Consider the following 229364-nt stretch of genomic DNA (forward strand, 5'->3'; position numbering starts at 1 on the left):
CAGCCTTTTGGCTGTGTGAGGATCCCTATAGATGATGGGGTTGATAGGCCAGGTATGGACGCGGGGAATGCCCGTGGAGTTGACTGGTACTAATAGTCCGAAGGCTTACACTTTTCTAGGTATGTTTGTTTTGTTTGCGTCCACTGTATGGTTTTGAGATAACAACCCAAGGGTTGAATCAGCGAGGGGTTCTAGAGCTAACGCTCTAGAACCCCTCGCTTTTTTGTACCCAAAAACTGCTTTTTATAAAAATAGAACAAATATTTTATATACTGTGCGGTTAAAAATACCCCTCAGCTCAGCCCGTAGAATCAGAGTATGACACTCACCGAGCAAGAAGTACACACCTGGTTCAGAGCCGCCGGGGCTCCGCTAGTTATCCCTGCGCGAGAGCGTGCGCGATGGACTCTCGCCCGTTCCGCCCCGCTTTCTGCCTGGCTTATAGTTTCCTTCTTCACCTATCTTGCTCTGCTGTGGGGCCTAGCCCAGCTTGATGTTGAGGCGCAGGACGGAGGTGTGCCGGTAGACGTGCCAGACAGCGTCCTGACGCCCATCTTCATTGCCCTAGCCCTCGTGCCGCCCCTTCTGCTTCTGGTTGTACCCTGGGCGGTATCGCGTGTACTAGCGCCCCTGCCCTTCTGGCGCCAAACCTTGATTGGTGCGTTGCTTCTGCCTCTAGCGGCTTTCTCCATGCTGCCGCAGACTGCCCGCTGGATAGGGCTGGCAGATGTTGCTGACGCCTTTGCTGCCGGTGATGTGCTCTGGATTCTGGGAGCTACGCTCCTAGCTGTTTACCTGGGTCTGGATTCCCTGTGCTACTGGGCGCTTCGGCAGATTGTGAAGGAGCTGGCTGCCCTTTCAAGCATGGTGGTCAAGGTGCTGCCGGTGCTCATGATTGCCGTGCTCTTCTTTTTTGTAAACGGCGATATCTGGCGTGTGGCTGCGGCTTTGAGTATGCAGCGTACTCTGCAGGTTGTGGCTATCCTGACGGTGCTGAGCTTTCTGGTTGTTTCGTCGACAGTAACCGAGAAGACCCGCCGGCTGCTGGGTGCCCGTAAAGGGGATAAGGTGGAGGAGTTTACGGACGCCGAGTACGCGGGTGCTGCTCTGCAGGCTGGGGACAGGTGGCGTCATGAGCTTGAAAATTTGCCCGCTGCGGGCTTGGGCCGTCCGGCTGATTTTAGGTGGGGCGAGTGGAATAACCTGGTGCTTCTTCCGATTGTGGTGCAGATGATTCAGGCTGTACTTTTTGCCGGGGTCGTTTTTCTGTTTTTTGTTTGGTTTGGCACGATCGCTATCCCTGATGCCACCATTACGAGCTGGCTGGGTTTTGAGGCCTCTAAGGTGACCCTCTTGGGTGTGCAGTTTCCGTTTACGGACGTTCTGGTGAAGGTGTCGATGGTGTTGGGGGCTTTTGCTGCTCTTAACTTTGCTGCGCAGACTAGCACGGATTCCCGGTATGCAGAGGAGTTCTTGGAGCCTGCCATTGGCCGGGTGCGGCGCACGGTGATGGTGCGAAATATCTACCGGGCTCGCACGAAGTAGAAGTGCCGCAGTGAGACAAGCGAACACAGCTCTATATTCAGAACAATTCTTCTGTTTTTTGCTAAATCAGCTTAGAATGAAGGCAAGAAAGTACATTTCAGAATAATTCTTCCGAAAGGTGAAGTGGTGGAGACGGCAGTAGTTGTAGGTGCAGCTATTCGAGATGCCCGTAGACACTTTCGTCTTACTCAGCTTGAGTTGGCCGAACTGGTTGGGGTCAGTGACCGCACGGTTCGGGATATTGAGAAAGGGCGCTCGGGGCCCTCGTTCTCGACGGTACTTGCGGTTGCGGCTGCCGTTGGGGTTCATCTTGAGGTTGCTAGGTCCGTATGATTCCTGAAGATTATAAAGGTGTGAGGGCTGCGGACGTATACGTGGCAGGTACTCTTGCCGCACACCTCACGAAAGACCAACAAGGGACAGTAACTTTTTCTTACAAACCCGGTTATCGAGGGCGTCCGGTAGCAACTACTCTTCCACTAGATGCGCCCCCGTTGGTTTCGCCTGCGGGTGCCCTCCCCGCTTTTTTTGCCGGACTTCTTCCAGAAGGATATCGTCTTACCCTACTGAGAGCAGCTACTAAAACCAGTCTGGACGATGAGTTTACGCTTCTTCTAGCTGTTGGGCAAGACACCCCGGGTAATATCCAGGTTGTCCCCGCAGGTCAGCTGCCATCTGAAACTCCAGCTCTGCTTGTTGGTAATCCTGAAACCCTTGATTTCTCTCAACTCTTTGTTGCAGTTGATTCTCATGCCTTGCCCGGAGTTCAGGCTAAGGCTAGCGCTCAAATGATGACAGCGACGGCTACTGGGGGCGATGGCACCAGTGCCCTGGTGAAAGTAAATCCTGGTAGCTACCCCCAACTCGTTCAGAATGAATACGCCCATCTGCGAGCAGCTCAAGTATTGAAGCTGCCTGTTGCATCGGCTCAGTTGGTCTGTGATTCTTTGGGTGTGGAGGGCCTTTGGATATCTCGTTTTGATCGTGGTGAAGGGGGTGCGCGCTATGCTTTTGAGGACTCTACTCAGGTTCTAGGCGTGCACCCGGCGCAAAAGTACTCTCTTGAGACAGAGCGCGTTATATCGGCTTTAGCTGACCTTGCTGTGTCACCACTTATTGCGAGGCGGAATCTCTACCTGCAGTTTGTTTATGCGTGGCTAACGGGCAACGGTGACCTTCACGGTAAAAATATTGGCGTGCTTGAGACTGCTCGCGGCGGTTGGGAGGTGGCCCCAATCTATGACGTGCCGTGCACCCTGGTTTATGGTGATAACTCTTTGGCTTTACCTGTAGCAGGGCAGACGCGCAACCTGCGTCGCCGACATTGGTTGGAGTTAGCTGACTCCATTGGTCTGCCCCTAAAAGCTGCGGTGTCTGCTCATCGTCTTGCCCTCACGGCTGCTGTTTCTGTGGATTGGGGTGCGATTGGGTTAGAGGGCTCGTCCGTGCGGGGTGCCCAGCGCGAGTTGCGTTTTCGGCGTTACGAGCTGGAGCAAGACGCGTAGAGATAAAAACTTCAGATACCTACCTACAGGTCGGGCAGGTGCCTTAGTGTCCGAACATGACCTTGTAGGCCAGGAAGAACATGAGGGCGGCGATGCCGGCGTCCAGCACGCGCCAGGCGCGGGGGCTAGCAAAAATAGGACGCAGGAAGCGGCTACATGAGGCCAGGAGGGTAAACCAGATGGCGCTGCCTGCTACCGTGCCCGCGTAAAAAAGCCAGCGGTAGTCGCCCTGCTGCGCCGCAATGCCACCAATGAGAACAAAGGTATCGAGGTAGGTGTGGGGGTTGAGGTAGGTCATGGCAGCAGCAATGAGCAGGGCCTTCCCCAGGGTCTGCGGCCCGGAGTCTTCGCTGGTGACCTTCATAGCGGACGGCCGCAGAGCACGTTTCGCAGCCATGGCACCGTAGATGACGAGGAAGGCTCCGCCACCCCAGCGCAGAATCTCCAGTACCCAGGCGGCTGAGTCCACCAGGGAGCCGATTCCCAGCACTCCCAAGCCGATGAGCAGGGCATCAGAAAGAATGCAGAAGATGGCAATGGGCCAGATGAACTTGCCGATGATGCCCTGCTTGAGTACGTAGGCGTTCTGGGCACCGATAGCCACAATGAGTGAGAGCGAGGTGCCGATGCCAAAGAGGACGTGGGGGAGGATTTCTGCGATAGTCACGAGAATCTATCGTAGGTGACCAGCATTCATAAAGCTATCTAATGAAACTTCAATAGCATAAGATGTTCTTATGATGCGCTTTACGACCGACCAGCTCCAAACCTTCGTCACCGTCATTGAATACGGCACCTTCGACGCAGCCGCCGATATTTTGGGCGTCAGCGCCTCTGCCATCTCACAACGCATCAAGGCAATGGAACAGCTGGCCGGGCGGGTACTCCTCAAGCGCACTAACCCGGTGGCTCCCACCGAGTCGGGGCAAAGCGTCCTGCGTATTGCCCGGCAAAGCGAATTCCTGCACGCAGAAATGGAGCGTGAACTGGGCGGTAGTGAAGAGGGGCAGAGCGTAGCTGTGGCCGTCAACGCCGACTCCCTAGCCACCTGGTTCCTCTCGGCCGTTGCAGAACTGGCCGCCCGCGACCGCATCTTCTGCGACGTGCGCCGAGAAGCCGAGTACCACTCGTCCGCCCTGCTGCGGTCGGGTGAGGTGATGGCTGCCCTGACATCGCGCCCCGAACCTATCGCCGGTTGCTCCGTTGAGAAGCTGGGTGATATCCGCTACCGCGTGGTTGCCTCCCGCGACTACCTGGCGCGCTACTTTCCCGCCTACCCGCAGGTCACCGCTGAGCAGCTGGCACTTGCGCCGGTGGTGGAGTTTGACCGCAAGGACTTCGGGCTAGCGTCCGCCCGGGGCCTGCTGCTCGACCGCTTCTCGGTGGAACCTGACTCCTGGCAGAGCTCACCCACCATCTACCTGCCCAGCTCACCCGACTACGCGCGGGCCGTCCTGGGTGGTATCGCCTGGGGTATTCTGCCGGAGGTACAGGCCCTTGACGCCCTTGCCTCCGGTGACCTGGTGGAGCTCGCCCCCCAGCCGGTTGATGTGCCACTTTACTGGCAGCACTGGAACATCAGCTCCCCCGTGCTCGCCCGGCTGAGCGAACGGGTGTACGCGGCAGCTGCGGGTGAAGGGGTTCTGCGATAGCCCCGCCGGCTAAAATTTTCTTTGTAAAATTTTTTACCGCACAGCTTGCACGAGTAAAACTTTACTTGTAAAGTAATAACTGTTGAAAACAAACCGTACCGCTTGAAAGGCATAATCATGGCAGAACTCACCGCAGGCACCTGGAACTACGACTCAGCACACTCAGAGGTAGGCTTCACCGTCCGCCACGCAGGCATCACCAAGGTGCGCGGCACCTTCGAACAGGTCGACGCCCAGCTCGTCATCGCTGACAACATCGCAGACTCCACCATCAAGGCAACCGCACAGATCGCATCTGTTAACACCAATAACGCTGATCGCGACGGCCACCTGCGCAGCGCAGACTTCTTCGATGCAGACGCCCACGCCACCATGACCTTCGAGTCAACCTCCTTCGACCTCGACGGCGAAGACCTGACCATCGCAGGTAACCTCACCATCAAGGGCGAAACCCGCCCCGTCACCTTCACCGGCGAATTCACCGGTGCAGTCGTTGACGCCTTCGGTGTTACCCGCGCCGGCGCATCTGTCTCAGCAACCATCTCCCGCAAGGACTTCGGCATCACCTGGAACGCCGCAGTTGAAGCCGGTGGCGTGCTGGTCTCAGATAAGGTCGTCATCAACCTCGATGTAGCCTTCACCGCTCCCGAAGCGTAATCAGACTCCCAGCGTGAGAACGCTGACGAGATAAAGCACACTGCTTGAGGCATATACCCAAGCCAAGGTGCAAAATCAGCTGAACTCGAGCTGATAGGTGTTGTGTAGCCCTGCCCTTCCCTGCCTTACAGTAGGGGAGGGTAGGTTGCTTTAAGGGAAAGGATGCTCGTGGTCAGCTTCATGGAGAGACACCAGGTGGTGCTCTACCTGCTTGCCCTGGCAGTGGGGCTTGCGGCGTCCTTTGTGCCGGGGGTTGCGGGTCTTGCTCAGCCGCTGGTTACCCCGGCCCTTGGTGTGCTGCTCCTGGCCACCTTCCTAACGATTCCGCTCCGCGGCCTTTTGGAACCCGGGGCGCTCACCGGTTTTACTAAAACCCTGCTGGCTCTCAACTTTCTTCTAGCACCCCTGGTGGTGGCGCTACTTCTGCTGGGGCTTCACCGGTTTGTGCCTCAGGTGCCTGATCTTCTGGTGTTTACCGCAGCACTTGTGCTCCTGGCACCCTGTGTAGATTATGTAGTGACCTTTACCGGTCTTGCGGGAGGCGCCCATGTGCGCCTCCTGTCGTGCACCCCGCTCCTGCTCCTGGCGCAGATGTGCCTTATTCCCCTGTGGCTTCTGCTCTTCCGTTCCGCCGGTATCTGGCGGGATGATTTTCTGGCTGACGGCACACTCTGGCAGGCCCTGCCGCAGCTGGTAGCCGCCCTGGTGGTGGTGGTAGTCCCCCTGCTGGGCGCGGCCCTTATCCAGGGAGTAGGTGGGCACCTGCAGAGATATTCTGAAGATGCAGCAAGTGTTTTAATGGTGCCGCTGATGGTGCTGGTGCTTGCTCTCACCCCGGCCGCTCATGCTGTTCACGTCACCCAGCTCGCCTCGTATCTTATGCCCCTGGCATGCTTATATGCCCTATACGCTATATGTATGGGGTTGCTTTCTAGCTCCCTCCTGCGACGCTGGGGCAGGGTCCTGCCCGCACCCGAGCGGGTCGCCCTCACCTTTTCAGCCGTCACACGGAATGCCCTCGTGATACTGCCCCTGGTCCTCGGCCTATCAACCGCCCTAGCCGACGAACCGGCGTCCGCCCTCATGCCCCTGGCGGTACTCACCCAAACCCTGGTAGAGCTCCTAGCCCTTACCGTGCTGGTTGCCCTCTACCGCACACAAAAATCCCCGCTACCGTAGGCCGGTAACGGGGATAGAGGAAGGGGAGCGGACGCCTAGCCCGCCACCGCCTGCCACACAAAATAAATAGCCACAGCGGCAACCACACCAAACAGCGCCCACCGGCGCAGCTTGGTCTCAAACCGGGCGGCACGAATATCGGCGCGCTGCTCCAGCGTCTCGTTCGGATCAACCGGCGCTAGGTTCGAGGGGTTGGTTGTCTCAGGTTTCTTCTCAGCCACAACGGCACCCTAGCGCCAGCGGGTGGTCATAACCAGACCCACCATCATGAAGCCAATGCCGATACCGATATTCCAGTTACCGATACCCGGAATCGGGTACACCGACTGGGAAATGTAGAAGGTAATAATCCACAGCACGCCAATCACAATCATGGCGAACATAATCACGCGATACCAGAGGGGGGTCGGCGACGGGAAGTCATCGTCGCTGTACATCGACTCAGCAACGCGGCGTAGCTCCGCCTCTTCAAAATCCTCGTCACGAATAGACTTCGACTCAGCCACTTTTCCTCCAGTAGGGGAGCACGCTCCCGGCAGTTTACAAAATATACGGTCAGAGACGATTTTAACCGTACTACCTGAAAAAGTTCTAACATTAAACAGTCCCCCGCAACCGTCCCACGCCGAGGTGAGATGTGACCACAGCAGCCCCCACCGCTAGCCGCACCCCCCTGCAATGGGTTATCCAAATCGTCGGTGAACTTCTGATTACGGCGGGCCTTATCTTGCTCCTGTTCGTCGCCTGGCAGCTCTGGTGGACCAACATCGACGCCAACCGCACCCAGCAGCAGGCCGTCGACAGTCTCATCCAAGAATTCAACAGCGGCAGCGGACGCCCCGGCCCTGCTACCACCGGCCAGGGGGAGAAGACCGAGGGGGCGGCGTCCGAAAACGTCGTACCCGACTATGACCCCGCCAACCCACCGGTTGCCACCCCGCCTGCCTACGGGCAGGCCTACGGCGTGGTCTACATTCCCCGCCTGGGCCAAAACTACGCCCGGCCCCTCGCCGAAGGTGTAGGTACCGACGTGCTCGACACTCTGGGCCTGGGGCGCTACCCCAGCAGCCAGATGCCCGGTGAATACGGCAACTTCGCCCTAGCAGGTCACCGCCAAACCAACGGTGCAGTGCTCGATAATATCGACCTGCTCCAAAACGGCGACAACATCTACGTGCGCACCGCCGAGGGCTACTACACCTACCGGGTCTACGAACACAAGATTGTGCTCCCCACCCAGATAGAGGTCATCGCCCCTAACCCCGACCAGCCCGAAGCGCCCCTCGCCGAGGCAGAACGCCGCCTACTCACCCTCACCAGCTGCCACCCCCGCTACGGCGATACCGAACGCTACATCGTTCATGCCGAATTCGTCAGCTGGCAGCCAGCTGAAGCCGGTGCCCCCGAAGAAATCGCCGCCATCGCCGGCTAAAGCCAACCACCGCCGTCCACCCCAAGGAGCCCCATGTACGCCTGGATTTTCCGTCACCTACCCGGCCCCCTGTGGCTTCGCATCATCATCGCTATTGCCCTCATAGCTGCCGCCGTCTACCTGCTCATGGAATACGTCTTCCCCCACTTCGCCGAATACAGCCCCTTCAACACCGACGTGACCATAGAGCAATAAGCACCGGACGCCCGCCCCGCTCCGTGCGATAGAATCAAGACACCATCACGAAAGGGCAGGTGCCATGACCAAAATCCTCGTCATCGATAACTACGACAGCTTCGTCTTCACCCTGGTCGGTTACATCCAGCAGCTAGGTGCTGAAACCACCGTTATCCGTAACGACGAACTGACTCTTGACGAGACCATCGCCCTCGCCCAAGATCACGACGGCGTGCTCGTCTCGCCCGGCCCCGGCAACCCTGCCGAGGCGGGCGTCATTATCGACGTCATCAAATGGGCCAAGACTGCTAACAAGCCCCTGCTCGGCGTCTGCCTGGGCCACCAGGCCCTCGCCGAAGCCTTCGGCGGGGTAGTGGGTCACGCCCCCGAGCTCATGCACGGTAAGACATCCCAGCTGGTCCACACCGGCCAGTCAGTCTTCAAGGGCCTGCCCAGCCCCTTCACCGCCACCCGCTACCACTCCCTCGCCGTTGAACCTGCCACCCTGCCCGCTGAGCTAGAGGTTACTTCCAGCACCGATAACGGCATCATCATGGGCCTGCGCCACGTTACCGCCCCCCTGCACGGTGTACAGTTCCACCCCGAATCGGTACTTACAGAAGGTGGCTACCTCATGCTTGGTAACTGGCTCGAAGAAGTAGGCCTAGAAGGGGCCGCAGCCCTGGGTGCGACCCTCTCTCCCCTCATCGAACCGGCAGCCTAACACCAGCTTGATAGCCCAAAAACCCCTATAAGAAAGCCGCCCTCCCCACGTGGGGAGGGCGGCTTTCTTATAGGTTGAGCACGACCTAGTCGTTGTTGTTACCGCTTGCGCTCGCTGCTGCTCTCGGGGTTGCCTGGGCAGTGGCCGTAGCGGCAGGCTGGGTGGCCTGGGCCGTAGCCGCTGCACTCGGTGCGGTAGTAGCTGCCGCACTGGGGGCGCTGGTTGCCACAGGGGCAACCGCCACGCGAATAGTCACGGTTGAACCCTGCTCAATCAGGGTTCCGGCAGCGGCACTCTGTGAGATAACGGTGCCAGCGGGCTGGGCGGTGGTGGTGACGGTTTCGATATTGGTGCTCAGCAGGGTATCTGATGCGGTCAGTGCTGCAATAGCGGCATCGCGGCTCAGGCCGACCAGGCTGGGGACCTCAACCTTACCGTTGGAGAGAATGATATCGATGGTCGCGCCGGCATCGGCCTGTTCACCGGAGCCGGGGGTTACACCAACAACCATGCCCGCGGGGATGGTGGGGCTGTTGACGGTGGTGGTGCGGCCGGGCACGAAGCCAGCGTTCGTGAGAGTCTCACGCACGTACTGTTCACTCTGGCCCTCAAGGTTGGCGGGCACGGTTAGTACAGCCGGGCCGGACGATACCGTCACAACAATCTCACTGCCCTCTTCAGCTTCGAGGCCGGTCACGGGGGAGGTCTTGATAACTGAACCCTTGGGGATGGTGTCGGAGTGCTCTTCTTCGAACTTGAGCGCGAAGTTCAGGTTACGCAGCTGGGTTTCAGCCTCTTCCTTGGTGAGCCCCTGAACCGCAGGAACCACGTGCACGGGAACCTCGTTGAGCTTGGCCTGGTAGTAGAGCACAGAGCCTACACCGAAAGCTGCCAGCAGGAGGATGAGCATAGTGGTGAGAGCCTTGCTCCAGGCGCTGCGGCGGCGCTTTTTGCGGGCCTTAGCCGGGTCCTGACCGTAGCCGTAACCGTAGAGTTCTTCGTCGGTGTATTCAGACTGGGCGTTGTCGAAGAAGCTGCCAATGCCGGCTTCTTCGGTTTCGCGAGGAGTGGCGGCGACAGCGCCTGCTGCGGCGCCTGCGCCCAGGGCAGCTGCACCGAAAGCGGTGGTTGCTTCGGTGGGGTCCTGGTCGCTACCGGTAAGTATGCCGCTTTGGGCATCTTTGAGGGCGGACGCGAATTCGCCGGCGCTCTGGTAACGGCTGGCAGGGTTCTTGGCCAGGCCCTTGAGCACAGCGGCATCGAGAGCAGGGGAGACTTCTTCTGAGGCGAAGGCGCTGGGAGGCTGAGGGGTCTCGCTCAGGTGCTTACCGGCCAGTTCTACGTTGGTGGGGGCGTCAAACGGTGAACGCCCAGCCAGCATCTCGTACACCACGCAGGCAGCCGAGTAGACATCGCTGCGGGCATCGACGGTCTCGCCGCGGGCCTGCTCGGGGGAGATGTAGCGGGCGGTGCCCATGACCGTGTTGGCCTTGGTGAGGGCATCACCGGCTTCTTCGGCGGCGCGGGCAATGCCGAAGTCCATGACCTTAATCTGACCGGGCTCGCCCAGCTCACGGTCCTCTGCCGTCTGGGGCAGAATCATGACGTTGGCGGGCTTGATATCGCGGTGCACGATACCTGCGCTGTGGCTGTAGTCGAGAGCCTCAAGAATCTGCACACCGTAGGCTAGGGCCTGGGCCTGGTCGACCTCGCCGCGAGACATGGCGTCGCGTAGGGTGGTGCCCTGAACCAGCTCCATGACCATGAAGGGCACAGATACCTCGGAGCTACCTACCTGAATATCGAAGGAGCCGGTGTCGTAGACACCCACGATAGAGCGGTGGTTGAGGGCCGCAACGGCCTCTGCCTCGCGCTGAAAACGGGCGCGGAAGATGACGTCCTGAGCATGCTCAGTCCGTAGAACCTTGAGCGCAACCTTGCGCCCCAGGCGTGTATCAACCGCCTCGTAGACGGTCGCCATGGCGCCGGAGCCGATAACGGCCCCGACCTCGTAGCGCTGATCGATAGTTTCAGGAACCTGCTGGTCCATGTATTCACCCATCATTTCCGGTGGAGTTTAGTTGCCGGTTGAATCAGCACTCGGTGAGGCTGAATCGGAGCCGGTGGTTGACTGTGATGCTGAGGCGCTCGACGATGCGGATGCCGATGCACTGGCTGCGGGGGCCTTGGCCACGTAGACGTCTACGCTGCTCCCTACCTCAACGCGGGACCCCGAGGTGGGGCTGGTGCGGAGCACGGTGCCTTCGCGGGCACTGCTGCTTTCTTCAAAGTGAATCTGCACGTTCACGCCGAGGGCGGTAATCGCGTTGATGGCCTCTTCAGAGTCTGTACCCTCCAGATTACTGGGTAGGGTCACTGATTTGGGGCCGGTGGAGTACTGCACGGTAATGGTTTCGCCCACTTCTACGCTACCGGTAGGTGAAACGGAGAGCACAGTGTCTACCGCGGAGTCGGAGGTGACGCCGGTGGTGCGGGTTGAGAAGCCCATGGCGGTGAGTTCGTTGACGACTTCATCGAGGGGTCGGCCCTCGAAGGAGGCTGAGTCAATCTCTACCCGGGTTTTCTCGGTGCTGGTTTCGCTGGCACTGGGGGTGGGTGAGACACTGACGGTTGAGACGGTACCCGAGGCAGTGGGGGTGCTGTCGCCGGTAGTGCTGGAGCGGTTGCTACCAGCTAGTACAAACCAGACGACCGCGGCAATGAGGAGCAGGGCAAGCACCAGGGACACCCAGCCCCAGGGGCTCTTCTTCTTTGCCGGGGGCTCGGCTGCCGGGTAGGCGGCAGCGGCCGGGGCGCTGGGTACACGGGCGGTGGTGGGCTCGGGTTCGTAGTGGGCTCCTGAGCCAAACCGGGCCGCTGCGGGAGCCACGGCGGTGGGAGCCGTCATGACCTGGGTGGCCTGGGTATCTGCCCCCTGGGGCAGGAACTTGCCCAGGGGTGGTACAGCCTTGATGGCAGCCGGGATGTTGCGGCGGCGGATAGCGTCGATAGCGGACGCCAGCGCAGTGGCGGTCTCGGGGCGGTCCGCTGGGTCCTTGGAGAGCAGGCACATGATGAGCGCTGCTGCGGGGGCGGGGACGTCCTTGGGCAGGGGCGGCGGCGGATCGTTGACCTGTGCCAGGGCGATGGCGATCTGCGATTCGCCGGTGAAGGGGCGCTTGCCTGCCAGGCACTCGTAGCCGATGATGCCCAGGGAGTACATGTCTGAGGAGGGGGTGGCCTGCTGGCCGGTTGCCTGCTCGGGCGCCAGGTACTGGGCGGTGCCCATGACCTGGCCGGTGGCGGTCAGGGGTACCTGGTCAGCCAGGCGGGCGATACCGAAGTCGGTGACCTTCACTCGCTCGTCCGGAGTGATAATCAGGTTGCCGGGCTTCACGTCGCGGTGCACGAGACCCTGGGCGTGGGCGGCTGCCAGGGCGCGGGCGGTCTGCGCCATGATGTTGAGGATGCGGTCAGCAGGTAGCTGCTTGTCGCGCTCAATGATGTTAGACAGCGGCTCACCGGGTACGAGTTCCATGACCAGGTAGGCAGAGCCGTCCTCTTCGCCGTAGTCAAAGACATTAGCGACGCCGGGGTGGTTGAGCAGGGCGGTGTGGCGGGCTTCGGCGCGGAAGCGCTCCAGGAAGCCGGGGTCGCCCGTGTATTCCTCTTTCAGAATTTTTACGGCGACGGTACGGCCCAAGACCTTATCGCGCGCCTTCCAGACCTCGCCCATACCGCCAATCGCGATACGCTCGGTCAGGGTGTAGCGACCACCAAGAGTCACATCTACCGAAGGCCTCACTTGTTCAACACCGCCTCAAAAAGTTGTTTACCTGCGGGAGCAGCAAGCTGCGCCCCTGTTGTGACGTCTACACCTTCATAGACTACCGCGATAGCTACCTGCGGGTCGTCCGCTGGAGCGAAACCGGTGAACCAGGAGTTGTTCAACCCTGTGTCTCCAATTTCAGCGGTACCGGTTTTACCGGCTACCTGGACCCAGCTCACCGCGGCGCCCGAGGCGATACCGTTGCTCACGCCGTTTACCATCCACTCTGTTACCTGGTTAGCGATATCGGCTGAGGTGGAGCGTCGTAGCTCCTCAGCTGAGAACTCGTACAGCGAGCTGAGATTGTGAGACTTAACCGACCTAATCAGGTTGGGTTTCATCTGCACACCGTCGTTCGCGATAGCTGCGCTCATCATGGCAACCTGCAAAGGGGTGGTCTTCACATCGTACTGACCAATAGACGCCTGTGCTAGCTGGCTGTCTTCCATGTTGGTCGGGAAGACCGACTGTGACACGGTCAGGGGAATCTGGAGGCCTTGCCCGTAGCCAAAGTTGCTTGCGGTCTGGGCGATGGTTTCTTCGCCCAGGTCCATAGCAATTTGGGCAAAGGGGGTGTTGCAGGACTGCGCCAGGGCCCACTCGATGGTGGCGGACGTGCGGGTTGAGCACTGGCTGCCGGTGTAGTTGGGCAGGGTGACGGTGGTGTTCGGCAGGGTCAGGTTCTGCGGGTTGGGGATCACCGAGTCTGCATTGTATTTACCCGATTCGAGGGCGGCTACGGCGTCAATAATTTTGAAGGGTGAGCCGGGGGCGTAGGTGTCGCCCGCGATAGCGCGGTTGTAGAGCGGGTGGTTGGCGTCCTCATTGAGGGCCGCGTACTGGGCCAGCACCGATTCGGCGTTGTGGGACGAGAGGGTGTTGGGGTCGTAGGAGGGGGTGGACACCATAGCCAGGATTTCGCCAGTCTTGGGGTTGAGGGCCACGATAGAGCCCTTGTGGCCGTCCAGCAGGTCGTAGGCCAGCTGCTGGAGCTCGCTGTCGATGGTCAGCTCTACGCTGGCCCCCTGGGCGGTGTTGCCGGTGAACATCTGGGCCAGGCGGTCGTAGAACTGGGCGTCGGAGTTGCCCGAGAGCTGGTCGTTCATGGCAGCTTCCAGGCCGGTTGCCCCGTAGATGGACGAGAAGTAGCCGGTGAGCCCCGCGTAGAGCTCGGGCTGGGAGTAGGTGCGCTGGAAGGCGTAGCCGTCGTTCGACTCTACGGACGAGGCGATTTCTACGCCGTCAACCACAATGGACCCGCGCTGGGAGCCGTAGCTTTCGTAGAGGGTGCGGGAGTTCCAGGCGTTGGCCTGCAGGTTTTTAGCGTCAAAGAATTGGATATAGGTCAGGGTGCCCAGCAGCATCACGAAGACGCAGGCCGCAGCGATCCATGCCCGGCGGATAGCTTTATTCACCGCGAGCACCTCCTGAACGGTTGGTTTCGGTAATTCTAGAAATGACGGACGTGGCGCCCTCGGGCTCGTAGCCCTCGTAGTCGATGCTGTCTGCCTCGTCGAACTCTTCTACCACGTGCGGGGCACGGGCGGTGTGGGAGATGGCAAGCAGGATGGCTACGATGACCCAGTTCGAGAGTAGGGAGGAGCCACCGGCGGACATGAAGGGGGTGGTGAGGCCGGTCAGCGGAATCAGGCGGGTGACGCCGCCAATGACCACGAAGAGCTGAATCACGATGAGGGCTGAGAAACCGGCGGCTAGGAGCTTACCGAAGGCATCACGGGTGCCCAGGGCCGCGCGGAAACCGCGGGAGACCAGCAGTAGGAAGAGCATAAGAATCGCTCCCAGACCTAGCAGGCCCAGCTCTTCACCGAGGGCGGTGATAATCATGTCTGAGTTGGAATACGAGACGAGGTCGGGTCGTCCGTTGCCCCAGCCGCGTCCGAACAGGCCGCCAGAGGCCAAGCCAAAGAGGCCCTGCACAATCTGACCCGAGCCACCCAGGGGCTGGTTGTAGATTTCGGGGTCAAAAGCGTGCACCCAGGAGTTGATGCGGTAGTAGACGTGAGAGATGTAGTTGTAGGCCAGCACGCCGCCGGCAGCTACAAAGAGCAGGCCCAGGGCAACCCAGGTGAGGCTTCCGGTTGCCAGGAAGAGCATGGCCAGGAAGATGCCGAAGAAGAGGATAGCCGAGCCCAAATCGCGCTGGAAAACCAGCACCGCTAGCGAGACAAACCAGGCGATAAACATGGGAGCCAGGTCTTTGAATCGGGGCAGGCGTACCGGGCCGATGCGCTTACCGGCCAGCATGATCAGGTCGCGGTGGGTTGAGAGGTAACCGGCGAAGAAGATAGCCAGGGTAATCTTGGCGACTTCACCGGGCTGGAAGGTGCGGCCGCCGAGTGAAATCCAGATGCGGGCACCGTTAATTTCGGTACCGATGACCGGTAACAGCGGCAGCAGGAGCAGCACAATCGAGGCAGCCAGAGAGATATAGGTGACCTTCCGCAGTACCCGGTGGTCGCGCAGGAAGAAGAGCACCACGGCTGAAGCAATCATGGCTACGCCGGTCCACATGAGCTGGGCCGCCCCCGCGTTAGCGGTGGTGGTCAGGTCGATACGGTAGATCATGGCTAGACCCAGCCCATTGAGAGCCACCGCAATCGGCAGAATAAAGGGGTCGGCGTAGCGGGCCCGCATATACATAACGGCATGCAGCACCAGGGCACCCACACCCTGAACGGTAAGAGCCTGTACCCACATGCGGTTCTCCAGGGCCGCTTCGGGGTCTACCAGGTACATGGAAGCAGGGCAGAGCAACACCGCGAGCACGGTGAGAACCAGTTCGGTCAGTCGGCGGGAGCGGGGCAGCTCAACCGCAGATGCGGCAGATGAAGCGCTCACTAGTTACCTCCCTGGGTAGTTGTGCTGGTATCGGGTGTTGGGCTGGTTTCGGACAGCGGGGTCGGCTCACCCGAGGCACTGGCAGAGGCGCTCGGGGTAGGAGCCACCGTGGTCACGGTTCCCGGGGCAACTGTAGGCGGCAGCTGGTCGCGCAGGTTCTGCACAATCTGCTCAGCCTCGTCCTGGCTGGTGGCGGTGATGGTGCTGTGCAGGAGCGACTGGGAGAACTCCGGCAGGGAGCTGACCTCAATATCGGTCTCATCAACCACGGTGTGCAGGCTGACCGGCCCCAGGGACTGGTTAATGCCGTTGAACACCGTCACGTGGTCGTCCTTAACGCCCACGTAGTACTGGGTCTTAGTCCAGGCGAAGAAGCTCCAGGCGCTGGCCACCAGTACAGCTAGGGTTAGGGCAGCCACGAAGATGCGCATGGGCCAGCGGTGCGGTGACGGAGCTACCTCGTTGCTCAGGGCAACCCGGTACTCTTCGGGCAGCTTGGCAGGCTCCAGGGTCTGGGTGGTCTGCTGCTGCGAGAGGGTGCTGATGTTCTGGGCGGTGCGGGCCGTGACTGCCGGAATCATGCCGGTCTGGGTGGCATTGGCGGCAGCTCCCACCAGGTCGTGGGGGCGCTCTGAAAGCTCATGGCGCAGGACGGACGCCGGGGTCGGCTCGTCCTCCCCCTCACCGCTGGCGGGGGGTGCGGCGTCCACCCCGGCCTTGACGGTCATCGTGTTGAGCACGCCGTCGGTGAAGGATTCACCGCGCCACTTGCCGTGGCGCAGGGCGTTGCGCATCTTGGCGTGCTGGGGCATGCGGCGGCGCCAGGGGGCGCGGTGCTCGCCGTCCTCGTCGAATATTTCCCCGGCGTCCGCCCCTTCGGCCTCGCTGTCGCTAGAGGCGGGCTCAGCGGCCTCCTGCTCCACGGTGGGGTAAACCCCCACCAGCTCGCCGTCCTTACCGTACTTGCGCACCGGGATAATCGGCTGCGGGGCGGTAATCGCCGCAGATAGGGAATCCTCGCTAATGACCTGCAGGGCCACCACGGTCACGTTGTCGGGGGCGCCGCGTTCCAGGGTCATGTCGGTCAGAATATCGACCACCTGCTGCAGGTCGCCGGTGGAGCGCATGACCGCCTCAATCTCAGCTACCTGCACCACGGCGTCCAGGCCGTCAGAGCTCAGCACCCACTTTTCGCCCACCACGGCGTCCAGGGTGCGAAGTTCAAGCTCGGGGGAGGCATCAACATCGCCCAAGACGCGCATAATCACGTTCTTGTGCGGGTGGGCCTCAGCTTCCTCGGGGCTAATACGCCCCTCTTGCAGCAGGCGCTGCACAAAGGTGTGGTCGGTGGTGACCTGCTCAAACACGCCGTCACGCAGGCGGTAGGCGCGCGAGTCACCAATATGGGCCATCTCAATACGGTCGCCATCAATCAGCAGAGCCGTGCAGGTGGTACCCATACCCGCCAAACGCGGGTTCAGCGCCACCAGCTCATTCATGATGATATTGGCATTCACGATCTCATCAGCCAGGTACACCCCGGCATTACCCTCAAAACCTGCCCGGTCAAGAGGGGTCAAATCAAGCACCGTGGTCGCCGACGCGACGTCGCCGCCCACATGCCCGCCCATACCGTCGGCAACAACCGCCAGGTAATGGCCCGCATACCCCGAGTCATCGTTTTTAGAGCGCACTCGCCCCACATCGGAGCGGGCCGCAAAACGGAAAGCGATACTCATGCACTAGGCTTTCAGCTGCATAGTGGTACGTCCTACCCGGAAGGGCTGACCAGCCTCAATCGGAGTAGCTCGGGTCAGACGGGTATCGCCCACAAAGGTTCCGTTGGTTGAGCCCATGTCTTCAAGGAACCAGCGCGACCCCTGCGGGAAGAGGCGGGCGTGGCGACCCGAAGCGTAGTCGTCCTGCAAAGACACCTCAATATCGGTGGCGCGGCCAATCGTCACCGGGCTATCGCCCAGGCGCATGGTAGCCCCGGCCTGGGTACCGTCCACAATCGTCAGCAGAGACGGACGCGCCGGAGGGGCAGCCGCCGGCGCCGGGTGGGCGGGAGTCGCAGGAGCAACCGGCGCATCAACAGCGGCGTCCTCAAACTGAGCCCGCGCAGTGCGGATATTACGCCCCACACCCAGGTCGCGGCGCGACGCGGCAAGAACCATAAAAATAAACAGCCACAGCAGGCCCAAAAAGGCAAAACGCAAAACCGTCACGGTAATTTCAGATGCCACAAGCTACCCCTTACGAACCATCAGACGGAAAACAATACGGGCCCGGCCCATCTCAATCACAGAACCGTTACGCAGCTCAGCCCGGCCGTGCAGGCGCTTACCGTCGAGGTAAGAACCGTTCGTGGACCCCAAATCAACCGCCAGGTAGGTGCCATCTTGCTCCACAATATCGAGGTGGCGGCGTGAGACACCCGTATCTTCAACGGTGATATCTGCGCTGGAGCCACGCCCCAGGGTGACCGGCAAATCGCGCACCACAACGCGCTCGCCGTTGATGTCGAGCACCACCTGGGGGGTGGGGGCAGGGCGGCGAGACTGCGGTAGCTGGTGGGCGGGCACCGGCTCGGTGCGCGGTGGCGCTGCCGGGCGGGTGATGCGCGTGGGAACTGATTGGGGCGCGGACGCCGGGCGGGCAGGTGCTGCCTGAGGGGCAGGGGCCGGGGCGGCCTCGTCCTGCGGGGCCTGCATCTTCTTCACCGCGCTGGTGATGTCGAAGCTGCCCGGTTCAAGCTCGTTGTTGAGCGAGAAGGTCACGCGCACAGCCCCGCGCAGGGAGTAGCCCTGGTCGCGGGCGTGGCGGATGACCACGTCGCAGAGCTCTTCAGCCAGGGGCACACCCCACTGCTGGGCTCGTGAGAAGTCGCTGGCTGAGAACTCAGCGGTGAAGTTATTGGGGGCAATAGTGCGCCCGGAGGAGACGGAGAAAGCCTTATTGTCCATCTCGGTGCGGAGCCTGTTTGCAATATCTACCGGCTCAAAAGTGCCGCCCTTGCTGAAGGTGCCACGCACGGCCTTTTCTAGGCCCTGTTCAAGTCTGTCGATGAACCCCATGCTTGCCTCCTTCAACACAAAACTACGGGCGCACCGCGCCGTGTTCTGCGGGTGCTCGAGCTGATTCGCTGCGCAGGGTGTGCGCACAGCCTAAGCTTCTAGTCTAGTGGATAACCGTAAAAACTCCCCGGGAAAACCTGGTAAAGCCCTGCTATCTCACGGGTTCTAGGGTGGGGAGCGGACGCCCGCGCGCCGGTTTTAGGTGCCTTATAGGCTTGTGTGTGGTTGAGGACACTTAAGAGCGGTTGGACATCTTCTTGGAGGTGTGTGTATAGTTATCTTCGTTGCTCATTTAGCAACGATAAAAAATGAATAATGCGCAAGTGGCGGAATTGGCAGACGCGCTGGCTTCAGGTGCCAGTGATCGCAAGATCGTGGGGGTTCAAGTCCCCCCTTGCGCACGGTGAAGAAAAACCCGTTTCCTCTAGTGAGAGCTAGGGGGAGCGGGTTTTTCGTGCCTGAAAATGGGGCTGTGGCGCTTCTGTGATGCGCGTTTGCCCGGCAGCTGGGCGCCACGGTGGGTGTAGGCACTCTTGATCGCCTCCCCGGCACTGGCCAGAAGGTATATGTGCCGACAGCCGCCAAATGTGGCGGTGCCAGCGCCACATTTGGCGGTCAGTGCCACAGTTGCTTTTGAAATGTACCGTGCCCTGCCCACTTTTAGCGTCAAAAGCGGGCAGGGCACGGTACAAACTAGGGGGAGGGGTTCATAGGGGCGAGCGTGAGCCCGTAGAACCCCTACACGAGAAGCTACAAAGCCTAGTGGTGCTTCTTGCCGGGCAAGAAGTGGACCACAGCGGCAATAATGCTGCCCCAGATCAGGCCAATCACCATAGAGCAGAAGGTGTTGATCAGCCAGGCTGCTACTCCGCCCAGGGCGGGCAGGTGGTGGCCATACTCCTCAAGGTGGTGCACGAACTGGTAGGGAGCCTCCCACCAGTGCATATCGTAAAGACCCAGCAGAATAATGTGGCCACCGACCCAGAGCATGGCGAACGTACCCACGACAGAAATAACGTTCATGACCACGGGCATAGCCTTCACCAGGCCCATGCCAAACTTCTGCGCCCCGGCAGATTCACGCTGAGCCATCGCCAGGCCGATGTCGTCCATCTTGACCAGCAGACCCACAGCACCGTACACCAGCAGGGTAATGCCGATACCGACCACAGCCAGAATAGCGGCGCGGGCCCAGAAGCCCTCAGAAGCAACCTCGTTCAGGGCAATCACCATGATTTCGGCGCTCAAAATGAAGTCGGTGCGCACAGCCCCCGAGATAATTTTCTTCTCGGCGTCCTCACCCTGCACCACCGCGGGGGTTTCTTCCTCGGCGTGCTCCTTCTTCGAGAACATCTCGATGACCTTTTCGGCGCCCTCGAAGCAGAGGTAGGTGCCGCCCAGCATGAGCAGGGGGGTGAGCATCCAGGGCAGGTACTGGCTCAGCAGCAGGGCTGCAGGAAGAATGAAGACCAGCTTGTTGCGCAGGGACCCTACCGCAATTTTCTTGATGATGGGCAGCTCGCGCTTGGGTTCGATATTGCGTACGTACTGCGGGGTGACGGCGGCGTCGTCCACCACCACACCGGCTGCCTTCACGCTGGCGCGGCCAGCTGCCGCTGCTACGTCGTCCGCGCTGGCGGCTGCCAGCTTGGCGAGGGCCGCTACGTCATCTAAGAGAGCCGCTAAACCACCGGCCATAGAAATCTCCTCGGGGAACAAATAGGTTTGTGTTGTTCCTAAGAATACTGCCCGGCGGCCCCGGGCGCGCTAAGACCCCGCGCACACTTTGGTGGGCGGGGCCCTAGTTACCTCAAGATGAGGACGCCGGCGGTCGGCTAGGTGTGATGTCCAGGGACGTTGTTGAGTCGGTCGAAGGGTACGCCGCCAATCGCAGAGTGGTGTCGGTGGTGGTTGTAGAAGTGGAGCCAGCCGGGCAGCGCCAGGCGTCGTTCGGCCTCTGAACCGTAAAACCTGGCATAGGCCCAGCCGTCCCCGAGCGTGCGGTGGAATCGCTCGATCTTCCCGTTCGTCTGCGGCCGGTAGGGGCGTGTCCGCTTGTGTCGGATGCCGAGCCGAGCGCAGAAGTCCCTCCATGCGTGGGATCTGTATGCCGACCCGTTGTCGGATAGGACTCGCTCGACGGTCACGCCTCGTTCGGCGAACCAGGCCACGGCGCGTTCGAGAACTCCCACCGCTGTGCTCGCCTGCTCATCCGACCAGATTTCTGCGTATGCGACGCGGGAGTGGTCATCGATGACTGTGTGAACGAACGCCGTCCCGGTGCGCGGCTTGTGATCTTTTCCTCGTGGTAATCCCGGAGTCGCGAGCTTGTTCCGTGCGCCTTGCTGCCGACCTACGTAACGATGTCCACCGCCGTCGGGGATGTTGCCGAACTTCGTGACATCGACATGAATCAACGATCCCGGATGAGGATGCTCATATCGCCGCAATGGCTCGCCAGTGACACGATCGATATGCGAGAGGCGGTTCACGCGGCAACGGACGAGGACCGCGTGAACAGTCGACGTCGAGAGACCAAGTCGCGCAGCGATCTGGGCTGGCCCCAGTCGAAGCCGCCAGCGCAGGTTGATGATCTTCTTCTTGACATGCTCGGGCGTCCTGCCTGGGATCCGGTGCGGCTTGCTGGAGCGATCCTGCATCCCAAACTCACCCTCTTCCCGGTAGCGGCCTGCCCATTTCCGGGCAGTGATCGGGGAGACCATGAACATCTTTGCGGCGATCGTGGCCGGATAGCCGTCTTCGACAATCAGCCGAGCTAACCGGAGACGGGCACGAGGAGTGAGAAGAGCGTTCGGATGGGTCATCAATTGGCCTCCGCCGCGGTCTTCGTAAGCGCGCGTCTGGTGAGAAGCATGATGACGAGAGCGATCGCTGTCAGCACCGAAGCGACCCAAACCGGCGCGAGCAGCCCCAGCCCGGTCGCGAGCCCGAGCGCACCAAGCACGGGCCCCGCTGCAGCTCCGATATTCAATGCTGCGGTTGCGTACGAACCGCCCATCGTTGGCGCACCCGATGCTGCATACAGCACACGCGTGATCAGAGTACTGCCGACGCCGAACGACAGGAATCCCTGAACGAGGACGAGGACGATAAGCGCAACGGGATGAGATGCGACCACTGCCAACACGATCCAGCCTGTCAGCAATAGCGGTCCGCCGACTGCGAGCACGAGGCCAGGTCGTTGATCTGATAGTCGTCCTGCGATCGTGACGCCAAGGAACGATCCGATGCCGAACATCACCAGCGCGACGGACACCCACGCTTCGGCCAAGCCCGCGGTCTCGGTCACGATGGGTGCCAGGAAGGTGAATGCCGCAAAGGTCCCTCCGTTGTTCAGCGCTCCGAGTGCCATGGCCAGGATGAGCCGCGGCGTCGCCAACTGGCTGAGCTCGACACGGAGCCTTGGTGAGGTCGCGCTAGTCTCGCTCCGACCAACATTGTTCGTGACGCCACGAATGACTCCAACGGCCGCGGGAATACAGAGGATGGCGATCGCCCAGAACGTCGTTCGCCAGCCCAGCGCTGTGCCGAGCAGTGCCCCGGCGGGGACGCCCACGACGGTTGCGATCGTCGTGCCGGAGAGCAGGATCGACAGTGCACGCCCCTTCTGGTTCGCTGGCACGAGGGTAGTGGCCGTGCTCAGTGCTACGGCGAGGAATCCTGCGTTTGCGAGAGCGCTGAGCACCCGGGTGATGAGCAGGAGAGAGAACACTGGTGTCATCGCTCCGATGACGTGGCTTCCCGCGAACACGAGAAGGCAAACGATCAATGTGAGCCGCGGTGGCCAACGGCGAGCGAATGCCGCCATCACTGGCGCGCCGACGACCATACCGACTGCGAATGCGGAGGTCAGCAGGCCCGCAGTGCCGACCGAGACGTCAAGTTCGGTCGCGATCGCGGGGAGCAATCCCGCGAGCATGAATTCTGAAGTGCCCATGACGAAGACCGCCAGGGCAAGCATGTAAAGGGCAAAAGGCATCGAGTACTCCGAGGTGTGAGATCAAGAAATGGTTCTTCTTGTCACCACGGCCAGCGCCCCGGGTACGCCAGACATACGCCCACACAGATCGTGGGCGTCGTAACTAGTGGTTCAAGGGGCTGGCGGTGTGACCGACAACCCCTGACCTGTCTGATTCGGGACTCGACATGCCCCAAATTCTAACATGCCTTCAATGGCAAGCGGTCTGGACAGATACTTCTTGAATCGGCACGGTGTCATTACGGGCGGGGGCCAGAACAACGTCCCTGGACATCACAGCTAGGCGCTGACCTCAGCGCTGTCGAAAGTTGCGGTATCGATCACCACGCGGAACTGGACGTCGCCGGCGACAACGCGCTCGTAGGCGGCATCGACCTCGTCCACGCCGATCTTCTCAATCACTGCGCCGATACCGTGCTCGGCGCAGAAGTCCAGCATCTCCTGGGTTTCGGGAATACCGCCGATGTTGTTACCGGTCAGCACCTTGCCGCCGCCGACCAGGCTGAACATGCGAACGTCCAGAGATTCCGGGGGTAGGCCAACAACCGAGAGAATGCCGCGGGGCTTGAGCAGACCCAGGTAGGCGTCCAGGTTGATGGGGGCTGAGATGGTGTTGAGAATCAGGTCGAACTCACCGCGGTGGTCGGTGAAGAAGTTTTCGTCGGTGGTTGCCAGGGTGCGGGCGGCACCCAGCTTGGCTGCGGCGTCCGCCTTCTTCAGGCTGCGGGAGAGCACGGTGACCTCAGCGCCCATAGCGGCAGCAATCTGCACGCCCATGTGCCCCAGCCCGCCCAGGCCCAAGATGGCAACCTTCATGCCGGGCTTAACGCCCCAGCGGGCCAGGGGTGAGTAGGTGGTGATGCCGGCGCAGAGCAGGGGTGCTGCCACGTCGAAGTCCAGGGCGTCGGGAATACGCAGAACGAAGCGCTCATTGACGGTGACCTTCTGGGCGTAGCCACCCTGGGTGATGGTGCCGTCTACGTCCTTGGAATTGTAGGTGCCCACCGCCCCGTTCAGGCAGTTGTTCTCAAAGCCGGCGACGCACTGCTCGCATTCGCCGCAGGAGTTGACCAGGCAGCCAACGCCCACGCGGTCGCCCACCTTGAACTTGGTGACGGCAGAGCCAACAGCCTCAACAGTACCCGCGATCTCGTGGCCTACAGCCAGGGGGAAGTGGGCCTCGCCCCACTCGTTGTGGATGGTGTGAATGTCGGAGTGGCAGATGCCGGCTGCCTCGATTTTAATGACCACATCGTCTTCGCGGGGATCGCGGCGCTCGATTTCGGTGATCTTGAAGGGCTGGTCGGGGCCAAATTTTTGCAGGGCCTTGACGGTGATAGGCACGGGGGTCTCCTTGGGTGAAGTGTTCTTGTCACCTTTCACTCTACGCCTGCCTGCAGGCTGCGCTACCTACAGCCCGCCCGGTTCGCTCTCAGAGTGAGCGGTTGTGCCGTCGGTGCGCTCACGCCGGTCAGCGCGCATGCGCAGCCAGTAGGCGAGGGGGCCCACGATGGGGATAAAGAGGGTGAAGAGCAGCCACTTGAGCTTCTGCGTCTCACTCAGGTGGGGCTGGCGGTGCACGGTGAGCACGCAGAAGATGGCCAGACCCATCGCGAGAAAGAGCAGGGGGTAGAAGAACCAGCCGAAGAGGCTGAGCTGGGTTCCTGTCTGCTCGGCGGTGAGGACGCCCGCGGCAAGTGTGCGTGTAGGCGATAGAGCGAGGGTGGAAAAGTAATCGAGGGGCATAGTGTCCATGGTAGTGGGCAGAAGAAAGAGAAGGGACCAGATTCCTCCGATAGTCCTTGTACACAACACATACAATGCGGAGTAATCTGGTCCCTTTGCGGGGGCAGACTAGATTTTTAGCGCAAACGCGGTATCTAGCCTATGAAAGCCAACTCTTAGGCCTTGCGGCGGCGGTTAGCTACCAGGGCAGCGCCACCGGCAAACAGGGCCAGGGCACCAGCACCAGCAACCATGGCTGCGGTGAAACCGGTGTGGGCCAGTCGTCCGGAAGAGCTGCTACCTGAAGAGGTAGAGGTCTTGATGGCGCTGCCGTCCTCAGCCTTGTTGGTGTAGTTGGGGTCCTGCTCGCAGCCTACGCCGTCCTTATCGGCATCCAGGCCCTTGTGGAAGCCAGCCTCGTCGGACTTGATGGGGCGGCCCAAAGCGTCCCACACAGCGGCGCAGTTCTCGTACTCAAAAGCGGTAGCTGAAGGCTCGGGCGCTACGACGGTGCTGTCGGAGCTGGGAGCCACGGTGGACTCAGCGGTCGGCTCAGCAGAGGGAGCAACGGTGGGCTCTTCGCTAGGAGCTACGGTCGGCTCTTCAGAAGGAGCGGGAGTAGGTTCCTCAGAGGGGGCAGGGGTGGGTTCGGCAACCGCACCGGTGAAGTTGGCTGAGAGGCGGACGGTGGTGCCAGCAACGCCGGTCGCATCAGTCAGAACAACCTCGTGGGTGCCGTTGGTGATGCCCTTACCTGCCAGGTCAAGGGAAACTGCCGCGGTGCCGTCCTCAGCAACAGCAACGGTGCCAACCTCAATGCCACCCACGGTCACCTTCAGCTCGGTCAGGGCGGGTACGCCGTAGCTACGGACGTTCAGGTCAGACAGGGAGAAGGCCAGGGTGCCGTTGACATCGTAGCTCTCAGCCAGATCAGCAACGCGCACAGCCTGCTTGGCGAAGTTGGGGTCAACGGTGCCAGCATTCTTGAAGTATTCAACGAAGGCGTCCGAATCTACCAGGGCGGTGTCCTTGGCGTTAACGCCCTGGGAGAGGGTGCTGAAGTTGTCGCCGCCGCCCAGCAGGAAGCTGGGGATAGCGACGGTGTAGGTGTCTGCGTCCTCAACCTTCTTGCCGTTGACGTACACATCGAGCACATTGGAGCCGCGGCTTGCGTAGCCCTCAGCGTCGGGGGAGCCGGTGTAGGTGTAGGTGACGTTGGATGAGAAGCCCAGCTGCAGGTAGGGGCGGGTTGCCATCTCGCCTGCCGAGTTCTGCTGCCACTGCTCTTCAAGCACGGTCTTGAGCTGGGCGCCGGTGAGCTCGGTGGTCCAGAGGTTGTTGGCGAAGGGGGTCACGTTGACGATGTCCATGACGCGCACATTCTTGTTCACGGCCAGGCCCAGTGAGGTGCGCAGGCCGCCGGGCAGCTCATCGCGCAGACCGCCGGGGTTGACGATGCCGATATCGGCGGGGGTGCGGCCGGTGGAGTTAGCGGCAGCCAGGTACATATCCGCTACCAGGTGACCCATGGTGGACTCGTAGTTGCGCATGTCAAAGCCACCCTGGGTGTCCTTGGCGGAGTCAAAACCGGTGGTGATAGGGGCACTGACCTGGCCAGCTACCACAGAGCCCTGCTCGGTGGCGTAGGCGTTAGCCTCTGTGACGATAGTGTTTACGTTAGCCAGCACGGGGTCAGCAGCAATCTGCTCAGAGGTGGGTGCATCCAGACGCTTGACCAGCTCAGAGGAGTAGGCGGTGACGTTCTTCTCGGCATCCAGAGTCAGCACAACCTTGCCCAGGTTATCGCCGTAGTTGCCGGTCTGAATAACGGGGCGGGTCTTGCCTGCCTGGCCGGGAACTGCGCCATCAATGACGTATTCGGCGTGGGTGTGGCCGGTGAAAATAGCGTCCACGGCGGCGCTGGTCTGGTTGATAATCGCGTCAGCTTCGGGAGCTGAGGTATCTACACCCTCGTGGTACTCAGCGATAATCACGTCGGCTTCGCCGTTGCTTGCATCGCCGTCAGAGAGCTGGGCGGCGTACTTGTTCACAGCCTCGATGGGGTCTGTGAACTGTACGGACGCCAGCGCTGAGGGGTCAGTCAGCTGCGGGGTCTCGGTGGTGACAGCACCAATGACGGCCACGGTGGTGCCGTTAACCTCGGTGGTGTAGTAGGGCTCCAGGGCGGGGGTGCCATCAGCCTTGAGGACGTTGGCGCCCAGGTAGGTGAAAGAGGACGCGGGGATGATGCGGTTAACCAGGTCGTCCATACCGGCATCGAACTCGTGGTTGCCCACGGCGCTGGCAGAAAGACCCAGGGCGTTCAGGTAGTCCAGGGTGGGCTGGTCCTTCTGAACGCTGGAAACGTAGAGTGAGGCGCCCACGTTATCGCCAGCAGACAGCAGCAGGGAGCCATCGGTGGCAGCCGCGCGCTCGGTCTGGATGGTGTTGGCCAGGCCCATAGCGATGCTGGTGGAAATACGACCGTGGAAGTCGTTAATGTTCAGCAGGGTCAGGGTGGTGGTATCGGCTGCACCTGCACCCGGAACGGGGGCAACAACCAGGGCAACAACGGTTGCGCCACTTGCGGCCAGGCCAGCAAGACGGCGGGAGAGAGAAGAAGACATGCTAATCTTTCGCTCGGTGAATGATGTGTGTCATTCAACAGAATAGCCCGCTTCGTACCGCCCCGCCGCTGTTTTAGATGACGTTTCGGTGAATTAGAAAACTAGCGGGCGAGCTCATGGGCCAGGGCCTGCTCAAGTTCTGGCTCAAAGAAAACGTAACCGCTGGCCAGTAGCTTATCTGCGCTGGCGCGCTGGCTTGCTAGCGCCAGCTCCTGAACTCCTTCTTTCCCCAGAAGCAGAGCGGGTGCAGCAGCTGGGATGGGCAGGAGGACGGGGCGGCGCAGCACCCTACCCACCGTCTTTGCCAGGGCCTTCGCCGTTACCGGCGTGGGAGCCACCGCGTTCACCGGCCCCTCCAGCTTCTCGGTCAGCACCGCATGCACATAGATACCGGCAATGTCGTCCAGGCTGATCCAGCTCTGCACCTGCTCACCCGAACCAATCCAACCCCCGGTCCCGCTCAAAAAAGCCGGCAGCTGCAGGCGCAACATGCCACCCAGGGCAGACTGCACCAGGCCGGTGCGCACGTTAACTACTCGAAGTCCAGCCTCACGGGCAGGCTCACAGGCAGCCTCCCATGCCTGGCACACCTCCGCCAAGAAGCCACGCCCGGCACTATCTTCTTCAGTGAGCGCCTCATCACCCCGGTCAGTACCGTAAATCCCCACCGCCGAAGCGCAGACGAAAACCTGCGGGGCAGCGTCCGCACCCTTCTGCTGCACAAGCTCAGCCAGAGTTGTTGCCAGCAGGGTTGTGGACTCAACACGGGAATCAAGAATCTTCTGCTTATTCTCCTCGGTAAACCGCTGGTTGATGCTGGCCCCGCCCAGGTGAATCACGGCGTCCGCACCCTCAAAAGCGGCGGTATCAACCTCGCCAGCAGACGGATCCCAACGGAACTCGTGCTCAGCCTCGGGTGCGCGGCGCACCAGCGTGCGCACCCTATGCCCGCCCCCGGTCAGCAGGGCAACCACCTGGCGCCCCACCATGCCGGACGCCCCAGCCACCACGACCGTCTGGGGCTCACTTTCATAGCGCTGCTGAAAATCAAGATCGGCACCGATTCGGCGCTCGCGGGCGGCAAAGACTTTCTCTAGCTGCTTTTGAGCCGCTGCCCGGGCAAGCTGTTCAGCCGCAGCTCCTACTTTTTCCGCGGGTGCGGGCGGCGTGGGAAGCGCTGTGAAGGTAATGCTATCGCGCACCACCGTATCGCCCGGCGTCGACAGGAAATCGTGGGTGTGCTCCCAGGAAGAAAAGGGGCCGCGGACCATTTCGTCAGTGAAGGAATCGGCGGACGTCCGGGTATGGCGGGCCGCCCAGGGGAGGGTCAGCAGACCCGAGGTCAGCGGCAGTGCCACCCTGGTGCGAGCGGTACTTCCAGGCTCGTTCGGTTTGCCCTCTTCGATGACGGAGCCAGCCCAGTGAGGGGTTGCCCGAGTCAGGGCGCCGGGGCGCACAAACCAGGTGCGCACGGTGTCTTCGTCGTAGGGGTAAGCGGCGGTGTAGGTAAAGTCAGCCATGGCAACCTTCCTGAGATTAAAGGAATTTTAAGTAACCTTACCTTTTGGGTGTTGGGGCACAGCAGAAGGCACGCGCAAGGCGTAAAAACCTTTTTTAGAGAGCCAGAGTGGTCAGCTTCTCCTCCACCGCCTCAATCAGCTCAGCCAAAGTGGTGATGTAATACTTCTCAGCCAACGTCACCGCATTCTCACCCGGTAGACCCTCTGTAGCAAAAGACCCCAGGCCAAAACCCGCCCCCGCACCAAAGCTGCTGGGTGCAGGTGCCTGGCCGCCCGCGTCCTGACCAAAAGCGCCCACCCCAAAGGCGGACGCCGGGGCGCTCGCCGCCTCGCGTGTGAGGGTGTACCCGTAGGCGGTCGAATCGGCATAGCTGATATTGAGCACATACTCCACCTGCACGCCGTCCTCGGAGCGCTCCACCGACAGATCGGCATCATCAAGGAACTCACCGTCGAGCTCCAACCCACCGTTGTACTCCAGTGCCCACCCAAACTTACGGGCCAACGCAAAAGCGGTCTCTTTGATCTGGGTGTGCTGCGGATCGACGGCCATTGATACTCCTTGCTGGGGCGGATGTTTCGTATCTACTGTACTCGGAGTCAAAGAATGGGGTTAAAGAGAAGTGGAGACGAGCCCTTCCCAGGGGCTCGCCTCCACTTCGATGCACTGCCCACACCCCTGCGGGCAGCTATCAGAGACGATAAATTTGAAACACACTCATACTCTGAATCGCAGGTCTGTCAGCCCAAACTCTTCCAGACCTACTACACCAAGTATGACACCTCAACCTCTGCAAAACCTGAGATTCTGTAGGCATAAAAGGGGATAAAAACCAGGCAGGTGAGGGGCCTTGCCCCCTGTTTTGGGTCTGGCAAGGTGAAACAAAACCACCCCTCAATAGTGCAAATTTTATCTATCTGTAAAAAATTTCTAGACCTTCATGGCGTGTTGCCCTCCCTGTCACACGCTTGACCGGTGATAAAGAGGGCATGGTGGCACAAGCGCCCTATTTCACCTCGTCAAGGTCAGCAGACTCAGGCACTTTCACCCGGGTATCCATGTTCAGGGTATCGCCGCGGAAGAAGGGCTTGAACTCGTCGCGGCCCATCAACAGGGCCATCAGCCCAAAGCCGATCACAAAGGAGGCTACCGCCGTCACAAAGACGCCACTGGTGCCCAGCATCTGGGTGTAGCCGTACTCAGGGTCAGCCATGTTGTAGAGCGAAATGACGAGAATAGCGGTCATCATCAGACCACCGGTTGCCGGAATAACCAGGCGGAACACCACGTTGCGGGCACTAGTGAAAATATCGCCCCGGTAGTACTTGATGCAGGCGAAGGACGTCACCGCGTAGTACAGGGCCACAGCTACGCTGGCAGCCTCGATGGTATCGGCCAGCATGTTCTCGCTGATGTAGGTCATGCCCGCGTAGAAAAGAGCCGAGCACACACCCATATAAACGGTAGAGGTCTTAGGGGTCTTGAACTTGGGGTGCACATCGCCGAACTTAGCCGGGATCGACTTATAAATCGCCATAGCGAAAATGCCGCGGGACGAAGGCAGAATCGTGGTCTGGCAGGTTGCCAGGGCAGATACAGCTACCGCCAAAATGATGATCCAACCCCAGGAGCCCAGGGCGGCGTCCTTAAAGGGGGTGAAGACGTCGTCCGAATTATCGGGGTTAGCCAGGCCAATGCCGCCCGACCCAGCGCCCGCGTACATCAGGGCTACCACGGTCACGAAAACGTAGGTGACCACCAGAATAGAGCTGGACAGGACGGCCGCGCGGCCGGGAGTGCGGTGGGGGTCTTTGGTCTCTTCGGCGATAGCCAGGCAGGTATCCCAGCCCCAGTAGATGAAGATAGCAATCAGCACGGCCTGAATCATGCCGTCAAAGCTAGCCTCAAAGGGGTTAAACCAGCTGGACTCAAACTCAAAGCCCGTCACTGCACCCGATGCCAGGGAATTAAAGACGCCCAGGGCCAGCAAAACAATCGCCACGTATTGAATGCCCACCAGCAGCCACTGGGTCAGTGAACCGGCCTCAATATTGCGGTAGGAAATCCAGGTGGTCAGGGCAATCACCAGAACACCGGTTGCCACAATGACGTGCTTGTTGTGGGCCAGGTCGTCCTGCCCCAGCAGCAGCCAAAAATAGATCGCCGCAATCTGGGTCTGATTAGCCATAGCAATCACGCCCGCCTCGATAACGCCCCAGCCAGAAATCCAGCCGGTCTTCGGGCCAAAAGCCTTAGCGCCCCAGGTGAAGACCGTGCCCGAATCCGGCACCGCCTCGTTCAGCTCCTTATAAGAGAGCGCCGTCAGGAGCATAGGGATAAAGCCCAAAATCAGGGCTATCGGGGCTTGATAGCCCACGGCTATCACGATGAAGCCGATAGAGGCAGCCAGTGAGTACATGGGGGCGGTTGACGCTACCCCGATGACGGTTGAAGAAGCTAGCCCCAGGCGCCCTGCGGCGAGGCCTTTGTGGCGGAAGTCGTTGGTCATTGTCGCTAAAGATCATCCTCTGCGGTGGGCGTAAGAAGCCCGCCCCGGTGGCGGTTGAACAGCTTTCAGTATAGGGGTTTAAAACCAGGACGCCGCCGCGCACCATCCCTGCTGCGGGGCAGGGTGGCGGGCGGCGGCGTCCTAACGAAGTAGGTACCCGAAGGGTGAACTACTTGCCGCGGGCTATGCGCTTTTCAGCCTGCTCGCGGTCGTAGGCCTGCCAGTACTCGCGCTGGGTGAGCTCGTCGCTGCCGTCCCAGGCGTCCAGGTTCTTGATCTCGGGCAGGTCTGAGGCCTGGAAGACCGGTTCCAGGCCGGCCTTGCGCTGAGCCTCGTAGTTGCGCAGTACCTTCATGACCTGGGGCATGAGCAGGCATACCGCGGTCAGGTTGACGATGACCATGCCGCCGTTGAGTACATCGGCTAAAGTCCACAGCAAATCCAGTGAAGCGATAGCGCCGAAGAACACGAACAGAATCACAATGACGCGGAAGATGTTCATGGGCAGGTGCTTCTCTGTGACGAAGCGGATGTTGGACTCGCCGTAGTAGTAGTTACCGATGATGGATGAGAAGGCAAAGAGGGTAATCGCTACGGTCAGGAAGTGAACCGCCCAGGGGCCCAGGTGGGTTGAGAGAGCGGTCTGGGTGAGGGTGCTCGACATGTCTTTGTTGCCGTAGGGGATGTTGCCGGCTACCAGCACGATGAAGGCGGTGACGGAGCAGACCAGCATGGTGTCGAAGTAGACGCCCAGAGCCTGCACGAAGCCCTGCTTGGCGGGGTGGGAGACAGACGCGGTGGCACCGGCGTTGGGGGCGGTACCCATACCGGCCTCGTTGGAGAGCAGGCCGCGGCGCATGCCGTGAATGATAATCATGCCGACGCCGGTGCCGGTGACGAATTCCTTCAGGCCGAAAGCACCTGCGAAGATATCTGCCAGGATGCCGGGGACGGCACCCAGGTTCATGACGACGATAATCAGACCCAGAATCAGGTAGAGCACGGCCATGAAGGGAACCAGCACCTCGGTGACCGAGGAGATGGTACGGATGCCGCCGAAGATAATGAAGCCCGCAATGACAGCGATGACAATACCGAGGGTGACGCGGAATCCCATACCGTTGGTACCGCTGACATCAACACCAAAGGAGCCAGCTGCTGCGCCCACGATGGAGTTGGTCTGCACGGCTACAAAGACGAAGGCGTAGGTGATGACGATGAAGGCGACAAAGATGAGGCCCAACCAGCGGGCGCCCAGGCCGCGTTCCATGTAGTAGGCCGGGCCGCCGATGTAAGAGTCCTTACCAGGGCGCTTGTAGAGCTGGCCCAGCAGGGATTCTGCGAAGGCGGAGGCTGCACCAATGGAGGCAATAACCCACATCCAGAAAACGGCACCGGGGCCACCCAGGATGATAGCCATAGCAACGCCGACGATGTTGCCCACACCCACGCGGGAGGCTGCCGAAACTGTAAAGGCACGGAAGGCTGAGATGCTCTTCTTGCCGTTGTACTCGGTGCCTGCCGGGTCCTTGAGGGTGCGGAACATTTCACCGATCAGGCGGAACTGCACACCTCGCGTTGCAATGGTGATGCCCAGGCCTGTTGCTACCAGGACAAAAAGAAGAAAGTAGGCCCAGAGTGCATCTGAGATGCCAGTGATTATCTCGGTTGCTCCAGCGGTGGATTCGTTGATCCAGTTCACTGCCTTGAGCAGAGTATCCATGCGTGCTCCAAATCGTTATAAGGGCGGACCGGTCCGGGGTATGGGTGGGCGCGGTTGCACCTTGGTGGGGCGCCTTAGCTGCGGCACGGTGGGCAGCAAGGGCGGAGAATCACCGGCGCTAAGTTCGGTGAACACTAGGGGTAATTCTCACAGCTCGCTTGCGTTTGTGCAAAACAGGTACGGTGTGATGTTGCCGTTTCGTGCACCGCTTTAAACGGATAGGTACCATCTGACTCGGAAAAACCCAGCTGGTTGGTGGGTTTTTCTGAGTTAGATGGTACCTACCCTGTGAGATGGGGCGGACGCTAGGCGCCGGGGCGGGGTGCGTCCGTATTGTCGGTGAAGACGTCGGGGATGCCGTCCTCGTTCTCGTCGATGCTTTCCTTGAGTGCAATCTGCTTGTAGTGCTTGTTGCGAATCGACAGAATCGTTGCGCCTAAGACCGCTGCGATAACCGAGCCGATCATAATGCCGATCTTGGCGTCCTCGGTGTGCAGGGAGCCTGACTCGAAGGAGAGCTCGGCGACCAGCATAGAAACGGTGAAGCCGATACCGCCGGTGACGGCTAGGCCGATCACATCAATCCACTTGATATCGGAGTCTAGGTTCACGCCGCGGAATCGGGTGATGAGCCAGGTGGTGCCGGTAATGCCGACGGTCTTGCCCAGTACCAGGCCAACCATGATGCCGATAGCAACGGAGTCGGTAAGGGCGGTGCGCAGGCCGTCCCAGCCACCGACTGCTACACCGGCGGAGAAGAAGGCGAAGAGGGGTACGCAGATGCCGGTGGAGAGCGGACGCAGGCGGTGCTCCAGGGTCTCGGCCAGGGAGGCGTGAGCATCGGCTTGCTTGGCCTGGGCGGTCATGCGGACGGGGACGCAGAAGCCCAGAATGACGCCTGCAATGGTGGCGTGAATGCCTGACTCTAGGAAGAGAGCCCAGGTGATGAGCCCCAGGGGTAGCAAGATGACCCAGGCCGCCCACTTTTTCTCGTGGAAGAACTTCTCATGCTTGTGAGTCAGCCAGAAATATAGCCCGATGGGAATGATGGAGATAATCAGGTACCAGGCGTGGAAGTTGCTGGTGTAGAAGAGGGCGATAATGACGATGGCAATCAGGTCATCGACCACAGCCAGGGTCAGTAGGAAGGTGCGCAGGGCTGCGGGCAGGAAGGTACCCACACCGGCCAGGACGGCCACCGCGAAAGCGATATCGGTGGCAGCGGGAATAGCCCAGCCGTGCACAGCGGTCTCATTGCCGTGGTTGATGGCGAAATAGATGATAGCCGGCGTCATGGCGCCGCCGAAGGCCGCCGCGATGGGGACGACGGCTTTACCCGGGTCGCGCAGGTCGCCCACCACGAACTCTTTTTTGAGTTCTAGGCCGGTGAGGAAGAAGAAGACCGTGAGCAGGCCGTCAGCGGCCCACAGGTGCACGTTCATCATCAGGTGGCTGAAGCCTGGAATGCTCAAGCCCAGCTCGGTATCGCGCACACTCTCGTAGAAATGTGCTGCCTGGGAGTTAGCCAGAATAACGGCGAGCACGGTGGCGGCGAGCAGAATAAAACCACCCACCGATTCCTTGCGCATAATCTCTGAGACGCGGCTGGTCTCGGCGTACGATCCGCGGGAAAAGAGCGGGTCCTTGTGAGGCGCTTCAGTCATGCCTCTCCTTAGGTCAGGTGTATCTTCGCTTGCTTCAGGTTCCATTATGCTCCTTTAGCCCAGCTAATGCCGGAATCTGAGATGCAGAACTGCACCCCGGCGTCCGCCCCGTTTGAAAAGCCTCCGCGCACCTGCCCCGCACACAAGGGGACCGCACAACCCAAAAGGGACCGCATACTATGCGGTCCCTTTGAGGAAATAAGGTCCCCTTGAGGTAGTGGGGAACGGACGCTAGGCGCCGGGGCGGGGTGCGTCCGTATTGTCGGTGAAGACGTCGGGGATGCCGTCCTGGTTTTCGTCCACAGTCTCCTTGAGCGCAACCTGCTTGTAGTGCTTGTTGCGGATCGACAGGATGATGGCACCGAGCAGGGCGGCGGTGACCGAGGCGGTCAGAATCGCGACCTTAGCGGCGTCGTTGTAGTCGGAGCCCAGGCCGAAGGAGAGCTCGGCAATTAGCAGGGAGACGGTGAAGCCGATACCGGCCAGGGTTGCCACACCAATAACGTCAATCCACTTGATATCGGGGTCCAGGTTGGCATGGCGCAGGCGGGTGACCAGCCAGGTGGAAGCAGTAATACCAATCATCTTGCCGAAAATCAGGGCCAGAATGATGCCGTAAGCAATAGGCTCGGTGACCGCGTCAATGAAGCCCTGGAAGCCGCCGATAGCGACGCCCGCTGAGAAGAAGGCGAAGACGGGGACGCAGAAACCTGCGGAGAAGGGGCGCACGCGGTGCTCCATGACCTCGGCCAGGCCGTGGTGGGCGTCCGCTGCTTCGGTGCGCTTGTTCTTGCGCACGGGAATCATGAAGGCCAGAATGACGCCCGCGATGGTGGCGTGAATACCCGAGTTCAGGAAGAGTACCCAGACCACAAAACCGATGGGCAGCAGGATAAACCAGGACGCGGCCGGGGATAGGTGGAAGAGCTTCTCACCCTTGCGCGCTACCAGGGCGTAGAGGGCAATGGGAATGATCGAGAGGGCAAGGAAACCGATCTTCAGGTCTGAGGTGTAGAAGAGGGCGATGATGGTGATGGCGATCAGGTCATCGACCACGGCCAGGGTGAGCAGGAAGGTACGCAGGGCAGAGGGCAGGTGGGATCCAATGACGGCGAGGACGGCCACCGCGAAGGCGATGTCGGTTGCTGCGGGAATAGCCCAGCCCCCGAGGGCCTCAGAGCTGCTGTTGAGGTTGACCAGTGCGTAGATGATGGCGGGCAGGGCAACGCCACCTGCTGCTGCCACGATGGGCACCAGAGCCTTACCGGGGTTGCGCAGGTCGCCCTCGACGAATTCTTTTTTGAGTTCCAGGCCGACGAGGAAGAAGAAGACCGCTAGCAGGCCGTCGGCTGCCCAGTGACCGATGGAGAGTTTAAGGTGCAGGCCCCAGAAGTCTGCGCCCAGGTAGGTGTCGCGCAGGCCGAAGTAGTGCTCGGCGGCCGCTGAGTTAGCAAAGATGAGGGCGAGGACGGTGGCAACCAGCAGGATGATGCCGCCGGTGGATTCCTTGGAGAGGATCTCTGAAATGCGCTGGGATTCCTTGTAGGAGCCGCGCGATAGGACGGTGTTTTCTGATGACATAAACGCTCTTTGAGGTCGATGAGTAACGATAAACCGCCTACTCACCGGCCGCTTCTGAAGGGTTACCGGGGCGGACGCCTGTAGCGCCGCGGGTGCCTGCCTTCAGGTGGGGCGGTGGTGAGTTGGGCGGGCCGACCAGTCTTCCCGGCACACCTTAGTAATCTAGCTTATCAAATGCGAGGTGAGGAGGGGAATTAGATAACGGGAACAAGTTTTGGGAGCGAGCCATGCTAGCAAGAGGACGGCTTGAGGGGTACCTACCGAGACCTGGAGGCAAAAACTAGCCCTAAATAATCGATATTTTTCGCAAAACGCGCCAACACGGGTGCACCAGAAGCAGAAACCCTTTCGAAAGAAACTTAGACTAGGTATAGACAACCCCCAGTCCTCCCCATTGCACCGACCAGAGGAACCATGAGCGAAGAAACCCCCGCAGCCGCTACCGATGCCACCCGCTGGCTGACTGAAGAAGAGCGCGAAGGCTGGCTCTTTATCTCCTCCATCATGTTTAACCTGCCCGGCCAACTTGAAAGCCAGTTGCAGAAGGATTCGGGCCTCAGCTTCGTTGAGTACATGGTGCTCGCTATGCTCTCAGAATCTCCCCAGCACAAACTCACCATGACCGACCTGGCTCGGCAGACCAACACCCTGCTGCCTCGACTGTCACGGGTGGTAACCCGCCTGGAGAAAGATAACTTTGTTGAGCGCAGCACCTGGGAAAAAGACCGCCGTGTCTCCATCTGCCACCTGCTGCCCGGTGGTCTGGCTAAGGTGCAGGAGGCTGCCCCCGGCCACGTCGAGGCTGTTCGCCGCATTATCTTTGATCAGCTTAATGCCCGCCAGGTGAAGTCCCTCGCCAAAATCGGTGAATCAGTCCTGGGGGACAAGCCCAGCACGGTCATTAACGTCTCGAATGTAGCCTCTCTCGACTAGGCGATTTAAACCTCTGGTGGTGGTTCCCGCTATGTCTATGCACAGTTCTTATCCACAGCTTTAAATCTGGATTATCTATAAAAAGGTGCCCCGGTCAGCCTGTTTAGGCGGCCGGGGCACCTTTTATCCCCACCTGTGGATAAGTCTGTGAACAATATCCACTTAAAAGGTGGAAAAACCGCCAGCCCTGTGGGTAAAAACGCTCAAAAGTGCGCTCATCACCGAGTTGAAGTGCCTAAAAAGTATGTTTTCCACAGTGCTTATCCACACCCGTGGATAAGTGACACCGGTGTGATTTTCGAACAACACCGGTGTATTTTCGAAAGGCTACGCCCCTGCTTGCCCTATCCTCTGCACTATTTTCTCGAACATCTTCGAAACTCCCAGCCGTGTAATTCGAATATCCCCAGTTTTATCCCCACCTGTGGATAACTTTCCCCGCTCTTAAGTGGAAAACTGTGGAGAACCTACCCCGGGCGTCCGCCTGCCCCCTTTCAGCCGTTTTGCCCAGGGCTAAACAAGGGGACTTATCAAGTAACCTCCCGTGACCCCGCGCGCTCCAGTGTGTAGAGTTAAACCCAGAAAGACCCAAAGAAGGGCCTTCAACGAAAGGAATGACCATGTCAGAAAAGTACGTTCTGCCTGAACTCGACTACGACTACGCAGCCCTCGAGCCCCACATCTCAGCCCGCATCATGGAGCTGCACCACTCCAAGCACCACGCCACCTACGTCGGCGGCGCTAACACCGCTCTTGAGAAGATGGAAGAAGCCCGCGAAAAGGGCGACTTCGCCAACATCGGCAAGCTCTCCAAGGACCTCGCCTTCAACCTGGGCGGCCACACCAACCACTCCATCTTCTGGAAGAACCTCTCACCCGAGGGCGGCGACAAGCCCGTCGGTGAACTGGCAGCAGCAATCGACAACGACTTCGGCTCCTTCGACGGCTTCCGCGCCCACTTCGAGAACGTAGCCCTCACCATCCAGGGCTCAGGCTGGGCTATTCTGGCCTGGGACACTGTCGGCAAGCGCCTCGTCATCGAGCAGCTCTACGATCAGCAGGGCAACATCTCCGTCGCCCTGATTCCCGTCCTGCAGCTCGACATGTGGGAGCACGCCTTCTACCTCGACTACCAGAACGTCAAGGGCGACTACGTCAAGGCCTTCTGGAACATCGTCAACTGGGAAGACGTCGCAGCCCGCTTCGACCGCGCCGTCTCCCAGACCAAGGGCCTCATCATTCCCGAGGCCTAAACCCCTCGCACCCCGTGTGCAGGTAAAAAGCCGGTGCCGGCGTCCGCTCCAATGAGAGAAGGACGCCGGCACCCGGCTTTTAAGGGCCGCACCGGCCCCGTAATACTGGCAGCTCAAGCGCTGGGGCACCTAGTATGGTGAGCAACACAAAGGAGTAGACCCATGCGCCCTGCCCGCATTTTCACACCTGCCGCCCTGGCCGCTGGCATGCTCACCCTTACCGGCTGCGGCCTCTTCGGCAGTGACGCCGAACCGGTCAGCACCGCCACCCCCAGCGCGACAGATGAAACTTCGGTAGCCCGCGTCCTGCGCGTGATCGACGCCGACACCCTCAGCATAGAGCGCGACGGCACCACCATCACCGTGGACCTACTTGGCCTCGTCACCCCGCAGGCTAAACACGAAAACGAAGACATGCGCTGCCTGGCCCCCGAAGCCGCTGACTACCTGGCCAAGCTCGTTCCCATCGGCTCACCCGTCACCCTCACCTACGACGAGGCCCTCGGGATGGGCGAAACCAGCCAGCCCGACCCGTCCGTAAGCCCCACCATCACCGTCAAAGCCGCAGTCACCCTCCCCGACGGGCGCATGCTCAATACCGAAATGGCCCGGGCAGGGTTCGGCGTGGCTATTCCCGAAGGTGGCTCTACCCTTTACGACACCATCAGTGCAGCCCAAGACCAGGCCGACCAGCAGCAGGCAGGTATCTACAGCCGAACCATTGACTGCACCCTCCCTGCCCGTCTCAATTCAACCCTCACCAGTATAAATAACGCTCAGGGAATGGATCTCAAGGAGCCCCTAGAAGCCGCCGACTCTCTCACCCGCCGCCTAGAAGAATACGAAACTGCTAGCGACCTACCCCTGCTCTCAACCGTCGCCCAAACCCAGTCCGTCAAAACCCTGCGCGACGCCCTCGTCCGCGCCCGCGACAGCAAACGCATCGTCTACAACCTGGCAGAAGAAGCCGAACGAGAAAGACTAGAACGCGAAAAAGCAGAAAAGGACGCTAAGGGCGAACCCCCGGCCGAAGCTAGCCAGCCGCCAGCTCCCGAACCCACCTCAGCCAACCCGGACAACACCCACCCGGGCGATACACCCCACCCCGAAGACCCGGAAAGCTCCACTTCAGCCCCCTAAATTCACCCACCAAACCAAACACAAGGACGCCGCCCCTCACCCTCCTGCCTACAGGCACAGAGGGTGAGGGGCGGCGTCCGCTACGTTCAAGCGTTGTCTAGGAACCCGGGCGTACCGGAGTAGCCTCGGCCTCAGCCTTCTTCTGCTGATTCACGCTAGTACCGTTTTCAGGGTAGAAATCATCGCCCAGGAGCGAGCGAAGTTCATTCAGCTGTGTGTTTACAGCATCTAGGGTCACAATTGACCCCACCCACTGAGCAGGGGCTTTAGTCTGGTCTTCTAAATCCCTGTAGAGGGCAGAGGCATTTTGGTAGATGGTCTGGCGTTCAGCTTCACGTTGCCTCTGTTCTACCGGTGCTTCGGCTGACGTGTCTACTTCCCAGCTTTTAGCATCTTCTACAGCTGTTTTTTGTGCTTGAATTTGTGCGGGAATCGTGCACTCAATGTCTTTGGAGTATAGGCCGATACCTTCGTTGGCGGCGTCCTGCTGGGCCTGAGAGATCTCGCCGTAGAATTCATCTGTGGCGGCAGTAAAAGTAGTCGCTACCATGCCGGCACGCGCCATATCACGGTTGATAAAAGCATCACCCGCATACACCGCAGCCTCAACATAGCCGGTTGCACCGCGCTGGGACTCATCAAAATTCAGAGTCACCTGGCTACCCTCGGGCAGCTTCTCCGAAAGAAGAGCCTTGGACTCATCGATGAGACAAGTGCTTGATAAAGCAACGCCATTGCTCGAAGGAGCCGCGGTGTTGATTAACCGAACTTCTTTCTCAACTCCATCGATATTGGCGGTAAATGTGTTAGCGGACTCCACGGAAACTACAGTGGCGGTCATGCCATCGGTGTATGTAATGGTGGGGTTCGCTTCAGGGGTTGCTTCTGTGGATGAGCCGCATGCAGATAAAGCGAGCACAGTGACTGCTACTAAGGGCGCTAGGCGCTTCATAAATTTTATTTCCCCTGTTCGGCATGATAGGCGGCCTCGCGGTACATGCCCAGAGGGCCCTGGTCCGCAAAGGCGCGCGAGTGGTTGTAGCGGTAAAGGCGCGGCGGGCGGTGGCGGGTGCCCTCAACACGCTTACCTGTATCAATAATAGACTTGGACGCCGCAATCTGGCGGCGGAAGTTTGCCGGGTCAAGTGCCCGACCCAAAATCGCCTCGTAGACCTCACGCAGCTGGGCGAGCGTGAACTCCTCACCCAAGAAGGAGTGGGCGATACGGGAGTACTCCACCTTATTCTGCAGGCGGTAGAGGGCGTACTCAACGATTTCGTTGTGGTCAAAGGCCAGGATAGGGAGCTCGTCGATGGGGAACCAGCGGATATTCTCGTGCACGCGGGTACGGTTCACCTCGGTTTGGGGGATCGACGCCCAGTAAATCACCGACACCACCCGCTCATGCTTATCTTCCTCAGCAGGAACAGGCAGAGAGCCACCCTCACGCATAATCTTGTAATCCGGGGTGCGGTGCACATCGCCAAAAGCATAGAGCTGCTCAAGATACCCCGGCACCAGGCCGGTCGCCCGCTGAAGGGTATAACCAGCTGCCTCTTCAAGCGACATATCGGGCTGGAGAGGGCCACCCGGCAGAGCCCACTGGCCCTTATAGGGCTCACGCAAGCGACGCACCAGCGGCAGCCACAGCGAATGGTGAGACTCGCCCTCCTTGCGGCGCAGAGCCAAAATCACGGTAGAAACAGCAAGCGAAACCGACGTATGGTCAGCATCAAGATGCTCATCGTGGTGGGCCTGGGCGGCATTCGGCAAAGTCATATGGCTCCCCGGTCGTAGGCAGTAAAAATCAGGACGCCCCACGGCGACCTCTACACCCATTCTAGTCAATCGGTCAAGAGATAACCCCAGCCCAACACCCCGGGTGCAAGCCCGGGGACAAAAACAAGGACGCCAGCAGGCAGCTACCTGCCCACCGGCGTCCGGGTGCGGAGCAAGCTACGAAATTTTCCAGCCTCGCAAGCTCGGCTGATTCGGCTAATGCCTGCGGCTCCGCAGGCTCCGCCGATTCGCCAGAATTGCTATTTCGCTTCGCGGAAATTCTGGCTCATCCCTTCGGTCGAGCTGAAAATTTCTTCGCAAGCTACGAAATTTTCAGCTCTCCCATCTCATCCCAGTCGTTGCCGTCGATCGTGCGAGAAATAATCTTGGGAGTTTCGGTCAGCCAAGGCTTCATGGCCTCCAGCCCCTTAGCAAAGTGGTCTGACTCCACGTGAGCTGCCGCGGCGTCGTCCTCAAAAGCCTCAACCAGAACAACCTCGTTAGGGTCCTCAACGCTCAGTGACCACTCGAACCACTTATTGCCCGGCTCAGCGCGGGTAGCCTCGGTGAACTCGCGGGTAGCAGCCAAAAAGCCCTCGCGGTCGCCGTCCTTAACCTGGTATTTCACAACAATGAAAATCACGGGTGTTCCTTCACTCGATTGATAACAGTTCACTTACTATCTTTCCGAGGTAAAGAAGCAAAAGCAAGGCAGAGACCAACTTCCTGTAACGAAGATGCCCTTCGAAAAGTGCACATGCCTGTCACTTTTTAACGGGAAGTTGCACTTTTCAGGGGGAAGCGGCCGTGAAGTACCCGACTGACCGCCCAGCAGAGCAGGAACCCGGCAATCATGGTCAGCACGATGACGCCGCCGGTGGGCAGGTTAAAGGCCCAGGACAGGTAGAGGCCCACGGTGGACGTCACCGCCCCGAAGGCCGGTGCAAAGACCATCATGCGCCCCAGGGTAGAGCAGAGTAGACGGGCGCTCGCTGCCGGAACCACCAGCAGGGCCAGCACCAGCACATTGCCCAGGGTTTGAAGGGAGATCACAACAGACACGGTAACCACCACGTAGAGCAAAATATCCAGGGCTAGCACCGGCAGACCCGCAGCTTTGGCGCTCTCCTTATCGAGTGATACCGCCACAATCTCTTTATGGAAGAGCCCCAACACAAGCGCCAGCACAGCAGCAATGGCCGCTGCCTGGGCGACGTCCGCCCCCGAAATACCCACGATGGAACCGAACAAAAAGTCCTGCACCGACCCCGAGTACCCTGGGGCCAGGGAAATGATGGTGATACCCAGGGCGAAAGACCCGGCAAAGAAAATACCGATGACCGAGTCCTCTTTGAGCTTCTGGTTCTGGCTAAAAATCGCCACCAGAATAGCGGTGATGACGCCTGCCACCAGGCCACCCACTACCAGCGACCCGCCCACCACAAAGGCTACCGCTAGGCCTGGGAAGACCGAGTGGGCAACAGCATCGCCGATGAAGACCATGCCACGCATGACCACATGGCAGCCCACGAGCCCGGTAATCAGGGAGGCAAGGACGACCGCCGCCAGCGCTCGCGCCAGGAAAGCCAGGTTGGGGTTGAAAAGGTCTTGGATAAATTCGTAGGGAGTAATCATAGGGCTCTCTCACACCCTTCGTGCTGGCCGTGCAGGAAGGCGTAGAGTTCTTCGATGCTGTGCTGCTGGGCGGGGGCGTCCACGGCGAGGTGGCCGCGCACCCCGACGATGCGGGTGCACCAGGTGCGGGCGGCGATCATGTCGTGGGTGGACATCAGAATGGTCATCCCCTCGGCGGTTAGTGCCCGGTAGAGGCGGTTGAGGGAGTCCTGGGTGGGGGCGTCCACGCCGGTGAAGGGTTCGTCGAGAAGCAGGAGCTTGGGTGCGGACGCCAGGGCGCGGGCTAGCAGGACCCGCTGCTTTTGCCCGCCGGAGAGTTCGCCCACGGGGCGGTCTTTGAGGTCGGTCAGCTCTGCCTTGTCGAGGGCGGAGTAGACCGCCTGCCAGTCGGCGCGGCGGGGTCGGCGGAACCAGCCGATGGTGCGGGTGCGCCCGCTCATGACGGCGTTTTCAACGGTGATAGGGAAGTCCCACTGGAAGAGGTGCTTTTGAGGTACGTAGCCAATGTGGGCGCGGGCTTTGAGGGGCGGCTCGCCGAGAATATTGATACGCCCTTTACTGGTAGGTACAAGCCCGAGCAGGGAGCGCAACAGGGTGGTTTTGCCTGCGCCGTTTGCCCCGATCAGCCCGACGAATTCGCCGGGGTGCAGGGTTAGGTTGAGGCCGGTGAGGACGGGCCGCCCCGGGTAGCCTGCGTGCAGGTCGGTGATGGTGACGGTGGGGGCGGACGCCGCTGCGCCGGTTTCTCGCACGGGGGCAGGAGAGGCGGTGGTCATGCGCGGCCCCCGGTGGACTGCTCGAAGGCTTCAGCCTTAGCGGCTGCGGAGCGACGGGCTAGGAGAACACCACCGACGGTGAGGGCCAGAAGTAGCGCGCCACCACCGGCCATGAGGCCAATCGGTAGGGTTGAGTCGCTGTTCTCTGCTTCACTGCTGGTGCTTGAATCGCCAGCTGCCGCAGCGGTGGAGGTTGCCTCGGTCGCCTGGGCGCTCGCGTCCTGGTCTTCCCCCTGGCTCTCGCCCCCTGCGCTGCCCTCGTTAACTGCACCGAGGGCGTCCGCCTCGGCAAAGACCTGCTCGTTACTCACGGTCGAGCCGACGGCGAAGAGCAGGCGGGCGGTGTCGCTGACGACGGTGCCGTCGGCCAGTTCAGCGTGGGCGCGCACGGTCAGGTAGTAGGCGCCGGGGGCGGTGAAGACCCAGTTGGCGTGGGTGTGTACGTTGGGCTCAACGAAGATGTCCTGGGGGTCGGTGCTGTCGGAGGTCCACAGCACTTCCGGCGCCCCAAAGGTGCCGTTTTCCAGGTACATGGAGAAGCCGCCGGGGCCCTCTACCCCTTCAAGGGTGAAGGTGACACCGCGGCCCAGCCGCTCCACCACCTGGGGGTTCTGGGTGTTCCAGCCGGGCCAGACCACACCGGCCAGCTCGGTCTGAGGGATCACATAGACCTGTTCACCGGCGGCTGCCTGCACAAAGGAGTAGCGAGGGTCATCGGGCACGGGCATCATAGCGGTGTCGTTACCGCGCAGCACCACATCGGCGGGGTCGCGCCAGACCGGCTCGGCAGTCGAATCGTCGCGGAACATAAGCTCCCAGGAACCCTCAACGAAGGCCGGGCCCATATCCACGTGCCCGGCGGCAATCTCATGCTGGCCGGTTACTACCGGCTCGTCAGGGGAGAGGGTCTGTTCCAGGGCGCGCTCCTCGGCGCTCTTGTTCTCTTCGGCCGCGTAGGCTGCGGGGGCCAGCGCGGACGCCGGCGCCAGCAGGGCTGCCAGGGCCAGGGCGGTAGTGAATCGGGGAGAGATTTTCATGGAAATCCTTGGGTTAGGTGGAACAGTCGGTAATCGTCTGCGCGTTAGCCAGCATCATCTGGGAGTAGGTGGGGGCGGCTGAGTCGAGGGAGTCGGAGTAGAGCTCGCAGACCCGCACCCCGGCCTCCTGGCCTACCTGCTGGAGCACCGGCGTCCTGTTCATCGACCCGCGCTCGGTGTAGAGGGCGGGCACGGCCAGGTCGTCGATGGTGCGGCGCAGGCGCTCGCGCTGCTGGATGCTGGGTTCTACGCCCGCGCCGGGGGAGACGTAGCTGGCGACGGTGAGCCCGTAGGCTGAGGCCAGGTAGCGGTAACCGTCGTGGGTGGTGACCAGGTTCTTAGCAGCGTCGGGGAGATGGCCGTAGATGCGGTGGAGTTCCCGGTCGGTGTCTGCCAGTTCGGTGAGCAGGGCTTCGGTGTTGGCCCGGTAGGTGGCGGCCCCGGCGGGGTCGGCGGCGGTGAGGGTGTCGCGTATGAGCTGGGCTGCGGCCATGGCGTTGGGTACCGAGTGCCAGATGTGGGGGTCGATTTCGCCGTGGACGTGCTTGCCCAGCACCGCCTGGGCCAGCAGGTAGACCTGGTCACCGGGTTTACCGAGGAAGCGGTACTGGGGCCCGGCGGGGAGTTCCTGCAGGGTGCGGGAGGGTACCGCAATGACGGTGGTGGCGGGGTCGTGTTCGGTGACCTGCCCGTCGGAGTCGGTGCGAATCACCAGGCGGCCGGTGTCGAGCTGGGCGGTGAGGTCGGCATGCCCGGCATCGAGGACGGTGACGGGCTGGCCGGTGGCCTCCTGTAGGGCGCGTGCCTGGGCGTCGGGGGAGACGCCGACGGCAAAGTGCACGGTGGTTGGGCGGACGTCGGTGAGGCCGTCCAGGGCCGCGCCGTCAGCGTCGCGGCCCTGGGCTTCAAGCTCCAGGGAGTATATACCCGGTTGAGTATATGCCCATGAAAGATGGGTATGGGCCTGAAGGGGGAGGGCGGTTTCCCCCAGGTTTCCCGCCTGTGTGCCGCCGTCCGCACCGGAGTCCGCTACCTTCTCAACTGACCCGAAGGTGCCGGTAATAAAGGCGGCGAGCTGGCCCGGCCCGCTGGCAGCAGTGGCCCTGAATGTGACCGAGGCGTCGCGGGCCAGGTCGGCATCGCGCGGGGCGCCAGAGGTGCGCAGGCCCAGCCAGATGGAGTCGAGGGAGGCGTCCTCAACAATCGGAATCAGGCTGCCCCCGTAGCTCTCAATTTCTTCGGCAACCGCCACCGAGAGCGCCCCCTCGGGCAGGTTGGCGTCGACCGTGCGCACCAGCTTCTGCTGCTCCAACAGCAGGCCGTTGGTGAAGGCTACATCGGCGTAGGCTACGTCGCGAATATCGCGCAGGGAGGGCTCGTAGGTGTGGGGGTCAGCCCCGGCGGGAACCAGCGAGGTCACCTGGGCCCTGTCCCCGGCAACAGCCGAGGCCAGGTCGGCCAAAATGGGGGTAGAAGCTACCACCTGCAAGCCCTCTTGGTCCCGGGCCCCTGCGCCGCTACAGCCGGTGAGAGCCAGCAGAGCGGTGAGCAGGAGCGGGAGGCAGCTGCCGAGGCGGTTAAGCTGCACGGCGGGCAGAACGGTGGCGGGTAAAGAGCAGGACGCCCGCCCCGGCCAGCAGGGCCAGGGTACCGGCTGCAACGAGGGCGCCAGTAGAAGAGGTGCCGGTGTAGGCCAGCTCGCCCCGGGCGGAGGCCTGCTGGGCCTTGGCGAGCTCATCCTCGCTCAGGGTGCAGTCACGCCCGTCGGCGGTCTTGCCCACGATGCGTACCTGGGAACCATCAGGGCGGGTGACCAGGCCAGTGGCGCTATCAACCGAGCCTTGCCCATCGCCTGCGGGGGCCTGGGTGCTAGAGCTGCTACCGGCGTCCTGCTTCTGGGTCTGCTGTTGGGCCTGGGCCATATCGCCCACCTCAAAATTCAAAGTGCCGCTAGCTGTTGCCTGCCCGCCGCTCTTGAGCGGCACCGTCCAGGTGAGGGTTGCGGAGTAAGCACCGGGGGCCGTGAAGACCCAGTTGGCGTGCTGGTGAGTATTGAGCGGTACCGAGAAGGAGTCGCCCACCCCGTTAAAGACGGTGGTTCCGGCGGATCCAAAGTTGCCAGAGAGGAAGACCGACAGCTTGCCTGGCCCCTGTAGGTCGGTCAGGGTGAGGGTTGCTGGACCGGAAGCCTGGGCAACGAGCTCGGGGTTCTGGGTGTTCCAGCCGACCCAGGGAACGGTGGCCTGCTGGGTTGCCCCAATCAGGTAGACCTCGGCACCTGCCGGGGCGATATGGCCCATGCCGCCGGGCATGGTGGTCTTGGCGCCGTCACCCAGCACAAAGGTCAGGGCGCCGGGCTGCTTCCAGGTGGCGGGGGAGGTGCGGTCGTCCTTGACCTGGGCCGAGAGATTGCCGCCGCTCAGCACCGCCCCGAAGTCGAAGTGGCCGCTGGTGGCTTTGCTGGTGCTTGTATTGACGGCCTTTTGGATGGTGAAGGCGGGCTTGTCCAGGGTGCGCGCGGACGCCCGGTTAGCCGTACCTGCCTCACCCTGCTGAGCCTGCTCGGCAGGTTTGACCAGTTCCTCGGTGACCAGGCACTGCTGGGGCGCGGCGCCCCCGCTACCGCCTGCCGCTGAGTGCTGCTGGGCGGGGTGCTGCTGAGCTGGATTCTGGGCGGTCGGTGCTCGGTGAACCTGGTTGCTGCTTCCCGCCGCCGGGGCTGCATGCTGCTGGCTGGTCTGGGTGCTGGCGCTTTCCTGGCTACCGCCGGGGGCCGGTGCCGGGTTGAAGGGAGCGTAGCTTGGTGCTGCCGGTGCGGACGCCGGTGCTTCGGTTGTCTCTACCGGTGCGGGTGCGCTGGGTTTGGGGCTAGTAGATGAAGGTGTCTCGGGTGCCGTGCTGGGGGAGGGGGTGGCGGTCGGCTGGGTTGCCTCGGTTGGGCCGCCCAGTTCGGCGGGGAGCTGCCCCACCACAAAGGTGTAGGTCTGCTCGGTGCTGACGGGGGTGCCGTCCGCCCGGGTGGCGCTGGCGCGGAAGGTGAGCTCGTAGGTGCCGGTGGCGGTGAAGGCCCAGTTGGCGTGCACGTGGGAACCAACCGGCTGCTGCAGGGCGGGCAGCTTCTCGCGGGAGCTAAAGACCCGCTCGGTGCCAAAGGGGGAGGACTGGAAGACCTCGACCGCACCACCCTCGGGGGCCTTGGTTTTTACGAGTTCTAGAGTCAGTTTGTCGCCGGCTAGCTCACCGGGGCGGATCCCCTCGGTGTTCCAGCCGGGCCAGAGCACTCCGGCTACCTGGGTCTGGGGTGCCAGCCAGATGGTTGACCCCTCGGCACCCAAAAAATCGAACCCTGCGGGTACGCTGACCCTGGTGTCAGCGCGGTCTTGCAGGTTGAAGATTGTTTGGGTGGGGTCAAGGCGGGTGCGGGGGGCGCCTGGTAAGTCGGCATAGGTGAAGAGGTCTAGCTGTCCGTCGGCTAGAGTCATGGCCAGGGCGTCGGTGTGCTCGACGGTGAGGACGGTGCGCGCCGCGGCTTCTTCGCTTGCGGTGGAGGTTGCCTGGCTGGCGGTAGGGGTAGGACGCTCCTGCTCGGCTACTGCGGGTGAGGCTGCTAGGGGGCCTGCAAGCAGGGCCACGGAAAGGGCTGCGACCGAGAGGGCGCGGGGGAACTGGTGCATGGTGTGCTTTCTAGCTGTGTGTTGTTTGGCTTTTCTCGACACATAGAATATCGTTAATGATAATCATTCTCAACTTATGGGTGAGCTTCTCGCCACCCACCCCGCACACACTAGAAAGACCGCAATGCAGACCCAAGCACCCGCGTCCTCCCCCTCACTGCGCCCAGTTGCCCGCCGGCGTCCTTACCGTGCCCTAACCCTCTCAGCCCTGGCCATCGCCACCCTAGTGGGCTCGTCCCTACCCGCCGCCGCAGGCCCCGACGACGGCAAAATCGTAGGCACCCAGGCCCATATCGACGCCCCGCAAACCGTCTGGGAAAACAACGGCTTTAGCCTCTACGGCAAGATGCCCCACGGCGACAAAAATGACGCCCTCGTGCCCTTTGACCAGTCGGTTCTCTGGCTAGGCAAGGGTTACTCCGCCCGCGCTGAAGCCAAAAACCAGTACATCTTCACCGTGCCCGATTCGCCCAATGCTAGCTTCCTGGGCAGGCCCGGCGACAAGCTCTACATGGCCCCCTCCCTGCCCTACGGCAACCACAACCCGGCCTGGATTGGCTTCGGGGCAGACACCAACATCCCCGTTGAAAACTTCCGCGACGGCACCTTTACCCTCGACCTGCTGAACGTCAACGGCCCCGGCGTCATGGAAATGTTCACCTACCGCTCCAACTACTTCCCCAACGACGTGCGCCGCATGCTCAGCTCCACCGACCCCGACTTCCAGTCGGCCGTGCTCACCCCCGGCGCCCACACCCACAACTTCACCACCTTCTCCCGCCCCGGCCGCTACGAGGTCACCTACCGCACCGTCGCCCGCGGTCTTGACGGCCAAACCATCGAATCTAAGCCCACCACCGCCGTCTGGCAGGTGGGCGGCAACCGCCCCGTGGACGGCGCTGGTGTTGCAACTGAGGCACCCCTGATTGATACCTACAACAAGGCTCTGACCACCTCTCTTGCCGCAGAAAACTACAGCCTCACCCTGGCTCCCAAAGCAAACCCTGAAAAGGACGGCGACGACTCCCTCACCGACATCACCTTCGATGCCGGGCGCACCGACGTCTCGGGTACACTGACCCTCTACAACCAGAGCTACTTCCTCACCGACGTGCGCGTTGAGGGCGGAAAGGCCACCTGGTCAGAGATGCTGGGTTCCCTAGATTCCCAGATTCAGGGCGTCTTTATTCCGGACGGCGCCGCGGCGGCTTCCGGTGCCAAAGCCGCCAAGTGGGTCACCCCCGCCCTGACCTACGCACCCGGGGGGAGCGCGTCCGTACGCTCAGATGCGGGTGAAGGACGCTGGCCCGCCCCCACCGCTGACCCCGGCAACACCGTGCTCCCCACCGGTCACCACGCCCTGACCAGCGGCGACTACACCGTCACCATCAAACCCTCAGACCATGAGGGCTACAACCTGGTGCAGATTAAATTTGCCGACCCCACCGTGCGCGGCTACGTTTCAGGCGGTATGTTCCGCCGGGCCGAGGACGCCTCGGGCGCCGCCAACTGCTACGCCCACATCGACAACGGAGTCGCCAGCTGCTACCTGAGCGCAGCCAGCTGGCTCAAGGGCTACCATGCCATCTTCAACATCACCCCCCACCCCGACATGGACGCCCACACCGACCGGCACACCGTCACCAGCGACTATGTGCCCGGCCAGGAATATAGCTCCAAGGGTTCGCTTGCGCTGACTGAGCCGGTGCTTGCTCCCAGCCAGCCTGCCCCGAGTCCCGAGCCCAGCTCACCCGCACCGTCACCGAGCAACCCGGCTCCGAGCCCGTCCGCCCCGGTGCAGCCGGAACCGACCGTTAGCCCCACGGCCCCCGCCCAGCCCCTGCCCGATGCCCGCCAGTGCAAGGCTCCTGAGCTTGAAGGTCGCTACCTGCTCACCGACGGGCACGTCGATATCAAGGCCTCCCTGGCAGGCGGGGCGCTGAAGCTGGCGCTGAAGGATGAGACTGGGGCTGTCACCCGTGAAGCTGCTGAGCGATCTCTCAATGACGTGGTGCTGGGTCTGGGCGATAACACCCGCTTTGCCCGCCAGGAGCAGATGATGGCCCCCGAGCTGGACTTCCTGGGCGATGCCGGTAGCGAGTTCTACGGCCTGCCGCAGACCCAGCAGGCCGGTATTCTCTGGCCGGGCTGGAACACCCAGGACGTTGACTACGCCCAGCTTGCCGGGCCGGTCACCCTGCACCTGGTGCCGGTTGAGGTTCCGGACGGCGCTGCCTACGGTGTCTACGAGCAGGACTTCGCTGGGGCCGTCACCCTGCACGCCGGGGGTGCCACCAAGGACACCACCATCGACATTGATTTCGCTACCCACGCCCACGCCAACTGGGTCTTTACCGCCCCCGGGGTCTACGGCTTCGACGTCTACTACAGCGCCCCGCTGCCCAATGGAACCACGGCCCGCAGTGAGACCCAGCGCGCGGTCTTTGCTGTAGGTGGCGCGGCGATTGACGACTGCCTGGCTGTAGCTGAGAACGCCCCCAGCCCTGAGCCCAGCCAGCAGCCGACTGCCCAGCCCGCGGCGCAGCCCTCAGGGGAGTCTTCCGCACAGCCCAGTGATCAGCCTTCCGTACAGCCCGGTAATCAGCCGACCGTCGGGGTAGGTGGGCCTGGCTCCGCCTCGCCGGGGGCAGGGGAGTCGGCGGACGGCGTCCGCGCAGCTGGCAATGACGGCACAAGTGGCGGCGCCGGGGCAGCCACCGGCCAGTCTGGCACCGGTCAGAGCCAGCAGGCCTCGGGTAATGGTGGAAGCCTGGCCTCAACCGGCGCGTCGGTGCTGGGTGTAGCTGCCGCAGGTGCCCTGGCACTGGGGGTGGGCGTCCTGACGCTGCGCCGCCGTCAGCGCTAACCCCCTGCTGAACCCGCCCCCTTAAAAGTGCAACTGCCCTTCACTAAGTGACGGGCAGTTGCACTTTTACGATGGCGCGTGCGCGAGCTCTCCTCTTGCGATTGTTCAACAATTGTGTAATCTATGTCTATGACCTAGCACGCATTATGACGCCCCCCGTCGCGTGCCCGCACCCCCAAGGAGAGACATGGCAGACGCAAACGCCCTGATCACCCCCAAAGACCAGGCCGCCAAGGGGCGCCGTACAGCTCTGCTCGGCTCCCTCTTCCTCATGGCCACCAGCGCCATCGGCCCCGGCTTCATCACCCAGACCGGCCAGTTCACCTACCAGATGGGCGCAGCCTTCGCCTTCGCGATTCTGGTATCGATCATCATCGACATCGCCGTACAGCTCAACGTCTGGCGCGTCATTGGCGTCTCCGGCATGAAAGCCCAGGAACTTGCCAACTCCGTCCTTCCCGGCCTCGGCATCTTCCTCGCTATCCTGGTCGCCCTCGGTGGCTTCGTCTTCAACGTCGGTAACGTCGCAGGCGGCGGCCTGGGTCTCAACTCCATGCTCGGCATGGACGCCACCACCGGCGGCATCATCACTGCTGCCCTCGCCATCGGCGTCTTCCTTTCCAAGCGAGCCGGCGTTGCCCTGGACCGTATCGTCGTGGTGCTCGGCGCGGTCATGATTCTGGCAACCCTCTACGTCGCGATTGTCTCCAACCCGCCCGTCGGTGAGGCCCTCAAGAACACCGTTATTCCCAGTGAAGTGAACTTCACCGTCATCACAACCCTGGTTGGCGGCACCGTGGGCGGTTACATCACCTACGCCGGTGCCCACCGCATGCTGGACGCCGGTATCCACGGCCCCGAGTACGTCAAGGACATCTCCCGCTCATCCGTCACCGGCATCGTCATCACCGGTATCATGCGCTTCCTGCTCTTCCTCGCCATTCTGGGTGTGGTCGCTACCGGCGTAGCCCTCGATACCGATAAGTCCATCGCCGGTCAGGCCTTCGGCATCGCTGCCGGTGAGATCGGAACCCGCCTCTTCGGTCTGATTCTCTGGGGCGCAGCAATCTCATCCGTAATCGGTGCAGCCTTCACCTCGGTGTCCTTCCTAACCACCGCTAAGACTTCCGTAACCGTCAAGAACGCCCTGACCATCGGCTTCATCGTCGTCTCAACCGTCGTCTTCATCGTTGCGGGCAAGGCCCCCGCCACCCTGCTGATTGTGGCAGGTGCCGTCAACGGCCTCATCCTGCCGGTAGGTTTTGCGGTGCTTCTCTTCGTGGCGACCTTCCGCGCCAAAACTCTGCTGGGTGGCTACCGCTACCCCGTCTGGCTTATCGTAATCGGCTGGATTTCCTGGCTGCTGACCATCTACCTGGGCTACAAGTCCCTCAGCGGTATCGCCGCCCTCTGGGCAGGCTAAGTTTCGGCCCCGGTAAATAAGGACGCTCCCGCCCCGCCTTCCCGTACGAAAGGCGGGGCGGGAGCATCCTTGCGTCTACTACAACTCCTGTGTGAAGTAGTTGCGGGTCTCTGCCAGGTAGTTCCGCAGGTAGGTTCGGGCTGCCTCCCGCTGGCCGGTTTCCATCAAATTCAAGAGGTGGGCATTGCGCTCAACGTAGGGGGCGTGGAAGCCCGGAACCGTGACCTGAGAAAAGAAGAGCAGGCGCATTTCAGCCAGAATGCGCGACATAGCCTGAGTCAGACGGGCGGAGCCCGCGTGGTCGACCAGGGCCCGGTGGAAGTCCTGGTTAGCGCCAGCCATGCCCGTCACTGACCCGCGCTCTCGTGCCTCTTCAGCCCGAGCCAGGGCACGGTGAGCCTGGGGGATAGACCCTGCCGGTGCTATATCAAGGGCAGCAGCCTGGATTGCCCAGCGTTCAATAAATAGATCGGCAACCTGTTCCGGGCCGGGGTTAGCCACAAAAACACCCCGGTTGGGAATGCGCTCAACCAGATTCTGGGCTTCAAGTAGGGTAAAAGCAGCCCGCAATGTATTGCGGGAGACCCCTAGGGCGGTAGCCAGCTGCTCTTCGGTGAGCTTGGATCCGGGGGTTAGGGTACCGGCATCCATGGCGGTGCGGAGGCTATCAGCAGCCCAGTCGGTGGCCTGGGCGTGGCTCGGCCGGGTACGGGCGATATCAGCTAACGACGGGGTGATGTCGATGTTAGTAGTCTCGGGGTTCACCGTTTCAAGTGTAGTTGGGAGACTCCCGAAACTAGGCGTGAACCCATACAAATTGTTATTTTGCTCCCTAGGGTTTGTCACGGCGACAGCTGCATGCTGTAGAAGTTAGGTGTTAGAACCTGATACCGCTGTAACGAAACTCTTCCCTATTAGAATGTTTCTATATCACGGTCTCTTCACCCATCCCTTATTCGTCTTTATAACTGTGCTCTGGACAGTGAATTCCTTTATTTTGATGAGACCTACACCTCTCCTGGCGACCCGCTTCATGAGAATAGTTTTTATGCGCTGACAGCGGTGCAATTTAGAGCCTCAGAATTGGACCTAATCCGCACTGACCTAATGGATATTGTGGATGGAGATTACTTCCATAGCACTGAGGCGTTGCGAACGTATGAGGGGCAGAGAGTTTTTGAAGAGATGCTGAAGTATTTCTCTGATAACCGAGAACCTTCTTTTATTACCTGCAATGTTAATCTTGGCCCGGACGATGATCTTGAGCAGGCACGCCGTCGTTGCATGAAAAACCTAGTAGAAAAATACACTCCTGAAGTGCCTTCATTGCGAGGACTTATTTTTGAAGCCCGACATGAGCGAAAAGATAATAACCGTGGTAGAAGCTTCTTGAAATACCTTCGAAAGGAAGGGCTTCTAAGCGATGAAGTCGGAGCAGCATGGGTGTCTCCACAGGATGAGAGACTGTTGTGGGCTCCCGATGCTATGTGCATGGCTTATCGGCGTACTCGAACCCACAGCGATATGACAGCTCACTACTTTGAGAAGTATCTTAGCGACATAGCTCGAGTGTATGAATTTTAAAAAGATGACCCCCACCTGCCGTAGCCACAGTGGGGGTCGAGTTGCTGTGATGCTCTAGGCACCAGGGCTAACTCTACTGCCTCTAGTATCTCGAAAAGTAGTACTAAATTCAAGGTTTGGGGTAGCAATAAGCTGATCCCCCTTGTCATTAGTTTTAATCAAAATTTTTACTCAAAGACCACCAGCACCTGGCCCGCAGTCAGGCGCTCGCCTGCTTGGGCGGGGAGCTCAGCCACGGTCCCGGCGGCTTCAGCCAGCACGGGCACCTCGGTCTTCATGGCCTCCAGCAGGGCCACCTGATCCCCTGCGGCAACCTCATCGCCCACAGCCACGGTGTACTTGAGCAGGGCCCCACCCATAGGGGCTAGTACCTGCCCGGCACCTGCCTGCTCCTGCTCGCTCGCGGGGGTGGCGGCGTCCGCGCCCGAACCCAAAGAAGCAAACACCGAATCGGGCAGGCCCACCCGGTGCGGGGTGCCGTCAATTTCCAGGGTAAAGCGGGTGATGCCGGTGCCCGGGAAGACGCTGGCACCCACCGGCAGCAGGGGCTGACGGTAGCCCTGGGCAGGTTCGGACGCCAGGAAAGAATCCTCAATCCAGGTCGTGTAGACCCCAAAGTCGCCGTGCTCGGCGGTAAAGGCCGGGGCCTCAAGCACCTGCCGGTCAAAGGGCAGCACGGTCGCTACCCCGGCGATATCCATCTGGGCCAGGGCGAAGCGGGCCCGGCGCAGGGCCACCTCGCGGGTGGGGCCGGTGACAATCAGCTTAGCCAGCATGGAATCAAACTCGCCGCTGACCACAGAGCCCGGGCGCACCCCGGCGTCCCAGCGGATCCCAGGGCCAGAGGGCACGGTGATGGACTCAAGGCGGCCGGCTGCGGGCAGGAAGCCCCGGGCGGGGTCCTCAGCATTGATGCGGAACTCAAAGGCATGGCCAACCGGCTCAGGAGTCTCGGTAAAGGGCAGGGGCTTGCCCGCCGCGATATCAAGCTGCAGGGCTACCAGGTCAACGCCGGTGACCTCCTCGGTGACGGGGTGCTCCACCTGAATGCGGGTGTTGACCTCAAGGAAGGAAATCGTGCCGTCGAGGGCCACCATAAACTCGGCGGTGCCTACACCCACATACCCGGCGGCCCGGAAAATCTCAGCGGACGCCCGCTCAATCTGGGCCCGCTGCTCATTTGTGAGGAAGGGGGCAGGAGCTTCCTCAATCAGCTTCTGATTACGGCGCTGGAGGGAGCAGTCGCGGGTACCCACCACCACCACGTTGCCGTGGGAATCAGCTGCCACCTGGGCCTCCACGTGGCGGGGCTTCTCTAGGAAGCGCTCAATGAAGCACTCCCCGTTGCCGAAGGCAGCCACAGCCTCGCGTGAAGCCGAGATGAAGGCGTCCTCAACCTCGCCCAGCTCCCGCACGATACGCATACCGCGCCCGCCGCCGCCGTGGGCGGCCTTAACAATAGAGGGTAGGCCGTGTTCCTGGGCAAAGGCGCGGGCCTCTTCCGGGGAGGCCACGGGGCCGTCCGACCCCGGCGCCAGCGGGGCACCCACCGACTGGGCTAGCTCGCGGGCCTTGACCTTATCGCCCAGGGCCTCGATGGTCTCGGGGGCGGGGCCAATCCAGGTCAGACCGGCTGCCATGACCGCCCGGGCAAAGTCAGCGTTCTCCGCCAAAAAACCGTAGCCGGGGTGAACGTCGGTAGCCCCCGAGGTCACCGCAATGGCCAGTACTTTCTCCATATCCAGGTAGGTTTCGGCCGGGCCGGTGCCCTCCAGGGCGTAGGCCTCATCGGCCAGGGCGGTGTGTAGGGCTTCGGCGTCCGAATCGGCGTAAACCGCCACCGAGGCGATACCCTGGGCGGCGCAGGCGCCAATAATACGGACGGCAATCTCGCCACGGTTAGCAACTAAAACTTTACGCATGGGGCTCACTTTTTGGTCTCGGAGGGGCGGGGGCGGTCAGGGGTGGAATCGGGGAAGGTCAGGAGGTCAAACCGCAGGCGGGTGCCGGGCGGGGCCTGAGCCAGTAAGCGCAGGTCAGCCGGGTGCACCGTGGCAATGACGGGGTAGCCGCCTGTGACCGGGTGGTCAGCCAGGAAGACCACCGGCTCCCCGCTCGGCGGCACCTGGATCGCCCCGGCCACCATGCCCTCGCTGGGCAGCTCCCGGGTTATAGCCCGGGTGAGGACGTCGGTGGGCTGGATGTTAGTGGGCGGGGTGCCTGCGCCCCCGTCGGCTGGGGTATCTGCCAGCAGGAGCCTGACCCCAATGCGGTCACTGGACTGGGAAACCTCCCAGGTCACCTCGGCAAAACGGCCCAGAGACTCGGGCGTAAACCAGTCGTCGCGGGGGCCGGGCAGGGCGCGGACCTCCAGTACTGTGCCCGGCTCAGGTAGCGGCAGGACGGGCACCGGGTGGGCGACGACAGCCGAGCTGGCCCGGGCCCGCACCAGGCGGTCGCCGGCCGCCAGTGGCTTCGGACCCAGCCCCGCCAGGGTATCGCGGGAGGCGCTGGTGGCCTCATGCGGGGCGGCAAATCCGCCGCGCAGGGCCAGGTAGGACCGCAAGCCCCGGGCCGGTGCCCCCAGGGTCAGGGTCTGCCCGGGCATCAGGGCAAAGGGGGTTGAGGGGCGAACGGCCAGGTTGAGTGGGGGCTCCTGGGCGGGGTCAGTGAGAGTAGCCGGGGTATCTGCCCCGGTCAGGGCCAGCTCAACATCGGTCAGGGCGGTTAGTTTCAGCCCGCCAGCCAGGTTCTCAAGTACGGTGTCCTCCGCCGAATTACCGACCAAACGGTTAGCTTCTGCCGCCGCCTCCCGGTCAGCCGGGCCCGACGGGGACACGCCCCAGTGAGTCAGACCAGCCCGACCAGAATCCTGGAAGAGGGTCAGCAGGCCGGGGCTTTTAACTTCCAGAACCTCGCCGGGAACTGCCGCGGGGGCGTCCGCCTGCCCGGAGCTAGCCGGGCGCGAACCTGCCCGGGGCTGCTGGGCCGGGGTGGGAGCGTCCGGAACCCCTGCTTGACCTGCAGAAATCAGCTCACGCACCGCCTTGAACTGCACCTGCATACCGGGCTCGAGCAGGGCGGGCGGGTTCTGGGTGAGGTCCCAGAGGGGCGCATTTGTGCGGCCAATGAGCTGCCAGCCGCCGGGGGAGGTGCGCGGGTAGATGCCCGAAAAATCACCGGCCAGACCCACCGCCCCGGCAGGAACCGAGGTGCGCGGAGTGGGGCGGCGGGGAACGTCCAGCACATTATCGTGCCGGTGTAGGTAGAAGAAGCCCGGGGCGAAGCCTGCGAAGGCAACTGACCAGTGGCCGGTCGTGTGGGCGTAGATTACTGCCTGCTCGCTCATGCCCAGGTGAGCGGCGACGTCGGTGAGGTCCTGGCCGTCGTAGATGACCGGGATGGTGACCGTGCGGCCGTGGGTGCGTACATCTCCGGATGCCTGCGGCAGGTCGGGTGCGGCAAGAAAGTCAGCGGCCTGCCGGGCGGTTTCAAAGCGGACGAGCACTGTTTGGGCCGCCGGGACCAGCTCGGTCTGCCCTGCGGCAGGGTGTTGCTGCAGGTGGCCGTGCAGGTGCAGGGCATTTTCGAGGGTTCGGCAGTCAACCATAACGGCTAGTAGGCCGAAGGGCTTGACCGTATAGATGGTGGCGTCGCGCTTGCTGGCTGTGCGCCCGCTGGGTGTATGTGCGGTGGTCATGGCGCCCCTCTCTGCCCGGTTGTGCTGAACGGCCTGTCGGTGGTTGGAGTAAACGGAGAGCTCTCAACCACCGCTCAGGATTGTTCAACAATTCTGGCAGATGTGGCGCCGCCCACGCAAGCTGCGCTTTCGTTGTGACTGTTCTCTCTGGCGAATGTGACTTGTTTTCCCGAGCGGGTGTTGTTTTAACGTCCTTTCGGGAAGACGAGTCGCATTCGGTGGTGAAGCCATTTTTTGGAATGCTCTGTGCCGGGGTAAGCGCCGCTCAACGGCTCTATCTCTGTGGAAAACCTTGACGCACTGACGTCATACTTCTCGCCCTGAGCAAACCTCCGCAGCTAGGCCTCAAAGTTATCCACAGATGGTAGAAAACGGCTAGTAGAGACGCACTATATAGGGCATTTTTAACCCATGGAACACTTGTTTGAGACTGTTAAAACTTCGGTTGAGCTTAGACACCTGGGTAAGAGCACTTCCGGTGTAAGCCGCGAATACACCAGGGGAGAGCTCTTCAAAATCGGTCACAACGCCTATATAAAGACAGCTTTATGGGACTCACTAAGCAATACCGATAGGTGTCTAGCCGGGCATGTGGCTTTCATGAAAACAAATCGGGGGTATGTGTTAAGCCATGTGTCTGCCGCTCTCTGGTGGGGTGCCCCTGTGCTGCGGTTACCGCACAAAATATGGGTGAGCCATCCGCACGATTCAGTCAAATCTCGGGGGCGGGTGCAGGTCAGTCGCAACCGGCAGAAGGAATGCGACAGTGCAGTGTTCCATCGGGGAGCCCGGGTGACATCGCCGCTACAGACGGCTATCGATTGCGCGCGGACGCTTCCGGTGATTGATGCCCTCTGCATTGCCGATTACTTTTTGCATTGCCGACTGGTTGATTATGAGGTTTTAGCCCAGCACTTGAGGGAGTTAAGCGGTCGTGGTGTTTGTACGGCGCGTGAGGTGGCTCGTTTGATGAGCACAAAAGCGGAGTCACCACTGGAGACCGTTGCTCGGTATTGGATTCTGATGTGGGGTCTTGCGCCGCCTGCGGAACAGGTGCCTTTATGGGTTGGTGGAAGAACTCTGCGACCTGACTTTTTGTGGGAGAAAGAGCGGGTCATTTTGGAAGTTGATGGCAAGGTCAAGTATGCGGGTACTTTTGGTGAGGCTGCAGAGGACGTGGTTCAGAACGAGCGCCGCCGTCAGCACGAATTAGAGAGCATGGGGTATACCGTGGTGCGCGCTTTATGGGAAGACATTGTGGTGCACCCTGAGCGTCTGCGCGCAAAGTTGGCGAGGGCTGGAATTTGTGAAGGCTCGCGTCGTCGAATGTGACTTAAATTCCCAAGCGGGCGTTAAAGCAACACCCGCTCGGGAAAACACGTCGCATTCGGCAGAACAATAGGGGTAGGACGCCGCCCCCCGCCTACCTAGGCAAAGGCGCGGACGTCCGCACCGGCGTCCTCAAGCGCCGCCCGCACCTGCCGGGCAAGAGCAACTGCACCGGGGGTGTCGCCGTGCACGCAGATGCTATCGGCCTGCAGAGGCACAACTGAGCCGTCCACGGCTACAACTTCGCGGTCCACCGCCATGCGCACCACGCGCTCGGCCACAGCCTGCGGGTCGTGGATGACCGCCCCGGCCTCACGGCGAGACACCAGGGTACCTTCGGGGGTGTAGCCACGGTCGGCAAAGGCCTCGTAGAAAACCGGAACACCCAGCGCCTGCGCCTCACGGGCAACAGCTGAGTTTGGCAGACAGAGAATCGGCAGGTCACCGAGTTCGTGCAGGGCCTGTGCCACTGCCGCAGCCTGCACATCGTGGTGAACAATAGCGTTGTAGAGTCCGCCGTGGGGCTTGCAGTAGCGCACTTCGGCGTCCTCAACCCGCGCTACCGCCTCAAGCGCGCCCACCTGGTAAATCACCGCGTCGGTGAGTTCGGTGGCGGTTATATCCATGAAACGGCGGCCAAAACCAGCCAGGTCGGGGTAAGAAACGTGGGCCCCGATCGTCACGCCGTTCTCCCGCGCCGCCCGCACGGTAGCACGCGCAACCGACGGGTCACCGGCATGAAAACCGCAGGCGATATTGGCTGAAGAGACGGTCTGCATCATCGCAGCATCATCTCCCATGGCCCAGGAGCCAAAAGACTCCCCAGAATCAGAATTCACATCAATAAATAGGGTGCTCATGGCACTAGCCTACCGCCGCAGCTGCCTGCCGGGTGCACCTGCTGGGGCGCGGACGTCCGCCCCGGCTTAGCCTGCGCATGTTCCCTGGGCGGGGCAAGAGGGCTAGAATTGCTGAGGTCTACAAAGGAGTGCGCATGACACACGCTACCGACCCCCGCCGGGTCACCCTCTACACCTGGATTATCTCGGTGGGCGGCTTTCTCTTCGGCTACGACACCGGAATTATTAACGGCGCCCTTCCCTTCCTGCAGCAGGACTTTAGGCTGTCCCCAGCGGCAGAGGGTGTTGCGACGTCCGCACTGACCCTGGGCGCTGCTTTCGGCGCACTCCTTGCCGGGCAGCTGATTGACCGGTTCGGACGCCGCCGCGTACTCTTCGTGCTGGCTCTAGTTTTTGCCGCCAGCTCCCTGGGCCTTACCGCTGCACCCAGCTTGGGTATCTTCATCGTCTTTCGCGTGCTGGTAGGTCTTGCGGTCGGTGCCGCCTCAGCGGTCGTGCCGATTTACCTGGCTGAGATTTCCCCCGCCAACCGCCGCGGTGCGATCGTTACCCGCAACCAGTTCATGATCGTCTTCGGCCAGCTCACCGCCTACGTGGTCAACGCGATGATTGGCAATGTTTTTGCTCATCAGGTGATGATTTGGCGGGTCATGTTCGCTATCTCGATCATTCCTGCGCTGGTGCTTTTTGTGGGGATGTTCCTGGTACCTGAGTCGCCGGGCTACAAGCGGGAGGCTGCCGCCGAGCGCGGTGCCCTGAAGCTGCTCTGGCGCGACCCGGCCCTTCGCGCTACCCTGCTGCTGGCTGCGGCTATTGGTATCGTGCAGCAGGCAACCGGCGTCAATGCCCTGATGTACTACGGCACCCAGGTGCTGCGCGAGGCGGGTTTTTCCACCGATGCGGCTCTGACCGCCAATATCTCCAACGGTGTGCTGTCGGTGCTGGGTGCCGCCGTGGGTCTCTGGTTTGTAGGACGCTTCCCCCGCCGCCTGGTGCTGACTATCGGCCTGACAGGCACCACCTTTTCCCTGGTCATGCTAGCCGCCACCTCGCAGCTGCTGGACGCGTCCGCTCGGCCTTGGGCCACCCTTTTCATCTCTATTATTTTCTTGGTCTTCCAGCAGGGTGCCGTATCGCCGGTGACCTGGGTGCTCATGAGTGAAGTCTTCCCAGCCCGCGTGCGCGGCGCCGGTATGGGCGTGGCTACCTTTGTCTCCTGGATCGCTAACTTTATGGTCTCCCTCTTCTTCCCGCAGATGGTGGCAGCCCTTGGCTTAGGCATGACGTTTGCGGTCTTCGCCGTCATCGGCATTGGCCTGATTGCCTTCACGCGCGCCGCGGTGCCCGAAACCGCCGGCCGCGATATGGACTAGCCGCCCGGCGTCCGTCCGCCCTACTACCCTAAGGAACCCCTATGGCTCGCCCCGACTACGGCATTGGCCCGCTGGCCCACGCCCTGGCTACCGACTTTGGCTACGATTTTGAGTACGACGCCCCGGCTGAGGTCGATGGCCTCTGGCTAGAGACCGCCGAACTTGAGAAGACCTATATTGACCTGACCGGCCGCGTCTTTACCCTGCTGCTGAACATTTTTTATATTGGGGATGAACGCCGCTACGGCTTCGCTCTCTTTGAGCTAGAGGACGCCGCAGAGCCGGGCGCTGAGCCGGATGCGGACGCTGGTGAGCAGCTCGTGTTACAGGAGGACGGCCTAGCCAGCGCGGCTGACTTGAAGACCCGGGTGGCGGACGTGCTAGCTGATTCTGCCCAGCTCTTAGCCGGGCAGGACGCCTACGACCTGGGCGAGGCCATTCGTACCGTTGATGCTACCTATACCCCGGAGCAGCAGGCTGCCATTCTTGAGGCTTCGCAGGCGCAGAAGGGCAAATCTTTCTTCGCATAGCAGCTGCCCGCCCGCAGGGGTCGCAAGAAATGTGTGTGTTTGAGAAAAGCGAGCCGGCTGGTTCGCTTTCTCTCGTTAAACGGCGGGGGAAAACCGCCGACTACTGATCTTTGAGTAGCTGGTAGACGATGGAGTCATCCTTGCGGCCCAGACCTTCACGGCGTCCGCGCACGTAGAGCTGCTCGGCTGCGGAAGCCAGAGGAACTGGCTGGGCGACCTGACGGGCTGCATCAGTTACTAGACCCATGTCCTTGACGAAAATATCAAGGGCCGATCGTACATTGTCGAAGTCTTCGCTGACCATACGGGCGCCACGATCGTTGAACATGAAGGAATGGGCAGCTCCTGTGTTGAGTACCTGGTGGCACTGTTCAACATCCAGGCCCATGGAGTCAGCTAGGGCAAGAGCTTCACCAGCAGCCGCGATATGCACACCGCACAGGAGCTGATTGACAACCTTGAAGCGCTGACCGTCGCCAACACGTGATCCCACCACCGGCCAGTTAGAAGCCATGGCCTCCAGTAGGGGGGCTACAAAGTTGATATCTTCAGCAGCCCCACCCACCATAACGAGTAGATCGCCGGTACCTGCGCGGGCAACACCGCCTGAGACAGGGGCGTCAACCAGATGGGTGGTGACAGGGGCAAGTTGGGCCGCTGCCGCTTCAACAGCTGCGGGGCCAACCGTTGACATGACGAGCACGCGGGTTTCTGAGTCCAGCACGGAAGCGATACCCTGTTCTCCAAATAGTACGGAGTTCAGCTGAGCACCGGTGGCGACCATGATGACAACGACGTCTGCTCCGGCTGCTGCTTCGTGGGCAGTAGGCGCGGATGCGACAGAAGGTGCAACTGCATCGAGGGCTGCGGGGTTCATGTCGAAGGCAGTGACGGCGTGGCCAGCAGCGGCGGTGACAAGAGCCATGGGCGCTCCCATTGCTCCGAGGCCAATCCAAGCGACGTTAAGTGACACGATATTTTCCTTTGTGAGAGAGGATTTTTAGGGGTTAGGCTGCACTTTTGAGACGGGCTACGACTTCAGCGAGAGCGGTACGTCCGCCAACATTGCCGGGGAATACAACGTAGGGGGAACCGAGAACCTCGGCGGGGGCGTCCTGCGGGGTGAAAAGAGAGATTTGGCCCGGGAAGAACTGGCCTTCAGCAGTTGCCAGACGTATGCCCAAACCCTTGTGGGCTACCTCGTGGGAGGTGATACCACCCTTTGCAATAACCCAGGCAGGTCGGGCCGACCGTACTCGTTGCACGACCTCAACGACGGCATCTGAGACGCTGCGGGCGATTGCAAGAGATTCGGTGGGGTCATCGGTGGAGATGAGGGTGCGACTAGTGTAGACAACGCAGTCGTTAGTTTCGAGTCCGGCGCGGACGGCGTCGACCACCTCATCGAGGTGGGGTGCGCGGGCTGCCGGGTCGAGGAGTTTTTCGACCTGGAGTTCAAACTCGGCAAGCCCGCTAGAGGCCTGAACTTCGGCGAGCTGGGCGGTAGTGAGTCCAACATGGGAACCAACAACCAGCAGACCGTGGGGCAGGCGGTCATTCTCAAGGGTGATGCTCTCGGGGGTTAGGACGTTGGCTCCTTGCTGCCCGGCCAAGGGGCGTACGAAGGAGGGGCCGCAGCGGGTGATGAAGACTTTGCCAGTGGATTCGAGCTGGGTGACGGCGTCAGCAACAATCTCCATGTCGGCGTAGTCGGTAGCGTTAATGACAACCCACTGGCGGTTATACGCCCCGGCGAGTTTCTCTTTGACGGCCTCAACCCCACCATTACGGATTTCGGTAAGGCTAAGGGTCATTACATCAGCGGCAGCGATAGCTCCACCAGATTTCTCTTCGAGAAAAGCGGTGAGGTCTGAGGTTTTGTAACCAAAGGTAGCATCGCGGGCGAAGTCGGTGTCTTCAACAGGTAGGGGCTGGCCGTCAACCACAGCGTAGTGGATATTACCTTCGGTAAATCGGCCAGCCTCAATCATGGCTGGGCAGAAAAGGAAGGCGTCAGTTTCAACTCCGGCTTCTGCCAGGGTGTCTGCGAGGGCGTTGGGCTCGGCGATGACATGCCCGCGGAGGGTAGAGTCTGACCGGGAAACAAGGTGGAGGCCCTCAGCACCCCGTTCGGCGAGGACACCAGCTAGGATACGGCGGTTCTTAGCGACGGCTTCGGCTTCGTCGAGGGCTCTGGTGTTAGTCAGGACGAAGCAGGTTGAGCTGGGCTCTTTGAGGGTGGTTGCGATGAGAGCAGCGTCTTCATCGAAGGCGACTTGGACGTGAGAAACGCACTGGGATCCGGTGGGGTCATCATCGAGGACGAGCAGGCGGCGAGGTGAGGTGAGCATTGCAGCCTTTCAGTGGGTGCGGGGCCTGCCAGCAGGAATCAGCCTGCTGACAGGCGGTATGGGGGTGTTTTGCCTTTAGGCGATCATGCCGATAAGGGGCCACATGAGCAGGCAGACAATGAAGCCAACGAGGGAAGCAAAGGTGGTGACGATGCTGTAGGACTTCAGGGCATTTGCGGTGGTGACCTTGAAGTAGCGTGACCAGACCCAGAAGAGGGAGTCGTTCACATGTGACAGGGCCATGGAACCGATACCGATAGTGACGGTTACCAGAGCAATCTGTAGCGGAGCAAGTTCCATGGTGGCAACGAGGGGGGCCAGCAGAGGCGCTGTGGTGAGGGTTGAAACGGTTGCAGAGCCTTGGGCGGCGCGGATGAGTGCTGCCATAACCCAGGCCAGAACGAGGATGTGCAGGCCGCTGGCTGCCAGAACTTCAGCAACTGCGGTGGCGACGCCGGTAGTGGAGAGGACGTGGCCGAAGGTGCCACCTGCGCCGGTGATTAGGATGACGGCTGCAACCGGGGGTAGGGAGGAGTTAATGACGTCTTCAGCTTCGGTGAGACCCCAGCCGCGACGGTAGCCAAGTAGGGCGGTGGAAAGAATAACACCGATGAGCAAGGCCATGGGGGATGCGCCGATAAATCCAAGGAAGGTGCGGATGGGGTCGCCTTCTGGCATGACCATTGCTGAGACGGTGGCGCCCATAATGAGGAAAAGCGGGGTCAGGATGAGGGCGATGATGAGGCCGACTGAGGGCGGATTCTTGATAACGGGGAAGGACTGGGTGTTGGCGTCTTCGTCAAGTTCCTGACCCATTTCAGCGGCGGCTGCAGCGTCAATCATGGGGACGGGGGAGAAAACACGCTTGGTGATAGAGGGGATGATGAGCTGAGCGATGAACCACATGATAGCGGCAGGCACCAGGCCAATGAGCAGAACCATACCGACGTTTGCACCCATAAGTTCGGCGCCACCGACGATGCCGGGGTGCGGGGGCAGGACGACGTGGACGGTCAGCAACGCCAGGACGGTAGGCAGGGCGTAGTTGAGCATATTGCCCTGCAGGCGGCGGCCGACCGAGAGGACAATCGGAATAAGAACAATGAGGGCAACGTCAACGAAGACGGGAATGCCAAAGAGGAAGGACGCGACGCCGAGCGCCCATGGGGCCCGCTTGGGGCCGAACTTATCTAGCAGGGTTTTGGCGAGGACGTCCGCACCGCCGGAAACCTCGATGATGCGGCCCATCATGGCACCTAGGGTGACGATGAGGGCCACGGAGCCAAGGGTTTTGCCCATACCTGCTGTCAGGGTTGGGACGACTTCTGCCAGGGGGATACCACCGACTAAGGCTAGTGCCACGGAGACGACGAGTAGCGCTAGGAAGGGGTGGGCTTTGCCCTTGATGATGAGTGCTAGAATCGCTGCGACGGATGCGAGTCCTAGCAGGACGAGTGTGCTTGTTGCCATGAAATCCTCGTTGATCTCTAGCTGTCCAGGGGGGGGCTGTAACAGCTTAAACTTATCTGATATCTGATGAGTATAGTAGTTTATATCATAGAGTCAATATGAAACTAAGAAGAGGGAAAAGTATGAGTAGGGTAAAAGCTGAACGCGTTGTTGAAGAATTCCTATCTGATGTCGAACGAGGCCGGTATACGGTAGGACAATCTATGCCTTCCGAAGCAGAGCTGGCTGAGCACTACGGGGTCTCTCGACTTACAGTGCGCGAAGCCGTTAAATACCTAGCTGCCCGTGGTGTTCTTGACGTCGCTCATGGTCGCCGCAACCAGCTGGCTCCTGCGGAAACCTGGTCGATCTTAGACCCGGATATTGCTATTACTCGGGGGAAGCTAACCGGAGATTCCCTCGCTTGGACCCTTAAACTTATGGAAGCTCGCACAATTGTTGAGGTAGGAGCGGTTGCTCTCGCCGCTCGCCGTATCTCGGATAACGACCTTAAGCAAATGAATGACCTTCTAGCTGTGATGGACTCCCAAGATGTTGAAGCAGTCGTAGCGGCAGATATGGCCTTCCATCGACTCATTTTCGACGCAGCCGCTAATGAATACATAACAGCAACTTATGACAGTCTTGAAGCTATCTTGCGATCTATTCGCCGTAAAACTTCATCATCAGCTGCTGTTAGGCAGGAAGCTCAGCACTGGCATAGGGCTATATATCAAGCGCTGGCCACTCACGATGAAAAAGCTGCTCGCGACGCGATGGAATCTCATATGCTGCAGACTGCTGAGGGCATAAAGAAGACCCTCACTAACTAGATTTAGACAGTTATTTACGACTAGTAGCTTGAACGGAGAATCATGGACATTGTGATTACCGGTGGTGCAGGGTTCCTTGGCACCCAACTCATCAAGGCTTTGCTTAACCTCAAAGATAACGGAATGACGCCCTTAGATTTTGACGGCATAGTGGCTGTGGATTTGGTAGCAAGTCAAGTGAAAGATTCCCGGGTTAGAAGCATGGTTGGAGATATCTCGAACCCCGGATTTGTTGAATCTGTTATTACCTCTGATACAGCGGTTATCTACCATCTGGCCGCAGTGCTCTCAGGTGGCTCTGCTCATAATTTTGATGGAGCAATGAGCATCAATGTAGATGCAACCCGTTTGCTTTTAGAGCGAGCGCGAGAAGTAGGTGCGAGGCCTCGATTTATCTTTACCTCATCTTTGGCAGTGTTTGGGGGTGTGCTTCCCGATGTGGTGCCTTCGTCTTGGGGAACTCACCCAGATTCCACCTATGGCACTACTAAAGCAATCGGGGAATTGCTGGTCAATGAATATACCCGTAAAGGCTATATAGATGGTCTGGCATGCCGCTTGCCTACTATCTCCGTGCGCCCTGGAGCTCCTAATTCGGCAGCATCATCCTTTGCTTCAGGTATTATCCGTGAGCCCTTGGCCGGTATTGCTACTACCTGCCCAGTTCCCCACAGTACTTTGATGTGGCTGTCGTCGCCACGAACTATAATCTCTAACCTCATCCATGTTTTATCTGTATCGGCTCATCGCCTGCCCTCGTGGCGTGTACTCAATATCCCCGGAATCTCGGTCACAGTAGGCGAGATGCTGGATTCTTTGCAGTTGGTAGCGGGAGAAACGGTGCGTTCTCTCGTAACAGATGAGATAAACCCTGCCGTAGCAGATATAGTGTGCACCTGGCCCGGTGCTTTTGATGTGCGCCAGGAGATGGCTCTCGGGTTTACTGCTGATTCTAGCTTTGATGACATGATCAAGCAGTATCAGGATGATGTGCGAGGCAGCCGCGGGTAATCGTAGCGCATATCTTGGTCGCTCTGTCTATCACGTTCGTCCTTGCCGTTCGTAGAAGGGGCTGGTTTTCGGCGCGTCTGTGGATAACTTCTGCAATGCTCGGTCATAAATCCGCCGGGCACCCCGGAGTTATCCACAGATTTTTAAAAGACCTAGTGGGAACATGAATTTTTGCCCATACTGGTGCCATGAATAATACCTTTCAGCACCCCGAACGTCCGCCTCGCCCGCTACCTGCCGCCCCGTCTTATCCGGCCCACCCCGGTCAGCCCAACGCATACCCGCCCCCGGGTGCCGGGCACCATGTAGGCACTGGCCAGCACCCAGTTGCCCATTACCCTCCAGCGGTTCGCCCGCCAGAACAGGCAAAGAAGCTCAATCCCTACGGCACGATCTCCCTGGTCATGATGCTACTTATGACCTGTGTAGGGCTTGCCAACTTCATCTTCTTCGACTGGGAACTCAGCATAGCCCTGCCCACAGGGTTTACCTGGCTTGGCGCCATGGGGCTGGCAATGGGGGCCCTCTTCGTGAGAGGCCGAGAGAAAATAACCGCGATTTTTGCCCTGATTTTGGGGGTGTTGATTATCGTTGCTGCCCCGCTGTTCTTCATTCTCGCCATAACCTTCATCATGTGGGTGGGAGGAGGCTTCGCCTAGAGGATGAGGCTGCAAGCCTACCCCCTCATACCCCGGTATGATTTGTTGTTTTCTGGGCAGGTTAACGCTTACACTAAAAGAGAACTGCACCACATTTATCTCCGCTAGTGAAGGGCCAGCACCATGAGCACAACCCCCACACCCCCGACCCAAGCACCGGAAGCTGCGCACCGGCGTCCGCCTGCCAAAAAGAAAATGAGCACCCTCACCAAGGTGCTCATTGGTCTGGCTGTAGGCGTCATCGCCCTCATCGCCATCGGCGCGCTAGTCGTGGGTAGCATGTTTGGTGGCAACACCAGCGCTCAGAACTCCATCCCCTCCACCGACTACCTGATTTTGAGCGACGAAGGCGTCAGCAACAAAGTACGGGTGGACGGTACCATCGCCCCCGGCGAAGTCCGCTCCATCACCACCCACCTCACCAGCCCAATCAGCTCCGTTGAGGTAGAGGTCGGCGACCGGGTCGAGCTCGGCCAAACCCTAGCCACCATCGACACCTCCACCCTCCAGGGGGACCTCGATACCCAACGCACCCAGCTCGATGGGGCTGTCACCAGCGCCCAGGGTGCTCTGACCGCAGCCCAGACTGCCTACGACCAGTACAACCAGGGAATCACCAACGGCACCAACCCCGAAATTCTAGCGGCCCTCGCCACTCAGCGCTCCGCTAACGAACAGGCATCCCTAGCTGCCACCGACCTCAACGCCAAGTACCAGATGCGCGACCAGGCCGCTGCCGCCGGTGAAGACCTCACCATGATCAACGCCGAAGTCGCCGCCGCTGAGTCGGCCCTGCGCCTGGCAAACGGAGCAAAGGCGGACGCAGATACCAGCGTCACCACTGCCCGCAACTCCGCCAACACCCAGCTCGCAGCCCTCGAAACCGAGCTCAACAGCGCCCGCACCGCCCTGACCAGCGCAGAAACCACCCGTGACCAGACCCTCGGGGCCCTGCAGGGCGACCTCACCTCGGCCACTCTCACCTCGCCCATCAACGGCGTGGTCATGAGTGTTGCCAAGCCCGGTGCGCCTGCGACCGGCCCCGTCGTTACCATCGGTGACGACTCCAAGCTCACCATCACCACAAGCGTCCGCGAGGCTGACGTTGCCACCATCAAGGAAGGCAACCGCGTCACCTTTACAGCCGGGGCAACCGGTACCAAGGAGTACTCGGGTACCGTCACCTCGGTTGCGTCCATCGCTGACTCAGCCCAGCAGACCAACCCTGAGGCCGCTGCCGCAGGTATGCCAGGTGGCGGCTCGCCCACCTTTACCGTCACCATCGAGGTAGCCGGCAACCGAGATGGCCTCTACTTGGGCTCTTCCGTCAAGGCCAGCATTATCACCGCTGAAGAAGAAAGCTCCCTAGCGGTACCCCTCGACGCGGTCTATACCAACGACCTGGGGAGCGAGAGCGTCGTGGTAGCTGTGCCTAACGACGACGGCTCCTTCACCCTTGAAGAGCGCTCCGTTGAAACCGGCCTGGCTAACGAATTCGACATTGCCATCACCGGCGGTGACGTAGCCTCTGGCGACATGGTGCTCACCTACGGTGAGGCCTACCGCCACCGCGTGGGTGAAACCGTCACCCTCGATGCCGGCACCAGCTTCGGGTGGTAGCCATGAGCACCCTGCTCGATATGCAAGGCATCGTTAAAACCTTCAACGAGGGCACACCCAGTGCCATTACGGTGCTCCCCGGCGTTGACTTTCACGTCGATCGCGGTGAGTTTGTGTCGGTGGTGGGCCAGTCCGGCTCGGGTAAAACCACGCTGATGAACATCATCGGCCTGCTCGACCGGGCCACCTACGGCTACTACACCTTCGCGGGCGAGAACATACCCTCGCTCAGTGACGACGAACTGGCCTACTATCGCAGCCAGAACATCGGGTTTATCTTCCAGAGCTTCAACCTGGTGGGCCGTATTTCTGCCCTCAAGAACGTGGAAATGCCCATGATGTACGCCGGCATCACCCCCCGTGACCGTCGCGAACGAGCCGCCCACCTGCTAGAGCAGATGGGCATGGCCGACCGCATGAATCACAGCCCCGCGGCCCTCTCGGGCGGCCAGAAGCAGCGCGTCGCTATCGCCCGCGCCCTGGCCAACGACCCGCCCCTGCTCCTGGCAGATGAGCCCACCGGCGCCCTGGACTCCCAAACCGGCCGTATGGTCATGGACCTCTTCCACGAGCTCAACCGCGAGCAGGGCAAGACTATCGTCTTCATTACCCACAACCCCGAACTGGCGGCTGAGACCGACCGCATCGTCACCATGGTCGACGGTCGGATTACAGAGGAGGTTTCGCAATGAATGTGCGTGAATCAATCTCCCTAGCCCTGGGGAGCCTGCGCAACAACAAGATGCGCTCCTTCCTTACCCTGCTCGGCATCATCGTGGGTATCGCTTCGGTCATTACGATTTTGACCCTGGGGCATTCGCTGAAAACCCAGGCCTCTGAGTCGATTGTGAGCTCCGGTGCTAACGACCTGATGGTGAGCGTGGTGCAACGCCCCACTGAAGAGCAGGAGGAAGCGGGTCTGACCTCCGGCCCCATGCCCATGGGTATGCCGAACGGGGAATACATCGAGCCTACGGCTGAGTCCAAGTTCGACGAGGATGACATCGCTCGCCTCAAAGAGGCCCTGGGCGATAACATTGCGGGTATTCCCCTCGGGGCAAACTCCTACTTCGGCGTAGATCTGTTCGCCGGTGAGAATGAGGCCCCCTACACCAATGCCCAGTTCGTCAATATGGACTACCTGGAACTTAACCCGGTCACCCTGGTGGCGGGGCGCTCCCTGACCCAGGCGGATATGGACACCAAGCGGCCGGTCACCCTCCTTTCCATGGATCAGGCTGTCCCGCTCTTTGGGGACCCCCAGGCGGCAGTGGGAAGCGAAATTGATGTGCAGGCGGGGCTGACCTCGCGCACGGTTCTCGTGGTGGGTGTCTACCAGACCGAAATGGCTAGCGGCCCCTTTGCCTTCAACGGCCCCGGCTCGGTCTACCTGCCGCTGTCCCTAGAACCCGACTTCAACTCCTATAACAGCGACGGCTGGAATAGCATCACTGTGCGCCCCGCCGAAGGCAAGGACCTGGGGCAGGTCAAGGCCCTACTGCAGGCCCACCTGACCAGCATGTACCGCAGCGACGACCAGTTCATGGCTGAAATTCAGGACTTCTCAGCCATGACCGAGTCCTTCAATGCGGTACTGGACGGCATCAGCGCAGCTATCTCGGCTATCGCCGGTATCTCACTACTGGTAGGTGGCATTGGCGTCATGAACATTATGCTCGTGACCGTCACCGAACGTACCCGCGAAATCGGCATCCGCAAGGCCCTGGGGGCAACGCGAGGGGCAATCCGCCTACAGTTCGTGGTGGAGGCCATGATGGTCTGCCTGGTCGGCGGTATCCTCGGTGTTCTCATCGGTGGTGGCCTGGGCATGCTGGGAGCCAACATGCTGGGCACCTTCGTCTTCCCGCCGCTCAGCGCCGTGCTTCTAGCTCTGGGGTTCTCCCTGGCCATCGGTCTCTTCTTCGGCTACTACCCGGCCAACAAGGCGGCCAAGCTCGACCCCATCGACGCCCTGCGCTACGAGTAGCTACCCGTCTCACCCCGGGTGAGCAGACGAAAAATAAGGACGCCGCCCCGCACCTTTCTGCCAATTGGCAGGGAAGTGGGGGCGGCGTCCTTATCTTCGTGCGCTACCTGCGCCTAGCGCAGGGTCTCACCAATCTTCAGGTGTACGACCGAGGGGCCGCTGGTAGCAAGAGCCTGCTGGACGGTCTCGGCCAGGGTGTCCATGGTGGCTGAGAAGCCGGTAGCACCGAAGCCCTCGGCCAATTTGACCCAGTCGGGCTGCACCAGGTCTACCGCCACGGGGGCGATGCCGCGGTCGCGCTCGTTCTGGCGGATCTCGCCGTAGCCGCCGTTCTCGACGCAGATGATGGGGAGGTCGAGCTGCTGCTCAACGGCGGTCATGAGCTCCTGGATGGCGAACATGAGGGCGCCGTCGCCGAGTAGGCAGACCACAGGACGCTCGGGGGCGGCTACCTTGGCGCCAATAGCGGCGGGCAGGCCGTAGCCCAGGGTGGCGTAGGTTGCCATGTAGAGCAGGGAGTTGGGGCGGGCTGCGCGGTAGAAGGTGGTGGTGCCCATGTAGGTGACCTGGGAGGAGTCACCGGCGATAATGGTGTCTTCGGGCAGGATCTCCATAATCTTCTCGTTGAGCTCGGCCAGCTCGGGCGCGATAGCCCGCCCCTCGTTATCGAGGGCGTCGAAGATGTTTTGCAGGTCGCGGGGCTCGCGGGAGCCGGGAGCTAGGCCGAGCTCGGCGAGGGCGTCCAGAAGCTGCGGAATAACGGCCTTGGAGTTGCCCGGCAGCTCGATATCGGGGGTGATATTGGTGAGCATCTGGTCGCGCGTAATATCGATGCGAATGACGGGGCCAGCGGGGCGGATGTCGCCGTCCCAGAGCTCTGCTTCACCGATTTTGGAGCCGATAATCAGCATGGCGTCAGCCTCACGGCAGAAGGCGTGGGCCGCGCTCAGGCGCAGGTCGGCGCCGAGGGAGAGGCGGTGCTTTTCGGGGATGGCGCCCTTGCCGTTGACCGAGGTGATCACGGGGGCTTCCAGAGTTTCTGCCAGGCGGAGCAGGTCGGCTGCCGCGCCGATAGAGCCGCCACCGGCAACGATGATGGGTTTCTTCGATTCAGCCAGCATGCGGGCTGCCTCGCGCACGTCGTCGATGGGAGCGGGCTGGGGCTTGCCGAGGGGACGGGCCTGCAGGATGGCGGGGTCAAGCTCAACCTCGCGTTCGAGCACGTCAAGGGGTACTTCGATGTGGATGGGGCGCGGACGATTGTGGGCGAAGGAGCGGAAAGCGTTGTGGATGATGTCCACGGCTTCTTCGGCGGAGTTCACGCGGCGGGAGAACTCGACGATGGAGTTGACGGCGCCGGTGGGATTCTTAGTCTCGTGCAGGGCGCCGATGTCGCGGAACTCGTGGCCCACGGGGCGGCCGGGGGACAGGATAATCATGGGGCGCGACTCGGCATAGGCGGTGGCGGCACCCGAGAGGGAGTTGAGCAGGCCGGGGCCCGAAGTGGTGATGACGACGCCGGGCAGTCCGCGGGTCAGCGACCAGCCGTCCGCCCCGTAGGAGGCACCCTGCTCGTGGCGGGTGGTGACGGGGTGGATGTCGAGCTCTTCGAGGTGGCGGTAGAACTCGAGGTTGTGGGTGCCGGGAATGCCGAAAACGGTGTCGATGCCGTAGCTGCGCAGGGTTGCCAGAATGGCGTAGCCGGCGTTGCGGCGGGGCTCTGTGGTTTCGCCGGAACGGTCGGGAAGTGATGGGTGAGTCATGGTGGCCTTTCGTGGGCGCGGGGTGCGGGCTTCCGCTTTAGCATACGGGGTCAATGCATAGATATGCGGGATTTTCGCTCCTGAAATGTTATGCGGAGCACGGTATGTTTATGAGCGGACGTGCGTGGCAACTTGGCCGCACCGGGTGGCTCTGGTGGCAGATGTCCCGTTATGGTTTCATGCTGCGTCATAGAAAGACATTAAGGGCAAATATTCAGTAGACTGATTAAACATTTGCAGTCAACTCCCAGGACACCATGCCTACTCGTCACGCTCATCTTCTTGCCCTTACAACTCTCTCTGCCCTCGTCCTGACAGGGTGCTCAGTTACTCCAGCTGAGGAACCTGCCGGTGAAACCGCCACCCCCACAACGGCCGCAAGCAGTTCTGTAACCCCCAGCCCCACACGCAGCGCTAGCGCGACGGCGTCCTCACCCGCTCCTACCGCATCGGCCGCTAGCCCCGCGGCAAGCGCTAGCGCGACCGCGTCCGCCTCTGTGCAAGCCCAACCGCGGGCTAACGCCCCCAAGAGCGAGGTGCTCGGTGGCGGCGACCAGATTTTTGCCCACCGCTACGTGGCACTCTACGGCAACCCCGGCGGCCCGTCCCTGGGAGTTCTTGGTGAGCAGGGACCGGCTGAATCTGTTGCTCGCGTCAAAGACCTTGCCGCTGAATACCAGATGCATAGCGACGAAAAGGTCATCCCCGCCTTTGAAATCATTGCTACGGTGGCAAGCTCTGCCCCCGGACCTGACGGCGACTACTCCGATGAGGCAACCATAGACAGCTTGCGCCCGCTCATCGATGAAGCCCGTAAGAGCGGGGTTTACGTTATCTTGGACTTCCAGCCCGGTCGCAGCACCTTCACCGAGCAGGTCAAGCAGTATGAGGAGCTGCTCAAGGAACCCCATGTTGGCCTGGGTATCGACCCCGAATGGCGTATCTACCCCGGCCAGGTGCACCTGCAACAAATCGGTACTGTAGATGCTTCAGAAATCAATGAAACCCTGGACTACCTGGCAGCTCTGACCGATAAGCACCGCCTGCCCCAGAAGATGGTGGTGTTGCACCAGTTCACACACTCCATGATTACTAACCGGGCGACACTCGATACGAGCCACCCCGAGCTGGCCCTTACCCTGCATGCGGACGGCCACGGCACCCCCGAGCTCAAGGACGCAACTTACCAGGAGCTCATTCGTGATCTCGACCCGGCTATTAAGCCCTCGTGGAAGAACTTCTACGATGAGGACACCCCCACCCTGACTCCTGCCCAGACCTATGCCCTTACCCCCAAGCCCTATGTGGTGACCTACCAGTAGGGTCGGGGTTATCTGGCAAGCGAACTCTGGCGTGAATGTGACTTCTTTTCCCGAGCGGGCGTTAAAGAAACACCCGCCCGGGAAAAGAAGTCACATTCGGCATGAGGAAGCTGCCGGTATCTCCACGAGCCGGTACCAGCGTCCGCTTGCCCCGGTTTTGGCCCAGGCAGGGAAGAGGTGGGGGTCTGAGATATGTCCATCGGCCTCGACCGTGATGTGCCCCGCTTCACCTAGTTTTTCGAGGGAGCGTCGCAGGCAGGCCTCTAAGAGTAGTTCCCCCTGGTAAGGGGTTGGGGTGGTCGTCTCTCCGCAGAGTTCAGGCTGATCACCGGGAAAAACCGCTATCACCGCACACACCTGCCCACCGGCGTCCACTGCGATTGACGAGTAGTCGTTGTAGGCTTCGGCGGCATGGCGTGCCAGTACCGGCCGGTGGTCGCCCGATACGGGGTGCCAGCTGGCGTGCGTCCACTCGTAAAAATCGACGTAGGCCTGCTCGAATTCTGGGTAGCTCACGCTGCGTGCAGAGTGGGCGGACGCGTGCTCCCGCAGGTTCTGCGCGGAGCCGGTGGGCATGGTGGCGGGTGGAACCATCTGAAGAGTCTGGGCACCCAGCGAGTCGGCTAAGTGCAGAGTGGGTTCGCCCAGGTAGTCACGCATGAAGAAGGGTAGGGGAGCGGACGCCTGTGCCCGCGCCTGCCGGTAGAGGGCAGTACCTATACCTTGACGCCGCAGATGGGGCGCCACCGCAAGCTGGAGTTCATAGCGGGTGTGGTGGGCGCGGGCCGTCCACCAGGCAACAATTCCTACCAACTCTCTATCGTGATAGGCCAGGAGGCAGCGCGTGTGCTCATCGCGGGTGAAATCCGCGAAATACACGGCTTGCGCCCAGGTCGGCAGCTGCTCCCGATGGCCAGCTGGAGCTCCAGAATAAACCAGCTGCATACTAGCTATTCAGCCGTTCCTGCCATGCCCTCATGACTTCGGGTGCGGTGGGCTTAGTAGCAAGTGAAGCAACCACGTAGACCACCAGCGACGCTGCCAGACCGTAGTAAATCGGTTCGTTCGCCAGCACGCCAAAGATCGGCATGCACCCTAGGGTTACCAGGGAGCCTGCCGCCATAGAAAGCGCCGCACCCATACCGGTGCCGCGCTTCCACACCAGGCCGCCCAGGATTGCAACCATCAGGCCGCCCACCAGGATGTCGTAGGCAATGGTCAAAGAGGTGACGGTATCGGTCAAGAAAATAGCGATAAAAGTAACCAGCACGCCCAGTACCAGCAGGTAAAGGCGGTCAGCCTTAAGGGCGGCATCGGTTTCCTCGCCCTCCTCAAGTGCAGGACGCCCGGTGATAAAGGGAATTACATCTACACGGGCTACGGTGGCAGAAGCAATCAGGGCGCCCGACGCCGTTGACATCATGGCAGCCACACCGGCGGCCAAGACAACCCCTCCCACACCCGCAGGCAGGTAATTCTGCGCAATAGCTGCGAAGGCGTCGTCCTGGCTCTCAAGCTGAGGAGCTAGCACCGCAGCCGCCATACCGATCACCGCACCGGCTACGCCGTAGAGGGCGATATAGATACCAGCGCTCGCACCGCCCCAGCGGGCGACCTCGGGGGAGCGGGCTGAGAAGACACGCTGCCAGATGTCCTGGCCAACCAAAATGCCCAGGGTGTAAATCACGAACATGGTAATAATCGAATTCATGCCCATAGAACCTAGCTGGAAGAACTCGGCGTCCAACCGTTCAGTGAGGCCCTGCCAGCCGCCAGCTTGGTTTAGCGAGAAGGGCAGCATCAGCAAGAACATGCCCACGGTCATAATCGCGAACTGCATCATGTCGGTCAGGGTAATGGACCACATGCCGCCCAGTAGCGAGTAACCAATGACCACCAGGGAGCCAAGAAGAATAGCCCAGGTGCGATCCATATCGAACATCACGCGGAAGATTGAAGCGTAGGCGGCTGTGGATGTCACTGCAATCATGACGGTGTATGCCAGCATGACGATAGAAGAAACCTGGGTCGCTCGTACCCCATAGCGTAGGGAAAGCATTTGCGAGACGGTATAGATCTTGAGCCGCGAGATAATGGGCGCAAAGACTAGGGAGAGTAGTAGAACGCCCGCCGCAATAGCCACGACCAGCCACATGCCTGACAGGCCATAGGTGTAGCCCAGGCCCACACCGCCCACGGTTGAGGCCCCGCCCAGCACTACCGCGCTCATGGTGCCGGTATAAAGGAGCGGGCCCAGGCGTCGCCCGGCAACACGGAAGTCTTCGGTACTGTTGGCGCGGCGCTTGCCGAGGTACCCGAAGAAAACGAGGGCACCGAGGTAAAGCAGGATAATGGCGAGGTTCATGGGTCGCCTTTCGTGGTGATACGGCTTTAAGGTCGTGATGTAGCATACGCGATGGTTGTCACATATAGAAATTGTTGGTGAGCCTAGGAAGGCGTTTGTAGATTCCCCGCTGACCTCGATACGAGGAATACCTAATAACCGCATAAAAGCGTTGCACGCCAGGGGAATGGCGTGCAACGCTTTTGGGGTTCAGCAGAATACTTTTACCTATCGAGCACCGTGTAATTGATAGGTGCGTTTTCCCTTAGTTCCTTGTTGGCTTTCTCCACCTTAAGCTGGGTGAGCAGGAGAAGAATGATGAGGTTGACCGCTGCCGGGATCCATAGGTACATGATGTAGAGCATCTGTAGTGCAGATTCTGATTGCTCCGGTGCGTTAGCGACGTAGCCGCTGAAAGCGAGTAGCCAGCCAGCGAGCGCAGTGCCTACACCGCCACCGATCTTGACACCCAGTGAGGTTGCGGAGAACATGGTTCCATCTACCCTCTTCTTTTTGGAGAGGAAGGTGTATTCCGAGGCTTCAGCGATGAGTGCGTTGATGGTGCCCTGGAGGGGGCTCATTCCGATGGAGGCAATACCGGAGAAGACCAGCATCAGGGGGATATTGCCCATGTAGGCTGCCACGATTACAAGAACGCGGGCAACGAACGCGATGATGTAGCCGATGACGTTGATTTTGTACATGCCTTGGAATTTTTTCACCACGATGGGGGTGAAGAGCAGGCCAATGATGAGGGGGACGTTGATAGCCCAGGCGAAGGGGCCGAGGAGCTTGGCATCACCCAGGATATAGGTCATGAAGTAGATGCCCATGCTCAGTGTAGTGTTGAAAATTTGGTTGAGCAGGAAGACTGCAAGAATCAGGAGATAGAACTTGTTGCTTCCGAGCAGGCCGAGGGATTCTTTGAAGCTGTACTTCTCGGGAACAGGGTTGTTCCTCTCGTGAATGATGGGGATAGCCTGGGTTTCTTCTTCAAGGACTGATTTGGGGAGCTCCTTGACGGAGAAGACGGAGAGGGTATTGACGGCGAGGCCGATGAGGGCGTAGATGATGGCGATGGTGCGCCAGCCTTCTGCGCCGCCGCCGAACATTTCGACGCCTTGAACGGTGATGCTTTGAATGAGGAGGCTGGTGCCGAACGCAAACATGAAGCGGGTTGAACCCATCTGTACGCGCTCGTTACCGTTCTTGGTGATGAGTGAGGTGAGTGCGGAGTAGGCAATGTTGTTGGCGGTGTAGAACACGCCGTTGAGGAGGGTGTAGGCGATGAAGAACCAGGCGTACTGGGCGAAATCACCGAGTGATGGCGGAATCGCGAAGATGGCGATAATCATTGCGGCGCAGCCGACGTAGCCCCAGAGCATCCAGGGGCGTGCTTTACCCATGCGGGTGTTGGTTTTGTCGATCATTGCCCCAAAGAAGAGGTCGGAAACGCCGTCAAAAATCTTGGAGACAAGAATGAGGGTGCCGATAATTCCTGGGTTGAGTCCTACCGTGTCGGTAAGGTAAATCATCACGAATGATGCGAGGAAGGCGTAGACCACGTTGCCGGCGACATCGCCGGAACCGTAACCTACTACGTTGTACCATTTCAGGTATTTTGTTTCTTTCATTGTGTTACCTTTTGCCTGTTTCTCGCGCTATAGGGTGGGGGCGAGAGTGAAACCAAAGTTGATGTTTTGTGCGTTGAGTTTGTACTCGTCTAAGACTTCGGGGCCGCAGCTGTTAGACCCGATTCCGTTGTGGGCGTAGTCGAGGCAGAGGACTGTTGAGTCGGCTTCGACCAGCTCGAAATTATGGTTTTTGTTCGTCAGCTCTTCCTGCGTGTAGTGGGAGGCACTGAACGAGAAGGGGTGTTCGGAGGCTACAGAGAGCTGATGGTGGGGGCTTGATAGGTGGACGTAGTCGCAGTCGAATCGGCTACCGTTTTCCTGCGGCATGATGTAGTCCTCGTGGAGATCTTCGACGGAAGATTGGAAGGTGCCGTGGTAGCTTGCTTCATGTTTGTCGCTGTAGCTTTCATAGGGACCCATGCCGAAGTACTCAACATCGGCAAAAGACTTGTCGAGGAAGAGGCGAACTCCGAAGCGGGGGAGATCGGGGAATTCTGGGGCGCGTTCGATGTTGAATCGAGCGGTGATTTTTCCGTCGTTTGTGATGTTCCAGAGGACGGTGCCGGTGAAGATGGGTTGCACTGTGGGGGCTACCATGCTCAGGGTGCAGGAGATGGTGACACCGTTTTCGGTGTGCGTGTATCCACTGGTGTAGACCCTTGAGTAGGCCTGGTGGTAGTGCGCTTCTGCCCATTTGAGTTTGATGTACATGTCATTATCTGTGGGTGCCCGCCAGATATTGATGTTCATGGGCTGGGTGAGGAGGTTGTGGTCTTTGGTGGAGAGCTGGTCGAATACACCGGTTCGTCGGTTGAAGGTGTAGGTGAATCCATCGCCTTGGACGGTGTAGTGCTTACCTGTTTCGGTTACAGCGAGGTTCTGTGCGTTGTTGGTGGTGCCCAGAATATCTAGTGCCTTGGCATGGGTGGGGTTGATGGTGTGGACGGGTACTTCGTCGCGGCCGAGGAAGAGGCCTGTGGGAAGTAGGGGGAGGTCCTTCTTGAGAATGTATTCGATGTGGAGGTAGCAGCGTCCGCTGGTGAGCGAAGGTGCCTCAAGGTTAATGGTGGTTTCTTGGTGGGGGAGGAATGCCTGCTCAAAGTGGTAGGTGCCTGATGCTACTTCTATGCCGTCCTGGCTGAAGGTGTATTTCAGTTCTATGGCTTCTTGTGCGTCGGTGAAGTCAAGGTAGTTCTTGAGGGTGAGGGAGCCGGATACGGTGTCGAAGGAGACGACTCTGAGGGGGCGGTAGACGTTGCGGTATTCGAGGAGACCAACGTGGGGAGTGCGGTCGGGGTAGACAAGGCCGTCCATGCAGAAGTTTCCGTCGTGTACTTCTTCGCCGTGGTCGCCGCCGTAGAGGTATTTGGGTGTGCCATTTTCGGTGGTACCAGCGTAGATGGCGTGGTCGCACCATTCCCAAACGAAGCCGCCGCACATTGCCTGGTTCTGGTCGATGACCTGGAAGTAGTCTTCGAGGTTGCCGGGGCCGTTGCCCATAGCGTGGGCGTACTCGACGAGGAGGAAGGGCTTATTGGGGTTGCTGTTGAGGTACTGTTCGATGTCCTCGAAGGGCGGGTACATGCGGCTGTAGAGGTCGATGTTGGAGTAGTCGTAGCGGCGCTTTTTGTCGTCGTAGTAGGCGCTTTCGTACTGGGTGATTCGGGTGGTGTCGTAGGACTTGACCCAGGCGAGGGACTCTTCGAGGGTAACGCCGTAGCCGCATTCGTTACCTGCTGACCAGGAGACAATGCTGGGGCGGTTCTTTTCGCGGAGCACGCAGAGCTGGACACGGTCGAGTGTTGCTTCAGTCCATTCTGGGTTGTCTGAGATGCGTTCGTTCCAGTGATTTACCTGGTTGTCGAAGGAGCCATCTTCGAGGTACTGGACCTGGGTGCCGTGGCTTTCGTTGTCGGCTTCGCTCATGACGAGGAACCCGTACTCATCGCACATTTGGTAGAAGTAGGGGGAGTTGGGGTAGTGGCTGCTACGGATAGCGTTGAAGTTGTGCTGTTTGATGAGTCCGAGGTCGCGTTTGATGTGGTTGTAGTCCACGGTTGGGCCGGTGACGGGGTCGGAGTCGTGGCGGTTTACGCCGCGGAAGGTGATGGGCTTGCCGTTGAGCAGGATGACATTGTGTTCAATGCGAATGGTGCGGACGCCCACGCGTTCGGTGATGACCTCGTCCTGGGTTTTTAGGTGGAGGGTGTAGAGGTAGGGGTTTTCTGGGTTCCAGGTGTGGGCGTTAGGGATATGAAGGGTTGCTGAGTGAGTGAAGTTGGGGTTGGCAGCACTGGGTGTGAGCGTGGAGCTTGCTACCTCTTCGCCTTCAGCGTTGGTGAGGGTGAGTGTGGTGTGTGTTTCTTGGCTGAGGAAGTGTGCCGCGATGTTGAGGGTCGCGTCGCTGGTTTTTTCGTTGAGGTTGGTGGTGATGAAGTAGTCGTAGAGGGCGTGGCGGGGGCGGCTGAGAATGTAGACGTCTCGGAAGATGCCACTCATGCGGAATTTGTCCTGGTCTTCGAGGTAGGAGCCATCACACCACTTGTAGACAAGTACGGTGAGGCGGTTTGAGCCGTTGGTGAGGTATTCGGTGATGTCGAATTCGCTGCTTGCGTGGGATACCTGGCTGTAGCCGATGTAGCTTCCGTTGACCCAGAGGTAGAAGCATGAATCAACGCCTTCAAAGGTGAGGTGGGCGAGCGGGGCCTGCTGATCCTGGGTGTACTGGAAGTCTAGAGTGTAAAGACCGCAGGGGTTTTCGTGGGGTACGAAGGGTGGGTCAAGAGGGAAGGGGTATTTGAAGTTGGTGTACTGGTGGGCGTCGAAGCCCTGGGTTTGCCAGGCGCCCGGGACGATGATGGGGGACGCGTCGGTGTGGGCGTATGTGGCAGTGTAGAAGTCCTGTGGTAGTTCGGAATCGTCGTTGAAGTAGGTGAACTGCCAGGTTCCATTGAGGTTGAGGAAGCGGTCGGAGGACTCACGATTGTTCACCAGCGGGCCCATGTCATGGGAGGCAGGGACGTAGTAGGCCCGGGGGGCGAGGACGTTCTCGTGGAGAACGTTGAGGCTCTCGTGGTGCTTGGTGGGGTACATGCTCTCTTGTCCTTCCTGATGGAATTGGCTGAACCTCGGGTCCTGTTGCTATCGAGAGGGCTGAGGTTCAAGCCCTACGGTGTTCATATTAGTTCAAGATTGTTGCTTTTTGTAGATATCTGAACAAAAAATCGTTCCTTTTTGTTCAAAAGACTCATTTTGAGCATGTTTCAGCTCTGGAAATGCTTGTTTTTGTTTGATATTGTTCAGTTTAGAAGAAGTCGTTACAACCGGAATGAGGTTTAAGTGCTGGCTCAACAACGCCACAACGCAATCGTTGCAAAAGTACAGGAAAAAGGCACTGTTCAGGTCCAAGATCTGGCTGGCCTGCTGAATGTATCTGCGATGACGATTCGCCGTGACCTGGCAGAACTAGAAGAACAGGGGTTACTGAGCAGGGTTCACGGAGGTGCAACTATCTCTGAATCTACCCATGAGCCAATCTTTGCTGAGAAGACCACGCTCAACGCAGAGTCGAAAGCAAAAATTGCAAAGGCCGCAGCCCAGCTAGTCCGAAGCGGCCAATCAATTGCAATCGGCGGAGGGTCAACCAGCGCACGCCTTGCCCAAGAAATAGCTGCCCGCACAGAGCTTGAGAACCTCACCATCGTCACGAACTCCCTCCCCGTCTCTGACTTCTTCCACGGGTTAGCTGATACAAAGAACAAGCCCAAAGTGCTCCTTATCGGCGGTGAGCGCACACCCTCTGACGCCTTCGTTGGACCGCTTGCGGACGCAACCCTGGCAAACCTCAACATCGATGTTCTGTTTCTGGGTGCTCACGGGGTGACTCTGAAAGGCATGTACACCCCCAACATGAACGAGACCAGTACTAACAGAACTTTTATCGCAAACGCCCACGACACCGTGGCTGTTTTCGACTCCAGTAAATGGAATGTGGCTGGGCTATCTCGGTTTGCCTCCTGGGCAGACATCAACACCGTCGTCACCGACGAACTCACCCAGGAACGACACAACTTCCTATCCGACAACGTAGCTAAGGTGATTACCGCATGACCAACGTAAAAGTTACTAAAGGAACCCTCGCAGACGGGCGAGAAATCATCTTCTTCGATGACTCTGAACCCTACGTCTCAGGCCGGAAAACCCGAACCATCCGCGATACCCGCCCCCTGGAACCTCGCACTCTGCCTCCCCACGAAGCTGCCTGCGTGCGTACCGACCCTCTGACCGGCGAATCAATTGCTATCGCCGCTCACCGCAACAACCGAACCTTCCTGCCGCCTGCTGATGAGGACCCCCTGGCACCTGCTGGCGTAGGAACCGTACCCGGTGAAATCCCGGAAGAATCCTACGACGTTGTTGTCTTTGAAAACCGTTTCCCTTCACTGCAAGGGCCGCTAGAGACCCTCCGAGACGAGCCCCTTTTCAAGGAGACCACACCAGGCGGCCGTTGCGAGGTTATCAGCTTCACCTCAGACCAGTACGGTTCTTTTGGCTCCCTCAGCTATGAACGGGCACGCACCGTTGTAGAAGCTTGGACCCACCGCACCAAGGAGCTCTCAGCCCTCGACGGAGTCGTACAGGTCTTTCCTTTCGAAAACCGTGGAGAAGAAATTGGTGTAACCCTGCCCCACCCCCACGGTCAGATCTACGCCTACCCCTACATGCCGTCCTATACAGCTTCTGTTGCACGGCGAGCAGACGCATGGGCATCAGAAACCGGTGGAGACCTCCTGGGAGATGTTCTCGCTGCGGAACTTGCAGCAGAAGAACGAATCATTAGGAAAACCGACTCCTTTGTGGCGTATGTACCGTATGCCGCCAAGTGGCCTGTAGAACTTATGGTCATGCCCAAACGCCCGGTTCGTGACTTCACAGAACTTACCGAAGCAGAAAAAGACGAACTCACCGAGCTGTACCTAGACCTGTTGCATCGACTCGACAAATTCTTCGAAGGGGTAGACAAACTCCCCTACATCTCAGCCTGGCACCAGGCCCCCGTCATCGGCGGAAAAAACGTCTCACGCATGTACCTCCACGTTTTCTCCCTCCTGCGTGCCCCCGGAAAGATGAAATACCTGGCTGGCTCAGAATCCGCTATGGCCGCGTGGGTATCTGACACCACACCCGAGCGTATCGCCACCCGATTCAAAGAACTTGCTTCTGACGTATAAAGGAAACACACCATGCCTGCTATCTGGAAGAACACCGTACCTGCACAGACACTCCGCAAGAACGTCGAAGACCGCTTCTATACTTCCTTTGGGGAAGCCCCTTATGGAGTGTACTCAGCCCCTGGGCGCGTCAACCTTCTGGGCGAACACATCGACTACTGCGGTGGCACCGTCCTTCCCTTTGCCCTCCCCCAACGCACCTTCGTAGCAATGACCCCCCGCCAAGACGGAAAAATTACGGCAGTCACCGCTCAGGGTGATGCCGGTTCAACCGCCCCTGATAACAATACTGAAACCGTTCAGTTTGCTGAGGTGGGCACCCAGCCCCTCTCTGGCTGGCTCTCCTACGTTGCAGGTGTTCCCTGGGCTATGCAACAGCAAAAGCAGGGCGATTTTGCTGGTTTCTCGCCGGAAGGGTTCGGCGCCAACATCGCCATCGACTCTTCCGTCCCCCTGGGTGCAGGACTCTCATCATCAGCTGCCCTAGAGTGCGCTGTAGCTCTCGGCGTTGACGACCTGCTAACCGCCCAACAGCCCACTAGAGAACTTCTCGCCAGCACCGACCAGGGACGTGCCGCACTGGCCTCAGCCTGTATCCAAGCAGAAAACGACATCGCAGGGGCCTCAACAGGGGGCATGGACCAGTCAATTTCCCTCCGTGCAGAAGAAGGCTCCGTCCTCGCCATCGACTGCCGCGACTTCTCCACCCGCCCTCTTACCATCGATGTCGCCTCAGCCAACCTCTCCGTACTCGTGATAGACACCTGTGCCTACCACAACCTCTCCGACGGGCAATACGCCGCCCGACGGGTAGCAACCGAGGTTGCCCGCGAAGCCCTGGGCGTGAACCACCTCCGAGACGCTTTCCAGGGAACCCCCACCCTCAAAGAAGCCCAAGAACTCATCGAACAGTGGGATAACAACGTAGACTCCTACAACCTGCCCGACGGAACAGACCGGGCAGTAATCCGTGATGCCATACGCCACGTCTGGACCGAGATTGCCCGCGTTGAAGAATGTATCGCCCTCTTCGACAGCGTAAACTCACCAGCCGATGACGTATGGGAAAAGCTCGGTGAACTCCTCAACGCCTCCCACGACTCCCTCCGTGACCAGTACCGAGTCTCATGCCCCGAACTAGACACCGCAGTGAACGCCGCCCGCGAAGCAGGAGCACTAGGAGCCCGCATGACAGGAGGTGGCTTCGGTGGCTCTGCTATTGCACTGGTTCCTACTGAAAACCTGACGAACCTCGCTGAAGCAGTTGCAGAAGCATTCGACCGTGAAGGCTTCAACCCCCCAGAGTTCTTGGTAGCCACCCCCTCCCGATCCGCGGAGAAGGAGTAAGACCCTTCATGTCCACCTCCACCCAGAACCAGCCACAGGGAGCCGCAGTCACCCTCAAACACTCCGGCTACCAAGCAACAATTACCGAAGTCGGTGCAAACCTCTCATCGCTTACTTCCCCCAAAGGGCGCCAGCTCGTACTCCCCGCCCCACCACACAAAATACGAGAAGCCGCCCGAGGCGCCCTCCTCGCCCCCTGGCCCAACCGCATAGCAGAAGGCCGATACACCTGGAAGGGCGCCGAGTATCAGCTGCCCATCAATGAACCCACCCTTAGAAATGCAATCCACGGACTCGCTGACTGGACCCGCTGGGAACTCAACCAAGCAATTAACACCCCCGACTCATCATCAGTCACTGCCAATCTCCACCTAGTACCCCAACCCGGCTACCCCTTCCCCCTCAAACTCACCGCAACCTACACCCTCACCGCCCAAGGGCTCACCACAACCTTCACCGCACTCAATACTGGAGAAACAACAGCCCCCTACGCCCTCGGCGCACACCCCTACCTCATGGCAGGCACAGAACAGGAAACCCCCGGCGCAGTCGACTCATGGAACCTCACTGCTCCTGTCTCTACCTACCTCAAGGTCAACGAATCCATGATTCCCACCCAGGAACTCCCCCTCACCGAAGACCTCAATCTCGCAGATACACTCCCCCTCAAGGGCATAAATCTCGACCACGCCTTTGGAGGAATCCAAAAAACTGCTGGAGAAGCACACATCGTCCTCACCGCTCCCAACGGTGAAGCCACCCGACTAACAATCGGAGACGGTATCGAATGGTTGCAGTTCTATACAGACGGAACTCAGCGGCGAGCCCTTGCTGCTGAACCCATGACAGCCCCCGCAAACGCCTTCAACAGCGGCACAGACCTCATTGAACTAGAACCACACCAAAGCCACACCAGCTGGTGGCGAATCCAAGAAGACTAGGGGCAAACCGGCTGCATATAAAAGTGTGGGACTTTGCGCCATAGTGCCCTCATATTTTTTATGCCCGCCCTGCTGCAAATTTATGCACCCCCGCCCCCGCCCTGAGCGGTAAGGACGCTTGCCCCCGCCCGGGTCCCCCTGGCAGTTTGGCATAGCTTTACCGGCACCTGAATAAGTATCGGTAGAGCATGTCTGCCAGCTGGAGAACCTGCCCCGCCGCTGCCCCGCAGGCGGGTTATAGTGGTAGCGATTCTAGTGCGCCCGGCCACACTAGCCCCGGGCTTAGCCCGCACCCAACCTGCCCCGCGCACTAAGCCAGCTACCCGCGTCCTACCCCTGGAGAACCCGTGACTCAAGCCTTCTTCTCAGCTGACCCCAACCGCGTCATCGCCACCGGAGCCGACGGCGTCGAACGCGTCGGCCCCGTCAACGCCGCCGAAGTACCCCGCTGGGCCGGCCTTGCCACCTTCGCCCGCCTGCCCCGCCTGGACGAGGTCGAGAAAGCCGACATCGTCGTGGCCGGTATGCCCTGGGACTCTGGCGTCTCCTACCGCCCCGGCGCCCGCTTCGGCTCCAACCACGTGCGCGAATCCTCCCGCCTACTGCGCCCCTTCAACCCGGCTGCCAACATCTCCCCCTTCAAGGAAGCCCAGGTGGCCGACGCCGGTGACATCATCGGCAACCCCTTCAACATCGAAGAAGCCCTCGCCATGTTCGAGGCAGGAGCCCACGAACTGACCAAGGACGGCGCCCGCCTGGTCACCATCGGCGGCGACCACACCATAGCGCTCGCCAACCTGCGCAACCTGGCCAAGAAGCACGGCAAAATCGCCCTACTACACTTCGACGCACACCTGGACACCTGGGACACCTACTTCGGCGCCGAATACACCCACGGCACCCCCTTCCGCCGCGCCTTCGAAGAAGACCTGCTCGACACCGACGCCCTCTGCCACGTAGGCACCCGCGGCCCCCTCTACGGCACCGAAGACCTTGAGGACGACGCCCGCTTCGGCTTTGGCATCGTCACCAGCGCGGACGTCTACTACCTGGGCGTGCAGAAGGTCGTTGAGCTCCTGCGGGAGCGCATTGGCGATAAGCCCCTCTATGTCTCCATCGACATCGACGTGCTCGACCCCGCCCACGCCCCCGGCACCGGCACCCCCGAAGCAGGCGGCATCACCTCGCGTGAGCTGCTGGAAATTCTGCGCGGCCTGCGCGGGCTCAACCTGGTGGGATCCGAGGTCGTGGAAGTGTCCCCGGCCTACGACCATGCCGAACTGACCGGCATCGCCGCCGCCCACACCGTCTACGAGCTCATCTCCCTCCACGCTGCCGGTGTGGGTGCTGAGCCGACCTCCCCGGCGTCCGGCGTCGCTGATATTACCTACGGTGGCAAGGAGTAACCATGAGCAAGATTGCAGCCCTACTGGCCGAAGCCAACCCTGCCGAAGCCCGCATTATGCGCCACTTCGCTGACCGCGCCGCCGGGTTCCGCCCGTCCGCTGTGCGCGACGTCTTCGAGGTGGCCATGCGCCCCGGCATTATCTCCCTGGCAGGCGGCAACCCCGACCTAGACCTGCTACCCCTCGACCGACTTGGGGCTATGAGCGCCCGCATTATCGAAGAAGAGGGCCTGGAAGTCCTGCAGTACGGCTCAGGTGCCGGCCTTGAAGCCCTGGCCGAGCTGGTGTGCGACTTCATGGAATCGGAAGGTGCCCGCCCGGCGGTCGATGACATTCAGATGACCGCGGGCTCCCAGATGGGCCTGGACCTGGCCACCAAACTCTTCGTCAACCCCGGCGATGTAATCCTGGCAGAGGGCCCCACCTACACCGGCGCCCTGGGCGTCTTCGAGGGCTACCAGGCGGACGTCCGCCAGGTACCCCTGGACGCGGACGGCCTCGACCCCGCCGCCGTCGCCCAAGCTATTGAGGCGATTCGGGCTGAGGGTAAGCAGGTCAAGTTCCTCTACACCATCCCTAACTTCCAGAACCCCACCGGCATTTCCCTGTCGGACGAGCGCCGCGCCGAGCTGGTGCGCGTCTGCCGTGAAGCCGACGTGCTGATCGTTGAGGATAACCCCTACGGCCAGCTCTCCTTCACCGGGGAACGCCGCCGCTCCCTCTACTCGCTTGACCCCGAGAACGTGCTCTACCTGGGCTCCTTCTCGAAGGTTTTCTCGCCCGGCGTGCGCGTGGGCTGGATGGTTGCCCCCTTCCGCGTGCGTAAGTTCCTGCAGATTGCGGGCGAAGCTGTGACCATCTGCCCGTCGGTGCTCTCGCAGCGCCTGGTGCTGGGCTTCATGAGCGAGGGTCTGTGGGAGTCCCACACCCGCGCCACCGCCGCCCTCTACGAGGCCCGTTGCAAGGCCGTGCTGGACGCCTGCGAGAAGTACATGCCCGAAGGCACCACCTGGACGGTACCCGAGGGCGGCTTCTTCACCTGGCTGACCCTGCCTGCCGGTGGCAAGTATGAGGACGCGACGGACGCCCTCGCCCCCGCGATCGACGCCGGTGTGGCCTTTATTCCCGGCTCGGCTTTCTACGAGCCGGTAGTCGGTGAGGACGGGGTCGCCCGCAACCCCGGCGCCAACCAGCTGCGCATCGCCTTCTCAGCCATCGAGCCGGACGCCCTGACCGAGGGTGTGAAGAGACTTGCTGAGGTTTTGAAGGGCTAGAGCTCTTGGTTGAATGCGACTTCTTTTCCCGAGCGGGTGTTCAAGCGTCACCCGCGCGGGAAAAGAGGTCGCATTCGTCTGTGCAGGGTTCTAAGGCTGTGTGCAGAGTTTTCCCTGCACACACGCCAAGAAACCTGCACAGAGGCCTACGATGGGGCACCTTTCGTTAACCTCCCTGCCCCATACTGGTGCCATGCGTATTTTTGCTCACCGCGGGGCGTCCGGAACCCGCCCTGAAAACACCCTCGCCGCCTTTATCGCCGCCGCTGACTCCGGCGCGACCTGGGTCGAAACCGACGTTGACATTGCCGCCTGTGGCACGCCCGTCCTGCTGCACGACACCGACCTCGACCGTACCACCAACCTCACCGGCCTCCTCTACGGCTACACCGCCGAGCAGCTTTCCGGGGCGGACGCCGGTGCCTGGTTTTCGCCCGACACGGTAGGGGAGGCGGTGCCCACCCTGGCCCAGCTGATTGAGCTGGCCAATGAACGCGGGCTCAACCTCAATATCGAACTGAAATCTAACGAACAGGGGGCAGAGCGTTCCCGTCTGCTGGTTGACCGGGTCATTGAAGAGCTGGCCCGCCTGCAACCGGGGCGGGAGGTGATCGTCTCCTCCTTCAACCACCTGCTCCTGGCCGAGTTCAAACGCCGCGCCCCGCAGTATGCGGTGGGGGCCCTCTTCGTCACCGAGATGTTCCAGCCCGACTGGCGCTCCGTTCTAGAACTTATCGACGCCAGCGCCGCCCACCTGGAAGACCGGGGCTTGACCCGCGCTACCGTCCGCGCTCTGCGCGAAGCCGGGTACGAGGTCAACGTCTGGACGGTCAACAGCCCCGCCCGCGCCAACGAGCTCAAAAACTGGGGCGCCACCGGCGTCTTCACCGACTACCCCGAGCGGCTGTTGCACCTAGAGTAATCAGTAATCTATACCCCCTTGATTTTTCAATCAAGGGGGTGTAGATTTTAAAAATGAGCAAGCGATAGAAGCTTATTAAAATACTGCCGCCTGAGGCTCATGACTGGAGGTAGAAAAATGCAAGAAATTAAAGCAACAGCCCGTAAGGATGGACGCTGGTGGCTGGTTGATATCCCTAGCCTCGACAGCGCAGGCCAAGCTGCCAAACTTGATGATGTTGAGCGCGCTGCCCAGGAAGTGATTGAGCTGGTGACCGAGCAGAAGCCCGGTAGCTACAGGTTGCTCATTGACTACATCATGCCCGCAGATATCAGGATTATCTGGGAAGGCTCAAAAGAGCGCGACCGTAAAGCTCGTGAGGAGCAAGCTATTGCGGCTCGGCTGGCTCGGCAGACCGTGCAAGGGCTTCTTGACCGCGGGTATAACCAAAAAGAAACGGCAAAGCTGCTCGGCCTATCAAATCAGAGAGTTAACCAACTGACCCACAGCTAGAGAAAGCGTGCAGTAAATTCCACCGGGGTACTGTACGTGCCCGCCCTCACCGCCGCCACGCGGTCGGGGCGCGAGCGTCCGCACCCTTGGGCTTGATAGGCTTGAATTCCATGGTGAACAAAATTGGCTTTGACCGTGAGAAGTACATCGAGATGCAGTCTCGACACATCCAGGAGCGCCGCGAAGAAATCGGCGGCAAGCTCTACCTCGAAATGGGTGGCAAACTCTTTGACGACATGCACGCCTCCCGTGTGCTGCCCGGCTTCACACCCGACAACAAGATCGCGATGCTGGAGCAAATCCGCGACGAGGTAGAGATCCTCATCTGCCTCAACGCCAAGGACCTGCAGCGCAACAAAATCCGCGCTGACCTGGGCATTACCTACGAAGATGACGTGCTCCGCCTGGTCGACGTCTTCCGTGAGCGCGGCTTCCTGGTCGAGCACGTGGTGCTCACCCAGATGGAGGACGACAACGCCAAGGCCGTTGCCTTCAAGCAGCGCCTGGAGCGCCTGGGTCTGAAGGTTTCGCGTCACCGCGTCATTCCCGGTTACCCCACCAATACCGACCTGATTGTGAGCGAGGACGGCCTGGGCCGCAACGAGTTCGCGGAAACCACCCGTAACCTGGTGGTTGTTACCGCTCCCGGCCCCGGTTCCGGCAAGCTGGCAACCGCCCTGTCGCAGGTCTACCACGAGAACAAGCGCGGCGTGAAGGCTGGCTACGCCAAGTTCGAGACCTTCCCCATCTGGAACCTGCCCCTGGAACACCCGGTTAACCTGGCCTACGAGGCTGCGACCGTTGATCTCGATGACGCTAATGTTATCGACCATTTCCACCTGACCGCCTACGGTGAGTCCACCGTTAACTACAACCGCGACGTTGAGGCTTTCCCGCTGCTCAAGGTGTTGCTGCAGAAGATGACCGGCACTACCCCCTACCAGTCGCCCACCGACATGGGCGTGAACATGGCCGGTAACTGCATCACCGATGATGCTGCCTGCCGTTATGCCTCTGAGCAGGAGATTATTCGCCGCTACTTCAAGGCCCTGGTGGACGAGGCCCGCGGCGGCCTGGATTCCACCCAGTCGGACCGCGCTGCCGTGGTGATGGCCAAGGCCGGTATCAAGGAAACCGACCGCCCGGTCGTTACCCCCGCCCGCCTGCGCGAAGAAACTACCGGTGCCCCCGGTGCGGCGATCGAGCTGGCAGATGGAACCATCATCACCGGTAAGACCACCGACCTGCTCGGCTGCTCGGCTGTTGCCCTGCTCAACGCGCTCAAGCACCTGGCTGGCCTGGACGACAACAAGCACCTGCTGTCGAACGAGGCCCTGGAACCCATCCAGCGCCTGAAGACCCTGCACCTGGGTAGCCAGAACCCCCGCCTGCACACCGACGAGGTACTGATTGCCCTCTCAACCTCTGCGGCCCACGACGAGGACGCCCGCGCCGCCCTTGAGCAGATTAAGAACCTGCGTGGGGCTGATGTGCACACCACCACCATTTTGGGTTCGGTGGACGAGGGGATCTTCCGCTCCCTGGGCATGCTGGTCACCTCTGACCCCAAGTTCCAGAAGAAGGCTCTCTACCAGAAGCGCTAGGCTTCCCCGGTAGGGCTTCTGAGTAAGGACGCCGCCACCCGCGCCCCTGCCCTGAGGCAGGAAAGCGGGTGGCGGCGTCCTTGTTTAAGGTCTGCGGGTTAGCTGGTGTGGCCAAGTATACGAAGGTGGTGGGTGTGTTTTCTGCGTAGGTTTGATAGTTTCGAAATAGAAATATATTGCATATCTAATACTAATTACCGCTGTGAAGGGGAGACTAATGACTCAACAAACTGAAGAAACGCACTACGACTGGAACTCCCGCTCACCTGAGGTGCAAGCAGATCAGATTGCTGCTTACGACTCTATGCGCACCCGGTGCCCCGTTGCTCACGATGAGTTTATGGGCTACACCGTCTTCAAGAACGAGGACATTCGGTATGTGCTTGAACATCCTGAGCTTTTCTCTAACCGGGTATCAAACCGTCATATAGCGGTTCCCAATGGAATGGACGCACCGGAACACACTGCTTTCAGGGCTATCAACGATAAGTACTTCACCCCCGAGCGTATGCAGGCTTTTGAGCCGCAGATTCGTGAAGTGGTGCGGCAGCTTGTTCGTGATACTCCTCGTGGTGAGACGGTTGACATCATGGGGGAGTTCGCCACCCGCTACGCCATGCGCGTGCAAAATGCTTTCATGGGGTGGCCAGAGAGTCTTGAAGAAGCTTTGATCGCCTGGATGAACAAGAATCGATCTGCCACTCTTAAGCGTGACCGCGCTGAAATCGCTGCAGTTGCTTTAGAATTTGACGGCTACATTCGCGACCTTCTGAATGAGCGGCGGATGAACCCTGCGCTTCAGGACGTCACCGCCGAGCTCCTGCACGATCGTGTGGAGTTGCCGGGGCAGGAACCTCGCGTCATGACGGATGAAGAAATTGTCTCTCTCATTCGAAACTGGACGGTCGGGGAGCTGTCAACGGTTTCAGCTATCGTGGGAGTCATTGTGAACTTTTTGGGTGAGCACCAGGGTGAGGCTGACCGCTTGCGGCAGCATCCCGAATATATTGGTCATGCGGTGGAAGAGATCTTGCGTTTGCAAGATCCCCTCGTTGCTAACCGCCGTGTAACAACTGCAGATGTTGAAGTCGGCGGTCGTACGATTCCTGCTGGATGCCCGGTGACCATCAACTGGACGTCGGCTAACCGTGATGAGGATGCTTTTGAGGATGCCCTGGACTACCGTCCTGATCGTGATCAGTCGATGAATCTGACCTATGGAGCGGGAATTCACGTGTGCCCTGGGGCTCCTCTAGCTCGGTTGGAGCTGCGCGTACTGGTTGAAGAGTTGCTTGCAGCGACGGAGTCAATCACGGTGGAGTCTACCGTGAATGCTCAGTTCCCGGTGGCGGGTTATTCTTCGGTGAAGGTTGTCGTGAGGTAGATGAGGGCGGCGACGTCCGTAATCTGACGGCGCGCTGTCTCATCACCAACGTCCGTAATAACCCCGCACTTAAGCGTATAACCCCGCACTTAACTGCGGGGTTATACGCTTAACGACGCGGGAAACCTCCGGGGTGCTAGCCGGTGTAGGTGGCGTCGTCGACGGGGGCGCCCCAGTTGACGAATTCGCCGTCCTCGTTGAAGGGGGTGACGGCGATGTGGGTCATGGGCCCGTCGCTAGTGGCACCGTGCCAGTGATTGACGCCGGGTTCGAAGAAGAAGGCTTCACCGGGCGTGAGGGTTTTGGGTTCCTGGCCTTCAAGCTGGTAGACGCAGATGCCGGAGGTCACCACGATGAGCTGGCCGACGTCGTGGGTGTGCCAGTTGGTGCGGGCTTCAGCCTCGAAGGTAACAGCCAGGGACTGTAGCTGGCTGCTGGGTGCCAGCGGGTGCATATAGGCCTGGCCGGTGAAAGAACCGGCAGGCGCGGGCTTGCCCTGCGGGAAGAGCTGATCTGAGGGAACGGATGATGCGGTCATGGGAATCTCCTGTGGTTGGCTTCTCCCATTATGGCTCGCAGAAACTAAAATTTGTAGACCAGATATGTATTTTACGACTTCCCTAGCGCACCAGGGTAGCCTGCTTGAAGCTGGGGTCAGGGGCGCAGGTCACCGCGTATTTAGTGGCGGCCAGCTCGTCGATTTTGACCACGTAGTTCTGCGTTTCAAAATAGGGCGGGATACCGCCGAATTCCTCCACGGCACCGGGTCCGGCGTTGTAGCCTGCCAGCACAATATCCTGAAGCGAAGTTTCAGCCGAGACATAGGGGGCTAGACGCTCAGAAAGATAGGCCAGGTAGCGGCCCTGGGCGGCGATGGAGTCTTCGGGGCTGTTGATGTCCCCCTCGCCCCAGATGTCCCAGGTGTCTTGGGTGAACTGGGCCAGGCCGTGGGCGCCTGCGTGGGACTGGGCGGTGGTGACCCAGCCTGATTCGGTTTCTAGCTGGGCTGCCAGCACGCCTGCGCGGAAACCAGAAACCTGGGCGGCAGCTTCAATGTCGTCCCGCAGTTCTGTGGGGGCGTAGGTCAGGTCGGTTTGCCCGCAGTAGTCCTCGTAGGTAGCAGAAAGCCCCGCGACACCGGCTGTCATCAGCACTGCTGATGCCACAATCTGCCAGTGCGCGACCAGTCCTGCGCCGATGCGCAGGGCTAGATTGGGCTTGGTGCGTTCACTTGTCATCAGGTCAAGACTACTGGAAAACCCTCCTACCCGTCAGGTGCTCACCTGCCCTACACGCCCTAGGGTGATGCACCCAACCCCGGCACTAGGGGCTACTGCCAGATGCCCGCTGGTGGCGGCGTCCGCGACTTTAAGCCAGCTCTAGCTGCCGGTGACGGTGATCTGCCCGCGGGCCCCGCGTTCGGCGGCGGCAAAGTTGTGGTTGACGAAGGTGTAGGTGCCCGGTTCGGTAAAGACCATTTCGACGAAGCCGCCCTGGGCGGCTGAAAGGTCGAGGGACTGGGCGCCGCCCCCGCTGGAACCAAATGCGTCTACGCCGTCCTGGAGCAGGTAGCCGCCTTCCTTGTAGACCGTGTCGAACTGGCTACCCACCACATGGAAGCTCAGTTCCCCGTTGGGCCCGGCATTGAGCACCCAGATGCGTACGCGCTCGCCGACGCGGGCGGTGAGGGGGTCGCGTAGGTACTGGGTGGCGTGGCCGTTGAAGAGGGTGAGGGTTGGGGTGCCAGCGGCGAGGCCTTCGGGGGAGATGTCGGTGAGGACGCCCTCGCCCGGGTTGGCGGTAGAGGTTCGGGTGCCCGTGGTTTCGGTCAGGGCTACCTCTGACTGCACCAGCAGGTATTCGCGGTCTACCTCGGGCAGGTCGGCGGGGTCGATAATGACCGCCCCAAACATTCCCGCTGCCAGGTGGGTACTCATGGGCATGGTGGAGCAGTGGTAGAGCCAGATGCCCGAGCGCACGGCTTCAAAACGGTAGGTGAGGGATTCACCGGGGGCGATGGTGCGCATAACCTCGTCGGGGGAGACGGTTCCGGCGTGGAAGTCTACCGAGTGCCCCATGCTCCCGTTGTTGACGAGTGTAATTTCAAAAATATCGCCCACGCGCCCGCGCAGGGTGGGGCCCATGTAGGAGCCGTTGAAGGTCCAGGCGTTGAGGTTGACCCCGGGGGCAATTTCGCGGGGGAGTTCTTGCACATCGAGGGTCTGGCGGTGCACGGTGCGGCCGTCCACGGTTTCTCCCTCGGGTACGGGGGCAAGGGCGGCGTTGCGGGTCTGGTAGTCATCAGAGATATCGCCCTGCAGGTCAATATCGGTGGGGGCTAGTACCGAGTTGGTCACCCCGCTGGTGCTGTGCCCGGCGTGGGCTGAACTGTCGGCGGCGCTGGTGCCCGCCTGGGCGGCGTCCGCCCCGCTTGCTACCACCGTGAAGGTCATGCCCATGGCCTTGTGCCCGACAACCGAGCACCAGCCCTCTAGGTCACCGGTGATGATGCCGACGTCCACGCTCTTGGTTGCCCCGGGGTCGATGCGGCCGGTGGTGGTTCCGTTGGAGAAGGTCAGGTCGTGGGCGTTCTTAGTATCGGTGTTGGTGACCTCAATGACCAGGCGGTTGCCTACCGGCACCTCTGCGGTGTCGGGGGTAAAGCGCATGTCGGCGGTGGCTTCGACGGCCAGGGTGGTGGTTTGGCCGGTGGCGATCCCGGCGGACGATGGCGCGGCAAGTCGTGCGCGTGCCGCCGGGTCAACCGCGACCCCTAAGGCTACGATCAGAGCCACAGCCAGAGCACCGATGAGGGCATTGCGCAGGTGGGGTACGGGAGTCGGTGTGAGCGCCTCGGGGTCGGGGGTGGGGGCCTCGCCGCGGGCCCGGGCCTGAATCATGGCCTTGCGCGCACTGACGGAGGCCCGCACCCCGCGCATCATGAGCGGGATGAAGGCGAAGAGGGTAAAGGCTCCGAGCAGGGAGGCGCCGGTGCGCACCCAAGAGCCGGTGAGGGAAACCGGCAGGATGAAGATGAGCAGGGAGAGGTTGACCATGACGGTGCGGCCCGCAGCGAAACGGTTGAACTCCTTGTTAGCGGCGCGGACGGCCTTGGGGCCGCCGCCCATACGGGCGGGCAGTAGGTAGGTCATGGCACCCAGCAGGGTTTGAGCCAGGAAGCCGGCAACAAACATGGGGGTGACCGGGCGCAGGGTCAGGGAGTCAAAGGGGGAGGTGGCCACCAGGTAGGCAGAGAAAAGGACGCCCGCGGTCAGCCAGACCATACCGGCAGCTACCGAGAAGGTCGCGTAGTCGGCAGGCTTCTTGGCGGCAGCGGTGCGCACCATGAGGGCAAGAACTAGCCCCAGGGCACCGGCGTAGAGCAGCAGGCCGGCAACAGCTAGCCAGGTGAGACCTGCCAGGGCGCCGGCCACGGTGAGCCCCAACCCTGCACACAGGCCTGCCAGGGCGCGGGTGGAGCGGACGACGGCGTCCGGCACCATGACCGTGCGCAGCATGGTCGGCCAGAGGGTCATCAGGGTACCCACCACCGTGATACCCACAAAGCCCAGCACATTGATAGCCTCGTGGGCCAGCAAAAGACGACCGTGCCAGGTGGCACTCAACCCGTCATAGGCCAGCAGAGCACCAAAAGTAGCGCCCACCGGCAGAAGCCAGGAGGCCGCAATGTAGTAGCGAATCGTCACCCCAAAGCGGGCAGGTAGGGCAGCACGCATCTGCTGCAGCAGGGCAACCCCGTGCCAGGTCACCGTAGCGCCCACGCCCACCGATCCGAGCACCGTCAGCGGGTAGAGAGAAAAGACCACACCCACCATCAGCACCACCATCGAGGCGTTGAGGGCATAGATACGGACCAGCTGCACCGGTCGAGCGGTATCGGGGAGCTTGTGCTTGAGCAGGGCCTCGGTGAAATGCTGGGACCAGACCAGAATCGAGTTGGTAATCAGACCCAGGGTGACCATGTGAACCATCAGCCAGAGGGATTCAGGGATCCACCTGTGGGTCATGAGCACGATGAAGAGGGCGAACATCCACACTGATACCGGCTTAGATGCCTTCCGATGCCAGGTGCGGCGGCCGCTGGCGATATCGCGGGCCTGCTGGTCGGTGACCGGTGCACCGGGAGCGTCGAGCGGACGCGCCCCCAGGGTCAGCTGCTCACGGTAACCGGGCCGGGGTGCGGCGTCCTTCTCAGGCATCTCAACTCCAAAAACTCGTATGCGTAATGCCGATTATATCAGTCTGGTTTTACGATGAGATGGCTCAGCATTGGGCATACCTCTGCCTATCGACCCTCTTGCTCCTCGCCTGGGGGCTCGTCGCAATTCACGCCAGCCCCGGCCAATAGGCTTCGGTATGCCCAATGCTTGCTAGTAACCGCACCGGTAAACTGAACAGTATGACCCTAGCTATCGTGATAACCCTTATATCCGCCTTGCTGATTGGCCTAGGCATCGTAGGTATTGTCTACCCCATTTTGCCCGGCTCCTTCGCAGTTCTCGGTGGCACCTTGCTGTGGGGGCTGACCCTGCGCGGGCCTGAAGGCTGGTGGCTACTGGGTCTAGGCCTACCCATCCTGCTTGCAGGTATGGCCGCCCAGGCTGTACTAACGGGCAAAACCCTCAAACAGCGAGCCATCCCTAACCGCTCCATCCTCTGGGGCGTGCTCGGCGCGGTCATTGGTATGTTCGTCATCCCCGTCGTTGGCCTCTTTGTTGGCTTTGCCCTTGCCCTGCTACTGAGTGAGACCGTGCGCAACCAGGGTGATATCGCCACCTCCGCTGGAAGTACCCTGGCTGCCCTCAAATCGATGGGCATCGGCATCCTCATCGAACTAGCCGCCGCCCTGACCACCGGAACCATCTTCACGATCTGCGCCATCACCTACTTCATCACCGCCTAACCGCAACCCGGTACCCGCATCTATTGAGTGAGCAGGTCGGTTATTTGCGCTAGGATCTCGGTTGGGGGAGCGCTCAGGTCGATACCGCGAATATGAATCCGTTTTCCTGCCTGAGTTGTCAACATCTCGGGTTCTGCACGTTCACCGTAGATAAGGGTGACATCATCTAGTTTCAGAGTATCTGCGTATGCGTTGAGCTGGTAGATATCGTTGAGTTTAGGATTAGCCTGCTTGTATTTCGTGTCCATCGCAAATCGGATATCGTGGTGGTGCTTCACGATGATATCGGGGCGGATATTTCGCCCTTCCCCCTTGTCACTACTCACAAACGGAGTGGAAAGTTGACCTTGCACCGTAAAATCTGAGGTCTGCTTCTGGAGAGCTTTGACCACGAAGCCTTCAAAGAGCTGAGGCATATCCAGAAGAAACCCTCGGGCAGGAATACTCCCTAGGGCGGTGTCGATACCTCGATGGCTAAGAAAGATACCGGCAAGGTTGAGTGCTTTTTGATAAGACGTAGTGAGTCTTGCCCCCTGGTGAGCGGGCAGAGGCTGACCCGGGTGAAGCGGGACTACCCCGATAAAGCGTGACAGGAGAGCACGAATTCGTGGCAAAAGCTGCACAGCCCCGTCATCATGAGGCACTAACATTTCTGCTTCAATGAGGGCAGAGAGCAGAATACGGTTCTCAGATATATTGTTGCTGTACTCGTCGAATGAGACCTCAAGAGGGTAAAGCATGCCATGATGGCGGCTGAACTGTTCTGCGGTTCTTATCCTGCCACGGAGATAGGGTAAGGACTCTTCGGCGTGCCAGTAGCCACTGATGAGCCCCTGACGAGTAGCGTCTTCAATGAGGGTGCATAAAAGGCTCATCATGGCTGAGGTCAATGTCTGCCCTTCAAGGGCTACCTCCTCGGGGCGCCAGTCAATACCGGTAGATGAGTAATCGAGCATCCAGAGCAGGGATCGTATGGGGAGCTTGGGCTCAATATGAATGACAAGGTTATCAACAGCCACGATTCCAGCTACATTCTCGACCTGTAAGTCGTAGGTTCCTGGAACATAGCTGGGCTGTACGGAGGCGATTTTCTGGTCGATGAGCCAGCGAGCCTGGGGCGTTGAGAGTTCAACAGCCCGGTGGGCTCCTGCTTCTTTGAGCTTGAGGGAACGCATAGGTTTTTTACTGAGCTAGTTCAGAGAGAATGGTGTTTAACGCAAAGCGTTCCCGGGTGCCGGTCTGCCCGTAGAAGTATTCGTCCAGAAGTGGCAGAATCTCTGAGTCCCAGATAAGTTTGAGTCCTTCTTCGGTAAAGGCCTCCTTACGCATGAAGTATGACGGACCAACTTTAAGATCTGGGTTGGGGATTCGCCGGTTGAGTTCCTTCCACGCGTCAAGGACAACACCTGAAAGGTTTTGCTTGCGAGCCCACAGTTCAAGGACGTTGGCTGTCGGCTCTTGTTCTGGGTGGAGATTGAAGAATGCAAATCGGCGGCGCATGGCTGAATCAACGAGAGCGATTGACCGGTCTGCGGTGTTCATCGTTCCAATGATGTAGAGATTAGCTGGTAGCGAGAACTGGTCTTGGGAGTACATGAGGTCTACGGCGTGGTCACGGTATTCCAAGAGAAAGTAGAGTTCACCGAAGATACGTGCTAAGTTACCTCGATTGATTTCGTCGATAATAAGGAAGAAATTTTGGTCAGGTTGCTCAGCCGCGGCTTCGGCTAGTTGCCTTAAAGGTCCCTGCCGTAACTGTAGTGAAGTGGTGCCACTGACATGGTCGAGTACTGGGCGGAAGCCTTCAAAAAAGTCTTCATAGGTGTAGGCCGGGTGAAACTGAACGAGTTTGACTCGGTTTTCAGCCCCGGCGAGAATTCGTGCAAGACGACGCGCCAGATATGTTTTACCGGTACCCGGTGGGCCTTGCAAAATCACCTGATGGCGCTGGCCAAGTACACTGATAAAGCGATCAAGCCACTGCTGGGAGACATTGAGGTTGTTCGCAGTTTTGTCGGGCAGCATGAGTTCTGGAGCTGGTTCTATGGCTTCACCACTCATATCGGTGGTGTCTGTAGCTGATACTTGCTGATCGCTGGTATCGCTGCTTGCCTCGCCAGCCCACTCTTCACTATCGAGGTAGAAGTGCCAGTCCTCAGAGCGACGTTCTTCAGCGATTCGCTGACGAATAAGGGCAGCCTGTCGTTGCCATGAGAGGTCTTGCTCATCGTCTTCGAGCTGACCTACAAAGTGTGTGGTGATTTTTCTGAGATGGTCAGTTGAAATAATTGGCTCAAAAAATTGTGGTGCTAGAAGGTAGCAGAGGGCTTTTTGAAACCCCGCGTACCCCTTGCCTTCTACATCATCTACCAAGGAGTAGATAGTATTCTCAATTTCGTCTGGAGTTGAGAGCCGTCGTTGACGCTCCTCTAAGGAGAGACGGCTAAAAGCTTGGCCGAACTGAATCGCAAAAGCGAAGTGTCCCCACCGGTAGTTGTTGTATCCAAGACCTCCATTAAAAATGCCGGCTCGAAGTGTAGTTGTAATTTCTCGGGTTAAACCAACGGCAGGGTCGCAGCCGGCAAGTACAGAGTTAGTATTCTCTAGCTTGCGCTCTTGACCAACGTTTCCAAGGGGGAGCATATCGAGAATATAAATTTCAGCAAATAGCTGCCGAGCTTGTGAAGTCACACCGCTGAGTTGAATGTTGATTTTACTTTCAAAAGATCCTCTGGTCTCATCCAAACTGAGAACATACGCATTGTAGAGCTCATCGAAATATTGAGGAATCCATATGCGTTCGCCGGTCAGAATCGACTGTTGACCGATGAGGGAAATATCTTTGAACTGTTGGGCAAGGGCTTCTACTGCCTCATAATTCCCGTATGCCATGGATATCCTTTCGTCAGTATTGATATAAAGCTACCCTCCTTGACGATGCAGAACTAGAACATCAAGTAATTTCTGGAAGAATTACTTCTCAAGATTCTGGAGAATATGTGAAAGCGCAGGTGGCGCTCAAACAGCCCACAGTCTCAGCGAAGCTACCCGGTAAACTATTGACCCGTGAAAACACTTCCTGCATCCCTACTCCTTGCCGCCACCGCCATCGTCCAGGCCCTCGGTATCTTCCGCTACACCGAAGACACCATGGCTCTTTCCGGTCAAATCTTCTTCCCCGTGCTCTTTGCGCTCATGGCCATCTACATCACCTGGCGCAACAAAGAAAACAACGGTGCCTTCCCCCTCGCCCACATCATCATCGCAGCCCTCGCCGTTGTAGCCCTGGGCGCCACCATCGCCGGTTGGAGCGCCAGCCTCTACTACTTCTACCCCTCCTACTACGTCTTCTATGCAGCCCTTGGCCTACTCGTTCTCGAACTCGCCCTGCGCATCGCCGCCCTGCCCAAGAAGCCCGCCGCTGAACCCTCCGAGGAGGTCGGCCGCCGTCTGCCCGGCCGCGCCAAGACTAAGCGCGGCACTAACCTGGTCGCCGTCCGCAAGACCGCAGACCAGGACGCCACCAGCCCCGCCCCTGCCCAGCAGACAGACACCGGCACGGCGGCGTCCGCCCCCACCGAAAAGTAGCCGCAGGTGCCCCTCTTTAGCCTCACCGATCGCCTACCCGCCCGGAACATCATCTGGCCGGCCCTCACCGGCATCTTCTTTGTAGCGGTCATGCAGTGGCACATCCGCCACTCCATGATCCTCAACGGCCAAGACTTCGAGGTCTACCGCACCGGCGCAGGTGTGGTCTTCGGCGACCTCTACCCCGGCAAAACCCTCTACAACTACTATCTCGAGGACGGGCAGCCCATCACCCTGCCCTTCACCTACCCGCCCTTCGCGGTCATGGTCTTCGCCCCCTTCGCCTTCCTCCCCCTGTGGGCAGGCGCCGGGCTCATGACCCTGCTGGCCGTGCTTGCAGCCCTGTGGGTATCGGTGCTCATTCTCAACCACGCGCGTGCTCGCGGTATCACCGTTCCCGGGGAAGCCCTGCTGGGGAGCCGCTCACTGGTCGTGGTGCTAGCTACCTGCATCACCATGTTCAGCCCCTGGGACCGCGGCATTGGACTGGCTCAGATCAACGCCCTGATCCTGCTGCTGGTGCTCATTGACCTGCTGCGCCCGGCAACCAGAGTGCCCCGCGGCGTGCTCATCGGCATTGCCGGTGGCATCAAGCTCACCCCGCTAGCCTTCGGCCTGATTCTGCTCATGCGCCGGGACATCAAGGGCGTGCTCACCCTTGGAGCCACCTTCGCAGCCACGGTTGCCGCCGGTTTTATCTTCATGCCAGCCACCGCCCGCGAGTTCTGGTTCTTCGCCATCTCAGACCCCTCCCGCGTAGGCAATATCTCTTATGTAGATAACATCTCCACCCTGGGCTGGCTCCTGCACCTGGGTCTGGCTGAGGGGCCGCTCCTATCGGCCCTGCGCTACGGTCTTATCCTTGCCCTGCTGGTGGGTGTAGCCTACCTGATCCCGGTGTTGCACCGCCGCGGCATGGTGCTCTCCCAGATAGCCCTCAACGGGTTCTTGATGATGGCCATGTCGCCCATTTCCTGGTCCCACCACAACATCTGGCTACCCCTGCTCATTGCCGCCTTCTGGCTGGATGCCTTCCCCACCTTCTTCGCCCTAGCTCCTCGGGTGGTACGCCTGCTGGCCGGTGCCCTGACGATCGTCGGCTTCGCCGGGCTCATCTACGGGCCTATGCGCATCGGCATTCGCCTTGACCCTGCCACCCACAACCTGGACGAGCTCAGCAGAACTGCCCTGGCGGCGTCCTCTGCCCCCATCATTTGCCTCACCGCAGCGGTGCTGCTCTGGGTAGCGGTTGCGGTGCGCTACCGGCGGGCCCTGGCTGTCTAGCGCCTCGAACCGGTTTATGACGCGGACGCCCGCCCTCCCCTTGCACGGGGTAGGGCGGGTTTCGCTAGGGTAGAGGCATGAGCACTCCCAACGAGCCTCGTATTCCCTGGCAGACACCCGCCCCCAATCCACCGCAGACTGTGGCACCGGGCTACGGGCCGGCGTCCGCCCACCCGCAGGGGCAGGTGCCCCACCCGCTAGCAACCCACCCGAACCCGGTGCCCCTGCCGCCGGTCGGCTGGCGCCCCGGCTATCGGCAGGAGAAGCAGAATCTGGGCTATCACCGGCTTTCCCACGCCGACCCTAAAGGTGCCTGGTGGAAGCCCCTGGTTGAAGCCGTCATCGGGGTGCCTCTCTACCTGGTGCTCTCCCTGCTGCTGGTTGTTGCCTTCTTCTTCGTGCTCCTGCTGGGCCTTGACCCCGCTCTGCCCGCTGACCCCAGCTACCTCATCCTCGCTGCGAGCCCGGGAATCCTTGAACAAGAGGCCCTACGGAGCCCCGCCACTTTCGTCTTCCTCTTCGGGTCTGTAGCCCTCATGTTCCCTGCCCTCTGGCTTGCCCGCCTGATTCTTGGGCCTAAGCCCTGGGGCCTGATTCACTCGGTCACCGGGCGTATGCGCTGGGGCTGGCTGGCTACCTGCTTTGGGATAGCAGCCCTGCTCATTGTGGCCCTGCCCCTCGCCTTTGATATGGCCCTGGGGGCCCGCTACGTTCCCAGCACGACCCTGCCGGTGAGCGGCCTCATTGCTATGCTGGTTGCTATCGCCCTGGTGGTGCCGGTGCAGGCCTACGCCGAAGAACTGGTCTTCCGCGGCTACCTTATGCAGACCATCGGCCGCTGGCTGAAACACCCCGCCTGGGCCATCGTGATTCCGGCCCCGCTCTTTATGCTGGGGCACCTCTACGACCTGTGGGGTCAGCTCTCTGTACTGGTCATGGGTTTGGCTGCCGGGTACATCACCTGGCGCACCGGCGGGCTCGAAGCGGCGATCGCCCTACACATGGTCAACAACCTGCTGGCCATGAGCTTCGGTGTGCTGGGTATGGCCGACCCCTTCCTGCAGGAAGGTTCCACCGTGGGCATGTTCATCTCGTCGCTGGTGTCGAACGGCCTGTTCGTGCTGGTCGTTATCTGGGCGGCGAACCGTCGCAGGCTAGAACGCACCCGCCCAGCCCTGGTCTGGGTCAAGGAAAGCCACCCTGAAGAGCCGCAGCCTGTCCGGTAAAATGTGGTCTATGACTCTTTCACAGACTTTCGATGCCCGAACCAACATTGATGACCTAGCCGCCTTCGTCACCGCGTCCCCCACCTCCTTCCACGCGGCGACCGAGGCCGCCCGCCGCCTGACCGCCGCCGGTTTCACAGAGCTGAGCGAGCAGGACGCCTGGGGCAGCACAACTGCGACCGGCAAGCACTTTGTGGTGCGCGACGGAGCCATCATCGCCTGGGTGGGCACCGAAGCCCACGAAAGCTACCGGGTGCTGGGCGCCCACACCGACTCCCCGGGCTTCAAGGTCAAGCCCAAGTCCTCCGTGCGCACCCTGACCTGGAATCAGGTGGGGGTCGAAGTCTACGGCGGGCCCCTGCTCAACTCCTGGCTCGACCGCGAACTGCGCCTGGCCGGGCGTCTCACCATCCTGGTCGACGGGGAACTCGAAACCCGCCTGGTCGCCACCGGGCCAATCGCCCGCGTCCCCCAGCTCGCCATCCACCTGGACCGCGCCGCCAACGAGGGCCTCAAACTCGATAAGCAGGGTAACCTCTACCCCGTCTGGGGCTTCGGCGACTCCACCGGCGACGTCCTTGCCTACCTGGCCGAACGCGTCGAGGGCGGGCCTATCGACCCCGAAACCATCGTGGGCTACGACCTCATGTTCGCCGACTCCGCCGAACCCCGCGTCTTCGGTGAAAACGACGAGCTCTTTGCATCGGGTCGCCTGGACAACCTCAGCTCCGTCCACGCCGGCCTCACCGCCCTCATCCGCTACGCTGAGGCCGGGGTAGAGTCAGCCCAGACCGCCGTGCTCGCCGCCTTTGACCACGAAGAAATCGGCTCAGAATCGCGCTCCGGGGCTGCCGGACCCTTCCTTGAGGACGTCCTGGTTCGACTCTCCGAAGCCCGCGGCGAGTCCGCCGAAGCCTACCGCCGCTCCATCTCTGAGTCGGTCTGCCTCTCCTCGGATGCTGGCCACCTGGTGCACCCCAACTACACCGGGCACCACGACCCGACCGTCCGTCCCGTGCCCGGCGGCGGGCCCCTGCTCAAAATCAACGCCAACCAGCGTTACGCCACCGACGCCGTCGGTGCCGGAATCTTCGCCCAGGCATGCGCCCTGGCCAAGGTGCCCTACCAGGAGTTCGTCTCCAACAACAACGTGCCCTGTGGCTCCACCATCGGCCCCATCACCGCCACCCGCCTGGGTATGCGCACCGTGGACGTTGGCGTCGGACTGCTCTCCATGCATTCGGCCCGCGAACTCACCACCGTAGCCGACATGGCCCACCTGACCCGCGCGATTGAGGGGTTCTACCGGGTCTAACGCGGAAAGAAGCGACGAAGGTTCACAGTGAAGCTGCTGGCTCGATGAAGTGAGCGGGTGCGAGCACGCGAGTATACAAGAGCGAACGGAATCCGCCGCAAGGCGGGGCGTGAGGGTCAGGCTTGCGCCTATTCCGCCCGCAGATTTATATTCCTCGCGCGCTCGGAATCTGCTGAGCTCCATCCAGCGTGAGCCTGTGTAACCTGCTGAATAAGGGCGGGTGGCTAGGCCGGGTGCTGCGACATAATCGAAATTCGGTTAGCCGCGTTCATAGAAATCGCTAGCCACTGCACGGCACTGTACTGCTCGTCAGTGAGCACACCCCGGGCGTAGGTGCGGGCAAAGTCGCGGTCCTCGGGGCAGGGGAGCTTGGTAACGGTTTCAGCCAGGAAGAGCGCCGCCTTTTCAGTGAGGCTGTATTCGCTGCTTTCCTCCCAGACGCTCACCAGGGCCCGACGGTTCTCGCTCAGACCCGCCTTGATGGCTCGCTTTGTGTGCACCTTCAGGCAGTAGGCGCAGCCGTTAATCTGCGAGATGCGCAGGCAGACCAGTTCGATGAGCTGGTCATCAAGGCCCGCTGCGCGGGCTGACTCGCCTGCCTGCTTGCTCAGTGCACCAAAGGCTGCCCAGGCTGCCGGGTCGGATTTATCGAGATAAAACTCTTTGGGTGTATCAGACATAGCACCAGCTTACTTGCCCGGCTCTCTAGCAAGCAGCTAGACGGGACGGCCCGGGGCGAGCCGGTAATCTAGAGGTGCCCCCGTGAAGAGAGGTAGCCGTGAACCACATCCCCGAATCGCCCCGTACCGGTGGGGTGCGCGTCCGTCCGCCCGCTGCGCTTAAGGACGCCCCCGCGCCCGCTCCATCCCCCGGCGAGCTTGCGGGGCTACGGGCCCGTCTGGCTCGCGCCAGCTTCACGGGCTTTCTGGTTTTTGTGGCAATGTGGCTGGTCAACGCGCAGTCCCTCACTAACCCCGTGGATAGCGCCGTCTGGCAGGCGTCGCTGACCTGGCGCACGGGCACGCTCGATGCCTTTTTCTCGGTGCTCACCCAGGCCTTCAACACCCTGCCCATGACGATCTATGTACTGGTGGCCCTGGGGTTCTTTATCTGGCGCTACCGCTCTACCTGGCCCCTGGCGACCCTGGGCGTAACCATGATTCTGGCCCCGCTCACTGTCACCCTCATCAAAAACCTTGTGGACCGTCCGCGTCCCTCCCTCACGCACCGCCTCGTTGAGGAGCTGACTTTCTCGTTCCCGTCGGGGCATTCCACCAGCACCGCTGCCTTCTGTGCTGCCCTCTTCCTCACCGCCTACCCCGCCCTGACGCAGCGAGGACGCCGCGCCCTGGGAGTAGGGCTCGGCGTCCTCGCGGTGACCATCGGGTTTTCCCGTATCTATGTGGGGGTGCACTGGGCTACCGACGTGGTTGGCGGCCTAGCCCTGGGCCTGGCAATCGCCTGCCTGGTGCACCTGGCCGTTTTTACTGCCTATACCAGGAATCAAAAATCGTGACCGGGGTGGTGCGCTTATGGCGCGACCGCAAGAACCTACCTTCGATGTTTTCTGCTGCCGCCGGGTCGATGTCCTTGCCTTCGAGGTAGTCGTCAATCTGGTCGTAGGTGACGCCCAGCTCGTCCTCGTCGGTGCGGCCTGGCTTACCGTCGAGCAGGTCGGCCGTGGGTACCTTCTCCCACAGACGGGTATCGGCGCCCAGTACCTTGAGCAGGGCCCGATTCTGGCGCTTATTCAGACCAAAGAGGGGCATGATGTCAGCTCCACCGTCACCGAACTTGGTAAAGAAGCCGGTGACAGCCTCAGCGCCGTGATCGGTGCCGACCACCAGCAGGTTCTTCTCACCCGCCAGGGCGTACTGGGCAATCATGCGGGCACGGGCCTTCACGTTGCCCTTGTTGAAGTCAGCGATGGGGCGGCCGGTCGCGGTAGCAAAAGCGGACTCGAAGCCGTCAACAGCCTCTGCAATGTTATAGGTGACGGTCTGCTGGGGCATGATGAAGCGCAGGGCAGCCTGGGCGTCGTCCTCGTCGGCCTGCACCTTGTAGGGTAGGCGGACGGCAATAAACTCAGCCTCAACACCCTCTAGCTCCAGCTGCTCTACAGCCAGCTGGCACAGGCGTCCGGCCAGGGTGGAATCCAGCCCGCCTGAAATGCCCAGCACAAAACCGCGGGTGCCGGTGGCTTTGAGATAGTCCACGAGGAATTGGACGCGCTTGCGCACCTCCTCAGCCGGGTCGATGGAGGGCTTCACGCCCAGTTCTTCAATGATGTGAGCCTGTAAATCGCGCATGACTCTATGCTACTGCCCGGCATGCCCCGGTCTTACCGTTAGGACGTAACGCGCCGGTTAACTCTCCACCCAGAGTATGAACTCGCATACGCATGTATCTGCCTATACCCACTTGAGCCCGTCTGTTGACTACAGTGAAAAGTAGAACACTGACGACGAAGGAGATACAACCATGACTGAACAGAACCAGAACCCCTACGGTAACTACGGCAATCAGAATGGGCCAGGGCCTAACTTTTCTACCCCAACCTACGACGCCTACGGCAACGTCATTCCGGCTGATGCTAAGAGCCTGGCTACGTTCGCCCACCTCTCAGGTCTGCTGGGCCTGGTACTGACCGCATCTTTCGCGAGCTTTGTGGGCCCTCTAATTTTCTGGGCAATTTACAAGGATAAGCCGGGGTACGCCTTTGTGCGTGTAGCTGCTGCCGGTGCCTTTAACTTCAGCTTCACCCTCTGGATCATCAATACCGCCGCCTGGGTGCTGACATTTGCGACCTTCGGGCTGGCAGGACTATTTACCTGGATCGTCTTCATCGCGGTATGGGTAGCCCTGATTGTTGTGCACATTCTTGCAGCGGTGAAGGCCAATAACGGTGAAGTTTTCACCTACCCCATGACCCTCACCGTGCTGAAATAAAGCCCTAACGAGAAAGTTCGTCGAGCAGGGCCCTGACGCGGCTATCAATATCGTCGCGAATCAGGGCCATACGCTCTGCACCCTCAATACCCTGGTGGGAAGGCTCTACCGTTTCCCAACGCTCAGTCTTAGCCAGGATCTCAGGGTCATCGGTTTCAAGCTGGGCAGCAGCCCCCACAATAACGATGCGGTCTGCGGCAGCTAGATCCCCAGCGGATGCGAACTTGGGGGTACCTGTGCTCATATCGGCCCCAATTTCGGCCAGTGAAGCGGCCGACTCAGAGTTCACCGCACTACCCACCGCAGCCTTGGTGCCCGCAGAAGTTGCGCGCACGCGTCCTTGCGCATGGAGGTTCATCAGGGCCTCAGCCATCTGCGACTTACCCTTGTTGGACTGGCAGATAAAAAGGACGCTGGGGGTGGGGTTCACGGGGCCTCCTCGGGGCTGGTGCGGGTGGGCTACTACCCACCCTGGTGAGACGCGTACAGAGACGACCTTACCGCCTCTTGCTTAACATCGCATGAATTCTTCAACGACCTGTCTAGCAGACTGAGCCGCTCTACAGCGAAAGCACGCGGAACAGGGCCCTACCACCTGCCAGGTATGCCCAAAAACTCATTTATCTGCACCCGGCAAAAGTGTTATGTTGATTCGTCTGAACTTTTAACACTCACAGTTGGAGATCCCCCGCTTGACTTCACACGACGCCTACCTCAACGCAGCCGTTGACCCCGAACTCAACCCCGTCTTCCCCCGCATCGACTTCCGCTACCTCTCAGAAGCCGACATGATTGCGGCGGGCGTAGAAGACGTCGCCGCCTGCACCGATGCCATGGAAGAAGCCCTGGCCCTGCACGCCCGCGGCGACTACCGCATGGCCGGCCACAACGGCGAATCCCACGGCGCTAAGGTACAGTTCCCCGTCAACCCTGCCCACGAAGGCATGCCCGCCGACGGCCCCGACCGCCGCTACGTCGCCATGCCCGCCTACCTGGGCGGCTCCTTCCGCACCATGGGCGTCAAAACCTACGCTTCTAACATCGACAACCGCGAGATTGGCCTACCCCGCTCCATTCTCATGCTCACCCTCAACGACGCGACCTCCGGCGCCCCCCTGGCCTACATGAGCGCCAACCTGCTCTCGGCCTACCGCACCGGCTGCGCCTCCGGCGTCGGCGCCCGCCGCTTCGCCCCCAAGAACGCCAAGGTGCTCGGCCTGCTGGGCCCCGGCGTCATCGCCAAAGCAACCGTCGCAGCCCTCATCGAAGCCCGCCCCACCGTCGACACCATCAAGGTGCTCGGCCGCTCCCAAAAAGGCATCGACACCTTCATCAGCTGGGCTGAAGAGACCTACCCCGGCATGAACGTCATCGCCGTTGAGGAACTCGAAGAGGTTGTGCGCGACTCTGACATCGTCACCTTCTGCACCTCGATTCACGTGGGCGACCCCGAAACCTACCCCACCGTCCGCCGCGAATGGGTCAAGCCCGGCGCCTTCTTCGCCATGCCCGCCGCCTGCAACCTCGACGAAGGCATGTTTGAACCTGACGTGCGTAAACTCGTCGACAACGCCGGTATGTACGACGCCTGGGCCGAAGAAACCGAACCCGGCAAGTCCCACAACTACGTCTCCATCGTCGGCTGCAAGTTCAACGACCGCATCCACAACGGCCTCATGGCCCCTGAAGAACTACGCGACATGGGCGAAGCCCTCAACCACCCTGCCCCCGAGGACGACGAAGAAAAAATCACCGTCTACTCCGTCGGCGGCATGCCCATCGAGGACGTCGCCTGGGGTACCGTGGTCTACCGTAACGCCGTCCGTAAGGGCATTGGCACCGTCCTGAACCTCTGGGACGTCCCTGCAATGTCCTAGCCCTCGGGCACGCAAAAGGACGCCGGTGAGTAGTTCACCGGCGTCCTTTTAGTTAAGCGGGGGTGCGGGGGACGGGCGTGCTGGAAGCCTGCTGGCTCGGGGCTGGCGTGAATCGCTGCGAGCCCCCCAGGGCGAGCTGCGAGAGGGTCAGCAGGCGGAAGCACGGCCGTCCCCGCACCTTATATAGCTTCTTCTACCAGATACGCACGCGCTCCTCCGGTGCCAGGTAGAGGGTGTTCTCGGGCTGCACATCGAAGGCGGTGTAGAACTCGTTGATGTTGCGAACCACTCCATTGACGCGGAACTCCTCGGGGGAGTGCGGGTCGATGGCCAGGAACATCTCGGCGGTCTGCGGGCGGGTCTTCATACGCCAGCCCTGGGCCCAGGAGATAAAGACGCGCTGGGCGGCGGTCAGACCGTCGATGACGGGGGCGGTCTCGAGGGTGAGGCCCTGGCGTTCCAGGTAAATCTGGTAGGCCTTGAGCGCGATGGAGAGGCCACCCAGGTCACCGATGTTTTCGCCCAGGGTCAGCTCGCCGTTGACGGTGAACTTCTCGGGGTCTAGGCCGGTGGGGGTGTAGCCGTTGTACTGCTCCACCAGGGCCTTGGTGCGGGCGGTGAATTCTTCGCGGTCGGCGTCCGTCCACCAGTTGTTGAGCGCGCCGGTGCCGTCGTACTTGGAGCCCTGGTCGTCGAAGCCGTGGCCGATCTCGTGGCCAATGACGCCGCCGATAGCGCCGTAGTTGACGGCGGCGTCCGCGTCCACATCGAAGTAGGGGGCCTGCAAGATTGCGGCGGGGAAGACGATTTCGTTGGCCGGGGGCATGTAGTAGGCGTTGACGGTCTGCGGGGTCATGAGCCACTCGGTCTTGTCAACGGGCTCGTTGATGCGGTTGATCTGGAACTCGTGCTCGAAGACGCCCGAGCGGCGCAGGTTTTCGAAGAGGTCGTCGGTCAGTTCCAGGGCGGAGTAGTCGCGCCACTTATCGGGGTAGCCGATCTTGGTGACGAACTTGCTGAGCTTCTCGAGGGCGCGGGCGCGGGTTTCGTCGGTCATCCAGTCCAGGTCGGTGATGGAACGGCGGTAGGCTTCAAGCAGGTCGTCGACCAGTTCCATCATCTTGGCCTTGTGGGTGGGCGGGAAGTGAATGGCCACGTATTCCTTGCCCAGCTCCTCACCCAGGGAGCCTTCGACCAGGCCGACGCCGCGCTTCCAGCGGTCGCGCAGTTCTTCGGAGCCTGAGAGGGTGCGGCCGTAGAAGTCAAAGTTCTCTTCGACGATGGCCTGGTTCAGGTAGGGGGCGCGGGAGTGGGCCATGTGCCAGATGTACCAGAGCTTCCAGATGAAGAGGGGGGCGGTGGTCCATAGCTGGGCGGCTGCCTCAAAGTAGGAGGGCTGGTTGACCACAACGGTGCCGGCCTTCTCGGTGGAAATGCCCATGCCTGCCAGCCAGGTGGTGAAGGGGAAGCCGGGGAACTTCTCATCTAGCTCGGCGGCGTCGACCGGGTTGTAGCGGGCATCGGCGTCGCGGGTGCGCACGTTATCCCAGTGGTGGGAGGCGATTTCAGTTTCGTGGGCGAAGACGGCGCGGGCGGCGTCCGCCGGTTCAAGTCCGAAGTTCTCTGCCAGGCCGGTTAGCTCAAACATACGTTCAATGTGGGCGACGTAAGCCTCGCGTAGGTCGGTGTACTTCTCGTCGCGGTAGTAGGACTCATCGGGCAGACCCAGGCCGGTCTGCGCCAGGTAGAGCACGTACTTCTCGGGGTTCTTGGCGTCGATGCTGGTGTACCAGCCGAAGGGGCCGCCGTGGCCCTGGCGGTCAAGTTCAGCCATCACGCGCACGAAGTCGTCGGGGGTAGCTGCCTCCAGAACCGGCTGCACTTCGGCGTGCAGCGGGGCGGCGGCGTCCGCCTCAATTTTCTCGGTGTTCATGAAGGAGGAGTAGAGGGCGCCAATGCGTGAGGACGGCTGCTCGGCGGCGAACTTCTCGACGATGTCGCGCACGTGTTCCTCGGCTGCATCGCGCAGGAAGTACATGCCGCCGTCGCGGGATCGGTCGGCGGGGATTTCGTGGGAGTCGTACCAGGTGCCGTTGACGTGGCGGAAGAAGTCGTCAGCGGGGTTGGTGGTGGGGTCAAGGAAGCTAGTGTCGATACCTGAGTTAGTCATATCACCTAGTTTAGGGGTGCGGACGCCACCCGTCAGGTGCCCTGCGCGGGTTCGGCTCAGAGCGTGAGGGGGAGGGGCTCTAGCTCACCCAGTTCACCACTCGTAGCGCCTCAACCCGTTCGAATTCCCGCTCGTTATTCGTTACTATCACCAGCCCACGGCTCCGTGCGTGGGCTGCGATGTGAAGATCGTTCTCGCCAATGATGCGACCTGTCTTTTGCAGCGTAGCCTTGATATCACCAAACTGAGCTGCGGCGTCCATGTCGTAGGGCAGCACGGTGAGTCGTGATAAAAAATCCTCAACCACGCGCATATTTTGCTCAGGCTTAGCGCTTTTTGCTGCACCAAAAAACAGTTCGGCTGCTGTAATACTGCTGACGCACAAGCGGCTAGCGTTTTGGTTGAAAGTATCGAGAATTTCGGGTGGGCGCCGTTTCATCACATAAATCACGATATTGGTGTCGAGCATATAGGTCAGCATTAGAAGTCCTCGCGCTCAGGTTGGCTTCCGTCATCGCGGGAGCTCATAAAATCATCCGTTACGGCGGGAGCATCCGGGGCGAAGAAGCTGTCCCATACTGCTCCTTCCGGGGCTATGATGCGCTCCAAACCTACTTTGCGTACATTGACTTTTTTGACGTTTTCGCTAAAACGCATATGTGCGGGCAAGCGAACTGCCTGGGTTCTGTTGTTCATAAAAACTGTTGACTGAGTCATGAGAAACCTCCTGCTATATACATTAAATGTATACCTATATTGCTGAGGTGAACAGAGCGTGAGGGGGCGTAACCAAACCGTGCCGCGCTTGGGGTGGCGCGTGACCGGGACTACGCTTAGACGGTAAGAACACTGATAACTGGAAGGTGAACCATGGGCAAGAAGCCAGAACTCAGCAAGGAACTCAAGCGCTCGAGCGACAAGGCACAAAAGCGTTACGTGAAGGCATATGCCAAGGCCCTGGACAAGTACGGCGATGAAAAGAAGGCCCGCAAGAAGGCCCAGAAGAAACTTGAGAAGAAGTACGAGCTGGTGGGCAAGAAGTACGAAAAGATTGCCGACAAGCCCCAGCCTGCCCCCAAGGGTAAAGACAAGGGTAAGGACGCCGCCACCCCCGCTGCCGGTAAAGGTAAGAAGAAAGCTGAGAAGGTAAAGGCAGAGAAGAAGGTAGAACAGAAAAAGTCCGGCAAGAAGGACTCAAAGAAGAAAGCTAAGAATAACAAGAAGAGCGCAGCCCAACGTGAGGCTGAGCTGATTCTGGCTGATGTAACCGAGGCCGGGGAAGAAACTGCCGGCTACGAAGAGATTCTTGATGCTGAGAGCCTGGAGCCCGGTGATCTTGAAGCGTTCGAGGGTGAGGAAGAAGCCCCCGAGCTGGATGCTCCCGATGCCGTGACCGAGGTTGGAGAAGATGAGGGACTGGCTCCCGAAGAAGCCGACGAGCCTGAAGAAGCCGAAGAGCTCTACGAGGAAACCTTCGCCAGCGCCGACCCTGCTGACTTCGACGAAGACCTGACCACCGAACCCCTGGCCGAGGCGCCTGCCCAGGAGGATGCGGCGTCCGCCCCTGACCAGCAGGACGACGACCAGACCTTCCTGGTTGCAGAGGTACGCCCCTTGGCGGAGCTCACCCGCGCCGAGCTCTACGAGCTGGCCAAGCAGCTTGAGGTGCCGGGCCGCTCGTCCATGAACAAGGGTGATCTGCTGATTGCGGTACGCGCCGCTCAGTAGAAAAGTCAAAAAGCCACTGATAGGGGATCGGGGAAACCTGGTCCTCTTTTGGTTACCAGTATTCGCTCTAGCAAGCTCTGGCTACCCGGTGGCCTGTCCAATAAAATCCCATGTGACCTGGGTCTGTGAGCAATCAGCTATTTTGCTACATAACTGCAAAGAGTAGGCTTAACGCCTATGTCTTCTACGCAAACACACTCTCACCCCGAAACTGGAGCGCACTCGGTCACCGAACCGGCAGCGCACACCGCATCAATGCCCGTCGCCCATAAACTAGAGCGCCACGAGTTCCTGCTCCTGGCCATCATGGTGATTGCGGCCTTCGTGCTGATTCTGAATGAAACCCTGCTGGGCGTGGCCCTGCCCGACATCATGGCAGACCTGAACATCAGCGCCTCGACCGCCCAGTGGACCTCCACCGGCTTCATGCTGACCATGGCCGTGGTGACTCCGGCTTCCGGTTTCATCATCTCCCGCTACTCTATTCGCACCGTCTTTGTCGCAGCCATGGCGCTCTTCTCCGTCGGTACCCTGGTGGCAGCTACCGCCCCCGGCATCGCCCTCTTGCTGGTCGGACGTGTGCTCCAGGCTGGCGGTACCGGCGTGATGATCCCCCTGCTCATGACCACCATGATGCGCCTGGTTGCCCCCAGCAAAATCGGTCAGGCTATGGGCATCATCGGCATGGTTATCTCAGCTGCTCCCGCAGCCGGCCCGACTGTCTCAGGCATCATTCTGAACGCCGCTAGCTGGCGCTGGCTCTTCTGGCTGATTCTGCCCATCGGCATTATCGCTCTGCTAATCGGGCTGCGTCTGGCACCTGCTGAGAAGCCCGAAGGCACCTCACAGAAACTCGACATCTTCTCCATCGTGCTTTCCACCCTGGGATTCGGCGGTCTGGTCTTGGGCCTGTCATCTATGGGCGGAGATTCCTCCCACGGCGGCGCTCACCTGCCCGTCAACCCCTGGGTTGTTGTAGCGGCAGCTGCGGTGCTCCTCGCTATTTTCGTACACCGCCAGATTCAGCTGCAGGACCGCGGCCCTTTCATGGATATGCGTATCTTCCGCGCCCGCCCCTTCACCCTCACCGTCATTATGACCTCTCTGGGTATGGGCGTCATGCTGGGAACCGCAATTCTGATTCCCCTCTACGCCGCCAACGTGCTGGGCATGAGCGCCCTGCAGACCGGTCTGATGCTGTTGCCCGGTGGTGTACTCATGGCAGTCTTGAGCCCCGTCGTGGGTCGCCTGTCGGACCGCTTCGGTGCCCGCACCCTGGTGGTTCCCGGCGCAGTTCTCTTTAGCGCCTCTATCTGGCTGATGAGCACCTTCAGCGCCACCACCCCGGTCTGGTACCTGGTGGCCACCTACATGCTCATGACCTTCGCCCTGCCACTCATTAACACCCCTCTGATGTCGCTGGGTCTGGGCTCTCTGGGGCACGAGCTCCATGCTTTTGGTTCTTCGGCTATGACCACCTTCCAGCAGGTCTCGGGCGCCGCCGCGACCGCCCTCTTTGTGGCTTTACTGGGCATCGGTGCAGCAGCCCACGGTGGCACCGGCACCGAGGCTTACATGGCAGGTGTACACCTTGCCTTCCTGGTGGCAGCTTTTATGTCACTGGGCTCTATCGTGGTGGCCCTACTGGTACCCGCAGGTAAGCAGGTAGCTGGCTCTGCACCCATGGTTCACTAGATGATTCACTAGAGCTAGCACCGGATCGCTAAGTCCCGGTAATCCCTGATCAGAAGGACGCCGCCACCCACCCTCCTGCCAGGCGGCAGGGAGGGCGGGGGGCGGCGTCCTTTTTGCTTACCCCTAGACCGCTACGGTGAGGCTGGCTCGTACAGCCTCGGTAGCGGCAACCAGAGACTCGATGGAAGCCTTGGTCTCCTTGTAGGCGCGGGTCTTCAGGCCGCAGTCGGGGTTAACCCAGAGCTGACGGGCGGGGATATGCTCCAGGGCAGTAGCCAGCAGTTTCTCGACCTCGTCGACCTGGGGCACACGCGGGGAGTGGATGTCCCACACGCCGGGGCCGATGCCACGGTCGAAGCTCTCGGGCACGTCGGCCAGTAGCTCCAGGCGGGAGCGGGCTGCCTCAATCGAGGTGACATCGGCGTTCAGGGCATCGATTGCCCCAAAAATCTCGTTGAACTCCGAGTAGCACAGGTGGGTGTGGATCTGGGTTGAGTCGGCCACCTGCGAGGTCGCCAGGCGGAAGGCACCGACCGACCAGTCGAGGTAGGCAGCCTGATCCTCGGCGCGCAGGGGGAGCAGCTCGCGCAGAGCGGGCTCATCCACCTGAATAATGCGGGTGCCTGCTGCCTCAAGGTCAGCAATCTCATCGGCCAGGGCCAGCGCAACCTGGGTCGCGGTCGCCGCCAGAGGCTGGTCATCGCGCACAAACGACCAGGCCAGAATCGTCACCGGGCCGGTGAGCATACCCTTGACCGGCTTATCGGTCTGCTGCTGCGCGAAGCTAATCCACGGCACCGTAAAGGCCTCACCGCGAGTACCCGCACCGCTACGCTTCACATCGCCCCACAGAATTGAGGGGCGGGTACAGCGCGACCCGTAGGACTGCACCCAGCCGTGCTCGGTCGGCGCAAACCCATCGAAGTTCTCCGCAAAATACTGCACCATATCGTTACGCTCAGCTTCACCGTGCACCAGCACATCCAGCCCCAGACGCTCCTGGAAGTCAATCACACAGCGAATCTCCTCCCGCAGGTGAGCGTCGAGCTCTTCCCTGGTCAGCGCACCCTTGCGGTAGTCCGCCCGCAGGGAACGAATATGACCGGTCTGCGGGAAAGACCCGATGGTGGTGGTCGGCAGCAGGGGCAGGTTCAGGTCCTCCTGGGCCTGCTGACGCACCTGAGCGGACGGACGCTGGTAGTTCTCGGGGGTAACGGAGAGGGTGCGCTCGCGGATGCAGGGGTCGTTGACTCCGCTGGACTGGGCGCGCGCTGCCAGCGCTGCCTTGGCCTGTTCAACCTCGGAGGCGATAGCCTTGGGCCCCTCAGCGAGCCCCCGAGCGAGCAGGGTAACTTCGCTGACCTTCTGGTGGGCAAAGGCCAGCCAGCTGGTGAGCTTCTGGTCGAGCCCGGTTTCCAGGTCAAGGTCGTAGGGAACGTGCTGCAGGGAGGTTGAGGTTGAGACGGACGCCGCCCCTATCGCCTGCAGGGCGTGGAGGGAGGCTGCCAGGTCGTTGCGCCAGATATTGCGGCCGTTTACCACACCTGCCACCAGCAGGGGAGCCGAATCGCCGCCGAAGAGGCGGGGGAGAGCGTCCTGATCATAGCCGGTAGATACCAGGTCAAGGTGCAGGGCCTCTACGCCCGAAGCGGCCAGGGGTTCCAGCAGGCCGGCCAGGTTGCCGTAGGGGCTAGTGACCAGCAGGGAGGGGCGGTCAGAGAGCTGGGTGAGCTCCCCGTAGGTCTTCTCAATGAGCTGCGCCAGCTCGGCTTCACTCACAGCCTGGTCGGCACCCAGGGCGGGTTCGTTGAACTGAACCCAGCGCACACCGCGGCCAGCCAGGTGGGCGAGCAGATCCCGATAGAGGGGCAGCAGGTCTGCCAGGCGGTCAAGGGGAGCGAAGTCGGCGGGGGAGCCGTCCTCTGCCTTTGCCAGGAGCAGGTAGGTGAGGGGCCCGGTGATGCTGGGGCGGGCGGACGTCCCCGCCGCCTCAGCGGCTGCCAGCAGGTCATCGAGAGCTTCGGTGTTGAGGGTAAAGCCGGTGGTCGGGCCGATTTCTGGCACCAGGTAGTGGTAGTTGGTGTCGAACCACTTGGTCAGCTCCAGCGGGGGCAGGTGCTCGGTGCCGCGGGCCAGGGCGAAGTAGCCGTCCAGGTCGATCAGGCCGCGGTCGTCGCGTACCGACTCGAAGCGGGCGGGCAGGGCGGTGAAGAGGCGGGTGGTATCGAGCACCTGGTCGTAGAAGGAGAAGTCCGCGGGAATAGCGTAGTCGTCGGTCAGGCCGCGCTCGGTGAGGGTGCGGTAGGCGTCCTGCTGAATCTTCTGGGCGGTCTGCTCCAGCTCGTCCTGGTCGGACTTACCCGCCCAGTAGGCTTCAACAGCGCGCTTGAGTTCGCGGCGGGCGCCGATACGGGGGTAGCCGGTGATGGTTGCGGTGGGGAAAACTGTGGTCATGGTGGTGTCTTTCTATAAGGTCTTTGGGCCGATATTTTTAGGCGTAGGTCAGTTCGGCCAGGGGGTTTTCAAAGCGGGTGCTGTAGCGGGGTAGATCGACCCGATCGAGAACGTCCAGCACCGCTGCGTGTTCATTGAAGGTGTAGAAGTGGATGCCGGGGGCACCTGCGTCGAGGGATTCTTGGAGCAGGCGGACGCCGAACTCCACCCCGATACGGTGCCGCTGGGCGTCCCCGCTCGCGGTTTCCAGGTCGTAGGCCAGCTGCTGGGGTACGGGCAGGCCCGCCAGTGAGCAGAGGGTGGTGAGCCTGCGCAGGCTGGTCACCGGCATGATGCCCGGAATCAGGGGCAGGGTCACCCCCGCGGTTCGGGCCCGCTGTACCAGCGCTTCGTAGCGGGAGGCCTCAAAGAAGACCTGGGTGATAGCGAAATCAGCCCCCGCCCGCTCTTTTGAGAGCAGAATTTCAATATCTTGTAATTCTGAGCTGGACTCCGGGTGCTGGGAGGGGTAGGCAGCTACCCCCACCGCCACGCGTCCTGCCGCAAGATGGGCAAAATCCTGGGTCTCCACCCGTCGAATGAGATCAACCAGGGAGCGGGCAAAGGGGATGTCAGGGGCCTGGGTGCTGCCCGCTGGCAGATCGCCGCGCAGGGCTAAAAACCCGCGGACGCCGATTGCCAGTATGCGACGCACAGCGGCTTCCAGCTCCTCGGCGCTGTGTCCCACACAGGTGAGGTGGGCCAGGGGAGTAAGCCGGGTTTCGTGTACCAGGTGGTCGAGCAGGGCCAGGGTTTTCTGCTTACGAGCCCGATCACCGGAGTAGGTCACCGAGACGTAGTCGGGGTTAGTGGGAGCCAGCTGGTCGATAGTCGTCAGTAGACTCTCACAGCTGGCGGAACTTCGCGGTGGAAAAAGTTCATAAGAGAGCGCCGGTATATGGGTACTCATGGTTTCCTTACAGGTCGTTGGGTAGACCCGAAAGAATGCGATGGCCGCTCCCAAAGGTGGCGGGAGGGCGCCACACAGGGCGGTGGGTGGACCGCTGGTGATGCACTCTATCGGTCCTAGCAGGAGCACCTTTCCCCAAGGGGTGGTTGCTGCGACGTCGTTGAGCTAGGTCTCTCGGTCGCTCTGGATAGATTTGATGGTTCTACACTAAAAGCGCAGGTAGGGCGCTGGCAAGAAACCGCCGCTCTATGTACCTTTTTGACTCTGTGTCGGGTGTGTTGAGACACATGACAGTAATATGACGGGTATGAGTATTGAGTATCGCCAACTAGGAAAAAGCGGGTTGACCGTCTCGAACGTGGGTCTGGGCTGCAACAACCTGGGCCGCGCCACAACCGCCACCGAAACGCAAAGCGGAACCAACGCCGTCCTCACCGCCGCCGTTGAAGCCGGAATCACCCTCTTTGACGTGGCCGATATTTACGGGTCCGCACCGGGAGTTTCTGAAACCATGTTTGGGAAGGCCCTGCGGGAGACCGGGATTGACCGCGACGAGATCGTGATTGTCTCTAAATTCGGCATGGACATGGGAGGGGCCAACGGCACCGACCACGGGGTGCGCGGCTCCCGTCGGTATATTATGCGGGCGGTTGAGGCCTCCCTGAGCCGCCTAGGCACGGACTACATCGACCTCTACTTCCACCACACCCCCGACCCGGCAACCCCCATCGAAGAAACCCTCTCAGCTCTGGGTACCCTGATTGAGCAGGGCAAGGTGCGCTACATCGGGTCGTCCAACCACACTGGCTGGCAGATCGCCCACGCCGAACACCTGGGCCGGGCCCTGGGGCACCGCTACATTGCGGCTGAGAACCACTACAACCTGCTTGACCGCCGCGCTGAACTCGAGGTTCTACCCGCCGCCCGCGAGTTCGGGCTGGGCGTGCTGCCCTACTTCCCCCTGGCTAACGGGCTACTAACGGGCAAGTATTCGCGCTCTTTTGCCCCGGCGGACGGCCGTCTGACCCGCATCAAGCCCGACATCTTGGACGGCGCTAACTGGGACCAGCTCGAAGCCTTCTCAGCCTTTGCCGCCGAGCGCGGCCTGACCGAGGTACAGGTCGCCTTCTCGTGGCTGGCTCAGCAGGAGCCGGTTTCCTCCGTGATTGCCGGGGCCACCACCGAAGACCAGGTACGTGCCAACGCGGCGGCTATCGTCCGCCGGTTCGACGCGGACGAGCTCGCCCTGCTCGACGAGATTTTCCCGGCCCCGCCGAAGGTGGCGCTTTTCTAACCCCCATACAGCAAACGACGCCCCTTCCCTCTTTCCCGCAGCACTCCGGTGCGTGGAAAGAGGGAAGGAGCGCCGTTGTATGCCGAACTAGGCAGTAAGCTCAGCCAGCAGGGCGCGGACGCGGGCGTTGATGTCGTCCCGGATTAGGTTCATACGCTCAGCCCCCTCAATTCCATCGTGGGAGGGCTCAACGGTATTCCGCGTTCGGTCTTAGCCAGGACCTCCTCATCCGTCGTCTCAAGCTGGGCAGCCCCACCCAGAATGACGATCCGGTCGGCAGTGGCCAGGTCGTCGGCGCTCGCGAACTTGGGCTTACCCTGGCTCATATCCGCACCGATTTCAGCGAGCGAAGCGGCAGATTCAGCGTTGACCGCGCTGCCCACCGCAGCCTTGGTGCCTGCGGAGGTCGCCCGCACGCGTCCTTGCGCATGGAGGTTCATCAGGGCCTCAGCCATCTGAGACTTGCCCTTATTGGACTGGCAGATAAAAAGAATATGGGGGATAGAAGTCATAGCTCCATCATACGGCCCGCCGAGAACTTCTACATGCACAAAAGCCCCACTCACCCTACCGCAGGGAGGTAGAACGAGTGGGGCTTTCATCAGCGTAGAAACAACTAGACGAAGAACCTACTTATTGCTGTACAGGACGGCATCGTGATCGAAATCTGCAGAGACATCAAGGGTAACGCTCGCCGGATCAGCTACACCAAAGGCAACATCAAAGGTGACAGATTCACCGGGCAGAATACGGCCGCTAGGAGCTGAACCGATGTTCTGTTCAGAGTCAAAAATCTGATCAACAGCCTTACCCCCTGAATTACCTTCAGCATAGAAGAGAGGCTCAAACGGTTCACTTGTGCCGTTCTCAATCGTTACGGTGAAAGCCACGTAATCTGTCAAAGACTCATCTAAACGTGAGGCGTACTCGCTGGGAACATAATCGGTGCGAGGCTCGGAGACAGTAAGGCGCAGACCGTCCTCAAACTCTGCCGTGTCGCCGAACTGCAAGACACCATCAATGGCAGTGGCTGAGTCAGGAGCTGCAGCAGAGTCTTCAGTGGCAGGTTCGGAAGAGGATGCCCCAGGATCAACGGATGTAACGGCAGAGGGAGTAGCTAGAGCCGACTCAAGATCTTCCATTGCCTGCTCAAATTCAGGGTCGGTTGCCACGGCGTTAGCCACAACAAAAATCAGGACGATAGCTGAAACAATTGACCCAACGATTGATAGGACTAGGGCAACAATAGATGAAACCTTCTCTTTACCCTTCTGGAATAGACCAACGATAGAGGTCACAAAAGCTGCAAACAGAAACAGCCAGCCAAGGACGGCAACGGCGGGAATGCAGCCCAAGATAAAGCCGAGAACGCCCAGGCCTAGAGCCACCAGGCCAACCACGTTCTTAGGCTTTTTGCCGTTAGGTTGCTGGGGCACGGCGTAGGGGTCCTGGCCCGGTGCCGTATAAGCCCCGGCAGACGATGAAGGCCCACCGGGCTGATCGGGCTGAGAAGACGAAGTGTTAGGTGTGTATGGGTTTTCGTTCATACTTTCCAGTTTAACCAGTTTAAAGATAATCCCGGTACCCACTGGCCACATTTCGGATTATTTCTCGGTGATTCCCGGGAACCTGCCACCGGCGTCCGCTCACCCTCTACCGCTAGTAGCGCAAAACCTGGAACACCTGCCCAAACACAAACCACCCTTGCTATCCTTAAGAATGGTGTGCCCTGCGTCCGCGCCGTCTGCACAGGCCGCGCAGCCCCACCCCACCGCCGTGAAACCCGGCAGGTGACCACCCTATTCAGGAGTAAGACTTATGCCAGCAATTGTGATTGTAGGCGCCCAGTGGGGCGACGAAGGTAAGGGCAAAGCAACCGACCTGCTCGGCGGCCGCGTCGACTACGTCGTTAAGCCCAACGGCGGTAACAACGCAGGCCACACCGTCGTCGTCAACGGCCAGAAGTTCGAGCTCAAGCTCCTTCCCGCCGGCATCCTCTCAGAAAACGCTGTACCCGTTATCGGTAACGGCGTGGTCGTCAACCCCGAAGCCCTCTTCGAAGAAATCGACGGCCTTGAAGCGCGCGGGGCAGACACCTCCAAACTCAAAATTTCAGCTAACGCCCACCTGGTAGCGCCCTACCACCAGACCATGGACAAGGTCACTGAACGCTTCCTGGGTAAGCGCGCCATCGGTACCACCGGCCGCGGTATCGGCCCTACCTATATGGATAAGGTTGGCCGTCTGGGCATTCGCGTGCAGGATATCCTCGACGAGTCCATCTTGCGCCAGAAGGTCGAAGGTGCCCTGCGCCAGAAGAACGAACTGCTGGTCAAGGTTTACAACCGCCGCCACGTTGAGGTTGAAGAAATCGTTGACTACTTCATGAGCTTCGCTGACCGTCTGGCCCCCATGATCGTTGAGTCAACCCAGCTGCTGAACAAGGCCCTGGACGAAGGTAAGACCCTGCTCATGGAAGGCGGCCAGGCCACCTTCCTCGACGTTGACCACGGCACCTACCCCTTCGTCACCTCATCCAACCCTACCGCGGGTGGCGCCTCCGTCGGCTCCGGCGTCGGCCCCACCCGTATCTCCCGCGTCATCGGTATTCAGAAGGCCTACACCACCCGCGTTGGTGCCGGCCCCTTCCCCACTGAACTCTTTGATGACATGGGCGAATTCCTGCGTACCACCGGTGGTGAGTTCGGCGTGAACACCGGCCGCCCCCGTCGCTGCGGCTGGTATGACGCGGTTCTGGCTCGCCAGGCTGTGCGTATTAACGGCTTCACCGACCTCTTCATCACCAAGCTGGACGTTCTGACCGGCCTGGAGAAAATCCCTGTCTGCGTAGCCTACGACGTGGACGGCGTTCGCTTTGACGAGATGCCCATGACCCAGTCAGACTTCCACCACGCCAAGCCCATCTACGAGTACTTCGACGGTTGGACCGAAGACATCACCGAGGCCAAGACCCTCGATGAACTGCCCGAGAACGCCCGCAAGTACCTGGAGAAGCTGGAAGAGATTTCCGGCTGCCGTATCTCGGCAATTGGCGTTGGCCCCGGCCGCGAGCAGACCATCGTCGTGCGCGACCTGATCGAGGACGAGAAGTAGGGCGGACGTCCGCGCCCCTTCCCCTGCACCGGGTAGGTACCATCTAAATCAGAAAAACCCACCAACTAGGTGGGTTTTTCTGATTTAAATGGTCTTTTCTGTAGAAGGACTACGATAGACACCATGCCCTTACTCAACACACTCAACCACACCACCGGGGCCGTCACCGGCTACGACTCCCTCACCGACCTCGCCCAGGCCTTCACGCCCGGCACCGACTGCGCCTACATCGGCCTGGTCGACCCCTCCCGCGACGACCTCACCACCCTCACCGGCCTCTTCGACCTGCACCCCCTTGCCGTCGAAGACTCCGAGCAGGGCCATCAGCGCGCTAAGCTCGAACGGTACGGCGACACCTACTACCTAGTGCTCCGCCCTGCGATTTATCTCGACGACATCGAAGAGATTCGTTTCGGCGAAACCCACATGTTCGTAGGGCAGAATTTCGCGATTTGGCTGGTCAAAGATGCCTTACGGTCAGACGCTACCACCCGCCAGACTATGGATACGGTCTTCACCAGCGCTACAGGCGGTGCCACACGACAGGCCGACCCTCTCGTCTTCCTGCACCGGGTGCTCGATATGCTGGTGGACGGCTACTTCCCCGTCATCGAGGGGCTAGAAAACGACGGCGACGAAATCGAGGACGCCCTTTTCTCCGACAACTCTGAAGCTAGCGAGATATCTCAGCGCATCTACAGCCTGCTGAATGAGGTTACCGACTTCAAACGCGCGGTCAAGCCGGTGGGGCAGATGCTGGATTTGCTCATGGGGCGTATTCGTATTCAGGCTGAGACCGGCGATGAGCACCAGCTTGAGTTGCTCCGCCACTTCCGCGACGTGAAAGACCACGTGATTCATGTGGTTGACCGGGTAGACGACCTGCGTTCCTCCCTCGAGAATGCCCTGGCGGTGAACTCAACTATCGTGGCTGAGCGGCAGAATGACGACATGAAGAGAATCTCGGCCTGGGCTGCGATCCTGGTGGCCCCCACCGTCATTGGCTCGATTTACGGCATGAACTTTGACGTGATGCCCGAACTTCACTGGACCTTCGGCTACCCGGCGTCCCTGCTGCTGATGGTTGTGGTGTCCTTTGGGCTGTGGGTGGTCTTTAAGAAGAAAGAATGGCTTTAGCGGTCTGCTGGCCTACTCCCCGGAAAAGACCATTTAAATCAGAAAAACCCACCTAGTTGGTGGGTTTTTCTGACTTAGATGGTACCTACCCTGGTGGGGTGGGGCGGTGCGTCCCTACATCTTCACCCCGCGCAGGGTGCGCACCACCATCACAGCGCAGAGAAGCATGAGCACCACGCCGATAGCCGAGGTGTAGACCACGCCAGAATCGAAGGCGTGCTGGGCTGAGGCCAGTAGGGCCGCGCCGGTCTCTCCGCCGATGTTCTCAGCCACCTCAGCTGCCCCACCTAGGGTCTCGCGGGCGGCGTCCGCGTCCGCTGCACTAACCCCCTCGGGCACCACCAGGTGGGCAACATAGGCCGCATTCAGGATCGACCCCAGAATCGCCGTGCCCATAACCGAGCCGGTCTCGTAGGCGGTCTCCGAGATAGCGGACGCCGCACCCGCCTTGTGCGGGGGCACGGCGGCCAGGATGATGTCGTTGGTCAGCGTCTCAGCAAAACCAATGCCCACACCGAGCAGGGCAAAGGCGACCAGAATACCGGTGTCTGAGCCGGAATCAGCGGTGAAGAAGACCAGGGTGAAGGCCGCTGCGTTCATGAGCAGGGCGCCGGTAATCACGACCCAGGGCTTGATGACTTTGACCAGGTAGACCACGACCAGACCTGCAATGACGGTCAGCACCAGGCCGGGCAGTAGCACCAGGGCAGCGCTAAAGGGGGAGTGGCCGCTGACCAGCTGCAGGTGCTGGGAGACGAAGTAGAGGAAGCCAACCAGCGAGAAAATCGCCATGAGGTTGGTGAGCACTGCGCCGGTGAACTGCTTGTTGGTGAAGAGGCGCACGTCCAGCATGGGGTTGGTGCGGGCCAGCTGACGGCGGGTGAAGGCAACACCGCAGGTGGCGGCAATTAGCAGCAGGACGACGGTGAGCAGGTCGAAGCCGTTGTGGGCGAAGTGCTTGATGGCGTAGACGAAGGGGGTCATGGTCGCCATGATCAGGGCGATGCTTACGAAGTCGATAGCGCCGGGAGCCGGGTCCTTGGAGTTAGGAATCAGCCAGAAGCCCAGCAGGAGCATGGGCAGGAGGACGGGCACGGCCATGAGGAAGACCGAGCCCCAGTAGAAGTGCTCCAGCAGGAACCCGCCGACGACCGGGCCCAGGGCTGCGCCACCTGCGAAACCTGAGGCCCAGATGGCGATGGCGGTGCGGCGTTCGGTGGCATCGGAGAACATGTTGCGGATAATCGAGAGCGTTGCGGGCATGAGCATAGCCCCGAAGATACCCATGCCGGCGCGGGCGGCAATGAGCCAGGCGGCGGTGGGCGCGAAGGCAGCGGCTGCCGAGATGACGGTAAAGCCGAAGCCGCCCAACAGGAGCATGGTGCGGCGGCCAAAGCGGTCACCCATGCTACCTGCGGGGATGAGCAGGCCCGAAAGAATCAGCGGGTACACATCGTTAATCCAGAGTAGCTGGGTGCCGCTGGGCGAAAGCTGGGCTGAGATTTCGGGCAGGGCAAAGGCGAGCACGGTGTTGTCGACAGAGACCAAGAGCACCGGCAGCATAAGGACGGCCAGGGCCGCCCAGCGGCGGGAGTAGGGTGCTGTGGTGGGTTCGGTGACGGCTCTCATCTGGCCGGTTGCGGGGTGCATGTCTGCTCTTTCGTGAGGACGGCTACCTGGGGTTGGGTGCCCGCTGAGCGCGGGTGTTGCGTCGGTAGCTTTAGTTCAACACAGATTACTGTACCGTCTGGACGGTTTTGTTTTCAAGTGCCAGCCCGGTAGGGTGGAACACATGAGTTCTCGCGAAAAAATCCTCGACGCCTACGAAGCCCTGCTCATTGAAGAGGGGGAGCGGGCGGCGTCCATGAACGCTATTGCCTCCCGCGCCGGGGTGTCGAAGGGGGGTCTGCTCTACCACTTCCCCGATAAGAGTGCCCTGATCGACGGGCTGTTGGAACGGGCCTGGGCGCTTGCTGAGCGGGATTTCAAGGCCATGGCAGATGACCCTGCCGGGGCCTGCGCCTACTATGTGCGCACCTCCATGTACCAGGACACCCCGTTTGTCCGGGTTTTTGTGGCCGCGTCGCGTCTGCGTCAGGACGCCGCCGAGAAGGTAGCCGGGGTCTATGACAGGATCCAGGGTCGCTGGTTTGAGATGATTCGGGCCGAGGTGTCCTCGGACGCGGTGGCGCGCGCTATCTTGCTGATGGGGGACGGGCTCTACTACAACGCGGCGGTTGCCAGTAGCGAGTCCCGCCCCAACCTTGCCCTCAGTGGCGACATGGACGCCCTGCTGGAGGTCGTGGAGCAGCTCAAGGGCTAGCCAGCCAGTACCGCTACCGCCTCATAGGGCCGCAGGGTAAGGGCGCCTGCGGCAGCGGCGGCGCCCAGCGCAGAAGAATTCTTGTAATTACACACAAGCACCGACCCCGCCGCGAACTCCGCAGGCAGCGGCACGGCGGCGTCCTTACCGTAGAAGTTGCAGAGCACCAGCAGGCGCTGGCCCTCGTGCTCGCGCACAAAACCGTAGACGCTCTCATGCTCCCGGGCAAAAGGTTCATAGGACCCCTCAGCAATCAGCGGCAACTCGTGGCGCAGACGCACCAGCTCCCGGTAGAAGGGCAGAATGGTGCCCTCAGCCTCTTCGCGCTCCACGTTAATGTCGGCCTGCGAGGTGGGCATGAGCCAGGGCTTTACCCGTGAGAAGCCGGCGAATTCGGAAGAATCCCATTGCATGGGGGTGCGGGAGTTATCGCGGGACTTCTTGGCGACAATGCGGAAGGCCTCGGCCTCGCTCACGCCCCGCTCCTGCAGAATGGCAAAGGCGTTGTGGGATTCAACGTCCACGTAGTCATCCATGGACGAATAGACCGGATCAACCATGCCGATCTCTTCGCCCTGGTAGATGTAGGGGGTACCGCGGGTCAGGTGCACGGCGGCAGCCAGCATGGTGGCGGACTCAGCCCGATAACGCTCCACATCGCCAAAGCGGTTGAGGGCGCGGGGCTGGTCGTGGTTATTCCAGAAGGACGCCTGCCAGCCGCCCCCGGCCTGGATGCCGACTGCCCAGTCGGTCAGCAGGCCCTTGAGCGCCATGAAGTCAAAGGGCACGTCAGACCACTTTTCGGCCCCGTCATAGTCCACCTTGAGATGGTGGAAGGAAAAGACCATATCTAGTTCTTCATTAGCCGGGTTGGTGTAGCGCACGCTGCTGTCGATGGTGGTTGACGACATCTCGCCCACGGTCACGGTGCCCTCGGTATCACCAAAGGTGGCCCGGTTCAGCTCCTGCACCCAGGGGTGCACGCGCTCGGTGTCGGTGTAGATGAGCTTGTCGTTTTCGCCGGGGGCGGCGTCCCGCAGGTCCTCGGCCTTGCCAATCACGTTGAGCACATCGAAGCGGAAGCCGCGAACTCCCTTGTCCTTCCAGAAATTGACCACCTTGAAGAGCTCTTTGCGCACCTTGGGGTTGTGCCAGTTAAGGTCTGCCTGGGTCACGTCGTAGAGGTGCATGTAGTAGAGGTCGGTATCGCCAAACTGTGACCAGCAGGGGCCGCCAAACTTGGACTCCCAGTTGGTCGGTAGGGAGCCGTCCGCCTGCGCCGGGCGCAGGTAGAAGAAGTCCTGGTACTCTTTTTCCCCGGCCAGTGCTCGCTGGAACCACTCGTGCTCGGTAGAGACGTGGTTGAGTACCATATCGAACATAACCCCGATGCCCTCCCGCCCCAGGGCAGCAATCAGTTCTTCGGCGTCCGCCATGGTGCCCATTGCGGGGTCTACCTCGTAGTAGTTGGCGATGTCGTAGCCGTTATCGTTCTGCGGTGAGACAAAGAAGGGGTTGAACCAGACCATATCCACGCCCAGCGAAGCAATGTAGGGGACCTTCTCGATGATGCCCCGCAGGTCACCTATGCCGTTGCCGCTCGAATCGTAGAAGGACTTGGGGTAGACCTGGTAGATGACCTTATCGTGAAAGCTCATGGTGTGCTCCAAAGGGTAGGACGCCGGTGCTGGGGTAGGCGCGCCCGGTGGTGGGTGGGGTCGGGGTAAGAGAAAAGGAGCGTGCCCCGTCAAAGCGGGATACGCTCCTTAACCTTACCTGTCTAACAGGTTCTTCAGTCTGTATTGCAGCCGATTTGGAACTTTATTCAGAAACCGGAATTTCCTGGCGGCGGTGCGCGAAGTCCAGATAACGGAACTTGTCGGCGCGGTGGCGGGAGATGGTGTACTGGAAGGCGGTGCCGTCCTCAAGCACGGTGATTGAGGTGGTTACCGCAACGTACTCACCAGCGTGCAGGTTCAGGTACTTGGCGTCGTTGGGGGTGGCCTGCTCGATGGTGATCTGCTTGGCAGACGAGACGATGTTCAGGCCCAGCTCACCCTCGAAGTAGTGGTAGAGGGAGTCCTCGGCGACCTCGCGGGGGATCTCGGCAACCACGCTCTTGATGATGTAGTCGTGGTCGATGATGGCGGGGGCGCCGTCCATGTGGCGCACGCGCATGATATGGGTGACGGGAACCTGCTCAACTGAACCGTCGGTCAGAGCCTGGAAGGGAACATGGGGTAGCAGGGCGTCTTCCAGCTCGATCAGTTCGGTCTGGGTGTCACCGCTGGCTGACTCGGCAAACTCCTTGTAGCTCACCAGTGAAGACACGGGAATGGAGTAGCGCTTGTGGTCGATGACCAGGGAGCCCTTGCCCATGATGCGCTGGATGTAGCCGCGATCGGTCAGAATGGCCAGAGCCTTGCGGGCGGTCTCACGGGAGACATTGTACTTTTCGGTCAGCTTCTTTTCGCTGGGCAGCAGATCGCCGACGCCGTATTTACCTTCATCAATATCACGAGCCAGGTCGTGGTAGATGCGTTCAAACTTTCCCATTTGGTTCCCCTATATAACAAGTGCGAGAGCACATTGTGTGAGATGGAGTGAGAGTTTCACACGGTGATTGTGTTTCCCTATAGTTTAGGGTGCGCCCGGGGTGTTTGCGAGAGACACACCTATAAATTTGTGTCACACGTTAGACAGGAAGGTGACATGCCGGTTTTTTCCAGGAGGGTACGAGTTTGACCTGCAAAAACTTTGGTTAGCGAGAGCACCCCTGACGGGAATGTGGCGCGAAACGCACTCTCCGGTTGTAAGAAGCGGCCCCCACCAGCGTCCGCTCGCCTCCCCTTTAACGGTGGGGTAGCGTCCAGCCCTAGCCGAAGAGGCGCTCACTGGCGATGCGGGCGCCTTCCGTCAGCGATTCCAGCTTGGCCCAGGCCAAGTCGGGGTGCAGGCGTCCGCCCAGACCACAGTCGGTCGACGCCACCACGTTCTCCTTGCCCACCACCTGAGCAAACTGCTCAATGCGCTGGGCCACCAGCTCGGGGTGCTCAATCAGGTTGGTCGAGTGTGACACGACGCCGGGAATTACGTACTTGCCCTCGGGCAGCTCCAGGTTCTCCCAGACCTTCCACTCGTGGGCGTGGCGCGCGTTGGCAGCCTCAAAGGTGTAGCCGGCGGCGTCAATCGACAGCAGGGTATCGGCCAGGTGCTTGAACTCCAGGTCGGTGCTGTGCGGCCCGTGCCAGGAACCCCAGCACAGGTGGAAGCGGGTCTGCTCGGTCGGGATATCCTCAAGCGCGTAGTTGAGGGCATCAACCGCCACCTGGATAAAGTCAAGGTAATCGCTGACGCTGGGCTCGGGGTTAATCTGGTCCCATCCCTCAGCCACTGAAGGGTCGTCGATTTGCAGGGTAAAGCCGGCATCGGTGATGGCCTTGTACTCTTCCTTCAGCACATCGGCCCAGGCGTAGATGTGCTCCTTGTCGGTGGGGTAGTAGAGGTTACCCACGCGGGCAGCAGAGCCCGGCGACAGGGCCGCCACAAAAGCGCTGTGCACCCCCTTGCCCTCGGTCGCGGCGGTGAGGTTGCGGACGTCCCGCCCCACCTCGTCCTGCCCCCGATAGGTCAGCGGGGCAACGGTGACGGGGAAACTGCGATCAGGGTCGTTGCCCAGGTCGAGCTCCGCAGTGTAAAAGTCCTGGAAACGGGTCCAGTCACGGCGGTCGGCAAAGCTAGTGTACTTGAGCTTGCCAGGCTCAGAGCGGTGCACCTCATTCGCGGGGTTGCCCTCGGTCAGCAGCTTCAAGCCGCCGGTGCGGGCAAAGGAGTAGTGCCACCAGGCACCGTAACCCACCGCCTGACTCATGGCATGCCCGTACTCGCCGTCATTCACAATGTCGATGCCGATCTCTACCTGGCGGTCAACGACCGCCTGGGTTTCTTCGGTCAGAATCTTCTGGAAGTCCGCCTCGTCGATGCTACCGTCTCGGCGGGCGGCGTTAGCGCGAATCAGGCGCTCGCTGCGGGGCAGGGAGCCGACGTGGGTGGTCAGAATACGGTCGGTGTTGATGGGCATGATGTGCTCCTGGGTTGGTCCTACGGCTGTAGAGGCTGCCTGCGTCAGCGGCCTTGACTCCAGCTAACACCCGCACCCGGTAAGCCCCCAAACTCTTTTCGGTCTAAGACGGCACATTTCAAAAATGAACTACAGTGACGGCTGCGCGTCATACTCCCGTCATGCGTGCCTGCCTCACCGCAAGGGGACCGCAAAACCTAAAAGGGACCTCATATTATGCGGTCCCTTTTAAGTTTTCAGGTCCCCTTTGAGAGGGTGGGGGAGAGGCCGTCCGCCCTACTAGGAGCGATAGGAGATTAGGGCAAGTATTTATAACCTAATTATGTTTAAGGAAAAGCTTGGTTTATTCTTTACTGAGGTAAACCTAAGAAAGGCCCTCTAGTGAAGCACACATCACTTCCCGCACTACTCGCTATTGCAGCTCTTGCCCTCACCGGGTGCGGACCCTCCGAAGTCGTTGATGACCAGGCCACATCGGAGCAAGCGACGGCATCATCAGGTTCAGCAGAAGGTACAACGCAGTACCCGCTCACCATCGAGAACTGTGGCACCACCACCGTCATTGAGCAGGCACCTGAACGTGTGGTGTCACTTGACCAAAACTCAACAGAAATCCTCCTGTCTCTTGGCCTTGCTGACCGAATGGTCGGTACCGCTTCCTGGACGGACCCCGTCCTGGACAACCTGGCTGCCGACAACGAAAAAGTCCCCCGCCTAGCCGATAATGCCCCCACCTACGAAGTGATCATGGATGCCGCCCCCGACTTCGTTACCGCCTCCTTCGGGCGTCACTATGCCACCGGTGGTGTTGTCACCCGCGACCGCCTTGCAGAAAGCGAGATTCCCTCCTACCTTTCACCCACCGACTGCGATAACGGGCAAAGCGTTAACGGCGGCGGTCAACGAACCCAGCCTCTGCAGACCGATGAGGCACTCTTCCAGGAAATCCGTGAACTGGCAGAAATTTTTGACGTCACAACGCGAGGTGAAGAACTCATCGCTGATCTCCAAACTCGCGCCAACGCGGCCACTGAGGGCATTGCTAGCCATGACGCTACAGTGGCCTTCTGGTTCGCTGACACGAAAACACCCTACATCGCTGGAGGGCGCGGGGCGCCCCAGTTCCTTGCAACCAGTACCGGCTTGACCAACGCCTTCGCTGATCAAACCGATGACTGGCCCGCTCTCACCTGGGAGTCCGTTGTCGAAGCTAATCCGGACGTCCTGGCGCTCGGTGACCTTCAACGCGACCGATTCCCCGGCGACCGTCTCGACGATAAAATCGCCTTCCTCTCAGAAGACCCGCTGATCAGCAGTATGAGCGCGGTCGTCAACGAACGCTACATCGCCCTCCACGGGGCTGAGATGAACCCTTCAATCCGCTATGTTGACGGTCTCGAAAAAATTCGTGCGTGGATGGACGAGCACGCAGACGAACTCGGGAGCTAAAGTGCCAGCGAGGTTTACCCGCGCCCCGCAGGCAACCCGCATGATCGGCGTCCTGGTGACCCTGGTGGGCCTTGGTGCCCTCGGGGTTTCCATCGCCGCCGTCATCACTCTCGGGCCTGCCGATATTTGGCTCGTCAACGTCCGCGATATCGTCACTAACCACCTCGGTCTTACTGACATTCCCGTCAAAACACACAAGGACGCCATCGTGTGGGAAGACCGCCTGCCGCGGGCAATCATCGCGGCAGCTAGCGGCCTGGTGCTCGGCCTGTGCGGTTTGGTGTTGCAGTCTACCCTGCGTAACCCGCTGGCTGACCCCTACATTCTGGGGGTTTCTTCAGGTGCATCTACAGGGGCAGTCCTGGTGGGTATGCTGGGGCTGGGTGGCGGTGTTCTCGGGCTCTCAACGGGCGCATTTATTGGGGCGCTCGTCGCCTTTGCCGGCGTCCTGCTCATCGTGAAACTTGCCCCCGGAGGAACCTCAACTTTCGTCCTTGCCGGTGTGGCCAGCACCCAATTTTTCTCTGCCCTCACCTCGGTTGCTATCTTCGCCTTTGCAGACTCGGACGAAGCTCGAGGCGTTATGTTCTGGCTCCTGGGATCCCTTGAAGGGGTGCGGTGGAACCAGGTAGCCCTGCTGGGAGCAACGGCGATTGCCTGCCTCATCATGTGCCTGATCTGCGCGCGTGCCCTTGATCTTCTTACGTTGGGGGAGGACATGGCTGAGTCTCTGGGGCTCAATACCCAGTTCACGCGCGGTGCGTTGCTAGTAGGCACGGCTCTGGTGACCGCAGCGGTAGTCAGCATCATCGGCGCCGTTGGATTCGTTGGCCTGGTGATTCCGCATATTGCGCGCCTGCTCTTCGGACAAGCTCACAGGGTGCTCGTCCCTGTAACAGCCATCATGGGCGCCCTTTTTATGGTCTGGGTGGACGCCCTGTCTCGGCAACTTTTCTCGCCTTCCTCCCTGCCCGTGGGGGTAGCTACCGCTCTGGTGGGTGTTCCTTTCTTCGTCTGGATTCTTGTCCGCAACAGGGGGCGTCAGCCCGTTTAGGTGATGCCAAGGCGTCTTCACTGAGCATCTTCACTATGTGAGAACCCCGCTTTCCATCCTGTGGACTACCGCACCGACAGGCGTAGACTAATACCCAAACCTCCAACCACAAACTTTCTTGGGAGCTATCGATGCCTGAACTGCGCTCGCGTACATCCACCCACGGTAGAAACATGGCTGGCGCCCGTGCCCTCTGGCGCGCCACCGGCATGGGCGACGACGACTTCGGCAAGCCCATCATCGCTATCGCCAACTCCTTCACCCAGTTCGTGCCCGGCCATGTGCACCTCAAAAACATGGGCGAACTCGTCGCCGGTGCCATCCGCGAAGCAGGCGGTGTGGCTAAGGAATTCAACACCATCGCCGTGGACGACGGTATCGCCATGGGCCACGACGGCATGCTCTACTCCCTGCCCTCCCGCGACCTGATTGCCGACTCCGTGGAGTACATGGTCAACGCTCACCGCGCTGACGCCCTGGTTTGTATCTCCAACTGCGACAAGATCACCCCCGGTATGCTCCTGGCGGCGATGCGCCTGAACATCCCCGTCATTTTCGTCTCTGGCGGCCCCATGGAATCCGGCGAAGGCATTGAGGGCGTCGTTGAGCACCGCCTCGACCTGGTGGACGCCATGGTCATGGCCGTGGACGACAGCGTCAGCGACGACGCCCTGGCCCAGGTTGAGAAGAACGCCTGCCCCACCTGTGGCTCCTGCGCCGGTATGTTCACCGCCAACTCCATGAACTGCCTGAATGAGGCCATCGGCCTGGCCCTGCCCGGTAACGGCACCACCCTGGCCACCCAGGTTGCCCGCAAGCAGCTCTTCCTCGAAGCTGGCGCCAAGATTGTTGAGCTGGCCAAGCGCTACTACGAGCAGGACGACGAGAGCGTACTTCCCCGCTCCATCGCCACCAAGGCCGCCTTCGAGAACGCTATGGCCCTGGACGTTGCCATGGGCGGCTCCACCAACACCGTTCTGCATATTCTGGCGATTGCCCACGAAGCCGGTGTTGACTTCACCCTGCGCGACATCGACGCGATTTCCCGCAAGGTGCCCTGCCTGGCCAAGGTAGCCCCCAACTCCACCAAGTACCACATCGAGCACGTGCATCGCGCAGGCGGTATTCCTGCCCTGCTCGGTGAGCTGGATCGTGCCGGTCTGCTGAACCGCGACGTCCACTCCGTGCACGCCGACTCCCTTCAGCAGTGGCTCTCTGACTGGGACATCCGTTCCGGTGCCGCCACCGACACCGCCAAGGAGCTCTTCCTGGCTGCCCCCGGCGGCGTCCGCACCACCCAGGCCTTCTCTACCGCTAACAAGTACGAGAGCCACGAAACCGACGCCGAAAACGGCTGCATCCGCGCCGTTGAGCACGCCTACACCAAGGACGGCGGCCTGGCCGTCCTCTACGGCAACATCGCCGAGGACGGGGCCATCATCAAGAGCGCCGGTATCGACGAGGAGCTCTTCCACTTCGTTGGCAAGGCTTTTGTGGTGGAGTCCCAGGACGAGGCTGTCTTCGAGATTCTGTCGAAGAACGTGAAGGAGGGCGACATCGTCGTCATCCAGTACGAGGGCCCCAAGGGCGGCCCCGGCATGCAGGAAATGCTCTACCCCACCTCCTACCTCAAGGGCCTGGGCCTGGGTAAGAAGTGCGCCCTGATTACCGACGGACGCTTCTCCGGCGGTACTTCCGGTATCTCCATCGGCCACATTTCCCCCGAGGCAGCTGCCGGTGGAGCCGTGGGCCTGATTGAACACGGCGACGAGATTGAGATCGATGTTCACAACCGCATCCTGCGCGTGAATGTGCCCGACGAGGTGCTGGCCGAGCGCCGTGCCAAGAAGGGCCCTGCCCCCTGGAAGCCCACTAAGCCCCGCGAACGCCAGGTCTCCAGCGCCCTGCGCGCCTACGCCTCCATGGTCACCAGCGCCGACAAGGGTGCAGTGCGCATCGTCCCCGAGTAAACCTCGGTTTTCACCCAAGATAAGGACGCCCCGCCCCGGCTTACGCAAGCCGGGGCGGGGCGTCCTTGTGCTGGGGGTTCTGTAGTCCTGCCCGGTGTGTCTCCTGCCGGGCTGTTTCGGCGTCCGTCCGCTCGTCCGCCCACCTGCCCCGCCCGCTCGCCCGCTCCGCGCGAGTGCTTACCAGACTCGCACAGTGCCTACGCACGGGGTGGACGCTCCGCGAAGCTGGTGGGCGTTCACCGAGAGAGTGAAGAGGGCTCCGATACCCCTCACCTGTTGGCAAAACGACGCTGAGTTGGTATAGCTTTAAAGAGTAAGCAAAACAACTATAGACACCCCTTAGGAGATGAATAATGTGGAAATTACGCCTGCGCATATCAAAAAATGTGAGCTGACCTGGGAGCCGCCGGATTACACCAGCTCTTACCCGGCAGGGTTCACCGAGCAGGGTGTGGCTGTCATCGTGGTGGTCATGGACCAGGTGCGAGCAGCCGGTGACTGCCACGTGGGGCTGACGTCCTTCGCTTTTATCTCGCGCGAAAACGGCGAGCGAGAGGTCATTGAGAGCGAACCTGTAGCCGAGTCTCTGACACACAGCCTCATGGACCCCTGCGACACCGTACATACCGACATGCTGGGTCGTGCGATTCTGGCGACCATGGACGCCATCCCCGAGGAGTATAAGACCAACCTCATCACCGTGGCAGCCGATAAGCACTACCTCAAGCTGCTCTTCCGCAAGTTCACGGCCTTCCGCGACTTCTTGGAATACCGGTCCATCGATAAGGTCATGAACCCCTACGAGTCGCACTCCCTGGGCGAGATTCACGTGAAGCTCATCGGCACTCCGGCAGGTGAGCTTATGCCGCACTTTATGGACGAGGCCTCGCGTCTGGCTCACGCCGAGCTTGAGAAGAACACCGCCCAGCTGCCGGTAGAGAAGCTGGTGGAGTACAGCGTCTTTACCGACTGTTCGTTCAGATCAACCAATAATAAGAAGTATTTAAAGGGCGGACGCATGGGCATCGGCGGGGTGAGCGAAGACGGCTTCTTCTTCCACTCCCACTACGATGCAACGAACATTATGACCGGGGAGCTCTCGGCCATGTTGGCTGCTTTTAATATCTTCTATCACGGTGGCCGCCAGCTGATTATTCACACCGATTCGTTGGGGGCGCTGACCTTTGTGCTGCGCCTGGCGCACAACCGCTGGGTCTACAACACCTGGGCTACCGAGGGTGTGCAGAATCAGCAGGTTCTGGACGAGATGGAGCGGCTGACCGAGGCCATTCGGGAGCGCCGGGTGCTGGTTAAGCATATTCCGGGGCATACCGGGCACGGGCTGCAGGAGTCGTCGGATTCTGTGTCGAAGATGCACCGGCACTTCCCCGGGCAGATTGTGGATAAGGGGCATGTCTCCGAGTTCAACCAGCGCTGCGAGTCGATTATTACCGCCCTGTCTGGGTGTGAGAAGGCCCTGCGCCTGCCCTGCGGCGACTGGATTCAGATCCGCCCGTCGGTGGTGCACGCCCGTAATCGTCTGTGGAAGTAGCGGGGTCGCTGCCCTAGGTACCATTTAAATCAGAAAAACCCACCTAGTTGGTGGGTTTTTCTGATTTAAATGGTACTAACTGACCGGGGTGGCGCGGACGCCCGCCGCTAGGCTACGTCGCGCTTTTCCTGTCGGGCGCGGCGCAGCAGCCAGAGGAAGACAGCCACAAGAGCCAGGGCTACCAGGGCGTACACAACCTTGGAGTACTGGTCGATGACGCCCTCAACAACGTGCCAGTTTTCACCAAGAATCCAGCCGCAGTAAATGAGCAGAGCGTTCCACACAGATGAACCCAGCAGGGTGTAGAAGCCGAAAGTCAGCGGGTTCATGCGGTCGATACCGGCGGGAATCGAAATCAGCGAACGAATACCGGGGATAACGCGGCCGATCAGGATGGAGGCCTTGCCGTACTTGTCGAACCAGGCCAGGGCGGCGTCGACGTCCTCAACCTTGACCAGCCACATCCAGGCCGCAATCTTGCGCAGGCGGTTGGCGCCGATAGCGGCGCCCAGGTAGTAGAGGAAGTAGGCGCCAGCCAGGGAGCCAACGGTCGCCCAGATAAAGGCGGCCACTACGTTGATGGAGCCCTGGGAGGCGGTGAAGCCAGCCAGCGGCAGGATAACCTCGGAGGGGATGGGCGGGAAGACGTTCTCAAGGAAGACGGCCAGGCCAACGCCGGGGGAACCGATGGCCTCCGTGACGGAGATAACCCAGTCGATAATGTTCTGGAGCACGAGTGCCCTTTCTCTGCGAGTGCGGGCAGCCGCCCGGTGACAAAACTTTCTCTATTCTCTCGTAGAACCCTGTGTTTTCCTATGAGCTAGCTTGTAGAGAGGCTGGGGGTTTTGGTCACGTTATAGTAATGCTGCGTAACCTGTTCACACGGTGAAATAAGTTACCGCCGGTGTAGGGGCATGGGTGACTATGGAGGGTAGATAACTAGGCCTACTATCAGGAGAGTCCATGGCTGAGCATACTTTTGGCTTCCGCACCCGTGCCCTGCACGCGGGCGGTACCCCCGACGCCGAGCACGGTGCTCGTGCGGTTCCGATTTACCAGTCCACCTCCTTTGTTTTTAAGGACGCGGACGACGCCGCCAACCTTTTTGCCCTGCAGAAGTACGGCAATATCTACTCCCGCCTGGGTAACCCCACTGTGGCGGCGTTGGAAGAGCGCATTGCTTCGCTGGAGGGCGGTATCGGTGCGGTAGCGACTGCCTCGGGTATGGCTGCTGAGTTCATTACCTTCGCGGCGCTCTGCCAGGCTGGGGATCATATTGTTGCTTCGTCTAACCTCTACGGCGGCACTATTACCCAGCTGGATGTTTCCCTGCGCCGGTTCGGCATCGACACTACCTTTGTGGACGGCACTGACCCGGCCGACTATGCCGCCGCGATTCGTCCTGAAACCAAGGCTGTCTACACCGAAATCGTCGCCAACCCCTCGGGCCAGGTCGCTGACCTGGAAGGCCTGGCCCGCGTGGCCCACGAGAATGACATTCCCCTGGTCGTAGATGCCACCCTCTCTACTCCCTACCTGATCCGCCCCATCGAACACGGCGCTGACATCGTGATTCACTCGGTCACTAAGTTCCTGGGCGGGCACGGCACCACCTTGGGTGGCGTGGTTGTCGAGTCGGGTCGCTTCAACTGGGGCAACGGCAAGTTCCCCACCATGACCGAGCCGATTCCCTCCTACAACAACATTTCTTGGTGGGGTAACTTCGGCGAGTACGGCTTTTTGACCAAGCTACGGTCGGAGCAGCTGCGCGACTTTGGCCCCTCCCTCTCAGCCCAGGCGGCTTTCAACCTGTTGCAGGGTGTTGAGACCCTGCCCCAGCGTATGGACGCCCACCTGGCTAACGCTAAGGAGGTCGTCGCCTGGCTGAACGAGGACGCCCGTATCTCTTACGTTAACTACGCCGGCCTGCCTGAGCACCCCCACTATGAGCGGGCGCAGAAGCTGCTACCGCTGGGTGTTGGGTCGGTCTTCTCCTTCGGCGTTGCCGGCACCGAGAAGGCGGGCGGACGCGATGTGGGCGCCGAGTTTATCAAGAACCTGCAGCTGGCGTCCCACCTGGCCAACATTGGTGATGCCCGCACCCTGATTCTGCACCCGGCGTCTACCACCCACCAGCAGCTGACCGCTGAGCAGCTGGCTGCCGGTGGCGTGGGCGAAGATTTGATTCGTATTTCGGTGGGTCTGGAAGATGCCGTCGATATCATCTGGGATTTGGACCAGGCCCTGACCGTTGCGTCCGGTCGCAACCACGCTGGTGAGGTCGTTGGTGTTGCCAGCGCTGATGAGCTGGTGGCCCGCCGTGAGGCTGCCGAGGCTGAGGCGGCTGCCCAGAAGGCTGCCCTGGAGGCGGACGCTGCCGCCCACGCCGCCGAACGCGCCGCGCGGGAGGGGGCTGGGACGTCCGCCCCGGCGTCCGCACCTGCCTGCGAGATCCCTGCACCCAAGAAGGAGGCCTAAGCCGTGACTGAGATTCGTACCTGGGAAGGCCCCAGCGCACCGGAGCGACTAAAGATTCTGCACGAGACTAAGTCCATTGCGATTGTGGGTATGTCTGACAAGATTTCGCGCTCTTCCTATTTTGTGGCGACCTATCTGCAGTCGTCGAGCCCTTACACCCTGTATTTTGTGAACCCGATTTTGGCGGCTAAGGGTAAGGAGGTGCTAGGGCAGAAGGTGTACGCGTCGCTGGCTGACCTGCCTGAGGCCCCTGACCTGGTAGAAATTTTCCGCCGCAATGAGGATCTGCCCGGTGTGGTGCAGGAGGCCATTGAGGTGGGCGCGAAGACGGTGTGGATGCAGCTGGGCTCCTGGAATGAGGAGGCTGCGCGGCTGGGTGAGGACGCCGGGCTGAACGTGGTGATGGACCGGTGCGTGAAGATTGAGCACGCCCGCTTCCACGGCGGCCTGCACCTGGCAGGATTCGTGACCGGCGTGATTTCGTCCAAGCGGCAGGTCCTGGCCTAGGGGTTTATTCATGAGGGGGTTCAGCAGGCTCGCGCTCGCTGCCGACCCTCTCGCCTGGTTCGCTTCGCTCACGAGGCGATTCACGCCAGCCGCCGAGCCAGCAGCTTCGCTGCGAGCCTGCTTCACCCACCCTTCTGAATAAGCTTCTATGTACCATCTACCTCAGAAATGACCACGAACTAGGTGGTCATTTCTGAGTTTCGGAACAACTAACTGCCTGAGGTGCACTCCACCTACCCCGGCGTACACTAAACCTATGAAACTCATTGAGCCTCGCCCCGTGCCCCTGGGTGGGCTGCGGGCCATGACTGTCCGCCGCCTGCTGCCCTCCCGCGACCGCCGTATGGTCGGTGCCTGGTGCTTCATCGACCACTACGGCCCCGACGACGTCGCCGTCACCGGCGGCATGCGCGTCGCCCCGCACCCCCACACCGGCCTGCAAACCGCCAGCTGGATCTTCACCGGCACCATCGAACACCGCGACTCCCTCGGCACCGTCGCCGATGTGCGCCCCGGCGAGCTCAACCTCATGACCGCCGGCTACGGCATCAACCACTCCGAATACTCCACGCCAGATACCACCGTGCTGCACGGCATCCAGCTCTGGATCGCCCTGCCCCGCGACGACATGAACACCGCCCCCGCCTTCGAAAACTTCGTGCCCGAAGCCCTCACCTTCGGCGGGCAGGGGAGTGGGCAGGACGCGTCCGCCCCGGCTGGAGTGCAGGCCCGCGTCTTCCTGGGGGAGCTGGGCGTGACTGTCGATGGGGAAACCAAGACCGGCTCGTCCCCCGTCACAACCTTCTCGCCCCTGCTGGGCGCGGAAATCCTGGTGGGCGCTCCCGGGTCAGACCCTCGGGCCGACAAGAACCCGGCAGAAGATGCCCCGCGCCGAACCTTCACCCTGACCCTTAACCCCGAGTTTGAGCACGGGTTTGTGGTTGATACCGGTGCCCTCCTTATTAAGGGCCAGCGCGTCGCCGCCGATGAAATGCTCTTCATTGAACCCGGCACCGAAGAGCTGACCATCGAGGCCATCGGCGCTACCCGCCTGATCCTGCTCGGCGGCACCCCCTTCGGTGAAAAAATCACCATGTGGTGGAACTTTATCGGCCGCACCCACGAAGACATCGTCGAGGCCCGCGCTGCCTGGAACGCCCAAGCTGACAGCTTCGAGGCCGTCACCGCACCGGCGGGTGCCTCTGGCACTGACATTGTGACAGACGGTGCCCTTGCCGCCGGTCAGGGCGCTACCGCCGATCACCCCCGCTTCGGCGGGGTGGTGCTACTGCCCGGTGAATACGACGAAAAGCCCCGCACCTCCGTCATTCCCGCCCCCGATCTACCCAACGCCCGCCTGAAGCTACGCGGCGACTAGCCCTGGGCAAGGGGGCGGACGGGCGCGCGTCCGCTTGCGCAGTACCTAAAAGTTGTCGGCTGGGTCACGGTTTTCGTCATGAAATCGTGACCTGGCGGCTACCGTGTCGCATATTATGTCGGGAGAATTTGCCCGCACAGGTTACCGGCCGGTAACCCGCGATGACCAGTCTTAACGGCAGATTCCCAGCACCCTCTGTGCCCTTGTTGAGACGTGACATAGGGCAGAAAAATCAACTTTTTATAACGATTCGGTATACATCGTTACCAAATCGTTATAGGCTGTTCAAAGTCCAATCAGCTTCCGAGGGAAGCATGGGAGCCCACAACCCCACGTACGGGCCACCCAGCAGTAGCAGCAACCCGGCTGCGAAATCTCAAGAAGAGACGAAAGGTACAACATTGCGTCGTTCACTCTCAGTAGGTGCGGTAGGTGTCATCCTCTCCGGTGCTGTTCTCGCAGCAGCAAACGCATCGGTAAATGAAGCCCCGCAGACCACCGTAGACAACGGTGCAGCTGTTTCAACCCCCCTGCTCAAGGCATTCGCCGTTGCAGGTGAAGGCAAGGTCGTAAGCTGGGGCGTTCCCGCTTACATCGTAGCTCCCGAAAAGCCCGTTGAAGCAACCCCCGTTATCGAGGAAGCCCCCGTCGTTGAAGAGGCTCCTGTAGAAGCTCCGGTTGTTGAAGAAGCACCCGTCGAAGCTCCTGTTGAAGAAGCCACCGTTGCTGTTCAGTCCGAGACTGTTGAGGTTGTAGAAGCAGCTCCTGCTCCTGCTCCCGTTGAAACCGTAGCTCCTGTAGCAACTCAGGCTCCCGCGCCTGTAGAAACCCAGGCTCCCGCGCCTGCACCCGCAGCAGCCCCCACTCTTTCCACCGCCACCAACCAGGCTAAGCGCGATGCTGTTGTAGCAGCCGCCCTAGGTGCCGCAGCCGTCAATGCTCAGACCGACTGCACCATGCTGGCAACCAACTCCCTGCGTGCCGCTGGCATCAACTTCCACGGCTGGCCCATGGATTACATGGCCCTGGGTACCGTAACCTCCAACCCCCAGCCCGGCGACCTGGTTCTTTACCAGTCCAACGGCTTCGGCCAGCAGCACATCGCCGTTTACATTGGCAACGGCCAGGCTGTACACGGTGGCTGGAACGGCATGGGCACCTCCATCTTCTCGGTGAACCTGCCCACCGCGTCCGCACCGATCTTCGTATCACCCGCTGGCTACAACAGCTAAGGCAACCGCTAACAGCGTCTTTTCTTGAGAAAAGTCCCGCTCCCTCACCAGGGAGCGGGACTTTTTCAGTTTTCTTCGGGCTCTAACGCTAGGGGGCTCTAGAGCTGCATAGCCGCCCGGTAGAAGGAGGCCTTGAACTCGCGCACGGCAGTCACCGACCAGATAGCGCTGGTAGAGCCAGCCCGTGCCTGCTGTAGGTGGGGCAGGTCGGCGGCAAGGGCCTGGTCAAACTGGGCTCGCAGGTCGTCGAGCGAGGCAATGGTCTGCCCACGGTGGGTGAAGGGGAAGACCGCGGACGCCTCCGCCCGCTCAAGCCCCTGACGGTAGCGAGACGCGCGGTCGGCAGCATAGTCGGCGATGCCGATTTGCCCCATGATGAAGCTATCCGAGAGCGCCCCACCGGCAGCGGTCTTGTACTGGTTGGAGATATAGGGTACCAGGCCCTCATCGTAGCCCTTGTACGCCAGCAGGTCGAAGGCCTGACGGCGGACGGTGATATCGCCTGCCGCCCCGGTGGAGGGAGTGTAAGCACCGTAGGCGGGGTCAAAGAGGGGAATGGTGTAGTAGCTGTTCGCCGGTGCGGTGCCGATAGTGCTGATACCGCGCCACTGGTAGCGGGAGACCACCAGACCCTGGGCGGTGAAGTCCTCCACTGTTGAGAGGGCGGCTGCCTCGTCCACGGTGATGGTGCTGAAGGTGTCATCGGTGTGGCCGGTGGTGCCGCGCGGGGTCTGGCTCAGGCGGTTGAGCAGGACGGCACGCTCCTCGGCCGGGCGGCGCAGGATAGCTTCTGCCTCAAGGGCATCGAGCAGGTAGAGGGTATCGAGCTGGGAGCGCATGTAGGCTGAGAGGTCCTGCTTGGTGGCGAACTGCTCGGGGTTGCCATTGTGTAGACGGTCGGGGACGGCCGTCCAGTCAAAGTACTGGTTGAAGCCAACGATAGCTGAGGTGGGGCTATCGGGGCCCTCGAAGATACCGCGGGCGATTGTCTCGGGGCCGAAACCGTCACGCAGGCCGCCGCCGTTGGTGAGCAAGGTGTCGTCAATCAGGTGGGTCATCTCGTGGCCGTAGGTGGTCACGCCGTTAGCAGAGATAGCCTTACCCATGAAGTAGCGCATACCGGTGCCCTCAGCCTGGGCGGTTGCCTGGGTGTAGGGGGCCCAGAGGTTAAGGGGTGCAAAGAAGTCGCTGATTGCCCCGGGGCTGGTCTTAGGTAGCCAGGAAGCGGAAATGTTCTGGGCCTTGTAGCCCTGGAAGGTATCAATCGCCAGGCGGTTGCCGGTGAGTTCACCCGCGTAGGAGGGGGTAAGCCGGGTCCAGAGTTCCACAAAGGCGTTTTGTTCGGCTGCCCGGCGGTTGAGCTCGTCAATAAAGGCGGTTTTCTCGGCCGTACTGCTCCCCGCGGTGGCAGGGTCTACATAGGTGTAGGTGTGGCCGAAGGTGATAGAAGCCGGGGTGGTCGCAACGTATACCCCGTCGGTTTCCTGCGAGAGCAGGGGCAGAATAAAACGTTGGGTGGCAGGGTCTGCCGCCAGCTTGCTGTAGAGCGGGGCGGCGTCGTCCGCAATGATGGCCCCGCTCTGCTCCCGCATCCAGGCATCTAGGTCGCTGGTGCCTGCCCGGTCTGCGATAAAGCTGGTGAGTTCGGGCAGGCGCACCACGGTGCGGTGGGCGGTGGGGGAGTTGCTGAAGGCCAGCACATTGGCTCGCTGGGAGCCGATGTTGAGAATGTAGTCAACCGGGTCAACCCCTGCGATACCGAACTGCTCGGGGTTGGTGATGAGGGCTTCTGCCACGTTCACACCACCTAGCTCGAAAGAATAGAGTGACCGCAGGTAGGCCAGGCCCAGTAGGAACTGCTCCTTGCGCCCGCTCACTTTGTTGGTGATGAGGGTTTCGCGCTCTGCCTCTGAGAGGTGGGCGTAGAGGGGGTTGGCAGCAATGGCGGTGAGGGTATTCTGGGCCAGCAGCTTTGAGACGTTGAACTGCTTTTCAAGGCCGGTAGCCTTGAGTGCCTCGGGGCGCAGCTCGGCCAGGGCCTCAGCCTCGGTCACGGAGCTAAAAGGACGCCCGGTGCGGCGGGAAATCTCTAGGCGCTTGTTGGTGATATCGGTGAAGCGCACGGTGGGTGAAAGGGAGTCGTAGACTGTCTGAGACTCGGTAAAGGAGATACCGCCCAGTTCTGCTGCCAGGGTGGCAAAAAGGTCAGCGGACGGCGTTGATGCGGCGTAGGCTGGCACCGCCGAGCTGGCAATGATGGTGGGAGCAGACCAGGCTGCACCCTGAATGAGGGTGCGGCGATGAATGGAGGAGGAAGACATAGAGAACTCTTTGTGTGGTATCGAGGGGGATGTGTGAGGTGGCGGTATCGTCCTCAAGTGATAGCAGACGAAGGGGGCACAGGGCCTGCACCTCTTCTTTAAGAATACCGGCTGGGGCAGCCGGGAGCAGGGAGTGTGTGCCGGTGAGGCTCGTGGGCTGGTGCGGATGTGCCCTTGACTATATCTCTTGTGTTTGCCCAAGAGTAACGTCATAAATGCGTAACATTAATTCTCTGCCTTGCAGATAGCAGGTATAGGCTCTATAAATACGCTTTTTTCTTGACACCGAAAGGAATCACCGTGGCAGGCTTTACCACCCGCGCAATCCACGCCGTCCACTCCAATGAAGAACAGGCCGTCGTACCCCCGATCTACACCGCCTCCACCTTCGGTCAGCCCACGGATGGCACCGAAGGCCCCTTCGAATACCAGCGCGGCGGCAACCCCACCCGCTCCAAGGCAGAAACCACCCTCGCCGCCATCGAAGGCGCCGAACACGCTTTCCTCTACGCCTCCGGCATGGGCGCCACCGCCGCAGCCATGGGAATCCTGGAACACGACCAGACCCTCATCATGGGCATGCCCGTCTACGGCGGCAACTACCGTTTTGCCACCATCGAACTCCCCAAGCGCGGCGTCACCAACGAACTGGTCTACGACCTCTCCACCCTCTCCGACGCCCACTTTGAGGGCAAGAACGTGGGCATGGTCTTCATTGAGACCCCCTCCAACCCCACCCTGCGCGTCACCGACATCAAGAAGGTCGCCGAGCTAACCCACCGCCACGGTGCCCTGCTGGTCGTCGACAACACCGTCATGACCCCCTACCTGCAGAAGCCCCTTGACCTGGGCGCAGATATCGTCGTGCAGTCAGCCACCAAGTACCTGGCCGGCCACGGCGACCTGCTCGCGGGCGTCGCCACCACCAACAACGCAGAGTTGGCCGACAAGCTCTTCAAGGCCCAGCTGATTTCTGGCGGCGTGCTCTCACCCATCGACTCCTACCGTCTGCTGCAGAACGTCAAGACCCTGGCTCTGCGTATGGAGCGCCAGCAGGCTAACGCCGACGTCCTCATCGAGGCCGTCGCCGCCCACCCCGCCGTTGACACCGTCTACTTCCCCGGCTCCTACAGCGCCGAAGAAGCTAAGATTCAGGCCGAGCAGGCCACCGGCAAGGGCGCCCTCTTCTCCTTCACCATCAAAGAAGGCTACGATATCAAGGCCTTCCTCGACGCCCTGCAGGTCTTCACCTTCGCCGTCTCACTCGGCGGCATCGAATCCCTGGTCTGCCTACCCACCACCATGACCCAGGGTGCCTACTCCCAAGAAGACCGCGACGACGCAGGCCTCACCACCCGCCTGGTGCGCGTAGCCGTTGGTATTGAGGACGTTGAGGACCTGCGCGCAGACATCATCGGTGCCCTCGACGCCGCCTAAGCCTTCCCCACAACAAACACAATCACCGAAAGGTACACCCATGCAGAACATCACCCGCCGTACCGCGCTCTCCGCCGCTGGCGCGTCCGCCCTTGCCCTGGCCCTGGCCGCCTGCGGCTCCTCCTCATCTACCACCTCCTCCGACTCCTCTGCCGCAGCCGATAAGCTGCAGGCCATCAAGGACGCCGGTAAGATCCGCATCGGCTTCGAAGGCACCTTCGCCCCCTGGAACTACCACAACGAAGCCGGCGAACTCGTCGGCATGGAAAAGGAAATCGGCGACCTGATTGCCGCCGACCTGGGCGTCACCGCCGAATACACTGAAACCCCCTGGGACTCCCTGATCGCCGGTGTCGACGCCGACCGCTACGACATCGTCATCAACAACGTCTCACCCACCGAAGAGCGCAAGCAGAAGTACGACTTCTCCAACCCCTACGTCGCCTCAGAAGGTAAGGTCGCCGTCCTGCAGGACTCAGAACTGCAGACCATCGCCGACCTCAACGGCGCCACCGCAGCCTCATCAGAGACCTCTAACTTCCGCACCCTGCTCGAAGAAGCAGGCGCCCAGATGACCATCGTTACCGGCTTCGACGAAGCCATCGAACAGGTACTCACCGGCCGCGTGGACGCCTGCGGTAACGACGCCGTCACCTTCGCCTACTACCAGGAGCAGCACCCCGACGCACCCATCCGCCTGCTCGACGGTGTGCTCGGCGACGCCTCCCAGTCCGCAATCCTCATGCCCAAGGGCGCCACCACCCTGCAGACCGCCATCAACGACTCCATCGCCAAGCACCTGGAGAACGGCGACTTCAAGGCCATCTACGAAAAGTACGTTGGCATCGACCTGAGCCCCAAGGCCTAGCCACACGCGGCTAGCCGACCCCGGCGTCCGAACCGAAAGTAACCCGTAGAACACTATGGACCGCTACCTAGAACTCTGGGCACAATCCCTGCCCTCCCTGCTGCTGGCCACCGTGCAGGTGACCATCCCGCTGACCCTCATCTCCTTCGTGCTCGCACTGGTGCTGGGTCTGCTGGCCACCGCCGCCCGCAACCTCAGCCGCTACAACCCGCTCAACTGGCTGGCAACAGCCTTCGTGTGGTTCTTCCGCGGCACCCCGCTTCTGGTGCAGCTCTTCCTGGTGTTCTACGGGCTACCCCGCATCGGCATCACCCTCGACACCTGGCCCGCCGCCATCATCGCGCTGAGCCTTAACACCGGAGCCTATGTGGCAGAGACCTTCCGCTCAGCCTACGCCTCGATTCCGCGTGGCCAGTTTGAAGCTGCTCGCACCCTCAATTTCACCAAGATGCAGACCCTGCGCCACGTCGTCGTCCCGCAGGCCACCCGCATCGCCCTGCCCCCGCTGGGCAACGACCTGATAGACCTGGTCAAGGGCACCTCCCTGGTCTCGGTAATCTCCATGGTCGACCTTTTCCAGTCCGGCAAGCAGGTTGCCGCCCGTACCTTCGAGCCTTTGGCCATGTACCTGGAAGTTGCCGCCATTTATCTGGTCATCTTCACCCTGCTCTCCATCGCCCAGCGCGCCCTCGAGAAGCGCACCAGCCGTTACATAAGGACAGCCAATGCTTAGCCTGAAGAACCTCACCAAAAGCTTCGGCGAGAACACCATCCTGCGTGACATCTCCCTGGACCTCGACAACGGCGAAACCACGGTCATTCTCGGCCCCTCCGGCTCGGGCAAATCCACCCTGCTGCGCTGCCTGAACCTGCTTGAAACCCCCGAGTCCGGCGTCCTGACCATCGAGGGTGACTCGGTAGACTTCGCCGCCGGGCTGACCGACGAGCAGGTACGCACCATCCGCAAGCACTCGGCCATGGTCTTCCAGAACTTCAACCTCTTCCCCCACTACACCGCTGAGCAGAACGTGGCCCTGGCCCCGGTGCTCAACGGCAAGATGGGTAAGGACGCCGCCGCCCAGCTCGCGCGCGAACTCCTAGAAAAGGTGGGGTTGGGGCATAAGGCGGGTGCCTACCCCGATAACCTCTCCGGCGGCCAGCAGCAGCGCGTCGCCATTGCCCGCGCCCTGGCGGTTGCCCCCGACTACCTGCTCTTTGACGAGCCCACCTCCGCCCTCGACCCCGAGCTTGAAGCCGAGGTCATTCAGGTGCTTATCGACCTGGCCCGCGAAAAACGCTCCCTGGTGGTCGTTACCCACAACATGGCCTTCGCCCGCCGGGTTGCCGACCGCATCGTCTTCCTCGACGGCGGTAATGTGCTTTATAACGGCGCCCCCGAAGCCTTCTTCGCCTCCGACAACGAACGCATCCAGCGCTTCCTGCAGATCTTCGAAATGACGGACTACCGAATCTAAGGCGCTGGGGCGCTAGGGGCGGCCTAGGCGTAGCGATGCCGGCCAGAACGCCCCAGAGCCGACTTCACCCCGTCCTTTCTCTCTTCACCCCGAGATAATCACTAGGGTGAAGAGAGAAAGGACGGGGTGATGTGTTAACACCAGAGGATCTCAGAGGGCTACCGGTAAATTGCTGAGCGGTGACCAACGTTCAAACTCTTTTGCCAGCACTAATTGCCAGGCCACATTCAGACCCCGAGCTCATCCCACAATTCCTGGGCGGGGCGGGTCTCACGGCCGTCTGCCTCGAAGCGCGCCAACGCCTGCTGTGCCCATACCTGTTCTTCCTGCTGCTCAAGATAATCAAGTACAGCAGAACGCACTAGCTCTTCGGTGCTCGTACCAAGAGCGGAAGAAAGACTCTGTAGCTGTGCCTCTTCAGTAGCTGTAAACTCAACATGCACGGTCATAGGTTTTCTCCTTACTGTGCTTTCCAGTATGGCAAATGGCTGTACTTTCAACAATAGGATATTGTTCTGGGCTTGCTTTCTGTGATGAAGAAGCTGGGAGTATTTTCAGGGATAAGCGCACGGTAAAGTTTTGCCCATGAACACCGCTTTTACTTTTTCAGTAGGTCTGGTACCTAGCCAGCAGGAACTGGTAGATCTCTACACCTCTGTTGGGTGGAGCGCTTACACCGACCACCCTGAAGACCTGGTTCCCATGTGCGCAGGTAGCCTTTACCTAGCGGTAGCCCGCGAGGACGCCACCGGCCGGCTCGCCGGGCTAGTGCGGGTTGTCGGCGATGGGGTCAGCATCAGCTATATTCAAGACCTACTCATCAACCCGGACTTTCAGAAGGCCGGCCTTGGCTCCCGCCTGCTCGACATGGCGCTGGCTGCCGTGGGTGGCGTCCGCCAGGTCTACATCACCACAGAAACCCACCCTAGCAACCAGCACGTCATCGACCTCTACCGGGGCAGAGGCTTTACACCCGTTGAGGGCTACGGCTGCGTGACTCTGGCGAAATTTACCTTTGATGAGGTTAAAGAGGTGAACGCTACAGCCTAAGCCCGCCCCTCGCGGTGGGCGCGGGCTGTTTCTTCGTCAATAATGCGCATTTCCTGGGTCAGCGGGGCACCGGGAACCCACCGGTCGCGCAAACCTGAGCGGCGGCGTCCTAACCGCAAGCGGGGGCGGGGAACCTTGAACTGAACCGGCTCCGGCAGCTGCCAGCGGCGCCACCGCGCCATAATACCCATGACCAGGCAGGTCACGATGGAAAGAGCCATACCCAGCACCTGCTGATCCCATAAAACCATGCACAGGGCGACCTCCGCAGCCCCCACAAACGCCACCGTGGCGTACAGCGGGCTACCACCCAGAATCGCCGGAATACGATTGACCATAATGTCGCGCAGGGCACCGCCGCCCACAGCCGTCACCACACCCAGGGCGATCGCCGGTAGCCAGTGCAGACCCAGAGCGAGAGCCTTGATAGTTCCGGTGGCGGTCCAGCAGCCCATGCCGAGAAAGTCCGCCACCAGCAGGGTCCGGTCAGCCCAGCGAGCCCCAAAATCCATGAGATAAGCCAGAGCCGCAGACCCCAGGGCAGCCACCCAGTAGTAGCTATCGGTCAGGGCCACCGGGAAGCCGGTGTCGAGCAGAACATCACGAATAATGCCCCCGCCCATAGCTGTAATTACCGAGAAAATAATGAACCCCACGATATCGAAACGATGGGCGCGGGCAACCGCCCCACCCAGCAGGCCGTTAGTGACAATAGCGGCTACGTCGATTACGCGGAACCAGGTTTCTGGGTCAATATCAAAAAAGTCCATCTATTCAGTCCACTCGCCGCCGGGCACCAGAGGGTAGCGCTCGCGTAGCTGTGCCTGCTTGCTCACCGGCGGAATGTAAACCCAGGCGGTAACCGGCTCACCGGCGTCCGTCACCACCTCGGCCAGCACCCGGTTGTAGAGGTTATCGTCGTGCACAGGACGCTCCGGGTCAGTTCCTTCCAGCTGGTCGAGGGAGGCGGCAACAGCCTGCCAATCGGCGGGGTCTACGAACACCAGGGTGCCGCGCACTACCGGGGCGGGGGCGTCCGCGCCTGTATCACCGCTACCAGCTGGCGTGCTGACCGGGGTGGACGCCGGGAGCAGGTAAGGGTAGGAGCCGTTAGTGACCAGTTCGTAGCCGGTGATGGTCGCATCGACCCTGTTGGCATCCGCCCCACGGAACCAGTGATGATTGCTCATACCGGGGCGCAGGGTGCCGTAAACGAAAACGGGGTAATGGGCTGTCATGCCTCTATCGTACCCATGAGGTGCGCTCAGACAGTTAGGTGGCGCAGACTCACGCTCGCTGCCGACCCTCTCGCCTGGTTCGCTTCGCTCACGAGGCGATTCACGCCAGCCGCCGAGCCAGCAGCTTCGCTGTGAGTCTGCGCCACCTACTCGCTTACTTGAGCACCGTCGGCACGAACCGGCAGTAGCCGTCGGTAATTGCCCCGTCTGATTCGCGCACGCCGAAGCCCACGGAGCGTCCGCCCACCACCCAGGCCCCGATAACGGGGTAGTTGGGTTCGCCGGCGTCCCCGGTGAAGTTGGGCGGCTGCACGTACTGCTGGTAGATGTACTCGTGGTCGGCGGCGGTTTCGGTCATGTAGCCGTCGGTGTGGGCAACCTGCACCCCGTGGGTCGGGGCGTTCACTACGATACCGTCGCCCTCCCGCCCAAAGATGGGTTTCTTGACCCAGTTGGTGAAGCCGTGGTCGGGTGACAAGGACGCCGGCAGCAGCAGCGGGTGCCCCGGGTAGAGTTCCCAGAGGGCCACCATCAGTACCTTGTTGGAGAGGAACATCTTCCAGGCCGGTTCAAACCAGTTCTCCATGGCAGCGTAGCCGCCGTTGAAGAGGACCTGCCCGTAGGCGTCCTCAACCATGTCTTCCCAGGGGTAGAGCTTGAAGAGGTTGTGCACATGCCGGTCGTGGTGATCGAGCCAGATGCGGTGGTCGGCGTCCCAGTAGAGGTCGTCGATGCGCATGATGTGGGTTTCCCAGCCCGCCATGTGCGCGGCGTGGGCTACGACCTTGAGGTTTTCAATGTCCTCGCCGAGCTCGTCGATTTCTTCGTTCACGCAGGCCAGGTGCAGAACCGGGTGCTTGACCCGCTGGCGGATCTGCGCCCAGCGGGCGACAAAGGCGTTACCCAGGTCGTTCCACTCTTTGAAGCCGCGCAAATCCAGGCGCTGATCCTTGAACCAGGTGGACTGGCTGACTGCCGCCTCCACCAGGCCGGTGGGGGTATCGGCGTTGTATTCCAGAATTTTGAGCGCGTGAGTCTCGGGGTTGTAGACAAAATCAAAGCGGCCGTAGAAGTCGTATTCGTGCCAGCGCCAGGAATCAATCGCCAGTTTCAGCGCAGCGTCGCTCAGCCCAAGCTTGTACTTGAGGGGGCCGGCAATGATGTGGTCGATGGCAGCAACGCACATGCGGTGGGCCTCTTCGACCTGCTCCTGCAGCCAGAGGGCCTCGGCCACGGTGAACTCGTAGGCAGCAAACTCGTTCCAGTAGTGGTCGGTGTCGTCGGGACCTTCGAGCGAATAGACCAGCCCTTCAGCGGCGATAGTCTGCTCCCAGTTATGGCGTCCCAGCGGGAAGGACAGTCGTCTCATTGGCCTTAGCCTCCCTTGGTTCCGCCGCCGGTCTTCGACCCGCCGCCAAAGCCGCCGCGACTCTTCTTGGTGGTGGTGTCTTTGTTAGCGTCCTGATTGAAACCGCCGTAGGAGTCCCCGCTCTGGCTCGACTTCACCTGCGAGTTCTCCACGGTATAAGAGCTCTTTGACTCGCGGAAAGACTCGGCAAACCCGCCGCCCTGCGAGGGCAGGTTCCGGAAGATCGTGCCATCGGACGGGCGGCTCTCCGAACCGCCTGCCACCTTCTCACCCACCTTGGGCAGGGTTGACGACGAAGAATAGGGAACCCAGTAGGAGCGCCCGGTGCCGCCGCCACCGCTGGAACCTGAGCCGCTGCCGTCCTCACACTCGGAGTTCTCAAGACGCTGGCCGGTGCCGGGGTCGTAGCAAATCTCAGCGTACTCCTTGGAGCTGCCGCTGATCTGCGAACTGGTGGAGGAGCGTCCGCCCTGCTTCTGTGACGACGAGGACGAACTGCCCAACAGCGGCGCCACACGGGCAGGGGTAGCGTGGTTGGTAGCGCCAATACCGATAATGGCCGCCCCGCCCGCAAGCAGGGCCAGCACGGTCTTGGTCGCGCGTGAGAACCTTGGCATGAAATCTCCCGATGGTAGTGAGTGCCTTCCCTCCTTATTTTAGGTCGGGTAGGCGCTCACCTGCGCAGGTGCGTTTAGCGGGCAGCCAGCACCTGAGCGATAGCTTCGAGCGCTTCCTCGTTCTGCAGGGAAGAGGTATCGCCCAGCGCGCGGCCCTGGTAGAGCTCACCCAGCAGACGGCGGGTAATCTTACCCGACCGGGTCTTAGGGATGTCGGCTACCGCAATGACGTCCTTGGGCTTGGCAATCGGGCCAATCTCGTGGCGGATATGCTCGGTCAGAGCCTTCTTCAGCTCCTCAGGACTCAGCGCCTGACCGGCCTCAGAGAGGGTCACATAGGCAACCGCCTGGTGGCCGGTCAGCTCATCCTCCACCGGGCAGACCCCGGCCTCCACCACAGCCTCATGCGTGACCAGGGCAGACTCAATCTCAATGGTCGACAGGCGGTGGCCCGAAATGTTAATAACATCGTCGATACGGCCCAGAATATAGACATCGCCCTCATCATCGACCTTGGCACCGTCACCGGCCAGGAACCAGCCGCGCTCGCCGTAGTGGCGCCAGTAGGAATCGAGGTAGCGCTGGGGGTTGCCCCAGACCGTGCGGGCCATGGACGGGCCAATCTTATCGACCACAATGAAGCCCTGCAGGCCGGGCTCAACGTCGGTCCCGTGCTCATCGACCACGCGGGTTGAGATACCCGGAACTGCCCGCGTCGCACAGCCGGGCTTGGAGCCGGTGCGGGGGGCGTCGTCCGCAAAGGTGCCAGCGGGCGCGAACTGGGGGTCGTGCGGACGCGGCGAGCACACGGTCGAGCCGGTCTCAGACTGCCACCAGGTATCGATGAAGGACGCGGTGCCCCCGCCTACATGCGTGCGCAACCAACGCCAGGCCTCGGGGTTGATGGACTCGCCCACCGAACCCAGCAGACGCACCGCTGAGAGGTCGTACTTGCCCGCCGGCGGGCCGTCAGGGAAGGCACCCATGAGGGAGCGAATCAGGGTGGGGGCCGTGTAATAGTTGGTGACCCCGTAGCGTTCAATCACCTCGAAGTGGCGCTCAAAGGTGGGGGTGTTGGGGGTGCCCTCGTAGATTACCTCGGTGACGCCATTGAGCAGGGGCCCGTAGATTTCGTAGGTATGGGCGGTGACCCAGGCCAGGTCTGCGGTGCACCAGTGGACGGTGTCCTTGACCTTGGCGGGGTCGTTGACGGTTGCCAGCTCGTCCACGCGGCGCTGGCCCTGCTCGTCCTCAATCTCGGGGAGCAGGTCAAAGAGCAGGGCGTGGGTGTAGGCCACCTGGGTCAGGTAGCCCGCGGACGTGTGCACCAAGCCCTTGGGCTTACCGGTGGTGCCGGAGGTGTAGATGATAAAGAGCGGGGTTTCAGCGTCAAAGAGCTGGTAGTCGTGGGTGTCGGGTAGGTTATCGACCAGGTCGTGGTACCAGACGTCGCGGCCCTCGGTCCAGGGCACAGCGGCGTGGGCTTCGGGGGTGCCCGCGGTGCGGTCAACCACAATGACGTGCTCGATACTGTTCTCACCCGAGCAGGCTTCGTCGGCGGTCGCCTTGACCGGAACCACGGTGCCGCGGCGGTTCTGCCCGTCGGTGGTGATGAGTACCTTAGCGCCGGTATCTTCCACGCGGAACTTCAGGGCCTCGGCTGAGAAGCCGCCGAAGACCAGGGAGTGAATAGCGCCAATACGGGCGCAGGCAAGCGTGAAGATGATGGTTTCGGGAATCACCGGCAGGTAAATGACCACACGGTCACCCTTGCCGACGCCCAGCTTCTCCAGGCCGTGGGCTGCCTTAGCGATCCGGCGCTGCAGCTCGGCATAGGTGATAGCCTCGTGGTCACCGGGTTCACCTTCGAAGTAGAGGGCCACCTTATCGCCCTGACCCGCTTCGACGTGGCGGTCTACGCAGTTGTAGGCAACGTTGAGCTTGCCGCCCTCGAACCACTTAATCTCGGGCACGGTGAACTGCTCGATACCCTCATCATCGAGGCCCAGGCTCTGCGGTTTGGCGAAGGTGTGAGGGTTGGCTTCGTCAAACATCTCACCCCAGGTCAGGCGGGCCTTGGCCTGGTCAGCCCAGAACTGGATTCGGGCCTCGTCTGAGATGAGCGCCGGGTTGGGCGTGGGGTTGAAGGGGTCGGTGTACACGAAGTCGGCAGGTGCGCCCAAGGGTATCTCCCATCGGTAGCTGGCTGTAGCACCGGCGCCGGTTCTCGCAGGACGCCCGTGGGCGGCTTGTTCGGCGTGGTTGCTGCGATCGTCGTAGAGCCAGGTCTCTCGTATCGCTCTTGATGGACAAAATCTCTTTCAGGGTAAGCACCTGCGAGCCACTGCTACTAAACCGTGACGCCCCTTAACGTTTATGACGCCGCGTGACGCGCGTCCGTCCGTCTGCGTCGCCCCCGAATGTAACCGAAACCTTCATCTGCGCGTTCAAAGAACATGCACATGAAGGTTTTGACGACATTCGCCGAGCACACGCCACGTTACCGCACCCCGGCATTAACCAAAAGGGTGCGTAAATTTTCCGGGTGATGCACGATGTCTTCCCACTGCACCCTAATGACCCGGTACCCAAGTTTCTCAAGGTCACGGTGGCGTCTTTTCTCAGCGCGGATAGCTGCCCTAGGGTCGCCGTAGGTGCCATCATATTTGACGTAACCGTCGACTTCTAAGATGAGTTTGAGCTCTTCCCACAGAAAGTCGGGGCGGTAGTAGGAACTTCCCACCCAAATGGTTGCCTGTTCCTTGGGCGGGGTGAACCCCCACATCGCAATTCGATAGCGGGTCACCGTTTCCGCAGGAGATTCTGAGCGTTCGCTCATGAGACGGCTGACCTCACGCGCGTTTTTGACCCCTTTGCAACGTAAACCCGTGATGGTACTGGTGAAATCAGAAGCGGCGATGAGTCCTTGGTTGAGAAAAAAGTCCACGATACACAGGGCATCAAGTATGGGCAGAGTCAGCGCACAGTCGACTGCTGTTTGTAGGGGAGGAGTGACAAAAGCTGCTTGATGGAAGACAGCAGATGAGCACACTGCCTTTCGGGCACGGCTGACATGGACTTTTGGGGTAGAGCGGACGGTCTCCATTGGATGGCTAACCCAAATTTTGCGGGGGAGCCGCAGTAGGGGCGCGTCCCACCAGAGTGCTGCAGATACATGACTGAGCACGAAGTCTGATCTGGTTTTGAGAAACCCTACGTGTTGGGCGATGCAGCGGGCGCGGGCATCCCAGCTGTTCCAGGTGGAGGTCTTGATGTAGGCTCCGCGGCAGATGCGACGAAGGGTTCCGCCCTGACACGCCCTGGTGATGCTTGAGGACGACTTCCCGAGATGGCGCAGCTCCGTAGAGGTTTTTACTTCGGTAAAGAATTGTTCCATGCCATGAATGTCTCCTATAGTTTCGTCCATGACAAGGGGTTATATATAAATTGTGGATAACTCGGGGTGTTTTGTGTGGGTTTATACCTCTATGCGTTTGTATGACGCTTGAAGGGCTGTTTTCCACAGGGGAGCTTCACCAGTGCTATAGGTAGCCAAAAGCTTCATCTGCGTGTTCAAAGAACATGCAGATGAAGCTTTCGGTTACGTTCACGGACGGTCGCGCCCTCGCCCCTCAACCCGGCGCGTCCGCCCACCTCGTCTTCTAGTTGCTGGGGAACCGGGCCTTGACCCAGCGTTCGAACACACCCAGCAGGGCGTCGGTGATCTTACCCAGGATAGCGAGTAGCACGATGGCCAGGAGTAGGCGGTCGGTGCGGCCGTTGTTCTGGGAGTCGGTGAGCAGGAAGCCCAGCCCCATCGAAGCACCAAGCAGTTCGGCGGCGACCAGGAAGAGCCAGGCCTGCGCCAGGGCCAGCCTCAGACCCGAGACCACAGCGGGCAGAACGGCAGGTAGCTGCACGGTGGTAAAGAGGTTGATGCCGCGGACGCCGAAGGTGCGGGCCGCTTCAACCAGCTTGGGGTCCACGTGGGCTAGGGCCGCCGAGACGGTGGTGTAGACGGGGAAGAAGGCGCCGATAGCGATGAGGGTGACCTTGGAGTTCTCACCGATGCCGATCCAGAGCAGCAGCAGCGGCACCCAGGCCAGCGACGGTACAGCGCGTAGGGCGCCGATGGTGGGGGCGGCGAGCACCTGGGCCCAGCGGGAGAGCCCTACCCAGGCTCCGAGCACCAGCCCGAGGGTAGCCCCGATGCTGAAGCCCAGAACCACGCGCTGGGTCGAGATAGCAACGTGCAGGCCGAGCTGCCCGCGTCCTGCCAGATCAAGGGCGGCAGCAACTACCTTCGAAGGGGCAGGGAGCTGCACCGCGCTAAAGACTCCGGCGGTGCTCAGGTACTGCCAGAGCGCCAGCAGAACCAGGGGGAAGCAGGGCGCCGAGCCAGGGTGCCCAGCGGCGGGTGAGCAGGGGGCGGCGGGGTACCTTCGCGGACGCCGGTGTTTCGGTGCGCGCCAGACGGCGGCGGGTTGCCGGTTGGGTGGTGAGATCAGAGGTAACTGACATGATTACTCAGCCACCAGGGTTGAAATGCGGGCGGGGTCGGCCTTCTGGGCAAAGGTATCGTTGACGATGCTGCCCAGGGCGGTGTCTACTTCGTCTTGTGAGGCAACGTCGCCGGATTCAACCAGGTAGGGGCCGACCTTCTCCAGCACGGCGAGCTGCTTGTCGCCGGGTACGTTATCGATATCGAGGTAGGTGCGGTCCCAGACGACCTGGGCGGTTTCAAGCTCAATTCCGGAGCCGTCCGCCAGAATCTGCACGGCCTCTTCTTCGTTGGCGAGTGCCCAGTCGCGGGCGTATTCGTAGACGTCAACGATGGTCTGGGCGGCTTCGGGGTCGCTCTCGATGAAGTCCTCGGTGGCGTTCAGGAAGCCGTAGGTGTTGAAGTCGACGTTGCGGTAGAAGAGGATGTTGCCGTCCTCAATTTCGGCGCTGGCCATGATGGGGTCAAGGCCGCTCCAGGCGTCTACGGTGCCCTGGTTGAGGGCGGTGCGGCCGTCGGCGTGCTGTAGCTGCTCGATGGTGACCTCATCGGGTGACACACCTGCTTCTTCAAGAGCTTGGAGCAGGAAGAAGTAGGGGTCGGTGCCCTTGGTGACGGCTACCTTTTTACCGGCCAGGTCTTTCACCGATGAGATACCGGTATCGGTGCGGGTCACCAGAGCTGACCACTCGGGCTGGGAGTAGAGGTCAATCACCTGAATGGGGGAGCCGTTAGAGCGAGCCAGCAGGGCAGCTGAGCCCGCGGTGGAACCCACGTCAATCGCACCGGAACGCAGGGCCTCATTAGCCTTGTTCGAACCGGCTGACTGTACCCACTCGACGTCCTTACCCTGCTCTTGTAGGGCGGTCTCAAGCCAACCCTTTTCCTTGATAATCAGGGAGAGCGGGTTGTAGGTGGCGTAGTCGATGGTGACGGTGGTGTCGCCCGCAGCGGCAGAAGTGTCAGCGGTAGAAGCGTTTTCCCCAGCCAAGCAGCCAGTGAGCAGAAGGGTGCCGGTTGCGAGCAGGGCAGAAGTGGTGGTGAGACGAGAAATGAGTGACATGTGTGTTCCTAGTGTTCTTCAACGCCGAGTTCGGCCAAAAGTTCTTTACGCAGGGACGATAGCGCTGGGTTGCCGCGGTCGCGCGGGCGGTGATCGGGCACCTCAACAATGCGGGCAATCGTCGCGGGTGCGGTGGGGTCCGGCTTACCCAGCACAATCACCCGGTCTGAGAGGTAGAGGGCTTCTTCCACGTCGTGGGTGACCAGCAGGACGGTGGCCGGGTCGTGGGCATGAATATCGAGCAGCAGATCCTGCATGTTGATGCGGGTGAGGGCATCGAGGGCGCCGAAGGGCTCATCGAGCAGAAGGACGCCGGGGTTCCGCGCCAGCGCCCGTGCCAGGGAGGCGCGCTGAGCCATGCCACCGGAAATCTCACGGGGGCGGTGCTGGGCGTAGTCTGCCAGCCCCACGACGTCCAGAAGGCGGGCAACCTGCTCGCGGGCGGCGTCCTTGGGTGTTCCCTTGGGCAACCCCAGGGCAACATTCTTCTCAACGGTACGCCAGGGCAGCAGGCGGGGCTCCTGGAAGCCAATTGCCACGCGGGAGTCCAGGCCGCGCACCGGGCTGCCATCGATGGTGACGGTACCGGCGGTCGCTGCGCCCAGGCCCGCGGCAGCCCGTAAGAGGGTGGACTTGCCGCAACCCGAGGAACCAATGATCGAGATAATCTCACCGGGGTAGGCGGTGAAGGAGACGTCTTCAAGGACGGTGCGGGTCTCGCCGCGCTCGCCGATGAAGGTTTTGCCGACGGCCTTGAAGTCAATGCCGCAGGCGGTGAGGGTGGTGGGGGTGCGTTCTAGCGTGGGTGCGCTCATGCTTTTCTCCATCGTCTCTTGGCGTTAGCACCGACCCCTGTAGTGAGGGAGGTTGCTGCGACGTCGTTGAGCCAAGTCTCTCGGTCGCTCTGGATGGTTAACGCTTTCAACGCTAGGGGCGTTTGTTGGAACTGGGCAAGAGTATGACGCGGTATTTCGGCCGGTTACGAGTGTGACGCTGTGGGTAAAACTGACCGAAACTCGCTGCCCGGTTACACGCGACTCACCCCGTGCCACAATGTGAAACGTAGCCTCAGATGCTTGCACCTGGGCGTGCTGGGCGGGCTACACTAAATCTCAAGATCAAGAGTCCCAACGCGAAGCTCTGGCTAGTTGGGCGGCAACCCTCTCCCGTAGCGGGGTGCCCCAGATGAGGATCAGGCAGTAATGCAAGTACGGCGCAACCAGGCGCCACCTTCGCGAAGGCTCGGTGCCTTTTACTTTGGGTAAGGACGCCGGTGGCAGCACGGGCGCGGAGGGCCAAGCACCACCTGTGAAAGGGCCCGGTTCATGACCGAGAAGAAGCGCATCGTCGTCAACGCCTTCGATATGACCACCACCAGCCACCAGAGCTTTGGTCTGTGGCGTCACCCCCGTAACCGGGCGGATGAGTACAACACCATCAAGTACTGGACCGACCTGGCTAAGGTCTGCGAGAAGGGTCTGTTCGACGCTGTCTTTATCGCTGACGTGGTGGGTGTCTACGATGTCTACAAGGATTCAGTAGCTCCCGTCCTCAAGGACGGCGCCCAGGTTCCTGTGGGTGACCCCTTCTTGCAGATTTCTGCTATGGCCGCTGTGACCGAGCACCTGGGCTTTGGCGTGACTGCCGCTGTCACCTACAACCAGCCCTACACCCTGGCCCGTTCCTACTCCACCCTGGATCACCTGACCGGCGGCCGTGTGGGCTTCAATGTGGTGACCTCCTACCTGCAGTCTGCTGCTGAGAACCAGGGTCTGCCCGGGCAGATTGAGCACGATGAGCGCTACGAGATTGCCGAAGAGTTTCTCGATGTCTGTTACAAGCTCTGGGAGGGCTCCTGGGAGGACGGCTCGGTACCCCGCGACCGCGAAAACGGCGTCTTCGCTGATCCCTCGAAGGTGCACCCCATCCTGCACAAGGGCAAGTACTTCCAGGTTCCCGGCATCGCCCTGAGTGAGCCTTCCCCCCAGCGCACCCCCGTGATTTTCCAGGCCGGTGCGTCTTCCCGTGGCCAGGCTTTCTCTGGCCAGCACGCTGAGGCTATCTTCATCACCGCCCTGCGCCCCCACCTGACCAAGGTTCTGACCGAGCGTATCCGTTCTGAGGCTGAAAAGGCCGGCCGCAAGCGCGATGACGTCAAGATCCTGGCTATGCTCTCCGTTGTTGTGGACGAGACTGACGAGAAGGCTCAGGCCAAGTACGCCGAGTACCTCAAGTACCAGAACGTTGAGGCGTCCCAGGGCATCATCGGCGGCTGGAGCGGCCTTGACCTGGACCAGTTCGATGAGGACGAGGCTCTCAAGTACGTTGAGACCGAGTCGATTCAGTCCTTCCTGACCCCCTTCACCCTGCAGGATAAGGAGAAGGAGTGGACCCGCAAGGACATCGCCGAGCACTGCGCCACCGGCGGCATGGGTGCGGTTTTGGTGGGTTCCCCCCAGACTGTTGCCGATGAGCTGGAGAAGTGGATTGACGAGGGCGGCCTGGACGGCATCAACCTGGCTTACCACGTTTCCCCTGGCTCCTTTGAGGACTTCGTTGAGTTCGTTGTTCCCGAGCTGCAGAAGCGCGGCCGCTACCGCACCGCCTATGAGGGTTCCACCCTGCGCGAGAGCCTCTTCGGTGAGGGTAACAAGTACGTGGACGAGCGTCACCCGGCTGCCAAGTACCGCGGTGCCTACGCGGGTAAGCCCTCCGCTGCCGACACCCCGGCCCGTGACTTCCTCAAGCTGGCGATTGAGAACGCTGAGAAGGCTGAGGACGCAGGCCACTAGGTCTTAGAGCTGTAAGGACGCCGCCCCGCACCTTCCTGCCAACGGGCAGGGGAGTGCAGGGCGGCGTCCTTATCGTCTTTATGCCGTGCCGACGGTTAGAGCAGGGCGCTCCACAGGCGGCAGAGGTTCTCGGCAACCTTCTGGTGGTTGGGGCGGTTGACCCACTCGTCGTAGCGCAGGCGCTTGCAGCGGGAGATGTAGTCCCGGGCTACGCCTTCGAGTTCCTGCACCATAGCCTTGCCCACGATAAAAGTGGAGACCTCAAAGTTGAGGGCGAAGGAGCGGGGGTCCATGTTGGAGGAGCCGATGAAGGTGATTTCATCGTCCACAATCATGAACTTGGAGTGCAGCACGGTGGGGCCGGGGTACTGCTGAATGTTCACACCCAAGCGGAGCAGCTGCTCGTAGTAGGAGCGCTGCCCCATAATCGGCAGGAACTGGTCGCCCTTCTCGCAGACGATCAGGGTCACGTCGATACCCGAGAGTGCCATGTTGGTTAGGGCCTGCAGCAGGGTTTCTTCGGGTACGAAGTAGGGGGAGCAGATGATGATGCGTTCTTCTGCGTTGTAAATCAGGTGGTTGATCAGGCGCAGGTTGTTTTCGGTTTCGAAACCGGGGCCAGAAGGCACGATTTGGGCGAGCGGACGCTGGCCCTCCTGCCCTGCCTCTTCGTTGGCTTCGATGTCGGCGTCGATTTCATCGAGCAGGAGTTCCTTGGTTTCGGCGTACCAGTCAGAGACGAAAACCGCGTTGAGCTCGTGCACCACGGGGCCGGTGCAGAAGAAGGAGAGGTCCTTCCACACTAGGCCCTTTTTGATGTTGCCCTTGAGATTGTAGGTGCTATCGATAGCATTCTGGGAGCCGGAGAAAGCCAGCTCGCCATCGATGACCACAATCTTGCGGTGGTTGCGCAGGTCGGGCCGCTGCCACTGGCCCTTCCAGGGCTTGAGGGGCAGCATGAGCCGCCAGGGTACCCCTGCATCGTTGAGCTTGCGCTGGAGTTCCTTCCAGCGGGGGTACTTGCGGGACCCGATATGGTCGATGAGCACGTGAACCGCTACACCGCGCTGGTGGGCGCGCACCAGGGCATCCCAGAGGGGCTCTGTGGTGCTATCGAGGGCGGTGATGTAGAACTCGAAGTGAACGTACTTCTTAGCCTGGTCGATTTTCTCGGCGATTTCCTGCAGGGCCGCATTGTTGTCGTGGCGTAGCTCGAAGTCGTTGCCGCCAATCAGGGGCAGGGCACCGAGCTTGTAGTTGAGGTTAGCTGCCACCCGCGCAGGCTCAGAGAGCTCCGGGTCGCCCAGCACGGCGTCGTCCCCCTCGATGGAGTCTTTAATAATCTGGTTCATGCTGCGCTGGCGGCTGCGGCGGTGCCGGGGCACCAGGTTTGAACCAAAAATTAAGAAAGCAAACAGGCCCACGAAGGGAATAAAGAAAATCGCCATCAGCCAGCCCAGCGCAACCACGGGTTTGCGGTTGTAGGGCAGCCAGAAAATGACGGTGATGCGGATCAAGATATCGATAACGACCAGGGTTACCGAGAGCCAGTCCGGCAGGTTAGGGATGTTGAGAAAAGGCAGGCTGAAGTTCACATTTTTCAGTCTAGCGGGGTCTTGCCCCGGGCGAACGGGTCTTCTCACATAAACAGATGATTTAGGGGGTGACCTTCTTCTACCCTGTAGGGGAACTTCCACTAGGCCCCGCGACCTGCACTTCTGCAATAGACTGGTGGTGTGAAGAAACCCGAGAAGTCCGTGCGCCAGCAGCGCCGGGAGCGAACCCACACCGCGATTCACGAGGCCGCACTCAAGCTTGTGCTTGAGAAGGGCCTCAAAGCCACCACTACCGACGAAATCGCTGAAGCTGCCGGGGTCAGCCCCCGCACCCTCTTCAACTACTTCGCCAGTAAAGAGGACGCCGTGCTCGGCCTGCGCGCCCCCGTCATCACCGATGACATCCTACAGCGCGATGCTGCCCGCCAGGACCTCTACATCTTTGAGCGCGTCGCCCACCTGATGCTCGACATCATAGTCGCATCGGTTGATAGCCCCACCTACCCGCAGGTGCGCCCCCTAGTGCAGGAGTACCCGGAGCTGCGCTACCGCCTGAAAACCCACCATATCGAGTGCGAAAAGACCCTGGCTGACCTGCTGCGCACCGTCAACTGGGTGGAGTTCAGCGCGAGCGGACGCCGCGGCCCCTGGCCCTACCTGCCTGAAAGTGAAGCCGGAGAAGGGGCCTCAGAACCCCGCCTGCGTGCAGCCCTTTGTATCACTTCGGCCCTGCTCCGCTATATGGACTACACTCGCGGTGTGCCCGAGAGCACTGAACGTGATGAGATAATCCGCGAGGCCGTGCAGACCTTCCGCCACCTGCTGCGCGAGGACTAGCCGCGGCCCGTCCGTCATGCTGCGTCACGGGTAGAAACAGCAGTGCCCTGCGGGGGTAAAGTGGCTAGTGGGTGCCCCCGCGCCTAACACTTGGAACAAAGGAGTACACCATGAAGATTCTTCTGCCCACATCAATCACCCTTGACCAGAGCGCCCTGGGCGCTGAAGCCGGCGACGAGCTGGTCAGCTACGACCCCACCGTCAATATCGCCCCCGAACACCACGACGCCGACGTACTGGTGGCATGGGGGAACACCAATGACCAGCTTAAGGACGCCGCCGCCCACCTTCAGCAGGTAGAGCTGGTCCAGGCGCTGCTGGCAGGCCCCGACCAGGCCCGCGCCGCGGGCTTCCGCCCCGAGGCCGTCATCGCCTCCGGCAGCGGCCTGCACTCAAAGACCGTTGCCGAACACACTCTAGCCCTGGCCCTGAACTTTGTACGCTTCCTGCCCACCCTGGCCGAGCACCAGGCACAGAAGAACTGGGCCACCGAACTCGGCGGCCCCCAGGAACTCCACCCCGCCGACCAGGTCACCACCCTGCTCGGCGCCAAAGTCACCATTTGGGGCTTTGGCTCTATCGGCCAGGCAACCGCCCGCCTCTTCGACGCCTTCGGCGCCGAGGTCACCGGTATCGCCCGCTCAGCAGGTGAGCGCGCGGACTTCCCCGTGGTCGCCACCGACGACATCGACTCGGTCCTAGAAACCACCGACATCCTGGTCATGATCCTGCCTAACTCCGAGGAAACCAAGAACTCCCTCGACGCCGCTCGCCTGGCCAAACTGCCCCAGCGCGCCTACGTCATCAACGTGGGCCGAGGCCCCACCGTCAACGAGGCAGACCTGATTGAAGCCCTCAACTCAGGGAGCATCGCCGGTGCCGCCATCGACGTGGTGGTCGAAGAACCCCTGCCCTCCAGCGACCCCCTGTGGGATGCCAAGAACATCATCATCACTCCCCACTCAGCGGGCGGCCGCCCCGTCGAGCCCGAAGCCCTCATCAAGCAGAACCTGCAGGCCCTGCGCGATGCCCGCGCGGGCAAGGACGCCAACTGGCGCAACAAGATGAACTAGGTGTATTAGGTACACAAAAGGAGCTCCACCAAAATCTGGTGGAGCTCCTTTTAGTTGCCTTTAGCTGACGACGTGGCCGGTTTCGTCCAGCAGCTTGGCGCGCAGTTCGCGGCGCTCAGCCTGGGCGTCCGGGTCGGGCAGGGGAACAGCAGCCAGCAGGCGCTGGGTGTAGACCTCACGGGGGTGGCGCAGGATCTGCTCACGCGGGCCCTGCTCCACGATTTCGCCGCGGCGCATCACCGCGATGCGGTCTGCCAGGGCGTCGATGACGGCCAGGTCGTGGGTGACGAAGAGGCAGGCGAAGCCCATTTCTTCCTGGAGTTCCTGGAAGAGCTCCAGCACACGGGCCTGGACCGATACGTCGAGGGCTGAGGTGGGCTCGTCCGCAATGAGGAGCTTGGGCTTGAGGGAGAGGGCGCGAGCGATGCCGACGCGCTGCTTCTGGCCACCGGAGAGCTCATGCGGGTAGCGGTTGCGGTAGGAGCGGGGCAGCTCTACACGGTCCAGGAGCTCCTCGATACGCTTCTGCAGCTCGGCACCCTTAGCCACGCCGGCAAGCATCATGGGCTCACCGATAGATTCGCCAATGGGCAGGCGGGGGTTGAGGGAGGATGAGGGGTCCTGGAAGACCATACCTACGTGCTTGCGTACCTCGGCCAGGTCCTTGCGGCTGGGCTTGCGCATATCAATGCCGCAGACGTTCAGCTCACCTTCGGCGACCTGCAGGAAGCCCACGGTGGCGCGGCCGATGGTGGACTTACCGGAGCCTGATTCACCGACCAGACCCAGAACCTCACCGGCACGGATCTCGAGGTTGGCGCCGGTAACAGCGCGGAAGGGGCCTACACGACCCTGCTTGGGGTATTCGAGGGCGACGTCCTTGAGGGAGAGAATGACCTCGCCGGTGCGCTGGGGGGCAACCTGTTCCAGCAGGGCGGTGGCCGGACGCTGGTGCTCGGCTGCGTCGTCAATGGCGGCATTCACGTCGATTTCGTCGCCACCCAGGTGGAGTACGGCACCGAGTAGGGCCTGGGTGTACTCGTGCTGGGGGTTGTTGAAGACCTCGTGGATTTCGCCGGTTTCAACGATCTGGCCGCGGCGCATCACAGCGACGCGGTCGGCCAGGTCGGCGACTACACCCATGTCGTGGGTAATGAGGATGATAGCTGAGTTGAGCTTCTTCTGCAGGTTGCGCATGAGCTCAAGAATTTCAGCCTGAACGGTCACATCGAGCGCCGTGGTGGGCTCATCGGCAATGAGCAACTTGGGGTTGGTCGAAAGCGACTGGGCAATCATGGCGCGCTGGCGCTGACCGCCCGACATCTGGTGGGGGTAGGAGTTGAAAGCCTTGATGGGGTCGGGCATTTCGACCATCTCAAGCATTTTGATGGCCTCTTCTTTGGCCTCTGCCGGTGAGACGTTCTTGTGCAGGCGCAGGGTTTCAACGATCTGGTCGCCCACGGTCATGACCGGGTTCATGGCGGTCATGGGTTCCTGGAAGATTACGGCGACTTCTTCACCGCGCACGCTGAGCAGCTCGGTGTTGGTCAGGCCAATGAGTTCGCGGCCGTTGAGCTTGACGGAGCCGGTGACGCGGGCGTTCTTGGGCAGCAGCCCGATCATACCCATGGACGAAACGGACTTACCTGAGCCGGATTCACCCACAATGGCGAGGACCTCACCGGCATGCACCTCGTAGTTGAGGTTCATGGCGGCGGGAACCCAGGTACGTTCGACGCCGAAGTCAACGCTGAGGTCGCGGACTTCGAGGACCGGCTGGGCGCCGGTTGGCTGAGTGGTTGGTGTATTCACTGGTTTTCCCAACTCTTGGTTGTTTCTGTAGAAGATTGGTGTGGTTGAGCTGTCTCATCTGAGAGAATCGAGAGACTATGAAGTCTCAGTATTTGCAGAACCCTCCGGTTACCTTTCGCGTGAAGACCGCCCCTTTTTACACCTGGTGCGCTGTGCTGGTTGCAGCGAGCGTGCTGGTGGCCTTAGCTATCAGCGGTGGCCTTTCGGCCCTACTGACCGGCGGCTGGGGCGTATTGTGGATGGCCTATACGGTCTGGTACGTGCTGGGCCGATCTCGCCTGGTTGCTGGTGCCGACGACATCACCATCTATAACCCCTTTGTAACCCACCGGGTCAATTACGCTGCCCTGATTGATATTTCAACCAAGTACCATCTGACCCTGGTGACTCCCACCAAGCGTTTTCAGGCTTTTGGTTTGCCGTCAAGCGGTATGGTGGCGTCCCTTTCTGCCCATCGTCAGGATCTTGAGCGTTTGCCCGCTATCACCTACGGTGCAGAGCGGTCAGTGCGCGCTTCGGATCTTCCGAATTCGGCGGCTGGGGCGGTTGCCCTGGTGCTGCGCGGCTACTGGCAGGAGCTGGTGGAGGACGAGGCCCTGGGGGCGGTTGATCCCCTTCAGCAGTCGCGGGTGGACGCCCGTGGGCTGGCTATTTTCGTCCTTTTGCTTCTGGCCGCTGTGGCTGGCTTAGTCTTCTAAGCTTTCGGTAGGCCGGGAGGTTCTGCCTTCTCTATTCGGTTATTAACGAGGCGGTGAGTGCTGGTGCGCTCACCGCCTCGTGCGATGAGAGCTACTTGTTCTGGGGTGAGCCTGCCGGGCCGTCCAGGTCCTGGTCAAGGGAGTCTGAGGTTCGGCTGCTGGCGGGGGTCTCGACCTCGGAGGCAAGGGAGGTGTGTACCGTGGCGGTGCCTGCTGCGGCAGGAGCTGCTGCGGGGGTGGTTGCTGAGCCGTCGATACCCACGCCGTTTTCGGCTGAGTGGGCGGTACGCTTGGTTGCCTTCTTGGGGTTGAACTTCTTCTGGCGGGGGTCAAAGGCGTCACGCAGGCCGTCGCCAACGAAGTTGACGGCCAGTGAAATCACCAGAATGAAGAGGCCGGGGAACCAGAAGAGCCAGGGGCGGGTAGAGAAGGCTGACTGGTTCGCTGAAATCAGTGAACCCAGTGACCAGTCGGGGGCCTTGATACCGAAGCCCAGGTAGGAGAGCGCGGTTTCGGTCAGAATAGCGGAGCTCATCATCAGTGACACGTTCACGGTGACCACGCCGATGGCGTTGGGCAGGATGTGCTTGAAGATGATGCGCAGGTCCGAGGCACCTGCCAGGCGGGCGGCGTCCACGAACTCGCGTTCGCGCAGGGAGAGGAACTCTGCGCGGACCAGACGGGCCAGGGATGACCAGAAGAGCAGACCCACGACCACACCGAACATGATGGTGTTCCAGATGCCGTGGAAGTAGCTACCGGCCAGCTTACCGAGCACGGCGGTCAGCAGCATCAGGGGGATGATGATGACCATGTCGGTAAAGCGCATAATGACGGCTTCAATCCAGCCGCGGTAGTAGCCTGCCAGGCCACCGAAGAGCACACCGAGGAAGCCGGCGATGCTGGTAATCAGGATGACCACCAGGAAGGTGTTCTGCACACCGCGCATGGTCATGGCGAAGAGGTCACGGCCGGTGGCGTCCTGGCCAAACCAGTGCTGGGCGTTGGGGGCTGCACCGTTGACGATGGGGTTCATCTCGGTGTAGTTGTACTTCCACCAGCCGGGGATGGGGCCCACGCCGATGGAGGTGAGGGCCAGTAGGAGCACGGCGACCAGGATAGCCAGTGAGATGACCGCACCGGTGTTCTGGCGGAAGCGCTTGCGCACAATCTGGCCCTGGGTCTTACCCACGGACTCCTGGGCGCGGATGTCGACGTTGGTTTCGACGGAGCGCAGGGCGGTGGTCTCGGTGGTGGGCTCCTTAGCGGGCCCTGAGCTGAGGTTCTTGTCGTTGGTGCTCATTATGCTTTCACCCTCACGCGCGGGTCGAGGGCTGAGTAGAGGAGGTCAGCCACAAGGTTGAAGACGAGCGCCAGGATGCCGGTAAGCAGGAAGACGCCCATGACGGGGTTGGGGTCGGTGTGAGCCAGCGAGTCGAGGAAGAGGGTACCCATGCCCTTGAAGGCGAAGATACGTTCGGTGATCGCTGCGCCGCCGATGATGCCGCCGATGTCCATGGCGATGATGGTGGCCAGGGGAATCAGGGCGTTGCGGAAGGCGTGCTTCATGACGACGGAGCGCTCTGAGACACCCTTGGCGCGGGCGGTGCGGATGTAGTCCTGGTTCATGATTTCGAGCATGGACGCACGTGAGTAGCGTGAGTAGGAGGCCAGTGAAATCAGGGTTAGGGCGATGGTGGGGAGCAGGATGTGGGTGAGGGTATCTGTGTTCAGAATCCAGAAGTCACCCTGCAGGTTGGGGGTAGAAGCGTTGGCGGTGGGGATAGGACGGCCCTTGATACGGCTGTTGCTGATGTAGGCGGGCCAGGCCTGCATGAAGCGGTCGGCGATAATTAGCAGAGCCATGGCCAGGCCGGTGAGCATACCGACGCGGGCACCCTGGCCCTTGTCGTAGCCACCCCAACCGAGACCGACAATCCAGCCCAGAGCCATGAATGCCAGGGTGATGAGGACGACCATGAGCATGGTAGCCAGGTCGAGCAGGTCCTGTAGGGGGAAGTAGGCAGCTAGGCCAGCGACGACCATGGTTAGACCTGCACCCAGGGCACGGCGGTTACGCAGGCCGGAAACCAGGATAGTGAAGATGATGGCGGCGCCCAGGCCCAGGGGCAGCATGAAGGGGATGCCCAGGAAGGGGGTGAGGAACCACTTAGTGGTGGAGACGAAGATGATAGCGCCTGCGGTGATGGCGAAGCCCAACAGGCCCATCAGGTAACGGGTCTTCTGCTTGCCGAAGGAGGCAGAGTACCAGAAGAGGCCTGCTAGAACCGATATGAGCAGGGTTGTGGGTATGGTGACCACCGGGTTTCGGAGGAAGTCGTTGAAGCCGATGGCAACGAATTCCTTGAGCAGAACTGCGATCCAGAAGGAGGGCAGGGAGAAGAAGAGGAAGCTGGCGAAGGTTACGGTGTAGTCCAGGCCTGAGTACTGGCGCAGGGCTGAGATGATACCCAGGCTGACACCTATCAGGATGGAGAGCACGGTGGCTGCTACGACCAGGGTAAGGGTCTGGTAGACAGCGTTAGAGAGAAGCTGGGTGACGGGTGTGCCTGCCAGGTTCTGGCCAAAGTCGCACTTACCTGCAAAGCAGCCGAGCACGCCGCCAAGCCACTTGAAGTAGCGCAGCGGGGCGGGGGTGTCCAGGTCCAGGGCAGCAATGCGCTGGGCAATGAGTGCGTCTTTGTTAGGGGAGGACGATGTGCGTAGCTCTTCGAGGGGGTCACCCGCGATTGCTACGAGGTTGTAGATGAGGAACGATGCACCGAAGAGGATGAAAACTGCGGTGATCAGGCGCCTCACGGAGTACATGAGCATGATGAATCCTGATGGGTAGGGGAGTACACCCTGGGAATAGGAGGGTGCTCTCAAAACAGCCAGAGGCGCGGACGCTCGTGAGCGTCCGCGCCGTAGGGCAGTTACAGATTGTTAGTTGCCATCTGTAGCGTGACTAGAGCGTAACTGTACTTACTCTGCGATGTCCCACTCTTCGATGTTCCAGGTCAGGGGCTGCTGACCGGGCTTGGGCTGTACACCGGTGATGGTGTCGGAAACCGAAGTAACAGCGATGGACTGGAAGAGGGGCAGGCCGTAGGCGTCCTTGAAGATTTCGCCGTCTGCCTGCTTCTTCAGCTCTTCGATGCGGGCGGTATCGGTGGTGGTCATGATTTCATCAGCTGCTGCGTCAACGGTTGCGTTGGAGTAGCCGGTGAAGTTGGAGGATGAACCGGTCTTGAAGATCTGGCCCAGTGAGGAGTTACCTACACCTGAGGAAACCCAGCCGAAGATGGATGCCTCGTAGTCGCCACCGGCCAGCAGGGATGACCACTGCTCGCTACCGGCGTCAACAACCACGAAGCCTGCCTTCTCAGCGGATTCCTTGATCATCTGGAAGGAGTTGGTGCGGTTGGGGTTCTTGTTGTTGTAGAGGATGCGGATGGTGGGGGTCTGACCGCCCAGCAGTTCCTTAGCCTTCTCGATGTTGGCGTCCATGTCGTCTGAGGGGTACTCAGAGGAGTTGTTGGACTCAACGGTCTTGGCGTAGTTCTCGGAGTCTGATGCTACGTAGAGCTGGGAGTTCAGAACCTGAGCCTCGGCATCCATGGGCTTGATGAGCTTGTCGACGATGTCCTGGCGGGGAACGGTCAGCAGGAAGGCCTTGCGGACGTTCTCGTCAGCGAAGGGTGAGCCTTCCTTGACGTTCAGATCCAGGTGGTCGTAAGCCTGGTCGGGCTGGGTCTCGGTGACAACGCCGCTCAGAGCTTCCAGCTGGGAGACGGTGTCGATGGAGGCCTGGGGGGCAACAGCGTTGACTTCGCCGTTCTGCAGAGCCTGAATCTGAGTTGCAACGTCGCCCTGAACCTTGAGCACAACCTCGTTGATGGCGGGCTTCTTGTCACCCTGGTAGTTGGGGTTGGCGGTCAGAGTAACTGACTGGTTCTCTTCAACGGCGGTGACCAGGTAGGGGCCGTTACCGACGGTGAGAGCCTCGTTGGAGGGGAAGGTGGTGGTGTTGTAGCCGGTGTTCCAAGCGTCTGCAATCTTGCGCAGGTTCTCGTTCTCTTCACCGGGGGTTGCGGTCTCGATGGTCTCGATGAGCTCGTCTTCGGTCATGCCGGCCAGCTCAGCAACAACGTGGGCGGGCTTGTCGATGTCGTAAGCGATTTCCCAGTCAGCGAAAGCCTTGGGGTAGGTGAAGGAGATGGAGCGGCCGTCTTCGCTCACAACGGGGACCTCTGCGCCGCCGAGGCCAGCGGTTTCACCTGCGAAGTCGAAGTAGGTGAGTTCGCCGTCTTCGCTGTCGAAGTGACCGGACTGGGTAGCCCATGCCAGGAGCAGGTCGCCCTTGTCGATGTCCTTGCCATCTGACCACTTCTGGTCGTCGTTGACCTTGTAGTCAACCTTGATGCCTTCGCCCTCTTCAGTCATGGAGTAGGTGCCGAACCACTCGTTGTGGCGGATGTCGAAGGTGTTGGTGATGGTGTAGAAGCCGCGGTTGGTCATCTTGGCGATGACGCCGTTGGTGTCTGAGTTACCTTCAGCGGTGCCTACGTTCAGTGAGGAGAAAACGTTGGTGATAGCAATTGAAACTGACTTGTCTGATGCAGCTGCGTCGGAGCCTGAGGTGCTGGAGGCGCCGGTGTCGGAGCTGGCGCAGGCTGAGAGAGCCAGGGCAGCTACAGCTGAGAGGCCGAGAGCTGAGGAAATGCGGGTCTTGCGCATTAGTGTCTCCTTGCTGAAAAGGGGAAATGTATGTTGTGGTCCGCGATCTTCACCCTGTGTGTGCGGGGCGGCGCAAGCCTTCCCAACTCTTGGGTGTGGTGAATCACACGATGTGTAATGTATATACTAGGTCACTTTTGGGGAACTGCGCCACAAAAACCCCTGTTTATATGTAAAACTCTTCAAAAAAATGTAAAAAATACGTTACAGCGTCTTTTTAGCTCATGAATTTGGCGTAGCTTTTCTTCTTTTGCTAGCGCTGGATGGGGCGCACCATGTGCACGTGCTCGATACCTGCTTCCAGGTAGGGCTCCCCCACAACTTCAAAGCCTGCCGCCCCGTAGTAGCTCTCTGCTAGGTAGGCCTGGGCGCTAATAGAGATGCGTTCGGCCTCAGTGTTTTCTTCAATCCAGGTCAGTGCCTCATTGAGTAGGTGGCGGCCCAGGCCGGTGCCGCGGGCGTCCGGATGTACTGCCACCCGCCCCAGCGTCCAGGCGCCGGGCTCTGCCGGGTGGGACTCGTCCGAGAATGTCGCCAAATCAAAAAGCCGCAGATAGGCCAAAACCTCACCGCGCTCATTGGCGTGGAAGAAGTGCAGGGCCTGCCGGTCTGCCCGGTCGATTTCGTTCTCTTCGGTAATCTTCTGGCCCACCACAAAGACCAGCCCGCGTAGCAGGTAAATCTCGTTGAGTTCATCAAGAGTCAGGTCATAAAAGGATTTCACGGTAAACATACAGTCATTCTAAAACCCGTTGAACTGCGCTTATTACCGGGCAGTAACTATGAGATTTGCTTAAAGGCATAGAAAGCCGCCCCGCACCGTCCGGAAGGACGATACGGGGCGGCACGCCTAGGCTGCGGCGGGATTACTTGGTGGTAACCTTCAGCAGCTCAGAGCCGGGCTGGACGGCGCCGGTAGCGCCCTCAACCTCAGCGAAGCGGTTGGTATTGGTGACCAGAACGGGGGTTACCAGGGAGTAGCCAGCGTTCTTGATAATCTCGGGGTCGAAGGTCAGCAGGATGTCGCCGGGATTGACGCGCTGGCCCTTTTCAACCTTCACGTCGAAGCCTTCGCCGTTCAGGTTGACGGTGTCGATACCCACGTGAATGAGAAGTTCTACACCGTTGTCGAGCTTCAGGCCGATAGCGTGGCCGGAAGGCATGGTGACGGAGACCTTACCGGCGGCGGGGGCTACCACGGTGTTGCCGGTGGGGACGATGGCAGCACCCTTGCCGAGCTTTTCGGCGGCAAAGATGGGGTCGGGGGTCTCAGACAGGGGAACTGCCTGGCCTTCGAGGGGGGATGCCATGGTCAGGACGGTGCCTGCTGCGGGTGCTGCTGCCTCTTCAGCGGCCCAGGGGGTAGCTGAGGCGGTGGCGGCGTCCGCTTCGCTGCGAACCTCGGTGGCTGCGGGGGTAGCTGCCTCGGCAGCGGATTCGCCGATGCCGGTTTCTGCAACGGCTGCGGCCTTGGCGGCAGCTTCAGCCTTCTGGTCCTTGGACTCGTAGCCGAAGATCAGTACACCTGCCATAGCGCCGAAGAAGGCGATGGCCAGACCAATCATGTAGAGGTACCAGGGCTGCATTGCGGGGATAGAAATCAGCGAGGTGAAGGCGAAGGCGTAGGACTTAACACCCAGGGCTGAGATGGTGGCACCACCGATGATGGCGGGGACCAGAATCAGGGGGAAGACGCGCTTGTAGCGCAGGACGATGCCGTAGAGGGAGGGCTCGGAGATACCACCGAGCAGACCCGATGCAGCCGCACCGACAGCGGTCTGGCGCAGTTCCTTGTTGCGGCGAGCCACGATAGCAACACCGGTGACGACGCCGAAGACAGCGAAGTTGTAGGCGCCCATGGGTGACTGGATGAAGTCCACACCGTCGGTCTGCAGGTTGTTGATCATGACGGCGTTCAGGGGCCAGTGCAGACCCAGGGGAACCATGAAGAGGTAGAGACCGGCGATGAGGCCGCCGACCAGCCAGGGGGCGATTTCGTTGACGCCGCCGATGAAGTCAGAGATAGCCAGAGCGAACTTGATGCCGATGGGGCCGATGAGGAAGGCGGTCAGGGGTACCAGAATCATGACGGAGAGCATGGGCACGAAGACCATGTGCAGCATGGTGGGGATGACCTTCTTCAGGAAGCGCTCCAGGGGAGCCAGCAGAGCTGCTGCGAAGAGGGGCGGGAAGATCTGGCCGGTGTAGTTCATGACGTACAGGGGCAGGTCAAGACCCAGGAAGGGGACGCGGACGACGCCGTCCACTGCGATGTCTGCAAAGCCCTGGAAGGTGCCGGTCATGAGGGCTGCGGGGATAGCCGCACCGACCCACATGTTGGCGCCCAGGCGCTTAGCTGCGGTTGCGCCCAGCATGATGGGCATGAACTGCAGGACTGACAGGGAGGCTGCCAGCATGATGAACCAGAAGGGGAAGGCTGCGCGCCACTCGTTGAGCATGGCGGCTGCGGCATCGGCGTCGGCCAGGCGGGGGCCGTTGACGATGTCGATGTTAACGACCTGGCCGGTGAGGTCGGTGTACTGACCGAAGTAGCCCAGCTGCTGCAGGAAGACGATCAGGGTCAGAATCATAGAGGTGCCCAGCAGTGCCCAGAGGATGGGGCGGAAGGAGTCTGAGAGCACGTCGAAGACGCGGGTCAGGGCGCCGGCCTTCTTCTCGTCGGTGGCTACTGCGCCCTTGGAGGAGCTTTCGCCCACGGAGCTCATGCCGGGCAGCTTGACCATTTCGTTGTAGACCGATTCGACCTTGTCGCCGAGGACGACCTGGGTCTGGCCGGACTGCTCGATGATGGAGAGCACGCCGGGGATGTTTTCGATCTTGGTGCGGTCGATGGCGCTGTTGGACTTGGGGGTCACGCGCAGGCGGGTGGCGCAGTGGGTAAAGTGCGAGATGTTCTCGGGGCCGCCCAGGCCTTCGAGAATCTTTTCGCCCATCTGTGAGTTGTTCACGGGTGGAACCTTACTGGTGTGTGCGGACTGCTAGCCGGTTGTTTAAGACGAAAAAGACCCGAGTTGCCTATCGAACCGTGTGCCCTGATGCGGGTAGACGGGTGCTCATGGAGGCGGCGTGGGTGCGGGTGCACCGGTGCCGTATGAGCTGATAGCAACTCAGGTCTTGCCTGCTGAACCAGTAACAATCCTGATGATTGACTACATAGAGTGTGGGGTGTGAACCCCGTTCGTGGTCAAGCGTACTCCCTGAGGTTAGCCCTGTGCAAGTACCTGGGGGTGTTTGGCTCGCAGCCAGGCGGTGTGCAGGCGCAGGTTGATTTCGATAGCCAGGCAGCCCAGAGCGGCTGAGCCTAGGGTGGCGAGTAAGTATGCCCCGGTAGGAATGGTGAATTGGTGGTACCAGAGCGAGGGCGGAAGTAGCAGAACCAGGGCCAGCCCGGCGTACATGGCCGCCACGATAGCCAGGCGGACGCCGCGCACGGGCCGCACTACGGTGGTGATGTTGTAGATACCCATGAGTACAAGGGCGATGAAGGTGGCGGTCTGAATTTCCGCTGTAGCTACTCCGGCGAGAGATCGCCCGTAGCCGTTGACGAAGACCAGTACCGCTGTGATGATAACGGCTGCCGGTAGGGCATAGTGCAGGGCCCTGCCCAAGAAGCCGCTGACGTAGCGGCGGGTGTTGGGCAGCATGGTCAGGAAGAAGGCGGGGCCGCCCACAATGAGCAGGTCGGCGGTGGAGTACTGGCGCGGCAGGAAAGGGAACTGCCAGCAGAGCACGCCCAGGGTGAGACCCAGCAGGATAGCGAAGGCGGTCTTGGTGAGGAAGAGGTTGGTGACCCGCTCGATATTGGCGATAATCTTGCGCCCCTCGGCGAGTACACCGGGTAGGCGGTCAAAACGTCCGTCGAGAAGCACCAGGCGCGATACCGCCTTGGTGGCGGGCGCTGCGTTGCCCATGGCGATACCCAGATCGGCGTGCTTGAGGGCCAGGGCGTCGTTGATGCCGTCGCCGGTCATCGCTACTACGTGCCCGGCCTCGCGCAGACCCAGCACCATGTTCTTCTTCTGTTCGGGGGAGACCCGGCCAAAGACGGCGTGGGTTCGGGCAGCTTCTACCAGCTCAGGGCCAGATTCGGGCAGGGTCGAGGCGTCGACCGCACCGGCTGAGACGTCCATACCGGCGGCTGCCGCTGCGGCCGCTACCGTGCGGGGGTTATCGCCAGAGAAGACCTTCAGGTCGATACCCTGGCTTCTGAAGTAGGCCAGGGTTTCGGGAGCCTCGGAGCGTACCTGCTCACGGAAAATCACGAGCACCTGGGGCTCAAGACCGGCAGGAACCCGGGCGGCTACCTTGCCGGAAGGCTCGCGCAGAAGGGCGGGGGCGTGGGCCAGCACCAGCACACGCAGCCCGCTCTCGGCCAGCTCACCGGCCAGGTCGCGGGCAGCAGAGCCCTCGGTCAAAAGCGCCTCGGGGGCACCGAGTAGCCAGGCACCGGTGCCCGTGAACTCAACGCCGCTAAAGCGCAGAGCAGATGAGAAGGGCAGGACGCCTGCGGCAGCCGGAGCGCTAGCACCGGCAGGGGCTGCGGCGTCCGCTGCCTCAGCAAAGGGCTCTTTCAGGGCAGCCGCGGTGGGGTTGGCGTTCTGGTCGGCTCCCAGCCAGCCCAGGGCGGAAGCCCAGCCGTCCTTAACCCGGGAAGCGGCGGCGGCGTCCTGATGCCCGGTCTCTGCCCAGAACACCTGCCCGGTCAGGGAGCGAACCGAATCAAAGCGCACCCCGCCCTCGGTCAGGGTGCCGGTCTTATCGAAGCAGACGGTATCAACGCGGGCCAGCACCTCAACGGCGGGCTGCTCTTGAATCAGCACCTCGGTGCGGGCCAGCTTAACCGATGCCACGGCAAAGGAAATCGTGGTCATCAGGGCCAGGCCCTGGGGAATCATGGAGGCCACCGACGAGACAGAGGTAATCAGGGCATCACGCCAGGCGCCGGAATCAAGGGCCAGCTGCCAGCCGCCAGCGGCCTGCATCTGCCCGTTCAGTACAATTGCAATGATGGGAATCAGGGCCCAGGTAATCCAGGTGACCACCCGTTCCATACCCGCCCGGAGCTCCGAATGGATGGTGGTGAACTGGCGGGCCTCGGCCGTAATCTTCGCGGCGCGGGAGGTAGCCCCCACCGCCGTCAGCCGCACCTTGCCCGACCCGCCGATCACGGATGAAGCCGACAGGACGCCGTCCCCCGGCACCTTGCCGACGGGGTCGTTTTCGCCGGTGAGCAGGGATTCATCAAGGTCCAGGCCGTCGCTGGTGAGTACCACGGCGTCGGCAGGAACCTGGTCCCCACGCTTGAGCAGCACAACGTCGTCAAGAACCAGCTCATCGAGGGTAACCGGCACCAGCTTGCCATCGCGCAGGGCGGTGGCGGGATCGCGGCGCAGCAGGGCAATGCGGTCCAGCTGACGCTTAGCCGAGAACTCCTGGGTGAAGCCGATGACTACGTTGGCAATAGCAGCCAAAAGGAAAAGGGTATCGAGCCAGGAACCCACCAGAATCACCGCTAGCCCGCAGAGCCCCAGCACCAGGTTAAACATGGTGAACAGGTGGGTGCGGATAATGGTCGCGGTAGAGCGGGAGGTCGCATTATTCTGCGTATTCACTAACCCGGCAGAGGTACGCTCAGCGACCTGCTCGCTGGTGAGCCCACCGGCCTCAAGGACGCTGTCTGGAGGGGTACTCACATTCACGCGGTGGGCAGGCGCGGTGTGAGGCATAGGGGCTCCTTGGGCGTCGGGCTGGTCAGGGTAGTAACCAGTCTAGTGGGAGAAGCCGAGGGTACACGTCCGTCTCAAGGATGAAAACGGCCTCAGTCGCGGGCAGGAAGCACCAGCAGGCGCCCGGTCACCGGGTGGGTGAGCACCTCAATGGGGTGGCCGTAGACCGCGCTGAGCCGCTCGGCGGTGCAGACCTGCTGCGGGCGTCCTTGCGCCACCACCTGCCCCTGAGCAAGAAGCACCAGCCGGTCAGAATAAGAGGCCGCAACATCGAGATCGTGGAGGACCACCACCACAGCCGCCCCCTGCCGGGCGTAGGCGCAGGCGCGGGTGAGGGTCTGCTCCTGGTGCAGAATATCGAGAGCGGCAGTGGGCTCGTCGAGCAGGAGCAGGGGAGTGCGCTGGGCAAAGACCCGGGCTAAGTGGGTGCGGCCGGCTTCGCCGCCCGAGAGGGTGCGGACGTCCCTGCCTGCCAGGTGCCCGGTATCGGTGTCGGCAAGGGCGGCGGCGACAATCTCGTGATCCTGCTGGGCCTGCTCGGTGCCCCGCCAGGGGGCCCTGCCCATCTGGACCACCTGCTGCACGGTGTAGGAGAAGGCTACCGAGGTGTGCTGCAGCAGCATAGCCCGGGTGCGGGCCAGCTCTACCGGCCGGTAGTCTGCCAGCGGACGTCCGCCCAGGGTAACCTGCCCCGAGCTGGGGGCAGCATCCCCTGCCAGTAGGGAAAGCAGGGTGGATTTTCCTGCCCCGTTGGGGCCGATAAGGGCCAGCACCTCTCCGGGAGCGACATCGAGGGAAACATCGTGCAGAATCTGCCGCCCGTTCACCCGGTAGCTGACCGAATCGGCGACGAGTAAAGGTGCGGTCACAGGGCCCCCTTGGTTAGGGTTCGGCGGAGCAGAATAAAGAAAGTGGGGCCGCCCACCAGGGCGGTGAAGATGCCGATAGGCAGGTCGGCGAAGCTCACCAGGGTGCGGGCGGCGAGGTCGGAGGCTGCAATGAGCAGGGCACCGCCCAGGGCCGAGGCGGGTAGCAGCACCCGGTTGGAGGGCCCCACCACCATGCGGAGCAGATGCGGCACAATCAGACCCACAAAAGCGATAATGCCCGCGTAGGCGACCGCGGCCCCGGTGAGCAGGGCGGTGCAGACGATGGCTGCCAGGCGTAGGCGCTCTACATGAACACCCGAGTGGGCAGCGGCCCGCTCACCCAGGGCGAGCAGGTTGAGCTGCCGGGCCAAGAGAAAGCTACCGATAATACCGACACCCACAATCGGGACACTGGTGGCTACCGCCGCCCAGGTCGCCCCGTTCAGGGAGCCCATCTGCCAGAAGATAATCTGGTCGCGACTGGCGTCGTCGGCGATAAAGACCATCAGGGCAATCAGGGCGTTAGCCACGGCGGTTACGGCAATGCCGGTCAGAATCATCGACAGTACCTCTGCCCGCCCGCCGGAACGGGAGAAGAGATACACCAAGGCGGTGGTGGCTAGTGCACAGGCGAAAGCGCAGAGGGGCACGGTGAACATGCCCAGGGCATTCAGCCCCAGCACGATAGCCCCGCAGGCCCCCACCGCAGCCCCGGCTGAAATGCCGATGACGCCCGGCTCGGCCAGCGGGTTGCCGAAGACCGCCTGCATCAGGGCGCCGGACGCCCCCAAGGCGGCACCCACCAGTAGCCCCAGCAGAATGCGGGGTAGGCGGATATTCCAGAGGGTGGCGTCTGCCAGCTGCATGGCAGGGTCGGCGGACGCCAGCCCCAGGTTGCGCAGGATACCCCCGGCAACCTGGGGTAGGGGAATCTCGAACTGGCCCAGACTTGCAGAAACCAGCACTGTGCCTACCAGGAGCAGGGGGAGCGCGGTGAAGACGGTGACCAGGGTAGAAGAACGTACCTGCACGAGAACCTACTGCTGGGTATAGATAGCGGTGGCCAGTGACAGGAGTACCGCGGCACTGTTCGGCCCGAACGAGAGGATCTGGCCGTCGGCCATATCAACCACGCGCTGGTTGGCCCCGGCCGTGGTTTCAGCTACGCCGGGTCGAGCGAAGAAGGCCTCGATACCGCCGGTGGATTCTACCCCGCCGGTCATGGTCAGAATCAGGTCGGGGTTAGCCCGCGAGAGGGCCTCAGCATTGGCGGGTACGGTGCCTGCCGCCCCGCCTTCGCTGGCCACATCACGCCCGCCCAGGGCGGTGATGAGTTCGTCAGCCCCGGTGCCGTCCCCCAGAATGAAGAAGACGCCAGCGGTTCCGCGCACATAGAGGAAGGCCATGCCCACCTTCTGCGCCGAATCCTGCGGGGCTACCTCTGCAATGGTAGCCAGCGCCGAATCAATCTCAGCCTGCACCCGGGCACCCAGCTGGGCACCGGCGTCCGGAACGCCTAGAGCCTGCGCAACCGCCTCAATCTGCGGCACTACCTGGTTCAGGGAACGCGAGGGGTCAAAATGCACCACGGTCACCCCGGCGGAGCGCAGCTGCTCGGTAATTTCGAGGGGGCCGTTGGTGGTGTCCATGAGCACCACGGTCGGGGCGAGAGAAAGAACCGCCTCAGCCGAAATATCGTGGCCGTTCTGGGTCACCAGGGGCAGGTCTGCCAGGGTCGTTTCGGTCGAAGACGTGACCCGGCCTACCAGGTTGTCACCCAGCCCCAAAGCGACGACAGTCTGGGCTAGGGTGCCGTACATATCCAGGGCCAGAATACGGTCGGCACTGGTCACGGTCACCTCGGTGCCCTGAAAATCAGTGACGGTCACCGGCAGCTGCGGGGCCTGCGGGTTCTCAATCGGCAGCACATCGGGTACGGACGCCGCTGTGGCTAGGCCAGCAAGACTCTTGGGGTTCTCTACAGCGTGGGCTTTCAGGTAGTCCTCGGCCTGCTGCAGGGCGGTGCGGTGCACCTCTTCATTCTCTGCCGCTTCAATACCCCCGGCCGTTGCCGATGACTCTGCCAGACCCTCAACCGATGACGAAGCTGCCCCTGTCTGCGGGCCCGTGGTGGCGGCGTCCGCCCCGCTATCTGCTGACCCTGAGCAGGCTGTCACCGCCAGAACCAGGGCCGCACTCAGAACAGAAAAACCCCGGCGCAGGGGCAGAGAAGAAAAAGAGCGCGTGAGCACCAGAACCTCCTGAGAGAAAGAAAGGGGGTGGGAACCGGGTACATTCCGGCTCCCACCCGGCGAAGGGAGAATTAGGACGCGCGGCGGCGGGCTACCACCACAGCACCAGCAGCCAGCAGGGCGGCGCCCACAGCAACAAGGGCACCGACTGAAGCGCCGGTGTTCGCCAGCTTGCCACCCTGGGCGGCAGCGCGGGCAGCCTCAGCCTTGCGATCTGCTTCGGCGTTCAGGGCATCGCAGTTAGCGCCATTCTGAGAGACGTACTGGGTCTTCTCAATAGTCTGAGAAGCACCGGTGACCGACTGCTTGCCCAAGGTTCCGGTGAAGCTAATGGGGTCAAGGGCTTCACCTGCCTGGTAGAAGCCAGCGAAGGCAGCAGCGCCGACCTCGGTCAGGGTCGCTGAAGCACCGGAGAGGGAGATGGTTGAGCCATTAAGGGCGAGGGAAGAGGTATCGACCGTGGCAAAAGCAACCTCGCCGTAGTTAGTTGCAGTGCCGTTCATGTCGTTAGAGGTGACCGACAGGTAGAGGGTGCCGGTAGAACCGTTGATCTCAAGGCGGGGGTTAGCCATCAGAGTGTTCAAGGTGCCGCCGTGGCCGGTGAAACGGACAGAGCCCTCGAAAGCCACAGAGCCCTTGCCGTTAGCGTAGGTGCCTGTACCGTTGGACCAGCCAAAGGCCTGGTTAGCGTAGGTAACGCCGCTCAGTTCCCAGCCACCCTTAGCGATACCGCCACCAATGTAGTTACGGAAGGAAGAACGCACACCCCAGTCGAAAGTAGCAGCTGAGACGGTCCCGTCAGCCTGAGTAGTGGTTGCGCCGGGCACGGTTTCGGTCACGGTCACCGGCACGCACTGGGGCGCCGGGTCAGCAGGGTTAGTAGAGGGCTGGGCTGAGGGAACGACGGTCGGCTCAGCGGTCGGCTGGATAGAGGGGGCTGCCGTCGGGTCAGCAGAAGGCTGGGCTGAGGGGGCCACGGTCGGCTGGGCGGTGGGCTCTGCGGACGGGCTCGGTGCAGGGGACTCACTCGGAGCAGGAGCCGGGGTTTCGCTGGGAGCCGGGGCGGGAGCGTCCTCAACAACCGGCGCAGCCACGCGCAGGTAGAGGGGGTCAAACTCCAGGCCTTCAGCGTAGCGGGCCCCAAAAATGGTCGCCGCATGCCCGGTGGCGTAGGTGGTTACACCACTCAGGAGCAGATTGCCCTCGGCATCGGTGGTCAGGGCGCTCGCATCGAAGCTGGCGATGGGCTGATCGGTAATTTCGCCGGTGTTGGCCGAGGTGCCGGTGGCGTAGATGTAACCCTGATTCCTGTCGGTAACAACGCGGAAGCTGTGCAGATTGATATTCAGTACCCCGCCATGGGCGACCAGAGAGAAGCTACCTGGCACGGTGATGGAGTAGCCGGTCTCGGTCTTCTGGGCGGCGGCACCGGCAAAGACGAAGTTATTGCCTTCAAGGCTGGTGTTTTCGCCGGGAGTAACAGCGTTCTGGGCAATCAGGTAGTTGAGGAAGGAATCCTTGATACCCCAGGTGACGGTGCCCGCTGCGTTGGTGACGCCGTCAGTGGTGGGCTCGGGTGTGGGCGTGGGGGCCGGGGTCTCTGCGGGCTTTTCAGCCAGGTCAGCCGAGAAAGTGAGCGGAGACAGAACCTCGCCTGCCTTGTAGAAACCGGCGAAGGCTGCTGCGCCGTCGGCGGTGAGAGTAACGGGAGCGGCAGTGGCTGATACGGTGCCGTTGCTGAAAGTGACGCCAGAAAGGTCTACGGTAGCGAAGTGGACGTTGGTGGCATCGATATCGGGGGATCCGTTGTAGCCCTTGGACTTCACATCAGCTACCAGGGTGCCCTGAGTACCGTTGATAACCAGCTTGAGGTTGGCGTAGGTGATATCAAGTTCACCCTTATGGGCGGTGAAGTGGATAGTCCCGGGGTAGTTGATGGTTCCGTTTGCACCGGTGAACTCGCCCTCGGCCCCCTGCCAGGAGAAGGCGGAGCCGTTGAAGCTGGGGCCACCGGTTACCTCGACGCTACCACCGGCAAAAGCGCCGGTGACGTAGCGGATGAAGGAGTCCTTGAGCGACCAGGTCAGCTGGGCATTGCTGGCGACGTGAGTTGCGGACGCGGCAGCGACGGTGCTGCTGGTGGCGTCCGCTGCGTCGGCTACGGACGCGGTGGCTAGGGTCATGCCTGACAGGGTGAGTGCGGCGGTGGCTAGGAGGGCGCAGGAGCGCCGGGCGCTGTGCTGGGGAGACATGGGCATCCTCGTGAAAACTATGTGGTGTAGGGGTGGGCACATTTCGTAACATGCCCTGCCTTATTAAATTTAAGGGCATGCCTAAACTAGCATTAAGGCAAGCCTAATAAAAATAGGTTACAAGTACTTGATTTAATTCTTTCTTGGTGACAGTCTGTCAATAAATAGTGTTAATCTAGCCCTCAACCAAGGAGGACCCCATGACTACCGCTCTCGCCGACACCGAGCGTCCTACCTTCTCAGCCCGCCTTAAGGCAGAAACCGCTGCCCGCCACGAGCAGGCAGAACACTCCAGCTTCATGGCCGACCTGATGGGCGGCAAGCTCGACCGTAAGGCCTACCGCATGCTGCTGACCCAGTACGTCTATATGTATGAGGCCCTCGAAGAAGTAGCAGCCGGCTTCCGCGCCCACCCCAACCCCATCACCGAACCCTTCGTGCTCGAGGGCCTTGATCGGCTTGCTTCTATCAAGGCTGACCTAGCTGAACTGGGCGGCCCCACCAGTGACCAGCCCTTACCGGCAACCGCTGACTATGCGGCAGCTATCCGCGCGACGGCGTCCGCCCCCGAACGCTTCTTGGCCCACCACTACCTGCGCTACCTGGGTGATCTGTCGGGCGGGCAGGCCGTGGCTGCCCTGGTCGCCCGGCACTACGGTGTGCCCGCTGAGGCTCTGAGTATGTACCGGTTTGAGGCACTCCCGAAGCCCAAGGTATTCAAGGACTCCTACCGGGGTCTTCTGGACGATGCCCCGCTGACGGACGCCCAGCGTGACGCCCTGGTTGATGAGACTCTAGCTGGGTTCGACTGCAACACCCGTGTGTTCGCGCAGCTGGGTGAGAGCCTAGTCTCATAGGCGTGTAGCTAGGGGCCTCCATGCTGTGTGCAGGTTTCTTGGGCTGTGTGCAGGGTTTTCTCTGCACACAGCCCAAGAACCCTGCACGGGACTAGAGGGACTAGAGCAAAAGGACGCCTGCCCCGGCTTGCGTGAGCCGGGGCAGGCGTCCTTGGGTGCGCTCTGGGTGTTGCTGAGCGGTAATAGTGTGGGCTAGGCGGCTAGCTCCTTGGGGCGCGGTTCTTAAGGGCTGCTACCGCAATGAGGGCCAGACCGATGGCTACCATCCAGAAGAAGGCGCCGGTGTTGGAGTTCAGCCAGGCTTCGCCGGCGTAGAGGATGTCGCGTGCTCCCTGCCCTGCGAAACGGGCGGGAATCCAGGGGTAAATCCACTCGCTCCAGAAGGTCGGCAGGAACTGGCGGGGGATGCTGAGAGTCGCAGTGCCCAGCAGCATGGTGAGGGCCGATAGGGCCACGCCCTTAGTGCCCAGTAGGTCAAGGAAGCCGGTGGTCAGGGCAATATAACCAGCAGATAGGGCGCTCAAGAAGAGGGCCAGTTCTGTGAAGGGCAGCTCAAAGCCAGTAATAGACTGCACTAGCCAGGTTGCGCCGAAGCCAACCAGCAGTGCTGCTGCGGCCCCATAAACTACCTGCAGACCAGCGTTCACCCAAGCTGTGGTGCCGCGAGCCTTAGAAACGGAGTGGGATCCGGCAAGCAGGATGGACGACACCAGTGAACTGATGAAGGTGCCAATAAAGAGCATCATGGGGGCGAAGCTGCCAGCAAAACCCCACTCGGTGGGAATCTTGTTTATGGTGGTCACATTGATAGCCACCGGCGAGTTCTGGCTCATGGCGGTCAGGGCGTTGGTTGCGGTTTGCACGCCCATCATAGTCTTGGACTGGTCTACGGTAGCGGTAAGTGCGGACGCCTCGCCGCCTCCAGCCTGTGCTGCTGCGGCAGCCTGAGAGAAGTCAGCTGGAATTTCAAGAACGGCGTAGTAGCCCTCGTCCTCAAGGAGTTCCTCGGCCGACTGGCCGCTAGTGACCAGGGTGAAGTCAAGAACCTGCTGGTCAGCGGAGGTGAGATTTTCAACTGCCTGGGCTCCGGCGTTGATGGTTTCACCAGTCGGTAGGGTGATACCTGAATCTGCATTGACGATAGCTACCGGCAGGTTTTCTGCCTTAGCTCCCAGCATGGGGGTCACTATGAGGTCGGCGACCAGCAGGCCGATAATCGGGGCGAGAAGGGGGAGAATCCAGCGTTTGGGGCTGGAGGTTTGGGTGTGTGAGTCAGTGGCGACTGTTGAGCCTGCCATGTCTGTGCCTTTCTAATGCAACAACTTGTTGTATTTAATCCTAAAATCACCCCGCCCGGGCTAAATTAGACTTAGTACAACACTTTGTTGCATTTTTTAGGAGGAGACCATGGCCCGTCCTCGCAAAGACTCAGCCCAACCCGGCGCCCGTCAGCGCATCACCGAAGCCTACTGGGCACTAGCAGCTGAGCGAGCCTTCCCCGACATCGCCGTCGACCAGATTCTCAAACGTGCTGGGTGTAACCGCACCACCTTCTATTACCACTTTGAAAACCTCGCCGCGGTGCGCGCTGAAGCAGAAAACCAGCGGCTGACTACCGAAAAGTTCCGCGGTATCGTGCGGCTTATCGCGAGCCACGATTTGAGCAGTAGCACGGTGCGGGCCTTCTACGATGAGAACCTTGACCTTATCCGCTACCTAGCCCGCCAGCTGGCAAGTAGCCCCCAGGCTGAAGCCTCTGACAGATTCAGGGCCACCGTGCGCGCTATGTGGATTGAACAGGGGCTATTGCGCGGTGACGGTAGCGACCCCGACCTGCTCCTAGTCACCCACACCTTCCTTATCAACGGGCTGCTGGGGTCTATCGCTTCACTCGCTGATTTGAGCGAGGACGAGTTCTTTGTGCGCCTTGATAGCTTCTCCCAGCTCTACAGCACAATCGTGATGAACGTGCTCGCGGACGTCCTGCCCAACAGTGCCCTGGAAGCGCTGGGGGAAGGAGCATAGGTCTGGGCAGGTTTCTTGGGCTGTGTGCAGGGTTTTCTCTGCACACAGCCCAAGAACCCTGCACAGGGTTAAGAAAGAAGGACGCTCCCCGGGTCGGTAACTGCCACGCTAACGCACCCGACTTATCCACAGGCCTGGCTGCTATATGACCTGTTTGTGAACCAAAAGAGCCTGCGATGTTCACACCCCTTGCAAGAGGTGAACGGGGTCGGTGACACTGCCCTTATGAATGATGTTGCAGAGATTTACCAGCAGGTGCGCTGCCTTAAAGATTTACAAGATATCGGTGTAAGCCCCTCTGTAGCTTCGACCCGTTTTAGGTCTGGTTACTACACCAAAATCAAGCAGGGGATCTATATTGAGACCTCTATATGGAACCAGTGGGGCACTCGCCAGAGATGCATAGCCCACCACGCCGCGCATATCAAAACGGTGCCGAGCGGGGTGCTGAGTCACCAGTCGGCTGCGCTTTGGTTAGGAGCTCCGCTCCTAACCCTACCTCACAAGGTGCATATGAGTTTTGCGTCGGCTTCTGTACAGCACCGCCCTTCAGTAACAGCGCATCGCGGACGTACGGACGTAGTTCGCGAGGCTCAACTGGTAGTAGGGGCTTCTGTTGCTGCTCCGGGGCAAACTCTGCGCGATGTGGCCCTATCTCTACCTCGCGTTGAGGCGCTGGTGATTGGTGATTATTTTCTGCGGCAGGGTGTTATATCTGTAGCGTCGGCACGTACTGCTCTGACTGAGGCGGGTGGAGCTGCGCTTGCCGTGGGGCAGAGACTGAGCGCTTTAGCAGATTCTCCTGCTGAGACGATCGCGCGCGACCTTATTTATGAGTGGAATCTGCCTCTACCTCAGGAGCAGTTCGAGGTATTCACCCACTATGGCCGTGTCTACCGTGCTGACTTCGCTTGGCCTGAGTTGGGGGTCATGCTTGAGGTCGACGGTGAGGTGAAGTATTCGGGAGTCTATGGCCGCGCTGACGATGTGGTTCAGGCGGAACATCGGCGGCATCGCGAATTAGAGATGGCTGGCTGGAAGGTGGTGCGTACGCGCTGGAAGGAGCTGATGTCGCACCCTGCTACTCTCCGGCAACGGCTGTGGGAGGCAGGCGTCCGGTGAGCCAGGCTGGAGGTGTGCAGGTTTCTTGGGCTGTGTGCAGGGTTTTCTCTGCACACAGCCCAAGAAACCTGCACAGGCTAAGACAAAAGGACGCCGCCACGCACCTTACCTGCCGTGGGGCAGGGCAGAGGCGCGGCGGCGTCCTTACACCGTGTAGCTAGAGGCTAGCTGGGGGCAACCTCGCCGAAGTGGCGGGCGAGGGTACCCTCGTGAGCCTCGCGCAGCTCGTCCAGGTTGATAGCGACCTCACCCTGAATGTCCAGGGCGTTAGAGGCGGCATCGACCACGCCGATACGGGCGAAGGGGTAGTCGCGGGCGGTGCACATGTCCTTGAAGCGAACCTCCTCGGAGCGGGGCACAGATACAACCACGCGGCCCAGGGACTCAGAGAAGAGCAGGGTGAAGAAGTCGATACCGTCGCGCTCAGCAACCTCACCCAGGCCAACACGGGCACCGACGCCAAAGCGCAGGCAACCCTCAACCAGGGCAGCAGCCAGGCCACCTGCAGAAACATCGTGGGCGGCATCAATCATGCCGTCACGGCTCATGTTCACCAGCATGTCGCCCAGCAGCTTCTCGGCAGCCAGGTCAACCTTGGGGGGCAGGCCGCCCAGGTGGCCCTTGAAACGGGCCCACTCGGAGCCGTCCAGCTCGTCGCGGGTAGTGCCCAGCAGGTAGAGGGCCTGGCCGTCATGCTCAGGAGCCCAGCCGGAGGGGGTGCGGCGGGTGACGTCGTCCATCACACCCATCATGGCAACCACGGGGGTGGGGTTAATGGCCTTGCCACCGGTCTGGTTGTAGAGGGAGACGTTACCGCCGGTCACGGGTACGCCCAGTTCCATACAGCCGTCGGCGATACCGCGCACGGCCTCAGCGAACTGCCACATGATGTCCGGGTCCTCGGGGGAACCGAAGTTCAGGCAGTCAGAGACAGCCACGGGGCGGGCACCCACGGTAGCGACGTTGCGGTAGGCCTCAGCCAGGGACGCCTTCGCACCCTCATAGGGGTCGAGCTTGGTGAAGCGGGGGTTAGAGTCGGTCGCCAGGGCAACACCCAGGCCGGTCTCTTCGTCCACGCGAATCACGCCGGAGTCATCGGGCATCGACAGGGCAGTGTTGCCCTGAACGTAGCGGTCGTACTGGTTCGTAATCCAGGACTTGGAGCACATATTGGGGGCAGCCATAAACGCCTTGATAGCCTCGCCCAGCTCAGCGCCGGTGGGGCGGGCGTCGTCCGCGCTAGAACCGGTGAACTTGTCGGCCTGCAGGGCGTCCTGCCACTCGGGGCGGGCGTAAGGACGCTCGTAGGTGGGGCCGTCGTGAGCGACGGTCTTGGGGTCCACATCGACGATAATCTCGCCCTGCCACTCGATGGTCAGGCGGCCGGAGCCGGTAACCTCACCCAGGATGGAGTACTCGACGTCCCACTTCTTCATGATGTATTCGAAGCGGCTCAGGTTCTCGGGGGTCACAACCGCCATCATGCGCTCCTGGGACTCAGACATGAGAATCTCGCCCGGGGTCAGGGTGGGGTCGCGCAGCAGAACCTTGGTCAGGTCGACGTGCATACCGCCGTCGCCGTTGGAGGCCAGCTCGGAGGTGGCGCAGGAGATGCCTGCGGCGCCGAGGTCCTGAATGCCCTCAACGATGGAGTTCTTGAAGAGTTCCAGGCAACACTCAATCAGCACCTTCTCAGCGAAGGGGTCGCCCACCTGCACGGCGGGGCGCTTGGAGGGCTTGGTGTCGTCGAAGGACTCAGAGGCCAGAACGGAAGCGCCGCCAATACCGTCGCCACCGGTGCGGGCGCCAAAGAGGATCACCTTGTTGCCGGTACCCGAGGCGTTTGCGGTGCGGATGTCCTCGTGGCGCATGATGCCCACAGCCAGAGCGTTGACCAGGGGGTTGGCCTGGTAGCACTCGTCAAACTCAACTTCGCCGCCGATGTTGGGCAGGCCCAGGGAGTTGCCGTAGCCGCCAACACCAGACACAACGCCGGGTAGGACGCGGGCGGTGTCGGGGTGGTCGATGGCACCGAAACGCAGGGGGTCCATGACGGCCACGGGGCGGGCACCCATCGAGATAATGTCACGCACGATACCGCCCACGCCGGTCGCTGCACCCTGGTAGGGCTCAACATAGGAGGGGTGGTTGTGGGACTCGATCTTGAAGGTCACGGCCCAGCCGTTGCCAATGTTGGTCACACCGGCGTTCTCGCCGATACCAACCATGAGGTCCTTCTTCATCTCGTCGGTGACCTTGGCACCGAACTGCTTGAGGTGAACCTTGGAGGACTTGTAGGAGCAGTGCTCTGACCACATGACCGAGTACATGGCCAGCTCGGCTGCGGTGGGGCGGCGGCCGAGAATCTTCTTGATGTCCTCGAACTCGTTTTCCTTCAGACCCAGCTCAGCCCAGGGCAGCTCGGTGTCGGGGGTGGCAACGGCGTGCTCAACGGTATCGAGGTTAAACTTCTTTTCGCTCAAAATTCTTATTCCTTATGCGAGGCGTTTAGACCGAAACCAGCTGGTTGAGTACGGAGGTGAAGACGCCCAGGCCGTCCGCGCCGTCGCGCAGACCCACGGTGCCAAAACCTGAGGACGAGGGGCCGAAGCCGGGTTCGACGGCGTGCTCGGGGTGGGGCATGAGGCCCACGACGTTACCGCGCTCGTTGGCAATGCCGGCAATGTCGTTGCGAGAGCCGTTGGGGTTAACGTCCACGTAGCGGAAGACCACGCGGCCTTCAGCTTCAAGCACCTCAAGGGTCTTGGCGTCGGCAACGTACTGGCCGTCCTGGTTCTTGAGGGGGACCACGATGTTCTGGCCCGCTTCGAAGTCGCCGGTCCAGGCAGTCTGGTTGGTCTCAACGCGCAGGGTCTGATCGCGGCAGGTGAACTTGCGGTGATCGTTCTTGATCATGGAGCCGGGTAGCAGGTGGGTTTCGGTCAGAATCTGGAAACCGTTGCAGATGCCGAGCACCGGCAGGGGAGCGGAACCCGAGGTGCCAGCGGCGCTAGCTGCCTCAACGACCTTGCTCATGACCGGGGCCTTCGCTGCGATAGCGCCTGCGCGCAGGTAGTCACCATACGAAAAACCGCCGGGCACAATTACAGCGTCTACATCGTGTAGAGCTGCTTCATCGTGCCACAGCGGTACGGGGGTGCCACCAGCTAGTCGGACGGCGCGGGAGGCGTCGCGGTCGTCCAGAGTGCCGGGGAAAGTGATGACGCCAACGCGCACATCGGCCAGGGCGGCATCGGGAGTGTTCTGAGAGAAGTCGCCCACCAGGGGAACTTCGGTTGCTGCGAGGGATTCTGCCACGTCTTTTAGTCCTCCAGAGCTTCGACGTTGACGACGTCTTCAATCACGGGGTTAGACAGCAGTTCTTCAGCTGCCTGGCGGGCCTGCGCGAGCAGTTCTTCGGTGACTTCACCATCAACGGTCAGTTCAAAACGCTTACCCTGACGAACATCGGTGAAGTTGGTGAGACCGATACGGGGAAGCTCGTGAGCGATAGCCTTGCCCTGGGGGTCGAGGATTTCGGGCTTGAGCATAACGTCAACAACAATACGGGCCATGAATGGGCACTCCTTGGGTGCTGGAATCTATATAGAGCCAGGTCTCATTTTACCGGTTTGTACAAGCTTGTGCCCCAAAGTGAGACGGCGGGGCGCGGGGGTTTTCTGGGGCGTCCGGTCATGACGAGCGTGCGCTATATCGCTGAGCGTGCACCCGGCAACCGCACGCTCGGCGATATGGCGCACGCTCGGTGTTTGCGAGAAGATGCTGGGAAAATAAACCATAATTTTCTATATAAACAGCTTAATGGGAAAATTGAGGTGCATTTTCTCAAGAGAGACTCGCAGGAGGCAACATGCAGAGTTGGCCATCTCTTACATATACAGAGCGCTTGTGGGTGCACCGTGACCCCTTGGCCTCTCGCCGGAGCCAGCGGAAAAATCGAGGTACTTTTCAGGTGCCGCACGTTCCGTATATTTCTGAGGCTCCTGTGAGGCTCAGTGCAGATGTGCTGGCTAGCGCATCTGCGGCATCAGTGGCTATGACAAGGTTCGACCACGAACAGGCATCATTTGCTCACTTCCCATTCGCCACGGTGCTTTTGCGCGGAGAATCTGCCACAAGTTCACAGATTGAAAATCTGACGGTAAATGCTCGAAAACTCTCGCTTGCTGCACTTGGTGTGCCGGTAGGAGGCAATGCCGAACTTGTCGCTCGCAATGTCCGCGCCATGAAAGCTGCAATCGACGTTGCCCACGAACTCAGCATCGACGCTTTGCTGACCATGCACGAGGAGCTTACAGCGGGTGTTCAAGATGATGCCGGTGAGCTGAGAAAAGAATGGGTGTGGATTGGGGGAGAATCCCCTGTCACAGCCAGGTACGTAGCACCTGCCTGGGAGGATGTGTCTGGGTTGCTTGAAGACCTCGTTGTCTTTTTGGAGCGCCGGGACCTTGATCCTACCGTACAAGCGGCTCTTGCTCATGCCCAGTTTGAAACTATTCACCCTTTTACAGATGGGAATGGGCGTACAGGGAGAGCGCTCATCTCATCTCTACTAAAGGCGCGCGGAGTGACGCAGCATGTGGTGGTTCCCCTGTCGAGCGGTTTGCTCTATGACCTTGAGGGGTATGTTTCTGCCCTGGAGGCGTATAGGCGCGGGGATATAGAGCCCATCATCCTGTGTTTTGTGGATGCCATTGAATCATCGCTGGCTAATACTCGTTTGCTTGCCCAGGACATTGAACAGTTTTATGAGCAGATTCTTGCCTCGCGTCCGAGGGTGACTGAAGCGGTGCGTAAGGTGGCAAGGTTCTGCTGCTCAGAGCCAGCTTTCACGGCTGGAATGCTAGAAGAACACGCCGGAGTGGCTAGATCTACCACCTATCGCATTATTGATTCCCTGGTGGAAACCGGTATCTTGCGGCGGGAGCAGAAAGTGCGCGGGCAAAATGCCTGGTCTGCCCCTGCTTTGACGGAAGCGCTTGACGCGTTTGCCCAGAGGGCGGGCCGTCGGCGTTTTGTTTAGTCCTGAGCGGCCAGGAGCGCCTGCGCCGCCTGCAGGTTGGCTAGGGCAAGGGTTTTGTTGGTGCGGGCAAGGGCCAGGGCTGAGATGGTGAGGGCAACCAGGGCGCGGGCTTGGCCGTATGCTTCGGCCTCGGTGAGGTGCGGACGCGCCCTGCCCAGCCCCGTGCGGAAGGCGACAAGGAGTTCGTCGTAGTAGCTGCTGATGGCTGCGCTGACCACTGGGTCGGTGCCCACCGGGGCGTTAGCTGCCGCTATGAGCAGGCAGCCGGGGTGGCTATCGGCAGAGCTAATAGAGCTGGTCAGGGTTGCAAAGTAGTCGTTGAGGGCATCGGGCTTCGCGTCTTCGCTGGTGACGCGGGCAAGGAGCGGACGGACGCTTTCTGCCAGGTAGTTCTCTACCGCTTCGTCAAAAAGCCCCTTTTTCGACTCGAAGGCGTGGTAGAGACTGGAGCGCTTGAGGCCGGTTGCCTGTTCAAGGTCGGGGATTGAGGTTGCCTCGTAGCCCCGATCCCAAAAGACGTCGCGGGCTGCCCTGACGGCGTCCGCTCGGTCGAAGGTTGCTGCGCGCCCCATGATGTGCCTCGTTTCATAGCTAACAAAATTGTGTACTGACCATTCTAGTATATATTGGAATAAGCATTACAAAAACCTATGAAAGGATATCCCCATGACTATCGCCGGTATCATCGCCCTACTGCTCGCCGTCGCCCTGCACGTTTTTATCTTCTACCTCGAATCCTTCGCCTGGACCACCCGAGCCCTGCCAGTCTTCGGTATGAGCCGTGAATCAGCCGAACAGACCAAGGAAATGGCCTACAACCAGGGCTTCTACAACCTCTTCCTGGCAATCATTGCCGCCGCCGGTGCCCTGGCCCACTTCGCCGGTGCCCCCGCCGTGGGCCTAGCCCTCATGCTCGCCGGTACCGGGTCAATGCTGGCCGCCGCAGCCGTCCTCTTCATCACCTCACCCGACAAGCGCCCCGCCGCCATCAAGCAGGGTGCCTTCCCGCTGCTCGCCGTCCTTCTGCTCGCTCTGGGCGCAACCTTTTAACAAACGCCCTTTGACAGGCGTAGAACTGGTTAAACAGCTTTCGAAAGGAAAAATCATGACACAAGCACGTGAAATCCGCCTTGCCTCCCGCCCCAGCGGCTGGCCCACCTCCGACAACTTTGAATTTGCCACCGTTACCCTGCCTGAGCTCGCCGATGGCCAGGTTCGCGTTAAAAACGAGTTCATCTCGGTTGACCCCTACATGCGCGGACGCATGAACGACGCCAAGAGCTATGTAGCCCCCTACGGCCTGGGGGAACGCATCACCGGCGGTGCCGTCGGACGCGTTGTCGAATCGCACGATGAAAGCCTGCCCGTAGGCACCCTCGTATCGCACCAGCAGGGCTGGGCAGACTACGCCCAGGCCGCCGCTCGCGAGTTTACCGCCCTGCCGGAACTACCTGCCGGGGCACCGTCCTCGCTCTATCTGGGCATGTTGGGCATGACGGCAATGACCGCCTACGCAGGGCTGACCCGCATTGCCCACCTGAAAGAAGGCGACGTCGTGTTCGTCTCTGGCGCAGCGGGCGCCGTGGGCACCGCCGTAGGGCAGATCGCTCGCCTGCTCGGCGCCTCCCGCGTTGTCGGCAGCGCTGGCTCGGCTGAGAAGGTTGAGCTGCTGACCAGCAAATACGGCTACGATGCCGCCCTCAATTACAAGGACGCTCCCGTGCGGCAGGCCCTGCCCGAGCTGGTTCCAGATGGCGTAGACGTCTACTTCGACAACGTCGGCGGCGACCACCTCGAAGCCGCTCTCGATGTGATGAACCGCGGCGGCCGCCTGGCGCTCTGCGGCGCGATTTCTGCTTACAACACCAGTGAGACCACCCCCGGCCCCGACAACATGACCAACATGGTCAAGCAGGGTCTGACCATGCAAGGCTTCACCCTGGGGGAGTACCTGGACGTCGCCCCCGAGTTCCGCGAAAAGATGGGCCGCTGGTTTGCCGACGGCAAGATCGCCTATGACGAGACCGTCTACGAGGGGCTCGACTCCACGATCGAAGCCTTCATTGCCATGATGCAGGGCGCGAACACCGGCAAGATGGTGGTCAAGCTCTAGTCCTCAGGCATATCGAAAGGGGACCGCAAAACCTAAAAGGGACCGCATACTACGCGGTCCCTTTTAGGTTTTGCGGTCCCCTTGGGTGTGGGAGGGAGAAAAAACGTGATTACTCGGCAGGCAGGTAGCCCAGCTGGCGGGCCAGGTCAGCCGTCATCTCGTTGTTCTCAATTTCGGGCTCCTGCTGCTCATAGGGCGAGATGCCGGGGGCAGAAGACTGGGCCTGGAACTTCATAGTCATCAGATCGTTCGGGGCGGTGAGCTTACCGATGGTGCCGTCGCGGTTCACATCAATCTGCTGGGCGGTAGTCTCCACAACGCCGTCCTGATCAAAGTCGATACCCTGGTGGGCATTCCAGTAGCGGTTGCCGTAGTGAATGGAGAAACCGCGGGCAGCGTTACCGGCACCCTTAGACTCAACCACTGCGGTCTCATCAATGGTCATACCCGGACGGGTGGAATAACCGTAATAGACCGACCCGTCGGTGCGGCGCACACCCTCCAGCTGATACTTGTAGTTCATAATGCTGGTGTAGTTAGGCTTGTAGTTCGTGCCGTCGGTACCACCGTGGTTCAGGCCCAGGTTGTGGCCCAACTCGTGAATGAAGGTGCCCACGCGAATAGCGCTACTTGCCTTACCCCAGTGGGTGGGGCCTACTGTTACCAAGAAGGTGCGACCGGGGTAGTAGCCCGAACCTGAAGAACCGCCGGTGCCGTAGTAGTCGCCCCACACCATGTAGTGGAAGACGCCCGCGCGTGCCGGGTCGGAGTTAGTGCCGCGCAGGGTGTTCACATCACCCAGGCCGCTCAGGCCCTGGTGAGGAACCTCGTTGCCGCCGCCCAGGTCGTAGGCGGGGTAGATGCTGCCGGTGTCCAGGTGGATGGTGATGCCGGTGGTGCCGTTGGGGTTCCAGATGGGCATGTCGGCGAAGGTCTGGACGATGGTGCCCAGCTCAGCTTCGCTGGCGAGTAGGCCGGGCATGTAGTCCATCTCAACGAAGAGGTCTTTGCGGTAGGGGTCTGCGCCCATGGCAGCGAAGTCGATGTCGATGACGCCGTCGTTGTTGTAGTCGTAGCCGTTGGTCTCCCAGACATCGAGCAGCTTATCGCCGTCGGTGTCCATGGCGACTGCTGAGGCAAGCGGGGCGCTTAGCCCGGTAAAGGCCATAGCAGCAACCGCCAGGGTGGCAAGCTTGTGGGAAAAACGCATGGATGTGTCCGTTTCTGTGATGTGTGGTTTAAGGAGGATTCTAAGGCATAGACCCGCCCTCGCCACCCAACGACTGGCCTTTCTACCCCCCCAGCAGTCTCTTCATGCGGAAAAATCTACCCCGCACAGGTAAAAGTGGACTCCACCCCCGCAGATGAAGAGAAGTTTACCTGTACAGTATGGTTAGGTGATGAAACGCATGGGCTCAAATCTGTCCCTTAGAGGCCCACTCGATTTCTTACTCCAATCACACCGCACTTTTAACTAGAGAGAGAACTATGCCTATTCGCTTCCGCCGTCTCCTGGCTCTCCCCGTTCTACCCGTGCTCGCACTGGGTATGAACTCCGCCACCGCGGCCCCCGCCCCCGTCTACGGATCCACTGGCGGCCCCGGTACTTACACCGAACAGAATATTGGCTCCACCTATGTAGGTGGTGCAGCCTCCTATCGCATCCCCGCCCTGGCAGACCTGGGCGATGGCATCGTCCTGGCAGCCTGGGACGGCCGCCCTGGCAGCGCAGCAGACGCCCCTAATCCTAACTCCATCGTGCTCCGCCGTTCCACCGACTACGGCACCACCTGGAGCGACTACACCCATATCAAGAAGGGCCACCTGGGCGACGCCACCACCCAGAAATACGGCTACTCCGACCCCTCCTTTGTCGTAGATTCTGTCACCGGCGCTGTTTACGCCTTCTTCGTCTACTCCAAGGACCAGGGCTGGCACTACAGCCAGTACGGCAACGACATTACTAAGGACCGCACTATCACCGGTGCCGTTGTGGTCGAATCCAAGGACAAGGGCCTGACCTGGAGCGAACCCCGCGATATCACCCCCATCGTCAAGCCCGGTACCAGCAAAACCTCACCCAAGGCCGGTGACGTCAAAGCCGTCTTCGCCACCTCCGGCGAAGGTATCCAGATGAAGTACGGTCAGTACGCAGGCCGTCTGGTCCAGCAGTTCGTGGGCAAGGTCCGCACCGCCGACGGCAAAGAGGTCGTCCAGGCTTACTCCGTCTACTCCGACGACCACGGCGTCACCTGGAAGCGGGGTGACTTCGTGGGTGCCTCCATGGACGAAAACAAGACCGTAGAACTCTCCGACGGCCGCCTCATGCTCAACTCCCGTGACTCCGCTAACTCCGGTTACCGCAAGGTCGCCATCAGCTCCGACGGCGGTCAAACTTGGGGCCCCATCACCCTGGACACCGAGCTTCCCGACCCCACCAATAACGCAGCTATTACCCGTATGTACCCCAAGGCGCCTTATGGCAGCGCGGACGCTAAGAAGCTCATCTTCACGAACTCCAACAACAACGCCAACTACAACCGCGTCAACCTATCCGCCCGTGTCTCCTGCGATGACGGCCAGACCTGGCCCGGCTTGCGCCAGATCAAGTCCGGCTTTGGTGCCTATTCCTCCACCACAGCCCTCTCCAACGGCAAATTCGGTGTGCTCTATGAAGCTAGCTACGGCAACGACATGCGCTACGGCACCTTCGACGAAGCCTGGCTGAACGTGGTCTGCGCCCCCATGAACGTTGACAAGCTTACTGTAGCTGCCGGCCAGACTGCCTCCGTACCCGTCACCATCACCAACCAGGAGGCCCAGGCCGTCACTGGCACTATCACCCTGGCAGATACAGGTTCCTTCACCGGTGCCACCAGCGAAAAAATCACCCTAGACGCCGGCCAAACCCGCACCGTCAAGGTCAACCTGACCGCCGCCGCAACCGCCAGCACCGGCAAAGTGGATGCCGTATTTACCGCTGAGAACGGCAAGCAGTCCCGCTTCACCTTCCCTGTAGAAGTAGAAGCCAGCACCACTGTCTTCGGCGCAACCGTCCACAGCGCCTCCGCCCCCGCCCGGGATATCGCAACCAGCCCCTACACCGTCGGCGAAAAGATCACCTACACCTTCTCCGTCACCAACACCGCTGACGAAGCCGTATCCGTGGTCCCCACCGCAGGCAACTTTGACGCAGCAGGCTACCTGCCTACCAGCACCCCCAATTGCCGCTACCTCAACCTGGCGGCCAAGGGCACCTACACCTGCTCCACCGCAACCCACACCGTCACCCAGGAGGACATCGACCGTGGCTACTTCACCCCCGAGATGACCTTCACCGTGACCTCCCGCGCCAATGATGCCCGCACCACCACCGTCACCCACACCGGCGAGAAGATCCTGCTCAAGCCTGCCCGCCAGGCCCCCAGCATCACCGTCACCGGTAGGGTAGGCACCACTGCCGCAGGGTACGCCGTGGGCGACACTGTGGGCTACACCTTCCGTGTCACCAGCACCTCCCCCTACGTCACCACCGTGACCCCGGTATCCGGTAGCTTTGACCGTGGCTTCATGCCCACCAGCGCCCCTAACTGCCGCTGGCGCAACCTGCCCGCTAACGACGCCTACAACTGCACCACCGCCCAGCACCTGGTCACCGCAGAAGACTTGGCCCGCGGCTACTTTACTCCTACCGCAACCTTCTCCGTGGTGGATAATGAAACCGGCGCCAAGACCGAGGTAACCTACACCGGTGACCAGGTAGCCCTGTCCCGCCGCTAAAGGTCCTGACCGGTGACTGTCCTCCCTGCCAGGCCTCCTGCGCTGCGACCCTGGCTCAGGCACACATAGCTAGATAAAAGCCGCCCGGTCTGCCCCCTGCACAGGGGAGGGGCCGGGCGGCTTGTATGTTTGTGGTCTTGAGGTTGGGGGTGCCTATTCTGTCTCGGTCTGGCCCAGGTGCCGGTCTAGTTCTGCCAGGAGCCGCTGGCGCAAGAGGACGGACCGTTCTGCAAAGCCCCGTTGCTGACGCACATATTCGGCTTTCCCCTGGGGGGTTTCAATGGCAACCGGCTCGTAGCCCCAGTCCCTTAGGTCGTAGGGTGCTGTTTTCATGTCGAGTTCGCGCACGTCCCAGGCCAGTTCGAAGCAGTCCATGACCAGGTGCGAGGGCACCAGGGGCAGGAGCTTATAGGCCCACTTGTAGATATCCATATTGGCGTGCAGGCAGGCCGGCTGTTCCAGGTTGCGCTGTTGCTCACGCGTGGGCTGTAGCTCGTTCATGGGTGCTGCCTGGGGCATGAAGAACCGGAAGGCATCGAAGTGGGAGCACCTAATTTTATGGCTCTCAACCACCCGGTCGGTGCCCTCTGCCCCCAGGCGCAGTTCTAGGTAGTCGTGGCGGATATTATTTTCCACCGACTTATAGGCCATAGCCCACTCGTGCAGGCCAAAACAGCCAAAGAAACCGGGCTTGGCCGCGGTTTCGCCCAGGATAATCCGCGCAAAATCAATGGCTGAGGTACGGGCCTCAGCAAACTTTTCGGTATCAACAAGGACGCTGGTGCCCGCCTGCGCCGCCGCGGCGGCTTCGGCAGGCGGTAGGCCTGCCTCTTCCAATTCTTGCTGGGTAGCGGCCCGGTAGAACTTCCAGTCTGCCCGCTCACCGGCGTCCTGCAGAATGACCCCCGCACCGGGGTGCCAGCGCATAAACTGCCCGGGCTTGAGGGTGTAGTAGGTGAAGAGGAAGTCTTCAACGGGGTGGGCTTGGCCGCGCTCGCGGCGGCGTGCGAAGGGCAGGGCGTAGCGGCCGGAGCGTTCTTCATGGGCGCGCGCGAGTGCACGCCAATCGTCCGGGGCGAGGAGGGTGAGGGGCATGGGGTCTATTCTAACGGCCCTTCATCCCGCGCTAGAAAAACATCCCTTCCTTTCCCTGCCACCTCAGATAAGTCAAGGACGAAAGAGAAAGGAGAGCACGGAGCAAAAACAATATGCAACATCAAGTCTTCAGAAAAAGGGTTATTTATAAGGGGTAGGTATGCCAGACCCACAGTGACTGTGGGTCTGGCATACCTTATAGATAATAATCTTTAAGTTTCATGCTTCACAGAAAGGACTGTTGCTAAAGTTGTAGAAACTCCGGTGACTGTTACGAGAATAAGGATGATGTACTTGTTAAAGGCAGTCGGATCAATAAAATACCATACCCCATAGAACAAAAGTGGAAGAGCAGATAATAAAGATATCCAGCGTAGTATATTTTTCATTTTATATTTTCCTTGATGGGCTACTGGTAAGATTTTATCTACCGAGGTGTGCACCAGACGGCTGTGCTGTGAGCCCGATGAATATTAATTCCTCGCTGGTTCCAGTTGCAAATTAAAGATGCGGCCGAGACGACCGCGAAAGCTGCTGCAAATCCACCTGCCACTACTGCTCCTACACCAGTTACCGAGGTAATGAATACTGCTACGGTAGAAATTGCTGCACCGCCAGCGAGTAGTGCTGAGAGTCTGTATGAGTTTATGTTATTTAACCAGAGCGTCTGACCCCACCAGTGGAAGATAACGCCACCGCCAGCTGACTGAATTTCATTTCCAGTAGCCTTCGCATGCTGGGGGAGATTGGATAGCGCTTCGCGGCGTTCTTGATTGGATTTGGTGAGAATCTGCTGCAAAATCGCCTTATCTGCGGGGGAAAGATTTGAATCGCTCCTGATTGAGAAATCTCCCATCAGCCCAGTGGTAACATGTCGGTCGTAGCGGTTAATTTGTTCGTCTGAGATGTCGGTAAGGCGAGTGTCGGCCGTTGTTGCGATTGTGCTGGTGGATTCTACCGCATTAGCGCTTGTGAATCCCCCCCCGGATAGTAGACCCGCGAGAATCAGCGTGGTTGCCAGGGTTTTCTGAGTGGTTGTAGCTTTCATAGCCTACTCCTTTAGTGCTTGACCAGCCGGTTGGCTGAATTTGGGGGTAAAGAAGATGTGATGTATGCCAATACTATACCAGTCTATTTATTCTCGACAAGTCTTTAGATAAAAATGCAGAAAATATTTTTTGCACACCCTAGAAGTGGGCAAAAGCCGGGCCCCGGGCCAGCAGCGTGGTGCTGCCAGCCCGGGGCCCGAGCGTCCTCTCGGACAAACCTAATTCACAACCTAGCGGCCGGTACCACCGTACACGGTAGCTTCACCCTCGGTATCAAGGTCAAAAGCTGAGTGCACAGCGCGCACAGCTTCATCTAGATTCTCAATATCGGTGATAACCGAAATACGGATTTCAGAGGTAGAAATCATCTCAATGTTGATACCGGCGGTGCTCAACGCATCAAAGAACTTAAAGGACACACCGGGGTTAGACTTCATACCTGCACCCACCAGCGACAGCTTGCCGATGGACTCGTTGTACTGGACCTCTTCAAAGCCCAGCTCAGCCTTCTTGGCTTCAAGCGCAGCCAGAGCAGCAGCGCCCTGATCCTGGGGCAGGGTGAAGGAGATATCGGTTACATCGGGGCGGTCGGTTGAGACGTTCTGAACAATCATGTCGAGGTTCACGTTGGTCTCATTGAGAATACCGAAGACCTTGGCCGCGGAGCCGGGCACATCGGGTACACCAATAACGGTGACCTTAGCCTGGCTACGGTCGTGGGCGACGCCCGAGACGAGGGGCTGTTCCAAGGGGATCTCCTTCAAATTAGTTTCCATACCCTCATTGTCGGGGATAACGAGAGTGCCTTCAAGCTCTGAGAACGAAGAGCGAACATGCAGCTTCAGGTTGAAACGGCGCGCGTACTCCACCGAACGCAGGTGCAGAATCTTGGCGCCGTTAGCAGCCATCTCAAGCATTTCTTCGCTCGTAACGGTATCGAGCTTGTGGGCGGACGGCACGATACGCGGGTCAGCGGTGAACACACCATCAACGTCTGAGTAAATCTCGCAGACGTCAGCATTCAGGGCTGCCGCCAGGGCAACCGCGGTGGTGTCTGAGCCGCCACGGCCCAGGGTGGTGATGTCACGGGTCTGGCGGTTCATTCCCTGGAAGCCTGCGACAACGGCGACGTAGCCTTCATCAAGGGCGGTGCGAATACGCTCGGGGTTAACCTCCACCAGGCGGGCAGAACCGTGCACGCCGTCGGTGATCATGCCGGCCTGGGAGCCGGTGAAGGACTGGGCGCGGCCGCCCATGTTGTTAATAGCCAGGGCCAGCACGGCCATGGAAATTCGCTCGCCGGCGCTCAGCAGCATATCGAGTTCACGCGAGGGGCCGGCGTTGGGGGTTACTTCAGCCGCAAGGTCGAGCAGTTCATCGGTGGTATCGCCCATTGCTGAGACCACCACGACGACCTCGTTGCCAGCCTTCTGCGTGTCCACAATACGGCGAGCTACACGCTTAATACCCTCGGCGTCAGAAACCGAGGACCCACCGAACTTTTGGACAATCAGGCTCATTGAAACTTCTCCAGTGCAAAGGTGTTGAAGGTGCCGGGCATTTTCCGGCCTAAAACTATCGTAGGGGTGGGTGTCGCACTTGAACGATTTTTGCTCAAATGACGGGAATATAACGTGTGTGACGCTAAATTACAGACCCGTGGGTTTAGGTCCAGGGGTTCACGTAGGTCTTACCCGGAATCGGCGGGATTTCGGGGGCAACCGTGCGTAGCGGGGTCTTCTTGAGCTCTTCCAGCTTGGCTTCGTAGGCATCGCGTAGCTCTTCTGACTGCACGCCCTTACCGGCTTCTTCAGCCTCAAAGGCGGCGGCCGCCGCGAGTTCAGCCTTCTCTTCGGCAGATAGCTCACCCGGAATGCCCGCCAGCTCCTGTTCCAACAGCTCTTCGTTCAGGTCCCCCTGCTGCCCCTCAGTCGGGGACGGTTCGCTGGGAGCTGCGGGGGTAGCGTCCGGACGCTGCCCCTCGCCCTCCTGCCCCTCGGAAGGGGACGGGGTGGCGGCGTCCGCGCCATCAAGGTCATCAAACATAGAACCAGACCAGCGGGCCCGCGGGCCCTTAGCCGCCTGCTCCGCGGCGGCCTGCTGCTCCTTGGCCTCGGTTTCTGCCTCAAGGGCAGCCTCAAAATCCTCGGCGGGGTTAGCTGCCTCGGCGCGGGTGCCCTCACTGATAATGCGGCGGCCTTCAAGGGCGCGGCCCAGGGTGATTTCGTCGGCGTATTCCAGGTCGCCACCCACCGGCAGACCCGACGCCAGACGCGATACACGAATACCGATGGGCACCAGCAGGCGAGAGAGGTAGGTTGCGGTAGCTTCACCCTCAAGGTTGGGGTCCATGGCGAGAATCAGCTCGGTGATGCGCTCATCCGACAGACGGGCCACCAGCTCACGGATGCGTAACTGCTCCGGTCCGATACCTGCCATCGGGTTAATGGACCCGCCCAGCACATGGTAACGGCCGGTAAAGGAGCGGGTGCGTTCAACGGCCACCACGTCCTTGGATTCCTCCACCACGCAGAGTACCGTCGGGTCGCGCTGCTCGTCGCGGCAGATAGCGCAGAGCTTGGTTTCAGAGACGTTGCCGCAGATCTCACAGAAGCTCACGGTCTTCTTCACGCGCGCGATAGCGTCGGTGAGCTTGGCCATCTCAGAGCTTTCCGCATTCAAAATGTAGAAGGCGATACGCTGGGCTGACTTGGGACCCACACCGGGCAGCCTGCCCAGCTCGTCAATCAGGTTCTGGACGGCACTTTCGTACACAAAAACTCCTTGTTAGCCCTGGTGAAGGGGCTGTTCATCAATGACTTTGCCGCCCAAAATCTTCTCAACGGCCCGCTGGCCAATCAGCACGGACGACTCCAGGGCGGCATCGTCGTCGCTGGGGGTAAAGTCCTCGGGAGCTTCCACCGGGGTGGGGGCCTGGGCCTGCTGGACAGCCCGCTGGCCGGCTGCAATCTGCGCCGCGTGGCGCTCTCGGAAGGAGAGCTTCTTACCGCCGGGCTGTTCGGGGGCGGGCTGGGGACGTGCCTGCTGGCTCTGTTGTTCCTTCTGCTGCTCATTCTGGTGCGGTGCGGACGCCGGGGCTTGCGAGCCCTGCGCCAGGGGGGCACCGGGGGCGCTAGGAGCGCCTGCTAGGGGTGCGCCAGCAGGGGGTGCTGCCTGCGGAGACTCAGCCTTAAGGTAGCCGACCCCGGCGACGTACTCGGGCTCGTCCTCGGGGACATCGTCAAAGTAGCCGCCGTCATAGTCACCGTACTCGTAGGCCACCGGGGCTTGGCTGGAGGCTGGGGCCTGAGTCGATGCCTGTTCCTGGTGTTGAGCCTGGGGTGCGGTCTTGGCCTCTTCTTGGAGGGCGGCGTTGTCGGCGTCCTTATGCCCCTGCTCGGCCAGACCCTCACTGGTGGGGACGGGCTCAAGGGAAACCGCGTGCGGGCTATCCTCGTGGGGCTCCTGGGAGGCGGCTTCGGCGTCCTCTGACTCCTGGGCGGTATCGCGCGCCAGGGCAATATTCTGCTGTTCCTGGGGGCCGCGGGAGGGGTGCTGGGCCTTGGCGATCTCAACGGGGTCTGCCTCACCCTCAATCACGCGCAGACGCGGGGCTGATGGCGCCTGTTCCTCGGGGGTCTCGGCCGCATCGCCACTGGGGATAGCTGCTACCGACCAGGAGGTGACGGGGTTGTTCCAGTCATCGGGGCTCCACGAGGGAGGCTCCGGTGAGCGGGGCTGGCCGTGCGCTGCCCAGGCCTGGTCGCCACCGCGCGGGCCCTCAGCGACATCGGCAGCGGACTGCCTGCTCGCAGCCTGGGGCGCGGGGGTCGGGCTTCCGCCTGACGGGCCGGAGCCGCCGGGGCCGCCGGGACGTCCGCCACTAGGGCGCCCACTGCCGGGGTTATCGCCGCCGTCGCTGGGCTTCTTGATTTCACCGCGCAGCTGCACCTGCAGACCCAGCACCTGGAAGAGGGCCTGCTGAAGCTGGGGTAGGTACTCCTTGACGGCCTTAAGTACGGGCAGCTCGGCCCGCAGGAAGAGGGCTCCGTTCTCAAACTTGGACGGCTCACACAGGGCAAACTGGGCCCGGGCAAAGGGGGCGGGCACCTTGGCCACTACATCGGCCCAGGAGTTCGCCACCATATCGACCGTGTTTTCACCGGGCACCGGACGCGCTGGGCTCTGAGGCGCGGACGCCTGCTGCCCGGTCTGGACAGGCTGGGCGCTCTGGGGAGATTGGGCAGACTGCTGCGGCCCACCGAGCGGCGGAACACCCCGGCCTGCTAGCGGGGCACCGCTCAAGGGAGTGCCCGCTAAAGGAGCCCCAGCCAAAGGGGCACCGGACGTACCGGGCGTACCGGCTAGAGGCGCGCCGCCCGACTGGGCAGGAGCCTGAGGTTGCTGAACGGGCTGGCCCTGCTGGCTAGGCTGGTCTTGACGTTGGGGCTGAGCTTGCTGCTGAGACTGGGTCTGCTGAGACTGAGCCTGCTGAGACTGGGTCTGCTGAGACTGAGCCTGCTGAGCAGGGGCTCGACCTTCGACGCCACCCTGCTGGGCTAGCTGCTGCCGGGCGCGCGCCAGGGGGCTGGCGGCGTCCGCACCGGTGCCAGAAGTGGAACCTGCCGGTGCAGGATGACCGCCCGCGGGCGCAGGGAACTGACCCGAGGCCAGCCTGCGCTCAAGCCGATCCAGGCGGGCCGCTAGGTTGCCAACCCCCTGCTCCCCGGCGGCCAGCAGAATACGGGCGCACAGAAGTTCCAGGTGAAGCTGGGGGTTCATAGCCCCGCTCATCTCATTGAGAGCCTCGTTGGTGACGTCCGCAGCCCGCGACAGCTCCGCCGAACCCAGCTGCTCAGCCTGAGCCCGCATACGATCAAGCTGGTCAGCGGCCAGGCCGCGCAGAATTGAACCCGCTGAATCGGGTACAGCTTTGACAATAATCAGGTCGCGGAAGCGTTCGAGCAGGTCCTCGACAAAACGGCGGGGGTCCTGGCCGGTCTGAACCACCCTGTCAACCGACGCGAAAACCTCGGCGGCAGAACCAGAAGCGAAGGCATCGACGACCTCATCCAGTAGCTCGCCGTGGGTAAAGCCCAGCAAGGCAACCGCCAGGTCATAGGAGATGCCCTGCTCATCAGAGGCACCCGCCATGAGCTGGTCAAGAATCGAGAGCGAGTCACGCACCGACCCGCCACCGGCGCGAACCACCAGCGGCAGCACACCGTCGGCAACCTTAACGCCCTCTTCGGCACAGAGCTTAGCCAGGTAGTCCCCCAGAATCTGCGGGGGCACCAGGCGGAAGGGGTAGTGGTGGGTACGCGACCGAATAGTACCCAGTACCTTGTTGGGCTCGGTGGTCGCAAAAATAAACTTAATATGCGCCGGAGGCTCTTCCACGATCTTGAGCAGGGCGTTGAAGCCCTCACGGGTGACCATGTGAGCCTCGTCGATAATGAAAATCTTGTAGCGATCGCGCACTGGCGCAAAGGTGGCGCGTTCACGCAGGTCACGGGCGTGGTCCACACCGCCGTGGCTGGCGGCGTCCATCTCAATCACATCGAGCGAACCGCCGCCGTCGCGGGAAAGCTCCTTACAGGACTCGCACACACCGCAGGGAGTAGGCGTAGGGCCCTGGGCACAGTTGAGGCAGCGCGCCAAAATACGCGCCGAGGTGGTCTTGCCACACCCGCGCGGACCCGAGAATAGGTAAGCGTGATTGACCCTGTTCTTCTCAAGGGCAGTCATGAGAGGTTCGGTGACATGCTCCTGCCCAATGACGTCGGCAAACGACTCAGGGCGATAACGGCGATACAGCGCAGTGCTCACAATAAACCTTCGGTTGAGTGCAGAAAAACTGAGCCCGGCCCAGGGAGAAAAGCAGAGAGAAAGAATCAGGCGCTCGCCGCCCCGGGTGTGCTGATTAACAGTGTAGTGGGGGTGGCTGACGTTTTAAGAACCGTGCGCGAAAGGCTTAAGGACGCTCGCGTAAAAGGCGCCGGGCAAAATAAAGACCCCCTACGCACCCGTCAGAGCCCAGATACCCTTGCTGCCTTCCGGCCCTGGGGGAGTTTTCCAAGATGACGCCACGTAAGGGGCTCCAACAACTGTACCCTAAGCCGCCGCGAAAAACAAAGGGCGGTAGAGAGAGCCTCTTAAGTAAGGACGGGGGTGCCCCCGGACGCGACGAGGGGAGGACGGGCGCGCCCGCCGCAGCTATGAATTTGCGCGGACGCCCGGGCATGGGGTATGCTCGTATCTGTTCGCTTTCGTGAAGCTGCGTAAGTAGCTAAGCAACAGCCTGGAGGATTCGCCTAGCGGCCTATGGCGCACGCCTGGAACGCGTGTTGGGTTCACGCCCTCGGGGGTTCAAATCCCCCATCCTCCGCTGAAGCCGGTTTCATCGCCCACTTGATGAAACCGGCTTTTTCTTTGCCCAGGTTCTGAAGGCTTGTTCAAAAAAGAGGTGAAGCAGGCTCACAGCGAGCGTGAGCCTGCAGAACCGCTTTTGAATAAGCCCCACTAGGCGAAAGTAAGTTTTAGGTTTAGCCCTTACGGGACAGTTTGGTCCAGTTGTACCAGCCGTAGACCGAGTTGGCGATAAAGCCCAGGTACATGGCCATGATGGCCATGTTGCCGCCGCCCTCCACGGTTGACCACAGGTAGATCTGCACGGCGTTCAGTACCAGCCAGCCGACCCACTGTTCGCGGAAGCGGTAGACCATCAGCACCTGCGAAATCAGGGCGATGACGGTGGTGAAGGCGTCAACGTAGGGCTGGTTGGAGCCCCAGCCGTTTAGTAGCACCCCGTAGCCCCACGATGCTGCGGCCAGTAGTGCCAGCACGCCTGCGATAGCGGGCAGGGTCAGGCGACGGGTCTGCACATCTAGCGGGGTGCCCTCGGCGGCACGTGCCAGGGCGGACGCACCGCCCCGCTCACGGGCGTCCGCGCCCCTAGTTCCGGTGCTGCTGGTCACGGCGCGGCTACCGGCCAGCTGGCCTGCCCCGTCAAAGGAGGCACCTCCTAACTCGGGCCGGGTCTTGGCTGCCCGCATGTTCTTGCGCCACATATAGAGGCCCCAGAACTGGGTGAGCACATAGAAGGCGGCGATGGTGATTTCGCCGATGAAGTAGGCCTGGTAGGCCAGAATCAGGTAGGGCACGTTCTGCACGATGCCGAAGAAGTAGTTCGACAGGCGCCCCTTGCCTACCAGAATCACGCAGACCATGCCCGCAAAGGCGGTGATGAAGCTCAGCCAGCCCTCAAAGGCCACGGTGCTGACTACGACCTGCAGCAGAATCAGGGCGGGGAAGAAGACCTTCTCAAAGGGGGTGTAGCCGGTGAAGAGGTCGGTGTAGGTGGCCTTAGCAAGACGGGCCAGGGGATTGGCCGGGGCCTGGCCGGTGGTGGGTGCGCTCATGATGAATCTTTCGGGTGACAGGGGTAGGGGTTAGGGGAGGAGTCGTTCGATAGCGGCCTTGGCCTGCTCGTAGCGCTCGGCGTAGTCGGCGCCGTCGAGGAGCACCAGGCGGTCAAGCAGGCCGACTGCCTCAACTTCGGCCAGCATGGTGCGGGAAATCTCGCTGAGGTAGTCATCGGAATTGTTGGTCTGCGACCGGAACCCGTCGAGGGTGTAGCCAGAGGCCCCCACCGGCGGGATGAAGAGAATGAGATCCCAGCGGGCCTTGGCAATTAGGGAGTCGGCCAGGGGTAGGAGCTTGGCGTAGTCAGTCTCGCTCAGTTCGCTGGCGGGGTCGGCGGCGCTCATGGCGGCGTAGGCCTTGGTGACCATGGCGTCGGTGTCCATGAGGGTAAGGCCCCGGTTGCCGGGGTTGTCGATGGTCTCCCGGTTGAGGTTGAACTGGCCGGTGAGCACGTTCTGATAGTCCAACAGGTCATAATCCTCATCGCGGATATTAGCCTCGACCTGGTAGACCCGGGCGTACTCGTAGGAGTAGGGGGCGTTGTAGAGCTTGCCGAGGTCTTCCACCAGGGTGGTCTTGCCGCCCGAGGCAGCCCCCATCACCAGGACGTTGCGGGTAAAGAAACGGCGGAAGGGTGGGGCGATAAGATCCCAGTGGGCCAGCGGGTTCTCCCGAATATCCGGTTCGGACGCCGGCAGCTGGCAAGGTGCCAGGCGGGCGGTAGGCTGCCCACCGGCGTCCTGATTTCCTGCCCGAAAGCGGGAGCTGTGCTCTTCATCGAGCAGGTAGAGGCGGCGCTCAGCGCCCGCCGCCACGTGGGTAGCCCAGAAGCCGTCCAGGGCGTCATCCCAGGCTTCGGGGCTGGTGAGATCGGTTTCATCGAGGGAGTCGACAATGACGAGGGGGTCGTTCTTAAAGTGCTCAGACACATAGCGGTAGCGCTTGGTGTGCTTCATGCCTGCCTGCTCACCGGCGTCCTGCTGGGAGCCTGCAACAATTACCAGGGTGCCGCCGGGGTTCTCTTTCTTGGCGCGCAGAATCTGGTCGATATGGCCGCGGTGCAGGGGAGCGAAGCTGCCCACCACGAGTCCCACGTGGGAGCCGGTGAGCTGTTTTTTGTAAAGCATGGTGTCCTTGGGCTGGGGCGGGCTGGTGGCCCGCGCATAGCCATGATTAAACACCCGAAGCACCACCAAAGCAAATAAGGTCAATATGACTCTAAGTAATAGAGTGTCACGAATATGACCGGCACCATGCGAGGGTGTCGGTGGGGTCCTTCGAGCCGCAGCCCTAGCGGGAGCAAGCTGCCGCCCGGCGTAGAATAGAAGCCATGATTTTCAAAGGAGTCGGCGACACTCGCCCCTACCCAGACCACGGGCTTACCCAGCGCACCTGGGGCTCCATCGCCCCCTCCCAAGTCCGGCTAGACCGCCTCATCACCACCCAGAAGAATCTCAACCTCGAAACCCTCCTGGCCGAAGACTCCACCTTCTATGGGGATCTCTTCCCGCATGTGGTGCGCTATCGGGGTGAGCTCTACCTTGAAGACGGCGTCCACCGCGCCCTGCGTACCGCCCTACAGCGCCGCGCCGTCATGTACGCCCGCGTGCTCGACCTAGATGCCCTGGCCCCCTCACTTCTGAGGTCGGGGCATTAGGACGCTGCGACCAGGTGCAGCTCCGGGGTGCCGTCCAGGCGTACGGGACGTCCGCTCTCATCAAAACGAGCCCCCAGGCCCATCTGAATAAAGCGAATAGTGCTCTCAATGTGGCGCTCGCGGGCTTCGATGCTGCTGGCCTCGTCGGTGCGGTCGGCGCTCGATGAGAGGGAGCCATGCACCAGCTGAGCTAGCTCACGAATATCATTCTCGGGCAGGTAGCCGCGCTCGATGGCAGCAGACAGAATGCCCGCCAGGACCATCTGGAGCTCGCGCACATGGTCACCCAGCTTGGCAAAAGCCTCGGGGGAGAGGACCGATCGCATGGCGGGGCCGGGGGGCATGTGGCGGCGGGAAAGGTCCTCAATCTGTAGGCGCACGTAGACAGCCAGCTGGTCGATGGGGTTTTCCACTCCGGCCAGGGCCTCACGCAGTTCGGTGAGGAAGCGCTCGGTCTCATCGAGGGCGTAGGCAATGAGAAGTTCACCCATGTCGGCAAAGTAGTTGTACACCGCGGTGCGGCCGATTCCGGCGGTTTTGGCCACGTGGGTCATGGTGAGGCCGGGTAGGCCGCGCTCGTAGAGCAGACGGCCGAAGGAATCGAGAATAGCGCGCTTGGTGTTCTCGCGCTGGGCGGCGTTGGTGGCGGCGGTAATTCGAGGCATAATGACACCTTACCGCTATCTGTCACTAAAACCTATTTTTCACGACAGAACCCAGCAAACTGTCAGCAAAACCTGCCGCTTGTCCACCGGTGCGGACGCCACTGCGCCCCACCCCACACCCGGCACGTCGTGCGGGGCCGCCTAAAAATCGGTAAGCTAGTGGGCGCCCAGGTGGCAGGTGGGCACTCTTCAAACCGATACTCAACCCAGGGGATAACTGTGTCTACACCTCCCACCAGTTCACCGGCGTCCGCCCATCACACCACCGCCGATACCGGCTTCGCCCGCCCCACCCGCACCTACTACGACCTGCTTCTGGCAGCCACCTGCGTGGTCTTCATCCTCTCCAACATCGGAGCAACCAAGGGCGTCACCTTCGGGTCAATCATCACTGACGGCGGTTTCTTCCTCTTCCCCCTGGCCTACGTGCTAGGCGATGTGATCAGCGAAATTTACGGCTTTAAACTAGCCCGCCGCGCCATTATCACCAGCTTCGTTGCCGCAGCCGCTGCCGCCGCTAGCTTCTGGGTACTCATCGCCCTGCCCGCCGCCGACTTCTACGAGGGGCAGGCCGCCCTTGAAACCGTACTGGGCCCCGTGCCCCAGATTCTCGCGGGCTCCCTGCTGGGCTTCCTGGCGGGCCAGCTGCTGAACTCCTGGGTGCTGGTGAAGCTCAAGGCAGCGACCGGCGGCCGCCACCTCTGGGGCCGACTCATGGGCTCAACCCTGGTCGGCGAACTGGCTGACACCATCATCTTCTGCTCCATCGCCGCCCCCATTATTGGAATTACAAGTTTCGGCGACTTCCTCAACTACGTCATCGTGGGCTACGTGTACAAGTGCGCCGTAGAGCTACTCCTGCTGCCCATCACCTACCCTGTCATCGGCTGGTTCAAGCGCAAGGAACCCACCTACAGCCCCGCCCGGTAGGGTAAGTGCCCACCAGACTCGCGCGGCGTCCACTCGCGGCCTAAGCGCTGCGAGAGTCTCGTGGGCACTTAGGTGGAGGCGGACGCTCGCCGCCACGGACGTCCGCCCGCCGCGCACTGCCCGCCAAGTGCCCTGCACCTGCCGCCAAGAGGGTGATGTGTCTCTCACTGCATAATGGTGAGCGCTGAAGACCGGTTTTCCCTCAGAAAACCTGTGTAAACTTTCGGTTCATTGCATACACCACACTCTCTTGAAAGGGAGGGCACCCGTGGCATCAACCACCACCGGCCAGCAGGAGGGCGGCAACCTCAGCCGCGCCCTCTCCCACGGCCAGCTCACCATGATTGCCCTCGGCCTCGCCGTGGGTACCGGCCTCTTTTTGGGCTCCGGCGCAGCTATCTCTATCGCGGGCCCGGCCGTTATCGTCTCCTACGCCATCGGCTCACTGATTGCCGCTATCATCGGTGCCTGCGCCGGTGAAATGGCTGTGCGCTACCCGGTACGCGGCGGCTTCGGCACCATCGCCGGTAAATTCCTCAGTCCCTACGCGGGCTACCTGACCCGCTGGGCCTACTGGATGACCACCGTAACCTTAGCCGGTGCTGAAGTTGTAGCAGTGGGTGCCTACATGGCCTACTGGTACCCCAACGTTCCCCTCTGGATCTGGGTACTTATCGCAGGCGGCGCGATTTTCGTGCTCAACCTGACCAGCGTTAAATCTTTCGGTGTGGTGGAATTCTTCCTCTCCTCCATTAAGGTGAGCGCGGTCGTCCTCTTCATCATCTTCGGCCTGGCCCTGGTCTTCTTCGGCCTGCCCGGCCAGGATGCCACCGGCGTCTCCAACCTCACCGCCCACGGCGGCTTCATGCCCAACGGCCTTTCCTCCATCTGGATCGCCCTGGCCGTGGTCATGTTCTCCTTCGGCGGTATCGAGCTGATCTCCATTTCAGCTGCAGAAGCCAAGGACCCGGTCCGCTCCGTGCGCTCCTCGGCTAAGGCTATGATGTGGCGCCTGGCAACCTTCTACGTGCTCTCCCTCTTCATCGTGGTCGCCATCATCCCCTGGACCAGCGCAGCCACCCTGGGCAAGGACATCGAAGGTTCCCCCTTCGTCATGGTCTTCACCGAACTGGGTATTCCCTACATCGGCGGTATCACCAACTTCATCTTGATGACCGCAGCCCTCTCCGGCGCTAACGCCGCCCTCTACGCCGCCACCCGCCTGCTGCACGCCCTGGGCCACGAGGGTATGGCACCCAAGGTGCTCTCCCGCACCAGTTCCTCGGGCATCCCCGCCCTGGCCCTGACCGTCTCGTCCTTGGGCGCCGTGGTCGCCATGATTATGGCCATCTCGGGCGTCGGCGGAATCTTCGGTTACATGATGGCCCTGGTGACCGTCTGCGTGCTGGTGGTCTGGTCCATGATTCTGCTGTCTTACATGGCCTACAAGAAGGTCGAAGGCGACGCCTCCCCCTTCCGCGTCTTCGGCGGCTCCGCCACCGCAGCGGTTGGCCTGACCGGCGTGATCGCCACCTTCATCGCCATGTTCTTCGCCGGCGGTTCGATGATTCCCTCCGTCTTGGTGGGTCTAGGCTTCTTCGGCCTGATCACCGTCATCTACTTCGCCGGTGTCAACAAGAACATCAGCACCTCAGACGACGCCTTTGAAGAGGTCCGCACCCTCACCACCCAGGTGCCCGTCGTCGACGGCACCAAACAGCGCTAAAATCAGTAGCAGGTCTACACAAGGACGCCGGTAGCCTGCTCCCCGCCACCAGGCAGGGGAGCTGCGCACCGGCGTCCGCGCATTAACACCGCTACCGCACACGACGTTTTCTCACAGTAAGGCTTACCGTGGCACACACACCTTCGCAGGGGCAGGCCCAGGCGACCACCCTCAAACGCTCACTCACGCACGGGCAGATGACCATGATTGTGCTGGGCTCGGCCCTGGGTACCGGCCTCTTTTTGGGCTCCTCGGGCGCTATTGCCCTGGCGGGCCCGGCTGTCATTCTTTCCTACGCTATCGGTTCGCTGGTAGCTGCCATCATCGCCGCCTCCACCGGCGAAATGGCCGTTCGCTACCCGGTGCGCGGTGGCTTCGGCTCCATCGCTGGCCGCTACCTGGGCCCCTACGCCGGCTACCTGACCCGCTGGGCCTACTGGACCGTCACTGCCATTATCACCGGTATTGAGCTGGTCGCGGTTGCCACCTACCTGCAGTACTGGTGGCCCTCCCTGCCCCTGTGGGTGGGCATCGTGCTCTTTGGTGCGGTGATCGTGCTGCTGAACATTCGCTCGGTCAAGTACTTTGGCACCATGGAGTTCTTCCTGTCCTCCATCAAGGTCATCGCCCTGCTGCTTTTCGTGGTGGTGGGCCTGGCTCTGGTCTTTGTGGGCTTCCCCGGCCACGAGGCCACCGGCACCGGCAACCTGACCAACGACGGCGGCTTCATGCCCACCGGCTTCCACGGCATCTGGCTCTCACTGGCCGTGGTCATGTTCTCCTTCGGCGGCATCGAAATGCTTTCCATTTCAGCGGCTGAAGCCAAGGACCCGGTGCGCTCGGTACGGGCCTCGACCAAGGCGAATATGTGGCGCTTGGCTACTATCTATGTAGTTGCCCTCTTCATCGTGGTATCGATTATTCCCTGGCAGTCAGCCGCCCAGCTCGACGGCTCCGTTGAGGCCTCACCCTTTGTGCTGGTCTTCTCGGAAGTCGGTGTTCCGGCCATCGCCTCTATCACCAACTTCATTATTCTGGTTGCCGCCTTGTCTGCCGCCAACGCCAACCTCTACGCGGGCACCCGCTTGCTGCACTCCCTGGCGAGCGAGAAGATGGCACCTGCGCCCCTGGCCCGCGTCAGCAGTGGCGGTATTCCCGTTCTGGCCATGTGGGCTTCAACCTCGGGCGTGGTGCTGGCGATTCTGCTGGCCCTCTTCCTGCCCGGCCAGGCCTTTGGTCTGATGATGACCCTGACCATGGTCTGCGCCCTCACTGTATGGGTTCTGATTCTGCTGGCCTACATCGCCTTTAAGGGAGTTGAGGGTAACTCTTCGGACTTCCGCATGTGGGGCGGTCGAATCACCGCTGGCCTGGGTATCTTCCTGCTGCTGGCCATCTGGGCGGCTCTCTTCGCTCGCACCGGCAACGCTGCTCCGGCCACCATGGGCATCGCCTACTTCCTGGTTCTGACCATGATTTACTTCGGCGTGGTTAAGCGCGTGCACACCGGGCATGAGGACGCCTTCGCCGAGGCGGACGCCGCCGTGGCAGCCCACAGCAGCGATAGGGGTTAGGTATGGGTGCAGTCTATGAGGTCGAAGTTCCCCTGCGCTGGGGCGACATGGACGCCTACGGCCACGTCAACAACGTGACCATGATGCAGGTGCTCGAAGAAGCCCGCGTGGCCCTCTTCGGGCCGCCGCCCTCGTCCGGTGAACCTGCCCCGCTGGTAGGGGAGGGCTCTGCGGGGGAGTCGGGGCGGGCGTCCGCTCAACTGCCCCTCTTCGAGACCCTGCCTGCCGGCACCCAGGCCCTGGTCGCTGAAAACCACGTCAAGTACCGCAGCCCCCTGGCCTACCGCGGGGTACCGGTGCGGGTGCAGATGCAGGTCAGCAAGGTTACGGCAGCCTCACTGGTGGTTGCCTACGAGCTGTATGACCCGGTGACCGGCGTCCACTGCGTTTCAGCCAGTACCACCCTGGCCTTTTTCAACGTTGAGACCGGCTCCCTGGTGCGCCTGAGTTCAGAACAGCGGGAGCAGCTGGCGGCCTAAGATCGTAGATGTCCTTTAAAAAGTGCACGTGCCCTCCACTTTTGGCAGGGCACGTGCACTTTTTGTATGGCGCTTGAGTCTTTAGGCTGCGAGGACGCGGTTTAGCTTGTTGAAAGAGGACTTCCAGCCAGCTACCGACATCTCGTGCATAGCAGGGTCGAGCGGCCCCTGGGTGATGGTGATGCGGGTGGTGGAATTATCAATCTTCTCGAAAGCGGTGCGGTTGAGGAAATAAGAACCAGCCTCCATGCCGTGGGCCTCAGCCAGTTCCTCACCAATAGCCTCGTAGCCCTCAACCAGCTCACCGGGCACTAGCTTGTGGAAGGTGCCGTTAACGGGGGAGGTGAACTCCGGGTTCTCCTCGCTGACCATGACGAACTTCTGGGCGCCGCCCTCACACACGTCAATCTCAACGGTATCGAGGGGCACGGTGAAGCCCTCGGGGCCGAACCACTGGGGCATCAGTTCTGCTGAGGTGAAAGCCTCGTAGAGGGCCTCGGGGGTGGCCTCAAAGTCGTGGGTAAAGGTCAGGACCTTTTCAGGGGCAATGGTGCCAAAATCAAAGTTCATGGATTCTCCTTGGAGGGTAGATACCGCTTAAAAAGTGCACATGCCCTGTGAAAAATAACAGGCATGTGCACTTTTGCGGGGGTGTAGAGAACGAAGCTGCTTAGCGTGCGAGCAGTTTGGCCAGCTTGCCGAAGGAGCCCTGCCAGGAAGCCAGGGTCTGCTCATGAACACCGGCGGGCAGGGGGCCCTGGGTGAGCTTAAGGATAGTGCCCTCGCCGACGCCGTCCTCGGTCACCGCGGTGCCCGCCTCGAACTCAAGACGCAGGCCAATCAGGGTGTCTGAGGGCTGGCCGGACGGGGTGGGCAGGGCCTCCCGGTACTCGATGGTGTGGGGCTCGGCTAGAGTCACAAAGCGCATGTACATGGGGGCCTGGAACTTAGCCTGGTCCTTGTGGCGCATGACGAACTGCTTGCGCCCGCCAACGACCGGCTCCAGGATCAGGGTGTTGGGAATAATTTTCCAATCGGCAGGGCCAAACCACTTGATGAAAAGGGTTGGGTTGGTAAAGGCCTCAAAAACCTGCTGCGGGGTGGCCGCGAACTCGTGGCGGTAGGTGATGGTTTCCTCGGGCTTGAGGTCGTCAATCTTAAAGTCGTTCATGCTCTACTTCTCGTCGCTGGTGGGCTTGGCAGTGTCGGTCTGGTTGCTCTCGGGCTGGTTGCTCTCAGGCTGCGCGGACGCGTCCGCCCCGGCGTCCTGCCCCTGGGCTGCCTTCTCGGCTGCCCGGCGGGCCTCGGCCTCAGCCTTTGCCTTCATATTGGCCTCCCAGCGGGCCTGGGCAGCAGCTGCCCGCTCGGCGTCCTTGGCGGCCTTACGGGCGGCAGCTTCCTCCTGGGCCCTTTGCTGGGCAACCTTCTTGGCGTAGTACTTACCCAAGAACTCGTCGCGGTAGTCGAAATATTCCCCGGAGTCGATCGCCGCGCGGGCGTCGTCCACCATCTTCACAATAAAACGCTCATTGTGAATCGAGGCCAGGGTCGCTGAGAGGCGCTCGTCGGCCTTGAAGAGGTGGTGCAGGTAGGCGCGGGTGTAGTGAGTGCAGGTGTAGCAGTCGCAGCCCTCGAAGATGGGGGAGAAGTCGGTACGGTAGCGAGCGTTGGTCAGATTGAAGCGGCCATCGGGGGTGTAAACCGCCGCGTTGCGGGCCACGCGGGTGGGGGAGACGCAGTCGAAGGTATCAACACCGTTTTCGATGCCGGTGAAGATGTCGTCGGGCTCCGAAATGCCCAGCAGGTGGCGGGGCTTGTTCTCGGGTAGCTCCTCGTTGCACCAGCGCACAATGGTGCCCAGGTTTTCCTTTTCGAGAGCCCCGCCCAGGCCGAAACCGTCAAAGGGCATAGCGCCCAGATCACGGCAGGCCTTGCGGCGCAAATCCTCGTACTGGGCCCCCTGGATCACGCCAAAAAGGGCCTGGTAGGGTTTGCCCACCCGCTCAGCGGTCAGGCGCTGGTGCTCAGCAATACAGCGCAGGGCCCACAGACGGGTGCGCTCTAGCGCCTCTTCCTGGTAGGCGCGGGAGTTGTAAAGGGTGGTCAGCTCATCGAAGGCAAACATGATGTCAGCACCAATCTGGTGCTGCACCTGCATGGATACCTCGGGGGTGAAACGGTGAATATCGCCGTTGATGTGGGACTTAAAGTTGACCCCGTCATCGTCCACGTGGGCCATACGTTCCTTGCCCGCCGCCACGTCGTCGTCACCGATGGGGCGGCCGTCCGCGCCGGTAGCCCCGGCCACGGTGCCCATATCAATCACCTTTTTGAACCCTGAGCCCAGGCTCATGACCTGGAAGCCTCCGGAGTCAGTGAAGGTGGGGCCGTCCCAGTTCATGAACTTACCCAGACCGCCTGCGGCGTCGAGGACGTCCGGCCCCGGCTGCAGGTAGAGGTGGTAGGCGTTGGCCAGCAGGGCCTGGGCACCCAGGTCTTTCATAGCCTCGGGTAGTACGGCCTTGACGGTTGCCTTGGTACCCACCGGGGTGAAGGCGGGGGTGGCAATGTCGCCGTGGGGGGTGTGAATGACGCCGGTGCGGCCCTGGAAGGCGCCGCCGTTGGCGTCCACCTGCTTGCCGGTGGGCTGGGCGGTATCGGTCAGGCGGTTGCCCAGTTCAAAAGAAAAAGTGGGATCAGAAAATTCGGTATTGAGCACGGGAACAAGTCTACCGGGTGAGTGCGGAAGGACGCTGTGGACCCGCTCCTTGAGGGTAAGCGAAAGCTTCATAGGTATGCAGGAAGCACATACCTATGAAGCTTTCGGCGACATTTGGTGCGAGTGTGGGGTGCGAGCTTAGTCGTCAGAGACGGTGACGGTCACGGGGATGTTGCCGCGGGTGGCGTTGGAGTAGGGGCAGACCTGGTGGGCTGCGTCGGCCAGTGCCTGGGCCTCGTCCTGGGGAAGCTCAGGGATGACGACCTCAAGCTCAACAGCCAGACCAAAGCCCTCGCCCTGCTTGCCGATAGAGACCTTAGCACCTACCGAGGAGCCCTCGATGTTCTTCTTCTGCATGCGGGCAACCATCTGCAAGGCAGAGTGGAAGCAGGCTGCGTAGCCGGAGGCAAAGAGCTGCTCGGGGTTCAGGCCCTTGCCGGAGCCGCCCATCTCAACGGGAATGGCGAGATCGGCGTCAAAAGCGCCGTCAACGGTGCGGACGTGGCCGTTGCGGCCTTCGCCGGTTGCTAGAGCTTCGGTGGTGTAGAGGGGTTCCATGGGGTTTCCTTTCATGAGGTTTTAATTAGATTGTACACAATCTAATTGTGTGCAAGTAAATTGTTGGCTGATAATTTGCCCACAACCTATACTGGGTGGAATGAACCAAGACAGTAGCCTTGCCCTCGACAACCAGCTCTGCTTCTCCCTCTACCGCTCCAGCCGGGCCGTCACCCGCGCCTACCAGCAGCACCTGGGGGAGCTGGGCCTCACCTACCCCCAGTACCTGGTTATGCTGGTCATGTGGGAGAACCCCAACGGGCTGGGCATGAAAGAACTTGCCGCCCGCCTCGACCTCGACAGCGGCACCCTGACCCCTCTCATCAAGCGCCTGATTGACCACGGCCTGCTGACCAAGACCCGCGACGCCCGCGACGAGCGTCGCACCCTCGTCAGCCTCACCTCTGCCGGGCAGGAGCTGAGAGGACGCGCGGCGTCCGTCCCCGGGGCCATCTACGCTGCCTGCGCGGTTGAGGGCCTCGACGTCCTGGCCCTCAAGGCCGAACTCGACGCCCTAGCTGAGCACCTGGCCGAAACACCTCCACGGGCAGACGGAACCAAGTAGATTAGGGGTATGGTTCTTGCGCGTTTCAAAGCCCGACCCTTGCTCACCTGCGTCGCTCTGGTCCTCTGCATAGCGGTTGCATCGCTGCTGAGCAATATCACCACAGAAGCCCAGCTCTCGGGTCAAGCTGAGGCCATCACCTATGTGCGTAAAGTGGTGAGCAAGTTCCTCAACTCGGGCACCCTATGGGCAGCCCTGGGGTTCTATGCGGGCTGGCTGTGGTCCGATAGTAAGACGCCCCCCGCCCCGCTCTGGGTGCCTGTGGCAGCCGCGGTAGCAGCGTCCTTAGGTGCCCTAGCCGGGCACTACGCCCTGGGGAACCTGCTGGGCATCATGGAAGCCAGCATCTGGATTGAGAACTACCACTGGTTTATTGCAGCCGTCATCGTATCGGGGCCCCTGGGCTGGTTGGGCGCTAGGTCCGCGCAGGACGACCGTGCAGGGAAGCTCCTGCGCTATCTGGTTCCCGCGGGGGCTGTAGCAGAGCCCCTCGTCACCGGCATGTTCTGGTATCCATCAGGGTTCAGTTTCCCGGTGTCTGAGATTGCCTCAAGCTATACCGTGGGCCTATTGCTGATGCTTCTAGGCGCGCTGGGACTTTGGGCCGTCTACTGCGCGAATAAGGCGGCCGCCCCCACCCTAGAAAACCCGCGCCGCCGCTTCTAACACCATCCAGGCCTGGAGCTGGGTCGAAAGATCAACCGGCTGGGCAGGCTTGAGCACCTCAGAAATATGCCGGGTGACATCGGGCGAAAAGAGCGCGACAGCCTCACCGCGGATCTCGGTCGGGTCGATGCCGAGCTCGTTCATGGGCAGGTCAGGGTCGAACTCGCGGCGTCCGTCCCATAAGAGCTCGGCGGTTGCAAGGACGAAATCCCGCGCCTGCTCCCGTACGCCCTGCGGCAGGGCAGTGTGTGCGGCAACCTCGGCAAGGTAGCGTACCAAAATACCGGTGAAGAGTCCGCCGTCCCCGCCGCCCTGGGTCGCTAGAACCCGCAGAGTTTCTGCGTCTGACACCTCAAAATCGCGACCAAACTCCCGGTCAATACCGGCCAGAACCTCGGCGATGTGCTCAGCCGGGTCAACCGTCAGCATCTCAGACTTGCCGGCATCAAGTACCGCCAGATAGGCCGCGAGAACCGGCCCCTGGTTATAGGTGTAGAGACCGCGCTCCACCGAGGAAATCTCGGCACGATTCCCGCTCCCGGCCACCTTGACCCCGTCCAGATAAAGGCCGCGTTCTGCATCAAAAAGGTTGGTGTGCAGCCAGTTCAGCAGGGCTGCTGCCTCGTCATACCGGTGGGCCCGCGCGAGAGCCAGGGCAATGGGAGCGGTCGCCGGGGTGTTCTTAAAGTCGTGATCCTTGGACCAGAAGGCACCCCCGCCCACCTCAGCGGTGCAGGCAGCTGCCAGCTCCCGGTACAGCCGGGTGGCGGCGTCCTGGGCCGCAGAATCCCCGTTGCCCTCCACGGCGAGCGCCAGCCGGTTGAGGCGCTCGCAGGCCAGGGTCAGCCAGGCCATGTCGTCGTAGAAGGAGTTGGGGTAGGAGCCGAAGTTGCGTACTTGAATGCCACGTAGCACCGCGCGGGCCTGCTGGAGGAACGCCCGGGCCTGCTCCTGCCCGTCGGGTGCGGTGAGCTGGCGGAAGCCGGCATCGACGAGGTTATCGAGTAGGTGGGCCTGCCACCAGTAGTGCCATTCGCCGCGCCGCTGGCTGCGGCGGCGGGTGTCGGGGTGCAGGGTGCGTCCTAGTAGAGTGCCGGGGAGGCCTGCGACCCGGTGCCCGAAGAGTCGTGTCACAGAGTGGGCGGCGGTACCTGCCCGCTGCCCTAGCGCCTGGCGGTGCTCGGCGGTGAGCGCTGCGAGCTGGTCGGGTGAGTGCTGCAGGTGCTTGGGGCGCATGGTGTCTCTTTCTGTGGCGCGTCGGTGGGCGGTGGCCTGGGCCGGTTTTTAGTCTACCGGCTGGTGGGGCTAGTGGGTCTGCGCTGAATGCGCCTCTTATTCCCGAGCGGGGCAGTCTAACCCCCCACGCTCGGGAGTAAGTGGCACCTCTTGGCACTGGGGGGGTATCGGCTAGAGTTTGTGTTTATGCACACCTCTTCTTCCACCGGGCGGGTTTCTGCTGTCTGGGTTTATTTGTCTTCTGCTGCCCTGTCGATGCTGGGCAATTCTATTGCCGGTATTGTCTGGCCCTGGCTGGTGCTAGAGCGCACCGGTAACCCGGCTGCTGCCGGTATCGTGGCGGCTGCGATTGCAGTGCCGTCGCTGGTTTTTGCCTATTTTGGGGGCAACCTGGTCGATAGTCTGGGTCTGAAACCGGTGTCGGTGATTTCGGATATTATTTCGGGTCTGTCGGTGGTGGCCGTGATTGCGGTTGATATGGTTTTTGGGCTGACGCTGAGCTGGTTCATTGTTATCGGTATTTTGGGTGCGGTGGGTGATATTCCCGGTATGAGCGCCCGGGCTGCCCTGGTCGGCGATGTTGCTGAAACCTCTGGTAAGAAGGTCGCCCAGATTTCTGGCTGGAATCAGGCCCTGAGCGGGGTGAGTTTCTTGGTCGGACCCGCTGCGGCTGGTGTGCTGATGACGGCCCTGCCCATCGAGCAGGTTCTCTGGATCACGGCTGCTTGCTCCCTGGTGGCCGCCGCGCTGACCGCCTCCCTACGCCTGCAGAAGGCAGGGGCGGACGTCCTTGCTGAGGGTCAGGACGCCCCCGCCCAACCGGGTGCGGACGGGCAGGTGCCAGCGTCCTCCCCTGAAGCCCCTACCGAAGACCCCCTCAAGGGGCTTGCGGGCTGGAAGAAAGCCCTGGGCTACCCGGTGATTCGTCTGCTGGCTCTGGATTCTTTGCTATCGATGGTCCTGGTAATGCCCTATCTGATGGTGCTTCTGCCTGCCCACTTCCAGGGGATTAACCAGCCGGGGCTGTACGGGGCGTCCATGTCTGCCTTTGCCGTGGGCATGATGGTGACCAGCATGGTGGCGGGGAAGATTATTCCCTTCCCGCGCCGGGCCTGGGTGGTGGGTATGGTCTTCTATACCCTGGCCTTCTTTGGCATGGCCCTGCTCGAAACTTCCTGGTTAGCCATCGTGGGCTTGGGGATTTCCGGCTTGGGCGGGGGTATTATGAACCCCCTGCAGACCCTGCTGGTGACCGAGGGTGTACCCGAGCAGATTCGCGGCCGGTCCTTCTCTATCTTTATGGCTATTAGCCAGGTGGCCGGGCCGATTGGCCTGGTGGCGACCTCGGCGGTTTTGGCCTTTGTGACGATTTACCAGGTGGCCTGGGTACTCGCTGGCCTTTGGCTACTGGCGGCTATCTACCTGGTGGTGCGCGGTCTGCAGCTGCTACCGGCCAGGAGTGCTGAGTCAGTAGAAAAGGGTGCCCCTGTACCTGTAGCCGAGTAGCTTCAAAGTCCCGAGCCGAATGTGCCTCTTATTCCCGAGCGGGTGGGCTTACTCCCGACATTCGGGAAAAGGTGTCACATTCGGCGGCTAGCGAGCGGCACCCTCAAGGAGACCTAGCCTCCGCCCACTCTGTACCGTCACGGTCTGCCCGGTGAAGGGGTGGGGGAAGGTCAGCGACCTAGCCAGTAGCTGCAGGGGTAGGGCGGGTTCGTCCTCGGCTATGGGCAGGACGGCCGGGTAGACCACGTCCCCCACAATCGGCGCCCCGGCCGCGGCCAGGTGCACCCGTAGCTGGTGGGTCTTGCCTGTGTGGGGTTCCAAGAGATAGTGGGCCAGGGGTGTGCCCGCCTGCGGCAGGGGCAGGGCCGGGTTGGCCTCAGAGGCTGGGGGCAGGACGCCGTCCGCCACCTCAAACACCCTCAGGCAGGTAATACGCGACTGGGCATTCAGCCCCTCAAAGGACGCTCCGGAGCGGCGGCGCTCGCGCCGCTCAGCCTTGGTCTCCACCGGCAGGGGCCAGGTATCACCGGGCAGAAGCTCAACTCCTGTGTGGGCTACCTGTAGGGCCCCGTGCTGGTTATCAATGCGCGAGCGCACCGTCAGGCTCTCACCCACCTCCAGCCCGGCGATAGGGGCCGCGACGGCCTCGTAGGTCTTGGTGGGTTCGCGCCGCTGGAACATGGTTTGAAAGGGGGCACGGGCCTCGGGGGTCTTGGCAAAAAGAACCACCCCGGCGGTTGCCCTGTCCAGGCGGTGAATGGGAATCAGATCGGGGTTGTTCTCCCGAACCCGCAGCTGGGTCAGAGCAGTATGCGCGACAAAGGAGCCGTTCGGGGTCGTGGGCAGAAAATGGGGCTTATCAATGGCCAAAACCCACTCGTCCTCGTAGAGCACCGGCATGTCAAAGGGCACGGGCTTTTCAACCCCCAGTTCCCGGTAGTACCAGATTTTTTGCCCCGTCAAAGGCGCATCGGGGGCAACCGCCTGCCCATCAGCGTCCTTCACCTCATCGCGCTCAAAGCGGGAGGTAAAGAGGGAACGCTCATGGGGGTAGAAGCGGGCCACCAGGTAGTCCAGCACCGTGCTTGCACCCAGGGTGTCGTCCTCGGGGTTGCCCGCGTCGGGCAGCACAAAAGAGACGGCGTCAATCCCGTTGCGCTGGGGCAGGGGCTTGGGGGCAAGGTGGCGGTTGATTCGGCGCATGGGCTCTATTATCTCAGGTAGACCCCAAGGCCTGCTTGATAGAGTTGAATCGCCTCTCTCGTGGACTCCACGCGGTACATCCATCCTTAAGAAAAATCTCCGCGAGTGTGAGACCAGAGAGGAGGTAATGGCTGTGGCTAAAAGCAAGGCTAAGAAAAACAGCCCCGACAAGATTGCAGTCAGAATCATCGCTACTGCAATACTCATCGGAGCTGTAGCAAAGCTTTTGGAAGCTATCGAACCGTTCATTCGAGAGGTCCTACAGCAAGGGGTGACTCTGGTAGTAAGCGGCTACCGGGGTTGCCCCGCCTTGTTTGCTGTCATCCTTAAGATAAAACCAGTTTATCTGCTTTGTATTGTGCGTCAAGGGTGGCTAAAGGGAACCCACCATCAGCTCCCGCACCACCCGGTAGCTGGCCTCAAAAGCGGGCAGGGGCAGGAACTCGCAGTTGGAGTGGAAATTGTGCGCCCCCGTGAAGAAATTGGGGGTGTAGATTCCCCGGGTGGAGAGATACGAGCCGTCGGTGCCCCCGCGCATGGCCAGGTTGATGGGCTCGATACCCAGCCGGGCAAAGGCGGCGCGCAGATGCTCGGCCGCCACGGCGTTGGCGCTGGTTTTGGCGTCCTCAAGGTTGCTGTAGATATCTGAGATATCCAGCTGCACGGACGCCCGCGGGTTGACCTCCGCCGTCCGCTCGGCAAGATCGCGCAGGAAGGCTTTCTTGCTGTCGTAGCCTGCCCGGTCATGATCGCGGATACTGATATCGACGGTAGCGGTCGCCTGGTTGCCGTCGATACCGTTGACCCAGAGGTAGCCCTCTCGCCCCTCGGTGTGCTCGGGGGTCTGGGCGCGGTCGAGCTGGGCTATAAAGTCGTGGGCGACCAGAATAGGGTTGACCAGGTTTCCCTTGGAATTCATGGGGTGGGCGGTCACACCCTCAATGTGCAGGCGGGCATGCCCGGCATTGAAAGTAGCCTCGACCAGCTCACCCAGTTCGCAGCAGTCCAGGGTGTAGGCATAATCCACGGGGAAGCGCGCCAGGTCCATGGTGCGCACGCCCAGCAGGCCGATTTCTTCATCCGGCACAAAGGAGAGGTAGATATCGGGGTGGGCGGACGCACCCGCCCCGCTTCCCTGCCCCTGGGCACCTGCCTGCCCGGCGGCGTCCGCGTCCGCAGCTAAGAGCCGCACGGCTGCTTCCATGACCGAGGCGACCCCGGCCTTGTCGTCCGCTCCCAGCACACTGGTGCCGTCGGTGATGATGATGCGCTGGCCCGTATAGCGGATGATCTCGGGGTGCTCGGCCTCGCGCAGCCAGATGTCGAGGTCGGTGTTGAGGCAGATGTCCCCGCCGGGGTAGTCGATGACGCGGGCGTGCACGTCGGGGGAGAGGTTGACATCGACCGTATCGAGGTGGGTGCAGAAGCCGATGGCGGGGGCTTCGGTGCCCGCGGGCAGGGTGGAGGGAATGTGGGCGGTCAGCACGCAGGTGTCGCTCAGGTGCACGTTGTGGGCACCGGCTGCCGTGAGTTCGTCCTTGAGCAGGCGGGCCAGCTCCCACTGCCCCTGGCTGGTGGGCACGACCGATGCTGAGGCATCCGACTGGCTAGAAATCGCCGAGTAGCGCAGAAAACGGGCGGCCAGGGCCTCCTGTAGATCTGCATCTGGGGTATAGGTGGGAGTAAATGTGGTGGTGGTCATGGTGAGTAGTTTACTCCCGCGGCGCGAGGAAACTTAGCCCGGCAGCTCCTGGCAGCCGGGGCAGCGGAAGCTAATGCGGTCGGTGTCTTCCTCGCGGGCGTACAGGTGACCCGCTGCGTAGCGGTTGGCGCCGGTACCGGTTTCTGAGAGGTCTTCCTTGATGATGGTTTCCCCGCAGCGGTAGCAGGGGCGACCCGCCCGCCCGTAGCACCAGAGCGGCTCGGCGCTGGTGCGGGTGACCCGGTGCGGACGCCCGCGGTTAGCATCCAGCAGCAGGCGGGCAATGGAGACCACGGCAGCGATATCGGGCACCGCCCCCACCGGGGTGCGCGGGTCAAGGCCCGCGAGAAAACAGGTCTCAGCCCGGTAGATGGTGCCGATACCGGCCAGGTTCTTTTGATCGAGCAGGGCTACCCCTAAGGGGCGCTCCGGCCGGGCAGCTAGGTTAGCTACCGCCTGCTCAACCGACCAGTCGGGACCAAGCAGATCGGGGCCCAGGTAGGATAGGCGGTCAGCCTCCTGGCTGGTGGGGAAAACCTCAAGTAGCCCCAGGGTAAAGCCCACAGCTTCGACCGGGTGGCTACCGGGCACTACCTGCCCGTCGCTATCAATCCTTGCATTAGCCTGAATCAGAGCCCGCACCTGATCAGCCGGGCGCCGCCACTTCTCACGTGCGCCGTCCGCATCTAGCCCATAGAGGTGCCAGATGCCGTCCATCTTCAGGTGGGAGTGCACGGTCATCTCACCGATACGCAGCAGAATATGCTTACCCCGGGCCAGGGCCCCGTGAATGGGCTGGCCCGCCAGATTGATGTCGGCAACCTGGGGGTAGCGGAAGTCTGTAGTGTGGGCTGTTCTACCGGCAAGAGCGCGGTGGAGCGAGCGGGCCTGCCGCCATACGGTATCGCCTTCAGGCACTGCTAAGCACCCCTCCGTGTTATCAAAATGTGACCTGTCTAATATGACTTATCTATGACGCCCTGCGCGCCCCTCTGCTCACAGTGTAGACCAGAATTACCACAAAACTTGCGTGCCACCTGCTGAAAGGGTGTATAGTCGTTTCACGTCATGCTTCACCGTTGAAGTTTATGGCCCAGCACTAACTTAATACAAAGGGCAGGCTCATGCGATGTTGCTAGAGTAGGCCCTGACTCCTTAGGCGGTCTCCCAGCCGCCTGTCCCCTAGATGGAGGTCAGAACAATGAATCTGCTCTTTGCCGCACTCATGGTTGTTATGGTCATGATGCTTGTGATGTCTCTCGGTGCTTTCTACGTGCACCTTACCCGCAGCGTCCGCGCCTTCCGCGCTGGCTACGAGGGCGTGGAGTACAACCTCACTGCCTAATCGACGAGAGACCGCTAGCTACCCAGAACCTCCCTTGCCCCACGCAAGGGAGGTTCTGCTGTTTTTAGGAATAGTCCTTCCGCATGCGCAGGCCGCGCGGGGTGGCGTAGAAACCTGCGGCCAGCAGGGCCCGGCGCAGGGTGAGGACGGGGTGCTCGCCGTCCTCTGCTGCTGCGTCCGGCTGGTCAGGGGTAGGTGGTAGCGGCTCAGGGGAGCTGAGCACATCCACCCCGCCCGCGGTTTCGATGACGATTTTGTCGGCAACCCCGGCGCGCACCAGCTGGCCAATCAGGGGCGCGGACGCCTCCACCCGGTCGGCTCGGTCGGTAAAGGTCAGCAGGGTTTTGCCTCCGCGTTCCAGATAGAGGGTCAGCTCCCCATCAACCAGGATGACGACAGCCCCGGCCTTGCGCCCTGGCTTGTGCTTGATGGGGGTGCGGTCGCTGTCCCAGGCCACGGGGACGGGCCAGGGCAGGGCGGCCCCGTAGGGGTTAGCCGGGTCGGTGGCAGCGAGCAGGGTGACCGAGTGGCGGGTGCGGCGCACCGGGGCGTAGGCGGACGCGCCAGGTGCGGCGCCTTGCCCCTCCTCGTCTGCGGCGGTGGTGTCGTCCACCGCCCGGAGCCTATCGACGGTGGAGGAGGTCGAGAACTGGGCAGCGCCCAGGCCCTCAATGAAGTAGCCACGGCGGGCCAGGCCCTTTTCTTCGGCGGCCGACAGCACCCGGTAGACTCCGGCAAAGCCGCCGGGGGTGTCCTCAACGGCCACGGCCCCGCGGGTGAGCACCCCGTAGCGGTCCATGAGCAGTTCGGCGCGGGCAGCAGCTGCCACGGTGGCATCGAGCGGTTCGGCCTCGATACGGGCCCAGCGGCCGCCGTCGATAGGGGCGACCTGGGCTGATACCGCAGGGGCCCAGCCTACGCCCACCCCCAGACGGGAAGCAGAGAGGCGGGAGGCCCCGCGGCGCATTCCCACGGAGCGGGCCCGGGGGGCGGGGGCAGCCACCTTGTGGGCCGAAGCCCCGCCCGAGATCAGGGCCCGCACCGGGGCGAAGGTATCGCCGGTGACCAGCCCGGCCCAGACCAGGTTCCAGAGGGCGGTTGAAATCTCCTGGGCACTCGGGGGCGTGTTACCCAGTGAGGCGGCCAGGGCGGCGAGCTGGGTCTGAATCTGGCTGAAGAAGAGCCCGCCGGTTAGCAGCTCATAGAGGGTGTTTTCGAGGGCTCCCAGGGCGGCGAGCGCCTCGGTACGTTCTACCTCATCGGGCAGGGTCAGGGCCGCGCTCTCACCCAGGTGTAGAGCGACCCAGCCGTCGTCCCCGGCGAGCTGGCCGGCGCCCGTCCAGATGACGTCCCCGGCGCTCATAGCGGAGTCGAGCAGGGCGGAGGTGTAGTCGCTGATACGGGCCCTAAGAATGAGCGGTTCGAGGGCAGAGGCGGGCACCCGCACCCCGGCGATCTGGTCGATCACGGTGAGTAGGCCGTCATAGCCGCTGAGCATGGCGCTTTCATCCCGGCGGACGCTGACGGGCTGGGCCGGTGCCCCGAAGGTGCCGGGTGCGGCGGCGGTTTCGGTGACCTGCCAGGAGCCCACATGCTGCCAGGGCGGCAGGAAGCGGGCATAGGTGCCGGGGGTAACGGGTTCGACGTCGGCGCGCAGGGCTGCCAGGGAGCGGGAGCGCAGGGTGCGCAGGACGGAGGCGTCCACCCACTCAGTTCCGGCTAGGTAGGCGGGGTCGGTAGAGCCGGTACGGGCGGCGGCCAGCTCAGCGCGGAGCTCTTCGGGCAGGAACTCACCGGAGATCACCCGCCGGTCAGCGGCCAGGGTGCGCAGGGCGGTATCGACCACCGAGACGCCCAGGGAAAGGGCGGCAGCAGCCTGGGCAGCGGTAAAGGGGGCGTGGGTGCGGGCGTAGCGGGCTACCAGGTCAACCAGGGGAGCCTCGACCGGCTCCAAGAAGGCCAGGGGGACCCCAATCGGCAGGGGCACACCCAGGGCGTCGCGCAGGCGGGCGGCGTCCTCAATGGCGGCGTAGAGTTCCCGCCCGTGCAGGCGGAAGCGCAGGGCCCGGCCGGCTTTCACCAGGGCCTCAAGGTGGTCGGTGGCTTCGGCTTCGGTCAGGACGCGCTCACCCGGCTTACCTGCCTCGGTGCTGGGGGCGGGGGTGTTGGCGTCCTGCTCCAGGAGCACCCGCAGGCGGGAGGCAGCCTCGGCGGCGGTCAGGGGGCCGAGCAGGCGCAGCAGGTCGGCGGTTCCTTCGACCCCGCGCAAGCGGTAGCCCTCTGCGGTGCGCTGCAGGCGGGCCTCGGTGGAACGGATGACCTCAACATCGAGCAGTTCGCGTAGTTCGTCCTTGCCGAGTAGCTCAGCTAGCAGGGCAGGGTCCAGGGCCAGGGCAGCGGCGCGGCGCTCGGCTAAGGGGGAGTCCCCGTCGTAGAGGAACTGGGCCACATAGCCAAAGAGCAGGGTGCGGGCGAAGGGGGAGGGGGTTTCGGTTTCCACCTCGCTGATGCTTACCTTTTTGGCCTCGAGGTCCTTGTGCAGGGCAGTCAGGGCTGGTAGGTCGTAGACGTCCTGC

At 61.1% G+C, this 229364-nt stretch carries 190 protein-coding genes, 2 tRNA genes, 1 rRNA gene, 1 other RNA gene, 1 pseudogene and 3 riboswitches (1 of these 198 running past the window's edge); of the genes and pseudogenes, 85 read left to right on the forward strand and 110 right to left on the reverse strand.

Features of this window, described 5'->3' with window-relative positions:
* The 4 genes from ACRCJM_RS01330 to ACRCJM_RS01345 form a co-directional block, all read left to right on the forward strand.
* Positions 1-113 (forward strand): 23S ribosomal RNA (locus tag ACRCJM_RS01330); the annotation flags it as partial.
* A 205-nt stretch (positions 114-318) separates the two neighbouring features.
* Positions 319-1545 carry a hypothetical protein gene (locus tag ACRCJM_RS01335; protein WP_431463507.1) on the forward strand — a complete coding sequence of 409 codons (1227 nt, stop codon included), beginning with the start codon at positions 319-321 and terminating at the stop codon, positions 1543-1545.
* A 126-nt stretch (positions 1546-1671) separates the two neighbouring features.
* A complete protein-coding gene (locus ACRCJM_RS01340) occupies positions 1672-1878 on the forward strand; it encodes a helix-turn-helix transcriptional regulator (RefSeq protein ID WP_135012647.1) in 207 nt (68 codons plus the stop codon).
* A complete protein-coding gene (locus ACRCJM_RS01345; protein WP_431463508.1) occupies positions 1875-3050 on the forward strand; it encodes a type II toxin-antitoxin system HipA family toxin in 1176 nt (391 codons plus the stop codon). Before ACRCJM_RS01340 ends, ACRCJM_RS01345 begins: the two co-directional genes overlap by 4 nt.
* Before the next feature lie 43 nt (positions 3051-3093).
* Here the strand turns inward: ACRCJM_RS01345 and ACRCJM_RS01350 are convergent, their stop codons facing one another.
* Positions 3094-3717, reverse strand: a complete 624-nt coding sequence (locus ACRCJM_RS01350) for a LysE/ArgO family amino acid transporter (protein WP_431463509.1) — start codon at positions 3715-3717, stop codon at positions 3094-3096.
* 70 nt (positions 3718-3787) lie between these two features.
* On the opposite strand from ACRCJM_RS01350, the gene ACRCJM_RS01355 reads away from it, so the two are divergent.
* The 3 genes from ACRCJM_RS01355 (at position 3788) to ACRCJM_RS01365 (ending at position 6538) form a co-directional block, all read left to right on the forward strand.
* Positions 3788-4702: a LysR family transcriptional regulator ArgP gene (locus ACRCJM_RS01355; RefSeq protein WP_431463510.1), complete on the forward strand. Its 915-nt coding sequence runs from the start codon at positions 3788-3790 to the stop codon at positions 4700-4702.
* Between the two features lie 117 nt (positions 4703-4819).
* The gene (locus ACRCJM_RS01360; protein ID WP_237207699.1) at positions 4820-5359 is read left to right on the forward strand and encodes a YceI family protein; all 540 of its coding nucleotides are present in this window, start codon (positions 4820-4822) and stop codon (positions 5357-5359) included.
* A 180-nt stretch (positions 5360-5539) separates the two neighbouring features.
* Positions 5540-6538: an arsenic resistance protein gene (locus ACRCJM_RS01365; RefSeq protein WP_431463511.1), complete on the forward strand. Its 999-nt coding sequence runs from the start codon at positions 5540-5542 to the stop codon at positions 6536-6538.
* A 35-nt stretch (positions 6539-6573) separates the two neighbouring features.
* On the opposite strand, the gene ACRCJM_RS01370 is transcribed toward ACRCJM_RS01365, so the two are convergent.
* Positions 6574-6759, reverse strand: coding sequence for a long-chain fatty acid--CoA ligase (locus tag ACRCJM_RS01370; RefSeq protein ID WP_135012635.1), 186 nt, complete (start codon positions 6757-6759; stop codon positions 6574-6576).
* Between the two features lie 9 nt (positions 6760-6768).
* The gene (locus ACRCJM_RS01375) at positions 6769-7044 is read right to left on the reverse strand and encodes a cell division protein CrgA (protein WP_237186461.1); all 276 of its coding nucleotides are present in this window, start codon (positions 7042-7044) and stop codon (positions 6769-6771) included.
* A gap of 131 nt (positions 7045-7175) precedes the next feature.
* On the opposite strand from ACRCJM_RS01375, the gene ACRCJM_RS01380 reads away from it, so the two are divergent.
* The 3 genes from ACRCJM_RS01380 (at position 7176) to ACRCJM_RS01390 (ending at position 8871) form a co-directional block, all read left to right on the forward strand.
* Positions 7176-7970 (forward strand): class E sortase, encoded by a 795-nt coding sequence (locus tag ACRCJM_RS01380; RefSeq protein ID WP_431463512.1) that lies wholly within the window; start codon positions 7176-7178, stop codon positions 7968-7970.
* 33 nt (positions 7971-8003) lie between these two features.
* On the forward strand, positions 8004-8165 hold the full coding sequence (locus ACRCJM_RS01385; protein ID WP_185173726.1) for a hypothetical protein: 162 nt from the start codon (positions 8004-8006) through the stop codon (positions 8163-8165).
* Between the two features lie 64 nt (positions 8166-8229).
* Entirely contained in the window at positions 8230-8871 is a 642-nt protein-coding gene (locus ACRCJM_RS01390) for an aminodeoxychorismate/anthranilate synthase component II (RefSeq protein ID WP_377128272.1), read from the forward strand.
* Between the two features lie 85 nt (positions 8872-8956).
* Here ACRCJM_RS01390 and pknB read toward each other — a convergent pair whose 3' ends face one another.
* The 7 genes from pknB to ACRCJM_RS01425 are packed head-to-tail and all read right to left on the reverse strand — an operon-like array spanning position 8957 to position 18636.
* Positions 8957-10921 (reverse strand): Stk1 family PASTA domain-containing Ser/Thr kinase, encoded by a 1965-nt coding sequence (pknB, locus tag ACRCJM_RS01395; RefSeq protein WP_431463513.1) that lies wholly within the window; start codon positions 10919-10921, stop codon positions 8957-8959.
* Positions 10922-10948: 27 nt separating this feature from the next.
* Positions 10949-12676 (reverse strand): protein kinase domain-containing protein, encoded by a 1728-nt coding sequence (locus tag ACRCJM_RS01400; protein WP_431463514.1) that lies wholly within the window; start codon positions 12674-12676, stop codon positions 10949-10951.
* Positions 12673-14115, reverse strand: coding sequence for a peptidoglycan D,D-transpeptidase FtsI family protein (locus ACRCJM_RS01405; RefSeq protein ID WP_431463515.1), 1443 nt, complete (start codon positions 14113-14115; stop codon positions 12673-12675). The genes ACRCJM_RS01400 and ACRCJM_RS01405 overlap by 4 nt, the downstream gene beginning before the upstream one ends.
* The gene (locus ACRCJM_RS01410; RefSeq protein ID WP_237207692.1) at positions 14108-15559 is read right to left on the reverse strand and encodes an FtsW/RodA/SpoVE family cell cycle protein; all 1452 of its coding nucleotides are present in this window, start codon (positions 15557-15559) and stop codon (positions 14108-14110) included. The genes ACRCJM_RS01405 and ACRCJM_RS01410 overlap by 8 nt, the downstream gene beginning before the upstream one ends.
* Entirely contained in the window at positions 15559-17298 is a 1740-nt protein-coding gene (locus tag ACRCJM_RS01415; protein ID WP_431463516.1) for a PP2C family protein-serine/threonine phosphatase, read from the reverse strand. The genes ACRCJM_RS01410 and ACRCJM_RS01415 overlap by 1 nt, the downstream gene beginning before the upstream one ends.
* A 3-nt stretch (positions 17299-17301) precedes the next feature.
* On the reverse strand, positions 17302-17805 hold the full coding sequence (locus tag ACRCJM_RS01420) for an FHA domain-containing protein FhaB/FipA (RefSeq protein WP_431463517.1): 504 nt from the start codon (positions 17803-17805) through the stop codon (positions 17302-17304).
* 3 nt (positions 17806-17808) lie between these two features.
* Entirely contained in the window at positions 17809-18636 is an 828-nt protein-coding gene (locus ACRCJM_RS01425) for an FhaA domain-containing protein (RefSeq protein ID WP_431463518.1), read from the reverse strand.
* 317 nt (positions 18637-18953) lie between these two features.
* Here ACRCJM_RS01425 and ACRCJM_RS01430 point away from each other — a divergent pair.
* Positions 18954-19037, forward strand: a tRNA-Leu gene (locus ACRCJM_RS01430).
* Positions 19038-19395: 358 nt separating this feature from the next.
* Here ACRCJM_RS01430 and ACRCJM_RS01435 read toward each other — a convergent pair.
* The 13 genes from ACRCJM_RS01435 to nhaA (ACRCJM_RS01495) form a co-directional block, all read right to left on the reverse strand.
* Positions 19396-20334, reverse strand: a complete 939-nt coding sequence (locus tag ACRCJM_RS01435; RefSeq protein ID WP_431463519.1) for a DUF808 domain-containing protein — start codon at positions 20332-20334, stop codon at positions 19396-19398.
* Between the two features lie 137 nt (positions 20335-20471).
* Positions 20472-21461, reverse strand: a complete 990-nt coding sequence (locus ACRCJM_RS01440) for an IS481-like element IS5564 family transposase (protein ID WP_011113072.1) — start codon at positions 21459-21461, stop codon at positions 20472-20474.
* Positions 21461-22636 (reverse strand): chloramphenicol efflux MFS transporter Cmx, encoded by a 1176-nt coding sequence (gene cmx / locus ACRCJM_RS01445; protein ID WP_431463520.1) that lies wholly within the window; start codon positions 22634-22636, stop codon positions 21461-21463. Before cmx ends, ACRCJM_RS01440 begins: the two co-directional genes overlap by 1 nt.
* A 21-nt stretch (positions 22637-22657) precedes the next feature.
* A complete protein-coding gene (locus ACRCJM_RS01450; RefSeq protein WP_011113070.1) occupies positions 22658-22711 on the reverse strand; it encodes a chloramphenicol resistance leader peptide in 54 nt (17 codons plus the stop codon).
* A gap of 204 nt (positions 22712-22915) precedes the next feature.
* Positions 22916-23980, reverse strand: a complete 1065-nt coding sequence (locus ACRCJM_RS01455) for an NAD(P)-dependent alcohol dehydrogenase (protein ID WP_431463521.1) — start codon at positions 23978-23980, stop codon at positions 22916-22918.
* 66 nt (positions 23981-24046) lie between these two features.
* The gene (locus tag ACRCJM_RS01460) at positions 24047-24382 is read right to left on the reverse strand and encodes a PLD nuclease N-terminal domain-containing protein (RefSeq protein ID WP_431463522.1); all 336 of its coding nucleotides are present in this window, start codon (positions 24380-24382) and stop codon (positions 24047-24049) included.
* Positions 24383-24537: 155 nt separating this feature from the next.
* Positions 24538-26988, reverse strand: a complete 2451-nt coding sequence (locus ACRCJM_RS01465) for a 5'-nucleotidase C-terminal domain-containing protein (protein ID WP_431463523.1) — start codon at positions 26986-26988, stop codon at positions 24538-24540.
* 101 nt (positions 26989-27089) lie between these two features.
* Positions 27090-28508 carry a TIGR01777 family oxidoreductase gene (locus ACRCJM_RS01470; RefSeq protein WP_431463524.1) on the reverse strand — a complete coding sequence of 473 codons (1419 nt, stop codon included), beginning with the start codon at positions 28506-28508 and terminating at the stop codon, positions 27090-27092.
* Positions 28509-28602: 94 nt separating this feature from the next.
* Positions 28603-29061, reverse strand: a complete 459-nt coding sequence (locus ACRCJM_RS01475) for a hypothetical protein (protein ID WP_431463525.1) — start codon at positions 29059-29061, stop codon at positions 28603-28605.
* 454 nt (positions 29062-29515) lie between these two features.
* On the reverse strand, positions 29516-31018 hold the full coding sequence (locus tag ACRCJM_RS01480; RefSeq protein WP_431463526.1) for an APC family permease: 1503 nt from the start codon (positions 31016-31018) through the stop codon (positions 29516-29518).
* A 169-nt stretch (positions 31019-31187) separates the two neighbouring features.
* Positions 31188-32741 (reverse strand): alanine/glycine:cation symporter family protein, encoded by a 1554-nt coding sequence (locus ACRCJM_RS01485; RefSeq protein ID WP_431463527.1) that lies wholly within the window; start codon positions 32739-32741, stop codon positions 31188-31190.
* Positions 32742-33046: 305 nt separating this feature from the next.
* The gene (nhaA, locus tag ACRCJM_RS01490; protein WP_431463528.1) at positions 33047-34405 is read right to left on the reverse strand and encodes a Na+/H+ antiporter NhaA; all 1359 of its coding nucleotides are present in this window, start codon (positions 34403-34405) and stop codon (positions 33047-33049) included.
* Positions 34406-34636: 231 nt separating this feature from the next.
* Positions 34637-35986, reverse strand: a complete 1350-nt coding sequence (nhaA, locus tag ACRCJM_RS01495) for a Na+/H+ antiporter NhaA (protein WP_431463529.1) — start codon at positions 35984-35986, stop codon at positions 34637-34639.
* Between the two features lie 414 nt (positions 35987-36400).
* Between nhaA (ACRCJM_RS01495) and ACRCJM_RS01500 the strand changes: the two genes are divergently transcribed.
* The 3 genes from ACRCJM_RS01500 (at position 36401) to ACRCJM_RS01510 (ending at position 39312) form a co-directional block, all read left to right on the forward strand.
* The gene (locus ACRCJM_RS01500) at positions 36401-36919 is read left to right on the forward strand and encodes a MarR family winged helix-turn-helix transcriptional regulator (RefSeq protein ID WP_237199677.1); all 519 of its coding nucleotides are present in this window, start codon (positions 36401-36403) and stop codon (positions 36917-36919) included.
* A 620-nt stretch (positions 36920-37539) separates the two neighbouring features.
* Positions 37540-38172, forward strand: a complete 633-nt coding sequence (locus ACRCJM_RS01505) for a superoxide dismutase (protein ID WP_135012588.1) — start codon at positions 37540-37542, stop codon at positions 38170-38172.
* Between the two features lie 162 nt (positions 38173-38334).
* A complete protein-coding gene (locus ACRCJM_RS01510; protein ID WP_431463530.1) occupies positions 38335-39312 on the forward strand; it encodes a thermonuclease family protein in 978 nt (325 codons plus the stop codon).
* Between the two features lie 97 nt (positions 39313-39409).
* On the opposite strand, the gene ACRCJM_RS01515 is transcribed toward ACRCJM_RS01510, so the two are convergent.
* The 8 genes from ACRCJM_RS01515 to ACRCJM_RS01550 all read right to left on the reverse strand — a co-directional run bounded on the left by ACRCJM_RS01515 (position 39410) and on the right by ACRCJM_RS01550 (position 48213).
* Positions 39410-40231 (reverse strand): thermonuclease family protein, encoded by an 822-nt coding sequence (locus ACRCJM_RS01515; protein WP_431463531.1) that lies wholly within the window; start codon positions 40229-40231, stop codon positions 39410-39412.
* 38 nt (positions 40232-40269) lie between these two features.
* A complete protein-coding gene (locus tag ACRCJM_RS01520) occupies positions 40270-41091 on the reverse strand; it encodes an NUDIX hydrolase (protein ID WP_237199674.1) in 822 nt (273 codons plus the stop codon).
* Between the two features lie 322 nt (positions 41092-41413).
* On the reverse strand, positions 41414-41734 hold the full coding sequence (locus tag ACRCJM_RS01525) for a putative quinol monooxygenase (RefSeq protein ID WP_237206921.1): 321 nt from the start codon (positions 41732-41734) through the stop codon (positions 41414-41416).
* A gap of 128 nt (positions 41735-41862) precedes the next feature.
* Positions 41863-42726 (reverse strand): anchored repeat-type ABC transporter permease subunit, encoded by an 864-nt coding sequence (locus ACRCJM_RS01530; RefSeq protein WP_431463532.1) that lies wholly within the window; start codon positions 42724-42726, stop codon positions 41863-41865.
* Positions 42723-43502 carry an anchored repeat-type ABC transporter ATP-binding subunit gene (locus ACRCJM_RS01535; protein ID WP_431463533.1) on the reverse strand — a complete coding sequence of 260 codons (780 nt, stop codon included), beginning with the start codon at positions 43500-43502 and terminating at the stop codon, positions 42723-42725. The genes ACRCJM_RS01530 and ACRCJM_RS01535 overlap by 4 nt, the downstream gene beginning before the upstream one ends.
* Positions 43499-44539, reverse strand: coding sequence for a choice-of-anchor M domain-containing protein (locus tag ACRCJM_RS01540; RefSeq protein WP_431463534.1), 1041 nt, complete (start codon positions 44537-44539; stop codon positions 43499-43501). The genes ACRCJM_RS01535 and ACRCJM_RS01540 overlap by 4 nt, the downstream gene beginning before the upstream one ends.
* A gap of 13 nt (positions 44540-44552) precedes the next feature.
* Positions 44553-46022 (reverse strand): anchored repeat ABC transporter, substrate-binding protein, encoded by a 1470-nt coding sequence (locus ACRCJM_RS01545; protein ID WP_431463535.1) that lies wholly within the window; start codon positions 46020-46022, stop codon positions 44553-44555.
* A gap of 94 nt (positions 46023-46116) precedes the next feature.
* The gene (locus ACRCJM_RS01550) at positions 46117-48213 is read right to left on the reverse strand and encodes a TIGR03773 family transporter-associated surface protein (protein ID WP_431463536.1); all 2097 of its coding nucleotides are present in this window, start codon (positions 48211-48213) and stop codon (positions 46117-46119) included.
* A 124-nt stretch (positions 48214-48337) separates the two neighbouring features.
* Here ACRCJM_RS01550 and ACRCJM_RS01555 point away from each other — a divergent pair, with 124 nt between their 5' ends.
* Both ACRCJM_RS01555 and ACRCJM_RS01560 read left to right on the forward strand, forming a co-directional pair.
* A complete protein-coding gene (locus ACRCJM_RS01555) occupies positions 48338-51079 on the forward strand; it encodes a choice-of-anchor M domain-containing protein (RefSeq protein ID WP_431463537.1) in 2742 nt (913 codons plus the stop codon).
* A gap of 187 nt (positions 51080-51266) precedes the next feature.
* Entirely contained in the window at positions 51267-52502 is a 1236-nt protein-coding gene (locus tag ACRCJM_RS01560) for an NRAMP family divalent metal transporter (protein ID WP_431463538.1), read from the forward strand.
* Positions 52503-52580: 78 nt separating this feature from the next.
* On the opposite strand, the gene ACRCJM_RS01565 is transcribed toward ACRCJM_RS01560, so the two are convergent.
* Positions 52581-53267, reverse strand: coding sequence for a GntR family transcriptional regulator (locus ACRCJM_RS01565; RefSeq protein WP_431463539.1), 687 nt, complete (start codon positions 53265-53267; stop codon positions 52581-52583).
* Positions 53268-53609: 342 nt separating this feature from the next.
* Here ACRCJM_RS01565 and ACRCJM_RS01570 point away from each other — a divergent pair, with 342 nt between their 5' ends.
* Positions 53610-54086, forward strand: a complete 477-nt coding sequence (locus ACRCJM_RS01570) for a hypothetical protein (RefSeq protein ID WP_431463540.1) — start codon at positions 53610-53612, stop codon at positions 54084-54086.
* Positions 54087-54253: 167 nt separating this feature from the next.
* Here the strand turns inward: ACRCJM_RS01570 and ACRCJM_RS01575 are convergent, their stop codons facing one another.
* Together ACRCJM_RS01575 and ACRCJM_RS01580 are read right to left on the reverse strand one after the other, a co-directional pair.
* On the reverse strand, positions 54254-56008 hold the full coding sequence (locus ACRCJM_RS01575; RefSeq protein ID WP_431463541.1) for an acetyl/propionyl/methylcrotonyl-CoA carboxylase subunit alpha: 1755 nt from the start codon (positions 56006-56008) through the stop codon (positions 54254-54256).
* 5 nt (positions 56009-56013) lie between these two features.
* Positions 56014-57786 carry a carboxyltransferase domain-containing protein gene (locus ACRCJM_RS01580; protein WP_431463542.1) on the reverse strand — a complete coding sequence of 591 codons (1773 nt, stop codon included), beginning with the start codon at positions 57784-57786 and terminating at the stop codon, positions 56014-56016.
* A 411-nt stretch (positions 57787-58197) separates the two neighbouring features.
* Here ACRCJM_RS01580 and ACRCJM_RS01585 point away from each other — a divergent pair, with 411 nt between their 5' ends.
* Positions 58198-59118 (forward strand): DUF559 domain-containing protein, encoded by a 921-nt coding sequence (locus ACRCJM_RS01585; RefSeq protein WP_431463543.1) that lies wholly within the window; start codon positions 58198-58200, stop codon positions 59116-59118.
* Between the two features lie 95 nt (positions 59119-59213).
* Here the strand turns inward: ACRCJM_RS01585 and ACRCJM_RS01590 are convergent, their stop codons facing one another.
* The gene (locus ACRCJM_RS01590) at positions 59214-59975 is read right to left on the reverse strand and encodes a LamB/YcsF family protein (RefSeq protein ID WP_431463544.1); all 762 of its coding nucleotides are present in this window, start codon (positions 59973-59975) and stop codon (positions 59214-59216) included.
* Positions 59976-60109: 134 nt separating this feature from the next.
* On the opposite strand from ACRCJM_RS01590, the gene ACRCJM_RS01595 reads away from it, so the two are divergent.
* Complete coding sequence (locus ACRCJM_RS01595) at positions 60110-61348, forward strand: MFS transporter (RefSeq protein WP_431463545.1); 1239 nt, start codon at positions 60110-60112, stop codon at positions 61346-61348.
* A gap of 41 nt (positions 61349-61389) precedes the next feature.
* Positions 61390-61878 carry a hypothetical protein gene (locus ACRCJM_RS01600; protein ID WP_431463546.1) on the forward strand — a complete coding sequence of 163 codons (489 nt, stop codon included), beginning with the start codon at positions 61390-61392 and terminating at the stop codon, positions 61876-61878.
* Between the two features lie 100 nt (positions 61879-61978).
* Here ACRCJM_RS01600 and ACRCJM_RS01605 read toward each other — a convergent pair whose 3' ends face one another.
* From ACRCJM_RS01605 to ACRCJM_RS01615, 3 genes are all read right to left on the reverse strand, one after another.
* Positions 61979-62851: an NAD(P)-dependent oxidoreductase gene (locus ACRCJM_RS01605; RefSeq protein ID WP_431463547.1), complete on the reverse strand. Its 873-nt coding sequence runs from the start codon at positions 62849-62851 to the stop codon at positions 61979-61981.
* Between the two features lie 34 nt (positions 62852-62885).
* On the reverse strand, positions 62886-64229 hold the full coding sequence (locus ACRCJM_RS01610; RefSeq protein WP_431463548.1) for a four-carbon acid sugar kinase family protein: 1344 nt from the start codon (positions 64227-64229) through the stop codon (positions 62886-62888).
* Positions 64230-64304: 75 nt separating this feature from the next.
* Positions 64305-65699 (reverse strand): gluconate:H+ symporter, encoded by a 1395-nt coding sequence (locus ACRCJM_RS01615; RefSeq protein ID WP_237209713.1) that lies wholly within the window; start codon positions 65697-65699, stop codon positions 64305-64307.
* Between the two features lie 122 nt (positions 65700-65821).
* Here ACRCJM_RS01615 and ACRCJM_RS01620 point away from each other — a divergent pair, with 122 nt between their 5' ends.
* From ACRCJM_RS01620 to ACRCJM_RS01645, 6 genes are all read left to right on the forward strand, one after another.
* On the forward strand, positions 65822-66511 hold the full coding sequence (locus ACRCJM_RS01620; RefSeq protein WP_237209714.1) for a FadR/GntR family transcriptional regulator: 690 nt from the start codon (positions 65822-65824) through the stop codon (positions 66509-66511).
* 42 nt (positions 66512-66553) lie between these two features.
* On the forward strand, positions 66554-67522 hold the full coding sequence (gene denD / locus ACRCJM_RS01625) for a D-erythronate dehydrogenase (RefSeq protein WP_431463549.1): 969 nt from the start codon (positions 66554-66556) through the stop codon (positions 67520-67522).
* A 188-nt stretch (positions 67523-67710) separates the two neighbouring features.
* Positions 67711-68181 carry a hypothetical protein gene (locus ACRCJM_RS01630; protein ID WP_431463550.1) on the forward strand — a complete coding sequence of 157 codons (471 nt, stop codon included), beginning with the start codon at positions 67711-67713 and terminating at the stop codon, positions 68179-68181.
* Positions 68182-68376: 195 nt separating this feature from the next.
* Positions 68377-69801, forward strand: coding sequence for an efflux RND transporter periplasmic adaptor subunit (locus ACRCJM_RS01635; protein WP_431463551.1), 1425 nt, complete (start codon positions 68377-68379; stop codon positions 69799-69801).
* A 2-nt stretch (positions 69802-69803) separates the two neighbouring features.
* A complete protein-coding gene (locus tag ACRCJM_RS01640) occupies positions 69804-70493 on the forward strand; it encodes an ABC transporter ATP-binding protein (RefSeq protein ID WP_431463552.1) in 690 nt (229 codons plus the stop codon).
* 2 nt (positions 70494-70495) lie between these two features.
* Entirely contained in the window at positions 70496-71788 is a 1293-nt protein-coding gene (locus ACRCJM_RS01645; protein ID WP_431463553.1) for an ABC transporter permease, read from the forward strand.
* A gap of 113 nt (positions 71789-71901) precedes the next feature.
* Here the strand turns inward: ACRCJM_RS01645 and ACRCJM_RS01650 are convergent, their stop codons facing one another.
* Complete coding sequence (locus ACRCJM_RS01650) at positions 71902-73551, reverse strand: thiamine pyrophosphate-binding protein (protein ID WP_237186325.1); 1650 nt, start codon at positions 73549-73551, stop codon at positions 71902-71904.
* 257 nt (positions 73552-73808) lie between these two features.
* Here ACRCJM_RS01650 and ACRCJM_RS01655 point away from each other — a divergent pair, with 257 nt between their 5' ends.
* Positions 73809-74873 carry a hypothetical protein gene (locus ACRCJM_RS01655; RefSeq protein ID WP_431463554.1) on the forward strand — a complete coding sequence of 355 codons (1065 nt, stop codon included), beginning with the start codon at positions 73809-73811 and terminating at the stop codon, positions 74871-74873.
* 90 nt (positions 74874-74963) lie between these two features.
* Here ACRCJM_RS01655 and ACRCJM_RS01660 read toward each other — a convergent pair whose 3' ends face one another.
* The 4 genes from ACRCJM_RS01660 to ACRCJM_RS01675 all read right to left on the reverse strand — a co-directional run bounded on the left by ACRCJM_RS01660 (position 74964) and on the right by ACRCJM_RS01675 (position 81944).
* Positions 74964-75818, reverse strand: a complete 855-nt coding sequence (locus ACRCJM_RS01660; protein ID WP_431463555.1) for a GNAT family N-acetyltransferase — start codon at positions 75816-75818, stop codon at positions 74964-74966.
* Position 75819: 1 nt separating this feature from the next.
* Positions 75820-77238, reverse strand: coding sequence for a sodium:solute symporter (locus ACRCJM_RS01665; protein ID WP_431463556.1), 1419 nt, complete (start codon positions 77236-77238; stop codon positions 75820-75822).
* A gap of 203 nt (positions 77239-77441) precedes the next feature.
* Positions 77442-78851, reverse strand: coding sequence for an MFS transporter (locus tag ACRCJM_RS01670; protein ID WP_237186320.1), 1410 nt, complete (start codon positions 78849-78851; stop codon positions 77442-77444).
* A gap of 27 nt (positions 78852-78878) precedes the next feature.
* On the reverse strand, positions 78879-81944 hold the full coding sequence (locus ACRCJM_RS01675) for a glycoside hydrolase family 2 TIM barrel-domain containing protein (protein ID WP_431463557.1): 3066 nt from the start codon (positions 81942-81944) through the stop codon (positions 78879-78881).
* A gap of 246 nt (positions 81945-82190) precedes the next feature.
* Between ACRCJM_RS01675 and ACRCJM_RS01680 the strand changes: the two genes are divergently transcribed.
* The 10 genes from ACRCJM_RS01680 (at position 82191) to ACRCJM_RS01725 (ending at position 93452) form a co-directional block, all read left to right on the forward strand.
* Positions 82191-82961 (forward strand): DeoR/GlpR family DNA-binding transcription regulator, encoded by a 771-nt coding sequence (locus ACRCJM_RS01680; protein ID WP_237186317.1) that lies wholly within the window; start codon positions 82191-82193, stop codon positions 82959-82961.
* On the forward strand, positions 82958-84082 hold the full coding sequence (galT, locus tag ACRCJM_RS01685; protein ID WP_237242632.1) for a galactose-1-phosphate uridylyltransferase: 1125 nt from the start codon (positions 82958-82960) through the stop codon (positions 84080-84082). The genes ACRCJM_RS01680 and galT overlap by 4 nt, the downstream gene beginning before the upstream one ends.
* Positions 84083-84094: 12 nt before the next feature.
* Positions 84095-85429 (forward strand): galactokinase, encoded by a 1335-nt coding sequence (gene galK / locus ACRCJM_RS01690; RefSeq protein ID WP_431463558.1) that lies wholly within the window; start codon positions 84095-84097, stop codon positions 85427-85429.
* Positions 85430-85437: 8 nt separating this feature from the next.
* Positions 85438-86370, forward strand: coding sequence for an aldose 1-epimerase family protein (locus ACRCJM_RS01695; protein WP_237233678.1), 933 nt, complete (start codon positions 85438-85440; stop codon positions 86368-86370).
* A 386-nt stretch (positions 86371-86756) separates the two neighbouring features.
* Complete coding sequence (speB, locus tag ACRCJM_RS01700; RefSeq protein ID WP_237209801.1) at positions 86757-87776, forward strand: agmatinase; 1020 nt, start codon at positions 86757-86759, stop codon at positions 87774-87776.
* A 2-nt stretch (positions 87777-87778) separates the two neighbouring features.
* Complete coding sequence (locus ACRCJM_RS01705; RefSeq protein WP_431463559.1) at positions 87779-89050, forward strand: PLP-dependent aminotransferase family protein; 1272 nt, start codon at positions 87779-87781, stop codon at positions 89048-89050.
* 193 nt (positions 89051-89243) lie between these two features.
* A complete protein-coding gene (locus ACRCJM_RS01710) occupies positions 89244-89972 on the forward strand; it encodes a glycerophosphodiester phosphodiesterase family protein (RefSeq protein ID WP_431463560.1) in 729 nt (242 codons plus the stop codon).
* 117 nt (positions 89973-90089) lie between these two features.
* The gene (locus ACRCJM_RS01715) at positions 90090-90464 is read left to right on the forward strand and encodes a hypothetical protein (protein WP_237199268.1); all 375 of its coding nucleotides are present in this window, start codon (positions 90090-90092) and stop codon (positions 90462-90464) included.
* 110 nt (positions 90465-90574) lie between these two features.
* The gene (locus tag ACRCJM_RS01720) at positions 90575-92068 is read left to right on the forward strand and encodes a DUF1846 domain-containing protein (RefSeq protein WP_237196639.1); all 1494 of its coding nucleotides are present in this window, start codon (positions 90575-90577) and stop codon (positions 92066-92068) included.
* Positions 92069-92285: 217 nt separating this feature from the next.
* Positions 92286-93452: a cytochrome P450 gene (locus ACRCJM_RS01725; RefSeq protein ID WP_431463561.1), complete on the forward strand. Its 1167-nt coding sequence runs from the start codon at positions 92286-92288 to the stop codon at positions 93450-93452.
* 136 nt (positions 93453-93588) lie between these two features.
* Here the strand turns inward: ACRCJM_RS01725 and ACRCJM_RS01730 are convergent, their stop codons facing one another.
* The 3 genes from ACRCJM_RS01730 to ACRCJM_RS01740 form a co-directional block, all read right to left on the reverse strand.
* Positions 93589-93990 (reverse strand): cupin domain-containing protein, encoded by a 402-nt coding sequence (locus tag ACRCJM_RS01730; protein ID WP_431463562.1) that lies wholly within the window; start codon positions 93988-93990, stop codon positions 93589-93591.
* A gap of 82 nt (positions 93991-94072) precedes the next feature.
* On the reverse strand, positions 94073-94690 hold the full coding sequence (locus ACRCJM_RS01735; RefSeq protein ID WP_431463563.1) for a lytic transglycosylase domain-containing protein: 618 nt from the start codon (positions 94688-94690) through the stop codon (positions 94073-94075).
* A gap of 141 nt (positions 94691-94831) precedes the next feature.
* Positions 94832-97672: a multicopper oxidase domain-containing protein gene (locus ACRCJM_RS01740; protein ID WP_431463564.1), complete on the reverse strand. Its 2841-nt coding sequence runs from the start codon at positions 97670-97672 to the stop codon at positions 94832-94834.
* A 200-nt stretch (positions 97673-97872) separates the two neighbouring features.
* Here ACRCJM_RS01740 and ACRCJM_RS01745 point away from each other — a divergent pair, with 200 nt between their 5' ends.
* Positions 97873-98376: a DUF456 domain-containing protein gene (locus tag ACRCJM_RS01745; protein WP_431463565.1), complete on the forward strand. Its 504-nt coding sequence runs from the start codon at positions 97873-97875 to the stop codon at positions 98374-98376.
* 20 nt (positions 98377-98396) lie between these two features.
* Here the strand turns inward: ACRCJM_RS01745 and ACRCJM_RS01750 are convergent, their stop codons facing one another.
* The gene (locus tag ACRCJM_RS01750; protein WP_431463566.1) at positions 98397-99551 is read right to left on the reverse strand and encodes an McrC family protein; all 1155 of its coding nucleotides are present in this window, start codon (positions 99549-99551) and stop codon (positions 98397-98399) included.
* Between the two features lie 7 nt (positions 99552-99558).
* Positions 99559-101268: an McrB family protein gene (locus tag ACRCJM_RS01755; protein WP_431463567.1), complete on the reverse strand. Its 1710-nt coding sequence runs from the start codon at positions 101266-101268 to the stop codon at positions 99559-99561.
* Between the two features lie 174 nt (positions 101269-101442).
* On the opposite strand from ACRCJM_RS01755, the gene ACRCJM_RS01760 reads away from it, so the two are divergent.
* The 4 genes from ACRCJM_RS01760 (at position 101443) to ACRCJM_RS01775 (ending at position 105789) form a co-directional block, all read left to right on the forward strand.
* Positions 101443-101964: a hypothetical protein gene (locus ACRCJM_RS01760; protein ID WP_431463568.1), complete on the forward strand. Its 522-nt coding sequence runs from the start codon at positions 101443-101445 to the stop codon at positions 101962-101964.
* 6 nt (positions 101965-101970) lie between these two features.
* Positions 101971-103248: a glycosyltransferase 87 family protein gene (locus ACRCJM_RS01765; protein WP_431463569.1), complete on the forward strand. Its 1278-nt coding sequence runs from the start codon at positions 101971-101973 to the stop codon at positions 103246-103248.
* Between the two features lie 77 nt (positions 103249-103325).
* Positions 103326-104474: a CPBP family intramembrane glutamic endopeptidase gene (locus ACRCJM_RS01770; RefSeq protein WP_431463570.1), complete on the forward strand. Its 1149-nt coding sequence runs from the start codon at positions 103326-103328 to the stop codon at positions 104472-104474.
* A gap of 10 nt (positions 104475-104484) precedes the next feature.
* Entirely contained in the window at positions 104485-105789 is a 1305-nt protein-coding gene (locus tag ACRCJM_RS01775) for a M18 family aminopeptidase (RefSeq protein ID WP_431463571.1), read from the forward strand.
* A gap of 224 nt (positions 105790-106013) precedes the next feature.
* Here the strand turns inward: ACRCJM_RS01775 and ACRCJM_RS01780 are convergent, their stop codons facing one another.
* Positions 106014-106469: a carboxymuconolactone decarboxylase family protein gene (locus tag ACRCJM_RS01780; RefSeq protein ID WP_237186266.1), complete on the reverse strand. Its 456-nt coding sequence runs from the start codon at positions 106467-106469 to the stop codon at positions 106014-106016.
* 98 nt (positions 106470-106567) lie between these two features.
* Between ACRCJM_RS01780 and ACRCJM_RS01785 the strand changes: the two genes are divergently transcribed.
* On the forward strand, positions 106568-107305 hold the full coding sequence (locus ACRCJM_RS01785) for a phosphatase PAP2 family protein (protein WP_431463572.1): 738 nt from the start codon (positions 106568-106570) through the stop codon (positions 107303-107305).
* Here ACRCJM_RS01785 and nadE read toward each other — a convergent pair.
* Positions 107274-108098 carry an ammonia-dependent NAD(+) synthetase gene (gene nadE / locus ACRCJM_RS01790; RefSeq protein WP_237242648.1) on the reverse strand — a complete coding sequence of 275 codons (825 nt, stop codon included), beginning with the start codon at positions 108096-108098 and terminating at the stop codon, positions 107274-107276. The genes ACRCJM_RS01785 and nadE overlap by 32 nt on opposite strands.
* 172 nt (positions 108099-108270) lie before the next feature.
* Here nadE and ACRCJM_RS01795 point away from each other — a divergent pair, with 172 nt between their 5' ends.
* On the forward strand, positions 108271-108738 hold the full coding sequence (locus ACRCJM_RS01795) for a DUF4870 domain-containing protein (RefSeq protein WP_431463573.1): 468 nt from the start codon (positions 108271-108273) through the stop codon (positions 108736-108738).
* A 4-nt stretch (positions 108739-108742) separates the two neighbouring features.
* On the opposite strand, the gene ACRCJM_RS01800 is transcribed toward ACRCJM_RS01795, so the two are convergent.
* A complete protein-coding gene (locus ACRCJM_RS01800; protein ID WP_431463574.1) occupies positions 108743-109168 on the reverse strand; it encodes a low molecular weight phosphatase family protein in 426 nt (141 codons plus the stop codon).
* Positions 109169-109430: 262 nt separating this feature from the next.
* Here ACRCJM_RS01800 and ACRCJM_RS01805 point away from each other — a divergent pair, with 262 nt between their 5' ends.
* Positions 109431-110615 (forward strand): tyramine oxidase subunit B, encoded by a 1185-nt coding sequence (locus ACRCJM_RS01805; protein WP_377125495.1) that lies wholly within the window; start codon positions 109431-109433, stop codon positions 110613-110615.
* 193 nt (positions 110616-110808) lie between these two features.
* Here ACRCJM_RS01805 and ACRCJM_RS01810 read toward each other — a convergent pair whose 3' ends face one another.
* The 3 genes from ACRCJM_RS01810 to vapB all read right to left on the reverse strand — a co-directional run bounded on the left by ACRCJM_RS01810 (position 110809) and on the right by vapB (position 113502).
* Entirely contained in the window at positions 110809-112785 is a 1977-nt protein-coding gene (locus tag ACRCJM_RS01810; protein ID WP_431463575.1) for a M13 family metallopeptidase, read from the reverse strand.
* A 79-nt stretch (positions 112786-112864) separates the two neighbouring features.
* On the reverse strand, positions 112865-113266 hold the full coding sequence (vapC, locus tag ACRCJM_RS01815) for a type II toxin-antitoxin system tRNA(fMet)-specific endonuclease VapC (protein ID WP_237196680.1): 402 nt from the start codon (positions 113264-113266) through the stop codon (positions 112865-112867).
* On the reverse strand, positions 113266-113502 hold the full coding sequence (vapB, locus tag ACRCJM_RS01820) for a type II toxin-antitoxin system VapB family antitoxin (RefSeq protein WP_237199244.1): 237 nt from the start codon (positions 113500-113502) through the stop codon (positions 113266-113268). Before vapB ends, vapC begins: the two co-directional genes overlap by 1 nt.
* Positions 113503-113655: 153 nt before the next feature.
* Between vapB and ACRCJM_RS01825 the strand changes: the two genes are divergently transcribed.
* Positions 113656-114513 carry a Rho termination factor N-terminal domain-containing protein gene (locus ACRCJM_RS01825; RefSeq protein WP_431463576.1) on the forward strand — a complete coding sequence of 286 codons (858 nt, stop codon included), beginning with the start codon at positions 113656-113658 and terminating at the stop codon, positions 114511-114513.
* Between the two features lie 177 nt (positions 114514-114690).
* Positions 114691-116208: an MDR family MFS transporter gene (locus ACRCJM_RS01830; protein ID WP_431463577.1), complete on the forward strand. Its 1518-nt coding sequence runs from the start codon at positions 114691-114693 to the stop codon at positions 116206-116208.
* A gap of 123 nt (positions 116209-116331) precedes the next feature.
* Here the strand turns inward: ACRCJM_RS01830 and metE are convergent, their stop codons facing one another.
* A complete protein-coding gene (gene metE, locus ACRCJM_RS01835) occupies positions 116332-118662 on the reverse strand; it encodes a 5-methyltetrahydropteroyltriglutamate--homocysteine S-methyltransferase (protein WP_431463578.1) in 2331 nt (776 codons plus the stop codon).
* 37 nt (positions 118663-118699) lie between these two features.
* Positions 118700-119611, reverse strand: a complete 912-nt coding sequence (locus ACRCJM_RS01840) for a methylenetetrahydrofolate reductase (RefSeq protein ID WP_431463579.1) — start codon at positions 119609-119611, stop codon at positions 118700-118702.
* A 104-nt stretch (positions 119612-119715) separates the two neighbouring features.
* Positions 119716-119805: riboswitch (SAM riboswitch) on the reverse strand.
* Positions 119806-119918: 113 nt separating this feature from the next.
* Here ACRCJM_RS01840 and ACRCJM_RS01845 point away from each other — a divergent pair.
* Positions 119919-120905, forward strand: coding sequence for an aldo/keto reductase (locus ACRCJM_RS01845; protein WP_431463580.1), 987 nt, complete (start codon positions 119919-119921; stop codon positions 120903-120905).
* A gap of 149 nt (positions 120906-121054) precedes the next feature.
* On the opposite strand, the gene ACRCJM_RS01850 is transcribed toward ACRCJM_RS01845, so the two are convergent.
* Entirely contained in the window at positions 121055-121417 is a 363-nt protein-coding gene (locus ACRCJM_RS01850; protein WP_431463581.1) for a low molecular weight phosphatase family protein, read from the reverse strand.
* A 117-nt stretch (positions 121418-121534) separates the two neighbouring features.
* On the reverse strand, positions 121535-122452 hold the full coding sequence (locus tag ACRCJM_RS01855; RefSeq protein ID WP_431463582.1) for a DUF308 domain-containing protein: 918 nt from the start codon (positions 122450-122452) through the stop codon (positions 121535-121537).
* A 271-nt stretch (positions 122453-122723) separates the two neighbouring features.
* Here ACRCJM_RS01855 and ACRCJM_RS01860 point away from each other — a divergent pair, with 271 nt between their 5' ends.
* Both ACRCJM_RS01860 and ACRCJM_RS01865 read left to right on the forward strand, forming a co-directional pair.
* Positions 122724-124019 (forward strand): adenylosuccinate synthase, encoded by a 1296-nt coding sequence (locus ACRCJM_RS01860; protein ID WP_283489869.1) that lies wholly within the window; start codon positions 122724-122726, stop codon positions 124017-124019.
* Between the two features lie 123 nt (positions 124020-124142).
* Positions 124143-125156: a magnesium and cobalt transport protein CorA gene (locus ACRCJM_RS01865; protein WP_431463583.1), complete on the forward strand. Its 1014-nt coding sequence runs from the start codon at positions 124143-124145 to the stop codon at positions 125154-125156.
* Between the two features lie 114 nt (positions 125157-125270).
* On the opposite strand, the gene ACRCJM_RS01870 is transcribed toward ACRCJM_RS01865, so the two are convergent.
* Positions 125271-126806 carry an MFS transporter gene (locus ACRCJM_RS01870; protein WP_431463584.1) on the reverse strand — a complete coding sequence of 512 codons (1536 nt, stop codon included), beginning with the start codon at positions 126804-126806 and terminating at the stop codon, positions 125271-125273.
* A gap of 142 nt (positions 126807-126948) precedes the next feature.
* On the opposite strand from ACRCJM_RS01870, the gene ACRCJM_RS01875 reads away from it, so the two are divergent.
* The gene (locus tag ACRCJM_RS01875) at positions 126949-127479 is read left to right on the forward strand and encodes a TetR/AcrR family transcriptional regulator (RefSeq protein ID WP_431463585.1); all 531 of its coding nucleotides are present in this window, start codon (positions 126949-126951) and stop codon (positions 127477-127479) included.
* Here ACRCJM_RS01875 and ACRCJM_RS01880 read toward each other — a convergent pair.
* From ACRCJM_RS01880 to ACRCJM_RS01890, 3 genes are all read right to left on the reverse strand, one after another.
* Entirely contained in the window at positions 127476-129137 is a 1662-nt protein-coding gene (locus ACRCJM_RS01880; protein WP_431463586.1) for an alpha,alpha-phosphotrehalase, read from the reverse strand. The genes ACRCJM_RS01875 and ACRCJM_RS01880 overlap by 4 nt on opposite strands.
* 163 nt (positions 129138-129300) lie before the next feature.
* Entirely contained in the window at positions 129301-130035 is a 735-nt protein-coding gene (gene treR, locus ACRCJM_RS01885) for a trehalose operon repressor (protein WP_431463587.1), read from the reverse strand.
* A gap of 319 nt (positions 130036-130354) precedes the next feature.
* Entirely contained in the window at positions 130355-131560 is a 1206-nt protein-coding gene (locus ACRCJM_RS01890; protein ID WP_431463588.1) for a cobalamin-independent methionine synthase II family protein, read from the reverse strand.
* A 381-nt stretch (positions 131561-131941) separates the two neighbouring features.
* Between ACRCJM_RS01890 and ACRCJM_RS01895 the strand changes: the two genes are divergently transcribed.
* The 4 genes from ACRCJM_RS01895 (at position 131942) to ACRCJM_RS01910 (ending at position 137585) form a co-directional block, all read left to right on the forward strand.
* Positions 131942-133009 (forward strand): ABC transporter substrate-binding protein, encoded by a 1068-nt coding sequence (locus ACRCJM_RS01895; protein WP_431463589.1) that lies wholly within the window; start codon positions 131942-131944, stop codon positions 133007-133009.
* Between the two features lies 1 nt (position 133010).
* Positions 133011-134063, forward strand: a complete 1053-nt coding sequence (locus tag ACRCJM_RS01900; RefSeq protein WP_431463590.1) for a FecCD family ABC transporter permease — start codon at positions 133011-133013, stop codon at positions 134061-134063.
* A 131-nt stretch (positions 134064-134194) separates the two neighbouring features.
* Positions 134195-136033, forward strand: coding sequence for a dihydroxy-acid dehydratase (gene ilvD / locus ACRCJM_RS01905; RefSeq protein WP_237209772.1), 1839 nt, complete (start codon positions 134195-134197; stop codon positions 136031-136033).
* Between the two features lie 346 nt (positions 136034-136379).
* The gene (locus ACRCJM_RS01910) at positions 136380-137585 is read left to right on the forward strand and encodes an RNase H family protein (protein WP_431463591.1); all 1206 of its coding nucleotides are present in this window, start codon (positions 136380-136382) and stop codon (positions 137583-137585) included.
* 107 nt (positions 137586-137692) lie between these two features.
* Here the strand turns inward: ACRCJM_RS01910 and ACRCJM_RS01915 are convergent, their stop codons facing one another.
* Positions 137693-138319: a DedA family protein gene (locus tag ACRCJM_RS01915; protein WP_431463592.1), complete on the reverse strand. Its 627-nt coding sequence runs from the start codon at positions 138317-138319 to the stop codon at positions 137693-137695.
* A gap of 229 nt (positions 138320-138548) precedes the next feature.
* Here ACRCJM_RS01915 and ACRCJM_RS01920 point away from each other — a divergent pair, with 229 nt between their 5' ends.
* From ACRCJM_RS01920 to ACRCJM_RS01935, 4 genes are all read left to right on the forward strand, one after another.
* Positions 138549-140063 (forward strand): O-acetylhomoserine aminocarboxypropyltransferase/cysteine synthase family protein, encoded by a 1515-nt coding sequence (locus ACRCJM_RS01920; protein WP_431463593.1) that lies wholly within the window; start codon positions 138549-138551, stop codon positions 140061-140063.
* 3 nt (positions 140064-140066) lie between these two features.
* On the forward strand, positions 140067-140570 hold the full coding sequence (locus ACRCJM_RS01925) for a CoA-binding protein (protein WP_135012911.1): 504 nt from the start codon (positions 140067-140069) through the stop codon (positions 140568-140570).
* A 256-nt stretch (positions 140571-140826) separates the two neighbouring features.
* Entirely contained in the window at positions 140827-141948 is a 1122-nt protein-coding gene (locus ACRCJM_RS01930; protein WP_431463594.1) for a pirin family protein, read from the forward strand.
* A 401-nt stretch (positions 141949-142349) separates the two neighbouring features.
* A complete protein-coding gene (locus ACRCJM_RS01935; protein ID WP_431463595.1) occupies positions 142350-143180 on the forward strand; it encodes an NlpC/P60 family protein in 831 nt (276 codons plus the stop codon).
* Positions 143181-143278: 98 nt separating this feature from the next.
* Here ACRCJM_RS01935 and ACRCJM_RS01940 read toward each other — a convergent pair whose 3' ends face one another.
* Positions 143279-145501, reverse strand: a complete 2223-nt coding sequence (locus ACRCJM_RS01940; RefSeq protein WP_431463596.1) for a ZmpA/ZmpB/ZmpC family metallo-endopeptidase — start codon at positions 145499-145501, stop codon at positions 143279-143281.
* A gap of 300 nt (positions 145502-145801) precedes the next feature.
* Here ACRCJM_RS01940 and ACRCJM_RS01945 point away from each other — a divergent pair, with 300 nt between their 5' ends.
* Genes ACRCJM_RS01945 through ACRCJM_RS01960 form a run of 4 tightly spaced genes read left to right on the forward strand, consistent with a single transcriptional unit; the run spans position 145802 to position 149281 of the window.
* The gene (locus ACRCJM_RS01945) at positions 145802-146938 is read left to right on the forward strand and encodes a trans-sulfuration enzyme family protein (RefSeq protein ID WP_431463597.1); all 1137 of its coding nucleotides are present in this window, start codon (positions 145802-145804) and stop codon (positions 146936-146938) included.
* A 40-nt stretch (positions 146939-146978) separates the two neighbouring features.
* The gene (locus ACRCJM_RS01950) at positions 146979-147806 is read left to right on the forward strand and encodes a transporter substrate-binding domain-containing protein (RefSeq protein WP_431463598.1); all 828 of its coding nucleotides are present in this window, start codon (positions 146979-146981) and stop codon (positions 147804-147806) included.
* Positions 147807-147861: 55 nt separating this feature from the next.
* The gene (locus ACRCJM_RS01955) at positions 147862-148539 is read left to right on the forward strand and encodes an amino acid ABC transporter permease (RefSeq protein WP_346876004.1); all 678 of its coding nucleotides are present in this window, start codon (positions 147862-147864) and stop codon (positions 148537-148539) included.
* The gene (locus ACRCJM_RS01960; protein ID WP_431463599.1) at positions 148532-149281 is read left to right on the forward strand and encodes an amino acid ABC transporter ATP-binding protein; all 750 of its coding nucleotides are present in this window, start codon (positions 148532-148534) and stop codon (positions 149279-149281) included. Before ACRCJM_RS01955 ends, ACRCJM_RS01960 begins: the two co-directional genes overlap by 8 nt.
* 227 nt (positions 149282-149508) lie before the next feature.
* Here the strand turns inward: ACRCJM_RS01960 and ACRCJM_RS01965 are convergent, their stop codons facing one another.
* Positions 149509-149730: a DUF6290 family protein gene (locus ACRCJM_RS01965; RefSeq protein WP_237186906.1), complete on the reverse strand. Its 222-nt coding sequence runs from the start codon at positions 149728-149730 to the stop codon at positions 149509-149511.
* Positions 149731-149866: 136 nt separating this feature from the next.
* Between ACRCJM_RS01965 and ACRCJM_RS01970 the strand changes: the two genes are divergently transcribed.
* On the forward strand, positions 149867-150331 hold the full coding sequence (locus ACRCJM_RS01970) for a GNAT family N-acetyltransferase (RefSeq protein ID WP_431463600.1): 465 nt from the start codon (positions 149867-149869) through the stop codon (positions 150329-150331).
* Here ACRCJM_RS01970 and ACRCJM_RS01975 read toward each other — a convergent pair.
* From ACRCJM_RS01975 to ACRCJM_RS02015, 9 genes are all read right to left on the reverse strand, one after another.
* Entirely contained in the window at positions 150328-151101 is a 774-nt protein-coding gene (locus tag ACRCJM_RS01975; RefSeq protein ID WP_431463601.1) for a trimeric intracellular cation channel family protein, read from the reverse strand. The two genes, ACRCJM_RS01970 and ACRCJM_RS01975, sit on opposite strands and share 4 nt — an antisense overlap.
* A complete protein-coding gene (locus ACRCJM_RS01980) occupies positions 151102-151569 on the reverse strand; it encodes a gamma-glutamylcyclotransferase family protein (protein ID WP_431463602.1) in 468 nt (155 codons plus the stop codon).
* A 154-nt stretch (positions 151570-151723) separates the two neighbouring features.
* Positions 151724-152938 carry a glutathionylspermidine synthase family protein gene (locus tag ACRCJM_RS01985; RefSeq protein WP_431463603.1) on the reverse strand — a complete coding sequence of 405 codons (1215 nt, stop codon included), beginning with the start codon at positions 152936-152938 and terminating at the stop codon, positions 151724-151726.
* Positions 152939-152943: 5 nt separating this feature from the next.
* Positions 152944-153555 (reverse strand): hypothetical protein, encoded by a 612-nt coding sequence (locus ACRCJM_RS01990; protein WP_431463604.1) that lies wholly within the window; start codon positions 153553-153555, stop codon positions 152944-152946.
* Between the two features lie 74 nt (positions 153556-153629).
* The gene (locus tag ACRCJM_RS01995; RefSeq protein ID WP_431463605.1) at positions 153630-155738 is read right to left on the reverse strand and encodes an AMP-binding protein; all 2109 of its coding nucleotides are present in this window, start codon (positions 155736-155738) and stop codon (positions 153630-153632) included.
* 317 nt (positions 155739-156055) lie between these two features.
* Positions 156056-156952 (reverse strand): DUF559 domain-containing protein, encoded by an 897-nt coding sequence (locus ACRCJM_RS02000; RefSeq protein WP_431463606.1) that lies wholly within the window; start codon positions 156950-156952, stop codon positions 156056-156058.
* Between the two features lie 265 nt (positions 156953-157217).
* Entirely contained in the window at positions 157218-158060 is an 843-nt protein-coding gene (locus ACRCJM_RS02005; RefSeq protein ID WP_431463694.1) for an ABC transporter permease, read from the reverse strand.
* Positions 158061-158078: 18 nt separating this feature from the next.
* Complete coding sequence (locus ACRCJM_RS02010; RefSeq protein WP_431463607.1) at positions 158079-159119, reverse strand: aliphatic sulfonate ABC transporter substrate-binding protein; 1041 nt, start codon at positions 159117-159119, stop codon at positions 158079-158081.
* A gap of 8 nt (positions 159120-159127) precedes the next feature.
* On the reverse strand, positions 159128-159934 hold the full coding sequence (locus ACRCJM_RS02015) for an ABC transporter ATP-binding protein (RefSeq protein ID WP_431463608.1): 807 nt from the start codon (positions 159932-159934) through the stop codon (positions 159128-159130).
* A gap of 5 nt (positions 159935-159939) precedes the next feature.
* Positions 159940-160034, reverse strand: a riboswitch (SAM riboswitch).
* Between the two features lie 201 nt (positions 160035-160235).
* A riboswitch (SAM riboswitch) is annotated at positions 160236-160336 on the forward strand.
* Positions 160337-160444: 108 nt separating this feature from the next.
* Between ACRCJM_RS02015 and ACRCJM_RS02020 the strand changes: the two genes are divergently transcribed.
* Positions 160445-161911 carry an LLM class flavin-dependent oxidoreductase gene (locus ACRCJM_RS02020; RefSeq protein WP_431463609.1) on the forward strand — a complete coding sequence of 489 codons (1467 nt, stop codon included), beginning with the start codon at positions 160445-160447 and terminating at the stop codon, positions 161909-161911.
* Between the two features lie 95 nt (positions 161912-162006).
* On the opposite strand, the gene cls is transcribed toward ACRCJM_RS02020, so the two are convergent.
* The gene (gene cls / locus ACRCJM_RS02025; RefSeq protein ID WP_431463610.1) at positions 162007-163506 is read right to left on the reverse strand and encodes a cardiolipin synthase; all 1500 of its coding nucleotides are present in this window, start codon (positions 163504-163506) and stop codon (positions 162007-162009) included.
* Positions 163507-163647: 141 nt separating this feature from the next.
* Between cls and ACRCJM_RS02030 the strand changes: the two genes are divergently transcribed.
* Positions 163648-164304: a TetR/AcrR family transcriptional regulator gene (locus ACRCJM_RS02030; RefSeq protein ID WP_431463611.1), complete on the forward strand. Its 657-nt coding sequence runs from the start codon at positions 163648-163650 to the stop codon at positions 164302-164304.
* Between the two features lie 110 nt (positions 164305-164414).
* Complete coding sequence (locus tag ACRCJM_RS02035) at positions 164415-165377, forward strand: phosphoglycerate dehydrogenase (RefSeq protein ID WP_431463612.1); 963 nt, start codon at positions 164415-164417, stop codon at positions 165375-165377.
* Positions 165378-165437: 60 nt separating this feature from the next.
* Here ACRCJM_RS02035 and ACRCJM_RS02040 read toward each other — a convergent pair whose 3' ends face one another.
* Positions 165438-167189, reverse strand: a complete 1752-nt coding sequence (locus ACRCJM_RS02040) for an ABC transporter ATP-binding protein (RefSeq protein WP_431463613.1) — start codon at positions 167187-167189, stop codon at positions 165438-165440.
* A 77-nt stretch (positions 167190-167266) separates the two neighbouring features.
* Here ACRCJM_RS02040 and ACRCJM_RS02045 point away from each other — a divergent pair, with 77 nt between their 5' ends.
* Positions 167267-167887 (forward strand): hypothetical protein, encoded by a 621-nt coding sequence (locus ACRCJM_RS02045; RefSeq protein WP_431463614.1) that lies wholly within the window; start codon positions 167267-167269, stop codon positions 167885-167887.
* A 91-nt stretch (positions 167888-167978) separates the two neighbouring features.
* Here ACRCJM_RS02045 and ACRCJM_RS02050 read toward each other — a convergent pair whose 3' ends face one another.
* The 10 genes from ACRCJM_RS02050 to ACRCJM_RS02095 form a co-directional block, all read right to left on the reverse strand.
* Positions 167979-169190 carry an ABC transporter permease gene (locus ACRCJM_RS02050; RefSeq protein ID WP_431463615.1) on the reverse strand — a complete coding sequence of 404 codons (1212 nt, stop codon included), beginning with the start codon at positions 169188-169190 and terminating at the stop codon, positions 167979-167981.
* Positions 169190-170722: an ABC transporter permease gene (locus ACRCJM_RS02055; RefSeq protein WP_431463616.1), complete on the reverse strand. Its 1533-nt coding sequence runs from the start codon at positions 170720-170722 to the stop codon at positions 169190-169192. Before ACRCJM_RS02055 ends, ACRCJM_RS02050 begins: the two co-directional genes overlap by 1 nt.
* Positions 170723-170872: 150 nt before the next feature.
* On the reverse strand, positions 170873-172627 hold the full coding sequence (locus ACRCJM_RS02060) for an ABC transporter family substrate-binding protein (protein WP_431463617.1): 1755 nt from the start codon (positions 172625-172627) through the stop codon (positions 170873-170875).
* Between the two features lie 253 nt (positions 172628-172880).
* Complete coding sequence (locus tag ACRCJM_RS02065; protein WP_431463618.1) at positions 172881-173360, reverse strand: GNAT family N-acetyltransferase; 480 nt, start codon at positions 173358-173360, stop codon at positions 172881-172883.
* Between the two features lie 133 nt (positions 173361-173493).
* Positions 173494-175596 (reverse strand): glucose PTS transporter subunit IIA, encoded by a 2103-nt coding sequence (locus ACRCJM_RS02070; RefSeq protein WP_431463619.1) that lies wholly within the window; start codon positions 175594-175596, stop codon positions 173494-173496.
* 255 nt (positions 175597-175851) lie between these two features.
* A complete protein-coding gene (locus tag ACRCJM_RS02075) occupies positions 175852-178374 on the reverse strand; it encodes an HAD-IC family P-type ATPase (protein ID WP_431463620.1) in 2523 nt (840 codons plus the stop codon).
* A gap of 92 nt (positions 178375-178466) precedes the next feature.
* Positions 178467-179243 (reverse strand): heme ABC transporter ATP-binding protein, encoded by a 777-nt coding sequence (locus tag ACRCJM_RS02080; protein WP_431463621.1) that lies wholly within the window; start codon positions 179241-179243, stop codon positions 178467-178469.
* Entirely contained in the window at positions 179240-180253 is a 1014-nt protein-coding gene (locus tag ACRCJM_RS02085; RefSeq protein WP_431463695.1) for a FecCD family ABC transporter permease, read from the reverse strand. Before ACRCJM_RS02085 ends, ACRCJM_RS02080 begins: the two co-directional genes overlap by 4 nt.
* 27 nt (positions 180254-180280) lie before the next feature.
* Positions 180281-181495: a heme/hemin ABC transporter substrate-binding protein gene (locus tag ACRCJM_RS02090; protein ID WP_431463622.1), complete on the reverse strand. Its 1215-nt coding sequence runs from the start codon at positions 181493-181495 to the stop codon at positions 180281-180283.
* A gap of 71 nt (positions 181496-181566) precedes the next feature.
* Positions 181567-183747: an HtaA domain-containing protein gene (locus tag ACRCJM_RS02095; RefSeq protein WP_431463623.1), complete on the reverse strand. Its 2181-nt coding sequence runs from the start codon at positions 183745-183747 to the stop codon at positions 181567-181569.
* Positions 183748-183947: 200 nt separating this feature from the next.
* On the opposite strand from ACRCJM_RS02095, the gene ACRCJM_RS02100 reads away from it, so the two are divergent.
* Positions 183948-184604: a heme oxygenase (biliverdin-producing) gene (locus tag ACRCJM_RS02100; protein ID WP_431463624.1), complete on the forward strand. Its 657-nt coding sequence runs from the start codon at positions 183948-183950 to the stop codon at positions 184602-184604.
* A gap of 200 nt (positions 184605-184804) precedes the next feature.
* On the opposite strand, the gene ACRCJM_RS02105 is transcribed toward ACRCJM_RS02100, so the two are convergent.
* The gene (locus ACRCJM_RS02105; RefSeq protein ID WP_431463625.1) at positions 184805-185902 is read right to left on the reverse strand and encodes a YhgE/Pip domain-containing protein; all 1098 of its coding nucleotides are present in this window, start codon (positions 185900-185902) and stop codon (positions 184805-184807) included.
* Positions 185903-186011: 109 nt separating this feature from the next.
* Here ACRCJM_RS02105 and ACRCJM_RS02110 point away from each other — a divergent pair, with 109 nt between their 5' ends.
* Complete coding sequence (locus ACRCJM_RS02110; RefSeq protein WP_431463626.1) at positions 186012-186629, forward strand: TetR/AcrR family transcriptional regulator; 618 nt, start codon at positions 186012-186014, stop codon at positions 186627-186629.
* A gap of 225 nt (positions 186630-186854) precedes the next feature.
* A complete protein-coding gene (locus ACRCJM_RS02115) occupies positions 186855-187751 on the forward strand; it encodes a hypothetical protein (protein WP_431463627.1) in 897 nt (298 codons plus the stop codon).
* A gap of 164 nt (positions 187752-187915) precedes the next feature.
* Here the strand turns inward: ACRCJM_RS02115 and purL are convergent, their stop codons facing one another.
* Genes purL through purS form a run of 3 tightly spaced genes read right to left on the reverse strand, consistent with a single transcriptional unit; the run spans position 187916 to position 191326 of the window.
* A complete protein-coding gene (gene purL, locus ACRCJM_RS02120; protein WP_431463628.1) occupies positions 187916-190234 on the reverse strand; it encodes a phosphoribosylformylglycinamidine synthase subunit PurL in 2319 nt (772 codons plus the stop codon).
* Between the two features lie 25 nt (positions 190235-190259).
* Positions 190260-191069 carry a phosphoribosylformylglycinamidine synthase subunit PurQ gene (gene purQ / locus ACRCJM_RS02125; protein WP_431463629.1) on the reverse strand — a complete coding sequence of 270 codons (810 nt, stop codon included), beginning with the start codon at positions 191067-191069 and terminating at the stop codon, positions 190260-190262.
* Positions 191070-191074: 5 nt separating this feature from the next.
* Positions 191075-191326 (reverse strand): phosphoribosylformylglycinamidine synthase subunit PurS, encoded by a 252-nt coding sequence (gene purS / locus ACRCJM_RS02130; RefSeq protein WP_237188980.1) that lies wholly within the window; start codon positions 191324-191326, stop codon positions 191075-191077.
* Between the two features lie 482 nt (positions 191327-191808).
* Between purS and ACRCJM_RS02135 the strand changes: the two genes are divergently transcribed.
* Positions 191809-192795: a Fic family protein gene (locus ACRCJM_RS02135; RefSeq protein ID WP_431463630.1), complete on the forward strand. Its 987-nt coding sequence runs from the start codon at positions 191809-191811 to the stop codon at positions 192793-192795.
* On the opposite strand, the gene ACRCJM_RS02140 is transcribed toward ACRCJM_RS02135, so the two are convergent.
* A complete protein-coding gene (locus tag ACRCJM_RS02140) occupies positions 192792-193367 on the reverse strand; it encodes a TetR/AcrR family transcriptional regulator (protein ID WP_431463631.1) in 576 nt (191 codons plus the stop codon). The two genes, ACRCJM_RS02135 and ACRCJM_RS02140, sit on opposite strands and share 4 nt — an antisense overlap.
* A 94-nt stretch (positions 193368-193461) precedes the next feature.
* Here ACRCJM_RS02140 and ACRCJM_RS02145 point away from each other — a divergent pair, with 94 nt between their 5' ends.
* Both ACRCJM_RS02145 and ACRCJM_RS02150 read left to right on the forward strand, forming a co-directional pair.
* Positions 193462-193845 carry a DUF1304 domain-containing protein gene (locus tag ACRCJM_RS02145; RefSeq protein WP_431463632.1) on the forward strand — a complete coding sequence of 128 codons (384 nt, stop codon included), beginning with the start codon at positions 193462-193464 and terminating at the stop codon, positions 193843-193845.
* Between the two features lie 55 nt (positions 193846-193900).
* On the forward strand, positions 193901-194908 hold the full coding sequence (locus ACRCJM_RS02150) for an NADP-dependent oxidoreductase (RefSeq protein ID WP_431463633.1): 1008 nt from the start codon (positions 193901-193903) through the stop codon (positions 194906-194908).
* A gap of 109 nt (positions 194909-195017) precedes the next feature.
* Here the strand turns inward: ACRCJM_RS02150 and ACRCJM_RS02155 are convergent, their stop codons facing one another.
* Positions 195018-196118, reverse strand: coding sequence for a C4-dicarboxylate ABC transporter substrate-binding protein (locus ACRCJM_RS02155; RefSeq protein ID WP_431463634.1), 1101 nt, complete (start codon positions 196116-196118; stop codon positions 195018-195020).
* Between the two features lie 278 nt (positions 196119-196396).
* On the opposite strand from ACRCJM_RS02155, the gene ACRCJM_RS02160 reads away from it, so the two are divergent.
* Positions 196397-198688, forward strand: a complete 2292-nt coding sequence (locus ACRCJM_RS02160) for an exo-alpha-sialidase (protein ID WP_431463635.1) — start codon at positions 196397-196399, stop codon at positions 198686-198688.
* 153 nt (positions 198689-198841) lie between these two features.
* Here the strand turns inward: ACRCJM_RS02160 and ACRCJM_RS02165 are convergent, their stop codons facing one another.
* From ACRCJM_RS02165 to ffs, 6 genes are all read right to left on the reverse strand, one after another.
* Entirely contained in the window at positions 198842-199783 is a 942-nt protein-coding gene (locus tag ACRCJM_RS02165) for a 3-methyladenine DNA glycosylase (RefSeq protein ID WP_431463636.1), read from the reverse strand.
* A 427-nt stretch (positions 199784-200210) separates the two neighbouring features.
* Complete coding sequence (locus ACRCJM_RS02170; RefSeq protein WP_431463637.1) at positions 200211-200831, reverse strand: hypothetical protein; 621 nt, start codon at positions 200829-200831, stop codon at positions 200211-200213.
* A 231-nt stretch (positions 200832-201062) separates the two neighbouring features.
* Entirely contained in the window at positions 201063-202352 is a 1290-nt protein-coding gene (locus tag ACRCJM_RS02175) for an aspartate kinase (protein WP_431463638.1), read from the reverse strand.
* Between the two features lie 145 nt (positions 202353-202497).
* A complete protein-coding gene (gene recR, locus ACRCJM_RS02180) occupies positions 202498-203607 on the reverse strand; it encodes a recombination mediator RecR (protein ID WP_431463639.1) in 1110 nt (369 codons plus the stop codon).
* Between the two features lie 12 nt (positions 203608-203619).
* Positions 203620-206661 carry a DNA polymerase III subunit gamma and tau gene (locus ACRCJM_RS02185; protein ID WP_431463640.1) on the reverse strand — a complete coding sequence of 1014 codons (3042 nt, stop codon included), beginning with the start codon at positions 206659-206661 and terminating at the stop codon, positions 203620-203622.
* Positions 206662-206838: 177 nt separating this feature from the next.
* An RNA gene (gene ffs, locus ACRCJM_RS02190) (signal recognition particle sRNA small type) lies at positions 206839-206935 on the reverse strand.
* Positions 206936-207135: 200 nt separating this feature from the next.
* Here ffs and ACRCJM_RS02195 point away from each other — a divergent pair.
* Positions 207136-207220, forward strand: a tRNA-Ser gene (locus tag ACRCJM_RS02195).
* A 157-nt stretch (positions 207221-207377) separates the two neighbouring features.
* Here ACRCJM_RS02195 and pnuC read toward each other — a convergent pair.
* Complete coding sequence (gene pnuC, locus ACRCJM_RS02200; protein WP_431463641.1) at positions 207378-208253, reverse strand: nicotinamide riboside transporter PnuC; 876 nt, start codon at positions 208251-208253, stop codon at positions 207378-207380.
* A 30-nt stretch (positions 208254-208283) separates the two neighbouring features.
* Positions 208284-209384, reverse strand: coding sequence for an AAA family ATPase (locus tag ACRCJM_RS02205; protein ID WP_431463642.1), 1101 nt, complete (start codon positions 209382-209384; stop codon positions 208284-208286).
* A gap of 203 nt (positions 209385-209587) precedes the next feature.
* Here ACRCJM_RS02205 and ACRCJM_RS02210 point away from each other — a divergent pair, with 203 nt between their 5' ends.
* Positions 209588-209914, forward strand: a complete 327-nt coding sequence (locus ACRCJM_RS02210) for a type II toxin-antitoxin system VapB family antitoxin (protein ID WP_431463643.1) — start codon at positions 209588-209590, stop codon at positions 209912-209914.
* Here the strand turns inward: ACRCJM_RS02210 and ACRCJM_RS02215 are convergent.
* Positions 209911-210579, reverse strand: coding sequence for a TetR/AcrR family transcriptional regulator (locus ACRCJM_RS02215; protein ID WP_237205834.1), 669 nt, complete (start codon positions 210577-210579; stop codon positions 209911-209913). The two genes, ACRCJM_RS02210 and ACRCJM_RS02215, sit on opposite strands and share 4 nt — an antisense overlap.
* A gap of 219 nt (positions 210580-210798) precedes the next feature.
* On the opposite strand from ACRCJM_RS02215, the gene ACRCJM_RS02220 reads away from it, so the two are divergent.
* The 4 genes from ACRCJM_RS02220 (at position 210799) to ACRCJM_RS02235 (ending at position 215288) form a co-directional block, all read left to right on the forward strand.
* On the forward strand, positions 210799-211509 hold the full coding sequence (locus tag ACRCJM_RS02220; protein WP_431463644.1) for a queuosine precursor transporter: 711 nt from the start codon (positions 210799-210801) through the stop codon (positions 211507-211509).
* Positions 211510-211777: 268 nt separating this feature from the next.
* Positions 211778-213235: an amino acid permease gene (locus ACRCJM_RS02225; protein WP_431463645.1), complete on the forward strand. Its 1458-nt coding sequence runs from the start codon at positions 211778-211780 to the stop codon at positions 213233-213235.
* 128 nt (positions 213236-213363) lie between these two features.
* Positions 213364-214809: an amino acid permease gene (locus ACRCJM_RS02230; protein WP_431463646.1), complete on the forward strand. Its 1446-nt coding sequence runs from the start codon at positions 213364-213366 to the stop codon at positions 214807-214809.
* A 2-nt stretch (positions 214810-214811) separates the two neighbouring features.
* Positions 214812-215288, forward strand: coding sequence for an acyl-CoA thioesterase (locus ACRCJM_RS02235; RefSeq protein ID WP_431463647.1), 477 nt, complete (start codon positions 214812-214814; stop codon positions 215286-215288).
* 81 nt (positions 215289-215369) lie between these two features.
* Here the strand turns inward: ACRCJM_RS02235 and ACRCJM_RS02240 are convergent, their stop codons facing one another.
* From ACRCJM_RS02240 to ACRCJM_RS02255, 4 genes and pseudogenes are all read right to left on the reverse strand, one after another.
* Positions 215370-215858, reverse strand: a complete 489-nt coding sequence (locus ACRCJM_RS02240) for an SRPBCC family protein (protein ID WP_237197594.1) — start codon at positions 215856-215858, stop codon at positions 215370-215372.
* 100 nt (positions 215859-215958) lie between these two features.
* Entirely contained in the window at positions 215959-216459 is a 501-nt protein-coding gene (locus ACRCJM_RS02245) for an SRPBCC family protein (RefSeq protein WP_431463648.1), read from the reverse strand.
* 252 nt (positions 216460-216711) lie between these two features.
* A pseudogene (tgt, locus tag ACRCJM_RS02250) lies at positions 216712-218079 on the reverse strand (tRNA guanosine(34) transglycosylase Tgt); the annotation flags it as partial.
* 66 nt (positions 218080-218145) lie between these two features.
* Positions 218146-218565 carry an organic hydroperoxide resistance protein gene (locus ACRCJM_RS02255; protein ID WP_237186960.1) on the reverse strand — a complete coding sequence of 140 codons (420 nt, stop codon included), beginning with the start codon at positions 218563-218565 and terminating at the stop codon, positions 218146-218148.
* A gap of 100 nt (positions 218566-218665) precedes the next feature.
* On the opposite strand from ACRCJM_RS02255, the gene ACRCJM_RS02260 reads away from it, so the two are divergent.
* Together ACRCJM_RS02260 and ACRCJM_RS02265 are read left to right on the forward strand one after the other, a co-directional pair.
* Positions 218666-219130 carry a MarR family winged helix-turn-helix transcriptional regulator gene (locus tag ACRCJM_RS02260; RefSeq protein ID WP_237205827.1) on the forward strand — a complete coding sequence of 155 codons (465 nt, stop codon included), beginning with the start codon at positions 218666-218668 and terminating at the stop codon, positions 219128-219130.
* Between the two features lie 9 nt (positions 219131-219139).
* Complete coding sequence (locus ACRCJM_RS02265) at positions 219140-219796, forward strand: hypothetical protein (protein ID WP_431463649.1); 657 nt, start codon at positions 219140-219142, stop codon at positions 219794-219796.
* On the opposite strand, the gene ACRCJM_RS02270 is transcribed toward ACRCJM_RS02265, so the two are convergent.
* Complete coding sequence (locus ACRCJM_RS02270) at positions 219770-221032, reverse strand: glycoside hydrolase family 76 protein (protein ID WP_431463650.1); 1263 nt, start codon at positions 221030-221032, stop codon at positions 219770-219772. The genes ACRCJM_RS02265 and ACRCJM_RS02270 overlap by 27 nt on opposite strands.
* A gap of 186 nt (positions 221033-221218) precedes the next feature.
* Here ACRCJM_RS02270 and ACRCJM_RS02275 point away from each other — a divergent pair, with 186 nt between their 5' ends.
* The gene (locus ACRCJM_RS02275; RefSeq protein WP_326503289.1) at positions 221219-222538 is read left to right on the forward strand and encodes an MFS transporter; all 1320 of its coding nucleotides are present in this window, start codon (positions 221219-221221) and stop codon (positions 222536-222538) included.
* 87 nt (positions 222539-222625) lie between these two features.
* Here the strand turns inward: ACRCJM_RS02275 and ACRCJM_RS02280 are convergent, their stop codons facing one another.
* From ACRCJM_RS02280 to ACRCJM_RS02290, 3 genes are all read right to left on the reverse strand, one after another.
* Complete coding sequence (locus tag ACRCJM_RS02280; RefSeq protein WP_431463651.1) at positions 222626-223741, reverse strand: pseudouridine synthase; 1116 nt, start codon at positions 223739-223741, stop codon at positions 222626-222628.
* 373 nt (positions 223742-224114) lie between these two features.
* Positions 224115-225443 carry a peptidase T gene (locus ACRCJM_RS02285; protein ID WP_431463652.1) on the reverse strand — a complete coding sequence of 443 codons (1329 nt, stop codon included), beginning with the start codon at positions 225441-225443 and terminating at the stop codon, positions 224115-224117.
* Positions 225444-225476: 33 nt separating this feature from the next.
* On the reverse strand, positions 225477-226361 hold the full coding sequence (locus ACRCJM_RS02290) for a DNA-formamidopyrimidine glycosylase family protein (RefSeq protein ID WP_431463653.1): 885 nt from the start codon (positions 226359-226361) through the stop codon (positions 225477-225479).
* A 283-nt stretch (positions 226362-226644) separates the two neighbouring features.
* On the opposite strand from ACRCJM_RS02290, the gene ACRCJM_RS02295 reads away from it, so the two are divergent.
* Positions 226645-226788, forward strand: a complete 144-nt coding sequence (locus ACRCJM_RS02295) for a hypothetical protein (RefSeq protein WP_237198758.1) — start codon at positions 226645-226647, stop codon at positions 226786-226788.
* Positions 226789-226852: 64 nt separating this feature from the next.
* Here ACRCJM_RS02295 and ACRCJM_RS02300 read toward each other — a convergent pair whose 3' ends face one another.
* Positions 226853-229364, reverse strand: partial view of a DEAD/DEAH box helicase gene (locus ACRCJM_RS02300; protein ID WP_431463654.1) — the final stretch only. It continues 3167 nt past the right edge of the window; only the last 2512 of its 5679 coding nucleotides appear in the window; the start codon falls outside the window, past its right edge; its stop codon occupies positions 226853-226855.

This window comes from Rothia sp. L_38 (assembly GCF_050689125.1).
In the GTDB taxonomy this organism is placed as follows: domain Bacteria; phylum Actinomycetota; class Actinomycetes; order Actinomycetales; family Micrococcaceae; genus Rothia.

What these genes read in the sequence shown, in the direction of transcription:
- ACRCJM_RS02015 (WP_431463608.1), bottom strand. Translation starts at nt 159,934, where the DNA reads ATGAGCGCACCCACGCTAGAACGCACCCCCACCACCCTCACCGCCTGC.
- ACRCJM_RS01990 (WP_431463604.1), bottom strand. Translation starts at nt 153,555, where the DNA reads ATGCCAAGGTTCTCACGCGCGACCAAGACCGTGCTGGCCCTGCTTGCG.
- ACRCJM_RS01600 (WP_431463546.1), top strand. Translation starts at nt 61,390, where the DNA reads ATGGCTCGCCCCGACTACGGCATTGGCCCGCTGGCCCACGCCCTGGCT.
- ACRCJM_RS01650 (WP_237186325.1), bottom strand. Translation starts at nt 73,551, where the DNA reads ATGACTCACCCATCACTTCCCGACCGTTCCGGCGAAACCACAGAGCCC.
- ACRCJM_RS01960 (WP_431463599.1), top strand. Translation starts at nt 148,532, where the DNA reads ATGCTTAGCCTGAAGAACCTCACCAAAAGCTTCGGCGAGAACACCATC.
- ACRCJM_RS02205 (WP_431463642.1), bottom strand. Translation starts at nt 209,384, where the DNA reads ATGCTTTACAAAAAACAGCTCACCGGCTCCCACGTGGGACTCGTGGTG.
- ACRCJM_RS01730 (WP_431463562.1), bottom strand. Translation starts at nt 93,990, where the DNA reads ATGACCGCATCATCCGTTCCCTCAGATCAGCTCTTCCCGCAGGGCAAG.
- ACRCJM_RS02265 (WP_431463649.1), top strand. Translation starts at nt 219,140, where the DNA reads ATGGTTCTTGCGCGTTTCAAAGCCCGACCCTTGCTCACCTGCGTCGCT.
- ACRCJM_RS02060 (WP_431463617.1), bottom strand. Translation starts at nt 172,627, where the DNA reads ATGCGCAAGACCCGCATTTCCTCAGCTCTCGGCCTCTCAGCTGTAGCT.
- ACRCJM_RS02215 (WP_237205834.1), bottom strand. Translation starts at nt 210,579, where the DNA reads ATGCCTCGAATTACCGCCGCCACCAACGCCGCCCAGCGCGAGAACACC.
- ACRCJM_RS01585 (WP_431463543.1), top strand. Translation starts at nt 58,198, where the DNA reads ATGGAACACTTGTTTGAGACTGTTAAAACTTCGGTTGAGCTTAGACAC.
- ACRCJM_RS01880 (WP_431463586.1), bottom strand. Translation starts at nt 129,137, where the DNA reads ATGAGCTTTCACGATAAGGTCATCTACCAGGTCTACCCCAAGTCCTTC.
- ACRCJM_RS02210 (WP_431463643.1), top strand. Translation starts at nt 209,588, where the DNA reads ATGATTTTCAAAGGAGTCGGCGACACTCGCCCCTACCCAGACCACGGG.
- ACRCJM_RS01590 (WP_431463544.1), bottom strand. Translation starts at nt 59,975, where the DNA reads ATGAGCACCCTATTTATTGATGTGAATTCTGATTCTGGGGAGTCTTTT.
- ACRCJM_RS02050 (WP_431463615.1), bottom strand. Translation starts at nt 169,190, where the DNA reads ATGAGCACCAACGACAAGAACCTCAGCTCAGGGCCCGCTAAGGAGCCC.
- ACRCJM_RS01500 (WP_237199677.1), top strand. Translation starts at nt 36,401, where the DNA reads ATGAGCGAAGAAACCCCCGCAGCCGCTACCGATGCCACCCGCTGGCTG.
- ACRCJM_RS01740 (WP_431463564.1), bottom strand. Translation starts at nt 97,672, where the DNA reads ATGCCTGAGAAGGACGCCGCACCCCGGCCCGGTTACCGTGAGCAGCTG.
- ACRCJM_RS01720 (WP_237196639.1), top strand. Translation starts at nt 90,575, where the DNA reads ATGGTGAACAAAATTGGCTTTGACCGTGAGAAGTACATCGAGATGCAG.
- ACRCJM_RS01610 (WP_431463548.1), bottom strand. Translation starts at nt 64,229, where the DNA reads ATGCTCACCTCACCTCGCCGCCTGCTCGTCCTCGATGATGACCCCACC.
- ACRCJM_RS01560 (WP_431463538.1), top strand. Translation starts at nt 51,267, where the DNA reads ATGGCAGACGCAAACGCCCTGATCACCCCCAAAGACCAGGCCGCCAAG.
- ACRCJM_RS01425 (WP_431463518.1), bottom strand. Translation starts at nt 18,636, where the DNA reads ATGGGGTTCATCGACAGACTTGAACAGGGCCTAGAAAAGGCCGTGCGT.
- ACRCJM_RS01860 (WP_283489869.1), top strand. Translation starts at nt 122,724, where the DNA reads ATGCCAGCAATTGTGATTGTAGGCGCCCAGTGGGGCGACGAAGGTAAG.
- ACRCJM_RS02075 (WP_431463620.1), bottom strand. Translation starts at nt 178,374, where the DNA reads ATGCCTCACACCGCGCCTGCCCACCGCGTGAATGTGAGTACCCCTCCA.
- ACRCJM_RS02105 (WP_431463625.1), bottom strand. Translation starts at nt 185,902, where the DNA reads ATGGCAGGCTCAACAGTCGCCACTGACTCACACACCCAAACCTCCAGC.
- pnuC (WP_431463641.1), bottom strand. Translation starts at nt 208,253, where the DNA reads ATGAGCGCACCCACCACCGGCCAGGCCCCGGCCAATCCCCTGGCCCGT.
- ACRCJM_RS01655 (WP_431463554.1), top strand. Translation starts at nt 73,809, where the DNA reads ATGCCTACTCGTCACGCTCATCTTCTTGCCCTTACAACTCTCTCTGCC.
- ACRCJM_RS02140 (WP_431463631.1), bottom strand. Translation starts at nt 193,367, where the DNA reads ATGGGGCGCGCAGCAACCTTCGACCGAGCGGACGCCGTCAGGGCAGCC.
- ACRCJM_RS02095 (WP_431463623.1), bottom strand. Translation starts at nt 183,747, where the DNA reads ATGTCTCCCCAGCACAGCGCCCGGCGCTCCTGCGCCCTCCTAGCCACC.
- treR (WP_431463587.1), bottom strand. Translation starts at nt 130,035, where the DNA reads ATGGGAAAGTTTGAACGCATCTACCACGACCTGGCTCGTGATATTGAT.
- ACRCJM_RS01530 (WP_431463532.1), bottom strand. Translation starts at nt 42,726, where the DNA reads ATGATTACTCCCTACGAATTTATCCAAGACCTTTTCAACCCCAACCTG.
- ilvD (WP_237209772.1), top strand. Translation starts at nt 134,195, where the DNA reads ATGCCTGAACTGCGCTCGCGTACATCCACCCACGGTAGAAACATGGCT.
- ACRCJM_RS01505 (WP_135012588.1), top strand. Translation starts at nt 37,540, where the DNA reads ATGTCAGAAAAGTACGTTCTGCCTGAACTCGACTACGACTACGCAGCC.
- ACRCJM_RS01355 (WP_431463510.1), top strand. Translation starts at nt 3,788, where the DNA reads ATGATGCGCTTTACGACCGACCAGCTCCAAACCTTCGTCACCGTCATT.
- ACRCJM_RS01920 (WP_431463593.1), top strand. Translation starts at nt 138,549, where the DNA reads ATGGCTGAGCATACTTTTGGCTTCCGCACCCGTGCCCTGCACGCGGGC.
- ACRCJM_RS01890 (WP_431463588.1), bottom strand. Translation starts at nt 131,560, where the DNA reads ATGCCCATCAACACCGACCGTATTCTGACCACCCACGTCGGCTCCCTG.
- ACRCJM_RS01660 (WP_431463555.1), bottom strand. Translation starts at nt 75,818, where the DNA reads ATGCAGCTGGTTTATTCTGGAGCTCCAGCTGGCCATCGGGAGCAGCTG.
- ACRCJM_RS01520 (WP_237199674.1), bottom strand. Translation starts at nt 41,091, where the DNA reads ATGACTTTGCCGAATGCCGCCCAGGCCCACCACGATGAGCATCTTGAT.
- ACRCJM_RS01435 (WP_431463519.1), bottom strand. Translation starts at nt 20,334, where the DNA reads ATGGCCGGTGGTTTAGCGGCTCTCTTAGATGACGTAGCGGCCCTCGCC.
- ACRCJM_RS01465 (WP_431463523.1), bottom strand. Translation starts at nt 26,988, where the DNA reads ATGTCTTCTTCTCTCTCCCGCCGTCTTGCTGGCCTGGCCGCAAGTGGC.
- ACRCJM_RS01940 (WP_431463596.1), bottom strand. Translation starts at nt 145,501, where the DNA reads ATGTCTTCCTCCTCCATTCATCGCCGCACCCTCATTCAGGGTGCAGCC.
- ACRCJM_RS02000 (WP_431463606.1), bottom strand. Translation starts at nt 156,952, where the DNA reads ATGGAACAATTCTTTACCGAAGTAAAAACCTCTACGGAGCTGCGCCAT.
- ACRCJM_RS01845 (WP_431463580.1), top strand. Translation starts at nt 119,919, where the DNA reads ATGAGTATTGAGTATCGCCAACTAGGAAAAAGCGGGTTGACCGTCTCG.
- ACRCJM_RS01675 (WP_431463557.1), bottom strand. Translation starts at nt 81,944, where the DNA reads ATGTACCCCACCAAGCACCACGAGAGCCTCAACGTTCTCCACGAGAAC.
- nadE (WP_237242648.1), bottom strand. Translation starts at nt 108,098, where the DNA reads ATGCGCGATTTACAGGCTCACATCATTGAAGAACTGGGCGTGAAGCCC.
- metE (WP_431463578.1), bottom strand. Translation starts at nt 118,662, where the DNA reads ATGACCACAGTTTTCCCCACCGCAACCATCACCGGCTACCCCCGTATC.
- ACRCJM_RS01470 (WP_431463524.1), bottom strand. Translation starts at nt 28,508, where the DNA reads ATGGCTGACTTTACCTACACCGCCGCTTACCCCTACGACGAAGACACC.
- ACRCJM_RS01460 (WP_431463522.1), bottom strand. Translation starts at nt 24,382, where the DNA reads ATGCCCCTCGATTACTTTTCCACCCTCGCTCTATCGCCTACACGCACA.
- vapB (WP_237199244.1), bottom strand. Translation starts at nt 113,502, where the DNA reads ATGACTCAGTCAACAGTTTTTATGAACAACAGAACCCAGGCAGTTCGC.
- ACRCJM_RS01635 (WP_431463551.1), top strand. Translation starts at nt 68,377, where the DNA reads ATGAGCACCCTCACCAAGGTGCTCATTGGTCTGGCTGTAGGCGTCATC.
- ACRCJM_RS01415 (WP_431463516.1), bottom strand. Translation starts at nt 17,298, where the DNA reads ATGAGTATCGCTTTCCGTTTTGCGGCCCGCTCCGATGTGGGGCGAGTG.
- ACRCJM_RS02065 (WP_431463618.1), bottom strand. Translation starts at nt 173,360, where the DNA reads ATGTTTACCGTGAAATCCTTTTATGACCTGACTCTTGATGAACTCAAC.
- denD (WP_431463549.1), top strand. Translation starts at nt 66,554, where the DNA reads ATGGACATTGTGATTACCGGTGGTGCAGGGTTCCTTGGCACCCAACTC.
- ACRCJM_RS01745 (WP_431463565.1), top strand. Translation starts at nt 97,873, where the DNA reads ATGACCCTAGCTATCGTGATAACCCTTATATCCGCCTTGCTGATTGGC.
- ACRCJM_RS01575 (WP_431463541.1), bottom strand. Translation starts at nt 56,008, where the DNA reads ATGCGTAAAGTTTTAGTTGCTAACCGTGGCGAGATTGCCGTCCGTATT.
- ACRCJM_RS01365 (WP_431463511.1), top strand. Translation starts at nt 5,540, where the DNA reads ATGGAGAGACACCAGGTGGTGCTCTACCTGCTTGCCCTGGCAGTGGGG.
- ACRCJM_RS02245 (WP_431463648.1), bottom strand. Translation starts at nt 216,459, where the DNA reads ATGAACGACTTTAAGATTGACGACCTCAAGCCCGAGGAAACCATCACC.
- ACRCJM_RS02045 (WP_431463614.1), top strand. Translation starts at nt 167,267, where the DNA reads ATGAAGTCTCAGTATTTGCAGAACCCTCCGGTTACCTTTCGCGTGAAG.
- ACRCJM_RS01750 (WP_431463566.1), bottom strand. Translation starts at nt 99,551, where the DNA reads ATGCGTTCCCTCAAGCTCAAAGAAGCAGGAGCCCACCGGGCTGTTGAA.
- ACRCJM_RS01475 (WP_431463525.1), bottom strand. Translation starts at nt 29,061, where the DNA reads ATGGCCGTCGATCCGCAGCACACCCAGATCAAAGAGACCGCTTTTGCG.
- ACRCJM_RS01865 (WP_431463583.1), top strand. Translation starts at nt 124,143, where the DNA reads ATGCCCTTACTCAACACACTCAACCACACCACCGGGGCCGTCACCGGC.
- ACRCJM_RS01385 (WP_185173726.1), top strand. Translation starts at nt 8,004, where the DNA reads ATGTACGCCTGGATTTTCCGTCACCTACCCGGCCCCCTGTGGCTTCGC.
- ACRCJM_RS02170 (WP_431463637.1), bottom strand. Translation starts at nt 200,831, where the DNA reads ATGAAAGCTACAACCACTCAGAAAACCCTGGCAACCACGCTGATTCTC.
- ACRCJM_RS01810 (WP_431463575.1), bottom strand. Translation starts at nt 112,785, where the DNA reads ATGACTAACTCAGGTATCGACACTAGCTTCCTTGACCCCACCACCAAC.
- ACRCJM_RS02165 (WP_431463636.1), bottom strand. Translation starts at nt 199,783, where the DNA reads ATGCCCCTCACCCTCCTCGCCCCGGACGATTGGCGTGCACTCGCGCGC.
- ACRCJM_RS01665 (WP_431463556.1), bottom strand. Translation starts at nt 77,238, where the DNA reads ATGAACCTCGCCATTATCCTGCTTTACCTCGGTGCCCTCGTTTTCTTC.
- ACRCJM_RS02160 (WP_431463635.1), top strand. Translation starts at nt 196,397, where the DNA reads ATGCCTATTCGCTTCCGCCGTCTCCTGGCTCTCCCCGTTCTACCCGTG.
- ACRCJM_RS01770 (WP_431463570.1), top strand. Translation starts at nt 103,326, where the DNA reads ATGAGCACTCCCAACGAGCCTCGTATTCCCTGGCAGACACCCGCCCCC.
- ACRCJM_RS01715 (WP_237199268.1), top strand. Translation starts at nt 90,090, where the DNA reads ATGCAAGAAATTAAAGCAACAGCCCGTAAGGATGGACGCTGGTGGCTG.
- nhaA (WP_431463528.1), bottom strand. Translation starts at nt 34,405, where the DNA reads ATGACTGAAGCGCCTCACAAGGACCCGCTCTTTTCCCGCGGATCGTAC.
- ACRCJM_RS02270 (WP_431463650.1), bottom strand. Translation starts at nt 221,032, where the DNA reads ATGCGCCCCAAGCACCTGCAGCACTCACCCGACCAGCTCGCAGCGCTC.
- ACRCJM_RS01955 (WP_346876004.1), top strand. Translation starts at nt 147,862, where the DNA reads ATGGACCGCTACCTAGAACTCTGGGCACAATCCCTGCCCTCCCTGCTG.
- ACRCJM_RS01840 (WP_431463579.1), bottom strand. Translation starts at nt 119,611, where the DNA reads ATGAGTACCCATATACCGGCGCTCTCTTATGAACTTTTTCCACCGCGA.
- ACRCJM_RS02175 (WP_431463638.1), bottom strand. Translation starts at nt 202,352, where the DNA reads ATGAGCCTGATTGTCCAAAAGTTCGGTGGGTCCTCGGTTTCTGACGCC.
- ACRCJM_RS01335 (WP_431463507.1), top strand. Translation starts at nt 319, where the DNA reads ATGACACTCACCGAGCAAGAAGTACACACCTGGTTCAGAGCCGCCGGG.
- ACRCJM_RS02055 (WP_431463616.1), bottom strand. Translation starts at nt 170,722, where the DNA reads ATGCTCATGTACTCCGTGAGGCGCCTGATCACCGCAGTTTTCATCCTC.
- ACRCJM_RS02260 (WP_237205827.1), top strand. Translation starts at nt 218,666, where the DNA reads ATGAACCAAGACAGTAGCCTTGCCCTCGACAACCAGCTCTGCTTCTCC.
- ACRCJM_RS01780 (WP_237186266.1), bottom strand. Translation starts at nt 106,469, where the DNA reads ATGTCTGATACACCCAAAGAGTTTTATCTCGATAAATCCGACCCGGCA.
- ACRCJM_RS01615 (WP_237209713.1), bottom strand. Translation starts at nt 65,699, where the DNA reads ATGGCAACAAGCACACTCGTCCTGCTAGGACTCGCATCCGTCGCAGCG.
- ACRCJM_RS01970 (WP_431463600.1), top strand. Translation starts at nt 149,867, where the DNA reads ATGAACACCGCTTTTACTTTTTCAGTAGGTCTGGTACCTAGCCAGCAG.
- ACRCJM_RS01555 (WP_431463537.1), top strand. Translation starts at nt 48,338, where the DNA reads ATGCAGACCCAAGCACCCGCGTCCTCCCCCTCACTGCGCCCAGTTGCC.
- ACRCJM_RS02240 (WP_237197594.1), bottom strand. Translation starts at nt 215,858, where the DNA reads ATGAACTTTGATTTTGGCACCATTGCCCCTGAAAAGGTCCTGACCTTT.
- ACRCJM_RS01640 (WP_431463552.1), top strand. Translation starts at nt 69,804, where the DNA reads ATGAGCACCCTGCTCGATATGCAAGGCATCGTTAAAACCTTCAACGAG.
- ACRCJM_RS02145 (WP_431463632.1), top strand. Translation starts at nt 193,462, where the DNA reads ATGACTATCGCCGGTATCATCGCCCTACTGCTCGCCGTCGCCCTGCAC.
- ACRCJM_RS01580 (WP_431463542.1), bottom strand. Translation starts at nt 57,786, where the DNA reads ATGACCACCGCACATACACCCAGCGGGCGCACAGCCAGCAAGCGCGAC.
- galT (WP_237242632.1), top strand. Translation starts at nt 82,958, where the DNA reads ATGACCAACGTAAAAGTTACTAAAGGAACCCTCGCAGACGGGCGAGAA.
- ACRCJM_RS02275 (WP_326503289.1), top strand. Translation starts at nt 221,219, where the DNA reads ATGCACACCTCTTCTTCCACCGGGCGGGTTTCTGCTGTCTGGGTTTAT.
- ACRCJM_RS02110 (WP_431463626.1), top strand. Translation starts at nt 186,012, where the DNA reads ATGGCCCGTCCTCGCAAAGACTCAGCCCAACCCGGCGCCCGTCAGCGC.
- ACRCJM_RS01540 (WP_431463534.1), bottom strand. Translation starts at nt 44,539, where the DNA reads ATGAAAATCTCTCCCCGATTCACTACCGCCCTGGCCCTGGCAGCCCTG.
- ACRCJM_RS02150 (WP_431463633.1), top strand. Translation starts at nt 193,901, where the DNA reads ATGACACAAGCACGTGAAATCCGCCTTGCCTCCCGCCCCAGCGGCTGG.
- ACRCJM_RS02010 (WP_431463607.1), bottom strand. Translation starts at nt 159,119, where the DNA reads ATGTCACTCATTTCTCGTCTCACCACCACTTCTGCCCTGCTCGCAACC.
- ACRCJM_RS01825 (WP_431463576.1), top strand. Translation starts at nt 113,656, where the DNA reads ATGGGCAAGAAGCCAGAACTCAGCAAGGAACTCAAGCGCTCGAGCGAC.
- ACRCJM_RS01975 (WP_431463601.1), bottom strand. Translation starts at nt 151,101, where the DNA reads ATGGACTTTTTTGATATTGACCCAGAAACCTGGTTCCGCGTAATCGAC.
- ACRCJM_RS01980 (WP_431463602.1), bottom strand. Translation starts at nt 151,569, where the DNA reads ATGACAGCCCATTACCCCGTTTTCGTTTACGGCACCCTGCGCCCCGGT.
- ACRCJM_RS01440 (WP_011113072.1), bottom strand. Translation starts at nt 21,461, where the DNA reads ATGACCCATCCGAACGCTCTTCTCACTCCTCGTGCCCGTCTCCGGTTA.
- ACRCJM_RS02255 (WP_237186960.1), bottom strand. Translation starts at nt 218,565, where the DNA reads ATGGAACCCCTCTACACCACCGAAGCTCTAGCAACCGGCGAAGGCCGC.
- ACRCJM_RS01775 (WP_431463571.1), top strand. Translation starts at nt 104,485, where the DNA reads ATGACTCTTTCACAGACTTTCGATGCCCGAACCAACATTGATGACCTA.
- ACRCJM_RS02020 (WP_431463609.1), top strand. Translation starts at nt 160,445, where the DNA reads ATGACCGAGAAGAAGCGCATCGTCGTCAACGCCTTCGATATGACCACC.
- ACRCJM_RS01485 (WP_431463527.1), bottom strand. Translation starts at nt 32,741, where the DNA reads ATGGATACTCTGCTCAAGGCAGTGAACTGGATCAACGAATCCACCGCT.
- ACRCJM_RS02295 (WP_237198758.1), top strand. Translation starts at nt 226,645, where the DNA reads ATGAATCTGCTCTTTGCCGCACTCATGGTTGTTATGGTCATGATGCTT.
- ACRCJM_RS02100 (WP_431463624.1), top strand. Translation starts at nt 183,948, where the DNA reads ATGACTACCGCTCTCGCCGACACCGAGCGTCCTACCTTCTCAGCCCGC.
- ACRCJM_RS01870 (WP_431463584.1), bottom strand. Translation starts at nt 126,806, where the DNA reads ATGCACCCCGCAACCGGCCAGATGAGAGCCGTCACCGAACCCACCACA.
- ACRCJM_RS01630 (WP_431463550.1), top strand. Translation starts at nt 67,711, where the DNA reads ATGAATAATACCTTTCAGCACCCCGAACGTCCGCCTCGCCCGCTACCT.
- ACRCJM_RS01705 (WP_431463559.1), top strand. Translation starts at nt 87,779, where the DNA reads ATGAGCAAGATTGCAGCCCTACTGGCCGAAGCCAACCCTGCCGAAGCC.
- ACRCJM_RS01620 (WP_237209714.1), top strand. Translation starts at nt 65,822, where the DNA reads ATGAGTAGGGTAAAAGCTGAACGCGTTGTTGAAGAATTCCTATCTGAT.
- ACRCJM_RS01360 (WP_237207699.1), top strand. Translation starts at nt 4,820, where the DNA reads ATGGCAGAACTCACCGCAGGCACCTGGAACTACGACTCAGCACACTCA.
- ACRCJM_RS01795 (WP_431463573.1), top strand. Translation starts at nt 108,271, where the DNA reads ATGACTGAACAGAACCAGAACCCCTACGGTAACTACGGCAATCAGAAT.
- purS (WP_237188980.1), bottom strand. Translation starts at nt 191,326, where the DNA reads ATGGCCCGTATTGTTGTTGACGTTATGCTCAAGCCCGAAATCCTCGAC.
- ACRCJM_RS02035 (WP_431463612.1), top strand. Translation starts at nt 164,415, where the DNA reads ATGAAGATTCTTCTGCCCACATCAATCACCCTTGACCAGAGCGCCCTG.
- ACRCJM_RS01755 (WP_431463567.1), bottom strand. Translation starts at nt 101,268, where the DNA reads ATGGCATACGGGAATTATGAGGCAGTAGAAGCCCTTGCCCAACAGTTC.
- ACRCJM_RS01550 (WP_431463536.1), bottom strand. Translation starts at nt 48,213, where the DNA reads ATGCACCAGTTCCCCCGCGCCCTCTCGGTCGCAGCCCTTTCCGTGGCC.
- ACRCJM_RS01950 (WP_431463598.1), top strand. Translation starts at nt 146,979, where the DNA reads ATGCAGAACATCACCCGCCGTACCGCGCTCTCCGCCGCTGGCGCGTCC.
- ACRCJM_RS01735 (WP_431463563.1), bottom strand. Translation starts at nt 94,690, where the DNA reads ATGACAAGTGAACGCACCAAGCCCAATCTAGCCCTGCGCATCGGCGCA.
- ACRCJM_RS01965 (WP_237186906.1), bottom strand. Translation starts at nt 149,730, where the DNA reads ATGACCGTGCATGTTGAGTTTACAGCTACTGAAGAGGCACAGCTACAG.
- ACRCJM_RS01875 (WP_431463585.1), top strand. Translation starts at nt 126,949, where the DNA reads ATGAGTTCTCGCGAAAAAATCCTCGACGCCTACGAAGCCCTGCTCATT.
- ACRCJM_RS01510 (WP_431463530.1), top strand. Translation starts at nt 38,335, where the DNA reads ATGCGCCCTGCCCGCATTTTCACACCTGCCGCCCTGGCCGCTGGCATG.
- vapC (WP_237196680.1), bottom strand. Translation starts at nt 113,266, where the DNA reads ATGCTGACCTATATGCTCGACACCAATATCGTGATTTATGTGATGAAA.
- ACRCJM_RS02280 (WP_431463651.1), bottom strand. Translation starts at nt 223,741, where the DNA reads ATGCGCCGAATCAACCGCCACCTTGCCCCCAAGCCCCTGCCCCAGCGC.
- ACRCJM_RS01595 (WP_431463545.1), top strand. Translation starts at nt 60,110, where the DNA reads ATGACACACGCTACCGACCCCCGCCGGGTCACCCTCTACACCTGGATT.
- ACRCJM_RS01345 (WP_431463508.1), top strand. Translation starts at nt 1,875, where the DNA reads ATGATTCCTGAAGATTATAAAGGTGTGAGGGCTGCGGACGTATACGTG.
- ACRCJM_RS02135 (WP_431463630.1), top strand. Translation starts at nt 191,809, where the DNA reads ATGACAAGGTTCGACCACGAACAGGCATCATTTGCTCACTTCCCATTC.
- ACRCJM_RS01985 (WP_431463603.1), bottom strand. Translation starts at nt 152,938, where the DNA reads ATGAGACGACTGTCCTTCCCGCTGGGACGCCATAACTGGGAGCAGACT.
- ACRCJM_RS01480 (WP_431463526.1), bottom strand. Translation starts at nt 31,018, where the DNA reads ATGACCAACGACTTCCGCCACAAAGGCCTCGCCGCAGGGCGCCTGGGG.
- ACRCJM_RS01855 (WP_431463582.1), bottom strand. Translation starts at nt 122,452, where the DNA reads ATGAACGAAAACCCATACACACCTAACACTTCGTCTTCTCAGCCCGAT.
- ACRCJM_RS01535 (WP_431463533.1), bottom strand. Translation starts at nt 43,502, where the DNA reads ATGACCACCGCCTCTCCTGCCCCCGTGCGAGAAACCGGCGCAGCGGCG.
- ACRCJM_RS01850 (WP_431463581.1), bottom strand. Translation starts at nt 121,417, where the DNA reads ATGACTTCTATCCCCCATATTCTTTTTATCTGCCAGTCCAATAAGGGC.
- ACRCJM_RS01725 (WP_431463561.1), top strand. Translation starts at nt 92,286, where the DNA reads ATGACTCAACAAACTGAAGAAACGCACTACGACTGGAACTCCCGCTCA.
- ACRCJM_RS01710 (WP_431463560.1), top strand. Translation starts at nt 89,244, where the DNA reads ATGCGTATTTTTGCTCACCGCGGGGCGTCCGGAACCCGCCCTGAAAAC.
- pknB (WP_431463513.1), bottom strand. Translation starts at nt 10,921, where the DNA reads ATGGACCAGCAGGTTCCTGAAACTATCGATCAGCGCTACGAGGTCGGG.
- ACRCJM_RS01390 (WP_377128272.1), top strand. Translation starts at nt 8,230, where the DNA reads ATGACCAAAATCCTCGTCATCGATAACTACGACAGCTTCGTCTTCACC.
- ACRCJM_RS02155 (WP_431463634.1), bottom strand. Translation starts at nt 196,118, where the DNA reads ATGCGTTTTTCCCACAAGCTTGCCACCCTGGCGGTTGCTGCTATGGCC.
- ACRCJM_RS01910 (WP_431463591.1), top strand. Translation starts at nt 136,380, where the DNA reads ATGAATAATGTGGAAATTACGCCTGCGCATATCAAAAAATGTGAGCTG.
- ACRCJM_RS02115 (WP_431463627.1), top strand. Translation starts at nt 186,855, where the DNA reads ATGAATGATGTTGCAGAGATTTACCAGCAGGTGCGCTGCCTTAAAGAT.
- ACRCJM_RS01830 (WP_431463577.1), top strand. Translation starts at nt 114,691, where the DNA reads ATGTCTTCTACGCAAACACACTCTCACCCCGAAACTGGAGCGCACTCG.
- galK (WP_431463558.1), top strand. Translation starts at nt 84,095, where the DNA reads ATGCCTGCTATCTGGAAGAACACCGTACCTGCACAGACACTCCGCAAG.
- ACRCJM_RS01670 (WP_237186320.1), bottom strand. Translation starts at nt 78,851, where the DNA reads ATGAAAGAAACAAAATACCTGAAATGGTACAACGTAGTAGGTTACGGT.
- ACRCJM_RS01930 (WP_431463594.1), top strand. Translation starts at nt 140,827, where the DNA reads ATGAAACTCATTGAGCCTCGCCCCGTGCCCCTGGGTGGGCTGCGGGCC.
- cmx (WP_431463520.1), bottom strand. Translation starts at nt 22,636, where the DNA reads ATGCCTTTTGCCCTTTACATGCTTGCCCTGGCGGTCTTCGTCATGGGC.
- ACRCJM_RS01695 (WP_237233678.1), top strand. Translation starts at nt 85,438, where the DNA reads ATGTCCACCTCCACCCAGAACCAGCCACAGGGAGCCGCAGTCACCCTC.
- ACRCJM_RS02235 (WP_431463647.1), top strand. Translation starts at nt 214,812, where the DNA reads ATGGGTGCAGTCTATGAGGTCGAAGTTCCCCTGCGCTGGGGCGACATG.
- ACRCJM_RS02285 (WP_431463652.1), bottom strand. Translation starts at nt 225,443, where the DNA reads ATGACCACCACCACATTTACTCCCACCTATACCCCAGATGCAGATCTA.
- nhaA (WP_431463529.1), bottom strand. Translation starts at nt 35,986, where the DNA reads ATGTCATCAGAAAACACCGTCCTATCGCGCGGCTCCTACAAGGAATCC.
- ACRCJM_RS01570 (WP_431463540.1), top strand. Translation starts at nt 53,610, where the DNA reads ATGGATATTGTGGATGGAGATTACTTCCATAGCACTGAGGCGTTGCGA.